Genomic DNA, 165,985 nt, shown 5'->3' on the forward strand with positions numbered 1-165,985 from the left:
GAGTCTTTAGTTGATAAGTATAAAAATAATGTGAGTACAGAAGAAATAAATAAATATTTTTCTAATTATTTTGATGATTACCTACTAAATAAAATACAAAATCATTGGAACAATTCGGTTTTTTTACATAAAAGAACTAATTTATTTGAACAAGTTATTAGTGGATATCAATATAATCTATACGGCTTAGTGGTAACAACAGTTACTACTCAAATAGAAGGAATTATATCAGATAAACTTGAATTAGATAAAATAGGTAAGTTCAGATTTAATGAAAAACATCTAAATCAAAACTTTAAATATGATACTTTAAAATTAAAAATTATAATTGAAGCAATGTTTTGTGTAATTGGATTTAGTGATAAAATCACTAGAAATTTTTACATCGATAGAGTGGTAAGTAACAAAATAACGAAAACAATCGCCATTCTATAGCACATGGTGCTATATTTGATCACTTAAGTAACATACACGCAATTAAAGCTATAGTTATATTTGATGCTATTTTGTCACGTTTAGAGGAGTTCAAAACAAAAGAGGAATTAGAAGACATGATTCACCGAGTTGCAAAAAATAAAGTAAATAATTAAGGATTAATTAAAATCAAAAAGCTCTTCTAAGATGCTATAGACGTAAGAAATAGTATATTTGAAATATCGTTAAGAAAAATTTTAAAAAGAAGTAGTAAGATATACTATTAATAATTAAAGAGAGTAAAATGAGCGGTAATGATAATATATTTTGTAAAGTTTGTATGACTACTCTTTCTAATTGGAGAACCAAAAATGAAAATTGTTCAATAAACATATAAATTTCTGACTGTCTTCAACTTGATTTGTATATTCTACAAAAGGTAACCATTCTGCTAAATACGCTCGTGATTGATCTATAAGTTTAAAAAGTGCATCCGCTTCTCTTGTTTCTAATATTTTTAAAGTCACTTCATCGTTTACCTTAAATCCAAACATGCTTTACACCCCATTTACATTATTGTCACACAATTCTGTTAATTATCAACATTTTAACATATGCTGTGGATAACTCAAATCATATCTCAAAGCCTTGATATAACAGTATTCCAAAGAATGCCTATCAAAATCTATCCACAACCGTACCAATTATCCACGCCTATAAAAAATCTCCATAATCAATTCATTGTTTACATAAAAATGAATCAACTATGGAGATCGTTAACATTTAATTTGGAAAAGTACCTGGATTAAATCCACCTTCCCATTTACTAATAGGCCAATATCTAAACATCACTTTTCCTACGATTTGCTTTTTATCAATTAGCCCAACGTCATATCTACTATCTATACTGTTTTGTCTATTATCACCTAACACTAGATATTTACCTTTAGGAATCTTGGCATGACCTTGAGCACCTTTAAGCGTTTTAGAATTAAAATCTTCTGTTAAATACTTGCCTACTTTATTCTTTTTATTTTCTTTCAAATAAGGCTCTTTTATTTTTTATCATTTATATACAGTTGATCTTTTTTATATTTAACAGTATCTCCAGGTTTACCAATTAACCGTTTAATATAATCTTTTTTAGCAGTAGCGTGAAAAATAATAACATCCCCTGAATCAATATGATTCAATGTTTTCGAAATTTTACTCACTATGACTTTATCTCTATCTTCAAATGTAGGGTGCATTGATTCTCCCGATACCGTATATGAAGTACCGATAAATACAGTTAGAATGATAGCTATGATAATACCTGTCGCTAAGGCAATAATCCACTCAACTAATTCTTTTCCCATATAAGCTCTCCTCCCATTTATTAATCACTATTCTACAACACCATTTTTTATTTTAATGTGCTGTCCTTTTTGCACTTTATCGTACTGTTTTTTAGGTAAAACAACAATACGTTTACCTTGTTTAGTATCAACTGTGACGGTATATAATTTTTCTCCATCTTTCATTTGATGCTTCAACATGTTCATTTGATATTGAATATTATTTTTCTTTTCTTGGTTAGTATGAGATGCAGATGAAAAACAGTATAAAAATAGCCAGTTGTTATAATATGATGTCGACATAAACTGTGATTGATATGGTGCACTTGAACTATATGGCCGTCTTGGGCTTACCAATGATTTAGTACTTGAATTATTTTTATAATGTTTGCCTTGCATTGATTTAGAATGACTAGATTTAGTTGCTTGTTGTGATGCACGTTGACTTGATTGTTGTGCAGCTCGTGACGCATTAGAGGCACTAGACCTACTCATAGATGAGCTAGATGACGTAGATGAAGCTCCTCTTGAAGATGCTGATGATGAACTACTTGAAGACGAACTACTCGAGCTACTTGAACTCGAACCTCCAGATGATGTTGCTGCATCTAATTGGGTAGAAAATCCAAATACTATAGCAGTTACGAACGCAATTGTAGTTAAACTAAGTTTATAAATTAATCGCTTCATGATTTCACCCCTAATTATTTAGACACTTCATCTTTAGAAACTGCTTTACCTTCTGTTTCATCATCACCGTACATCATATATGGTGGACGATATACATGAATCTTCTTACCGTCTTTAACGATATATGGTTTCTTGTTACCATCACTTAATATATGTTCGTAGACATGGTCTAAGCTTGTCTTTTCTAAATGAGATTTCCCTTTTTTGTCTTTATATTTAATTTCAACATTTGGTGTATCTTCATCACCATCATTTAAAACTTCATAATATTCGTATTCATATTTATTAGATTTTTGACTTTCCTTAGAAGGTTCCTTTTGCTCTCCATTACCTCCACATGCTGCTAATGTTAGACTTAGCAATAACACACTTAATAATAATAAAATCTTTTTCATTTACAAATACTCCTTTTAAATTAAATTTTCACATGTAAAATCAATTAATTCTATCATTACATAACTTAATTATTTATTTCAATTATATTTACAAAAACTAAACTTTTATTTTTTATTATTAGTTAATCCTCTATAAAATTTCACTATCCCTCCCTCTTATATCTAACCTTTCAATGCTGTAAGTTTGGTAGCGTATTTTGTAAGTTTAGATAAAGGCTGGAATATCTTATTACTCCTAAAATTAAGATATAAGCAATAAGGAGTGATAACATGTCAATTTTACAAGTCGATCATTTATCAAAAATTTATGGTAAGAAAAAGCAATATCAAGCATTGAATGATATTAATTTTTCAGTTGAAAAGGGAGAATTTGTAGCAATAATGGGGCCTTCAGGGTCTGGTAAAACAACATTGCTCAATGTTCTAAGTTCGATTGATACAATTTCAAGCGGCTCAGTCATTGTTGACGGTCACAATATTAGTCAATTAAAGAATAAACAACTTGCACAATATCGTAAAAAGTCATTAGGATTTATTTTCCAAGATTACAGTGTATTACCAACTCTCACGGTTAAAGAAAACATTATGCTACCTTTATCAGTTCAGCATTACGACAAAAAAGAAATGGAACAATCTTATCAAGAAGTCACTGAAGCATTAGGTATTCATGACCTGGGAAATAAATACCCAAGTGAAATATCAGGAGGTCAACAACAACGAACAGCCGCTGCCAGAGCATTTGTGCATAAACCGAAGATTATTTTTGCCGACGAACCAACTGGTGCATTAGATTCGAAAAGTGCGAAAGATTTACTCAACCGTCTTGAAGAAATGAATCGTACATTCCAATCAACAATTATTATGGTCACACATGATCCAGTCGCAGCGAGCTTTGCCAAACGTGTCATTATGTTAAAAGACGGACATATTCATTCTGAAATAAACCAAGAAGAAGATTCTAAACAAGATTTTTATCAAAACATTATTCAACTGCAATCTTCTTTGGGTGGTGTAGCGAATGTCATTTAATCAAATTACACTCAAAAATTTAAAAATGAATATAAAACATTATGGTATGTATTTATTTTCATTGTTATTGAGTATCATATTATATTTTAGTTTTACGACATTACAGTTCACTGACAGTATTAATAACGATCAGTCTTTAGCTATTATTCGAAAAGGTGCATCAGTCGGCTCAATATTTTTATTTATTATGATTGTGATTTTCTTAATGTATGCCAACCACCTATTTATTAAAAGACGTACTCAAGAATTTGCCTTATTTCAGTTGATAGGTCTCACTAGAAATAATATTTTAAGAATGCTTTGTGTTGAACAAATCGCTATTTTTGTAATAACTGGATTATTGGGCATCGTTTTAGGTATATTTGGTTCTCAATTTTTACTATATGTTGCATCTAAGTTAATGCATTTAACAGTAAAGCTATCTATTAATTTTGAACCTATGGCTTTAGCATTAACATTATTTTTATTAATCACTGCTTTTATACTTATTTTATTTCAAAGTTATTTATTTTTGAAAAAACGCAGTATATTGGCATTGATGAAAGACCGCCGTCAGACTGAAACTACAAAAGTTAAAATTACATTTTTAGAAGTATTAAGCGGTATATTAGGCATTGTCATGATAGCGTTCGGTTACTATATAGCGACTGAAATGTTTGGTACATTTAAAAAATTAACATTTACTATGACTTCACCGTTTATCATTTTATTTTTAACAGTCGTTGGCGCCTATTTATTTTTCAGAAGTTCTGTATCACTCATTTTTAAATCATTGAAGCATTTCAAAAATGGTCATGTATCTATTACGGATGTCGTGTTCACAGCTTCAATCATGCATAGAATGAAGAAAAATGCGATGTCGCTTACTGTTATTGCATTGATTTCAGCGATCACGGTAACTGTCCTTTGCTTTGCGACAATAACTCAGGAAAATAGTAATAATACTTTCCAAACAATGTCACCACAAGATTTTGATTTTTCATCCAAAAAACAAGCACAACAATTCAAACAGCAATTAGATAAAAATCATATCGGATATAGCACTAAAACGTATGAGTCTATTTCAGCCGAAACAATAGAAGATAAGGTGATGACGTTAAAAGATGATAGTAAAAGTATGTCTGCCAAAAACGTTTTAGTACCTAATGATCAACTTAAAGGCACCAATGCAATTATTACAAATACTAAAAATACACCAGGTATGATGCAAATTAATATAAATAAGACAGTCACCGTTAAAGGTAAACAGCAACAAACTTTTAAAGTAACTAAAGAGGATAAAGAAACAATGCTTCCCCTTGATTTGACGACTAATATGCCGGTCATTGAAATTAGCAGGGCCGAATTTAATAAATTGAAGACAAACGACATCATGCAAAATATGTATGGCATCAATATCAAAGATCATACTGATATGAAGAAAGCAGCAACTATTGCTAAACAGATCAATCCTGAAATTCAACCACGCGATGAAGTTAAAAAACTCTTAGATTCAACCAATGGCATATTAATCTTTGTCACATCATTCCTAGGTTTATCATTCCTTATCGCTGCCGGTTGTATCATTTATATTAAACAAATGGACGAAACCGAAGATGAGATTGATAACTTCCGTATTTTAAAACGAATTGGTTTCACTCAAATGGATATGTTGAAAGGACTCGGATTGAAAATTATCTTTAATTTCGGTTTACCACTTATCATTGCTTTATTACACGCACTTTTTGCAGCAATTGCATTTATGAAATTGATGGGTAACGTCTCTTACACACCTATTATTGTCGTAATGGTCGTATACTCACTCGTCTATTTCGCATTTGCACTCATTGCTTTCATACATTCAAATCGCATTATTAAAAAAACGATATAAATTAAAGGAGAGATTTATAATGAAATTCAAAGACTTAATCAAACAATCATATGAGGATTTAAAAAATTTAAAAGTGAACTTATTTAATGTGGTGATGCTCACACTTATAATCATAGTATTAAGTAGTGCTATCACGCCGATTGCAGGTATTCCAGTCGGATTATTAGGTGGCGCTTACTTCTTAAAACGCAGAGATGAAAAAAAGGATTTATAATATAAAAAAAAGTGTGTGCTCATTATTCATTGAGCGCACATGTTTTTTGATTTGATCATATTTTATAGCTTGGAATATTTAAATATATAAACATTAGCTACCACTTTACATGTTTGTTATATTGGGATTATTAATACATATTAAGGAGTTTCCTTATGAATCAATATCAAGAGTTTTTAAATCATCCTGATAGTTTTATCTTTATATTGTTTATATTTTATCTTATCGCAAGTTTATTTTTCTTTACTTTAACAGTTTTCATAGGTTTAAAACCTGTATCTTTTAAAGAAAAAATCATAACAATACTTGTTTTAACAATTATTCTGACACTTACGTTAACAGGTTTGTCCTACGTCATCATTCATTAGTTGTCATATATTTATGCTACTTGCTATTTAATAAGCGAGTAGCTTTTTTTTGAATCAATTTAGCTGTGATTGTATTTATAACTTCTATATATAATAAAAAAAGCCTATGTCCGCTGAACGGGCGTACATAGACTTAAAAAAAACAAGATTTTTTACCTAACAAACTACTTGTAGTATAACACCATTTTTATAAAATGTATATAACAACTTAATTTAAGCGTAAAAACAATTTGTTCTTACTTTTGATAATTAAACAAATTAAGTTTTTTACAGATGCAAATTATTAAAATATTAATAATTCATATTATATACCCACTTATCTCAAGTCTAATCATTATTTTCACATTTTTTTGAGTTAGAAGTCATATCAAATGGATTTTATGGAGATTAGAATTATATTATGTTTTCTAGAAAAATCTAAAACTTAAAAAATATATGAATATTAAATTTAAAATTTTTACCGTATTTTGTAAAGTAGTTATAAATAAAATGTTAAAATTTAATTTTATTTTATGAAAATACTAGATTTTTATATTTCATTTATGTTACATTTTTATTACAGAACGAAATAATAAACATTGAGGAGATGGATTATCATGAAACGTAAGGTATTCACAAGCTTATCAATCTTAGCATTAACAGGATCGGTTGTAACTTTTGCACCTGCACATGCAGCAACAACGCAATCTCAAGATAAAGCACCAACAACTCAAAAAGCACAACAAAATGACAAAAAACAGTTAATTAAAGATGCTTATAATATGGCTGCTAAAAAATTTAATTTCGATACTAATCGCTTAAAAACAACTGGTGACATTAAAGATAAAGGGTATTATTACGAAATTCCTTATTTCAATACAGATGGTGTTGGTGGATTACATATCATTGGTGTTAATAAAGCCAGTGGCAAAGTTACAATGTATGAAAATAGTACACCTATGGACCAAGAATATGTTGGAGAAATAGATCTAAGTAAATATAATTTAAAAGACCTTTCAAAATAAACTGTATTCCTAAAAAGCGTGAACCATTTTAATGTTGGTTCAGGCTTTTATACTTTATAGATAATCTGCAAATTTTTCTCTATATTTCATATGTAAATAAGACCCTATTATAAAAATAATAAGTAATACTATTAAATTATAAACAGCAAGTTTCCAATGAGACATTAGAAACCAATCGTGATAGAGAATGGAAGATCGATATCCTTCGGCAATAAAGTAGATTGGATTTAATTTTATAACACCTAATACAACCTTATTTGTCGGCAAATATAGAATTGAAGATATAAAAAAGACAATTCTCATTAATGCTTGAATCATCATTTGAGTATCTCTAATTATGATTCCTAAAGTAGATGTCAATAATGCCACTCCCATAGTAAAAATTAACGTATAAGGAATGAACAATAATAATTGCAACGTATATATAGTAGGATGATATCCACCTACAAAACAAATAAGCATGACTATAATCAATAGTAGTAAATGTGAATAAAACCTACTCACAACTAAATAACTAGGTACAATAGATAATGGAAAGTTCATCTTAGCTACTTGGTTATACTTTCCTGTGATGGCTTTTGTTCCTTCTAATATGCCTTGGTTGATAAAAAACCACATACTAATTCCAACTATAAGCCAAAATATAAATGGTATGCCTTCTACTAAACGATTACTTCTAAAACCTAAACCAAAAACAAACCAATATACCATTATTTGAATAGTAGGATTAAGCACTTCCCAAAGTGTACCTAAATAGTTATTTTTATTCGAAACCTTAATCTGAAACTCAGCCAATCTCTTTATTAGATATATATTACTGATATGCTCTTTAATAATATATAATGGTGCAATCATTTTATAAAATGCCTTTCTTTAAAATATATATTAATCTTTCATAAAAACAACTTGAGATATTAACAAAATATCCCAAGTTTTATTTAATAACTTATATATTATTTATTTTTCACAAAGATTTTAACATATCCTCAATTTTAATGGAAAATAATTTATAACTACTTAGTATTTAAAATTTCATAGCCAATTACATTTCTATTAATAAGTTCTATATGTTTGACCTGTTTGAGCACCTTCAACACTTTTAATAAAAGCATTAGCCACTTTTTCTACAGGAACAGCTGTAAATCCTTTGAAAAATTCTCCATATTTATCTAGAGCTTCTTCCACTACATTAGGGCTTACATTATTAATTCTTAGTCCACGTTTCAATTCAACTGCTGCAGAGGTAACAAAGCCTGCGACACCGCCATTAGCCATCGCTGCAGAAGAACCTAAACGTATAGGATCATCCATCATAATACCAGATGTTAAAGTGAAACTGCCATTTTCATTTAAATAATGTTGTCCAATTAATACAAGATTAATTTGACCTAATAATTTGCTTTGAATTGCTACATTATTATCTTCTAAAGTCATATCAGAAAGCGCTTTGAAAGTTGCGCCACCTGTCGCACTAACAACTGCATCTACATTATCAATATCTTTATACATTTTTTCAATTTCTTCTGGAGAAGTAATATCTAATTGATAATCACCAGACTGACTTCCTACTTCAATGACTTCATGATGATTATCTTTAAGTTTCTTTGATACACTTTTACCTATTGTCCCTGTAGCTCCAACAACAATAATTTTCATTATAATCCTCCTAATTTTTATGAATTAAGTCTAGAATTCTTTAAATGATATATATTTTTAACATAACAAATTATTATATACATAAAAACAGATATTGAACTTTTTAGTCCAATATCTGTCTTATTTATTTAAGAAACTATATCATTTAATGAATTGATTTATTTAAGATTCACCATTATGAATACCTACTTTAGTGATATAACCATTGTTCTCTAAGAATTTAACACTCTTTCCACCAATATTATAATTGTATTCATTTCCTTGAGCAGAGCTAGCAGGTTTTGTATCAGGATTACCATATACTTTAAGCAATTTTGATTTAGATACAACGCCATCTTTTAGATCAAACCATACTCCATCTGCTTTATGTTTACTAGCTAAATAAAATTGTTGATCATATTTTTTAATTGTTTTGTCACTATTTTTACTATTTTCGGTGATTTTATAACCATTGATTGTTAAATTGTCATTTTTAAGTGCATTAATAAAGTTCTTGTCTAAAATAAAATTACTTTGTGAGGATGTGTACCCTTGATAATTATAATAAGGTTGTGTTGCTGCATGTGCTTCGTTACTTTGTGGTGTTTCTACTGAGGCGCCGATTCCGAATACTGTTCCTACTGCTAACATTGATCCAACAACTGCTTTTGTAGTCTTTTTCATATTCAATCTCTCCTCTTTGTTTTTTGAAATGCAATACAAATGCAAGCGATTACATTTCGATTACATTATTACACAAAAGTTACAACGTTTCAAATTACACATTCCTTGGTTCTGTATTCTAGATACATCACTCTCAAAAATAATATAAATATTTACATATATAGGAATGGATTATATAATAAGGGTGTAAATTGTTTCTCTATTTAATAGAGAGCAACAAATAAAAAGCACAAGTGCTACCAACACTTGCGCCTATGTAAGCCCGTTAAAAAGACGGTAGCTTTTGAAATTGTCTATTTAGACCATCTAATTGCTAAAGTTGAGATGGTCTATTAATTTTGCTTACTACTAATTAATATTAAGCCAATAATCGTTAAAACGACCATCAGCATTTCATAATCAGTCATGCTACTCCTCTCTAGGAGTAAAAACCAAAATCATAGGCATCACCCCATTTTTTTGAGATTAGCCGCCACCATTCAACTTGCTTACTTTAAATATTATACAATAATAGATAAAATAAATCTTATAATTTTATTCTATATTTTACGCTCTTAATAACGGTACTTATAACTCTTCATTTCTATTTTTTAAATACTTTAAATGGTCTCAATCGAATCAAAATTTTCCCGTTATGATTACGCTTATCCATTATTACATTAACAATTGATTGTGCACCTTCATTTACTGTACGCATTAAAAAGCCTTTTTGGTTATTATTTAAATCTGTTGTAATACCACCAGGCATGACTCCAAATATTTCAACAGAAATCTTATGTTTCTTAAAATACTTCGCAAATAATTTAATCATTGAATTGAGTGCCGTTTTCGTTGTCATATAACTAAATGGATGGAAAAAATTACTTGGTTTAGTAGGAATGGTTAAATTGAGTATTCTCCCTTTATTGCGTGCTAGGATTGGCGTGAACGATTTAACCATTTCAAAGTTTCCATAAACATTGACCTCTGTCACTGTTTTTAATTCTTCAATATCAACATCTAATGGAGATGCTTCCATATTTCCTGAAATGCCTGCATTATTAATGAGTACATTTAAATCAGCATGGTTATTTTCAACATATTTTGCCGCTTCGTGAATGGTTGTTAAATCATTGAAATCAATTTTGATCCATTCCGCATTAATACCTTTTTGTTGTAACGTCTTTACCGCTTCAGTACCTCTTATTTCATCTCTAGCACCTAATAAAATAGTCCAACCTTTGTTTCCTAATTGTCTCCCCGTTTCAAATCCTAATCCTTTATTCGCACCTGTAATTAATACTTTTTGTGTCATATTAAGTCTCCTTTTTCATGACTTATCTCTTTAAATTTACATTACTACAATATTGCTTTATTAACTAGACACACCTCTTAATATAATAGCTGACAATGATACTTTCATTGTTAAAGAAAAAATTCCCTCAATACAATCATTAATGAGGTTTTTTTGTTACAATTTCATATTTTATTTCTAATTCTCAATATTTTCAGTTAAAGATGTCGCTAGTGTCTTCCCTTGTTCATATCCAGCATCACCAATTTCTTTAATATTTTTTGATGAATAAATATTTTGACCTATACTACCTTTACTGTTTTCGTCAGGTACAATTAAGGTAACGTTACTTTGTTCTTTTAATTTCTCCGCTTCTTCATACACTGAAGGCACTTGACCTAGTTTTTGACTAAGAGGAGCCAGAATAATAATATCTTGATAGTCTGACACTAACATCGCATTTGTTGATGAAACCATACCACCATCAATCCAAGATTCTCCCAATAAATTAATGTGTGGCCAAAGACCTGGCACAGCACCGCTAGCAGTCACTGCTTCTTTTAAGCTCACGCCGCTATTCTCATTAAAAGTCGACAACTTGCCTGTCCTTGCATTTATCGCAGTAATTTCAAGTTGATCCGTCCATTTAGCATTACCTAATCTTTGTTGTATTGAATCACTTCGAGTCTCTGGTGAAACATTTGATGGGTGACTATTAATAATATCTCCTAGATACTGACCGATTAATTGTTCATTATCCCTACCTTTAATAAATGCTTTAGTCCACAAGCCATATATCGCTGGATCAAGTTGAGCATTATCGGATTCACTATGATGTGTTGCTAAATCTTGATAATATGCTTGCATGTTTTGATTATTTGCTAAAATCGCTCCAACAAATGAACCTGCAGAACTACCTAATATCTTATCTACTTGATTCATTTTTATACCTGAATCTATTAACCCTGCTAGTACGCCAGCTTCCCAAGCAATTCCTGTAATACCACCGCCGCCTAATACAAGTGCTTTATCCTTACTCATTTTAGTCTACCCCCTCGTTATTCCGTCTAAATTACATGTTGTTACTATAATTATATACAATATATTATTTCCCATTATATAAACAGTTAAAAGCATTGTACTTATAGCAGGTGAAATTTTAAACAATAAAGATTCACACAACAAAAATCATCATAATTTTTAGTAAGTATTACACTTTATTTATAATAAGTTTTATAATTATTTCATATAAAGGGATGTCAGATTTTTAAGGAGGAATAACAATATGCAAAAGCTAAATAATAAGGTAATGATTATTACTGGTGGCGCTCAAGGTATGGGAGAAATGCACGCTAAAAAAGCTATAGAACATGGTGCTAAAGTCGTTATCACTGATATCAATGAGGAAAAAGGAAATGAATTAGCCAAAACTTTAGGCTCTAATGCTCTTTTTATCAAGCATGACGTAACTAGTGAGGATGATTGGCAAAATGTAATTGAAACTGTTTTAGCAAAGTGGAAGAAAATTGATGTTCTAGTTAATAATGCAGGTATGACTTATAACAAGCCTTTAGAGTCTTTAACACTAGACGATTATATGAAGATTGTTAATATTAACCAAGTCTCTGTCTTTTTAGGTATCAAATCAGTAGCTAAGGTAATGAAAGAACAACAAAGTGGTGCCATTATCAATATCTCTTCTATTGATGGATTAGTTGGAGGTGCCATTGGTTATACTGATACAAAATTTGCAGTAAGAGGTATGACTAAAGCTGCAGCACATGAATTGTCGCCGTATAATATTCGCGTAAATTCTGTTCACCCAGGTGTTATTAATACACCTATGATTCAACAAAAAGATGTTAAAGAAGCCGTCGATGAATTTGCTAAACAAATACCAATGCGACGTATAGCTGAAGTTGAAGAAGTGTCAAACATGGTTTGCTTTTTAGCATCCGATGAAGCTTCTTACTCTACAGGTTCTGAATTTGTTATAGATGGTGGCATTACAGCGATTTAGTTAATATAGATAAAATGTTGATTTAATATAATACATCACATACCAACTTGCTAATTTTTAGTTATAAAAATAAATACTGTATCTCAGAAAATATTATTTATATTGTAATAATTGGAGTAGAAAAAGTTCGCCACAAATAATAATTGTGACGAACTTTTCATATATATTTAGTTAATATTGAAATATTATTATTTAATAATATCTATTAATTCTTTTTTAGAGGCTGCGCGGGCTGGTATCCAACCGAAGACAACACCAATAAGCGTTGATACGCCTACAGCCAAGATGACTGAACTTATACTAACTGAACTTTTAACCATATCTGGTGTTGCTATATCGACCACTGTGGCAATGATAATACCTAGAATTAAGCCGATAATACCACCGAGTAGACAAAGTACAACACTTTCAACTAAGAATTGTATTTCAATGTCTCGACCTTTAGCACCAAAGGCACGACGTATCGCAATTTCTTCGGTACGTTCCGTAACAGAAATATACATCACATTCATGACACCAATACCTGCAATAAATAGTGAAATACCTGCGACTGCTGCCACAAAGTATGTGATGGTATCTAAGACTTTACCAATGCTTTTCATCATTTCTTCGTTATCATTAAAACTATACTGGCCATTTGAAACGCCAGTTCCTTTTTTATTCAGTTCTTTTTCAACTTTTTTACCAATTTCTTTTTTATCTTCACCATCATTAACCTTCACTTGTATTTGTGGCGTTCCTTGAGATAGGTTACTCATGTAATGGTCAGCCGTCTTTGTTGGCATTTGAACAACTGTCTCGAGAGGCATGCCACTTGCATCTTGACCGCTTGCATCACCAACACCAACTACTTTAAAGCCTTCCCCATTAATATAAATTGATTTTCCTACCGCACTATCTGCATTATGAAAGACCTTTTTAGCGACTTTATTATCTATAACAACAACCTTTTCTTGTGTGTCATTATCATCTTTAGTAAAACCATGCCCATGATCGATATCTGATACATGGCTCGCCTTTTTCAAATCAACATCGCCGCTTCCATGAGTATTTGTAATTTTAGCGGCATAAGTACTATCTTTACTTTCCTTTACTTTCGCGCTTTTAACACCTTTAACTTGTTCTACAACACTGAGATCTTCTTGTTTAAACGGGTTGTCTTTAGGTGCACTCATATCTTCTGTCATATAAGTAATCATGGCTTGGTTTTTACCTGCACCTGCATCATCAAATTGTTCATTGGTTGTCTTTTTAAAACCATTACCTAGTGCCATGATCGTAATAACAGCAGCAATCCCGATAATAATCCCTATCATTGTGAAGATATTACGGCGCTTATTTTTTAAAATAGAGCGAAAGGCGACAGACAAAATATTAGAAAAGTTACTCATGCGCCAACACCTCTTCCTCTTTCACACGACCATCCAAAATGTGAATGATACGATCCGCTTTGTTAGCGACCTCACGATCATGGGTTACCATAATCATGGTTGTACCTTTTTCTTTATTTAACGTTACGAATAAATCCATGATATCTTTTGATGTTTTTGAATCAAGAGCTCCTGTAGGTTCATCAGCAATGACAAACTTAGGTTCATTAATAATCGCTCTTGCGATAGCTACACGTTGTTGTTGACCACCAGACAATTTATTGGGAAGTAAGTCTTCCTTGTTGTGAAGGCCAACATCTTCTAATCCCTTCAATACTTTGTCTTTACGTTCTTTACTACCCATACCGTTGTATATGAGTGGGATGCTGACATTTTCAAGAATTGTATTATTTTGAATAAGCTTAAAGTTTTGGAAGACAAATCCTACTGTGTGATTACGAATGGTTGCGAGTTTATTATCTGAACTTTTTTTATAATTTTCACCATTAAAAAGATATTCACCTTCATAACCACGATCAATAAATCCAAGGATATTGATGAGGGTACTCTTACCTGAACCGGATGGTCCCATAATAGCAATAAATTCGCCTTCATCAATATGGATATCAATATCTTTTAAGATATGATTCGTTTCGTCACCATTTTTGAAGTGTCGATTGATTTTTTTCAATTCAATCATGATGACACCTCAACTTTTTCTCCATCATTTAGATTACCTTTAGGATTTTTGATGACTTTGTCACCTGCTTTAAGTCCTTTTTTCACAATAATTTGGCCATTACTACGATCAATTTTAATATCACGTTTATGAACTTTATTATGTTTATCTACTACAAACACATCATTATCTTTTGTTAACACATTATTAGGTAATTTCTTAGTTTTTAAAGGAATTTTAGCATCTATAGAGAATCCAGCACGTACAGGGATGTCTAAATCACCAATAATAACATTATATTTAGACGTGTCTCCTTCTTTACCGCCCGAAGGATTGTTAACTGTTGGATTAGAAGCTTGGGCTGCACTTGCGCCTTCTTCACTATCTTCGCCTTGACCTCCAGCACTTGCCTGAGCTCCACTTGATTCACCACTCGCGCTATCATCATAGCTAGTTGGTAGTTCATCTACTTTAAGGATTTTACCTTTGCCTTTTTTACCGTTACTATTCACGGTTACGTCAACCTCGTCACCCTCTTTGATTTTATCGACATCAAATTCAGTAACCGTTGATTTAATTTGTGGATTGTCTGAAATCAATTGTAGAACGGGTTGACCATCACCAGCATCTTCACCATTTTTAATATTTACCTTACCGTCAAATGATGCATAAATACTGTCATTCATTTGTTTATCATGTTGTGATAATTGTTGTTGTGCTTCATTGAGTGAACTTTGATCTTGCGTCAATTTAGACTGTAGTTGATTATTGTTTGGACTTTGATTGACCTTTTGATAATCATCGTTCACTTGTTGTTGTGCTTGATCAACTTTATTTGCGAGTTGTTGGCGTTTACTATTATTCGTGTCGTAGCTTAAGAGACGGTCGCCTTGTTTAACCTTTTGACCATCGTCTACGGCAGGACTTTGGAATGTGCCTATTTGGCTATTGTTGTTATATGTTTTGACTGATTTGGGAGATGCTTTACCTTCCAAACTAATCGGTGTTTCTTTTTTAACTGTATATGTATCGTATCCCTTACTATCTTTATCGTCAGAGCTTGTTGATTGCTTTGCGATAAATGCGGCAATGATAAGAAGTAAGATAATTGCCACGCCAATAATACTCCATAATAGTTTCTTATTCATATCCTATGCTCCTTAAAATGTATTATATTTTGCATGATAACACACTTTAATTATTATATATATTGAATTTAAGGATATTTAAGTTATTTTTAAGTTTGAGATTAATGAAATGTTTTTAATATTATTTTTACTTAGTCTATTTATTATACTTATTCAAAATAAAAATTGATATTTTAAATATTAGTTAACAATGTTATTCTGTTAATAAATATTAAAAAAGGAGAGATACATAAATGGAACAATCTAATGCAGCACAGACTGAAGAAGCGACAAGTTCTAACTTACCTTTTGTTGATCACTTTAGAAAAATCCGTCAAAATCCTAAATGGATAGTGAAATTAATTGTACTTATTGTGTTATCTATTATTTTAGGACTTTTAACTGCACATATAACTGACAACACCAAAATGCTCAAAGATATGGGAATGAGCCAATCTGAAATTGATAAACAAAACCAATTCAATTTAGCAGTTACTATTGGACAATCAATTGGTGGTCTTATCCTAGGATTATTAATCACATTTGTTATTTTCTTAGTTATCTCTAAAATTATGAAATCTGATGCACAAGCAATACATATTATTTCTGCATCTATCTCTTACTTAATCATTACAACTTCATTTTCAATTATTGTTTATGCGATACAAGCATTATTTGGTCTTACAATTCCAGAAACTCAATTAGATAGCCTGAATATATTCGACAAGGGTAATAATTATTTAGCCGCCTTTAGTTTATCGAATTTATTAGCTGCCTATATTATTTTTACAGTTTATTACGGTACAAGTAAACTTTCTAAAAAAGCATCTATTATTTGGGCAGTCATTGCCTTAATCGTGATGGTTGGCTTTACGCTAGGAGGAGCTGCGTTTACAGAATCTATGAAAGGCTTAGCTAACATGCAATAAAATTAATTATCCTGGGACATAGGAAAGTGTCTCAGGATATATTTATGTATGAGTATAGTTAATCGAATTGCGATAATCTATCTCTTTAAAATAGCTTTCATAAGACTTCCTTTAGACTATCCCCTTATTCTAGACAAATTAAAAACGCCCTCTATCAAGGACGTCGTAAAATTATATATCATAAGCTTTTAAAGCAATGTTCAACATATTTTCTATATACTCTTTAGTTAATGATTGCGGTTTAATTAAAATATTAAAATAAATAGGTGAAAAAATAATATCTATAAATAAATCTTGGTCCGCTTCATCAATATCCTTACTAATAATTGACTTTAAAATACTTCTATTACGTTCAAAGTATTCTTTCATAAACTTATCTTTTGCTTCAGTTTGCTGATTACTAATTAGAATTTCTATCACTGCACTACCTAAAGGTGTCTTATAGATGTTCATTATTTTTATTAAAAAGTCATATAAATTATCAAATACAGTATCGAATTCTGGCTCAATAATACGTGATTGGTCGACAAACATATCAACAATCATTGATTCTTTGTCTCTCCATCGACGATAAATTGTTGCCTTTGATACACTTGTATTTTCAGCAATCTGATCAATGGTCATATCTTTAAAATGTGTTGTTTCTAATAAACGATTAATTTCTTGATAAATTTTTTTATTTACTGTTGGGTCTTTCGGTCTTCCAGCCATATTTTTCCCTTCTTTTTCGTGCAATGACTTCCACGATTTCAAATATTATAAATGCACTAACAAACCATACTATAAATCCAACAATAATGCTAAGCAACCAAATATTTGTTACCTTTAGCATGCCCCATGTAGCTAATATACTGAATAAAACACCAGTCATTCCGAAGATCGCACCTCTACTGACATGCATAGCTACTTTATTTCCATATTGCATACCAGATATAAACATAGACACTAAAAAGACTGCAGGAAACGTAGCAAAAATACCTCCAAATTCTTTCCAAGGAAGTACTACTGATACGATGTAGCTGACTAATACTGCTAAGCCTCCAACTAAAAACTTAATTATTGTTAATTTCATCAAAAATGTACCTCCCTTTTTATAAATGTCTGACTACAAAAATAGCTACAGAAATAATAAACCAACATAATACGGCAAATACTGTACCACTCTTATAGTTTTTCTTTTTTATAAAAATTGAGGTGAAAAATACAGTTAAAATGCAAGAGATAATACCGACAATTGCACCTGTGCTTAAATGCATAGACATTTTAACGAGCGAATCTCCACGATGATCTATAGCTAATGCTATTACTGCTGCTAAGTAGACTGCAGGCATTGTTGCTATTATACCTCCTAATTTACCACCAACTTTGTCAGCAATAATAGAAGCTAATGCTACTGCAAACCCACCAATGACAAAATGAAGTATCGCACTTGAAATAGATATTCCGAACACAATAATCCTTCTTTGCTAATTATTAAACGAAACGTTTCGTTTACTTTTAGTTTAAAACTGTCCTACTATCTTGTAAAGATTAAAATAAATATACCTAATTTTCTAATTATTAACGTTTGATACAGCCGTCCATTAGGTCTTTTCTAATTAGTATCAACATAAAAAACTCCTTCCGTCAGTTACAGACAAAAGGAGTTATCGCTATTTCTTATATATTCTTATTTTAATTTCATAATAATCATCATGATCTCTATCTTTTTGTTCAACATATAAACCTGATTGTTGTATAGCTTCGATACTTTTACCTACTTCATCTCGCGCTTGTGTCACATCTTGTGAAAATTGGAATGATTGTGCTTTAACCTTTTCAGGACCAGTTTTTTGGCGAACTTTATCTTCTGTTTGTTTCACATTTAATTTCTGTGCTATGACTTGTTCAATCAATTCTTCTTGATCTTCATGTGATAGTACAAGGACAGCTCGAGCATGGCGTTCTGTTATTTTACCTTCTCTTAATCGTGTAATAACATTAGGTGCTAATTTAAGTAAACGTAACTTATTGGCAATAAAACTTTGACTCTTACCTAGACTTTTAGCCAATTCACTTTGTGTCACATCACCAAGTTCAAGTAGTTTTTTATAGGCTTCCGCTTCTTCAACGACGGATAAATTTTCGCGTTGAATATTTTCAATAAGTGCAACAACTGCAGTTTCCTCATCATCCATATCGCGAATAATCACATCTGCTTGAGACATATTTAACGACTGCATTGCTCTAAATCTACGTTCACCAGCAATGATTTCAAACATATCTTCTTCGATTGGTCTTACTACAATTGGCTGTAATAATCCATGTTCTTTAATAGATTCAGCAAGTTCATTGATTTTACTTGGTTCAAATACTTGTCGTGGTTGATAACGATTAGGTACGATACGTTCAATATGAATGGACTCAACATTATTATTTCGGTCTTCTTCAATAGAACCCATGATGTCATCTTTGTTTTTTAAACCAAATAATTTTGAAAAAGGTTTCTTCATAATCCATTCGCTCCCTCTCATTTATTTCTATATCATCACATCTTACTTTTCAAGTAAAGGGGATTTATTGGGTGTACCGGGTTTTCTCGGGTATTTCTTAGATGTTTGTCGTCGTTTATCAATGACAATCATTTGTCTTTCTCCTGCATCTTCTGGTAATTCAAAGTTAAACGTCTCTTTCACGTTACCACCTAACACATTAATCGCAAACTTGGCTTCATCTAACTCTTCTTCGCCTTTAGATGATTTTAAAGCTATAAATTGTCCGCCTTTTTTAACTAATGGTAAGCATAATTCACTTAGTACTGTTAAACGGGCTACAGCACGAGCAGTAACGATATCGTAAGACTCCCTGTAGTCTCCTTTACCAAATGTTTCTGCGCGATCGTGAACAAAACTTACATCCTGTAGTCCTAAAGCATCTGCTAAGTGGTTTAAAAATTGAATACGTTTATTTAATGAATCAACAATAGTAACTTTTAATTCAGGAAAAATAATTTTCAATGGAATACTAGGGAAACCTGCACCTGCACCCACATCACATAAAGTTAATGGTCCATTAAAGTCGTAATAAAAACTAGGTGTAATGGAATCATAAAAATGTTTTAAATAAACACCATGTTCATCGGTAATACTTGTTAAATTCATTTTTTCGTTCCATTCAACAAGTAACTGATAATATGTCTGAAATTGTTCTTTTTGAGTGTTAGATAATTCGATGTCGTGTTCTTTTAATTTCTCAGATAGCCATTCTATACTCATTATTGATTCACCCTTTGAAGTTTACCTTGTTCTAAATACACAAGTAAAATTGAAATATCTGCTGGATTTACACCTGAAATTCTTGATGCTTGTGCAATGTTTAATGGTTTAACTTCAGCTAATTTTTCTCTTGCTTCAGAAGCTAAGCTATCCACTTTACTATAATCTAAGTCTTCAGGTATTTTCTTTTTCTCCATGCGTTTTACTTTTTCAACTTGTTGTAATGATTTATTGATGTAACCTTCATATTTAGTTTGAATTTCAACTTGTTCTTCAACATCTGAAGGTAATTGATGGTCTTCTTCTAAAATTTCTAGAATAGTATTGTAAGTCATTTCTGGTCTGCGTAATAAATCAATTGCTAAAATACCATCTTTAAGTTTAGAACCATTATTTGCTTCAATTATAGATTGAGTATGTTCATTTGGTTTAATACGAATTTCAGTTAATCTTTGAATTTCATCTTTAATTTGTTGACGTTTATGGTTGAATTTTTCATAACGTTCGTCAGAAATCATACCTAATTCATAACCTAAATCAGTTAAGCGTAAATCAGCATTATCATGACGTAGCAATAAACGATATTCTGCACGTGATGTTAATAAACGATATGGTTCGTTAGTTCCTTTAGTTACTAAGTCATCAATTAAAACGCCGATATAAGCGTCAGAACGACTTAAGATAACTTCCTCTTTACCTAATACTTTCGCAGCAGCATTAATTCCTGCCATAATACCTTGTCCAGCCGCTTCTTCATAACCAGAAGTACCGTTGATTTGACCTGCAGTATAAAGGTTTTTAATTTTTTTAGTTTCAAGTGTTGGCCATAATTGAGTTGGAACAATTGCATCATACTCAATAGCATAACCTGCACGCATCATGTCTGCTTTTTCTAGGCCTGGGATTGTTTCTAACATTTGTCTTTGAACATGTTCAGGTAGACTTGTTGAAAGTCCTTGTACATAAACTTCATTAGTATTACGTCCTTCTGGCTCTAAGAATAGTTGATGACGTGGTTTGTCATTGAAACGCACAAATTTATCTTCAATTGAAGGACAATATCTTGGTCCAGTCCCTTTAATCATACCTGAGTACATTGCTGATAAATGTAAGTTATCATCAATAACTTGATGCGTTTTATCATTTGTATAAGTTAACCAACATGGTAATTGATCTAAAATGTATTCAGTTGTTTCATAACTGAATGCACGTCCAACTTCATCACCTGGTTGAATTTCAGTTTTTGAATAATCAATTGTTTTAGAATTTACACGTGGTGGTGTACCTGTTTTAAATCGTACAACTTCGAAACCTAATCCTCTTAGGTTATCTGCTAATGTCACAGATGGTAATTGGTGATTAGGACCACTTGAATATTTCATATTACCAAGAATGATTTCACCGCGTAAGAATGTACCTGTTGTTACAACAACAGCTTTAGAACGGTATTCAGTACCAATATTTGTACGTACACCCTTAACTTCTTCATCTTCAATAATTAATTCATCTACCATACCTTGCATGATATCTAAATTTTCTTCGTCTTCAAGGACATTTTTCATTTCTTGTTGGTATAGTACTTTATCTGCTTGGGCACGTAATGCTCTTACAGCAGGTCCTTTACCAGTATTCAGCATACGCATTTGGATATGCGTTTTATCTATTGCTTTTGCCATTTGTCCACCTAATGCATCTATTTCACGTACAACTATTCCTTTAGCTGGGCCGCCAACAGATGGGTTACATGGCATAAAAGCGATATTATCTAAATTGATTGTTAACATTAATGTTTTAGCGCCACGTCTTGCTGATGCTAAACCTGCTTCAATACCTGCATGGCCTGCACCAATTACAATTACATCATATTCTTGAACCAATTGTTTAACCTCCTTATTGATCGTAAATCTATATACATCTCACATTTTGATTTTATTTTTGACTACCTTTAGTCCTGTGAATCTTTATTTTCCTAAGCAAAATTGACTAAATAATTGATCGATAAGTTCGTCACTTGCTGACTCACCAATGATTTCACCTAGTATTTCCCAAGTGCGGGTTAAATCGATTTGTACCATATCCATTGGAATACCAGATTCTGCCGCATCAATCGCATCTTGAATAGACTGTCTTGCTTGTTTAAGTAATGAAATATGTCGTGAATTTGATACGTACGTCATATCTTGGTTTTGAACATCTCCACCAAAGAATAGATCTCTGATTTGTATCTCTAATTCGTCAATACCTTCTTGTTTTAACATAGACGTTTGAATTAATGGTGTGTCACCAATCATTTCTTTTACTTCATTTATATCTAAATTCGTTTCTAAATCTGTTTTATTGATAATAACAATGACGTCTTCATTTTTAACAACATCATATAATGTTTGGTCATCTTCTGTTAATGCTTCATTATTATTTAATACAAATAAGATTAAATCTGCCTGACTAAGTGCTTTACGGGATCGTTCAACACCTATTTTTTCAACGATATCTTCAGTATCTCGAATACCTGCTGTATCTACTAATCTTAATGGTACTCCTCTGACGTTAACATATTCTTCAAGTACGTCACGTGTGGTACCAGCTACTTCAGTCACAATCGCTTTATTGTCTTGAATAAGGTTATTTAACATGGAAGACTTACCTACGTTTGGTCGACCTACAATAACAGTTGAGAGTCCTTCTCTCATAATTTTACCTTGAGCGCCTGTTTCTAGTAATTGATTAATTTCTTGTTTTATACGTTTAGATTGTTGTAATAAAAACTCTGTGGTTGCATCTTCTACATCGTCATACTCAGGATAATCAATATTCACTTCTACTTGGGCGAGTATCTCTAATATTGATTGACGTTGACGTTTAATTAAATCACTTAAACGACCTTCAATTTGATTCATCGCCACTTTAGAAGCACGATCTGTTTTAGAACGAATAAAATCCATTACTGCTTCTGCTTGAGATAAGTCAATTCTTCCATTTAAGAAAGCTCGTTTTGTATATTCACCTGGTTCAGCAATACGTGCACCATGTGTCATTGTTAATTCTAAAATACGATTAATTGTTAATATACCGCCATGACAATTGATTTCGATGATATCTTCTCTAGTAAAAGTTTTAGGTGCCCTTAAAACTGAAATCATAACTTCTTCAACTGTTTCATTAGTATCCGGATCAATAATATGACCGTAATTAATTGTATGTGAATCTACTTCTGCTAATTTTTTCTTACCTTTATATAACTTATCGCCAATTTCAATTGCTTGTGGACCTGAGAGTCTCACAATACCAATTGCACCTTCACCCATTGGCGTTGAAATACTAGTTATTGTATCAAAATCCATTGTTAGGCTGGCCTCCTTATTCAAGTAAATTTTCAATATTATATTGTAAATTGTTTCTTTTTAAAAAGCTATTATCTTGTTTTTAAATAGACAGGTTAGACTTAGGGTTGTCTGAGGTTAGACTGATGTACGTCTAAAAGTCCGTCCCTTTTTTCTTTCCCCTACCCTACTTAATCTTCTTATTAAATACTTTAGCTATTTTGAGAACATGTTCTAAGCTTCCTTGTATTTCTAATGTCGACATATTTTTTGCAGGATGTCTTGCAATAACTATAATATCTTTCGAGATCATATCTTGTTTATGAACTTTAAAATTTTCTCTTATCGCTCTCTTAATTCTATTTCTTGTGACAGCATTTCCTACCTTTTTTGAAACACTAATGCCTAAGCGAAAATGTTCTTGTTCACTATTGTCATAGGTATATACAACAAATTGTCTATTTGCAACAGACTTTCCTTTTTTATATATCTTTTGAAAATCTGAGTTCTTTTTTATACGGTACGCTTTTTCCACCAAACATCACTCGCTTATTAAATTCTCTTACTGCATTATTATAACTCATTTCATTTTTTAACTAAAAATAAACCAGCATTTATCGGGAAAACGCTGATTTCAATTGAAGTCTAGTTGTATCATTTGTCTAAAGTTAGTTAGCTTTTCTTATTCTAAACGAAAAAAAAGACCACTGATGAGTCAGTGATCTTATGCAGATAATACTTTACGGCCTTTACGACGACGACGCGCTAAGACTTTACGGCCATTTTTAGTGCTCATGCGTTTTCTGAAACCATGAACTTTACTATGTTTACGTTTATTTGGTTGATAAGTACGTTTTACCATGCAAAACACCTCCATCTTTATTAAGTTATCTAACATCTCCAGGATTAAACTTCCTGATAAATTTCATAGATAGATAAATTGTTAAAGTGTGTAACTATTAATGTAATAGCAACAAAACTTATATATAAGAGATACCTCTTATTGACTGACTGCTATAAGAAATTCTTGGTTTAATATACTTATTATCTAGTCATATTTCAAGCAACTACTACAATATAACAAATTACTACTTATAAAGCAAGCTCATTTTAATACGCTATTACGATTTAATCTTAACCGTAATTAGTGATTTTTTATTTCCTTAAAAACATAGCCTCTTATTCATATTCATTTTTCATACAGCTTTATAAATTATTTCCCAAACTGTTATAGTCCCTTATTTTCATTAATAATGAGTATGACATTGAGTTATCCACTTATCAACAGTGGTTCGTGTTTTCTGTGTGGATAATTACCATACTATGCACAAGTTTACACATCTTTTACGAACATATTCACAGTCATTTGACATCTATCTTACTGAAAAAGTATAATTGTGTGGATAAGTCGTTTAATCATTGATTTTATAAGGATTTATTTATTAGATTTATATACAAAAAGTCTGTGAACAAATCATAGTATGAATTAAGTTATCCACTATCTGTGATTAACTTGTGGATAATTATTAACATGCTGTGATTATTTTTATCCACGGGTGTTATTTTTGTGTATAACTAAAAATTTTTGAGAAAGATGGAGTTATTTATGTCTGAAAAAGAAATTTGGGAAAAAATATTAGATCTTGCCAAAGAACGAATTTCAAAAATAAGCTTTGATACCTTCGTAAAAGATACGCAACTCTATTCACTCCAAAATGACGAAGCCATCGTATTAGTAAGTGAATCATTTAATGCGAGTTGGCTAAATCAAAAATATAGTGAGATTATGCAAAGCATCATATATGACGTCATTGGTTATGAGGTTAAACCACATTTTATAACTGAAGAAGAATTGTCTAAATATATGAACCCAGATCAAAAACAACCTGAACCAACTTCTACTAAAGAACAAACAACTTCACATAATGTTGAAAACCCAGGTGGTATCGAACAATTTAATACACATAATACGTTTGATACATTTGTTATTGGTCCAGGCAACCGCTTCCCACACGCAGCAAGTTTAGCCGTAGCTGAAGCACCAGCAGAAGCATATAATCCTTTATTTATTTATGGTGGAGTTGGATTAGGAAAGACCCATCTTATGCATGCGATTGGGCATCATGTTTTAAGTAATAATCCTAATGCTAATGTGATTTATACATCTAGTGAGAAATTTACGAATGAATTTATTAAATCTATTCGTGATAATCAAGGTGATGCATTTAGAGAGAAATACCGTAATATCGACGTTTTATTAATCGACGATATTCAGTTCATCCAAAATAAGGAACAAACCCAAGAGGAATTTTTCCATACATTTAATGAGCTACATAATAATAGTAAACAAATAGTTATTTCAAGCGATCGTCCACCTAAAGAAATCTCTAAACTATCAGATAGACTTCGTTCACGTTTCGAGTGGGGTTTAATTGTGGATATCACACCACCAGACTACGAAACACGAATGGCTATTTTACAGAAAAAGATAGAAGAAGAAAATTTAGATATACCAATGGAATCTCTAAATTATATTGCTAATCAAATTCAATCCAATATTCGTGAACTCGAGGGTGCGCTAACACGTTTGTTGGCTTATTCACAACTTCAAGGTAAACCAATAACAACTGAATTAGCTGCTGAAGCTTTAAAAGATATTATTCAAGCACCTAAATCTAAAAAGATTACAATTCAAGATATTCAGAAAGTGGTAGGTCAATACTACAATGTACGTATTGAAGACTTTAGTGCTAAAAAACGTACTAAATCCATTGCCTATCCAAGACAAATCGCGATGTATCTTTCAAGAGAACTAACAGATTTCTCACTACCTAAGATTGGGGAAGAGTTTGGCGGTCGTGATCATACTACTGTGATTCACGCTCACGAAAAAATTGTAAATGATATTAAAGCAGATCCAACATTCAAACAAGAAGTAGAGAATTTAGAGAAAGAAATTAGAAATCAATAGTTGGGAAATAATTTTAAATATTAAACTGTTATAATACAGCTATAATTTAAGATTGAATTTAACTCTAAAAGGGAATAATTACATCGGATATTTTATTTCGCTTACTTTTTCTTTTATAAAGCTAATAGAGATAATCAACTTGTGGATTGTGGACAATGTTGAAAAGGTGTACACAGTATACACACTTTATCCACATGTGTATAACTTTGGCACGTCAGACTTAATGTCACTTATCCACTAATTCACAAGCCCTACTACTATTACTATGAATTTAAAACCTATATAATTATATATAAACGACTGGAAGGAGTTTAAATTTTAATGATGGAATTCACTATTAAAAGAGATTATTTTATTAATCAATTAAACGATACACTAAAAGCTATTTCACCAAGAACTACATTACCTATACTTACAGGTATTAAAATCGATGCTAAAGATAATGAAGTCATCTTAACTGGTTCAGATTCTGAAATCTCAATTGAAATCTCAATCCCTAAACAAGTAGATGGTGAAGATATTGTAGATATATCAGAAACTGGTTCAGTCGTACTTCCTGGTCGTTTCTTCGTTGATATTATCAAAAAGTTACCAGGAAAAGACGTTAAATTATCTACTAATGAACAATTCCAAACGCTAATTACATCAGGTCATTCTGAATTTAACTTAAGTGGTTTAGATCCAGATCAATATCCATTATTACCTGAAGTATCTAGAGACGATGCAATTCAATTATCTGTAAAAGTATTAAAAAATATCATTGCACAAACGAATTTTGCAGTGTCCACCTCAGAAACACGCCCAGTATTAACTGGTGTAAACTGGCTTATACAAGATAATGAATTAATATGCACAGCAACTGACTCACACCGCTTGGCAGTAAGAAAGTTAAAATTAGAAGATACATCTGAAAACAAAAATGTCATCATTCCAGGTAAAGCATTATCTGAATTAAATAAAATTATGAGTGACACTGACGAAGATATTGATATTTTCTTTGCGTCTAACCAAGTGTTATTCAGAGTAGGACATGTCAATTTTATTTCTCGTTTACTTGAAGGTCATTATCCTGATACAACTCGTTTGTTCCCTGAAAACTATGAAATTAAGTTAGGTATTAACAACGGTGAGTTCTATCACGCAATTGATCGTGCCTCATTATTAGCCAGAGAAGGCGGCAATAATGTTATCAAGTTAAGTACTGGAAACGAATTAGTTGAATTGTCTTCAACATCTCCAGAAATCGGTACTGTTAAAGAAGAAGTGACAGCAACTGATGTTGAAGGTGGAAATCTTAAAATTTCTTTCAACTCAAAATATATGATGGATGCCTTAAAAGCCATTGATAATGACGAAGTTGAAGTTGAATTCTTCGGTACGATGAAACCATTTATCTTAAAACCGAAAGATGACGATTCAGTAACACAACTTATATTACCGATTCGTACTTACTAAAATATGTTATAGATCAAAAGTAAAAAAGCTGAGACACAAATATTTGTCTCAGCTTTTTTATTTTATTTGAGTTTTAAAGTGTGTGAGCCTCTGTATAAGCTTAAGAAAAAATTTTTAGGAGGAATTTATCGTTTCAGAAAAAACGAAGCAAATATTGCCTTTAAAATTAAAAAAAGATAATGTAACTCTCGAAAATCGTATTAAAATGTGCTTTAAAAATAAAAATAGAAAATTATCACATTAAGTAAACGTTTACTTTCTTTGTTTTACATGAAATTTAAGCGCAAAACAGGTATAATATATTAATGACATAAAAAGAAATGGAGTGATGAATTTGATTCAAGAAGTTGTTGTAGAAGGTGACATTACTTTAGGTCAATTTCTGAAAACAGAAGGTATTATTGAATCAGGTGGACAAGCGAAATGGTTCTTACAAGATTTCGAAGTTTTAATCAATGGGCAACGTGAAGTAAGACGTGGCAAAAAATTAGAACATCATGACCGTATCGATATACTTGAATTACCTGAAGATACAGGTGCCTTTTTAATCATTCACCAAGGTGAACAATGAAACTAAATACACTCCAATTGGAAAACTATCGTAACTATGAAGAAGTTACAATCGATTGTCATCCTGAAGTGAATATTCTCATTGGCGAGAATGCACAAGGAAAGACGAATCTCCTTGAATCAATTTACACTTTAGCTTTGGCAAAAAGCCATAGAACTTCAAATGATAAGGAACTCATACGTTTTGATTCTGAGTATGCTAAAATAGAAGGTGAGCTAAATTATAGACATGGCACAATGCCACTAACGATGTTTATTACTAAAAGAGGTAAGCAAGTTAAAGTTAACCACTTAGAGCAAAGCCGACTAACACAATATATCGGACATCTAAATGTGGTGCTTTTTGCGCCAGAAGATTTAAACATCGTTAAAGGAGCACCTCTAGTACGTCGTCGTTTTATAGACATGGAGTTGGGACAAATTTCAGCTGTCTATCTAAACGATCTTTCTCAATATCAACGTATTTTAAAACAAAAGAATAATTACCTTAAACAATTACAAATTGGAAATAAGACTGACACAACTATGCTAGAAGTCTTAAATGAGCAATTTGCAGAGTATGCGTTGAAGGTAACATTACGTCGAGAACATTTTATTAAAGAATTAGAACAATTAGCTCAACCCATACATGCAGGTATTACAAACGAGCGTGAGCAATTAGCGCTCAAATATTTACCAAGTTTGAAAATAAGCAACCACGACCGATCGGAATCAGAAATGCTTGAAGAAGTGTTGGCATTACTTAATGACAATCTTCAAAGAGAAAAAGACCGCGGTGTAAGTCTGTTTGGACCTCATCGTGATGACTTAGGTTTTAATGTTAATGGCATGGATGCACAAACATATGGGTCACAAGGACAGCAGAGAACAACTGCATTGTCTATTAAGCTAGCAGAAATTGAATTAATGAATATAGAAGTTGGAGAATATCCAATTTTATTATTAGATGATGTGTTAAGTGAGCTAGATGATTCTCGACAAACACATTTATTAAGCACAATTCAACATAAAGTACAGACATTTGTAACTACGACATCCGTAGACGGTATTGATCATGAAATCATGAATAACGCTAAGTTATACCGTATTAATCAAGGTGAAATTATAAAGTAACAGAAAGTGATGGTGAATACATTGTCAGATGTAAACAACAATGATAATTATGGTGCTGGCCAGATCCAAGTACTAGAAGGACTGGAAGCGGTTCGTAAACGACCTGGTATGTATATCGGTTCAACTTCAGAAAGAGGATTGCACCACTTAGTATGGGAAATTGTTGATAATAGTATTGACGAAGCATTAGCAGGTTATGCTGATGAAATTAACGTAACAATTGAAAAAGATAATTGGATTAAAGTTACTGACAATGGACGTGGGATTCCAGTTGATATTCAAGAGAAAATGGGACGCCCAGCAGTTGAAGTTATCTTAACTGTACTTCACGCCGGAGGTAAATTCGGTGGCGGTGGATATAAAGTCTCAGGTGGTTTACATGGTGTTGGGTCATCTGTAGTAAACGCCTTATCAGAAGACTTAGAAGTATATGTACATCGTAACGAAACAGTTTACCACCAAGCTTATAAAAAAGGTGTACCACAATTTGATTTAAAAGAAGTTGGTAGCACTGATAAGACAGGTACAGTCATTCGCTTTAAAGCAGATAGTAGTATCTTTACTGAGACAACTGTTTACAACTATGAAACATTACAACAACGTATTCGTGAATTAGCTTTCTTAAACAAAGGAATTCAAATCACTTTAACTGACGAACGTGATGAAGATGAAATAAGACAAGACTCATATCACTATGAAGGTGGTATTAAGTCTTACGTAGAAATGTTAAATGAAAATAAAGAACCGATTCACGGCGAGCCAATTTATATTCATCAATCTAAAGACGATATCGAAGTAGAAATTGCGATGCAATATAATAAAGGCTACGCAACTAACCTATTAACATATGCTAATAACATTCATACGTATGAAGGTGGTACACATGAAGATGGTTTCAAACGAGCATTAACACGTGTACTAAACAGTTATGGTATGAGTAGTAAAATTATCAAAGAAGATAAAGATAGACTTTCAGGTGAGGATACACGTGAAGGTTTAACAGCTATTGTTTCTATCAAACATGGTGATCCTCAATTCGAAGGTCAAACTAAAACGAAATTAGGTAACTCAGAAGTACGTCAAGTAGTAGATAAATTATTTGCTGAATACTTTGAACGTTTCTTATATGAAAATCCTAATGTGGCTAGAATTATAGTTGAAAAAGGTATTATGGCATCTCGTGCACGTGTAGCAGCTAAAAAAGCACGTGAAGTCACACGTCGTAAATCAGCTTTAGAAATTTCAAGTTTACCTGGTAAACTTGCTGATTGTTCAAGTAAAAACCCAGAAGAAAGTGAAATATTTATTGTCGAAGGTGACTCTGCCGGTGGGTCTACAAAATCAGGACGTGACTCAAGTACACAAGCAATCTTGCCATTAAGAGGTAAAATTCTTAACGTTGAAAAAGCACGTTTAGATCGTATTTTAAATAACAATGAAATCCGTTCTATGATTACTGCATTTGGTACAGGTATTGGCGGAGAATTTGATATTTCAAAAGCACGTTATCATAAAATCATTATTATGACAGATGCCGATGTAGACGGTGCGCATATTAGAACATTATTATTAACATTCTTCTATCGTTTTATGAGACCACTTATAGAAGCGGGCTATGTATACATTGCACAACCGCCATTGTTTAAATTAACACAAGGTAAACAAAAATATTACGTCTTTAACGAGAGAGAATTAGATAAATTAAAAGAAGAATTGAATCCAACACCTAAATGGTCAATTGCACGTTACAAAGGTCTTGGTGAAATGAACGCTGATCAATTATGGGAAACAACAATGAATCCAGAACATCGAGCAATGCTTCAAGTATCTTTAGAAGATGCGATTGATGCCGACCAAACATTTGAAATGTTAATGGGAGATGTTGTTGAAAATCGTAGACAATTTATCGAAGATAACGCAGTCTATGCCAACCTAGATTTCTAAGTAGAAATGAACTGAACTTTTGAAGGAGGATCTCTTGATGGCTGAATTACCTCAATCAAGAATTAATGAACGAAATATAACCAATGAAATGCGCGAATCATTTTTAGACTATGCAATGAGTGTTATCGTTTCTCGTGCATTGCCAGACGTCAGAGACGGATTGAAACCAGTTCATCGTCGTATTTTATACGGATTAAATGAACAAGGTATGACACCAGACAAATCTTATAAAAAATCAGCACGTATTGTTGGGGACGTAATGGGTAAATATCACCCCCATGGTGACTCATCAATTTATGAAGCAATGGTAAGAATGGCACAAGAATTCAGTTATCGTTATCCATTAGTTGATGGACAAGGTAACTTTGGTTCTATGGATGGTGATGGAGCTGCTGCCATGCGTTATACCGAAGCACGTATGACTAAAATCACTTTAGAACTTTTACGTGACATCAATAAAGATACAATTGATTTTATTGATAACTATGATGGTAATGAAAGAGAGCCGTCAGTCTTACCTGCTCGTTTCCCTAACTTATTAGTAAACGGTGCTGCAGGTATCGCGGTTGGTATGGCAACAAATATACCACCACATAATTTAACTGAAGTCATTGATGGTGTCTTAAGTTTAAGTAAGAATCCAGACATCTCTATTAGCGAATTAATGGAAGATATCCAAGGTCCTGATTTTCCTACTGCAGGTCTTATCTTAGGTAAAAGTGGTATTAGACGTGCTTATGAAACAGGTAGAGGTTCTATACAAATGCGTTCACGTGCTGAAATCGAAGAACGCGGTGGCGGTCGTCAACGTATCGTAGTTACAGAAATACCTTTCCAAGTAAACAAGGCACGTATGATAGAGAAAATTGCTGAACTTGTTCGTGATAAGAAAATCGATGGTATTACTGATTTACGTGATGAAACAAGTTTACGTACAGGTGTAAGAGTTGTTATTGATATTCGTAAGGATGCAAATGCTAGCGTTATATTAAATAACTTATATAAACAAACACCATTACAAACATCATTTGGTGTGAATATGATTGCCCTAGTTAATGGCAGACCTAAACTAATCAATCTTAAAGAAGCATTAGTACACTACTTAGAACATCAAAAAACAGTCGTACGTAGACGTACTGAATATAACTTAAGAAAAGCAAAAGATCGTGCGCATATTTTAGAAGGTTTACGTATAGCGCTAGATCATATCGATGAAATTATTACGACAATTCGTGAGTCTGAAACAGATAAAGTCGCAATGGAAAGCTTGCAAGAACGATTTAAATTGTCTGAGCGACAAGCACAAGCCATTTTAGACATGCGTTTAAGACGTCTGACTGGTTTAGAAAGAGACAAAATTGAATCAGAATATAACGATTTATTAGCATACATCGATGAATTAGAAGCTATTCTAGCGGACGAAGAAGTGTTATTACAATTAGTTCGTGACGAACTAACAGAGGTTAAAGAACGTTACGGTGACGAACGTCGTACAGAAATTCAACTTGGTGGCTTAGATGACATTGAAGATGAAGACTTAATCCCAGAAGAACAAATTGTTATTACTCTAAGTCATAATAACTATATTAAACGTCTCCCTGTATCTACATATCGTGCACAAAACCGTGGCGGTCGTGGTGTACAAGGTATGAATACTTTAGAAGAAGACTTCGTGAGTCAATTGGTTACGTTAAGTACACACGATAACGTCTTATTCTTTACAAATAAAGGACGCGTATACAAACTTAAAGGCTATGAAGTACCAGAACTTTCTCGTCAATCTAAAGGTATTCCAATTGTGAATGCCATTGAACTTGAAAATGATGAAAGTATTAGTACAATGATAGCTGTTAAAGACTTAGAAAGAGAAGATAACTACTTAGTGTTTGCTACACGTAAAGGTATCGTTAAACGTTCATCATTAAGTAATTTCTCTCGTATTAACAAAAACGGTAAAATCGCGATTAACTTTAAAGAAGATGATGAGTTAATAGCGGTTAGACTGACAGATGGTGAAGAAGATATCCTTATCGGTACAGCACATGCATCATTAATTCGCTTCTCTGAAAAAGCGTTACGTCCACTTGGTCGTACAGCAGCAGGTGTGAAAGGTATTACCTTACGTGAAGGTGATGAAGTTGTTGGCTTAGACGTTGCTCATGCTAATAGCGAAGACGAAGTGTTAGTTGTTACTGAAAATGGTTACGGTAAACGTACACCAGTTAGTGAATACCGATTATCTAATCGTGGTGGTAAAGGTATTAAAACTGCAACGATTACAGAACGTAATGGTAATATCGTATGTATTACTACAGTAACAGGTGAAGAAGACTTAATGGTTGTAACAAACGCAGGTGTGATCATTCGTCTTGATGTACATGATATTTCTCAAAATGGACGTTCTGCACAGGGTGTTAGACTTATGCGTTTAGGTAACGAACAATTCGTTTCTACAGTTGCTAAAGTAAAACAAGAAGACGAAGCAGATGTAGAAGATGAGAACGAAGAAAGTACTCAAAATGATCAAACTGGACCTAGCAATGAAGAAGTCATTGAAGGTGGCGCACCTGGTCAAGCTATTCAAACAGAAGTTACTGACGAAGAACAAGATAATTCAGATAACGATGAACGTATCGATGTAAGACAAGACTTTATGGATCGTGTCAATGAAGACATTGAAAATGATTCAGACGAAGATAATGAAGAAGAATAAAATTAAAATATAGACTAAAAATAAGACTTCCCTATAATAAGGGAAGTCTTATTTTGTGTTATATATGATTGAAATAGGACTTTAAGAAATATCTTATATCCTATTCTTCTAATTGCTTCATAGCAAATGGGATTTCATTAATTAAACGAGATGGTGGTACCACATACATCTTTTCTGATAACTTTTCGCCAATATAACTATGTGTATATGTGGCACTCATTACCGCTTCTTTAATACTATCAAATTGTCCTACAAAACTAGTAATCATACCAGCTAGTGTATCACCCATACCACCAGTAGCCATTGCTGGACTACCGATAGCTAATTTATAATCTTCATTTCTAAAGAATATCTCAGTACCATGTTTTTTAAGTACCACTGTAGCTCCTAATTGATTTACCGCTTCACGGTTACGTTCATATGTTTGTTCATCAATTGGAATACCACTTAATCGTTCCCATTCCTTTTGATGAGGCGTGAAGATAACACGACATGATGGTAATTGAGGTTTAAGTTTACTAAAGATAGTAATTGCATCACCATCGACGATTAAATTCTGATGAGGTTGAATATTTTGTAGTAGGAAAGTAATCGCATTATTCCCTTTAAAGTCTACGCCAAGTCCTGGACCAATTAAGATACTATCAGTCATTTCTATCATTTTAGTAAGCATCTTAGTGTCATTAATATCAATTACCATGGCTTCTGGACATCTAGAATGTAATGCTGCATGGTTTGTTGGATGCGTCGCAACAGTGATTAATCCACTACCACTAAATACACATGCACGTGCCGCTAACATAATTGCACCGCCTAAATTGGCAGAGCCACCAATTAATAGAATTTTACCGTAATCGCCTTTATGAGTATCTTCTTTTCTTTTGGGGATATTAACCGTATCTAAAGTTTCCATCTACCTAAACCTCCTTTTACCGGTATTATCTATTTGATTTAACAGTACTTACCGGGTTCAAATTTTTAATTAATATATAGTTGTAGCCTAATACATTTACTTATGAAAAAGGCTTACTCATTTCAAATACAATAGAAAATACTATACCTGTAATAGACTTTCGTCAATAGGTATTTAAGAAATATAACAGTCTACTTCATACATCAAAATTAAAATATTTTAGCGTATTAAATAATTAAATTGGTAATGTAATACAAAAATTATAAAAGGTATTGTTTATGTAAAAATGAAAACGTATACTTTTTACTAATAGAAGTTTTAATTCTACAAAAAGGGAGCTGTTTCTATGACTTTATTTTTAAATGGAGATGCTTTAACGATTGAAGATATCAAACAATTATTACACCAAGATTTAAAAATTGAAATTACAGAAGAAGCATTAGAAAGAGTTAAAAAAAGTAGAAGTGTAGTAGAAGGAATTATTAATAATAATGAAACGATTTATGGTATTACAACTGGTTTCGGTCTATTTAGTGATGTGCGTATTGATTCTACGCAATATAATGATTTACAAGTCAATTTAATACGTTCACATGCATGTGGTATGGGTGAACCCTTCTCTGAAGAAGTATCGCTCGTTATGATGATTTTACGTTTAAATACATTATTAAAAGGACATTCCGGTGTAACATTAGAATTAGTTGATCAATTACAATATTTTATCAATGAACGTATTATACCTGTGATTCCACAACAAGGTTCATTAGGTGCTTCTGGTGACTTAGCGCCTTTATCCCATTTAGCATTAGCGCTTATCGGTGAAGGTCTTGTATATTATAAAAATGAAGAAGTAGACAGTCGATATGTCTTAAATGAATTAGGAAGAACACCATTACATTTACAAGCAAAAGAAGGATTAGCCTTAATCAATGGTACACAAGCTATGACAGCTCAAGGCGTTATCAACTATATAGAAGCGGAAGATTTAGGATACCAAGCAGAATGGGTTGCTTCATTAACTCACCAAGCATTAAACGGTATCATTGATGCATATGACCATAGAGTGCATACCGTTAGAAATAGTCAAGAACAGGTTGATGTAGCTGCACGTATGCGTGACTGGTTATCAGATTCTCAATTAACTACAAGACAAGCTGAAATTCGCGTTCAAGATGCATACTCTTTACGTTGCATTCCACAAATTCATGGCGCTAGCTATCAAGTGTTTAATTATGTAAAAGAAAAGTTAGAGTTTGAAATGAATGCCGCTAATGATAATCCTCTTATATTTGAAGAAGATGGTGAAACTACAGTTATTTCTGGAGGTAATTTCCATGGCCAACCGATTGCATTTGCTTTAGATCATTTAAAACTAGGTGTGAGCGAACTAGCAAACGTTTCTGAGCGACGTGTTGAACGTTTAGTTAATCCACAACTTAATGGAGATTTACCAGCATTTTTAAGTCCAGAGCCTGGATTACAAAGTGGTGCGATGATTATGCAATATGCAGCAGCAAGTTTAGTTTCTGAAAATAAAACATTAGCTCATCCAGCGAGTGTAGATTCTATCCCTTCTTCAGCTAACCAAGAAGACCATGTTTCAATGGGAACTATCGCCTCAAGACACGGTTATCAAATGATTGAAAATGCGAGAAGAGTTATTGCAATTGAATGTATTATTGCCTTACAAGCTGTCGAACTTAAAGGTATAGAAGGATTATCACCAAAAACACGTGCTAAATATGACGAATTTAGAAATATTGTGCCATCTATTAAACAAGACAGACAATTCCATAAAGATATAGAAGCTGTATCCCAGTATCTAAAAGATAGTGCATATCATTAAGATCAGTTAAATAAAATTATTGAATTTTAAAATAACTTGAAAATTACAAAAAACTTTGCTATATTGTGAGTAAGTTAATAAAATATTGTTCGTAGGCCAAGTAGTATTAATGATGGATTTCAGAGAGCTTGTGGTTAGTGAGAACAAGTAATCCACTTTAATGTGAATCTACCTACATATAGTGAACAACCGGTGAATAACCGTTATTTTAGTTAAGTGCAGATAAAGTAATATCTTTGTTAGATATTTTCTTTGTTTGTTAAATAGGGTGGCAACGCGTAGACCACGTCCCTTGTTGGGGCGTGGTCTTTTTGTATGCTTTTATACATTGTTGTCACGCTAAATATAAATTATAGGAAATGGGAAAGGATGAAGGTTTCATGTTAGATATTAAACTTTTTAGAACTGAGCCAGATAGAGTTAAGAGCAAAATTGAATTAAGAGGAGACGACCCTAAAGTAGTCGATGAAGTATTAGAATTAGACGAAAAACGTCGTACTTTAATTAGCAAGACAGAAGAAATGAAAGCACAACGTAATAAAGTAAGTGAAGAAATTGCTCAGAAGAAACGTAATAAAGAAAACGCTGATGACGTTATTGCTGAAATGCGTCAATTAGGTGATGATATTAAAGAATATGATACACAATTAAATGAAATTGATAATAAAATGACTGACATTCTTGTCCGTATTCCTAACCTTATCAATGATGATGTACCTCAAGGTGATTCAGATGAAGAAAATATTGAAGTTAAAAAATGGGGTACACCACGTGAATTTGATTTTGAAGCTAAAGCTCACTGGGATATCGTAGAAGATCTTAAAATGGCTGATTTTGATCGTGCTGCTAAAATCTCTGGTGCACGTTTCGTATACTTAACAAGAGATGGCGCACAATTAGAACGTGCTTTAATGAACTATATGATTACTAAACATACAACTCAACATGGTTACACTGAAATGATGGTTCCTCAATTAGTTAACTCTGATACTATGTTTGGTACAGGACAATTACCTAAATTCGAAGAAGACTTATTTAAAGTAGAAAAAGAAGGATTATACACAATCCCAACTGCTGAAGTACCTTTAACTAACTTCTACCGTGATGAAATTATTCAACCAGGTGTATTACCTGAAAAATTCACTGGACAATCTGCATGTTTCCGTAGTGAAGCGGGTTCAGCTGGTAGAGATACAAGAGGTTTAATTCGTTTACACCAATTCGATAAAGTTGAAATGGTACGTTTCGAAAAACCTGAAGATTCTTGGGATGCTTTAGAAGAAATGACATCAAACGCTGAAGCTATCTTAGAAGAATTAGGTTTACCATACCGTCGTGTGATTCTTTGTACTGGAGATATCGGATTCAGTGCTAGTAAAACATATGACTTAGAAGTATGGTTACCAAGCTACAATGATTACAAAGAAATTAGTTCTTGCTCAAACTGTACTGATTTCCAAGCACGTCGTGCAAATATCCGTTTCAAACGTGATAATGCAGCTAAACCTGAATTAGCGCATACGTTAAATGGTAGTGGTTTAGCTGTAGGTCGTACATTCGCAGCAATCGTTGAGAACTACCAAAATGAAGATGGTACTGTAACAATCCCTGAAGCCTTAGTACCATTCATGGGTGGTAAAACTCACATTCAAAAGCCAACTAAATAATAAGATTGTTTGCGAATAAATAGTAAACATGCGTGGTAATGAAGAGCCATCATTGCCACGTATTTTTTTATGCCATTTTATATATGAAGCAGGGTAGGGGAGCATTAAATTTAAAAAAATATCTGTAATTATATGCGGGTAAGTCTAAATATTTATTGAAAATTCTGTCATATATTAAACGTTGTAATGACAACGGTTTTAAACGGAAGTTTGTCTAACGTCACACATACAGTAGTCTAAAAATATTGCCGTTTTGTGAATTGTATATTAGACTTGAATTTATTATTTACGATCTTATAAATAGAATGAAAAAGGGGGCGACACATACATATATGACACATCTCACATTTAGACAAGGCGTGAAAGAATGTATTCCAACTTTATTTGGATATGCAGGCGTAGGTATTTCGTTTGGAATTGTTGCCGCATCTCAAAAGTTTAGTTTGTTAGAAATTATTTTACTTTGTTTAATTATTTATGCAGGTGCTGCTCAATTTATTATTTGTGCTTTAGTAATTGCAGGTACACCTATAACTGCGATAGTATTAACAACATTTATTGTGAATTCACGCATGTTTCTATTGAGTATGACTTTAGCGCCCAATTATAAATCTTATAGTTTATGGAATAGAGTTGGTTTAGGGTCACTCGTAACCGATGAAACATTTGGTGTTGCCATCACGCCGTATTTAAAGGGAGAATCAATTAATGATCGATGGTTACATGGATTAAATATTACTGCATATTTATTTTGGACATTTTCATGTGTGGTTGGGGCGCTCTTTGGAAAATATATTTCAAACCCAGAAATGTTAGGATTAGACTTTGCTATTACTGCTATGTTCGTCTTCTTAGGTATCGCTCAATTTGAATCGGTTAAGAAATCTAAAATTAATATTTATCTTGTTTTAATTTTATTCGTTATTGTGATGATGCTAGCGTTAAGCTTTGTTATGCCATCATATGTAGCGATTATTATTTCAGCAGTGGTCGCTTCTGCACTTGGGGTGGTGATGGATAGATGATGACAGATACGCATATGTTAGTTGTAATCATATTATGTGGTGTAGTTACACTATTGGTTAGAATTATTCCATTTATGATGATTTCACGAGTTAGTTTGCCAGATGTTGTGATACGATGGCTTTCATTTATTCCTATTACACTTTTTACAGCACTCGTTTTAGACGGCATCATTCAACAACATGAGGGTAGTGTAGGATACACTTTAAATATTCCATTCATTATTGCTCTTATACCTACAGTACTTTTAGCAATTTTAACGAGAAGTCTAACTTGGACTATTTTAGGTGGTATTGTCTTTATAGCGATTTTAAGATATTTTATTTAACATTTTCTTCGTATCATATTGAATTTCAAATTCGAGTTAGTTAAACTTTAAGTAATTAGAATATTTTGATAATTATCGTTTTTCTTAAAAACTTAATCATAAAACCTTATTCAGAGAAGTTGAGGGACTTGGCCCGTAGACGCTTCAGCAACCGGCTACAAATATTAAGAGTACGGTGCTAAAACCAACGATTACTCGAATGATAAGTACTGAACCGCTTCTTACTTTTCAAAGAGTAAGAAGCTTTTTTATTTAAAGGAGGATGGATTGATATATGTCGAATTATATTGTTGATACATTACATTTAGGCGAATTCACGACTGAGTCAGGAGAAACAATACAAGATTTGAAACTAAGATATGAACATGTAGGTTATCCTGGACAACCATTAGCACTAATCTGTCATGCGCTAACTGGTAATCATTTAACATATGGTACTAATGACAATCCAGGTTGGTGGCGTGAAATTATTGATGGTGGATATATGCCAATTAATGATTATCAATTTTTAACATTTAACGTCATTGGCAGTCCGTTTGGTTCAAGTTCAAAATTTAACGATAAGCACTTTCCTAATCATTTAACATTAAGAGATATAGTTCGTGCCCTTGAAAAAGGGATAGCAGCATTAGGATTTAATAAAATTGATATATTGATTGGTGGAAGCTTAGGTGGTATGCAAGCGTTAGAATTTCTTTATAATCAACGTTTTCCTGTGAATAAAGCGGTCATACTAGCCGCTACTGAAAAAACGTCATCATATAGTCGAGCATTTAATGAAATTGCAAGACAAGCCATTCATATCGGAGGCAAGGAAGGTTTAAGTATTGCTCGTCAATTAGGATTCTTAACTTATCGTTCTTCGAAAAGTTATGATCAGCGATTCACTCCAGAAGAAGTTGTCAATTACCAACAACATCAAGGAGATAAATTCAAAGAATCATTTGATTTATCATGCTATTTAACACTGCTAGATGTCTTAGATAGTCATAATATTGATAGAGGTAGAGATGATGTTGATGAAGTGTTCAAATCACTAGATACTAAAGTCTTAACAATGGGATTTATTGATGATTTATTATACCCTGACGATCAAGTGTTAGCTGCGGGGCAACGATTTAAATATCATCGTCACATTTTCGTACCAGATAATGTTGGACATGATGGCTTTTTACTAAACTTTGAAACTTGGGCACCTAATCTATATTACTTTTTAAATTTAAAACAAATAAGACGTTAGTTAACTAACTTGAAGTAGTAATTAGAATAAATATTTTTAATAGGAAGCATGCGAGAAATCACCCTTCATAAATGACTATAGTACTTTATTGTTTATTTTTTTCAAAGAGGTTAAAATAGTAGTTATAGTCAAAAAAAGTATGGGAGTGGCGTGTGTGTTTTCAAAAATACAACCTAAAGCAACTATTATAGGGACTTTAGTATTAGCGATAGTAGCTTTAGTAACACATGTATTACCTATTCTCGGCTTAATTTTATGTTTATTTGCAACAATCCCAGGTGTCGTGTTATGGAATAAATCTATTCAATCATTTGGAATTAGTGCTTTAGTAACAGTTATAATTACAACCTTATTAGGTAATACATTCGTCTTAAGTATCATGGTTCTAGTGATTTTAACAAGTTTAATCATTGGACAATTACTTAAGGAAAGAGCAACAAAAGAAAGAATTTTATATGTAACAACGGTATCTCTAAGCTTAATGACATTGATAGGATTCATGTTATTACAAGTATTTGAAAAAATACCAAGAGCAACCGCATTAGTTAACCCTGTTAAAGAAACCGTACATAACGTTTTATTAACAAGTGGAGCAAATGCTGATTATAGACAGATGCTTGAAGAAAGCATCCGCAAAATGACGGTCCAACTCCCAAGTTATCTCATTATTATCGTTTTCCTTATCGTTTTAATTAATCTGATTATAACATTTCCAATCCTACGTAAATTCAAAGTAGCGACGCCTATATTCAAGCCATTGTTTGCTTGGCAAATGAATCGTACGCTATTAACAATCTATATTATTGATTTAATTTGCGTGATGTTTGCGACTCAACCAAATACTTTCCAGAGTATCGTTTTGAACTTTGAAGTTGTGTTATCATTAGTGATGTACATTCAAGGGATGAGCGTCATTCATTTCTTCGGGAAAGCGAAACGATTACCGAATGTAGTAACAGTTATATTAATGATTTTAGGAACATTATTAACACCTATGACACACATTGTAGGATTAATTGGTGTCATTGATTTATGTATTAATTTAAAACAACTAATGAATAACAATAATAATAAAAAGTGATGAGAGGTGGAAAAATGAACCGTCAATCCACTAAAAAAGCTTTGCTCATACCTTTTATTGTAATGGCATTAACAGCCATTGCTTTAGTCGTCGTTTGGTTTATATTTAACCAAATTATCGCAGGTATAGCAGCAGGAGTACTACTAGTGATGTTGATTGCTAGTGGATTCTTGTTGAGACAAGCTTTTATGAAAATGGACAATTACGTGGATGATTTAAGTGGCCATATTACAACGAGTAGTAATAAGGCAATTAAACACTTGCCAATCGGGATGATTGTATTAGATGAAAATGACCATATTGAATGGGTTAACCAATTTATGTCTGAACATCTAACAACAAACGTGATTTCAGAATCGGTTAATGAAGTATTTCCCAATATTTTAAAGCAATTAGAGAAAGTTCAAGAAATTGAAATTGAACACGAAAATTATCATTTCAGAGTACGTTATTCTGATAATGAACATTGTTTATACTTCTTTAATATTACAGAAGAGGTACAAACTAATCAGTTATATGAAGATTCTAAACCAATTATCATGACATTATTCTTAGATAACTACGATGAAATCACACAAAATATGAACGATACACAACGTTCTGAAATTAACTCTATGGTTACACGAGTAATCAGCAGATGGACTTCAGAATATGGTATCTTCTTTAAACGTTATAATTCAGATCAATTCGTAGCATATTTAAACCAAAAGATTTTAGCGGAAATTGAAAACTCAAATTTCAATATTCTAAGTCAATTACGTGAAAAAAGTGTCGGCTACCGCGCGCAACTTACATTAAGTATAGGTGTTGGTGAAGGTACTGAAAATCTTATTGACCTTGGTGAATTATCACAATCAGGCTTAGACTTAGCATTAGGCCGTGGTGGTGACCAAGTTGCTATTAAAAATATGAATGGTAACGTGCGTTTCTATGGTGGTAAGACTGACCCAATGGAAAAACGTACACGTGTAAGAGCACGAGTTACTTCACATGCATTAAAAGATATCTTAACTGAAGGCGATAAAGTTATCGTTATGGGACATAAACGACCAGACTTAGACGCTATAGGCGCAGCAATCGGTGTATCTAGATTTGCATTAATGAATAATTTAGAAGCTTATGTTGTGTTAAATGAATCAGATATCGACCCAACATTGCGTCGTGTTATGGATGAAATTGATAAGAAACCAGAACTTAAAGAACGTTTCATTACGTCAGATGATGCATGGGACATGATGACTTCGAAAACAACAGTCGTTGTCGTTGATACACATAAACCTGAAATGGTCTTAGATGAAAATGTATTAAACAAAGCTAACCGTAAAGTAGTCATTGATCACCATAGACGAGGCGAAAGCTTTATTTCTAATCCTTTATTGGTATATATGGAACCTTACGCAAGTTCAACAGCAGAACTTGTAACAGAGTTATTAGAATATCAACCAACAGAACAACGCTTAACAAGACTTGAATCAACAGTAATGTATGCTGGTATTATTGTAGATACACGTAACTTTACATTACGTACAGGTTCAAGAACGTTTGATGCGGCAAGCTATTTACGTGCTCATGGTGCAGATACAATCTTAACGCAACACTTCTTAAAAGATGATGTTGATACGTACATTAATCGTTCTGAATTAATTAGAACAGTAGAAGTACAAGATAATGGCGTTGCAATTGCCCATGGATCTGACGATAAGATTTATCATCCTGTTACAGTTGCACAAGCAGCCGATGAGTTGTTAAGTTTAGAAGGTATAGAAGCTTCTTATGTAGTCGCGAAACGTGAAGATAATTTAGTTGGTATATCATCTGCCCGTTCATTAGGTGCTGTTAACGTTCAGTTAACTATGGAAGCCTTAGGTGGCGGTGGACACTTAACTAACGCAGCGACTCAATTAAAAGGTGTCTCAGTTGAAGAGGCTATCGCACAATTACAACAAGCTATAACAGAACAAATGAGTAGGAGTGAAAACGCATGAAAGTAATTTTTACACAAGATGTTAAAGGTAAAGGTAAAAAAGGCGAAGTTAAAGATGTACCAGTAGGTTATGCAAATAATTTCTTATTAAAAAATAATTACGCTGTAGAAGCGACTCCTGGTAACTTAAAACAATTAGAACAACAAAATAAACGTGCTGAAGCAGATAGACAACAAGAGATTGAAGATGCTAAAGCATTAAAAGAAAAATTAGCAAATATCGAAGTTGAAGTATCTGCTAAAACTGGTGAAGGCGGCAAATTATTTGGTTCAGTAAGTACGAAACAAATTGCGCAAGCACTTAAAGATCAACATGATATTAAACTTGATAAACGTAAAATGGATTTACCACAAGGTATCCACACATTAGGTTATACAAATGTACCTGTTAAATTAGATAAAGAAGTTGAAGGTACAATTCGTGTGCATACAGTAGAACAATAAGATGGATTGAAATAGAGGTGTGATCAATAATGGATAATATGTACGAGCAAAATCAAATGCCACATAGCAACGAAGCCGAACAATCTGTCTTAGGTGCCATTATTATTGATCCAGAATTGATTAATACAACTCAGGAAGTGTTACTTCCTGAGTCATTTTATAGAGGCGCCCATCAACACATTTTCCGTGCGATGATGCACTTAAATGAAGATAACAAAGAAATTGATGTTGTGACGTTGATGGATCAACTTACAACTGAAGGAAGTTTAAGTGAAGCGGGTGGTCCGCAATATCTTGCAGAATTATCTACAAACGTACCTACTACAAGAAACGTTCAGTATTATACGGATATCGTATTCAAACACGCGCTTAAACGTAAGTTAATTCAAACTGCAGATAGTATTGCTAATGATGGATATAATGATGAATTAGAATTAGATACTATTTTAAGTGATGCGGAACGACGTATTTTAGAATTGTCATCCACACGTGAGAGTGATGGCTTTCAAGATATTAGAGACGTATTAGGTAAAGTGTATGAAACTGCGGAAGAACTCGATCAAAATAGTGGTCAAACACCAGGTATACCAACAGGATACCGTGATTTAGACCAAATGACAGCAGGATTTAACCGAAATGATTTGATTATATTAGCGGCACGTCCATCTGTAGGTAAGACTGCCTTTGCGCTTAATATTGCACAAAAGGTAGCGACACATGAAGATTTATATACTGTTGGAATCTTCTCACTAGAGATGGGTGCAGACCAATTAGCTACACGTATGATTTGTAGTTCAGGTAATGTCGACTCTAACCGTTTGAGAACTGGTACTATGACGGAAGAAGACTGGAACAGATTTACTATTGCAGTCGGTAAGTTATCCCGTACTAAAATATTTATCGATGACACGCCAGGTATTCGAATCAATGATATACGTTCTAAATGCCGTCGACTTAAACAAGAACACGGTTTAGATATGATTGTGATTGACTATCTTCAATTAATACAAGGTAGTGGTTCAAGATTCTCAGACAATCGTCAACAAGAAGTATCTGAAATCTCACGTACGCTTAAAGCTATTGCCCGTGAATTAGAATGTCCAGTTATCGCATTGAGTCAGTTATCACGTGGTGTGGAACAACGACAAGATAAACGACCAATGATGAGTGATATTCGTGAATCAGGTTCTATCGAGCAAGATGCTGATATCGTCGCTTTCTTATACCGTGATGATTATTATAATCGTGGTGAAGATGAGGATGATGACGATGATTCAAGCTTTGAACCACAAACTAATGATGATAATGGTGAAATTGAAATCATCATCGCTAAACAACGTAACGGCCCAACCGGTACCGTTAAACTACACTTCATGAAACAATATAATAAATTTACTGATATTGATTATGCTCATGCAGAAATGGGGTAAAAAATATTACAAATAAATTTCCGTACGATAAAATTAATTTTAGTTTTATTGTACGGTTTTTATTTTGTCTTTTAGCTTGATATTATGAATAAGTTTGTATATTGATTTTTAGTTAATTAGGCTAAAATACTTTATTTAAAGGGTTTATCAGACTTTTGAAGATTATATATTTTCTTAAAAGGTAAATCATATTGCCCAAAATTAATGTTCGATTTTTATTTGCAATATGGTATTTATATTGGTAAAATACTTCATGGTTAAATGAGAAAAATTTGGAGGTGCTCATATGTCATCAATCGTAGTAGTTGGGACACAATGGGGAGACGAAGGTAAAGGTAAAATTACTGATTTCTTAGCAGAGCAAGCAGATGTTATTGCACGTTTTTCAGGTGGTAATAACGCAGGACATACCATTCAATTTGGTGGAGAAACATATAAATTACATTTAGTACCATCAGGTATCTTTTATAAAGATAAATTAGCAGTAATCGGTAATGGTGTGGTTGTAGATCCAGTTGCATTACTTAAAGAATTAGATGGTTTAAATGAACGTGGTATCTCAACAGATAACTTACGTATTTCAAACCGCGCGCAAGTGATTTTACCTTATCATATCGCACAAGACGAATTTGAAGAGCGTCTTCGTGGTGATAATAAAATCGGTACAACGAAAAAAGGTATCGGCCCAGCATACGTAGATAAAGCACAACGAATTGGTATCCGTATGGGAGACCTAATGGAAAAAGAAACTTTCGAAAGACGTCTAAAAGAAAATATTGCATATAAATCAGCATATTTCAAAGGTATGTTTAACGAAACATGCCCTAGCTTTGAAGATATGTTTGAAGAATATTATGCTGCAGGTCAACGTTTAAAAGAATTCGTTACAGATACACCTAAAATATTAGATGATGCATTTGTTGCGGATGAGAAAGTATTATTCGAAGGTGCACAAGGTGTTATGTTAGATATCGACCATGGTACATACCCATTCGTAACTTCAAGTAACCCAGTAGCAGGTAACGTAACTGTAGGTACAGGTGTAGGCCCAACTTACGTGTCTAAAGTAATTGGTGTTTGTAAAGCATATACATCACGTGTTGGTGATGGCCCATTCCCTACTGAATTATTTGATGAAGATGGACATCATATTAGAGAAGTTGGTCGTGAATATGGTACAACAACAGGACGTCCTCGTCGTGTAGGTTGGTTCGACTCAGTAGTATTACGTCATTCACGTCGTGTGAGTGGTATCACAGACTTATCTATTAACTCAATTGATGTTTTAACAGGTTTAGATACAGTTAAAATTTGTACTGCTTATGAATTAGACGGTGAAAAAATTACTGAATATCCTGCAAACCTAGATCAATTACAACGTTGTAAACCAATCTTCGAAGAGTTACCAGGTTGGACAGAAGATATTACGGGTTGTCGCAGTTTAGAAGAATTACCTGAAAATGCACGTAAATATTTAGAACGTATTTCTGAATTATGTGGCGTGCACATTTCAATCTTCTCAGTTGGTCCAGACCGTGAACAAACAAACCTATTAGAAAAATTATGGTAAAAGTTAGACAACAATAAATTTTATACTCTAATATTTTGAAAAAAACCGATTCGTCCATAAAAGCGAATCGGTTTTTTCCTGTTTAAATAAACAATTAAAATTTGTGGTAATGAGGGAGCATGATTAAATCATTTCAATTCAATGCCATTGTATATACACATATTCAATTCAAGTAAGTCATTTTCAAATAATCATAAGTCTATCGTCACTTTTATAGCAATATTTCTCCTTTATTAACATTTCAAAAATAATGTTATATTTATGTAAAAAAATAGCTTGTCATGTAAATAACGGCTATGCTATAATCTATCTTGTGCTTAAGAACGGCTCCTTGGTCAAGCGGTTAAGACACCGCCCTTTCACGGCGGTAACACGGGTTCGAGTCCCGTAGGAGTCACCATTTTTTAGGTCTCGTAGTGTAGCGGTTAACACGCCTGCCTGTCACGCAGGAGATCGCGGGTTCGATTCCCGTCGAGACCGTATTGCCTACCCAAGAGGGTAGGCATTTTTTTATGTTTATTTTTACTGATTAGCAAAGTCGTTCATCAACTTATTCGTCGCTCTACTCTATAACACCGCACATCATTCTTCATTATAGATAAATGAATCAATCTCCCACCACATCATGCTACAATCCACTCATTTTACAACTCTATGACAATAGGCAATCGAAACTTAACATTTATCCTTTCACTGCAACTAAAGAAATGTAAAACATTGAATTAATCACTTTTATACTTAATTTTTATATTACAAAATAATGAAATAGATATCATTTAGTTTTTAAAGGTTACTGAAAGTGTTCAACTTATTTTGTGATATACAATTTTGGTGGTAAAATTATATATAATATTATTCTATAATTTTTTATACAAAAATAGAATTAACCGTTCATAAATGGTAAATTATATAGTAGTTACTGTGCTATCAATGCACAATAGTTTGAGTCGTGAGAAAGGTCTCAAACGTTACGAATGAAGCTAAGTTGAACGGTAGAATTATACTTTGAGAAATGAGGTTTATATATATGGCTAGAAAAGTTGTGGTAGTCGACGATGAAAAACCAATTGCTGATATTTTAGAATTTAATCTTAAAAAAGAAGGATACGATGTATTTTGCGCGTACGATGGTAACGACGCAGTAGATTTAATTTATGATGAAGAACCAGACATCGTTCTATTAGACATCATGTTACCTGGTAGAGATGGCATGGAAGTTTGTCGTGAAGTACGTAAGAAATACGAAATGCCAATCATTATGTTAACTGCAAAAGATTCTGAAATTGATAAAGTTTTAGGATTAGAATTAGGTGCGGATGACTATGTGACGAAACCATTTAGTACACGTGAATTAATCGCTCGTGTAAAAGCAAACTTACGTCGTCATTATTCTCAACCAGCACAAGAAGTGAATGATACAACAAACGAAATTTCAATTAAAGATATCGTCATTTATCCTGATGCATATTCTATTAAAAAACGTGGTGATGACATCGAGTTAACACACCGTGAATTTGAGTTGTTCCATTACCTTTCTAAACATATGGGTCAAGTAATGACACGTGAACATTTATTACAAACTGTGTGGGGCTATGATTATTTTGGAGATGTACGTACAGTGGACGTAACGATTCGTCGTTTACGTGAAAAAATTGAAGATGATCCATCACACCCTGAATATATTGTGACACGTAGAGGCGTTGGATACTTCCTCCAACAACATGATTAGAGGTTCAGTCGAATGAAGTGGCTTAAACAACTCCAATCCCTTCACACGAAACTAGTCATTGTATATGTCTTACTGATTATTATTGGTATGCAAATTATTGGTTTGTATTTTACTAATAGTTTGGAAAAGGAATTATTAGATAACTTTAAAAAGAATATTACGCAATATGCGAAACAATTAGATGTAAGCATTGAGAAAGTTTATAACGAAAAAGGTTCGGTTAACGCTCAGAAAGATATTCAAAATCTTTTGAGCGAGTATGCCAACCGTCAAGAAATTGGTGAAATTCGTTTTATAGATAAAGATCAAATTATTATGGCGACAACGAAGCAGTCTAACCGCGATCTTATCAATCAAAAGGCAAACGATAGCTCTGTTCAAAAAGCATTATCACTAGGTCAAAGTAATAACCATATGGTATTGAAAGACTATGGTAATGGTAAAGAAAGGGTTTGGGTATATAACATACCTGTTAAAGCTGATAAACAAACGATAGGCAATATTTACATAGAATCGAAAATTAATGACGTATACAATCAACTGAATAATATTAATCAAATCTTTATTGTAGGTACCGCTATTTCGTTATTTATTACCGTCATACTCGGTTTCTTTATTGCGCGAACGATAACCAAACCGATTACCGATATGCGTAACCAGACAGTTGAGATGTCTAAAGGTAACTATACCCAACGTGTTAAAATTTATGGTAATGACGAAATCGGTGAACTTGCGCTCGCATTCAATAATTTATCCAAACGAGTTCAAGAAGCACAAGCGAATACGGAAAGTGAGAAACGCCGTCTAGACTCTGTTATCACACATATGAGTGACGGTATCTTAGCAACAGATAGACGTGGTCGTGTACGTATCGCCAATGATATGGCACTTAAAATGCTAGGTATGGCTAAAGAAGACCTTATCGGCTACTATATGTTAAGTGTTTTAAACTTAGAAGAAGAATTCTCACTAGAAGAAATTAATGAAAATAACGACAGCTTCTTATTAGACATTAATGAAGAAGAAGGCATCATTGCACGTGTTAACTTCAGTACAATTGTGCAAGAAACAGGCTTTGTAACAGGTTATATTGCTGTACTTCATGATGTAACAGAACAACAACAAGTAGAACGTGAACGTCGTGAGTTCGTTGCTAACGTGTCACACGAACTACGTACACCATTAACATCTATGAATAGTTATATCGAAGCACTAGAAGAAGGTGCTTGGAAAGACGATGATTTAGCACCACAATTCTTATCCGTTACACGTGAAGAAACTGAACGTATGATTCGACTCGTTAATGACTTACTTCAATTATCTAAAATGGATAATGAATCCGATCAAATTACGAAAGAAATTGTCGACTTTAACATGTTTATTAATAAGATTATTAATCGACATGAAATGTCTGCTAAAGATACAACATTCGTACGCGAAATTCCACAGCAAACTATTTTTGCTGAAATAGATCCAGATAAGATGACACAAGTATTTGATAACGTTATTACGAATGCAATGAAATATTCTCGTGGTGATAAACGCGTTGAGTTCCACGTGAAACAAAATGCACTTTACAATAGAATGACGATTCGTATCAAAGATAATGGTATCGGTATTCCTATTAATAAAGTAGATAAAATCTTTGATAGATTCTACCGTGTCGACAAAGCACGTACACGTAAAATGGGTGGTACAGGTCTTGGTTTAGCAATTTCTAAAGAGATTGTTGAGGCACACAATGGCCGTATTTGGGCAAATAGTGTCGAAGGACAAGGTACATCTATCTTCATTACCCTACCATGTGAAATTATTGAAGATGGTGATTGGGATGAATAGTAAAGAATACATCAAAACGATTATCCTGATACTACTTGTATTAATGAGTATCGTTTTAACTTATATGGTATGGAACTTCTCACCTGATCTATCAAATGCAGATAGTACGTCATCAGATAATAAGAAAGATAATTCTAAACCTATTGGAAAACCAATGAGTGCGAAAATGGATAAAACCATCACACCATTTCAAATCGTTCAATCTAATGGCGATAAAACAAAAGGTATGCCAGCAACAGGTCATGCAGTATCTCAAATCTTAAGCCCATTAAAAGATAAAAATGTTGATTCAGTACAGCATTTAAAACGAAATCATAACTTAATTATTCCTGAATTAAGCGATAACTTTATCGTTCTTGATTTCACATATGATTTACCGTTATCAACTTATTTAAGCCAAGTATTAAACATAGATGCTAAGACACCAAATCATTTTAACTTTAATCGACTACTTATTGACCAAGATCAAGAAGGTCATGTGATATTATATGCGATTAGTAAAGATAGACATCAAGTTGTGAAGATGAAAACATCTGTTAAAGGTAAAGATGTGAATCAATCATTAAAAAATCTTAGCTCAGAAATGCAAAAGTATATAGAAATCATCACCAATAAAGACACAATTGATAAAGCAACACATATTTTTGCACCAGATAAACCTAAAGACCTCAAATGTTATCGTATGGTATTTAATACGATTAATGTAGAAAAAATGAATTCTGTATTATTTAACGATTCAACTATCGTCCGTAGTTCTCAAAGTGGCTTGACGACGTACAATAATAATACAGGTGTTGCTAACTATAACGATAAGAGTGAGAAATACCATTATAGAAACTTGTCCGAAGATGAGAAAAGCTCTACCAATATGGAAGAAACAATTGGTGGTACATTCGAATTTATCAATGGACACGGTGGTTTCTTAGACGAAGATTATAGATTGTTTAGCACTGATAATATGAGTGGTGAATTAACTTATCAACGATTCTTAAATGGTTACCCTACGTTCAACACTCAAAAATTAAATGAAATTCAAGTGACATGGGGCGATAAAGGCGTATTTGATTACAAACGCTCATTATTACGAACTGATGTCATATTGAATAGTGGCGATAAAAAGTCATTACAAAGTGCAGAATCAGTACGCTCAGCACTTGCTAACAATAATAGTATTGATTTTGAACGCGTATCCAATATAGCGGTTGGTTACAATATGGATGACCGACCTAAAAATGATGATATTGAAGTACAACGTAATAGCGAATTTACGCCTCAATGGTATGTCGAATATGACGGCAAATGGTATGCATTTAAAGATGGGGGGCTAGAATAAATGAACTGGAAACTGACAAAGACACTATTCATTTTCGTATTTATTCTTGTCAACATCTTCTTAGTTGCTATATATATAGATAAAGTTAATAAATCACAGATTAATGAAGCGGTAAGTGATAATCGTGTTAACTTCCAACAAGAAGAGATTAAAGTCCCCACTGACGTCTTAAATAAAGATGTTAAAAATACTGAAATGCAACAAATTACTGCTCAGTCTAAAAACTTTTCAAGTTATGCTAAAAAACATTCAAGCTTGAGTACATCCGATTCAGGTAAGGTGCTTAATGGCGAGATAAATAGTACAGTCAATGTAAGTGATAGTAATTTAAAAGAGATTAAGAATTATATGAAAGACAATATATTTGGTGGTAAAAATTATCAGTTGAGTAAGATGAATTCTGATTCAATGACTTTTGAACAAATTTACAATGGCTACCCTATAATGAACAATAGTAAAGCACTATTGAAGTTCAATATTAATGATCATAAAGCATCTAGTTATAAACAAACAATGATGAATGATATTCAAGCAGCTAAAGGTTCAAATAGTAGTAAAAGCCAAGTAATAGGCCCGAGAAAAGCAATAGAAGCCCTATACTTCAATCGCTATCTTAAACGCCATGATGAAGTAGTTGACGCACGATTAGGCTACTATTCAGTTGTTAAAGAAAATAACGTTCAGTTATTACAACCTAACTGGGAAATCAAAGTTAAACATAACGGCAAAGACAAAACTAAGACATACTACGTCGAAGCCACAAGTACCAACCCTAAAGTTATAGATAAGTAGTAAAAGGTCTGTAGAAAAGCGCTTAGAGTTTGAGCAGAATCGAAACGGAGAGCAAAATTGTTTCTCAAATTTTGTCGAGCCGTGAGAACTTCTGCCGAGAACTCTGCTTTTCGAAAGCCGTCAATCACAGATTTGCTATTGTTAGTCTTGCCCCGGCAAGGATGACTAGATTAGTAACTAGTCAAAGACGAAGTTAATGATCAGTCAGCTACTGCCAGGTCTGTAGAAAAGCGTTTAGAGCTTTAGCTCAGGCGAACCTTTAAAAGTAATACTTCGTATTGTAGGGGCTCCCTTTCCCAGGGTACAGTTTCAGCCAGAAATACTGCACAGATAAATCTGTGAGTATTTCTAAGGTCTTCAACTAGTACTGTTCCCTCGGGAGTTTCGCCATAAATACTTCGTATTAATATATAAGTTTAACTGTCTACAAAGGTTTGTACTTTGTAGGCAGTTTTTATGTTCTCATTTGTATGTTGAACAATTATCTCGTTAATTAAATGATTCAAGGGAAAAACTTAATTTATCAATATACCGGTAGTTTAATAAACGGAGTATTGGCAGATTAATGTCATAATTGGTATAGTATAATATAAGCTATTTTAAGAACGGGTGGTTTCAGTACATAACTGAAATCAAAAAGTTAATCAATTAATAAAGAAAAATACAAAAATGATACGGAAGGCACTCTTACGTCACTAAGAGGGATGAGTGCTATATTAGAAAGGATGAGCCGCTTGATACGCATGAGTGTATTAGCAAGTGGTAGTACGGGCAATGCCACATATGTAGAAAATGAAAAAGGAAGTATTCTTGTTGATGTTGGTCTAACAGGTAAGAAGATGGAAGAACTTTTTGGCCAAATCGACCGCAACATCAAAGATTTAAATGGTATTTTAGTTACACATGAACACATTGACCATATTAAAGGTCTAGGCGTGTTAGCACGTAAATATAACTTACCTATTTATGCGAATGAAAATACATGGAAAGCAATAGAAAAGAAAGATAGTCGCATTCCAATGGATCAAAAGTTCATATTCAACCCTTATGAAACACAATCAATTGCAGGATTTGATATAGAGTCATTTAACGTGTCACACGATGCGATTGATCCTCAATTTTACATTTTCCATAATGATCATAAGAAGTTTACGATTTTAACAGATACAGGTTATGTTTCAGACAGAATGAAAGGCATGATTCAAGGTAGTGATGCCTTCATCTTTGAAAGTAACCATGATGTGGATATGTTACGCATGTGTCGTTATCCATGGAAGACAAAACAACGTATTTTAGGAGATATGGGACACGTATCTAATGAAGATGCTGGTTTAGCGATGACAGATGTGATTACAGGTAATACGAAACGTATTTACCTATCTCATTTATCTCAAGATAATAATATGAAGGACTTAGCACGTATGAGTGTTGGACAAGTGTTAAATCAACATGATATTGATACTGAAAAAGAAGTCTTATTGTGTGATACAGATAAAGCACAAGCGACACCAATATATACATTATAGTTATTTTAGACAGAGCGAGACGGGAATGTCTTGCTCTTTTTTTATGTCTTTTTCTGTGGAAAAGTCATTGAAGAAGGTCTTAAAAGCGATGTTTATAAGGGATAAGTGGATAAAATAGATTAAGACTATCGTGAAGTTATCCACTGAATTGTTCATAGTTATCCAGAGTTGTGTACAATACACACAGAAATACCCACATTGTACACATACTTATCCACAAAATAACAAGTTATTCCACAGAAATTGTGAGTAAATACTAATATTTTATAAAAATTGGGGATATAAACTGGTACAATAAGAGGGAATACTGTGAACAAGTTGATAACTTGTGGATAACTCTAATAAGTATAAGTGGAGGATAATATGAAAATCACAATTCTTTCAGTTGGAAAACTAAAAGAGAAATACTGGAAACAAGCAATTGCAGAATATGAAAAACGATTAGGTGCATACACTAAAATTGAAATAATAGAAGTGCCAGATGAAAAAGCACCTGAAAATATGAGTGACAAAGAAATTGAACAAGTAAAAGAAAAAGAAGGACAACGTTTATTAGCTAAGATCAAACCACAAGCAACGGTTATTACATTAGAAATTGAAGGTAAGATGTTGTCATCAGAAGGTCTAGCTAAAGAACTTAATCAACGCATGACACAGGGCCAAAGCGACTTTGTCTTTGTGATAGGTGGATCAAACGGACTACATCAGGACGTATTACAACGCAGTAACTATGCACTCTCATTCAGCAAAATGACCTTCCCACACCAAATGATGCGCGTTGTGTTGATTGAACAGGTGTATAGAGCATTTAAAATTATGCGTGGCGAAGCATATCATAAATGATGGTTTTTTAGTATTTTGTAATAAAAATTATAAGGTTCTATCTTACATTAAACAAGTTAATGTAAGATAGAACCTTATATAATATAGATTTAGTTATTAATTAAGCTATTAGATATTAGGTGTGAGTTTATTTCAACAATATCTATGAATTAAATAAACAAAGGTCTAGCGACGCCCTTACTCTAGGGATTACTTTAATTAAAAAACGTAAATTAAATTCAATATATAGTATGCATATGTTCTATATGAAACAACTTGCTTGTAAATATGTTACTTAATTGATGTTTGTTTAATAGCTGTGTGCAATGCATCAACAAATTGATACATCTTTGGTGACCAATTATTTTTATTTTTACGTGAAGTTGTACTCATATTTTGATTTTTAAATAAAGCTTTTCTCAGTGCAGTAGTTAATTCCAATTGAACACCTGTACTATTTTGATTTTTATTAATAAAATTTTGATTATTTAAACCACCTAGATATTCTGGAGGCACTTTAACGGTAAAACCTCTACTTCTCAATTGTGATTGAATAGCATCTCTTAGTTTAGATTTAACTCCTCCTAAGAATACAATTTGGTCGTCGCCTTTTGCGCCATGGATAGAAATGTTTGCTGTTCGTCCTTTGACCATTTGATGCAACGTTGGATCATCATAATGTGTAGACGTTACATGTAATTGCGTATTATTTGAGTTTCTTATTCCTTCAAACGAGAAATAATCATATCCACCTTGTTGTGCTAATAACTTTGTTAACTCCGAAGTACCTTGTTCTATGTTTCCACCATGCGGGGCTACAATAAGTACTTTACTACCTTTATTAGATGTCTCTTTCTTCCATTCAACACCTTCTTTAGTCGATTTTTCTAACTGGGTCATAGATTTATAGTAATCTTTATGATTGCTTTTAGTTGATTTGATTATATTTACTTTAGGTATTGTTGCTATAGCTGTTGCTTTTTTCTTAGTTGTTGTTTTTGCTATTTTTTTAATTGGTGTTTTGGTTTTTATCGATGATACACGGGGTTTCGATACTGCTTTTTTAGCTTGATTTATTTGTATTTTTGACGTATTCGATGTTTTATTTGGTACTTCTACTTTAGAAATAGCTTGTTGGTCGCGTTTAGTTCCTATTGTGCTATTTTTGATATTAGTAGATGAATTTATAGGTGCTTTAGTAGACATCGGCTTTTGAGTTTGACTTGTAGATGTTTGAATAGCTTTTGGTTTCAAAGAAGTCGGTGCTTTAACCTTTTCTGGTTTCACTGTCGTTGAAGACTGTTTTACATTTGCAATTTTAGCTGTTGTTTTTACTGTTGTAGGTGACTTTACTGTTGTCGTCACATGTTTAATCGGTGTTGTGATATTAGAATCACTTGTTCTAGAGTTTTTAATAATTTTTGGATTTGATATTTTTGAATTTGTATTACTCTCATCTTGTACTGTGGATGCATGGGCAGTTGTTTGCTGAGTTATGATGTTTATTGATCCTAAACTTAGTGATGCTGTTATAACTCCTAATGTTATTTTCACAATTGGTTTTGTTCGCTTACTTCTATTTTTATTCATTTGTAGCCCCTTAAATAGTTTGCCATTAACTCATATTAACCTATTCTTTCAAAATAGCAATAACTTTATTTAATTTATTACATATTTAACAATAATTTTTTTTGCCTATACACAATATTAAAACAAATTATTAAGCTGTACTTAATTAGGATGCGAGAAAGAAATAAAGCAAAAATTGTTTATGCCAAACTCATAATCACTTCATAAAAGCTTAAAAAGTTTTAAGAAGGGTACAACGTTAAGTAAGAGACATGAAGTTCTTGTCCATTATGATAATAAGCAAGTGAGCTTGTTAATCTAAAGATGAGCTGAGGTAATGTTTGCCTGCTCATCTTTTTCTATTTGGAGGCTAAATATATGAAAAAAATTCTATTAACGGGCGCTTCGGGATATATCGGTAGTCATTTAATGAATAAATTAAAAGAAAACTATGAAATTATAGCTATTTCTAGAAATATAGAGAATAAATCGGATGAACGTAATGTTACATGGAAGGCAGCTGATTTATTCGATTTAAATGAAATAACTGAGGTAATGAAAGACATTGATATCGCTATCTATCTTGTTCATTCTATGATGCCTTCAGCCAAATTGACACAGGCAAGCTTTGAAGACATGGATGCATTGTTAGCTGATAATTTCGCTAAAGCTGCAAGTTATAACAAAGTTCAACATATTGTATTTATGAGCGGTTTGATACCAGATACAAATGAATTATCCCCACATTTGAGAAGTCGTTTAGAATGTGAACAAATTTTAGGATCATATGGTGTACCAGTAAGTACGTTAAGAGCTGGATTAATTATAGGTTCTAAAGGAAGTTCTTATCCTATTTTAAAAAAATTAGTAGAAAGATTACCGGGTTTGTTGTTGCCAAAGTGGGCTTACAATACAACATTGCCAGTTGCAATAGATGATGTCATTGATGGCTTATATAAAATTGTAGAGCGTACGCCAAATGAGAATGAATCAATAGATATTGGTGGTCCTAGTCACATGACTTATAAAGATCTTTTCAACCAAACAGCAGAGGTACTAGATAAACGTTTACCTACTATGGATTTACCTATTATTCCTATTTGGTTAAGTAAGTATTGGGTTAAACTTATTTCTGGCGTACCAAAAGAGATGGTCTATCCGTTAATGGATAGCTTAATTCATGATATGGTTCGAGAAAATGACCATATTGTGGAAGGAATTTCTATAGGTAAGACGGACTATAAAGAAAGTGTGCGTATTACTTTAGAAGAAGAAACGCATACACCAAAGAAATCGAAGTCATCACGTAAGACTGATATTAAAGACGTTAGAGCAATATCGAGGGTAGACTTACCTCAAGATATGAATATGATTCAATTAGCAGAAGTGTACGCTAATTTCTTAAATAAAATTACATTAAATGTCGTTAATAGTGATTTTGACGAAGATAACTTTACGATTACTGTCCCATGCTTAAATAAGAAATTATTATTATTAAGAAAAGACTTTAAAGCTTCTGATAATGAGAGAATTTTATATCGAATTGTTGGTGGGGATTTTGCTTTAGATGTAGATGGTGGTAATGCGAGATTAGAGTTTAGAAGGTTGCCTAATAGTGATGAATGTATTATTGCCTTACAAGAATATAGACCAACATTACCTTGGTGGGTCTACAAGTATACCCAAGCGAAAGTGCATAAAAGTGTAATGAACATTTTTAAATTGAAGTTAGAAACTGAGAAAAACAAGAAAAATGGAGCTGTGAATATGAAAAAAGTTATTTTACCTGTTGTTATCGTTGGTGCTGTTGCCTTAAATTTATATGGAGTGAAGAAGTATCTAGCTAGAAAAAACAACATATCTAATGCTGAATTGTAGTGGCTAAAGAAGTGGAAATAGACTATAAAACTAAATGAAATAATTAAATCAAACAAAAAATTATAATAATAAGCACCCCAAAAGTCGGACAAAAATCTAACTTTTGGGGTGCATTATATTATAGCCAAATCTAAATTACTTTTATTTATAAAGTAGGTTTTAAATACGTCTGTACCGCTTGTAGTACATTATGTTTTAAGTTGTCTTGTAATTCATCTCTATAGTTATGATAATGAACATTGAGATTTAGTGAGCGTATTTGAATAGTATCTATGACACCTGTAACTATCCCTTTTTTAGTTTTGACTTCAATGTCAGTTGGGAATCTTACTTCTCGATTTGTAATTGGTAATACCCAAACGAAATCAGTACCTTCAATGCTCATTTGATTGTTTATGACTAGGCATGTGTGTATCTAAAGAGTATTGGATATCGTTCAACAGAAACTCAATAAAAAATTACCTCCACCGTATCGCTAAGAGAGACACAGAGGCGTATCATAAGTGAAGCTAAAAGTTACTAATCTTATAAGAAAACATTAGACTTATTACAAATATTGAGTATCGATAAGTTAAAAGAGACTATGGTATAATATTACCATCAGGAGGCGATAATATGATTACAATTGATTCAAAAGTTAACAAACAAATCGCTAAAAATCTTTCACTTGAAGGCATGGATGTAACTAAGGAACAACAAAAACAAATTCTTGATTTTATTAATAATAAAAAGGAAATTACGAATGAAGTGATTCGTAAAATCGCTTTTAAATAAATGAAATATAAAGCAACTTTTCAGGACGAATATCTTATAAATTCGAACTTGCTAGGTGCCCAAACAATAGATGAATTAGAGCAACTTGAGAAAGTTGCTTTTTATATTGTTGAAGGTTTAATGCAAGAAGAGGGATACGACTTTTTGTTTCCATTATCTGTAAGTTCAATCAAGTTATTACATAAAAAACTATTCGAAAGAATATACAGTTTTGCTGGTGAGATTAGAGATGTAAGCCTTATGAAAGAAAATACGCGGTTTTGTGAACCACAGTATATTAATACAAATTTAAATAAACTCATCGAAGAATTTAAATTAGAAGATGAGTGGTCCGATATAAAGGTTGCAGCAGAGAAACTTGCTTATTATAAAATAGAGTTGAATATGATACATCCTTTTCGTGAAGGTAACGGAAGAACAATAAGGTTAATAGTTAGAGAAATAGCTAAGCTAAAAGGATATGAATGGCGTACTGATTTATTAGATCGAGAAAATTATATAGATGCAATGAAAAAATCAATTTGGAATGAAAAAGCTTTAATTAAAATATTTGAAAACACACTGTTTACATTAAAATAATCTTTATAGATATATAGATAGGCATGTAATAGTTTCGTTTCAAATAATACATATGTTTCAAGTTAGTAGTCACATTGTTAGTCACAAATTAAAGCATCCATCACAGCAAAATGACAGATGATCTATTTTATCCACAATTCTTAATGTTACTTTTTTAGCAAAGTGAACACAAATCAGTTACTTATACTTATAGTGATTTTTCAATTCAGCCTTTAGTTTAGAAATTATATCATTTATAAAACTGAACCTAGTATATTATTTTTAATAAAAAAAAAGAGGGATAGCCATGTTTAAACTAGTAGTTACAGATATGGATGGGACGTTTTTGAATTCGGAAGGTAGTTTCAATCGTAAAAAGTTTCAAAACTTATCACTTCAACTGAAAGATAAAGGGATTCGTTTCGCTTTTTGTACCGGCAAACAAAATGAGCGTGTGGATGCGATAGTTGGAGACTTAACTAAGGATTTATTTATTATCGGGGATAGTGCTTCTCGAATTAAAATCAATGACATGAATATATATGCTCAGACCTTTAGTAATCAACTTGGCCTAGAGTTAATTAAAACGATTAAACATATTGATGATCAACTAGTTATTATTGTTTGTACAGAAGGTATGGCTTATGTAGAAGAAAGCATTTCTCAGAAAGAACGAGAAGCGGTTTTAGGTTCATATGAGAAAGTAACATTTTTAAAGGATTTAAATACAATTGATAAAGATATTTTGAAAATTACTATTTTCGATACTCAAGGACAGTGTTTTGAACATGTTAAAGGTTTAGAAAAATATCAAGATGATTTATATATAGTTGCTTCAGAAAAGCATTGGATAGACATCACACATCAAGATGTTGATAAAGGGAAAACCATTCGCTTTTTACAACATCTATTAAATATTAGCAGTGATGAAACAATTGTATTTGGGGATGGTCTAAACGATATTCCTTTATTTGAAAATGCACGATACAAAGTCGCAATGGATAATGCCTACCCAGAACTAAAAGATAAGGCTAATTTAATTTCTATTAATAACGATAGAGACGGCGTCATAGAAACATTAAATACATTGCTTGAGAATTATGAAGATTAAATTCTGTTATACAAATCAAGTTAAGGTATATTAGTGTAGATGTATCTTAGCTTGATTTTTTCATCTTATAAATAAAACCTTCAATGTTACTCTCTGAATATTTAATCATATTCTAAGGCTCATTATTCACGCCTTTCCACCAACTAAAAAAGCTTAATTTTTTGTTCTTAACAAAAATATGTAAAGTGATGAAACAACAAAAAATAAATATAAAAAATATTGTGAAAACTTATTGTAATATTTGTAATAATTTCGTAATATAAAAGAGCAATAACTAATTTCAATAGGGATGTGGAAAAATTATGAATAAAATGGGTAAATTGATTCTTTCAGCAGGTATTGTTTTAACAGGTGCAACGGTTAGTGTTGCTGGTGTAGCAACTCCAGTAACACATGCAGCAACTACACCTCATTACACTTACAATGGGAATGCAGGTTACAACGCAAAATTTGTGACTGAAAAGACGTTTATTAATGCATTGAAACATAATAATGTAACAATGAACAATATTAAAGTAGACGCAAAAGCACAAACATTTAAAAGTGGTAGTTCACTAACATATAAAAAGAAATATGATCAACAGTTCGAATACATTAATAAAAAACCAGTTTCTGCTTCATTCTCCGTTACTAATAAATCATTAAAAGTATCTGATGTTAAAAAAGCATATGCTGGATATAAATTAAAAGAAGATAAAACACACAACGGTCTTATCTATAATGTGAATGGACAACAAATTAGCTTTAATTATAATGGCAAATATATCGAAAAAGTCATGATTGGAAAATATAACGCATAATTTAAAAAATAAAAGTAGGTACTATGTGTTTTGCGCACAGTATCTACTTTTTTTGTGAACTAAAATTTAATAAACTTCGAGGTGAAACAAAACGATAACCAATGCCTCAAAATAAAAAGATTAATCAACACTTAGTTGTTTAATCTATTTTTTTACGCAAATTCTAAAACTTCATGCTTACAATAATTATATTAGTGATCCTCACAATCTTTTAATATTGATTAAAATTAAATAAATATTAAAGTTTCTATATTTTTGTGTTTATAATATTATTTAAATAGACGTATAATTTAAGTGATTATTTTTAAAGTCAAAATTTAAGGAGCATAGTATGAACGGATCATCATTAATTGGATTAATCATTGTTTTAGGTTTAGTTTTTTTAATTATTAATTTAATTAGAAAGAAATCTCAAAAGACTTATAGCGAAGATAAATTGAAAACGATTGATCATAGTGGATATGGTGACGGAAAATATTTTTATCAATCACCAGGTATGATTTTAGATAATCAATATATCCCTATTTATGGTAAAAAGAATTTATGTCATATTCCATATTACAAAGATAATAGTCAAAAGATGAGAAGTATGTTTGGTATAAAACCATTGCATGGGACACAAGTCAGATCTGATGATCATTCAGTGATTATTGAACGTATTGAGGGGATAACTAATTATGCTTTGTATAGAGTACTGTTAGATGGTAATGAAATAGGCACATTTAAAAAAGATAAAATGTTTAAAGAAGGCGGCTTCAAACGTCTATTTCCGTATAGTTTTGTCAATAAAGACAAGGAAAGATATCATTTTGAAAATCCTGATCGATTCCATTCTACTGTCATTAAAGATGAACATAACAATGTTATTTTATCCGCTGAACGAACAGGGCTAGATTATAAAAAGAGTAAAAAGACGAAAAAGCGTGGGGAACAAAACCAAATTAATGTGAATAACAATGATGGTAAATACCCTGATGAATTATGGTTAGCTTTATATATACAAGCTTGCATTACATATACCACTTTAGATAAGCGCAATACTGTTAAACAAGGATCTTAAAATATAGTTAGTCACAGTAAGACTGATGTTGGCTAAAAAATAAGGTGGGTGTCTTCGTTATCTTCTTTATATTATTTTTCTTAATAATAGGTTTGTTTTGTTTAATTGTTTTTGGCACAAGTCACTTAATTTTAAAAAAGTCAAAGCAATTAGATAGATACTATAAAATGGATAATAAGTTAAATGGTAAGCTACAAAAAGTATTAGTGTTTGTATTTGTGGTACTTATAACCATTGGAGTATCACAAATAGCAATATATTATTTATTTTCTGGTCCATTTTTTTGGTATATATTATTGTCATTTGGCTTAGTTTTTATACTACTTTTACTTCCTTATGCTTTGGTATTTTTACCTTTTTACAAGAGAAAGAAAACTATTGATGAGCCAGTGTTTGTCCTTCAAATCGTCATGTAGTGCATAGTGACGTCCATAACGTTTATGTATGGATTACTACTTGTCATTGATCGTAGTACCAAGATATTCATGGATGAAGGCGGCGTGAATTATGTAAATGGAAGCAGACTATTAAAAGATTTAGGGGGAATATCTTATATACTATTAGCAATGACAGCTACGGTAATACTAATAGTAAAAGTGGTTACGCTAAGACATAAAGAAGAAGGGACTTAGTCAAGTAAATAAAGCGATTTGAGATTGTGTAATGATAAATAAGATCCTCTAGTTAGCGATATGATTTACTGTATCCCCAAAGTTGTACTTAATAATTTAATATTCGATTTCAAAGGTTTATTTCCTGTAATTTTAAGGATATAAGCCTTTTAATTTTGCTTTACATCTTATGTTATTATCAAAATTTATATATTTATGAATAGATTGTTCAAATTGTTGAAGAGATGTATTTAATTAACCAAAGCTATCATTTTTTTCTAAATAAATATAGAAATAGCTGAATATAAAAGTAATAAAGACATAACAATATTAAAGGCAGTTTGATGTTGATTTAGCCATTCATTAAGCATACTACCCGCAAATGCCCAAACTAAAAGACAAGCCCAACCAATCAAGACGCTAATAATCAAATAAATTAGAATCCACATTGAACCAGTAACTGAAGGGATAATAAATGCGCCCATTAAAGTGATAAAAAATAATAGTGATTTCATATTAAGGACTTGAAGTACAAAACCGCTTTTAAAGCTTTGATAGGCTTTAGAAGGTGCTTTACTTTTAGTTGAAGTTAATATTTTAAAGGATAGATAAATCAAGTAAGCAAATCCTAAATATTTAAGAGGTGTTTCAATATAAACAATCCATTTACTAAATAAAAGGATGACAATATAAGAAGCTAACCCTAAAAAGGCAAATCCTGTAAGAATACCTGTTATGAAAGACTTACCACCACGTAAACCATATATTCTTGTAGCATTCATCATAAATAAATTACTTGGACCTGGTGTAATAGAAGTAACAAAGACATAGATTAAAAACGATAACACGCTGTTCGCCTACCTTTCTATGTTATTATAGTAAGGATATTAATATAAGTGAAATTAATGATAATAATATTGAAATTAATTCTACTAATATATAAGGGTGAATTGACGATGGAATTGCGACAAGTAAAAATAATTAAAACATTAATCGAAACAGGTAGTTATACCAAGACTGCCCGCAGGCTTAATTACACACAATCAAATGTGACTCAGCAAGTACAACTTCTAGAGAAAACCTTGAATCAAAAGCTATTTGATTATCGGCATAAACAACTACGTCCTACACCGTTTCTTAAAGAAATCTTACCGATGATTAATCAAATTTATGATGCAGAACAACAAATCAAACAAATATCATCACATAATAACACCGTTCGAAAAGTCAGAATAGCTGCACCAGAATCATTAATGATTACAGGATTGAGTGAAGTCATTAAAAACATGATTCACGATTATCCCAATATAGATATTAATCTTCAAAATAATAGTTGCAGTATGAATCAAGAGAAGTTACTTGAGGACGAAGTAGATATTGCCTTTGTATTGAATGATGGTGTAAATCATCATAAATTGAATTCTACTTTAATTTGTGAGGAAGACATTGTTGTCGTGGCACATCAAGAAGCACCAGATCACTTTGATGAATTGTTACAGCACCGACAATACAATCATTTTGTAATTAATGAAAAAGGGTCTGTATATCGAAATATGTTTGAACAAATCATACAAAGTCAGCAACTAGATATTATAAAAATAACTGAATTATGGAGTATAGGTGTTATCAAATCGTTGTTATTAGATAATATAGGTTTTTCATTTTTACCTTATCGTACTGTAAAAAAAGAGATTGAATCGGGACTACTTAAAGTAATTGAGACACCATTTTCTGTAGAAAAGTTAGGTTCATATATACTCACTAAATCATATCCATGGAACAAAGATATTAATCACCTGATAATTGACGAGGTAACAAATTTTTTCAGCAGTAAATAAAAAAATTCCATTTTCAAAGCAAACAAAATTCTCCATAAAAAGTTACATTCATCATCCCCCAATCAAGCACTAAAGTAAAATAAAAATCCCTTTTGAAAGTAGTCTCATAAAATTATGGACGACCAATCAAAAGGGATTTTCTTTATCATTTTATTGATTAAAAATTGACGCTTATAGTTACGATTAAATCTTCAAGCAATGCCTTAAGAATGATTATCTATTTGATAAAATTCAATGGCATTACCTCTTAAAATACCATCAATAGTATCAGGGTCGATATCACTATTTTTAATATAGTCTACGCCGCGAGTATATTTCTCATCTTGGAAGTAAGGGAAGTCTGACCCCATCATAAATTTATCTTTACCAAATGTTTCAATAGAGCTAATCAATGAAGGTTCATGGAAGTTAGCTGTATCGTACCAAAATTGACGATTTAACACTTCATAAGGATCAATATTAAAGGCATTCCAGTCTTCATAATTATCTTTAATACGAGTCATGAAGAATGGTAATGCGCCACCTAAATGTGAAATATGGAATTTAATATTTGGATATTTCTGTGGAATTTCATTTTTAATCAATTGTAAGGTAATGAATGTAGACTCTAATGGTGCGCCAATAACCCATTCTAATTGATAGTCATTGACTAACGGACTTTGAGCACCGCAACCTGTTGGATGAATATAAATCGTAGCATTTAACTCATTCATTGCTGCAAAGAAAGGTTCAAATTGTTTGTCAGCTACAGAAACCTTATCTTTCACGATAGTTGGAATAGCAATGCCCACAAATTCGTCCTTTTTAAGTAGTGCTTGTGCCTCTTCAATAGCTTGATCGACATAAGGAAGAGAGACGGCACCATATGCTAAGAAACGATCTGGATATTGTTGAACTAACCCTTCATATAAGTCGTTGATTTCTTGAGCACTTTGATGAGCTTCTTCTTTAGTACCCCATTGTGGAGATTGTGGCGTTGCAGAAATAATTTGTAAGTCTACGCCTGCATCGTCCATCATTTTGAAACGTTTGTCTAAATCTTCTTTAGAGGCAGATTGATTAATACCTTTAGCAACCTCAGTACCTTGACTGCCTAATTTACCAAGTTTGTCTAAATAATCTTCATTCCATAAATGTGCGTGTGTATCAATCGCTTTTGTTTCAGTCATACTTTCCCCTCCATTAAAAATTGTTGTTCATAATCCAATTTTTGCCAATAACTTATTTATTACGAGTTAAGCTTAACACTTCTAGTAAACTTAATACATTTAAGAAGAAAAACTTAGAAGCAGCTTGAGCGCCTTTATGACCATGACCAGCTTTGTAGTGGTTATAAATTGCTGTACCCATAACAATGTTAATCATAATCGTACCAACAGCTACTAATTTCTTACCTAATTTACCGAAAATAGAAGTAAATAAAAGAAGTGATCCAATCATTTCGAAAGCGCCAGCTAATCTCATTGATCTACGTGATAGACCAAATCCTTGTTCGAATTGTTGAGCCATTTCATCACTGTTTTTTACTTTTGGTAGACTGCTTTTAAAAATTTCACTACCTACATATGCGTTAATAACATGTCTTAATAACATTTAAAAATCCCCCAATATAATATTAATTTCCTTGTTTTTTAACAAAAAATGCAATGATAGTACCTATTAAGGCAATCAATGCGACTACATAGAATGTAATATCTAGACCATGAATAAGGCCTTGAATACCAATCAATGATGATGTTTTACCTAGTCCAGTCATCAATGTGACTAAAATGCCAGTACCTATTGCAGATGAAACTTGTCTAATCGTATTATTCATTGCAGTACCATGAGCAATATATTGACGTGGTAAAGCATTCAAAGCTTGAGTTGTCATAGGCGTCATAATCATAGCATTACCTAACATGACAATTGAAAATGAAATAATCACATATAATGGTGTTGTATTTTCACTAAATTGAGCCATGAATAATGCGCCAATCATAATGGTTAACATCCCAATGATACTCAATATACGGCCGCCAATTTTATCATATAAATTACCAGTTACAGGTGATAACAATCCCATAATCAACCCGCCAGGCAATAAAATAAGTCCTGATTCTAATGGTGACCATTTCATCATCGTTTGCATATAAATCGGTAAAATGGTTAGATTCCCTATAAATAACATGAACATGAGTACAATTAAGACCATCGCGATTGAAAAGTCATTATATTTAAACACTCTAAACTCTAATAATGGTGATTCTAGTTTTAATTGTCGGAAAATAAATGCGGTTAGTACTATTATCGCAACAATAATAGTGATATAAACCATAGGATGTGACCAACCTAAGTTTCCGGCTGTACTAAAGCCATATAATAAGCCACCAAAGCCGATCGTCGACATAATAACTGATAGTTTATCTAAAGTTGGCTTACTTAGTTCTGTTATATTCTCTAATGATAGATATCCGAATATAAAATCAACAATACCTATCAACAAGACAACTAGGAACAGGTAACGCCAATCGAATATATTGACGAACCAACCAGCTGCAGTAGGCCCAATTGCGGGTGCAAAACCTATCACAAGACCAAACATTCCCATGGCCATTCCACGTTTTTCAGGTGGGAACATGATGAAAAGTAATGTCTGTGTAAGTGGCATCAGCATACCAGCACCTAAAGCTTGGATACTACGTCCTACTAATAACATTGGAAAATTAATTCCCAACATACATATAAATGAACCAATAATTAAAAAACACGTTGCACTAAAAAATAAAGAACGTAATGTAAAACGTTCAATTAAAAAAGCTGTGATAGGAATCATAATCCCATTGACAAGCATAAAAATTGTTGTGAGCCATTGTGCTGTACTACTTGATATCGCAAAATCTTTCATTATTTCTGGAAGTATTGTCGTCATCAACGTTTGATTTAGCACACCAACAAAAGCACCTATCATTACGACAGCTATCACACGGTTCCGTTGCTTCAAATCTATATTAAAACCATATTCATTTCCCAAATTTTGACACCCCGCTTTTAAGTGGAACCTACTATCACTTATTTTGTACGGAATGCGTTCCGTTTGTCAATTTAATGATTCGAGGGTATGATATTATGTATCTAATAAAATGAACATATAGAAATGAAAGAGGTAATTTAAATGAATTTTGAAGGTTTAGAACAATATTTAAATATTGATAATACAAAATATAATACGCCTAGTTTAGATGCACTCAATTATTATTTAAAACAATATATGTTAACTGTTCCGTTTGAAAATATAGACGTTCAAAATGGAGTAAAGATTTCTGTAGAAGTAGAAGATATTTATAACAAAGTAGTTAATCATCAACGTGGTGGCTTTTGTTATGAGATGAATAATTTCTTTAAAGCGTATTTAGAACATAAAGGATTTACTGTAAATATGGTTTCTGCAACGATTCATACCCCTGGTGGTGGCAGAAGTTTAAAAGGTTCTCATATGTCTTTAATAGTACCTATTGATGGCGTTGATTATGTTTCAGATGTGGGATTTGGTGATTTGCCATTAAGTGTAATGCCAATTACTCAAGAAGAAAATAGTACAATTATTCATGATATTAACGGAGATTTTCGTGCGATTTACGTCAACGATAACTTATTTTATATACAAAAATGGAAAGATGATGACTGGGATACACAATATGAAGCGGAATTAACACCTCGCCATATTCATGACTTTGATTACAATATTGAATATAACCAAACGAATCCTAATTCTACCTTTGTGAAACGTTTATTAGTCACAATGCCTAAGTCATACGGACGTGCTACAATGTCACAAGATAATTTAACTTTAACTAAACAACAAAAGAAAGAAAAATATGACGTAACATCTGAGAATTATAGACAATTTTTAAAAGAAGAATTTAATTTGGATGTTAAAATTGATAGATTAGAAAGTTAAAAATAACTTTAAAAGAAGGGTTATTATGGAAAGAAATCAGCGAAAAAAACGAAGCGATGCCGAATATAACCAACAGATGATCCTAACAACAATGGAAGACTTACTTGAACAGGGAGAAGATATAAGCACTAAAAAAATGTCAGATCTCGCTAAACTATCAGGTGTTGGCGTTGGTACATTATATCGTCATTTTGAAAGTAAATCATTGTTATGTCAGGCCATTATGGATAAAAAGGTCGATCAAATGTTTATAGAAATTGAAGACATTTTATCGAAAAATGAACATTGGTCCGTGCGAGATAAAATCTATACAATCTTATCAAAGTATTTAGATTTAAAAGAAGCTAACTTCACAACATTAAATTTCATAGAAAAATCCAGCGAGCACTTTAATTCGATTATTAATATTCCATTTTTTGAGCGACTTAAAAATTTATTAAGTGAACAATTCGAAGAAGACATGTACACAGACGACTTAGATTTCAGACTTAATTTAATGCTTAATTCATTTTCATCAGACTTCTATTACTTTGTAAAACATAATCAACAACTAACCAAAGATCAATTCTTAACGAAACTATTAGACTTGTTTCAGATATAAATAGGTATATTGAAAATAAATGATATAAAAACAAGCCTCGTACTCACTGAATGAAAGTGGTGCGGGGCTTATTTTTGTATGATATCCAAGAGGATTCAATAGGTTAATTTACTATCAGGATTATCTCACATTAATTAAGGGTTATCTTCAGAAACAGTAGCACCTGGTTCTGGAATCTCTCCTCTAGCTGCTTTTTCATACATTATTTTTTGCTTTGCATATTCAGCATCGTTATCAAAAGTATCTTGAGAAGACTGCGATGATGTTTTAGGAGATGTTGATTTATTTGTAGAAGGAAATGTTTCTTTTGTTACTGGTTGTTGACTTGTATTTTGAACAGTTTCAGTATTTTGATTATTAGTTTCAGAATTACTGCTATTTTGTTGTTTTGATTCTTGGTTATTTTGCGAATTGATAGTATTATTGTTGCTATCTTTGTTATCATTGTTTTTACTATCTTGTGTTTGTTTATTCTCACTTGAAGCTAACACGCTGTTCTTAAGTTGACTGTAACCAAACAATATTCCTGAACCTAATGCGACTAATACAAACAATATTGATAAAGCAATAATTACATTTTTCATTCTTTATATTCTCCGTTTTAATTAATTTTCACTGTCATCTTCATCTTCAGTATTTTCACTATCAACATTTGCGTTTTTAGCTGACATATTCACTTCATTACCAGCATCTCCAGCAGGTCTACCATTAATCGTTTTAGGATTAGAGCTGTTTGAATTATCTTCATTATTTTTATCTTTAGTCCATTCTTGGGCCATTCTATCGGAAACAGGCTGGAATTTCCCTTCCTCTGCTAATTTACGAGCTTCAGGTGTTAATTCACTTTCTTCGATGAGTCCGTCCCCATCTTTATCAAATCGAAGAAGATTATTAGGATCTTCTTCATTTGTCTTCTGTGCTTGTTCGGTTGAATTATTTTGTGAGCTATTTTGTGTATTACTTTGATTCGTATTGTTGGAATAATTTTGTTGGCTATTATTATCTGTATTAGTACCATTTGATTTTGAATCTTTATCTTCACTCTCTTTTTTAGCTGTTTCTGTAGCTTTTTGATTGTTGCTTGCAGTTAAATTTTTAACGCTACTATAGCCGAATATTGCTGCTATTCCTATCATCAAAATGAGTGCAATAATCGTTAATATTTGAATGATTTTTTTCATATTTAATTTTCCTCTTTTTCTTATTTGAAAATACCTGTGTATTGTTTCAATTATATAAATTGGCATATTAATATTTAAAACAGTGGTTAGTGAACTTAAGATTACCAAACTTTAATAATTATATCTACTATATTATTGAATTAATTTATGCTTTTTATTATTTGTATAATTTATATTAAGTAGCAACGCTATGTTTTTGTTTTTGAAAAAGGTAGTGGTTTAAAATGTTTTAGTTATTTAAAGTGAAAGTTAAATCAAACTGCAACTTATGAAATTCAGTACATAAGAGACTAATCTTTAAACAAAGGTATCAATTTAGTATAGAATGGGAAAAAAGAAATGAAGTTCTTCCAACAAAAATAAAGGAGGAGAAAGCACATGAAAGCAGTTGTCATATATAATCCTGGTGATTCAGAACAATTAAAATATCAAGATGTTGAAACACCTGTCGTCAAAGAAGGCTGGTCTCTAGTGAAAATAAAGGGATTTGGTATTAATCGTTCAGAAATTTTCACGAGACAAGGCTTTTCACCTTCTGTACAATTCCCGAGAATATTAGGAATTGAATGTGTAGGGGTGATTGAAGAATCAACAGATCCTAAGAGACTACCTAAAAATCAAACAGTCGTTTCTATAATGGGGGAAATGGGACGTGACTTTGATGGTAGTTATGCGCAATATGCACTATTACCTAATGAACAAATTTATCCTATAGATACTAATTTATCGTGGGAGAAGCTAGCTACTATTCCTGAAACATACTATACGGCATTCGGTTCAATGAAAAATTTAAAAATTGAACATAATGATAAAGTGCTAGTAAGAGGTGCAACTAGTGGTGTAGGCGTAGCTTTTCTTAATCTAATTAAAGCTAAATATAAAGATGTTACAGTAAGTGGTAGCACACGGGATATGAGTAAGAAGTCATTGCTTATAGAAGTAGGATTTGATGAAGTAATCGAAGATAAAGAAAATGAACTAGATACAAGTTCTGAATATGATAAAGTGTTAGAATTGGTTGGTACAGTTACCATTAAAGATAGTTTTAAACATCTTAAAGAGGGCGGAATCCTTTGTGATACAGGAATACTTGGAGGTAAGTGGTACTTAGAAGAATTTGATCCTATCTTTGATATTAAGAAAAATAGTTACCTAACAAGCTTTGTTTCAGAAAATGTTGATGAAGTAAAGATAAAAGAACTCTTTGATTATATAGAAACCAATAATATTATTGTTAAACCAGAAAAAATATTCAAACTCGATGAAGTCAATAAAGCACACGACTATTTAGAAAGCACAAATAGCTTCGGCAAAGTTATTGTGTTAAACGAATCTGAGTAAGAATGAGCTAAAAAAAGAATAGTAATAACAAAGCAGGTGGCTAATGATATAAGTCACCTGCTTTTTGTGGTTAAATGGATGAATTTTTGGGAGGAAAATAATGGAGTTTGAAATAAGGTCAAAGTTTAGTAAATAATAGTTTAAAACATTAAAGGTAATAAATATCAAAAAACTATATAAAAGTATCACAAAATTGATAAAATAGAGATTAATAGATGATAATTCAATAGGTGATATGATGGGAAACTTGTTAAAAATAGAAAATATTAAATATTCATTGGAGAATTTGGATAGTTCAGTACAAAAATGGAATTCTTCAGCAGATGGAAGATATTTATTAAGGTATCCAACTGTATACATAATTAATGATAAAAAGCGTGAAAACAATTTTGAAGTCTATGTGGGAGAAACGGCAGATATTAGAAATAGAACCAGACAACATCTTAATGCTGATACAAAGGTAAAAACTTTTTGGGAAGAATTTTCTGAATCAAATCAATCATCAATGTATGTGATTGGTCATGAGTTATTTAATAAATCGTTAACACTCGATATTGAAAATAGATTAATGCAGTATTTATTAAGCGTTGATAATATTACTAGGGTTCATAATAGTAGAACAAATCAACAGAATGAGTATTATACGTCTGACATGCTAGACGAAATTTTCTCCGAGATTTGGAAATCTTTAAATAAAGAAAATAAATCTCTATTTCCTATCGAAAGTATTATTAAGGATTCAGCTATATTCAAAGCGTCTCCTTTCCATAAATTAACTCAAGAACAAATTAATGCGAAAGAAGAAATCTTAACTAAAATTAAAGAATCAATACTTTTAGACGAAGATGGACAATTGATCATTGTTGAAGGTGAAGCGGGATCTGGAAAAACTGTTTTAATGAGTACACTACTATATGAATTAGGAAAATATCATTTGGATTTAGATAAAAATCTAGATATCCATCTTCTAGTAAATCAAAATGAGCATGTTTCAATATATAAGCAAATAGCATCTAAATTAGGTATATCTAACAAAAACAATAAAATAGTTGGTAAGCCAACGAGTTTTATTAATACGCATTCACCAGATGAAAAGGTAGATGTTGTTATTGTAGACGAGGCACATTTACTTTTAACTCAAGGTAAACAAAGTTATCAAGGTAAAAATCATCTAGATGATTTATTAGCAAGAGCTAAAGTTGTAGTAATCGTTTTTGACTTGAAACAAGTATTAACGACTGAACAAATTTGGGAAGCAGACAAACTAAACGAATATTTTGATGTTACAAAAAGTAAAAATAATCTTGTAACTTTAAAAAATCAAATGCGTATTAATAGTGATGATTCCACAGTTAAATGGATTAGAAATTTAGTAGATAATCAAACAATTAACACTATACCTAAAGATAAAAAAGGGTATGAAATTAAAATTTTTGATACGCCAGTTGATTTGGAAAATGCTATTAGAAATAAAGCACAACACACAAATAGTGGTATTTCAAGAATGCTTGCTACATTCGACTGGAAGTATAAGGACAAGCCTCCTGAAGATGAGGATTTTTGGCGCGTTAAAATTGGAAACTGGTCTATGCCATGGAATTATCAATTAAAAACTAAAAGAAACCAATCTAAATTACCATGGGTTGAACGAGAACAAACAATTGATGAAATAGGATCTACATATACTATTCAAGGATTAGATTTAAACTATGCCGGGGTTGTGATAGGACCTTCTGTTAAATATCGAGATGGTAAAATCATCTTTGATGAAAGCAGTAGTGCTAATAAAAAGGCAACTCGAAGAAGAACTTTAGAAGATGGGTCAAAACAGTACTTCTCAGATATGCTTTTAAAAAATGAATTAAATGTCTTATTAACTCGTGGTGTTAATGGATTATATATTTATGCAGTAGATGATCAATTAAGGGAAGCACTTAAAAAAGCCGCAAAGGGTGAAAATAATGGATGAAACTAAAGAAATATTAAAAGAAATCAACCAATTTAGAGATGCTCGTAATTGGAGACAATTCCATAATGAAAAAGATTTATCATTATCTATTAGCTTAGAGGCTGCTGAATTACTCGAATTATTCCAGTGGAAGTCATCTGAAGAAGTAGTAGAAAATAAGCTAGAAAGATTAGCAGAAGAACTAGCTGATGTTTTAATTTATAGTTATATGTTAGCGGATAACTTAGATTTTGATATTAATGATATTATTCGCAAGAAACTAGTGAAAAATGCTGAAAAGTACCCATTAGAAAAAAGTAAAGATAATAATTCTAAATATAATGAATTGTAGAATTGGAAATACTCTCTTTGTAATATATTGGTCTTGAACTTTTATATACAAAGAGATTTTTTTAAATTAAAACGATTATAAATGTGAATTTTTGAGTTGGTTATACATTTTTAGAGTAGAACACACAACTATTTTTTGAAAAAACATTAATATATTTTATTTATTTGTTAAAATAATGCTAAGTATATAATGATTATTTAAGGTGGGATATGATGGGACAATTAGTTAATGATACATTATCTGCATGGCTATTAATCGAATCTTTAAGTCCTGGAGAGGTAGATTATAAGACAGAAGATACATTATCTGAAGAACATTTTAAAAATTGAAATAAACAAACTCAATTACAAGCTTTTAATGAGTACTTTGATATTTGGAATGAAGAGCGTTTTGTAATATCAGATGAAAAGAGAAAAGAAGGGAATCGAATCTTTAAGTTCTATAGAAATTGTTTTCGTTATAACGAAATTAATTTAAAGATTCAAGATATTTTTAATAGTCATTCTGAAATTTTTAATCCTAACTCAACACATTGTTATGGCTATACATTTAATACTGATGAGAAAGGCTATGTTATGTTGGATAGTATACATATTCCAATGATTATGAGCGCTTTAAAGGAAATTGAAAAAGATAAAAATGCTGATATTGAAGAAAAATTTGAGGATTCAGCAGAAAAATTTAAACAGAAGTTAAATGAAATTTTAGCCGATGAACCTATTAATGAACAAAAACTTAATCAAATAGATAAGGTATACGATAAGTATTTTTCAGTTTTACCTAGTGATAGCAAAGGTTTATTTCCTCATTATGTAGCAATTGAATTTGTAGGAAAGAATGAATTACCTAAGCCAGAATTTAACAGTTTCTTTATTACAGACATAGAAATGGCTAGAAAGTCCCCTAATCAAACATTAACTAAATATATAGAAGGCATAGATAATCAACAAAGGATAGAAATTGATGAAAATAAAGAAGAAATTGAGAAATTACTACATCCATCAAATCTACCTGATGGACGTTGGCCTTCTCAAACTGAACATAGGCTTTCACTCATGCAACAAGTTGCAGTTAATCAAATAACAAGTTGCAATGAACAAATTAATTCAGTTAATGGTCCGCCTGGAACTGGAAAGACAACATTACTAAAAGATATTTTTGCGCATTTTGTGGTTGAACGTGGTAAAGAATTAGCTCAATTAAGCCACCCTAAACAAGCATTTAAACCAACTAAAATACATGAAACCGATGAGAAACCATTATATTTACTTAAAGATTCGATTGCTCGATTTAAAATGGTTGTTGCTTCAAGTAATAACGGAGCTGTTGAAAATATTTCTAAAGACTTACCTAAAATTGATGAAATAATTAGAAACCCAAATGAATGTGCATTTCCGGAGTATGAAACAGATTATGCAAAATTAACAGAAGAACTACGTGATTTTGCTAGTATAGCTCATGATTTGATTAGTGAAAGTGCGTGGGGATTATTTTCAGGTGTATTTGGAAAAAGTAAAAACATCAATGAAGTATTGAACCACTTGTTAAAAAATGATCAAGATAATGTAGGACTAGCTAAATTACTTCAAAATGAAAATAAAAAATTGAGTAATGAAGATATCAAGAATGAATGGAAAGCTCAAAAGAAAGCATTTTTAGATGAATTAGAGAATGTTCAAAATTTAAAAGAGAGATCTATTGAAGCATATGAGGTATACAAGAAATATGAAAAATCTTTAGCTAATGAAAAACATTTAAAAGAGGAAAAACAAAGATTAAGTGATAAATTAGATGAGATAGAAACAAAATTAGATAAGTATAAAGATGATATTAATCAGTTAAATAAACAAATAAATGATAAAAATAAACAGAAAGATATTATTGATGAATATTTGAAAGTAACTAGACAAAATGGTTTCATGAGTAAATTAAAATCAATATTTAGTTCTGAAACGGATGAACAATCTCAAAAATATATTGAAGAAAAGAAAGAAATTTTAGATCAAAAATATAAATTAGAAAAAGATAAAAAAACCAAAGAAAATGATGTTGTTAACAAGTCTAAAGAAAAAGAATTATTAAATAATCAATTATTAAAAGTTTATAAACAACAAAAAGATTATAATGAATCAGTTCAAAGATATAATGAGTTCTGCTCCCAGAATAGTATTACGATGCCATCAAGAGATTTTTGGAATGATGGAGAAGAAAATTATGCTAAACGACAGATGTCTAACTTATGGACTAGTGATGAATTACAGTATAGACGCGCTATGCTTTTCCTTAGAGCAATGATACTACATAAATTATTGTTAATTGCTAATTCTAAAACTATATTTGCATCTTTAAACAACTTTAAAAATCGACGTAAATTAATAGATGCAAAGCCTGAAGTAGTATATAACGCTTGGAATGTAATGCATTTAATATTTCCAATTGTTAGCACAACATTCGCAAGTTTTAAGTCTATGTATCAAGGAATTCCAAAAGATTTCATTGATTATTTGTTCATAGATGAGGCAGGTCAAGCGGTTCCGCAATCAGCTGTAGGGGCATTATATCGTTCTAAAAATGTTGTTGCTGTTGGAGACCCCATCCAAATAGAACCAGTTGTAACATTAGAAAGCCACCTGATTGATAACATTAGAAAAAGTTATAACATTCCAGAACGTTTATTATCTAAAGAAGCTTCAGTTCAGTCCGTAGCTGATTATGCTAATCAATATGGATTTTGGAAAGATGATCCTTCTGAAGAGCAACAAAAAACGTGGATTGGTATTCCGCTATGGGTACATAGACGTTGTTTAAATCCAATGTTCACAATTGCAAACCAGATTGCCTATAATAACAAAATGGTACTACCTGAATATATGAAAAAGCCAGGTAAAGCAGGATGGCATCATGTTACTGGGAAATCTATTAATAAACAATATGTAAAAGAGCATGGTAATAAGGTTGTTGAATTACTAGTTAATGACTGGAAAGAGGCGCAAAGCAACAATAAGAATGAACCAAGTTCATTTGTGATATCACCATTTTCAGCTGTTCAACAACGAGTAAAAGCGTTAGCTAAAAAAGAACTACCTAAAAATTTAAATATAGAAAAAAGTAAAATTAATGATTGGGTAGATAAATCAATAGGAACTGTTCATACATTCCAAGGTAAAGAAGCACAGAAAGTGTATTTTATTGTCGGTACAGACAATACTCAAGATGGAGCTGTTAATTGGTCATGTGAAAAACCTAATTTACTTAATGTGGCTGTCACAAGAGCTAAAAAAGAGTTTTATGTTATAGGAGACTTAAATAGAATCCACCTCAAACCATTTTATGAAATTATATATAAAGAATTGAATGTTAAAAATGGATAAAAAATACCTAATTCAATAAAAAGTTCTATTCAATTCATAAGAAACAGACTTACTACAATTAAGTTTTATAATATATAATTAATGCATGTAAAATATATATTGAACAAAATGATTATATATAGGGGTGTGTCTTGTGACGTATGAAAATAAAATAGACGAAAATAATGAGGCATCTGTTCAATCTATTGATAAAACGTGGATTGACTTTTATAAAGAACTTGCTAACAAGTTATTAAGTTATCGTAATAATAGAGAGCAATTAATACAAAATGTTAAAGATGTTTATGAATTAGCTAATATTAAATTACCTACATTAGAAAAAGATAATCAGTTAATAGACATTGATCCATTTACTGTCCTTGCATTATTAAATAAAAGCTCTTTAAAGACTTCTAATAAAATAAAAATTGCTAAGGGACTTGCAGAGGTTGTAGGGAATTAAAGCTGAGATACCTTTTGAATTTGAGAGTGTGCCAACTGTTAATAATATGAATGCAACTTTTTATGATTTTATAGGTATACGTAATGATAAAGATATAGATGAATTATGGGATTTATTCGAAGCTGCATTAGCGTATTCAAATGAGAAAAGTGAATATAATAAAAATCAATTTATTCATTACTTCGACCTTATCATTATTAAAAGAGGAATTGGAAATAGTAAGTTAACAAGTGCATTATTTTGGATTTCTCCAGAAAATTATTTGAACCTTGATAAACGAACTGTTTGGTATATTTTTAAGTCGGGGAAAATGCCCGAAGAACTAATCAATGAGTTGCCAAACGTATCTCATTATCTAACCGGTAATGATTATTTAAAATTCGTTGATACTATAAAACAATATTTATCTAGTCCTAAAACAGAGTTAAATCAAATAGTTGATTTAAGTTTTGAAGTTTGGAGATATTCAGAAGAAATAAACGAATTAAAGAGAAGAACTAGTAGTGGAGTGGTAGAAACATCTGATGCGGATAAAGATGTTGTATCAACTAGTTACTGGATGTTATCTATAGATTCAAAACAAATGGATTGGCAATCGTTTTATGACAATGGTTATGTATCAATAGGATTTGATGAATTGGAAGATTTAAGTAAGTATCCGAGTAGAGAAGATATAAATAAAAAACTTCAAAATATTTATGGCGATGATAGGAATTATACCAATGCTATAAATACAATTTATCAATTCAGTAATGAAATGAAAGAAAATGATATTATATATGTTAAAAACGAACAGAATATAATACTTGGACGAGGAACTGTCAAGTCGGATGTTAAATATTCAACCAAAGCACAATTTTTAAATATACGTTATATTGATTGGCAAACTAAAGGTGAGTGGAAGGTCGATATTGAAACAACTAATAAAATATTAGAAAATATCACATCCTATAACGACTTGATAAAAAAATTAAATATGTTAGTTAAACAAGATATCATCGATGAAATTGAACCAATGAAAGAAAGTTATCCCATTTATGAAGCTACTGATTTCTTGAGTGAAGTTTATATGGATAAAGAAGAGTATTATAAATTAGTTCAATTAATGGAAATGAAGAAAAACGTTATACTTCAAGGACCTCCAGGTGTGGGTAAAACATTTGCAGCTAAACGTTTAGCATACTCTATGATGGGAGTAAAAGATAAAAATAGAGTTAAAATGATACAATTCCATCAAAGTTATTCATATGAAGATTTTATTATGGGATTCAGACCGACTGAAAATGGATTTGAATTGCGTAATGGAACATTCTACAATTTTTGTAAACAAGCTGAGGAAGATAGTGAGAATGACTATTTCTTCATTATTGATGAAATTAATAGAGGCAATTTAAGTAAAATATTCGGCGAATTATTTATGCTAATTGAAAATGATAAACGAGGTTCTGAGCTAGAATTATTATATGCAGACGAGAATTTTTCAGTTCCACCGAATCTTTATATTATTGGAATGATGAATACTGCGGATCGAAGTTTAGCTATACTTGATTATGCACTACGCAGACGTTTTGCATTCTTTGATATGACTGAAGCATTTGATAACGCAGGATTTAAATTATATCAAGATAGTCTATCCAGTGACCAATTTGATTCTTTAATACAATGTGTTCAAAATCTAAATATTGATATTGTGAACGATGATTCTCTTGGTGCAGGATTTATTATTGGCCATAGTTACTTTAGTAATTTAAGTTATGTCACTGAACTTATATTATCGAATATTGTAGAATTTGAAATCATACCACTAATTAATGAATATTGGTTTGATGAACCATCTAAAGTAGATTTATGGTCAGAAAAATTAAGGGATTCAATAAAATGATAGAAATTAGAAATATTTATTATATGCTATCTTATGCTTTTACTGTTTTAAATGAAAATGGCTATAGAAAAGTTATGTTGGAGGATTTTGATAACGCTACCGAATTATATACAGCTATTTTAATTAAGGGTGTATCGGACCGAATTAAACGTGGTTTACATTATGAATACGTTGATAAACAAGTATCATTAACAATGGTTAAAGGGAAAATTGATATTTCAAAATCTATTAGAAATCTTGATGTCATGAATAAAAAACTCAGTTGTTCTTACGATGAATATTCAATAAATAATTATTTAAATCAAATAATTAAATCAACTATGTTACTTTTACTAAAAGAAGATATATCTAAAGACAGAAAAAAGAAATTAAAAGATTTATTAGTACATTTTGATGATGTCGATCGATTAGAATTGGGTAGTATAAATTGGAATATGCGTTTTACACGTAATAATAAGACATATAAAATGTTAATTTCTATATGTAGCTTGATTGTTGATGGATATTTACAATCGAATAATGATGGAAACAAACAGATGATGGACTTTATAGATGAACAGCGCATGTCACGTCTATATGAGAAATTTTTATTCGAATATTTTAAAAAGAGCTTCCCTCAATTAACTATAACTGCTGCACATATTCCGTGGAATTTGGATGACAATAAAACAGCAATGTTACCTACAATGAAAAGTGACATTATGATATCTGATCATAAAAATTGCTTAATCATTGATGCTAAGTATTATACTAAATCATTACAAAATTATTATGATACCTATAAAATCCATTCAGCAAATCTTTATCAGATATTCACTTATGTAAAAAACCAGGATATTAATTTACAAGAGAAGAAAGTAAGCGTAAATGTGTCAGGCATGCTTCTGTATGCTAAAACTGATGAGAAAAAATCACCTAGTAATGAATTTCAAATGAGTGGAAATCAAATTAGCGTTAAATCGTTAGACCTAAATTGTGAGTTCTCTAAGATTAAACAGCAATTAAATCAAATTATAGAAGATCATTTCGATTGTTAAAAACAATGAATATTGTATATAATGAATTATAAAATTTGTATTTATTTATAAACAGAATTAACAACATTAAGGAGAACAGATGAAAAAATTCACACCAGATAAGATAAGTGAGCGATTTTCAAATTTATTGTTATTAGCAGTTAATATTTGTATCGCTATCATAGCTATAACTTTAGTTATATTTTTATTTACCGAATGTTTTGGTTTCTTTAACAATCTATTTTTACAAGATAAAGATTTGAAATATAGTCAAGTTATCGAAGATTTATTAGTGTCATTTATGTATATTGAGTTTATCTTATTGATTATTCAATATTTCAAACATAATTATCATTTTTCATTACAATACTTTATTTATATTGGTATCACTGCAATTGTGAGAATCATTATTGTAGAACATAGTGATGCTACTGAGACTATTTTATTAGTCGCAAGTATATTTATTTTGACCATTTCATTGTATTGTTTAAGAAAATTTACCATCGATTAGATTAAAATACAGAGTTTACTTTAGAGGGAAGTTTGTGTGAAAGCACAGCTCCCTCTTTTTTATTTAGAAATTATAAGATACTGAAATTTGATGAACCCCTAGATTTCAATGATTATTATTATCTTTTTTGTCACTAGGTACTAAGCAATAAAGCGTAAGTAATATTGTAAATAATATGCCGAAATATTTTTCAATACTGTAAGGCATATCAGTTAAAGCACTAACAATAAGAACAGTTATTAAATCTACAAACATAAGTGTGAGATAAATATGTTTTCTCTTCTTTCTTTTCAAAAATGATGGAAAATACAATAAACTCAAACAAAATGGTTGGTTTTGCGACTCTGCATAGCCAACCATTTTTAATATCTAATTAAGATTTTCTAAACTCCTCAACCACGATTTTTGAACTCACCCAATCTAATCAACCACTATTTTTTATATTTATATACCAATGATTTTGGTAGGTGACAGTAGTCGTCTGGGTAGCGTTCTAGTCTGTTTTGATGCATATCAGCACTTTTAACGTAATTCGTTAGCGGTAAGACTTCGGTCGCTATAAGATGATGGTCTTCAATGGCATCAATAAACGCTTGTGCTTCTTTTAAATGTTTTGGATCTTCGCTATATAAGCCTGTTCTATATTTCAAACCAATGTCTTGGCCTTGTTGATGAAGACTATATGGATCAATAATTTCAAAAAGATATCCCATTAAGTCAGTTACAGATACTTGTTTAGGATCGAATTCTGTCTTAACAGCTTCAACATAACCATCATACTCGCCGTCTAAAGTATCGGTAATTCCATTCGCTCTACCACTTGTTGTATCGATAACACCAGGAAGTGTTCTAATATAAGCTTCCACACCATATAAACAACCGCCAGCTAAATAAACTGTTTCCATCATATCCACTCCTTTTAATTGAAAATAATTCTCAATTAAACTGTAACGAATAATTGTCAATAATTCAAATAAACAATAAAACATATTGACTACTTGTTTAAAAAGTTTTACTCTATATGTGAAATCGATTTCATATTAGGAGCTTTGTATGACCAATATTAAAGAAGTTGCCAAGAAGGCCAATGTTTCAGTTACAACAGTATCTAGGTATTTAAATGATCATCCTTATATTTCGGCAGATAAAAAAGAGAAAATTCAACAAGCTATGCGAGAGTTAGACTATATTCCTAATTCGGCTGCTACACAATTAAGATCGAATAAATCATTTACTATTGGTGTAATTGTTTCGCGCATTACTAATCCTTATTTTGCGTATTTAATTGAAGCAATAGAGAAACAACTGCGTGATACGTCATATCATACATTAATCTTACAATCGCATGACGATAAGGAAGAAGAATTACGATTAATGAATATGTTGAAACAAAAGCAAATTGATGGCGTTATCATGTGTTCTATCGAAAACGATATTAAAACGATTGAAACGTATACTGATTATGGTCCCATCGTGTTAGTAGGCGATGAGTCATTGAATTCTTCAAAAATAGGTATGATTCGTATTAAACATCAACAAGCTACATACGACGCTATTGAATTTTTAATTAATAAAGGATACAAAGAGATTGCTTACTGCACAGGTGGCAAATTCACAAAATCTCGACATGGTTCAGCTCGTAATAAAGGCTTCAAAGCAGCGATGGAAACTTATCAACTGCCTATTCAAGAACGCTATGTTTTTGAAAATATTCATACTATACAAGATGGTATAAATATTGCAGAAGAGTTATTGAATCAAAAACAGCTACCTCAGGCTATATTTACAGGTAGTGATGAAGTTGCAGCTGGATTAATTCAATATTTTACGGCACATAATGTTAATGTTCCAAAGAATATTGCAATTATAGGTTACGATAACCAACCTTTTTCAAATATGCTGAAAGTAGCATTAACAACTGTTAATCAACCAATCGATATCATAGGTGAACGGTTGGTAAGGAATTTAATTTCTATGTTAGAAGATAAAACTAGTATTCAGGAAAATGACAGTATTCAACTTAGTATTGTTGAACGTGAAAGTACATAAAAAGAGCTTTAATCAATAAGCTCTTTTAATTATCAAAAATATGGTATCGATACCATATAATAAATTGGAGGCTAATTATGGAACAACAATGGTGGAAGAAAGAAGTTATTTATCAGATATATCCTAGAAGTTTTAAAGATACAAATGACGATGGAATTGGGGACATACAAGGGATTATTAGTAAACTACCTTATTTAGCTGATTTAGGTATCACAATGATTTGGATTTGTCCTATCTATAAATCACCAATGATAGATAATGGATATGATATTTCAGACTACTTAGATATCAACTCTGAATTTGGAGATATGGCAGATTTAGATCAACTTTTCTTAGAAGCAAATCAATATAATATCAAAATCATGCTAGATCTTGTCATTAATCACACTTCAGATGAACATCCATGGTTTCAAGAAGCATACAAAAATCCTGAAAGTAAATATAGAGATTATTATATTTTCAAAGAAGGCGTAAATGGACAACCTCCTAATAATTGGCGTTCTATTTTTGGTGGAAGTGTTTGGGAAAAAGTACCTAATGAAGATCAATACTATATGCATATATTTGATAAGAAGCAACCAGATTTAAACTTTGAAAATCCAGAATTACGAAATGAAATTTATCAAATGATTAATACTTGGCTCGAAAAAGGTTTAGCAGGATTTAGAATTGATTCAATTACTTTCTTGAAAAAAGATCAAGATTTTGCAAGTTTACCTTCAGATGGTCAGGACGGTTTAGTGACATGTAAGTATAAAACACGCAATCGTCCAGGTATTGAAATATTTTTAAGAGAACTGAGAGAAAAGACATTTGATAAATATCAATGTGTGACTGTAGGTGAAGCACCTGGAGTTAAATATGATGAATTAGATGACTTTATTGGAGAAGAAGGATATTTTTCCATGATATTTGACTTTAAATATGCGGATATTGATGTTGAATCTGGTAGTGATTGGTTCAAACGAACTAATTGGAAAGTCTCTGAGTTTAAAGAATTATTATTTGAAAGCCAAGAAGCTATTCAAAAGGTAGGCTGGGGAGCTAATTTTATAGAAAATCATGATCAACCTAGAGCCATATCTAAATTAATTAAAAATAAATCATACCAAAACTATATTGGTGGAAGTGCTTTGGCGCTAATGTATTTCTTCTTAAGAGGGACACCTTTTATTTATCAAGGACAAGAAATAGGTATGACAAACTTTAATAGAACATCTATTGATCAATTTAATGATATCTCAAGTATCGATAATTATCATCGGGCAATTCAAGAAGGATTTTCAGCAGATCAAGCGCTTGAATTTGTCAATTTGCGTAGTAGAGATAATACTAGAACGCCAATGCATTGGAGTTCAGAGAGTAATGCTGGCTTTTCAGATGTGTCACCTTGGATTGAACTTAATGAAAATCACCAAGAGATTAATGTTGAAAAACAAAAGGATAAAAATGATTCACTATTTAACTTTTATCAACAAATGATTCAATTACGTAATCATTCTGAGTACTCTGAAACACTGATTTATGGAGATATTAAACCGCTTTGGAATACAAATGAAAACGTCATTAGTTATTTGAGACGTGACAATAACAATACATTCCAAATTATAGTGAATCTTTCTGATGAGTTGATAACCCAGGAAATAGATAATGAAGTACAAGACGTGACGCTAAACAATTATGAAAATCCACAGATTAATCAAGATTCAGTGAATTTAAGACCTTACGAATGTTTATTAATCAAAGTTAAATAAGGGGTGTTAGTTATGGCTAAAAATGATTACCAAAAAGTTGCAAAAGAGATTGTTCAAATTGTTGGGGAAGACAATATAGAAAGCATGACACACTGTGTAACTAGATTGCGTTTATCAGTTAGTGATCGAACTGCTATAGATGATGATAAAATTGAAGCAATTGATTTAGTTAAAGGGGTATTTTATACAGGTGGACAATATCAAATTATTTTAGGTACTGGTATTGTTAATAATGTTTTTGAAGCTATCGAAGAGCAGTATGATTTTAAAGAAGAATCCAAAAAAGAGATGGAAAAGAAAAAGCAAGGGGTTATTCAAAAGGCAATTCGTTTAATAGCTGATGTCTTTATACCTATTATTCCAATATTAGGAGCGACAGGTTTATTCCTTGGATTAAAAGGTGTTCTGTTTAATGAAAGTGTGTTGGGATTATTTGGATTGAAACCAGATATGATTCCAGAGTATATTCAAACACTCATATCTGTGTTGACTGACACAGCATTCGGATTCTTACCAGCATTTATTGCGTGGAGTGCGTTTAGAACATTTGGTGGAACACCGATTATTGGTTTTCTAATTGGATTAATGTTAGTATCTCCAGCTTTACCGAATGCTTATGAAGTTGCGGGTGGCGATGCTAAACCCATTATGGTAGCAGGTATTATACCGATTATTGGTTATCAAGGTAGTATTTTAACAGCATTATTTGCTGGTATTGTTGGGGCAAAATTAGAAAAAAGATTACGAAAGGTTATGCCTAATGCATTAGACCTTATATTTACACCTTTCTTTGTCATATTAATAGTAATGATATTCTCATTCTTTATTATGGGACCAATTGTACATGGTTTCGAAAGCTTTGGTATCACAGTAGTAAAATCATTTATAGGATTACCGTTTGGTATTGGAGGATTTTTAATTGGATTTATCTATCCGCTAGCTGTTATGACTGGTTTACATCATATGTTTATCATTGTAGAAACGTCATTATTGGCTTCAACAGGCTACAATCCTCTTATTACATTAGCTGCAATGTATGGTTTCTCCAATGCAGGGGTAACGTTAGCTTTAGCATTGAGCAGTAAAAAACCAGCATTTAAAACTGCAGGTGTAAGTGCGACTATAACTCAATTACTAGGTGTTAGTGAACCGGCATTATTTGGTGTTGTTTTACGTTCAGGAATTAAAGCTTTAGGTATTATGCTTATTTGTTCTTCACTCGGTGGTGGCATTTTAGCACTACTTCATATTAAAGCTAATTCTTATGGTTTAGCAGTTATTTTATCACCATTAATGTATATTTATGATTTTAGTCAGTTATTAACTTATGTCATTGTTGGTATATTAATCTTTATTTTAGGATTTGTTTTGACTAAAATGTTTGGAATTCCAAAAGGTGAAGATGTAGCAACAGCAAATGTTAGTACTGAATCTGTTAAAGAAGAAGCAACTATGGAAAATAATGTTGCTGGTAAACAACAATTTTTAGGTCAAGCTGCTAAAGGTGAAATCGTACCACTCAGAGATGTAGATGATCCAGTATTTTCACAAAAACTAATGGGTGAAGGATATACTATTGAACCACAAAATGGAGAAATTTATAGTCCATTAGATGGTAAAGTTGTCTTTATTTCTGATTCTAAACATGCCATTGGAATTGAAGATAAAAATGGTGTAGAAGTATTAATACACATGGGAATTGATACAGTAGAAATTAAAGAACCTGTGTTTGATATTAAAGTGAAAGAGAATGACCAAGTAAAAGCAGGTAATATGCTTGCTAATATGGATATTGAAAAAATTAAAGAACTTGGCAAAGCAACTACCGTTATGATTGTGATTACTAATTCACAAGAAAAAATCACAAACTTTGAACTGCAAAATAATAATAATAATGGAAAAGATGAGCGCGAAATTGCGTCATACTTATTACGATAATTATATTGAAAGTTATTTTTAAATATAGAAATAGCATTATCAGAATCGTTGGCATTTTAACATGTCAGCGATTTTATTTATGTTAAAGTGGGGTTGTATTAATTAAGATTATTAATTTAGGAGCAAATACATGAAACTAACATTAAACTTGCTGAATATCATTAACTATTTAGTTCTAGTTATATTGATTGTTATTAATTTTAATCGATTAAGTCAATTTGGTTTAGATATTTGTTTATATTTTCTAATTGCGAGTAACGTATTGCTTACTATTTCAATCTTGGTTTATTTTATATACAAATTGGAATCTTTTTTAATCAGTGTTTTTATTAATCTCGTTAATATAGTGATTATATTTCCAATTTTACTCTTAGTATTGTTTTAGTCACTAACATGGTAGCAAGTGCTCTCGTATTCCAGTACGAGAGCTATTTTTTGTCTTTATTATTATAGAGACATAGAACGTACCTATCATGTTCGCTATAATTGAAACCGCTATCACAAAACTGCTTAAAAACTTATAAAATAACTATGCTATTATGGAAAATAATGGTATCATAATCATAACTTGAAAACACTTTCGTATAAGAGGCTGAGACATAAAGTATTTATGCTCTGGGAAACGAATTAACGATATCCTAAGCGCTTTTGTCCGGTTCTCTCCTCGAGAGTGTTTTTTTAAAGAATATTATTTAGAATATTTTAAATTTAAGAAAAATTATGAAAGTTACATGAGGTATTTGAAATATGGGCGAGAAACAGATAATTACACCCAAAACATTTTTATTTAATGTATTAAATGGATTAGCGATAGCAATTATAGTAGGAATGATTCCCAATGCAATTTTAGGAGAATTATGTAAATATTTAAGTCAGTATAATGAAATTTTCGCTAAGATAGCTATTGTGGTTCAAGGTATTCAATATACGACTCCAATACTTACAGGCGTCATTATTGCGATACAATTTGGATTAGGACAATTACAAACCGCTGTAGTGGGTGCAGCAGCCTTTGTGGGTTCAGGAGCAACTACGATTACAGATAATAAATGGGTTATTACTGGTATAGGTGATTTAATCAACACAATGATTACAGCTGCTATTGCAGTAGGTATTATATTATTGATTAAAGATCGAGTAGAAAATTTTAATATGATTGTGTTACCTATTGTTGGGGCAGGTGTCGCTGGTTTAATTGGTTTGTTACTGTTACCTTATACTAAACTAATTACGGTTGGCATAGGTAATTTTGTTAATAGTTTAACGAATACACAACCTATTATTATGACGATATTGATTGCAATGATCTTTTCAATTCTTATAGTATCACCAATATCGTCCATAGGAATAGGTGTCGCAATTGGTATATCAGGATTAGCTGCTGGCTCTGCTGCAATTGGCGCTGGTACTTGTGCGATTGTGTTAGCTGTTGGAGCATGGCGTGTAAACAAAGTAGGTGTTCCTATTACAGTACTTCTTGGTGCAGTTAAATTAATGATGCCTAATACAATACGACATCCGATTATATTCTTACCAATTGTGTGTTCAGCCGCAGTATCAGGACTTATAGGCGGTTTGTTTAATATTAAAGGTGCACCAAATTCTGCAGGTTTTGGTTTAATTGGTTTAGTAGGACCTATTAAATCATTAGGATTATTAGACGGAGGTATGGCTAGTGGACTGGTAATAGTTGCTATTACATATATTATTGTCCCATTGGTAGCTGCGATATTCTTCAACTATTTATTTACAAAAGTCTTGAAATTATACGATTCAGAAGTGTTTGTTTTCAGATCAAAATAATAAGACAATAATAATGATATTAATATTCAATCAACGCTCTCGTATAGATCATACGGGAGCTTTTTTTATTCCTAAAATATCATATTAAAATTTGAGTGAGTCACATGCTTTAGGTATACTCATATTAAGAATAATAAAAATGCAAATGGGTTTATCTTCATATCTGTTTAAAGTAAAGACTCACCATATTAATGACAAACATTAGGGGAGATATAATATGGAAATTAATATAGATCATCCAGTTTATACGGTTCATGGTTTAATGAAAAATATTCAACCTCAAGGTATCCCAGGAACACTTTGTTTATTAGAAGATGCCATTTACTTTGAAGCGGATGGGTTTTTAAAAGGTTCTGAAATTAAAAATGTCTTTCATTTTGATGAGATTAAAAGTGTGAAATTTGGTTTATCTTTGAATCCATTTAGAATTGTTATTACTGAAAAAGAAGGCGAAAATTGGATCTTTGATTACGTGTCACGTGCAGATGGGAAGAAATTTGTAGAATTATATAATGACATCAAAGAAAGTAATTGAAACGTGCTATAGATATTAGCTACATTAAGATATATTAATTTTAAAAATATTGTCTATAATCCTATAATATAGTATTATAAAAGTATAAAAAAACACCTAGTCACTGATGGCGAATCAACAACTAGGTGTAAAACTTAGTAAACATATTCGTTGAGCTGGATAACTCGGTATATGTTATTTACTTACAGCCTATGTAATAGGTGCTCCCGTACTTCCAATACGGGGGCTATTTTTTTGTCTTTATTACTATAATGACATAGAACGTTCCTATTATGCTTACAATGATTGAAAAATCAATTTGAAGGAATATTGTCATACTTATCACCCCACTTTACTTACAAATATTCATAGGTGTATGTGATAACATATGACAAATAAGCTCACTAAGTTTTATGATTATATTATACTAAGTTAATAGATTGTTTTAAATATAATTTAACATTTGTATAGTTTCGTTTTTAATGATAGTCTAAATTTATAGATAGAACATAAATAATAAACATTAATAAAGGTTGTGTTTAGTGATGGATAGAGATTATTTATCAACAATGATACAAGCACTATATAATGATATTTTGATTGATTTGAATATTGATAAGATAAATACTTATTTTTCACCTTTGTATGTTCAAACTACTGACCACGTAACTTCTGATATTAATGAGTTTACTGAACATCTTAGGAAACTAAAAGAAGTAGTTTCAAAGCTAACAATTAAACAATTTGAAACAATGTTAATTGACGAAAATCAGAATACTGTATTCTTACGTTATAATGTTTACGTTACAAAAAAGAATGGGAATCGTGGGAAAATAGAAGTGTATGCAGAATTTAAATTTAATGAAGATGGAAAAGTAATAAGTTGTAATGAATTAACAATGCCTTATTCTGAAGAATTAAAAGGTATAGGTAGTATTAAATAAAATTATGAACATGATATTGAAGTAATCTACTAAACTTGTAAACGTTAAAGAAACAGGTCTTCCTAAAAAGAAAATTGGAAGACCTGTTTACATATCCTACTTATCTGTAACTTTCTCGCTTTTGACGGTATCCGCTAAAATGTTATCCCAAAATCCTTGAAGTTCTTCTACTGAGATATCTTTTTCATTTTTTTGTGTACCGACAAAGTCACCGTGATCCCAATTATGTTTAACAGGTGTCACTTGCCATACGCCTTTTTGAGGTTGATCTGAAGCATCCACATATTTTTGGTTGAATGGATGTTTGGCAGAAATTGTTGATACCAGTCCATCATTCTCTCGCCAAGCTTTATCATCTAGTTTACCAATAACATTTGCTGTTGTTAGATACTTAATGTTCATATGACGATCGCGTTTATAAATACCATTTTTATCTGGTTCGGTAGATTCACCTGAATATGTTTTGTATACAATATTAGGGTTTAAAGATGTCTTATTATTAAGTTCTTGTGCACCTTGAGTGGTTAAATCATATAAGCCATTGTCTTGAGTTGTCCAAAGTTTGCTGTTTTTAACGCGTTTCACGTATTCAGTATAAGATTCGTTAGGCTGTTGTTTTAATCCCCATTGTCTTAAACCAAGGTCAGAGCGGGAATGTTTACCACCTTGAGTTTTGGCATAGTCATATAGTACCTGTCTAATGATGGCTTCGTTGCCTAATTTATCTGAAGCATGTGTCCCGTTATGAGGTGTTGCAAGCGTTGTAATTGAAGAAATCATATTATCTTGTCCACCTTTATATAACGGTGAAATATCGCCACCATGTTGCTTCTGGTATTCAACCTCCTCAGGATCTCCATTACGAAGCATATCTTCTAATAGTCTAACGGTTTGTCCGCCCATACTATGACCAACTAAGTGAATTTTCTGTCCAGGTTTCCAATCTTTATAAGCACCTGCATAAGTTTTACCATAACGTTCGTGACCGTATTTTGCAGCATGTGCAGCGCCGTAATCTACAGTGCCACCTTTAATGTAATAGTATAGTTCAACAGCTCTATCATAATTGCTGCCTAATGCACTGACACTAGCTTCACTGACGTTATAACCTTTAGCACGCGCTTCTTGAGTGATTTTAAGACGATCGCCACCCCAATAATTGCTGTTATCAAGGCCGGGACCATTATCGGCAGTGTAACCATTAAAGCCATGTACAAGAATAATAGGGTCATGATTTTTATATTGAATTTGAGGCGCAACTTTATTGGTTTGGTCTTTAGCTGGTTGTACAGCTTTATCCTTAGATTTATTGTTATGTATTGCTACGGCGTTTTTTGTAAGTGTATTAATACCGTCTTTTGATTCATCATCTTTATCATTTGTTGGGCTGCTGTGCGTTTGATTACTATTATCTAACTGACTCAATTTAATATCATTTTGAGATTGAGTGTTTTTAGTTTGTGACTGATTATTCACTTCATTAGTTTTTTCTTCTGCTGCAGAAGCATCTTTAGCTGTAATATGTTGTTTTGATGATTGTTGTGACTGAGCCTCTGACGACACATCTTTATCAGAGTCTTCTTGCAGGGATGTCTTAGGGACCTCTTGTTTATCTTTGCTGTCATTAGTTTGAGTTGCTGATAGTTGATGCTCGTTAGAAGTTTGGTCTTTTTCTAATGATGGTGTTTGATCCGATTTCTCCACTTTAGTGTTAGATTGTTGGTCTGTTCTAGATTGCTCATGAGGTTGTTGTTTTTCTGAGTTTGGTTTGTCAGATTGTTTATTATCTACATATGAATCATTAGTTTGTTGGTTGTCTTTAGGTTGAAGGGAGTCTTCTTGAGTAGTCGATTCTTGATTTTGTTTTGTTGATTTTTGCTGCTGATCATCTGATTCTTTTGCAGTCTTTTCTTCATTATTATTAGGTGTTTTAGTATTTGTATTTTCACGTGAAACATCACTATTATTATTTTCTTGTTGTGAATTTAAATGTTCTTCTTTAGTTTCAGTTGTTTGCGCATTTTCATTCGCTATAGATGAAGCTTTGCTATTTTGATTATTTGAGTTCTCATTTTGTGTTTGTTCAGTTTGAGCTGAATGCTGATCTGATTGAGTTGTAGCAGTCGTTTGTGCGTTATTATTTTCGTTTTTAGTTTCATCTGCATGTGCAACACTACCGCCACCTATTAAGAGCATCGTTGCGACCATAATTGAAGATGCACCAATACTTAGTTTGCGAATACTATAAGCATGCGTTCTATTTGTCATGATTTTAGCACCTCTATTAACTAAATTTTTAAACTGTAACGTGATCAAATTTAAAGTTAATCAAATTCAATCACGAGATGTCTTCATCATAAATAAGAATTATGAAGCTAATATAAATTTCTATTTACAATTTCTTAAAGTCATTGAACACATCAATTCCAAGCCAACTATAAACTAACTAAAAAAACCATTTGTAATCTGTAAGTTGTTTACAGACCACAAATGGCAATAAATTCGTATAAAGTTTTAGTCTTTTAAATTCACATTCAGTTTATATGGTTGTTTACCAATTACGAAACGACATAGAGCAAACTCTCGGAGAATAATACCGACACCCACACACATACCTAAAGTACACACTAATGATATTACTATAAAGATAATACTTGTATTGATGAAAATAGACGTATATTCATATAGATATTCTAAAATGATCGGGTGTAATAGATATATGAAAAATGAAAATGAATTAACTAAATTCGTGACGCCATACATAAGCGTATTGAAATGAATAAATATACTAAGTAATAGTAAAAACATAAATGTATGATATAGCATTAATGTTTCAGTATAACTTGTTACATTCCAATAATCATGTTTACCAAATGCAAACACAAAAATTAAATAAGACACTACAGATAAAGTTAGTATAATAAACGGAAATTCATAAACAAACTTCATAATTCTATTGTAGTTATAGCCGATATAACCACCTAGGAAGAAGAAAAAGATCCATCCTAAAATAAATGTATTATCACTTAATGGATATATGTGATGTAATTGTGTTTCGAATGCATGATTTGTATGTAGTAAACGCAAAAATACAAATTGAACAATGAATGATCCTATTAATAGAATTTTACTATTGAATATTTTAGGTGATATTTTATAGATGATATAGCTTAATATGAAGTACTGAACTATAACGATAATAAAATAACCATACCAATATCCTAATACGACATTTTGGTAGAATTGATGCCAGAAAGGATCTCCTAATTTTCTGGATTCACTATAACAATAGAAACAACCTACTAATAAATAGGGCATAATGATGTATTTAAAACGTGATGTTAAATAATTCAATTTTAATGAAGAATAATTTAACGTTGTCAGTAATTGAGACAACACGATGAAACACGGTGTGCCAAAGATAAATATATTTTGAGCATAATAAATGACTTTAAGTTGCGCTGTATCATCACCATCTATACCGCGCATATATTGCGTTAATATATGTGTGACGATAATAATAACGCAGAGAAATGCTCTAAGGTAGATGAGTTCTTTTTTCTTTTTATTTTGACTTGCCATCTTTAAAACCATCCCATTTTTTAATTAATTTATTAAAGGAATCCTCGTTTACTAAAACACGTGGAATAGCATAATTATCATCATCTGGATAGACTGAGCGGTCTGCTAATGTATAAGCATATTTAATATTTTCAGATTTCAATATTTTTATATTTTTCTTACTTGGTTCTCCATATGGAAAGGCTAAAGAATTATTAGTCTTATCAAAGTTTTTGTTAATATAATGGTTACTTTTACTTATATCATTTTTAATTTGTTTTCCACTTTTTTTTGTAATAATTGACTTGTTGTCTTTGGTTAATGAGTGAAGGTTATGTGTATGAGAACTGAATGTCCAAATCTTTGATTTCTGCATTTCTTTTAATTTACTTAGGTTAATGAGGTTAAGATTGTGGAAATCATCTTCTCCGACATGGCCGGTAATCACAAATCCTGTTGCTGGTACATTATATTTCTTTAATATCGGATAAGCACTGTCATAAACGGACATGTCGATATCATCGAAGTTGATCCATACACTACGCGCAGGGAACTTACCTTTACTCTTATAATGTTGAAATTCCTTTTCTGTTAAAAAGTGTGCATCATGATCTTTCAACCACTTAATTTGTTTATTAAATTCTTTTTTAGTCACACTATAATCATTAATTTCTTTACTACTTGAAATGGTGAATAATGTATCTTCAAACCAATTACCATCACGGACACGATGGTAATTTAATGCTAAAGCGCTGTTTTCATGATGTTTACTATTTAACGGGTTTTTCTTTTCTTTAGCGAATGAAGTATTGTCATAAAAAATCATCAAGAAAAATAATGACGTGAATAATAGGGTGGCAATAAGTTTAGAACACTTTCCCATGATTAATACCTTCTTTTTTATATATTCTTTTTCTAATTAATAAGAATAATGAGAATACAATAGCATCAAAAATGATGAATTTTAATAATAAATCGAAAGTTTCGAACATAGTGTCTTGTTCAATGTTCAGTAACGTTCTTATAATTAAAACTAATTCATGACTTAAATTGAAAAGTGAGCCAATAATTAGAATGCAGGCTATAGCGAAATAGACCCAAAATATAATACTTAATGCAAAAGTAATGACTTCTCTTATACAATGTAAACAAAAATATGTACTTAGCTTTTTCCTCTGTCTGGGCTTGTCCATGTGGCAAACTCTCCTTTCTTTCTAGTAAGTGCTTTTGGAAAGGCAATAATAGCGACGGAAGCGTTAAGCAACCAATATATAGCTGAATACCAGCTTAAATAGAAAATAGTGAAAATATTAATTTTTTCGTATTTACTATCTGCAATAAGTGAAACTGTGAATTGAACTGTATTGATAAATGTTAGTAATAAGGCCGATAAAATGATGAGTGAAAATTTATAATTTAAGAAGTAGTAGTCTAAGAAGTTAGCATTTATAATTTGAATGATTAAAATAGAGACAACGCAGTAAACCCATATAAGCGAAAAGATTTGTTCGAATACGAGTAAATAAATGGCTGGATTCATTGATTTTAACCCGGCTTTAAAGTCACGAATTAAAACTTCTTGTCCGCCTTGTGCCCATCTTAATCGTTGTTTCCATAGGCCTCCCACAGTTTCGGGTACAAGCATTCTACAAAGTGCTCTAGGTTCATATTTAATTTGAAATCCTGCTAGATGGAATTTCCATGAGATGGCAATATCTTCAGTAATCATATCGATATCCCATTTTCCAACCTGTATAACTGCAGATTTTCTAAATAGTGTAAATACACCAGAGATTGTATTAATTTTTCCTGTTAAAGATTGTGCACGTTTGATACTTCCTACCATACTTGCATATTCAATAGTTTGGATTTTACCAAGTATAGATTTTTTATTTCTTATTCTTGGATTACCAGTAACTGCTGCTAATTTAGGATTGTCTTGGAAGTGTTGAATCATAAAGTAAGGTGCGCAATTATCGATAAGCGTGTCTGCGTCTATGCCCATAACGTAATCATACTCGGCATAATCAACACCTTTGTTTAGAGCATTGGCTTTCCCTTGATTGACTTTAAGATCGACAAATGTGAAATCCATTGTTTCTTGAAGCTTATAAATAATCTGTGCAGAATTATCTGAACTTCCATCATTGATGACAATGATTTGTTTGTTTGGAAATTCTAATGACAATAGATTTTCAATTGTATCTTTAATTGTTTCTTCTTCGTTAAAGCAAGGAACTAAAAATGATATACCTTCTTCTCCTATGGCTTTAGTCGGTTTTTGAGTAAGCCATAGCTCAGAAAAGAACATATAAATAATCGTTCCTACTATCCAAAATACAGACATAAATAACGGATAAAGTATTAAGAAATTTAATAAGTTCATGTTTCTCCCCCTAGGAATTTTTAACATGAACTGATGATAATGCAGTTTTCTAGGAGTTGCAACACTTTTTTAATATATAAAAAAGTTATAATTGGTATAATTATTATTAAACAAAAATAACTCTATTATTAATAATAGAGTTAAAAATTTTATGCTTAAGAAGTTTTAGTTGGTAAAAAGAGTTTATGGGTGAAAAAACGCTTTAGACAGTTTTAGTTTACTGTCAAAAAGGAAAAACTTAGCAATAAATCAATGGACAAAAAATGTTGTGTTAACAATAGCTTAATATTAGAAAAATATTTTAATGTATTTAATGATGTACTTGATGAGATCATTTTGACTTAGAGAAGAAGCAAACTCTCCCCAAAAACTCATCGTCACACCGTTTAGGTTTGTATCGTAATAGTTCTTTTGATGATTATGGTACGTATTAAATGACGTTATTTTTGTGTCAGATATTAAATCAATATTTTTAGATGTTGAAGTTGATTTTTCATCTCTAGGAAATAGATATAAGGACTGACTATTAAAGTTTTCAACTTGATGGTTGTAATCGAAAAAGTCTTTTGGTGTTAAGCTATTTTGATTTTTCTGTTGCCAATACATAATGATAATGGCTTGATCTAACTGTTTCAGACCTTCTTTAGTTATGGAATCGTTCCATATTTTAGTTTCATAGTTATTGGAATTCGCATAATTGGAAATTTGATTGATGTATTTTACGAATTGTTGTTGGTTCGCACCACTACCGGGCACTTCATCGCCACCAATGACCATTTTCTGTTCATCTTTATACTTCGGCTGTTTAAATAAACCGCTAATTTCTGAAATTAAATCTTTAGAGAATTTCAATGAATCTTTATTATCTATAAAATCAATCGTACTTGAATCATCTTGCGATACGACTTTTTGATATGTATCAGGATGATGTTTTCTTAATAAAGTAAGAATGGATTTTGAGTGAGAAGGTAAATCTATTTCTGGAATAATTTGAACGTTTCTTTGGTTCGCATATTTAATAATAGATTTGAGTTCTTTTTTAGTTAAAAAGTATGAATTCGTTTTGTTGGATGTCTGCTTTAACATTTTTGAATAGATACTGTAGTTTTCATTATCAGAAAAATGTAACTGTAAGTATGTACCATGATGTTTACTAAGATGTTTGATAATTTGCTTAATACTATGTTCTGTATAGTGTTTACGTGCAATATCTAACGTAATGCCTTTTTCTATTTCTGATTTATCTAGTTTCTTTTGGAAAAATATAGTGAATATCGCTAAAAAGATTACGAGACATAAAATAAATTTCTTTAACATGATTAATCCCTTTTAATTAGAAAGTTTTTTATTGTACAAGATACTATTTAAAATGAAATAGCGTAGTTAAGTTAAAAATAATAATATATTTAAATACCCATATATTCCTCGATTAATCATTTATGTTAAAATATTTGTAATAAAAAATTTTCGGAAAATTTTTTCTACTTAAATATTTAGGGGTTTTAAAATTTAATAATTTCAAAGGGGATGTTAGTCATGCAAGGGGATCATATGTGGTTAACGATAATGGGATTACTCATTATTATTTCGATTGTTGGTTTATTAATTGCCAAGAAGATTAGTCCATTCGTGGGGATGACGTTAATTCCGTGTCTTGGAGCACTTATACTAGGCTATAACGTTCATGATTTAGTGACGTTCTTTGACAAAGGTTTGTCACAAGTCATGAATGTCGTCATTATGTTTATTTTTGCGATTATTTTCTTTGGCATTATGACAGATAGTGGTTTATTTAAGCCCGTTGTTAAAAGATTATTATTAATGACACGAGGTAATGTGATTATTGTATGTATTATGACAGCATTGCTTGGTACAATTGCGCAATTAGATGGCGCAGGAGCGGTTACATTTTTACTATGTATTCCAGCGTTATTACCACTTTATAAGGCATTGAACATGAGTCGTTACTTACTCATCTTATTATTAGCACTTAGTGCAGCAGTGATGAATATGGTGCCGTGGGGCGGACCAATGGCTCGTGTAGCAACAGTGTTAAAGGCTAAAAGTGTTAATGAATTATGGTACGGTTTGATACCTATACAAATTATTGGGTTTGTATTAGTCATGATACTAGCTGTTTATTTAGGATTTAGAGAGAAACGACGTATTCAAAAAGGTATCGCTAATGGAGAGCTTGAACAAACACAAGATATAGATATACATAAATTGGTGAGACATTATGAACATGATCAAGAGATAAAATTCCCAGTTAGAGGTCGCGCAAAAGAGCATGGGTCTATCATTTGGATTAATACACTGTTAACGATTTTAGTTATGGTCATTATGCTTTCAAATATAGCACCACCAGAATTTGCATTTATGATAGGTGTCGCATTAGCTTTAATTATTAACTATAAGAGTGTCGATGAACAAATGGACCGCGTCAAAGCACATGCACCTAACGCATTAATGATGGCAGTAGTTATCGTCGGTGCCGGTATGTTTTTAGGTGTGTTAGACCATACAGGAATGTTGAAATCAATCGCAACAGATTTAATTAAGATCATTCCACAACCTGTAGGCCCTTATATCCACATTATTGTAGGATTATTAGGTGTGCCACTTGATTTATTAACAAGTACAGACGCTTATTACTTTGCGTTATTACCAATTGTGAAACAAACTGCAGCAGAATTTGGCGTATCTCAAGTATCTACTGCATACTCAATGGTCATCGGTAATATTATTGGTACATTTGTGAGCCCATTTGCACCAGCATTATGGCTTGCACTTGGATTAGCTGAAGCTAATATGGGAACATATATCAAATATGCGTTCTTCTGGGTATGGGGCTTCGCAATCGTATTATTATTAATTGCAATGTTGGTAGGTACAGTGGCATTTTAATGTTTGGGCAGTCTTGAGGTAGTCTAAATATCATTATTTAATATAAAGACAAAATAAATACCCGTAACAGAGCGATTAAATCGTTCTATTACGGGTTTCTTTATTTGATATTATCCTTTTGTATAAAACGCATCGAATACTTGGTCTAAGTCTTCTTTAGCGCCTTTTATAATTTCATCTTCTGGTAGCACTGATGTACCTTCCGCACGAGCTACGTAAAATTCGTCAAAGCCCATAATTTCTTTGAACATTTCTCTTAAATAATGGTATGAGAATTCAAGAGGTGTGTAACGGTCATCATTCGTATAAACGCCACCACTCGCTTGTAGTAATAATGCTTTGTAGTCATCTGTCATCAGCCCAACAGAACCATCTTCAGTATATTTAAATGTTTCTCTTGCCACCATAATATTGTCGATATAATCTTTTAATCTAGACGTGATATTGAAGTTGTGTAAAGGTGTCAAAATAACAATACGATGATGTTCTTTAAATTGGTTTAGTAAAAATGAAGACATCTCAGCGATTTGGCTTTCTTCAGCTGATAATTCTTCTCCTGAACCTAATTTAGACCACACATGTAATAATTGATCACTCTCTAAACGAGGTAGTGCAATATCATATAAATTTAATTCTTCAATTTCACCTTCTGGAAATGCAGTATTAAACTTTTCTAAAAATAAATTTTTCAATTTAGCAGTATAAGTCGCATCATTATTAAAATACGGATGCGCATTAATAAGTAATGTCTTCATTAATTTTATTTGCTCCTTTAAATGTAATATTCATAGTATATACATATAAATTTGAAAATACTATTATATAGTTTTAAATTAACAAATATTAAAGTAGGGACACGCAACTCTTAAAACGCTTCGCTCATGAGTTGCATGTCCCTTTAATTACAGGAATATATTCATATATTTACTTTAATCTGCTGAGTTTAACGCATTGAGCATATCAATTCTACTTATTTTTCTAGCCATAATCAGCATTACAATAAATGCAAATACTAACGTTAATAGCGTAGAGAATGTAAAGTTTGTCCAATATAACGTTAAGTCAGCCATAGCATTGTTAGGTGGCAATGTATCCATAATAAAGTGATGTAAATAAGTGCCACCGATAAATCCAGTTAAAATACCGATGATAGTGAGAAGTATTGTTTCTCGGTAAATATACATCACTGTTTCTTTTTTATAAAAGCCTAATACTCGAAGTGTGGCGAGTTCTCGTGTACGTTCAGATACATTAATATTCGTTAATGTGAAGAGTACAACGAATGACAACGCAGATGATGCAACGACAATGATTAAGACGATATTATCAAGACCGTCTAAAATTGTATTGATGGCTGTTTTAGCTTGGTTGGATTGCACGGCTGTTTGGCTCGCATCTTGTTCATTTAATTCACTTGAAACTTTATTAATATTTGAAGCGGATCTATCTTTTAAATTTAAAATTTTAGCATTATAATCGATATCTTTATCAAATGCTTTTTCGTAATATTGTTTGTTCATCACCATGTAATGTCCAGCATACATTTGAGCGATACCATCAATTTTGACTTTATGTTTAGCATTAGTATCATCTTTAATTGTTAGAGTATCACCTTTTTTGTAGTGGCCAAGTTTAGCTAATTTTTCAGAAATAACAACACCATTATTGCTTAATTTTATTTTCTTATCTGAATCGGCGTCACGTAAGGTCATATAATCCTTAAAGGTATCAGAGTTTTTAGGAACAATCATAGAAATTTGTTGATTATCTATAACGTTTTTAGGTTTAGTAGTAACCGATTGATAGTAGACATCATCTTTTTGTTTAACTGAGTCTAAATCATTAATTTTGTCATTATATTTATCTTTGTCTTGTTGTGACGCATGCGTATTATAAACACTAATAATATCGTAGTGAATAATATTTTGATATTGGTTATGGATAATACCATTTAATGAATCTCGCATACCGAAACCAGTAATTAACAGTGATGTACAGCCAAACACGCCGAGTATTGTCATAAACATACGACCTTTGTATCTGAAAAGGTTACGAGCAGTCACTTTATGATTGAATGACAATTTATTCCAAATAAATGGTAGACGTTCTAATAATATTTTTGAACCGGCTTTTGGTGGTTTTGGTAATAATAAATATTTAGGTTGTTCTTTTAAAGCTTTCCAAGCAATATATACTGAAGGTACAACTGTACAAAGTAATGCGACTAATAGACTAATACCAATCCACAACCAGTGAGTAGGTGTTTGGATTTCAGGCACAATCAAGTTAGCAGCATAGGCTTGATAAATTTTTTCAGGTAAATACCATGTACCGAAGAAACTACCAAGTGCAGTACCTATAACTGCAGCACTTGTGCCATAAATTAAGAACAGTTTCATAGCGTCAAATTTTGTATAGCCAAGAGCACGCATTACACCCATATTCATTCTTTTTTCTTCAGCCATTCTAGACATTGTTATAAATGTAACTAAAATTGCTACTGCAAAGAAAATGATAGGGAATGTGTTAGATAAAATATCAATACGTTTAGCTGATTCACCAAACTGACTATAGCCTTGATTGTAATCACTACGTGGTTGAATTTCGTAGTTAATATCATCTAATTTTTTAATGTCGTTCTCTTTGTTTTTGAGTTGTGTTTCAGATTTAGCTATATCTTGTTGAGCGTCTTTTAGTTTGCCAGTTTGTTGTAGCATAGTTTTATTTTCATTAACTGAATCTTTTTGTTTATCTAACGCTTTTTTCGCTTTATTAAGTTCTGCTTGTTTATCATCTTTCATATCTGAACATTGTTTGTCAGACCATTTTTCTAAATCATCAGCATTATTTGAAGCATTACTATTAATTTGTTTTTCAAATCGGTCTGAGTAGCTGTTACCGTGGACGTTATTATAAGTTAGTTTAGCAACATTTGGTTTGGAATTGTTGAATCCAGATTTTGCTAGTACGCCGAATGTATCGATTTGTCCTTTACCAACATTGGTTACGCCCAAATTTTGCTTTTGCATGTAATCACTTGAGGTTACGAAACCAACAACTTTGTATTGATGATGTTTAAGTCCAGAAATATCTTTTTTACCTTTATTATTTGTAAAATCAATTGTTTGTCCAATTTTATATTTTGAAGTATCTTGCGCATTTAAAGCAATTTCATTAGAAGATTTTGGCAAACGACCTTTTTTAACTTTATAGGTAGACAATTTTGATGTGTTTTCGTTTAATCGAATAGCTTTATTTGAATTTGCAATACGAGCATCTTTCGAAATGCTATATTCTGTCTTAGCCACATGATCCATATTATTAATATGTTGTTTATCATCTTTTGAAAAGCCAATAGGACTTGTTACTTGTGCGTGAGCCATATGATGATCTTTAAAATATTGATCTCCAGTTAGTCGCATATCATCGCCCGTTACTTTTAAGCCGATTAATATGAAAGCACCTAAAGCTAACAAAATAGTAATTGAAATGAAGCGAGGAAATGATGACTTAAATTCACGTAATATCGTTTTATTTAATTTATTCATGTATATCCTCCTTAATATTCAATTTCTGATATTGGTTTAGGATGATCATTGATGTAGTCTTCTTTAATTTTTCCGTCGAATATTTCAATTACATGGTCTGCCATATCTTTTAATGCTGCGTTATGCGTCACGATAATGACCGTTTTATTATTTTCATGGCTTAAATCTTGCAGAACTTGTAAAATCTTTTTACCAGTTTTGTAATCTAATGCGCCTGTTGGTTCGTCACATAATAGTAAGTCTGGATTTTTTGCAACGGCACGGGCAATAGAAGCACGTTGTTGCTCACCACCAGATAGTTGGGAAGGGAAGTTACCCATTCTTTTTTCTAAACCAACTTTTTTTAGCGTTTCTTTAGGATCTAATGCTTCTGATGATAGTTCAGATGCAAGTTCTAAATTTTCTAAAGTCGTAAGGTTAGGAATAAGATTATAGAATTGGAAGACAAATCCAACTGATTTCCGTCGATAAGTAGTTAATTCTTTTTCGGAAAATTGAGCAATATCCGTACCATTAATGATGACTTTTCCTTCTGTAGCTGAATCCATACCACCTAATGTATTTAATAATGTTGATTTACCTGCACCAGATGAACCTACAATGACCATAAGTTGACCTTGTTCTAATTCAAATGAAATATCGTTATTTGCATAGACCTTTTGATCTCCAGTTCCAAATATTTTTGAATAATTTTCTAACTTTATATACGCCATATGATCCCTACTTTCCATATAGTTGAATATTAATAATAATGATTTCTTTTATAATAGACAGTGTGTCTATTAGTTAAAATAGCACATTTTGATTAGAAAATCTTGGTTTCATTTTGTAAAAATCCGACTTAATAGACAGTATGTATATTATCGTCTATCAATATTAAAATAATAGATAAATATGTGTTGATTTAAAACTAAGCTAACTAAAAAGCACTCTAAAAATTAGACAAATAACTAATCTTTAGAGTGCGAATTTGAATATGATATAGGTTGATGTTAGGTTATTGATTTTCAAATTCAGATTCAATACCTAATAGTGATATGGGAGAATGGCTAGAAACATCGAAAAGTACCTCCGCAATATAATGAGAGCTATAATAATTCTCGCTGTTAAACCAACTTTCAATAACTCCTAAATCACCATATATTGTATGATTCAATATAATATCTTTTTGGAAGTTCATTTCAACGTTGTTTTTTTCCAATAATGGATAATAAATATTTTCACGAACCTTTTCTACTAGTAATGCGCGAAAATAGGTTGTATTCATATTTGTAATGAGTACTTTTACAAACTCAAAATTAAGTTCAATATATTCTAATAACCGTGTGAAAGACACTTTAAATTCAGTATTAAATATAGAATCATCATTGACTGAAGATTGTTTTACATAATCGGTAAGCTCATCAATCGTTTCCTCAATTACAGAGTTTAAGAAATCGTCCTTGCTCTTATAATGTAAATAAAAAGTACTGCGATTGATATTAGCAGCGTCAGCTAATTGTTTAATCGTGATATTAGAATAACTTACTTGATTTAATAATTGAGTAAGTCCCTTTTTTAAATATTGGTTAGTACGAATTTGTCTTTTGTCCATTTCTGCTTCATCCTTTATTGCATAAATACTCTATTATGTTAAAGATAATCAACATATATCATTGATATGTACATTAAACCTATAATTCGAGAAGTTTCTGCGAGTATTCATTATGGAAATTTGTTAAGTTATTTAATAGACGTATTGTCTATTAAAATATAAGATAACTTAAATAATATTGCAATTGATTTCAATAGTAGAAAGTGAGTGTTTGATTATGAAAGAGAATTTACAAATAATAGATATTCACCATCACATTATTCCTAAAGTATATAAAGACGCATTACGTAAGATAGGTGTAACAACTGCTGGTGGCTATCCTATCAAGGATTGGAAGCCTGAGGACAGTCTTAATATGATGAATGAATTAAACATAAATATAGGTGTAACTTCTATTTCAGAGCCGGCAACATTACCGTTTAATAAGAAGCAAGCTTCTAAAGTAGCTAGAGAAGTAAATGAGTATCAAGCACAATTAAAGAAAGACTACCCAGAACGTTTTAAAAGCTTTGCTTTACTACCGATGCCGCATGTTAAACAGTCAATCAATGAAGTAGCTTATGCTCTAGATGAATTGAAATTAGACGGTATTGGATTGTTATCTAATTATGGAGATCAATATTTAGGCGACGATATATTTGAGCCAGTGATGAAAGCAATTAATGATCGTCATGGCGTGGTGTTTGTGCACCCTAGTTCGTCTTCAGATAAAGTGAAAAAACCTCAATATGTTGTAGCGGATTTTATAGAAGAATTTACCTTTAATACTTCGCGAGCAGCGACTAATTTAATATTGAGTGGTACGTTAGATCGTTATCCAAATATTACATTTATTTTGGCGCATGCTGGAGGTACGTTGCCGTATTTAGAATGGCGAATTAACCAAACACTTGAAACATTAAGTTATATAATGGTGAATCCGAAAGAACGTCTGAAGCCATATTTAACGGGAAGTAAGACAAGGATGATTGGAGAAGTTGCTAAACACCCTATTCGCTATGGAAAAATGTTCAAAACATATCTACATAGTTTGAAGCGAATGTCACAATTACAATATTCTGCTGACGATTATATTCGTCGATTTTATTATGATACAGCACTTTCAACAGGTGACTCTACATTTGCGAGTTTGAAAGAAATTACTGATACATCTCATATCGTTTTTGGCTCAGATGCACATTATGCACCTAACGATTGGATTGCTAAAATGGAACAAGATATTGGTGCGTCTAATTATTTTGATGAAAATGAGCAGCATCAGATTTTTAATGACAATAGTAATGTATTGTTAAAATAGTAACAACTATCAATTGAAAGATTTTAAAGGGCAATAGCTATATTTCAATATGAATTGTTTGATTGACTACACTTTGATAGATACCATGAATCTGTTGCCAAAGATTAAATTTTTGCAGGTTAGGATATGGGTAATATTATTAAATGATCCTAATGGAACAACAGTATTAAAGGAGTATTTAACATGAGTGTATTTTCAAAAGATGAGCAATTACAAATATTAAAAGATTTGATAGAGATTAAAACCGTAAATGATAATGAAATTGAAGTAGCAAAATATTTACAATCATTACTACAAAAGCACGGTATCAAAGCAGAAATTGATGAAATTAAAGGACGTCATCAGCGTGCTAATCTAATTGCCTCAATAGGCGACGGTCATCCCGTTGTAGGCATTTCTGGTCACATGGACGTAGTATCGGAAGGTGATTATGGCGATTGGACATATCCACCATTTGAATTAACTGAACAAGACGGCTTGTTATATGGTCGTGGGACATCGGATATGAAAGCAGGACTAGCTGCATTAGTCATTGCAATGATAGACATTCATGAACGTGGTTTATTGGAAAAAGGTACAATTAAGTTAATGGCGACAGCTGGAGAAGAAATGCAACAGCTTGGTTCCGAACAATTATACAAAGCAGGCTATACGGACGATGTAGATGCACTTATCATTGCTGAACCATCTGAGTCAGGTATTGTCTATGCACATAAAGGTTCAATGGATTATCAAATTGTGTCTAGAGGACAAGCAGCACATAGTTCTGTGCCAATTGTAGGTAAAAATGCGATTAAACCTTTATTAGATTTTGTGCGTAATATAGATGATGAATATGAACAACTTCAACAAGAATTAAATTATCAACAGTTAGACTTTTCACATTTTATAGAAGGCGTTAAGGAAAGAATAAACGGCCCTATAGATGAACAACAATTAGCACAAGTGGTCAAAGGTTTAGTTATTAATCACACAATGATTCATGGTGGTAATCAAGTGAATTCAATACCAGATAAGGCCACAACGGATTTTAATATACGTACTGTCCCAGAATTTGATAATGATAAAGTGAAAGCACTATTCGACAAACATATCAATCAAATTAATGGAGAAGGTGGACAACTTGAAGAGGATATATATTTAGATTTAGATCCAGTGCTTACAACAGGAGAGAATCGCTTAATAGCATTAGGTCAACAAGTTGCAAAGACTATCTTTAATCGTGAGGTCGTTGCGACTCCAACTGTAGGCGTGACTGATGCCTCTAATTTACTTCGAGATAAAGATGAACACTTTCCATTCTTAATGTTTGGACCTGGAACTGTACCACATCAAATCAATGAGCACGTCAATAAAGAAACATATCATCAATTTGTTGAGTACTATATTGAATTATTAACGACTTATTTAAATGAGGATTAGTTTCTTATGTATTTGGAGTTAGCCTATGGAAACATAATATATGTCTTCGTAGGCTAACTCCATTTTAATTTAAACTAATAGTAATGGCGCAGAATATATAAGAAGTAAGACTGCGTTCAGTATTATTAATATGATAAGAGCAAAGCGATGCCCATATTTAAAAAGAGAAATTAAATTGATGATTAAAGTTATGATAATAAGAGTGGCACCTGGCCAATACCATAGTGAGAACGTGGTACCATTAAATAAGTTAGTAAAAAATGTTGTATAAACAACGCATAAATTAACTATACTTAAAATGATTGATAATAAATATAAGATGCGAGTTGATTTCATGATGTCTGTCCTTTCTAATCATGTATTTATATTAAGATAATATTATATAATTTTGTTTTTCAGTTTGTAAATAGATTTAATGCGTCATTTATATTTTTATGTAAAGTGAGCTTCAGTAAGATATATAAACAAAAATGTTTGATGAAGGAGAAAAATAGATGGATGAGAGAAATGAAGTTATTAACAAGTTACTAGAGCGTGCAGATATTCATGAAGGTATGCGTGTACTAGATATTGGATGTGCTACTGGTGAAGTAACACAATTAATCGCCGAACGCGTAGGTGCACAAGGAGAAGTTATTGGTATCGATATGAATGAAGACTTATTGGCTAAAGCAATTGAAGGAAATGCATATCAAAATGTCAGTTATCAGTTACATGATATTTATCAATTACCCGAGACGTTAGGTCAATTTGATGCAATTGTTGGTCGACGCGTATTAATGTACTTGCCTGATGTGAAACAAGCTTTATCTGTATTAAAAGGATTTTTAAAACCTGGCGGGCAATTTTGTTTTCAAGAGAGTGATGCGATTAATGGAGGAACGGGTGCAGATCAATTACCAAACCATCAAACAGCAATACAGTGTATTTGGGACACTGTTGAAAAAGAAGGTGGAGATATTCATATTGGACAAAAACTATATCAATTATTTAACGAAATAGATATGCGTGATATAGATTACTTCGCTGAAGCGGTGATTCATACTTCTGAAAATAATGATTTAGAATGGCTAGTGGGAATGATGTTACCTAGAATGAAAGCACACCAAGTAGTGGAAGAGGATTTTTCAATCGATACATTTAAAGACAAATTAAATCAAGAAGCGAATCAAAATCCAGCTGCTTTTATACGAGATATGGCCTTTGCCATAACAGGAAAAATCAAAGGTTAATAAACAAGATAGAGGCTAGAACCCGCAAAATGGGTTCTAGCCTCGTTTATATATTAAAAGTTATGTTTAAGATACATTCGCGTATGTGACATATCCATTTTGTACAACAAACACAATATGCCCTTTACCTACTTGATAGCTATATAAGCCATCGCCTTTCTTCTTAGTAGGGCCATTTAATGGATTTTGGAAATCGTAGTGATTACCATATTTTTGTTTCACTTGTTTTAAAGTAATTGTATTTGGTTTGATTTTAAATTCTACATTATTTGCTTTGTGGTTTTTATATTGTTGGAAATTTTGATCATAAATATCTTTAGAATTATTAGGTGCCTGATACTTACTGTTTACTTTCACACCATTGAATTCTACGTTACCTGCTTTTAGTCCATTGTAAAAAGATGAACTTAATACAAAATTGCCACCAGAAGCGGTATAACCATTATATTTATACCAATATTGAGATGAAGCAGCATGGGCTTCGTGAGATGATACATTGTCTGCAGAAACACTTACTCCTAATGCAGTGCCGAGAATAATACTACTAGCAACAAAAGTTTTTGTTAATTTCTTCATAAAGCATCACTCCTATATGATTTTGGTAGCGAAAACGCTACCACTTTTAATTTACAATATTATTATAAGATATTCAAACTTAAAGTATAAATTTATTTTCATTTATTTTATTTAATGATGTATAGTACATCAATCATTTATATCTATATTGTGAAATATTTTGTTTCACGTCTATATTTATATAAAAATATAGTATAGTCTGTATGTATAAAGTATTTTTGCAATAAATGTAAATTTATGTATATTTAAATTAAATCATTAACTAAACAAAGGGGACTTATTAGTGAAGAAATTGTTATTTTTAAGTGGGACAGCACTTTTATTATTAGCAGCTTGTAATAATGATGACTCATCAAGTGAAAACAAAGGTGCATCAAATGTAGAAGATAGTCAAAAGAGTGAAAATAGCAGTAAAGGTGATAATTCTAAATCATCTTCTAGTAAAGACAGCTCAAATAAAGAAAGTAATTCAGATAGTTCGAAAAGTTCATCTAGTAATGACATAGCTAACTTATCTGAGAAAGAGAAAGTAGCTTTAGTATTTTTAGCGAATGAATCAGGTAAATATACTTTAACGAAAAATGATATTTTGACTGGTAGATATACAGCTCAGATGTCAGATGGTAAAGAGACTAAAACTTTGAAAAATTTTGCTGTAAGTAGAGAAATTCAAGATATTCCAAATTCACCTGAAGGGATGAAATTTTATGGTGTATCTCCTTCTGTAGGAATGTTTGGTTCTATCATAGGTGTCAGTGACGATAAAATTTATTTAGGTGGTACTCAAAGCGAAATTCCTTCATATAAAGATGCTTTAAAGTACGGTGAAGAACACGACACTAAAGAAGTCTACGAAAAATATAAAGATTCTAGTGAATTTGAATCAGTAGCTAACAAGGTTAATATTTATGATAAAATGCCAACATTCTCAGATGATGACGATGAAGAAAGTGACGACGATTCAAGTTCAGATGATAATAGTTCATCAGATAGTAGTTCTGATTCTGAAGAAGTTACACGTGATAACGTCATTGATAAAGTAGAATCCTACGAAGGAGAAAATTTAGATACAGACGAATATACATTTAAAGAACCTGAAAAAACAAGTGATGGTAAATGGGGATTCTCATATGATGATAAAGATGGCAATTTAGCAGGATCATATACTGTAGATGTTGATGATGGCTATGTGACGAAATATGATGAAAATGGTGACAAAGTAGGTTCAGGATATTAAGTTTTAATGCAACTCATAATAATGTATAAGAAGTATATACCTTATAATCAACGACTTCTATAAGAAAGGATTAAATGAAATATGTTTGAAGCGCCTGTTATGGAATGGTTTATAACATCCCTCATTGTATTTGTAATTATTTTATTAGCTGTAGAATTAATCAATTCTATAAGTAAAAATAAGAAAAGAATAATGGACATAGCAATAGAGTTAGACAGTTGGGTAAAATATTGTTTGAGTTTGGCTTATGTTGTCCTTATTTCAATAGGTATCTACGAATTCACGTTTTATTTTATGTTAGAAGCAGCAACACTTTGGGCGATTGTATTTCCAGTTACAATCATTGTCATATTTACACCATACTTACTTTTATTTTTACCATTATTTAAATATACAAGTACTTGGGGAATATTTCCCATTATATTGTGGAGTATGGTCAGCGCATTACCTTTAACTTATGGTATAAATCTATTAATAACTTCAAAAATGAGAACTACTGAATCTGATGTAGTCGCTTATACTAACGGTGAGGAAGTCTTTAAGTATGTCGGTGGCGCTTCGTTGGTTATAGTAGCAGTAACAGCCATAGTATTGATTATTATTAAATCAGTAACAAAAAAATATACAAAAGAATTAATTAGTGAAGAATAATAAAAAACCATCTCCCAATTGCGAGTTTAGCCGCATTTTTGGGAGATGGTTTTATTCTATGAATGTTTCGCTTTTTTGTTACCAGGCATTGGGATGTGTAAGTGCATTAAATCAAATTTTTTAATTAATGTGCCAATAATGTAAGCGAGTATTAAGCTAGTAATTGCTACGGCAATAATTGTTATAGCGGATGATACTGGATTATTAAAGCCAAATAGTACAATGGCACCTGCAATAGGCGTTGCCATACCAGTTACGCCTATTTTTAGACCGCTAAATGTGATAATGCAAGCATTGACCATACCTATAATAGCGTTGGTTCCGTATAATACGGACGCATATTTTACAATTAAATCAATTTGTGTCAATGGTTCTATAAAGACGGCGAAACGATTTGGTTTTTCGCCAATTTTTAAAATATTGAATAGCGTAAAGTTTACAAATGATGCGCCGGTACAAGTAATCGCACCGATAGCCATTGGTAGACCAGTTAGACCTAAAATACTTGCAAGTACCATTGAGCTTAATGGTGTCATACTTGTTACTGGAATAATCAGACCTAAAATAATTGCGAGTGCGTATGGACTGCTATCGCCAACTGAGTTAACAGCGCCGGCAATTTGGTTTAATACGGCTGTTACGCCTGGGTTGATTAGAGAAGCGAGTCCATAAACTAATGCTGGTGCTATGAGTATAACTACGATTAAATCTAAACCTTCTGGTACTTTCTTTTGAATAAATTTAATAATGAATGCAACTATATATGCAGCGATAAACGCTGGTAATAAACTGAAATCTTTTAATACTAAACCTACGATAATAGCGAATACTGGTGATACGCCTAAATTGATACATGTGAGTATACCCACTGCGATACCACCTAGACTACCTGCAAGATCCCCGATGTCTTGTAAGAATTTAATATGTAAGATACCACCTATGGCATAGCTTAAGAATGCTTGGGGAAGGAATGTCGCACAAGCTGCACCTGATAATGCTTGTAAGCCTTCCTTACCGTATGGTGCAAATTTTAAAATAAAGTCATTATAATTAACACGGCGACAAGTGTTCCAACGCCTAAAATAATATTCATGTATATTAACCCCTTTAGTACAATTTAAATACCATCTCTATAAAAAATCATTTCACAATTGTAACATAATGTTCAAAAAATTAAATCGCCCACAAATAATTATTATTAAATATTTAATCTTTTTGAAAATTCAAATTCAGAATTCGAGTTGTAAATCTATATAGAAGTTAAAAAAGTATACAATTCGTTTGGAAATCATTTGTTTATTTTTACAAAATAAATGTTTTAACAATATAGACATAAAATATAACAATTTACATGTATAAATTTATGTTTTGGGGTATATAATATACACAACAGAGGGGGAGATTCTTATGAAATTTTTCAAATTAGATTATCAACACAATAAAGATATTGTCGACGATAATGTTCTAACTATGTTTGTTATTGCTAAAAATAAAGATGAAGTAGAAGAATTTGCTAAAAAATTAGGCTACGCAGTGGAAAACATTAAAAAATTAAGTCAAAAAGAATTTGACCACGAAAAAGAAGTCACTGAACATTATAGATTAGAACATGCAGATCAATATTTATAATGTTTAAGTGTAACAAGTAAAGTAATAAAAGGGGTAAGCTGTAGATTGCTAAATATTGGCAGACTACAGCTTTTTGAATATCACTAAAAAACTCATAATTACAGAGTTATTGATTGATATATTAAGTTAAATTCACATTGAATAATATAGAAACGAGAGGGTCGGATTACTATGAGAGAAATTGAAAAACTTGATAAAGGTATGCCATATCATTTTGATGATAAAGAAGTAGCAGATCGTAAAGCAAGAGCCGCGCAATTATGCCAAGAATTTAATGCCATTCCTGCTACAGATCCAGAACAACAGGAAAAGAAAATTCGTGAAATATTAGGTTCAGCTGGAGATAACATTTCTTTCCAAGCTACATTCAATTGCGATAATGGAAGCAATATACATGTAGGGCATGATGTATTAACTAATTATAATCTTACTATTTTGGATATTGCACCAGTAACAATAGGAAATCATGTCATGATAGGTCCAAACGTCGATATTTATACTGTTAATCATCCTTTGAGTGCAAAAGGCAGACGAGAATATTTAGCACAAGCAAGCCCAGTTAATATAGGAAATGATGTTTGGATAGGAGGCAAGGTAACTATTACAACGGGTGTTACGATAGGTGATAATGTAGTTATCGCATCAGGTGCAGTAGTAACAAAAGACATACCTGATAACTCACTTGCAGCAGGTGTACCAGCTAAAGTCATTAAACAATTAGAAGAATAGAGGCATAAACAGTTTTAATGAATCGCTAATTTCTGCAGTGAAGAATAAATCGGCTAATAATAAAGTTTTGAAAAGCTATACGAAAAAGGTCTGTTTAAATATGTAAAATCAATTATTAAGTGCATTAAAATGTAATTTTATACATTTATGTGTAATGATGAACCATTATTGTCTAATTTTTAAAAATTTTCTTGTTATTTACATTTTTCCTTTACAAAATATAATGTATAATGAACAAAAAATAACTAGGAGAATAAACAGACATGATGAAAAACAAATTGACATTAAAAGAGAATATTTTTATCGGATCAATGCTATTTGGTTTATTCTTTGGTGCAGGGAATATTATATTTCCAATTCATCTAGGACAAACAGCAGGATCAAACGTATTTATAGCCAATTTAGGATTTTTAATTACAGCCATTGGGTTACCATTTTTAGGTATCATAGCAATCGGTATGTCTAAAACAAATCGCATTTTTGAAATTACTTCAAGGGTAAGTAAAACGTACGCATACATATTTACAATAGGTCTATATTTAGTAATCGGACCATTCTTTGCTTTACCTAGGTTAGCAACGACATCATTTGAAATTGCATTTTCACCATTTATCTCATCAGGTGCTGCGAAGATTTATTTACCAGTTTTTAGTATTATTTTCTTCTTATTAGCATGGTTCTTTGCGAGAAAACCATCTAAAATTTTAGATTACATAGGGAAATTTTTAAATCCTGTATTTTTAATCTTATTAGGTATAGTTGTTGTCTTAGCCTTTATCCATCCATTAGGTGGATTAACTAATGCGCCAGTAAGTGCGGATTATAGTAAGAGCCCATTGCTCAAAGGATTTATTGATGGTTATAATACTTTAGATGCATTAGCGTCACTAGCATTTGGTATTATCATCGTAACAACGATTAAAAAGTTAGGTATTACAAATCCTAATAGTATTGCTAAAGAAACAATTAAGTCAGGAACAATCAGTATTGTATTAATGGGTATCATATATAGCTTACTTGCGTTTATGGGTACAATGAGTATCGGTAAGTTCAAAGTAAGTGAAAATGGGGGTATCGCATTAGCACAAATCGCAAGACATTATCTTGGAGATTACGGCATCATTATCCTATCATTGATTGTTATTGTGGCATGTTTAAAAACAGCTATTGGATTAATCACAGCCTTTTCTGAAACATTTACTGAGTTGTTCCCGAAACGTAGCTACTTAATGTTTGCGACAGTAGTCAGTATTTTAGCATGTGTATTCGCTAACGTTGGTTTAACGAAAATCATTATGTATTCAACACCTGTATTGATGTTCATTTATCCATTAGCAATCACAATTATTTTATTAACATTAATTAGTCCATTATTTAACCACTCAACTATTGTTTATAGATTCACGATTTTCTTCACTATGATTGCTTCATTCATTGACGGAGTTAAAGCAAGTCCAGAACCATTTTTAAAAACATCATTTGCTAAATTCATTATTTCATTAGGTGAAAAATACCTACCATTCTTCGATATTGGAATGGGATGGATTTTACCAGCATTGATTGGCTTTATTATTGGCTTCATTGTTTACAAAGTTCGTTCAAATAAATCTTCAACAAATGAATAGAGTTATAAGCGTGTATTGCGTCTATCCTTAATAAGATAGGCGCGATTTTTTATATCAATTAAACAAATATTCATTAATATTATATGCGAAATAAAGAAGGCTTAAATGAATATTTATTTTTACTTAATAATGAATTAATAATCATTAATTAAGCTTAATCTAACGAAAATCTAAAGGATGGTTAATATGGAAATGGTAAAGTCTAAGCAAGATTTATACAGAATTATTGATGATTCTGATAAGCAACAGACTTCTAAAATGTTACTTTTAATGGTATTGGGAACGATATTTTTAGATGCATATGATATTACCATTTTAGGAACAATGACTGATCAAATTACAAAAGAGTTTCATTTATCTCCCACAATGTTATCCATTGTGATGACATCTTTACCTGTAGGTGCATTGATAGGTGCGATTTTTGGAGGGAGTTTAGCACACCGTTTTGGGAGAAAAAGAATCCTTTCTATTTCTCTTTTAATTCTTATCGTTACATCATTATGTGCAGCCATATCACCTAATTTATTTATATTGTTAATTAGCCGATTTTTAATGGGAATCGCTATTGGTATGGATAGTCCAGTTGCCTTTACATTTATTGCAGAAATTAGTAATAAAGTACAAAGAGGTCGTAATGTTAACTACTGGCAAGTTGTATGGTACATCGCTGTTGTAATATCTTCATTAGTGGTCATTATGTTTTTCTTATTAGGTGTAGGAGAACTCTTATGGAGAATGGCAGTTGCATTTGGAGGAGGTATTGCCCTCATATTATATATTATGAGATTGAAGTATCTGAAAGAAAGTCCGACATGGATTGTTAATCATTTATCTCTTAAAGAAGCATCTCTATATATTCAAAAGCATTATGACGTTCAAATTCAATTAGTAGAAAATGAAACAGATGTTAAAGAAATAGACACAGCTAAACCTGAATATAAAAGACTTTTAAAGCCGCCATACTTAAAAAGAATTACACTAGCAACAGCAATTTCTACCTTACAAGGAATGCAGTATTATGCGGTTGGTTTATATATCCCTATAATTGCAAAATATATGATAAGTGAAGATAAACTAGGTGTGCTACTTGGGACTGGAATTGTTAATATTGCTGGTATTATTGGTGCTTATTTAGGAGCACAATATACCTATCGGATAGGTACACGTAAACTCACAATGATAGGCTTTGCTATTGTACTCTTTGTCATGATTATGACGGGATTATTATATAGTGTTATGCCTATGATAATTAATTCATGTTTAATCGCACTATTCTTATTTGGACATGCAGGGGGACCAGGTACACAAGGTAAAACGATAGGAGCAATGTCATTTCCAACGCAATTACGTTCACAAGCGACAGGAATTGTAGAATCAGTAAGTAGAACAGGTAGTATTATAGGTACGTTCATATTCCCAATTATTTTAGCAACTGTAGGTTTAAATCAAACCATGTTAATTATTGGTCTTGTACCTTTAATAGGTTTAACAATTACGTTCGTACTGAAATGGGAGCCAGTTGGAAAGAATGTTGAGAATGAACTGTCTAATTAATGCAGACAAAGGGGCTAATTGGGGGAGATGCTTGTATATAACTGTCAGAAAGGGATTAATCGACTAGGGGGTAAGTGTTCGGTTTGTCTGAAGTTAGTGTGCCGGAAGTCTAAAAATCTACTTTTCTTCAGTGTGATCTTCCCCTCCCCTATCTAGATTGATATGGCAGATCATTAATAATAAAGAAGACCTTCTCATTGCACATAAAATGCAATAAGAAGGTCTTTAGTTATAATTCAGATATTAGATTATATATCGCTCATTTCAAATATGAGAGCAAAATCTTTATTATTTAGTTAAAAATTCTGAAGTTGTTGTTACTGAAGCGAAGTTTGATAATGCTGAAATATATGCAGTTTGAACATTTTTAGCATCGACTGTTTCGCCATTATACTCTAAATCACAAGTAGCAGTTGTATCTTCAACTAGAATAGGTTGATAGCCAAGTTCAGCCGCAGCTCTTGTTGTAGAATCAATGCACATATGTGTCATCATACCTGTAATCACAAGTTGTTCAACACCTTGTTCTTTTAAAGTGTCTTGTAAAGTTGTACCTAAAAAGCTATTAGGATATTGCTTTTCAATGATAATATCATCAGATTGTACGTTGAATTTTTCATGAATTTCAATACCATTAGTACCTACTTCAAATAAAGGTGCACTTTCAGTATGATCGATATGTTGAATATAAATAACAGGTAACTGTTGTTCTTTAAATGCATCTTTCAATTGAACTGCTTTGTCTGTAGCAGCTTCAGGATTAACAAGTGGGTTTTTACCACCTTCAAAGTAATCATTTTGTATATCTATAATAATGAGTGCTTGTTTTTTCGCCATTTTATCTCTCCTCAACGTTTTGTTAATTCTAACGTATTTAACTTTAAATAATAAATAAAAGCAATTGTGTCTAAATTGTGAGCAAACCTCTTGAAAATTTTGTCAAAAGTATTACAATGGTATCTGTAACGTAATTGAAAACGCTTCTTAATTAGAAGAAGGTGAGTCAAATAGATAAAAGAAAAAAAGAGCAAGCCTTTGCTAATCTTGTACGCGCCTATCGCAAAGAACATGTGGGTAAAGGCCCTGAAAAAATCAATGTTGATTTTAAAGACAATTGGGCAATAGCTTTTATGCAAGGCGCATTAAGTAAAGTTGAAAACTTTTACTTGCGTGATGAACGTAATGAAGAAATGTTACGTCATGCACGAACACAAGAAGTAAAGCGTCTATATGATGAGGTCAATCCTGATGAGATGGAAGAACTTGTCGGTGCTAAATTTGTAAAACTATTTACAGATGTTGATTTAGCTGCTGATGAAGTAGTATCAATATTTGTTTTCGATAAATCAATAGAATAAGCGTGCTGGTGTAAGGTACCTGGTGCTGTTTGCTAACTACGCTTGAATAAAATTAATTATTCAAGGGGGTGATATGTGCAAATAGTAGCAGGTATTTTTGTGTATTAAGAAGTAATTTAAATTTTAAATAAAAAATTTTATAGGAGTGTATTATTTTATGAAAATAGTAGCATTATTTCCAGAATATGTAGAGGGCGAAGAAAATCAAATTTTAAATACTAAAAAAGCAATTGGTTTAAAACCATTTTTAGAAGATAAAGGACATGAATTAGTTATCTTAACAGATGGTGAAGCTGACTTAGATAAACACTTAGCAGATATGGATATTGTTATTAGTGCACCATTCTATCCAGCTTATATGACTAAAGAACGTCTTGAAAAAGCACCAAACTTAAAATTAGCTATTACTGCAGGTGTCGGTTCTGACCACGTTGACTTAAAAGCAGCTAGTGAAAACAATGTGGGTGTTGTAGAAGTAACAGGTAGTAATACAGTAAGTGTTGCAGAACACGCTGTTATGGACTTATTAATCTTACTACGTAATTATGAAGAAGGTCATAGACAATCAGTTGAAGGTGAATGGAACCTTTCTAAAGTTGGTAATGACGCACATGAATTACAAAATAAAACAATCGGTATCTTTGGTTTTGGTAGAATTGGTCAATTAGTAGCTGAACGTTTAGCACCATTTAACGTAACAATTCAACATTATGACCCAATCAACCAAAAAGATAATGAACATTCAAAATTTGTAGATTTTGAAACATTAGTATCAACAAGTGATGCAATTACTATTCATGCACCACTTACACCAGATACAGATACACTATTTAATAACGATGTGTTAAGTAAAATGAAAGAAGGTAGTTATTTAGTTAACACAGCTAGAGGTAAAATTGTAGATACAGAAGCATTAGTAAAACAATTAGAATCTAAACACATTCAAGGCTATGCTGGCGACGTATGGTATCCACAACCTGCTCCTGCAGATCATCCTTGGAGAAATATGCCTAGAAATGCAATGACTGTACACTATTCAGGTATGACATTAGAAGCACAACAACGTATTGAAGAAGGTACAAAAGATATCTTAAATCGTTTCTTTAACAATGAACCATTCCAAGACAAAGATGTGATAGTTGACGGAGGTCAAATCACAAGCGCAAGCTATAACGCAAAATAATTCACACAACACCCTAGCCATGGATATTACCCTTTCCCATCTCCCTTAAAAAATATAAATATATAATAGAGAAACATTGTTTACCCCTGGACAGTGTTTCTCTATTTTTTATTATTTAGCATCAATTACAAATTGGTTGTAATTTAGGTTTATCTTTTTCATAATAAACGGATAGATGTCCACATATTAATTGGAATGAGCAAAACTAGACTTTAGTTATAAATTAAAGGAGATAGATTATGTTATTCGAAAGAAATAAACCATTTACGAATGAAACGTTACTTGATAAAGAAAATATATTAGAGTTGATTCAATTTGAAAGATTTTGTCGTGATAACAGTCTTTGGGATAGTATGTATCAATGTTTTTCAGAAGATTCAACGGTAAATATTTCGTGGTTTAAAGGGTCAGGCGCTGAATTTGTAGAATCATCAAAAGAAATGAATCGTTATGCACCGCATCAAATTTATAATTCACAGATTTGGATTAATCAACATAGAGCAGTTGCAATTATGCAGGCAACAATCCAAGCACGATTACCTATTGAGGATGTTCAAATGCAACTCAATTCAGATGCGAAAATTGTGTATGGATTAGTTAAAGAAGGAGACACTTGGTATATCCAAAATATGGAATGTGTCTATGAAAAAGATAGTCTTACACCTGTCGTACCTTCAACGATTACTATTCCAGACGAACAGTTACAAGCATATCGTTCAAGTTATGCATGCTTAAGTTATTGCCTAAATTACATTGGTTATAGTGTAAATCATGAATTACAAGGTATTGATCGACCAGAGCAATTGAACGATTATTATCAACGTTTAGATCAATGGTTAACTTATCAAAACGACACGATATAAATAAAGGAGTATTAAAGATGAAAAAAATAGACTTACATTCACATTATATTTCACCAGGATTTGTGAAATTTTTAGATGATTATTTTGATGGTAAAGGTTACGGTGTACCTACGCCTTCATTTTCAATAGATAGTTATTTAAAGTTAATGGAAGATGAAGAGATAGATTATAGTGTATTATCTATTTCAAGCCCACATTTAAGTGCTGCACCAGATAAAGAAATGCTTGAGTTAACTGAAGAAGTGAATACCTATGCTGCTGAGATGGTAACAGCGCATCAAGATAAATTAGACTACTTCGCATCATTACCATTACCTTTAGTAGACGAGAGTATTCAAATGATCGACCATGCCTTAGATGACCAACATGCATTAGGGTTTACATTACCAACCAATGCACGAGGTATTTATTTAGGTGATGATCGTTTAGATAAAATACTTGCTAAACTAGATGAACGTCACGCATTAGTAGCAATTCATCCCAATGAACCTAAACCAGTTAATGATTCAATTAAAGAAAAAATACTATCACCATTGATGGAATTTTTCTTTGATACGACACGCGCGATTATTTTCATGAGTCAAAATAATGTGTTTAGTAAATATCCTAATATTAAATGGATTGTGCCACATAGCGGTGCATTGTTACAAGTGATTGCACAACGTGTGAGCATAGGTAATAAAATGTTTAATGTTGAAAATGGACCGGATGATATCGAACAAGTTATGAAAAACTTATACTTTGATTTAGCTGGTATGGTATTACCTTATCAATTACCAACATTATTAGAAATGGTGGATGAAGATAAAATTGTGTATGGTGCAGATGCGCCTTATACAACTGATGAAGTAATTAAATTATTAGCGAATCAGCTTGAATCTACAGATCAATTATCTAATGAACAAAAAGAAAAATTCTTATATAACAATGCAAGTAAATTGTTAGGATTTTCAAATAAATAATAGTATTTAAAAAAGGAGCGTTCCGATTGGAATGCTCCTTTTATATTTTGAATAAGTTATGACAATAAATCAGAATAAATCTTTTGTCCTCTTAATATTTCATCAATTATACATGATAGTGCTATACTTGAGTAAAGCGTTTTCCTAAAAATTTGGTCATTATAAAAAATATAGATAGAGGTGTTTAATAATGAATTTAGTCGCAATACTTATTGGTTTAGGACCACTAATAGGTTGGGGTCTATTTCCAACTATCGCTTCAAAATTTGGTGGTAAACCAGTAAACCAAATTATAGGTGCTACTGTCGGAACATTAATTTTTGCCATTGTGTTCTTTGCATCGACAAGTCATAGTTTCCCAACAGGTATGGATTTATTCTTTGCACTGTTATCAGGCGCAGGGTGGAGTTTTGGTCAAATCATGACATTCAAAGCATTTGAATATGTAGGATCATCACGTGCAATGCCAGTAACAACAGCATTTCAATTGTTAGGTGCTTCTTTATGGGGCGTCTTTGCACTTGGTAACTGGCCTGGTGTTACAAATAAAATTATCGGATTTATCGCATTAATTGTTATTTTAATTGGTGCGCGTATGACAGTTTGGGATGAGCATCCAGAAGCAACAAATAGCAAATTATTAAGAAAAGCAGTTGTGATTTTATTAATTGGTGAAATTGGTTATTGGTTATATTCAGCAGCACCACAAGCGACAGATATCGGTGGTAAAGCAGCATTCTTACCACAAGCAATCGGTATGGTGATTGTAGCTGTTATTTATGGATTGATGAACATGAAAGAAAGTAATCCATTTACTATGAAAGTAACATGGTTGCAAATTATCTCAGGTTTCTTCTTTGCATTTGCAGCGTTGACATATCTTATCTCTGCACAACCAAATATGAATGGTTTAGCAACAGGTTTCGTACTATCTCAAACTTCTGTTGTGCTTGCAACTTTAACTGGCATTTACTTCTTAAACCAACGTAAAACATCTAAAGAAATGTTAGTCACTGTCATTGGATTAGTACTTATTTTAGTAGCAGCGACTGTAACAGTATTTATCAAATAATAAAGAGGAGAGATTTTGATGAAGAAAACAGCATTACTCAATAGTCATGTATCAAAAGCTATCGCAACGATTGGTCATTATGATTTACTGACAGTTAACGACGCGGGAATGCCTATCCCAAATGATGATAGAAGAATTGATTTAGCAGTAACAAAGGAATTACCTAAATTTATTGATGTACTAGAAACAGTATTATCAGAAATGAAAATTCAAAAAATTTATTTAGCTGAAGAAATCAAAACAAATAATGCGACACAGTTAAAACAAATTAAAAATTTAATTGATGATGATGTGGAAATTGAATTTATTCCACATTCAGAAATGAAAGCATATTTAAGTCATCCATTAAATAAAGGAAATATACGTACTGGTGAAACTACACCATTCTCTAATATCATCCTTGAATCAAACGTAACATTTTAATTAATTGAAACGGAGAGGTTGTTATGACTAATAAAGTCGTTATTTTGGGATCTACAAATGTAGACCAATTTTTAACAGTTGAACGATATGCCAAACCAGGGGAAACATTACATGTGGAAAAAGCACAACAATCCTATGGTGGCGGTAAAGGTGCCAACCAAGCTATTGCAACAGCACGTATGAAAGCTAATACGACATTTATTTCTAAAGTAGGTAAAGATGGATTAGCGCAATTTATGTTTGACGATTTTAAAGATGCAGGTATGAATATAGATTATATTTTAGAATCTGAAACTGAATCAACTGGCCAAGCATTTATCACTGTTGACGCGCAAGGTCAAAATACGATTTACGTCTATGGCGGTGCAAATATGGCCATTACACCAGAAGATGTTGTTAGTGCTAAAGAGGCAATTACACAAGCAGATTTCATTGTTGCACAGTTAGAAGTACCGGTACCAGCAATCATTGAAGCTTTCAAAGTAGCAAGAGCAGCAGGTGTAACGACAGTCTTAAATCCAGCACCAGCCAAGGAATTACCACAAGAATTATTGGAATTAATTGATGTGATTGTGCCTAATGAATTTGAAGCAGAAATATTATCAGGCACTCCTGTCACAGATGAAGCGTCTATGGCACAAAATGCGAATTATTTCTTAGGATTAGGTGCAAAAGTGGTCATCATTACTTTAGGAGAACAAGGTACATATTATGCCGTTGAAAATAATTCTGGATTAGTACCAGCTCAAAAAGTAAAAGCCATTGATACAACAGCAGCAGGAGATACTTTTATCGGCGCTTTCGTCAGTCGATTTAATATGGAAGAACGTAATCTTGTTGAAGCCATTGATTTTGCTAACAGGGCAGCTTCACTTACAGTACAAAAATCAGGCGCACAAGCCTCTATTCCTTTAGCAGAAGAAGTAGAATAATTATATAAACCTCTGATAGTCTTCTTTTTGAACGGCTAATCAGAGGTTTTTAATTTCTAAAAAGTTTTAATCAAATCAATCATTTGAATTATAAAGAAAGGTATCTTATATTTAATAGTACACTGGGTGTACTATTAAATAATTACTTTTGAAATAGGGGCAATAAAATGAATATTAATCAACTAGAACAATCTATTAACCAATTTCATGTTGTTATGATGCACATTAATAAAGAAATCGATGACATGGTTAAAGAAACAGGACTTGGTGATGTATTATCAAGAGAACAAATTGAAGCACTTAGAATGATACAAGCTAATGGTTCAATGACTGTTGGAGAATTAGCTACACAGCAAAATATATTTAAGACGGCAGCCTCAAAGAGAATAAATAAACTTCAAGACAAAGGCTATGTAGCGCAAGCACCTTCTGATAATAAGCGAATTAAATTAATCACATTAACTGATGACGGTGAGAAATTGATTAGTGAAGTAACTTCAAAAATTGCTAATGCTTTGAAATCAAGATTAAATAATGAATTTAGTGAGCAAGAACTTATCGACTTCGTGAATCAACTCGATAAACTAGAACAAGTATTAAGCAGACATCATTAAACATTCATTTAAAGGAGAGATAAAGATGAAAACAGATATGAGGGCAATGGTTATCTATCAATATGGAAATAACCCTGTAACTGAAACACGTATGCCGATACCAAGTATGAATCCAAATGAAGTAAGAGTAAAAATTATAGCAGCAAGTATAAATCCTATAGATTCTAAAATTAGAGATGGTGAGTTACGTATATTATTGAAATATCAATTCCCGCTCATACTAGGAAATGATTTTTCTGGTGTCATTACAGAAGTTGGTAGTAACGTAAAACAATTTAAAATTGGAGACGAGGTATATGGTCGCCCACGTAAAAAGAAAATAGGCACATTTGCAGAGTATATTTCAATTGATGAACATGATATTGCTTTAAAACCAAATAATTTAACTTTTGAAGAAGCAGCGAGTGTACCTCTTGTTGGTCTAACATCATATCAAGCGCTTAATGATATGATGAAACTTAAAAAAGGTGATAAAGTATTAATTCAAGCTGGATCAGGTGGTGTAGGTACATTTGCTATTCAATTGGCTAAAGCAATGGGATTATTTGTAGCGACAACAGCAAGTCCTAAAGGATACGACCTTGTATCACAATTAGGTGCTGATAAAATAATTAATTATAGAGAACAAAACTTTTGGGAAGAAATATCAAACTATGATGGTGTATTTGATACATTGGGTGGATATAATTTGAATCATTCATTTGAGGTACTCAAGACTGACGGTACAGTGGCATCAGTTTCAGGTATTCCAACAACTAAACTAGGACGACGTTTGAAACTTGGATTTGCTAAAACTACCCTATTAGGCTTGGCATCCTTAAAATTATTACTTAAAGCGAAGAAACATCATGTCAATTATGAATTTTTATTTATGGAACCTAGCGGCGAACAGCTTGAAATCATTCGCAACTTAATTGAAAAAGGTCAAATTAAACCAGTTATAGATAGAGTATATGATTTTAAAGATACTCAACAAGCTATTGAATATTCAAATAGCGGTAGAGCTAAAGGGAAAATTATTATTAAGATGGAAGATAAATAGAGAATAGGGAGCCGATACAATGAAAAAAATAATGATAGTAAATACAAGTACTGATGTCTTTGAAGGTACTGAAATACCAACTGGTTTATGGTTAAGTGAACTCGTACATTTTTATAATCAATTTAGAAGTGATGACTACCAAGTCGATTTATTCAACATTACAGGTGGCAACACACCTATCGATCCAGTAAGTCTTGGACGTCTAACATTAGATAAAACGACTAAATCATATTTATATGATGAGAACTTTATGAATTTATTGAAGTATGCGCAACCTATTGCTGAAGCGGACCCTAAACAATATGACGCCATTTATTTTACAGGTGGTCATGGTGTGATGTTTGATTTTCCTGATAATAAAGATGCACAAAATGCAATTAATGAAATTTATAATCATGGTGGTATTGTTTCAGCTGTATGTCATGGCATCGCAGGGTTATTAAATGCTAAAAATAGTAAAGGCCGTTTCATTATTGATCAACATCAATTGACTGGATTTTCAAATGTAGAAGAAGTGCTTGCCAATCGTAAAAATGTTGTTCCATTTAAACTTGAAGATGAAATTAAACGTCGTGGCGCACATTATAGTAAAGCTAAATTGCCATTTCGTCCATATGTTGTTGTTGATGGACAAATCGTTACTGGTCAAAATCCACAATCACCAGCACTTGTTGGTCGTGAAGTACAAGCATTGTTAAATAAATAGTTAGAATAAAAATCATATCGATATGTAATTTTTTAATTATGTTACACATACCTATAATAATAAAATAAATTATTAAATACGCGCATAAGATCACCTTACTAAGACACATAGTAAGGTGATTTTTTGTATATAGAATAGACATTTTTGATGGGTTTAATATATCAGTATCTATCCCATATTTAAAGGCACAAATTTAATAAATATATGGAATTTTAATGAAAATTATTATCAATTATATTGACAATAATATCTTAGTCGTATATTATCTTCTTTAAATCGTAATAATTACGATTTATTTCGTGCAACTATTTTGCATTTTTGGATATATAGGTCAGAACTGGCTTATATCAATAAATGTAAAAAGAATTTACAACATAAAGGAGTATTATATGCAACGACAAGTTGTTGAATTTTCTAAGTATAATCCGTCTGGAAATATGACTATTCTTGTACATTCACAACATTGTTCAAGTGACTATGCAAGGATTGCCAATCAACTAATGGCATATACACATGTATGTTGTGAACAAGTAGGTTTTATAGAATCTATGAAGCAAGATAGCGGTGAGACATTTCGTTTAGTAATGAGTGGAAATGAATTTTGTGGCAATGCAACAATGTCTTACATTCAATATTTAAAGGAACACAAACTACTGACATCAAAACAATGTTATGTCGATGTATCTGGATGTGAAGAGTTAGTACCTTGCACGATACATGGTTATCAATTATATGAAGTTGGCATGCCCCAAGCACAGCAAGTATCACAGGAATATTTACATATTGGGCAACAGGTATGGCAAGCGATAAAGGTGACATATGACTCATATGTACATTATGTCATTCCTATAGAAGATATTTCGCCGTTCATTAAGCATCAAATAGAGCAATATGTTAAAAATCAGCAGTGGGATAATCAATATAAAACCATTGGCATCATGTTATTTCATGTGCAAAAACAATTTCTCCACCCTTTAATTTATATACCAGAAGTGGAAAGTTTAATTTGGGAGAATAGCTGTGGTTCTGGGGCGGCTACTATAGGTGTATTTAATAATTATCAAAGTCAAAATCCGTGTGCTGATTACATTGTATATCAACCAGGTGGCAGTATTTCAGTAACATCTAAGCACTGCCCGACTCATGGATATCGTACTTCAATTAAAGGTAGCGTATCTACTGTTGCATCAGGAAAAGCTTATATAGAACAGGAGACGATGGTAAATTGATGAATTCAAAGATAGAGATAGATCATCTTTTACAACAATATTTAAATCAATTTGAAAAGGTGTATCAAGATGTGATTCAGAATCCAAATGACATTAATAAGTTAGAAACATTGGTTGATAGCTATAGTCAATTCATATTGGATTCAACACAGCAAGAACAATTTGTAGCTTGGCAAGATGAAGAGAGAAAACATCAACTCACGCAACAACTACAAGACATTACAGCACAGTGTGTAAAACAAGTTGAAATGATAAGAGCAAGACGATTGTTAGACGGTAAGACGTCTACCTCAGGATACTTTGACAATATTGAACATTGCATTGATGAAGAATTTGGACAATGGCGTATAGGTAAGGATGATAAATTGTTACTTGTTGGATCAGGTGCGTATCCAATGACATTAATACAAGTTGCTAAAGAAACTGGTGCTTCTGTTATTGGTATCGATGTTGATAGTGAAGCTGTGGACTTAGGTCAACGTGTCGTTAATGTATTAGCACCTAACGAAAATATTGAAATATCAAACAAAACTGTAGATCAAATACCAGATATCAATGAAGTGACACATATTATTTTTAGTTCAACCATACCTGTTAAATATGACATCTTAGACCAACTATTTGAATTAACGAACGATAACGTGGTTGTAGCTATGCGTTATGGCGATGATCTGAAATCGATATTTAATTATCCCTCACAACCAACATTAACGCATCATTGGCAATGTGTTTATCGATTAGTACAAGAGAATCAAATTTTTGATATCGCATTATATCAAAAGCCTTTGTTAAAAGAGGATAAAACGTATGTCTAATGTACTAATTATTGGTAGTGGTCCTGTTGGCGTACAACTAGCACAAATTTGTCATCAATTATCAATTAAAGATATAGATATGGTTGGTCGTGCTACTACATCCGAGAAATCGTTAGCAGTCTATAACGGTTATCAACACGACGGTATGTTCAAAGTTACAACGCAAAATGAAGCTCATAGTCAATTTGCAGGGGAATTCCGAATTCGTCGTTTTTATAAAGACATTCAACATGTGAATCAACTATACGACACAATCATTTTGGCATGTACTGCCGATGCGTATTGTTCTATGCTGCGTCAATTAGATTCCAATACATTGCAAAAGATCAAACATATTATATTAGTGTCGCCGACGTTTGGTTCGCATATGATGATAGAACAATTAATGAAAGACAAGAATGAGGATGTTGAGATCATTTCATTTTCAACATACCTAGGAGATACAAGAGTCATTGACTCGGCTCAACCTCATTGTGTACTTACAACAGGAGTGAAATCGAAGTTATTTGTAGGTTCGAATCAACAATCATCAAATTTAATGAATCAATTACAGTTATTATTTAAGAGATTAAATATAAAGCTTTCAGTGATGAATACACCATTACATGCGGAAATACGTAATAGTTCACTATATGTACACCCGCCATTGTTTATGAATGATTTTTCATTAAAAGCTATTTTCGAAGGTACAGACGTACCTGTTTATGTATATAAATTATTTTCAGAAGGACCAATTACAATGACGCTAATTAGTGAAATGCGTCAGATGTGGCAAGAGATGATGGCAATATTACAGAAATTAAGTGTGCCCTCAGTCAATCTTTTGAAATTTATGGTTAAAGAAAATTATCCAGTGAGACCAGAAACGTTAAAAGAGGTGGATATCAGTCAATTTAAATCTTTACCTAGCGTAAAACAAGAATATCTACTCTATGTGAGATATTCAGCTATATTAATTGATCCATTTTCACAACCAGATCAAGAGGGTCGCTATTTCGACTTTTCAGCGGTTCCGTTCAAACAGTTATATCAAAACGAAGAGGGTGTCGTACATATACCAAGAATGCCTAGTGAAGATTATTATCGTACAACGGTTATTCAGTCTATTGGTAAAGCTTTAGAAGTGCCTACACCTATGATAGATGAATTGTTAGAGAGATATAAAACATATTGTCGACATTACCAAAGTCAACATCCGCATCAATCACTATCTTCTCAATTTGAGCTTAATCATTTCCAACAGGATATATCACTCATTAAGACTTATTTAGCAATGCAATAGGGATTTTTTAAAGATTTGAGGTTTTAAGAAGAGACAACACACTTTTCAATATAGAAAGAGGAAAAATTAATGAAAACAAAAACTAAAATAAGCGCAATTTTATTAGCATCAGGAATTGTATTAGCGGGATGCGGTGGCGATAAGGCATTACAAGATAAAAAGGATCAAAAGACATTATCCTATACAACTGTAAAAGATATTGGTGATATGAACCCTCATGTTTATGGTGGATCAATGTCAGCGGAAAGTATGATATATGAACCATTAGTACGTAACACTAAAGATGGTATCAAACCATTATTAGCTAAGAAATGGGACATCTCTAAAGACGGCAAGACGTATACGTTTCATTTAAGAAAGGACGTCAAATTCCATGATGGTTCAAAGTTTAATGCAGACGCTGTGAAGAAAAATATTGATGCCATACAACAAAACAAAAAGTTACATTCATGGTTAAAGATTTCGACATTAATTGATGATGTCAAAGTGAAAGATACATACACGGTACAAATTCATTTGAAAGAAGCATATCAACCTGCATTAGCAGAATTAGCAATGCCTCGTCCATATGTGTTTGTATCACCTAAAGACTTTAAACATGGAACGACTAAAGATGGTGTGAAATCGTTTGATGGTACAGGTCCGTTCAAAATGGGCGAACATAAGAAAGATGAATCTGCTACCTTTAATAAAAACCAACACTATTGGGGAGAATCTTCTAAATTAAATAAGGTAGAAGCAAAGGTTAAACCAGCAGGAGAAACAGCATTCTTATCTATGAAAAAAGGTGAGACTAACTTTGCATTTACTGATGATCGAGGTACAGATAGTTTAGATAATGATAGTTTAAAACAACTCAAAGAAACTGGAAATTACCAAGTCAAACGTAGCCAACCGATGAATACCAAAATGATTGTTGCTAACGCTGGTAAGAAAGATAGTGCGGTAAGTAACAAATCGGTTAGACAAGCCATTGGACACATGGTTGACCGCGATAAAATCGCAAAAGATATTCTTGATGGAGAAGAAAAACCAGCTACACAACTTTTTGCAAAGAACGTGACAGATATTAATTTTAATATGCCTACGCGTCAATTTGATAAGAAAAAGGCTGAAGCATTATTAGATAAAGCAGGCTGGAAGTTAAATAAAGATAAACACGTACGTCAAAAAGACGGTAAAGACTTAGCTATGTCAATGTACTATGACAAAGACTCAACAAGTCAGAAAGAACAGGCAGAATTTTTAGAAGCAGAATTTAAAAAGTTAGGCGTCAAATTAAATATAAATGGTGAAACATCAGATAAAATTGCTGAACGTCGTACATCTGGTGACTATGATTTAATGTTCAATCAGACATGGGGATTACTTTATGATCCACAAAGTACTATTGCTGCATTCAAATCAAAAACAGGTTATGAAACTGCTACATCAGGTATTAAAGACAAACAACAGTTATATAACAATATCGACAATGCATTCAAAATTAAAAATGCGAAAGAACGTTCAAAAGCTTATCAACACATTTTAAAACAAGTCGATGATGAGGGTGTCTTTATTCCAATTTCTCATGGCAGTATGACCGTAGTAGCACCTAAAGACTTAAAAAATGTATCCTTCACGCAATCACAATATGAATTACCATTTAATGAAATGCAATATAAATAAAGGAGCATCTAAATGTTCAAATTAATAATAAAACGTATTGCACTCATGTTTCCGTTATTGATTGTAGTGAGTTTTATGACATTTATGATGACGTACCTATCCAATGAAGATCCTGCTGTAACGATTCTACATGCACAAGGAACACCGAATGTTACAGAGCAATTAATTACTGAGACGAAAAAGAAGTATGGTCTTGATGCACCTATTCTTATTCAATATAAAGAATGGTTACAACAAGCAATACAATTTAAATTTGGGACAAGCTATATTACAGGAGACCCGGTTTCAGAACGTATAGGTCCTGCATTTATGAATACATTAAAATTAACATTAATTTCTAGTCTATCAGTTATGGTGACATCTATCTTTTTAGGTGTGGTGAGTGCACTAACTAGAGGTCGTAGTACAGATCGAGTAATACGATTGATAGCATTCTTTTTAACAGCTTTACCATCATATTGGGTAGCATCAATGCTCATTATTTTTGTATCAGTTAAGTTAAATTTATTACCAACATCAGGATTAACTGGACCAGAAAGTTATATTTTACCCGTTGTAGTTATTACAATGACGTATGCTGGTATTTACTTTAGAAATGTACGACGAGCGATGATTGAACAACTTAATGAGGAGTATGTGATGTATTTAAAAGCGAGTGGTGTACATACTATAACCTTATTAAAACACGTATTACGCAATGCATTACAAGTCGCTGTATCTATTTTCTGTATGTCGATACCTATGATTATGGGTGGTTTAGTCGTTGTTGAAAATGTCTTTGCTTGGCCAGGATTAGGACAATTGAGTATTAAAGCAATTGTCGAACATGATTTTCCAGTTATACAAGCTTATGTGTTAATTGTTGCAGTATTATTCATTGTCTTTAACACACTGGCAGATATTATTAATGCCTTGTTGAATCCTAGGTTGAGGGAGGCGACAAGATGATGATTATAAAACGATTATTACAAGATAAAGGTGCAGTGATTGCATTAATTGTTATAGCGACTTATATCATACTCGGGTTAACAGCACCGCTCATTACAGTCCATGAACCCAATCATATCGATACAGCGAATAAATTTGCTGGTATTAGCACATCACATTGGTTAGGCACAGACCATTTAGGAAGAGATATATTGACTAGGATTATTTATGCTATTCGACCAAGCTTATTATATGTATTGATTGCATTATTTGTATCGGTCGCAATTGGAGCCATACTCGGATTTATATCTGGATATTTCCGGGGTTATATTGATGCATTGATTATGCGATGTTGTGATGTCATGTTGGCATTCCCAAGTTACGTTGTCACTTTAGCGTTAATTACATTATTCGGAATGGGTGTGGAAAATATTATTCTGGCATTTATACTTACACGTTGGGCATGGTTCTGCCGTGTAATACGTACTAGTGTCATGCAATATACCGCAGCCGATCATGTAAAATTTGCTAAAACGATTGGTATGAGTCATTTATTGATTATTCGTAAACATATTCTTCCATTAACATTAGGCGATATTGCCGTTATTTCTAGTAGTGCCATGTGTTCTATGATATTACAAATGTCAGGATTTTCATTTTTAGGTTTAGGAGTAAAAGCACCAACAGCGGAGTGGGGCATGATGTTAAATGAAGCACGTAAAGTGATGTTTACTCATCCTGAATTAATGGTGACTACTGGTATTGTTATTGTCATTATTGTTATGGCATTCAATTTTCTATCAGATGCGTTGCAAGTGGCAATAGATCCACGCATTTCTTCAAAAGAAAAATTACGTGCAGTTAAGAAAGGTGTGATGCATGAATGACGTTGTTAAAAGTAAATAATTTAACAATTATAGATTCTTGGACAGGTAATGTACTTGTTGATGATATTAACTTTCAAGTTGAACATGGTGAAACACTAGGTTTAATAGGTGAAAGTGGTAGTGGTAAATCCATTACTTGTAAATCATTAATTGGACTTAATCCTAATCGTCTTAAAGTTACTGGAGACATTTGTTTTGAAGGTCAACAACTATTGAATTTGTCAGAGCAACAATTACGACAATATAGAGGTAAAGATATTGCGATGGTCATGCAGCAAGGTGCAAGAGCTTTTGATCCGTCATCAAGAGTCGGCAAACAAATGATGGAAACAATGCAAGCTCATACATCATTATCAACACAAGAAATTGAAGAAACGCTTATTAAATATATGACGTATATGAATTTAAAAGATCCTAAAACCATTTTGGCATCTTATCCATATATGTTGTCAGGTGGCATGCTGCAACGGTTAATGATTGCTTTAGCATTAGCATTAAAACCAAAACTCATTATTGCAGACGAACCAACAACTGCATTGGATACGATTAATCAATTTGACGTGTTGGAAGCATTTGAAGATATTAAACAACATTTTGATTGTGCCATGATATTTATTTCGCATGATTTAACAGTTATTCATAAAGTTGCAGATAATGTACTCGTTATGAAAGAGGGACAATTGGTTGAAGAAGGAACTAAAGAAGCGGTCTTGCATGATCCTCAACATGAGTACACGAAATATTTATTATCCACAAAGCAAAAGGTGAATGATTATTTTCAACGTGTAATGAGAGGAGATTGTCATGCTTAAAATATCAAATGTTGAAAAGCATTATGACAAACGAACGCGATTTAGCTCTAAAACAGAACCTATCGTTAAAGATGTAAGCTTCGATTGTCCTGTAGGTCAATCTATCGCTATTATCGGTGAGAGTGGCAGTGGTAAGTCTACACTAAGTCGTATGATATTAGGCATTGAAAGACCAGACAAAGGTAACGTGACATTAAATGAGCAACCGATGTATATAAAAAAGGTAAGACGTCATCAAATTAGTGCAGTATTTCAAGACTATACATCGTCATTACATCCTTTTCAAACTGTAAGAGATATTTTATTCGAAGTCATGTGCCAGTGCGATAAACAAAGCTTGAAAGAAATGGAAACAACGGCAACTCAATTATTAGATGAGGTAGGATTATCCAGTAATTTTCTAGAAAAATATCCCAATATGCTATCGGGCGGAGAGGCACAACGTGTTGCTATTGCAAGAGCAATATGTATTAACCCAACATATATTTTATTTGATGAAGCCATAAGCGCGCTAGACATGTCGATACAAACTCAAATTCTAGATTTATTGAAACGGTTAAAAGAAGAACGGAACTTAAGCTATATATTTATTACGCATGATATTCAAGCGGCAACGTATTTATGTGATCAATTAGTTATTTTTAAAAATGGTCAAATTGTGGAAAGCCTTCCCACATGCCATTTAAATACAACACGTAATGCTTATACAAGAGCGTTAATAGAGAAACAACTATCATTCTAAGGAGTGAGTTAATGAAAGGTGCAATGGCTTGGCCATTTCTAAGATTATATATACTAACTCTCATGTTCTTTAGTGCGAATGCCATTTTGAATGTGTTCATTCCATTACGAGGTCATGATTTAGGTGCAACCAATACAATGATAGGTATCGTTATGGGTGCCTACATGTTGACTGCAATGGTCTTTCGTCCATGGGCAGGACAAATTATTGCACGTGTTGGTCCAATTAAAGTACTACATATTATTTTGATTATTAATGCTTGTGCACTGATATTATATGGATTTACTGGATTAGAGGGATATTTTTTAGCAAGAGTGATGCAGGGTGTATGTACGGCATTCTTTTCGATGTCGCTACAACTAGGTATTATAGATGCTTTACCTGAAGAACATCGCTCAGAAGGTGTCTCTTTATACTCTCTATTTTCAACGATACCTAATTTAGTAGGACCACTCATTGCTATAGGTATTTGGCATCTGGATCGAATGTCAGTATTTGCCGTAGTCATGATTGCTATAGCGTTAACGACAACATTCTTTGGTTATCGTGTCTCATTTGCAGGTAAGGAACCTGATACTAGTCACAAAGTTGAACCCTTACCCTTTAATGGTGTGACTGTGTTTGCCCAATTCTTTAAAAATAAGGAACTCTTAACGAGTGGGTTGATTATGATTATCGTGTCGATAGTCTTTGGCGCAGTGAGTACATTTGTTCCATTATATACTGTGAAATTCGGATTTGCAGACGCCGGTATATTCTTAACGATTCAAGCGATAGCGGTGGTATTAGCTAGAATTTATTTACGTAAATACATTCCATCTGATGGGTTATGGCACCCGTTGTATATGGTGAGTGTGCTGATGTTGCTTGCCGTTGCAGCGATGTTAGTTGCTATTGGACCTAACATACACGCACTCATATTTTATAGTAGTGCCATATTGATTGGTACGACACAAGCACTTGTTTATCCAACGCTAACATCATATCTAAGTTTTGTGTTACCGAAAGCTGGTCGTAATATGCTATTGGGTTTATTTATTGCATGTGCAGATTTAGGTGTGTCATTAGGTGGAAGTCTGATGGGCCCCTTGTCAGATTTAGTAGGATTTAGCTGGATGTACACCATTTGCGGATTGCTCGTTGTGTGTATGATTGTGATGAGTATGTTTAAAGGAGCGCGATATGTTAAATAGAAAGATGTTATTAGTCATAGTCATTTAGTTGAAAATATTAAGCGGTTGTCTTTGTAAACTAATTGCTTGTCTACTTTTTGATGTGAAAATGTGTTCTGAAGTAGTACTTATATGGTATCTCTTTCCTAATATTTGTAACTTTATATTATGTATAAAGATTAACAAGCCCTTATGAGTGGAATAGATGTAATATCACAATGAGAAGGGTCGTATAACCATGATTAGAGATATTAATGAAGTCACTGTTCCAGATAGTAAGATTGTTCAAGATGCACAAGGTATTGTTCACGAACATGGTAATGAATTAATTTGGAATCATTCAAATAGAGTATATTTATTTGGAGAAGTTAAAGGTATTCAAGATAAACTCAAATACGATAAAGAGTTACTATATATTACTGCTTTATTCCATGATTTAGGTCTAACTAATCAATATAGTAGCGATGATTTGCGTTTTGAAGTAGACGGCGCTAATGCGGTGAGACAATTTTTAGAAACGTATAACTATGATGAAAGAGATTTACAATTAGCATGGGATTCTATTGCATTGCATACGACACTTGGAGTAGCAGAGCATAAAGAGAATAACGTAGCACTGTTATACCATGGTGTTGGTATGGATGTGATGGGAGATAATTGGAATCAATATTCTGATGAAATTCGAAAAGCAGTCGTAGATAAATTTCCACGTGGTAATTTTAAACACGATGTTATTAGAGCATTCTACGATGGTTTCAAACATAAACCAGAAACAACATTTGGTAATATCAAATCTGATGTTATTAAATATTTTGAACCAGAATATCCTCAAAATAACTTCTGTTCATGCATTTTACGTTCAAATTGGGATCATTAGATTTGGAACTTAAGTTCGACGGAATATGAAAATTAAATAGGAATTTAAATTAAGGAGTTCTCGTACTAACGTGCGGGAGCTTTTTATTTTGTTTTGAAAAATCATTCTAATCAATTTTTAATGTTAATTATAAAAATAAAGAATACTAATAAACTATTTTTTATTTTGGAGTAATGTTATATTAATTATATAATTAATTAGTTTTAAATATTAAGATATATAAGGTGGTTTTGATATGGAAGAAAATAGATTTGATAACGATAATGTAGATGTAAATAGAAATCAATTTAATCAAGAACAAAGTAATGATATCAAACCTAAAGGAAATCTTGCGCTAAATATTTTAATATTTATAGGTTGGATGATATTAGCACAATTACCAGTTATTGCAATAATAACTCTTGTAAGTCTTTCTGTTAAAGCTGAGGTTTTAAGTATAACAATAGGTACTATTATATATCTTTTTGTTATTGCTATAGTGATTTGGTTAATAAGACGATACTACTTAAATCATACATATGAAAAAACAAAAGGTTTTAGTCTTAAAGACTTAGGTATAGCCATAGGTTGGGCAATTATATTAAGACTAGTTGTATATGGATTCACATACTTACTAAAATTAACCACTGGTTCAATGCAAACAGATAATGATAAATTGCTTTTTGGTGACGTCAATGCTCAAGCACAAGACGCTAGTCAACTTGGACAAGTATTTCCCGTAATTATATTTGTGATTACACTTACTTTTTTAGTTCCATATCTAGAGGAATTGATTTATAGAGGCATTTTTAAAGAAACACTATTTAGAAAATCAGTATTCTGGCTGCCTTTCATACTTTCATCGATTGTCTTCGCCTCACAACATGGCATTAATAATATTATTGCATTTTTAATGTATATGATAATGGGTATGATTTTTTATCTTGCTTACTCAAGAAGAGGTAACATTAAAGACAGTATGACAGTACATATGATTCATAATGGCCTTATTGGTGTTATGATACTCATCAATTATTTTTATATATTGTTTAAATAATAAAGTGATAGTTGAGATAAATGGAGGTTACAGTAGATAACATATTCCTTTCGAAAAAGCAGTCGACGAGAAAAAATATTATAAGAAAATATTAATGTTTCGCTAAAACAGGTCTAGTACTTACATGAAAAGATTTTATTAAAAATTGAAAATGTAAATCACAAAGAACAAGGTGGATTGACTCATTAAAATACAGAAAGAAGTGACTTATAGTTGATTTCTAAAAAATTGTTGAGTGTTATATTACTACCAATCATTGCAGTAATCATCATTATAAGTGGTTATTATGGATTTAAAATTACTAAAGAAAACGCAATTAAAGGTAGTCTTTCACATATATTTAAGCCACTTCCTATGAAAAATCTTGATGTTTTATTTGATAAACAAGGGATAAGAGCTGAAGAAAAAGGTGGCAGGGGATTAGAAGCCGACGACAAAGGTGTATGGGAACTCAAATCCTTTACAACGAAACGTAAAGGTGAAGAAGGGGACACTGTAACTGAAGGTGTTGAGATGAAATTTAATAGACAGACTCATGATGCTAGTGGTTATTACTTTATAGATAAAGATAATTATAACAGTGAGACTTATGAACATGATAAAGAGGAAAAACATTATCCCGTTGAATATAAAAACAAAAAGCTTAAATTAACTAAAGAAGCAAAAGAAAAGGGGATTAGTAAATCATTAGAACAGAAGATAAATAATTTTAAATTTTTAGTAGAATTTGCTGATTATAGTGATATTAAAGATTATAAAAATGGAACCATAACTTATAGTTATGGTGATAGACCGTCTTATACCGCAGAATATCAACTTGATAATAAAGATAAAAATGTAAAAGAGATTAAAAACCGTTTTGATATTAATACGAATAAAGCGCCAAAAGTTTTATTTGATGAATCAGGAAACATAGGTGCTCGTAAAATAGGTGACCAACATATAGAATATAATTTTGTAGATAATGACAAAGAAACCATAACTTATACAGATATCATCGAATTTACACCATCAGAAGACGAAGAGGATAATGAAGTGAGTATTGAATAAAATAATATGGTGAAATTAATAAAAGTAACTATTTTTTATAGTATGTCGAGGTATAAAGTAATTGAATATGTAGACAAAAGAAATATTTATTAGATGTAGAACAAAATATGTTTGCTTATGATGTTTATGGTTATGATGGAAACACAAATATCTCATAATCAATATAAGGCTATAGTTATTACATAATATCTCAAAATGATATATAAATAAAAAAACAAAAATCAAGCTGAGCGGCCCAATTCGGTTGCTCAGCTTGTTTGTTATCTTGTGATACTGTCTCTATCGTATCGATAGTATTTGGCTTGTGTTTCGGTAATGCGTTGTTGTGTATCTTTATAAATAGAAATACCATTTTCAGTTTTATGAAATAGATAATTTAATTGATGAGCAAGTTGTTCAATATTGATAAAACGACTATCCTGACCTTGTTTTTCAATTAAATACTCGACTTCATAGTCTTTTTCATTAATATCAAACAGCAATTCGACAACATCATTTCTTAACCAAAAATCACCATGTTCCTTAATAATCTGGTTCTTAAATAAAGGTAGTCTCACGTGATTGTATTCAATATGATACTGCGTAAAATCATCGATATTTAAATCATTCTCTTTCTCTCTGACATCATAGATAGGGCCACCTGCAACTGTTCCTTCTCTCGTATTATCAGCGCCGCCGATAACACCATTTTCCAAAAATTGTAAACCATGTACATCACCAATATAAGGGTCTGGTCGATGCTCAAAAGCGTGTCCCTTGGCAATAAGTTTCAAAATAAGTGTTTGATCAAATTGTGGTTCCCATTCTATACGAGAAGGGTTACTTGTGTATATTCTTGGCTCATCAATTGCTTCCTGGATAGACATCCCGAAGTCTAAAACGTTGATAATGGTTTGCACGACACTAGCGATGATACTAATTGCACCTGGTGCGCCAACTTCCATGATAGGATGGCCATTTTTAGTTATGATTGTTGGGGCCATATTGCTTAATGGACGTTTACGAGGTTCGACTTCATTAATACCACCTAAAACAACATCAAAGCCATCTATTGTGGTATTAAGTAAAACACCGTAACCTGGAACTGTAATACCAGAACCATAAATCATTCCTATAGATGTAGTGAAAGAAGCTACGTTACCAAATCGGTCTGTTACAGAAAAATGTGTCGTTTCGGTATGGTTTTCATCTATATGAGTATGACTTTCTACACGAGAACTATTACTTAACTCACCATGTTCAATATTAAAATTAGCAATATGTTGATCAATGATTTCGCTACGTTGTTTTAAATAATCCTCATCAATAAGCTCGCTAACTGGTACCTCGTAAAAGTCATCATCAGCAATATATTTAGCACGGTCACTATAGGCAATTTGCATTGCTTGAATCAGATGATGTAAATAATCGATGGAACGGGATCCCATACTTTTTAAATCAAAAAATTCAAGGATTTTTAAAATTTGTATCAATGTGATACCACCTGAACTTGAAGGACCCATAGAATGTATTTGATAGTCTCGATATTGGGCAGTTATAGGTTGTTTGATACGAATATTATAATGCTTTAAATCTTCTTCATTAATTGTCCCACCATATTTGTTTACAACATTTACCAATTGTTTCGCGATATTGCCAGTATAAAATGCGCCAAACCCTTTATCTCTTAGTAAGCGTAATGTACGAGCTATTTCTGGAGATTTAATCCAATCCCCGTCATGGATATAATTATCATCTTCTTTAGTAAATACACGACGTGTTTCATCGTACTTGTTAATTCTTTTAAGTTGTTGTTGTGAATATTTTTCAATCGCCCAATTAGCACGATGACCGTGTTCGGCTAATTCAATCGCCGGGTTGATCAAGTTAGCTAAATTCAATTTGCAATAATGTTTGTGTAAATATTCAAAGAGCTTTGCAATTCCTGGAACCCCCACGATAGAGCCATGTGTCGTTAATTCTAAAAAACTTTTATAGTGTCCTTTTTCATCTAAATAAAAGTGCTTGTCTACATTGCTAGGGGCAGTTTCACGTGCATCAAATGCAATGATATCGCCGACTGTATTGTCATAATATAATAAGTAACCACCGCCACCTAATCCAGAGGCAAAGGGTTCAACAACATTAAGGACTAGTTGAATAGCGATTACTGCATCTATGGCAGTTCCACCTTGATCAAGTATATCTTTTCCCACTTTAGCTGCTAGTGGATGTGACACTGAAACCAAGCCTTCTTGTGAAGTTAAATGATGTTTGAAATGCGTGTCCGACATAGGGATAGTGCCTTCTTTCTAAAATAGAAATCTTTGATACGAGTTATTTTCTTTGATTAATCTCAGATTCAACTTTATCTAAATCTTGTTTTTGTTCGTTGCCTGTATCAAGTAATGGCGTAACAGGTGAACTGATTTTGAATTTATCTCCACGGTAAAACTTAATGAATTGATCTTGGTCTATAGCGTTAACAACAGCTCGTCTTAAATGTGGATTGTCTTTAAATACACCGCTCTTACTATTTAAAATTAAGAATACTGACTTGCGACCATGTTTACTGATCATACTTAAGCCTTTATCAGATTGAATTAATTCAAAATGTTTTTGATCTATGTCAGCGAGTATATCGATTGCATGGTTTCTTAATTCGGACAGTGCACTTGCTGGGTCACTATTGAATTTTAAAATAATATTCTTAATTTTAGCTAGACCGTAACTATCTTTTTCATCGATATTAAAACCTGGATTACGTTGGAAAGTAGCTTGATAATTGTCTTTTTTAGTCATAATGTACGCACCACTTGTAACGAGTTCATTTTGACCGTCATCAGATTTAGGTACAGTATTAGGTGCTCCAAAATCTTTGCCTTCTTCTTTTAGCTTTTCAACATAATGTTTTGATAAAATACCTGCTGATGAGTGTGTTAAATAGTTAACTTCTTTAGGCATTGGTTGATCAGTTGTAATTTTAATAATTTGATATTTACCTTCAGCATTATTAACTTCACTATCTTGATTTGTTATATCTTTAACTTTATAACCTTTAGTTAATGTATCCCATACCGATTTGCCAGATGCTGTTTTAGTCTTCTTAAGTTCTTTCTTATCATCATTTGTTAACTCAGTAATATCTTTAATATGTTTATGCATATTATAAGTCACATGGTTAGGAACGGCATTTTTATCTCTAGCACGGTTGAGACTGAATAGGACATCGTCTGCTAATACTTTTTCATGTGTATTTTCTGCTTTGCCATTTTTTACTTTTGCAAAATAGTTATCGTCTCTTAATAAGAAATAAAATGCATTGTTATCTTTGTTAGATGTATAGCTACGACTAAGTGATCCATCAGTTGTGATTTTGTCATTATCATTAAGTGTTAATAAACGTGTATACATGTTCATATTGATATTGTAGACATTAGGCGCAATAGAACGAATAGGGTCTAGAGATTGGAATTCACCATCAGGTTGTGTCATCACTAAAGGTCGTGTATTACGTAATTTTTTATCATTATAATCAAATTGTTGCCAAATAAGTGCGCGAGAATTAGGTAAACCAACACTATTTTTATTTAAAATTTTATTGTCATAAACGAGATTTTTCTTCGAACCATATAAAGGTGCCATGAATCCTTCGTCGAATATCACTTTATCTTCTAACTTTTTATATGTATTTTTAGCTTCAGAAGTATTTTCTTTAGATGCTTTATTGATTAGTGCATCGATTTTAGGGTCTTTAATCAAGCTATTTGAGCCTGTAGAGCTAAATATTGCATTCATTGCATAGTTAGGATCACCAAATACTGTTGTCCAGTCATCGATTTGAATATCATAATTACCAGCTTGACGTTGTGTACGATAACTACCGTAATCAGGTTGAACATTCATCTTTACGTTAAAACCAGCTCGTTCTAATTGTTGTTTAACAATGTTCATATCATTTTGATAGCTCGCTTGACCTAAAAAGCGAATCGTCGGTTTAGTACCTTTAACGTTGACTTGTTTGTTTTTATCTTTTGTATCATCCTTGCCAGGTACACCACAACCACTTAGTATCAAAGTTAAACTTACTGTTAATGTTAATAAAATTCTTTTCATATAAAATCATCCTATCTTATTGAATCTTCGGATCTAGTGCATCACGGACAGCATCCCCGATAAAATTAAATGCGAGAACAAGTAACATGATGCATAACCCAGGAAATATGGCTAAATTGCTGTGCGTTTCTAAAAAGTTACTTCCAGTTCTGAGTATGTTTCCCCATTCGGGAACATTTGGTGCTACACCTAATCTCAAGAAACTCAAGCCACTTGTAGTTAGTACAACGACACCTATATTTAATGAAAATCTGACAATCATAGGTGCGAGAGTATTAGGTAAGATGTAACTCCATAAAATACGACGATGACTTTCTCCGGTAATTTGAGCTGCTTGTATATATTCCTGTCGTTTGATTTCGAGTACATTTGCTCTCATAGTTCGAGCAAAGGAAGGTATATTACCAATACTTAAAGCAATGATTAATGTTAATGTACTAGCGCCAAACGATGCGATAATCGCAACTGCTAATAATAATGTTGGTATCGCAAAAATAATATCAAGTATGCGCATCACCGTATTGTCCACTTTAGTAAAGTAGCCTGCAATCATACCAAAAAGGACACCGAACAGAACTGAAATTACTACTGATGTGATTGAAATAAAATAAGTTAATTTAGTACCCACCACGAGTCTAGTAAATAAATCACGACCAAAATCATCAGTTCCAAAAGGGTGAGCTAAGCTTGGACCTTTTAATAATTCATTGAATTGGTTTTGGGTTGCTAAAGAAGTATTAAATGTGTAAATACCAGTAATTGACAATGTTAGAAGATAAGTTAGTAAAGCAAAACTCACTAAAGCGACTTTATGTTGTTTAATCTTGCTTATAAACGCTTCCCAACTATTGTATATATTGTATTTTGATGTATGTTCGTAACGGAATAGACTCACGAACATTAACAATGTGAATAGATTACCGGTAATTGTCGTTAATATGAGAACGACATAGGTAAGCCAACGATATACTTTATGAGATTGTATTTTACTTTCTGAAAATCCAATAGTAGCCACTACGAGTGTCAAGATAATTAATATCAACTGTGCAATGTAAAACGTATTTGAAACATTACCTTTGAATAAATTGAGTAAAGTAGTGACAAAAGTTAATACAAATACAGATACTGCAGAAATGGTAAACAGTTGTAGTGAACTGAGTTTTGTTATTGAAATTTGTGGCATATAATTACACCCTTTCCTTAATTTCTTCACGAAGTTGAGGGTCAATCATGACATAGAAAATATCTATAACTAAGTTGATGAGTGAAATGACAATTGAAATGTAAATAACACCACCCATAACTGCTGGGATATCTGGCACAAATTGCTTTTGAACAATGTATCGACCTATTCCATTAATATTGAATACTTGTTCAGTTACTGCTGATCCGCCTAACAATTCTACAAATAATATTCCAATAAGTGTCACAATAGGGATGAGTGCATTTTTTAAAATATGCTTTATGACAACTTGAGATTTAGAAATACCTTTAGCATATGCAGTCATCACATAATCATTGCGCATCACTTCTAATACAGATGAACGTGTCATTCTCGTAATAGATGCAGCAATTGCAGTACCAATGACTAGTACAGGTAATATTAGCGATAAAGGATCATTGGGAACATACGATGGTGGTAAAATATCTAACCTAAGTGAAAAAGCTAAAATGAACAGTAATCCTTGCCAAAAGTTAGGAATAGATAATCCAATTAAAGCGATAATCATCAATGTAATATCAATCCAACTATTACGTTTAAATGCACTAATAATCCCAATAGGTATAGCAATGACTAGCGCTACAATTAATGCCAACACAGATATTGTTAATGTAATAGGTATTCTAGATCCTACAGCATCAGAAACAACTTCATTACCTTTAAAGGTAGTACCTAAATCAAATGTAAATACTCCTTGTATCGTTTCCCATAACTGAATAAGATATGGATCGTTTAAATGGTGTAGTTGATTAAATTTTGCAAATTGTTCTTTTGTCGCATTAGGTCCTAAAATACTATATGCCGCATCTAAAGGTGATAAATATAGTATTGTAAAAACAACAATGACTACACCAATAATGACAACTAGCGTCATAATTATGCGTTCGAAAATATAACGTACGATTGGATTGAGATAAAAAGACAACACAACAAACAATGGTAAAGCTAAAATTATTTTTATAATGGGAAATTTTCCGAATAAGATGTTTGTATATAAAGTGGGAAAATCAGTTGTAGTATATTGATTATCACGGCGATGATGACTGTGATAAATATTTCTAGCTTCTTTCTGGAGTTGCGATCGAGATTTACGCCGATTTAGAAATTGATATTTTTTCTTTAGTGCTTGTTCTAATTTATATTCGTCTTGGATTTGCACTAATGTTGTTTTTTGATGGTGTTTTAACAAATAAACTAAACTAGCATACAAAAATATCGGAAGACTAAGAATTGAAAAAATCATTTTATAAAGTCCTTTATTATAAAGAACTAAAAAGACTTTTCGATAATTTGACATGGGCATCACTCCTTGAAAAATAATCTTGATTAAATTACTATGATATATAATAAAAGTATTATAGAATAAAAATTGTAATTTGTGAATAGGGAGGAATGATTATGTCATCTTTTTTAGAAGTTAAACACCTTGGAGTATCATTCGAATATGAACAACATTCCGTTAAAGCAGTTCAAGACGTAAGTTTTAAATTAGATAAAAAGAAAGTGTTAGCTATTGTGGGTGAATCAGGCTCTGGAAAGAGTATTACAGCTAAATCGATTATGGGATTATTACCTGATTATCCTCAGCACACTTTAACTGGGGAAATTAAATTTAATGGGAAAAATTTATTAAATCTTTCTAATAAAGCATTTCAAGGTATACGAGGAAAAGATATTGCCATGATATTTCAAGATCCTTTATCGTCGCTCAATCCCAGAATGACAATAGGTAGTCAAATTATGGAAGTAATTTTAAAGCATCGTAATATTGATAGAAAACGCGCGAAAGCAATGACAATTGATATTTTAGAAAGTGTAGGCATTAGAAATGCTCAAGATAAATTACATGCTTATCCATATGAATTTTCTGGTGGGATGCGCCAACGTGTCATGATTGCAATGGCATTAGTATTAGAACCACAAATCTTAATTGCAGATGAACCAACAACAGCACTTGATGTTAGCACACAAAATCAACTTTTAGAATTAATGAAGCGATTATATAAACATATCGAAACGTCTATTTTATTTATTACGCATGATTTAGGTATTGTATATCAATTTTGCGATGAAATGATTGTTATGAAAGAAGGCAGAGTTGTTGAGAGTGGTGATGTCAAAACTATTTTCAAAAATCCAAAATCTGACTATACGCGACGTCTTATTAATGCCATTCCGGATTTGCACGCACCTAAACAACCTAGAACTATAAGTGATCAAACATTATTGAAAATCGAAAATGTAAGTATCGATTATACTAAGAGTAATGGCAATGAATTTAGAGCAGTAAAAAATATTAATCTTGAAATTAAAGAAGGGGAATCATTAGGAATTGTAGGTGAGTCTGGCTCAGGGAAGTCTAGTTTAGCTAAAGCATTAGTTGGTTTAAACAATGTTTCTGAAGGAATGATTTGGTATCAAGACTTGCCGTTAAATTTATTTTCTGCTAAAGAAATGAAGTCTTTGCGTAAGGATATACAAATGATTTTTCAAGATCCTTATTCCTCTATTAATCCTAAATTTAAAGTTATAGATATTATCGGTCGTCCTTTAAAATTATATCGATTTGTCACAACACATGAAGCATTAGTTAAAGAAGTGAAACGTTTATTAACACGTGTAGGGTTAGATGAAAGTTTCTTATATCGATATCCACATGAATTATCGGGTGGTCAACGTCAGCGTGTTAGTATTGCACGTGCCATTGCCATTAAACCTAAATTATTAATCTGCGATGAAGCGGTGTCTGCATTAGATGTTTCAATACAAAAGGATATCATTCAATTACTGAAACAACTTCAAGATGATTTAGGAATGACATATATATTTATTACACATGATATGGGTGTAATTAAAGACATGTGTGATCGTGTTGCAGTTATGCAATATGGAACAATTGTAGAAGTAAATGATGTTGAAAGTATTATTGAAAGACCACAAGAGACATATACTAGAAATTTAATATCACACGTTCCAGTGATACCTCATCGATAAGTTAACATAAAAATTAAAGGCACGACTCGGTTCAGCTAATTCTGACCGGGTCGTGCTTTACTTATAACAATCATTTAATTGAACAGGAGGTCATATTGAATCATTGTTACGTATAAATGGGATAAAGTATAAATTCATGGGAATAAAATTACAACTCTGAAATTTGTTTGCTTATAATCCAATTTTTATGATGCTTAAGTAAAATATTGTGTTCTTTTAATTCTTGAATAATATGTCCAGTTGTTTCACGTGAAATGCTAGCAAGATCACTAATCATTTGAATTGTTAAAAATGATTTGATTTCGTAAAATTCATCGTTATCATAACCAATCATGTGACATAAGTAGATTAATAGCTTAATCACGCGTGCTTTTGCACTTTTAGAACTTAAAGCCATATGATATTCAATTTGTTGTCTTTGGTTGTCACATAACAATTGATAGATTCTAATAAACACTTTATCGTTATTTCTACAAAGGTATTCGATTAATTCAATAGGAATGGCAATCATAATACAGTCTGTGATAGCAGTACACATTTCATTAGTTGTTTTGTCTTGAAATAAATTGTGCATGGGGAACAATTGATCATCTTTATTTAAGAGTCTGTATACATCACCATTCATATTAAAATGTTCTCTCAGTATATAACCGTCGATGAGATAATATACATGAGTTAATTCATCAGAAGAATAGTAAATAACTTGTCCTTTATTGTATTGCCTAACAATGCATTCATTTTTATACGGTTGTAGAGCTACGGCAGGGATGTTTATAAATGCGGCTAAACGCTCAAGACACTGCTCACTACGATTTGTGATTAATGAATTGTCGATTGTTGTGTTTCTAGATTGGTTGATTGTCATAAACGCACCACCTTAGTGATTAATGCTTGATTTGTGTGCCAACTTGTCCTTTGAAAGCGTCATAAGCATGTTCTAAATTAGTAATAATCGCACGTCGACCTTCACCGCTTTCAACAAAATCAATTGCTGCTTCAATTTTAGGGAGCATAGAGCCTTCAGCAAATTTACCTGCTTTAGCATAGTCTTTTAAAGTTTCTACATTAACTTGTGTTAATGCCTCTTGGTTAGGTTGATTATAGTTGATATAAACATTTTCTACGTTCGTTAATATCATTAGCGTATTAGCATCGATGAGTTGTGCTAAGCGTTCGCTGGCAAAATCTTTATCTATTACAGCTTCCACACCTTCATATGTGTCATTTCGCTTAATAACTGGAATGCCGCCGCCACCACATGCAATGATGATGTTTTGATTTTCTACTAATGTACTAATGAGTTGATGCTCTAAAATAGACACTGGCAAAGGTGAAGGTACCACTTTACGGTAGCCACGTCCAGCATCTTCTTTATATGTTGATTCTGGATTGTCTTTTTGTAGTTGGTCAGCTTCTTCTTTAGTGTAAAATGGTCCTATTGGTTTAGTAGGATTAGACATACGAGGATCATGTTCATCAATTTCTACACGCGTAATGACAGTACCTGCGCGTCTAGGACTATTAATCTCTGAAAGCACTCTGTTTACTTCAGTTTCTATCCAAAAACCAATCATACCTTGTGTCATAGATCCACAAACATCAAGTGGCATGGCAGGTGTTTGCGGACTATCAGCTTTAGCCTGTTGAATTAACATACTACCAATTTGTGGTCCATTACCATGTGATATAACAATATCAGCGTCTGTATTGAATAAAGGTTTGAGCGCTTGCATTGTTGAACGTATTGCTTTTCTTTGTGCGTCAGCGGAACCATCGTCAGTTTGAATGGCATTTCCGCCTAAAGCAATGACAATTTTGTTGTCCATAAAGTTTCACTCCTTACTTAGAATACATCTACGGCACCAGTTATTAATCTGATAATACCGATGATTGCTAGAATTGTGATTAATACAAAGAATATATAATCTAATTTTGTTAAAGGTTTTTTATTATTTTTTTGAACGGTTTGGTAAACGAACAGTCCTGGGATATAGAGCAACATGGTTAATAATAAGTAGTCTATTCCCGCAGCATAAATCAACCAAATCGCATAAATAGAAGATATAATACCGATTACCCATTGTTTTGTTGTAGCACGATCCTTAGTTAAGTATGTGTATTTAACTTGATAGAAAGCACTAAACATATATGGTATAAGAATGGCACTAGATGCCAATGAAAAGGCAAATTGATATGCACTTTCTGTAAACAACATACTGATTAAGAAAATTTGTACTAGTATATTTGTGATTAATAAAGAGTTAACAGGTGCTTTATTTTTGTTTTCCTTAGCAAACCATTTAGGAAATAGTCCATCTTTGGCAACTACAAATGGTAACTCTCCAGCTAATAATGTCCATCCTAGCCATGCACCTAGAACTGAAATAATTAATCCTATATTGACTAGCACAGATCCCCAATGTCCGACAATATGTTCTAATACTGCTGCCATTGATGGGTTAGATAACTCAGAAATGTGGTTTTGTTGTATAACACCTTGTGCTAGTACTGTCATTAAGAAATAGATGACTAATACTGAAATTAAGCCAATAACGGTAGCAGTACCAACGTCTTTTTTACTTTTAGCACGACTTGAAAAGACAACCGCACCTTCTATACCTGTGAAGACCCATACAGTTACAAGCATGGTACTTTTCACTTGGCCTAAAGTATCACCCCAACTGAACATACCAGTATCTCCAGATGTCATACCGAATAAACCTGCTTTAAATGTGTCAAAGTTGAAGACTGCTATCATACATACAATGACAAGTAAGATAGGGATTAATTTAGCTACAGTAACAATACTATTGATAAAGGCAGCTGTTTCTACTCCTTTTAAAATAAGGTAATGAACACCCCATAATAAGACAGAAGCTACGATAATACTTGGGAGTGTATTTCCGCCTTTGAAAATAGGGAAGAAGTTACCGACTGCTGACATTAATAATGTGGCATAAGCAACGTTACCTAGAAATGCTGCAAACCAATAGCCCCAAGCACTTGAAAATCCAATAAAATCACCGAACCCAGCTTGTGCATAACTATAAATACCACCATCTAAATCTTGTCTTTCATTTGTTAGATTTTGAAAGACAAAGGCTAGGGAAATCATACCAATTGCAGTAATGATCCAACCGATAGTAATAGCTAAACCACCTGCTTGGTTACCCATGTCAGAGATAATGTTAAATGCACCGTCACCAATCATTGAACCAATGACGAGGCCAATCAAGGAGGTTTTACTTAGTTTATTTGTATCTGATTCGCTCATGTGTCATTTCTCCTTTGAATAATTAAGCAGGTTCAGTTAGTGATACGTATTTGGATGTATAGTGATATGAGGATATCTTAACTAAACCTGCATGTACTTTTTTGCTAACTATCCAAGCGTAGCAGCCATTACAGCTTTAATGGTATGCATACGATTTTCAGCTTGATCAAATACTTTAGAATGTTTACTTCTAAAGATTTCATCAGTGACTTCCATTTCAGATAAACCATAGTCATCTTTAATTTGTTGACCGTAAGTTGTATTTGTATCATGGAAAGCTGGTAAACAATGTAAGAATATAGTACTGTCTTTACCAGTTTTATCGAACATTGCTTTATTGACTTGATAATCTTTTAATAAGTTAATACGTGATTCAAATTCACTTTCTTCACCCATAGATACCCATACATCTGTATAGATAACGTCTGCATCTTTAACGCCTTCATCAATATTATCTGTAATTGTTACAGAACCTCCGTCTTGTTTAGCACGTCTCTCAGCAATATCAACGTAGTCTTGAAAAGGGAAGAGTTCTTTTGGTGAGCAAATAGTTACATCTACACCTAGCATTGGACCTGCTACTAATAGTGAGTTTGCTACATTATTACGTCCGTCACCGACATATGTTAATTTAATTCCATCTAAATGACCGAAGTTTTCTTTAACTGTCATATAGTCTGCTAACATTTGAGTTGGATGCCATGCGTCAGTTAAACCATTCCAAACAGGGACGCCAGAATATTTTGCTAAATCTTCTACCATATCTTGTGAGAAACCACGGAATTCAATACCGTCGAACATTCTACCTAATACTTTGGCAGTATCTTCAACTGATTCTTTTTTACCTAATTGAATATCATTTTTTCCTAAAAATTCTGGATGTGCACCTAGGTCGATTGATGCTACAGTGAATGCTGCACGAGTACGTGTAGAATTTTTTTCAAATAGAAGTGCAATATTTTTGCCGTCTAAATATCGATGTTGAATACCTTGTTTCTTATAATCTTTTAAAGTAATTGCAAAGTCGATTAAATCGCTAAATTCTTTCTTAGTAAAATCGTCTTCTTTTAATAAATGTCTACCTTTTAAGTTAAGTGGTTGTTGAATTTCTGACATGATTCATTCCTCATTTCTTTAAAAGTTTAGTAAGTCGTTTATATTGGTTTGGTTAAATGTCTTCTCTATAAAGTGGTTGGCTCATACATCTTGGGCCTCCACGTCCTCGAACTAGTTCACTACCAGTAATTTCGATTACTTTAATACCTTTGTCTCGTAATAATTGATTAGATACATAGTTTCTGTCATATGTGACAACTACACCTGGGCGAATAGTTAACGTATTAGAACCATCGTTCCATTGCTCACGTGCGCCATCAATAACATCTCCATTACCAGTTGGAATAAATTCAATATTATCGATGTTTAATGCATTTTCTAATGTTTCTTTTAATTTGCTAGAATGTGAGATTTTAATATCTTTGCCTTGTTCATCTTTTTCAATTGTAAAGATGTTCATATTATCTTCTTCTTTGAAAATAGCGGCATGCATTGTAAATTTGTCATAATCAATCATTGTAAATACAGTGTCTAAGTGCATGAATGTACGACTATTTGGAATTTCGATAGCAAGTACTTTTGTAAATGTAGATTTGTCATCAAACAAAATTTGTCTAGATAATCGTTCAATAGCTTGTGCAGAAGTACGTTCTGAAATACCTATTGCAAGGACATCTTTAGACAAGATTAATTCATCGCCACCTTCAATGTTGAAAGGAGAGTTTCTATCTAACCAGACAGGTACATCATCGTTTTTGAATCGAGGATGATATTTCAAGATGTATGTCATAAAGATAGATTCACGACGACGTGCTCGCCAGTACATACGGTTAATTGTCATTCCTCTACCAACAGAAGCTTGAGGGTCTCTTGTGAAGTAAAGGTTTGGCATTGGATCTAGATAGAAAGGATAACGATCATCCATGTATTCTACTAGGTGGTTTGTTTCAAGTTGAATTTCTTCTTTACGTACACCAGCCATTACCTTTTCTACGAGTTCTTTATCATTCAAGCTAGCGAATAATTCTTTGATTTCATTCTCATGGCCAAGTACCGTCTTTTGAGATTCTTTTAAAATATCGTCAATGAATTGTTCACGTACAGATTTATCTGCGATTGCTTCAGCAGCTAAATCTTCTAAATAGACAACTTCAACACCTTCGTCTTTTAATACTTGTGCAAAACGGTCGTGTTCTTCTTGAGCAACTTTCAAATAAGGAATATCGTCAAATAACAATCCACTTAGATGATCAGGTACTAAATTCTCAAGTTCTTTACCTGGTCGTTTAAGTAATACCGTTTTTAATTTGCCGATTTCACTGTTTACGTGGATAGGTCCTGTTTCCATTGTTATTTCCTCCTTTGATTTAATACACCTAGAGTATAAAGCGCTTTCAAGTAATAGTTTGAGAAAAAATTCACAAATTTAATGTCTAAAACTTCATATAAAATATTTATTCAATGCAATATGATGATAAATTATGCATTATTTACGCATAAAACCTATATGTACATGTATATTCGATTAATATTATATAGAGTAATTAATATAATATTATTTTTTATTCGTTTGAATGTATTTATAGTCATGAGAGAGTAATTAATTATGCATTTTAATAAACATTTTCAATATTGTTATAAAAAAGTTTATAATAAATGTTAATTATGAGAAAAACTTCACATATCATTGAAGGGAAATTTGTTATGGTAATTGTGACGTATTTTGTCTGTATTTTATAAAATATGCAGATAAAGGAGTATAAAATATGAAAAAAAGTAAACGATTAGATTTAATATCAACAATCGTTAAAGACAATGACATTCATTCGAAAGCTGAAATTGTAGATTATATCGATAAACATTTTGGTATTAAATATAGTGTGGCAACGATTGGAAGAGATTTAAATGAGTTGAAAATCTATAAAATGCCTTCTGCCAATAATGAGCGTTATTATCGTAAATTTAATGATAATGCTCAAAATGAAGCAAAAACAAAACTTATTAACTTATATAAAGAAGAAATTGAGAAGGTAACGATTAAAGATAATTATCTTATCATTAAAACGTCTCCCGGATTTGCACAAAGTGTGAATTTTTATATTGATCAAATGAAATTAAATGAAGTGTTAGGAACAGTGGGAGGCAATGATACAATACTCATCTTAGTTGAATCAACAGAACTTGCAGCGTTTGTTCATTATCAATTATTTGGAGAGACGTATAATAATGATATTATTTAAAATGAATAAGTATACAAAAAGCCATTTCTATTTTTAATTCAAATAGAAGTGGCTTTTCGCATATTTATTAGAATTTATTCATGTAATGCAAGATGCATTGTGTTGGTAAAATCTTTTACTGTTGATTGGTTTGCATGTCTCGCTTGATATGCAAGATGCTGATCAAAGTGTTGTTTATTCGAAGTGATATCAGTTAATACATGGTTTAATGTTTCCACATCAGTCAAAGTGAATATATTTTCTGGTGCAATAAATGTATGTTGATGTATCACTTCGTCCCAAGCAAAGATGACATGTTGATGATGGAAAGCACGTGTAACAGCATTTTCAATTTCATTTCCTTGATTAATATCAAGATAAATATCACATCGTTGATATAGTGCTTCAAAAATATTTTTTGTAGCTGCCGGATATAGATGTACGTGATGATATTGGTCGAATGCCATTAATTTGGAAGACATCTCAGTCACAGCAGCAATGTGAAATTGTATATTTGGATGTGTAATAATTAAAGTCTCAAGTTGTGGAATATCATCAGAATTTGTCAGAATTAACGCATGATTTGAATATTGATTAGTTTTATTAAAATCATACAAATAACCAGATTGAAATACGCTTAAAGCTTGTTCTTGATTAAGTTGCGAAACGATAGTGTCATATTCTTTATAGTCAGGAATCATGACAGAGAATACACGTTGCAATGTATTATCAAGTAAGGACAACATATTTCCTGGGACATGGCCTTGACTATTTTCTTGCCAGAACAAGATACCTCTACCAGCTGTATTCATATGATGTAATACTAAGAAAGGTGTAGATAGTGAATTAATAATAATATCTGATAAATCGACTTGAATTTGTTGTAGATAGTATGTGATAAATTCGACTTTTGAAGCGAAGAAATGAGATTGACCTTGCCAATCTAAAACATAATCTCCAGTAACAAAGTTCTCATAAATCACTTCTTTACCTTCTCTTGTTAAATATTTCTTCAATATTGCTTTTTCTGCTAAATCATAAATCGTTTCCGCAAATTTAAAGCCATTCTTTGTATAATGATCTTCTGAACGTAGACGCCCTTTATCATCTAGCCATCTTACCCGACTAACAATCCTTGTCTTAAAGTGTGGACGATAAACGATTTCACCTCTAATATGACCCATATCTTTAATTTGAGCTGATTGACCATCACCGTTAATTTCCCAAAATGGGGGAACACTCACTTCGTTAAAGAATTTAGGACGATCATTATCATGAAGTTGATTAGCCGCAAAGAATTGATATGGGGATGTGACTTCATCAGGTAAGAATCCATCATCTTCGATACAAATAGTAAAATGTTGATTACCCGATAATTCTAATGTTTGGTGTAATAATTGTGTTGGTTGATTATAGTATTCAAATAAATTAATCATATAGCACCTCGTCGACTAAATGTTGCCATCTTTTAATCATTTCATTGGTCTCAAATGGCGTAGCAATATCATATGATTTCTGATGAGGGTCTTTGGGACCATTTTTAAAGTATTGAACTATTTTAGCAGCCATACGATCAGTAATCTCCTCAATGGACTCGTCTTTAGACGGTTTGTCTAGTAAGTAACCATTTTGACCATCTGCAATGAAAGTTGGATTTCCATAATTAACATTAAATCCAATCATACCTAATCCAGAACCAACAGCTTCCATAAGTGTTAATCCAAATCCTTCACTTTGTGAAGCAGATACAAATAATTCATATTGTGAATAAATGTCATCAAGATTAACGTGACCTCGTAAGTGAATAAAATCTTCAGCATGATAATCATGTATGATTTCTTGAATTTTATCACTTTCAGGACCATGACCATATATATCAAATTCCAATTGTGGAAAAGATTGTTTCGCTTTAATAACTGCGAGTGCAATCCAATCCACATGCTTTTCAGATGCTAATCGGGAAGCGGTTAGTATTGAGTATGGTTTACGATGTCCGTTCGGTAAACTTAATTGATTGAGACTTCCGACAGGTATTGTTCTGATACGAGGGCGGTCTGCAGTATAGTGACGAAACTGTTCAGACAATATTTGATTTTGTAGGTCTGTAGCAACGACATAGAAATCAATGTACTTTGCATTGGTAAATTGATATTCATAATAGTTATTCCATAATATATTAGTATCATCTGTGATATTATCACTGAAATGTTCAGCATGTATGACGACACCCACACGACTTTGACCTTTATTTTGTAGGACAGCTTGTCCAATATCAGTGGCTCGGTCTAATATTACTATATCTTGATTAGTTAAATTTAGTTGTTGAATAAAATAAGCAACAAAGGATTCTTTACTATAAAAACGTGCATCTTTAAATATATAAGAACGCGCATCGCCATCTATGATTTCTTGATAAGCAATAGTGCCATTTTCATTATAGAATTGTCGCATATATAGTTTCGCATAGTTGTCATAAGGTGCGTAGTATTCAGAAAAGACACGCACATAGCTATAGAAATCTTTGCGAATAAGCATACCATTAACTACAAATTCAGCACGATCAACATAAGGTTTATTTGCATTTTTCATATAACAAGTCACAAAAGTTTGTGATTGATGATCTAAATAAAGACGTTGGATTTTACCTTGAGCATCTACTTCAATTCGTGTAATGGTATTTCCAATATCATGTTTGAGCTGTTCTAAAGTATACGTCGTAGGGGCGATTGGAATATCTGTAAAATATTGATACATCCAAATAACTTCGCTATCTTTAAATCCTAAATTTTGTGTTAACGTTTGTATGTTTTCTGATGAAATAAAGTCTAAAAATATGAATTTTGCATCATCTTTTAAGTGGCGAAGCATTTTGGCACGATAACTTTGGGCATATTCAACACCACTACTCGCCCAACCTATACCAAAGTTGATATTATATATTGTCATCAATAGACCTCCTTTCTATGGGAAATGAATTGTTAAGTCATTATTTTTTTGTTGATCGATTATACTTAAACATAAGTTTCTAATAATTCTATGTTTAATGATATCTTCCATTTGTTTGAATGAATCTAAGGCTACTTTGTGATATTCAAAAATGGAATTTCGCTGACCTTTTTGACGTTGATTTACGTTTGATTTTAATTGTTGTAAGTAATCTACTTGCTCTATCCATGCAGAATCTATCGCTTTGAGTACTGATTTTCTAAGAAATTGTTGGAATAACTCCTCATCATTTATCTTATTTTTATTTAGTATTAGTTGGTGGTTAAATTGAGAAATTAATAAGTCGATAATGGCTTCATAATCATGGTTGTGAATTTCAAAATCATCTTTATTAAAGCTAAAACTTAAGTTTTTATAAATATATTTGGTGATGTCGTTTTCAGTTATATTTTTATAATTTTTAAAGTGATGATTGAATACGTCTCGTGCAATACTGTCATAGTCTAATGTATCTAAATGTTCACTTTCTAATATGCGATTACGTTCGCTATAAATTAACTGACGTTGTGTACTAATACTTTTCTCAAATTCATTTGCAGCTTCACGTGCTTTCATTCCTTCTTCTTCAGAAATGCGTTGAGCCTTTTTAACGATGCGCTTGATTTTGTTATTAAAAGTAGGGCTATCAGATAGATAGTCTGTATCTTGTTTCATTAATGTTGGATTGTCTTTTAATTTTGAATCACTCCAACGTTGTACTAGGTAATCATCTAAAGAGATAAAAATTTGTGATTGTCCTGGGTCACCTTGTCGTCCAGCACGTCCTCTTAATTGTCTATCTACACGACTATTTTCCATATGTTCATTAATTAATACGGTTAGACCACCAAGAGCATGTACGTCTTTTGAAAGTTTGATATCAGTACCTCTACCAGCCATACTTGTTGCAACGGTTACCGCACTTAATTGACCTGCTTCAGCAATCATTTGTGCTTCACGAGCAACGTTTTGTGCAATTAATAGGTTATTTGGAATATGACGACTAAATAATTCAGTTGAAAAGTATTCTGCTGCCTCTGCAGTTCGTGTAATCAGAAGGACAGGTCGTTGTTCTTTATGATAATTAATCACTTCTTCTAATATGGCATCATTTTTAATGTCTTCATTAACAAATACTCTATCAACCAAGTCTTCTCTTATAACTGGTCTGGAAGTTGGAATTTGGATAACAATTTTTGAATATAAATCGAAAAATTCTTTTTCAGCTAGTTTCCCAGTTGCTGTCATCCCTGAAAATCGTTGAAACTGCATAAACAGATTTTGGAAGGTGATAGTTGCCATGACACTCATATCATCTGAAATATCTAAGTTTTCTTTTGCTTCTAATGCTTGATTGAGTCCGACTTGCATTTTTGTACCTGGTAGCATACGACCTGTTATACGGTCGATCAGCATAATTTCGCCATCCATAACAATATAATCTAGATTAATATCAAACAGGTATTTAGCACGTAAGGAAAGGTTAATATTCCTTACTAAATCTAAATATGGACCTCCATATATATTTGGTACATTAAAGTAAGTATTTGCTTTTTCAATGCCTTCTTCAGTTAACCAAATTTCACGTTTGGTCTTTTTCATTTTAAAGTCTTTATCTTCTTCAAGTGTTGCGACGAATGCTTTAACTATTTCGAATAGGTTAGATTGAACTCTTGGTGCACCAGAGATGACTAGTGGTGTTTGAGCTGCATCTAATATGATTGAATCTATTTCATCAATGATGCCAAAGTATAATTCAGGTAAAAATTTACTTTCTTTAGTATCTGCTAAGTTATCGATTAAATAATCAAACCCTAAATTTCCGTTGGTAGTATAAATAATATCATGGTTATATAACGCTTGTTTCTCTTGGTTAGATATAGGACCTTGAGGATTCTCTATAAATCCCAATGATGCAGTGAGACCTAACCATTCATACAACGGTTTCATTTCTAAATAGTCACGTTTTGCTAAGTAATCATTAGTTGTAATAAGAAAAACAGAATTGCCTGATAAGGCGTTTAAGTATAAAGGCATGGTAGCCGTTAATGTTTTACCTTCACCAGTTTGCATTTCAGAAATATTGCCCTGGTGCATCACAATGGCACCTAATACTTGGACGTCTTTATGATACATACCTAATACACGTTGTGAAGCTTCACGTATAACGGCATAGGCTTCTGGTAATAAATCATCGAGTGTATTCTGTTTACTATTTAAACGCTGTTTAAAATCTAGTGTTTTTTGTTGTAATTGGCTGTCAGTGAGTTGCTTCATTTCTTCACTATAGTTATTGATTTGATTCAACAATTTGTATAGTTTTTTTAGTCTAATATGGTTAATGGCGGTATTTACATTGAGATTCATAGTTATCCTCCTTTCATTTAGTGATATTGCGAAGATTAATTATAATCACTATTCATACGAGTATGTCGCATAATTTGATTGACCAATGTCACGTTTTGATGTGATTGTGAAGTCTGATTGTCATTGTTATTATCATTAATATTTTCTTGAGGTTCCTTTGGAGAATCACTCATCTCGGTTGCATGGTCTAATTCGGTTAATATAATATTTTTAAATTTAAGATGATGACATGCTGCGTTCATAAGTCGAATGTCATAACTATATGCTTCATTAGGATATTTAAATTCACTTTCATCTTCTTTGATAATGACTTGTTCAAGTTGAGTGCCATTCTTTAAATAAAAAGTCACAATAACATACACACTATGCTCAGGAACTGCTGCGATATTTAACGAAATATGATAATGATAGCCCCTTTTTAACATGGGAAGTTTAGGCGGATGTCCATCTTTATCAAATAACGTTGAAGGTTCCCATAAATTGATTTGCAATCCTGAGGGCATCAATTGGTTCTCATAATATGTGTAATTATCATGGAATTGTATTATAGCGCCGTGTTGATAAGTATGACGTGTTACTTTTCGCCATCTTACTTCTAATCTTTGATTATTCTGCATGACTGTCTCTCCCAAAATGATCTTTAAGTAATATATGGTAAAAGTTCATAAACCAATTAACTACGGTAGGTGTGTCATCATTATGTCGTCCTGGCACAGCTTTATTCATTAAATGAACATTCTGTTGACTGAATATAGGTAACAAGTCTTCAAACGCAGATTGATCATAGTCATCGTTTTCCATATAGGTGATTGCAATAGTTGTATCACTAATATGACTATTGGAAAAAACGTTCCAAAATTTATTATCTAATTGTTTTATATGATTTATTTCATTTGAGTCAGACAATTGATAGTTAGATGATAGGGCGATATCTAAAGAAGTTTCGAAATCATTAGGTCGCAATAACTTCATATTTTCCGCAATTGTACCAACATTGACTAATGGTTTTCCGACATTAATACCTTTAGGATTTAACTGTGCACCATAATATAAAGCGCCAAAAGAACCCATGGATAATCCTGATAAGATTAAATCACTTTTATTGAAACCGAGTTGATTTAATGTATCGTTAATGACTTGTTTTATACCATTTTCATAAGTTTCAGATCCTAAATAGAATGCGCCACCTTGAATACGTGGATCACTGACTAATAAGAAGGGTGCACCTAGTTGTTGCATTAGGTAGAAAGCTTCAAACCCCTCTGCTTCACGATAACCACTAAAATAAACATTAAGCGGTGGCTTAAAATCACCAGGATTAAAGTAATAAAAGAATTCTTCTCGCTTTTCATCAACAAAACGTTCGCTACCTAGAAGGAGATGACCAAATTCAATATGTGACAGACGTTTATGAACTGCACCAATATGAATAGTGCCATTGCCTTTCGCTTTGACGGACGTTGAAATATATGCAGAGTACGGTCGACGTCTTAAATAAAGTGGTTCCTTAAGTTCCTCTTCACTCAGCACAAATGTTTCAAGTATACCTTCTTCTGGATTAAATGATACTAGTCTGAAAGTATACTCTAATGTTACGTCGCCTTCAGTATGAAATTCTGGCCATACTTCTATGACTTTATCTTTATCATAAATAAGATTTTGTTGCCAATTAAGAATAGGTATGAAATGGTCACCAAAATCACCTTGGAATTGTATTTCTTTATTTCCAAAGTAAGTCACATTTATATGTTTGGGCGAAAACACATGGGTAAGAGCAGGACTAACCTTATCCCCATATTGTCCAGGAAATGAAATCGACAATAGTTTATCGTGTAATTCATCAGTTGTATTGTAATGAATAGGGCGGATAAGATATTTTTGTACTAAATCTAATTCTTCATATCCACTTGGCCAATAAATTTCATCTACAAGCGTATTATAAGGACGACTAACAATGTTAATTAAGTTAGCTAAATGATCAGTTAAATTGGTTTGGATAAAGACTAGATCGAATTGTCCATTCTCTTCAACAATTTCCTCAATACTTTCAATATAGTTACTTTCAAATTCGAACAACTTCGGATCAAAGTAATCCCAAGATACTTCTGGACTATGGTTAAATAAATGTTCTAAATCAGAACCACCAATTTGTAATGCTTTAAATTTTCGTGGCATTATTTCTCACCTTCTAAAAATCGATCAAGTTGTTGGATAATATGACCAGATCCTAAGTCATTAATCATATTAGTGTTATAAGTGTAAGCGTGATTCCAATGCTTTAATGTACTTAAAAAGTAATCTAATGCAAATGGAACATCATCATATTGATGAATGATATAGCCATTTTCAAGATGTATGACATAACTACCTTGATGAATATTGATTTGAGGAATTCTAACACTGATACTTGAAATTTGTAAGTATAAATTAGGTTCATCACTTAAATCTATCACAATTCTTAGACGTGATAATAGTTTAATCAAATCCTCTTCAAATGGGACTGATTGAATTTGAATCAGTTCTTCAAATTCCTCAGGTTCTTTTGCTTGTACTAATTCTGATTTGGCAAGGTCATTGTTATCAGATTCATTATAGCTTTCGTTAACATCATTAATTAAATTCAATAACCATTGCTCAAGTTGCGTAGCATCCTTTTTAGTTAAAATGATTAATCTGTATGATGTATGGCGTTTAAGATACGTAATTATATGATGTAATACGTTTTGTAAATCATTATCATTCATGTCATCTATCCAAAGACCAATGTAAGTTTTATTTAGTTGACTACTAAGATTGGATAATGTTTGAGTATCGAAAGGGGTGAGTCTTAATATTTCAGGACTTAATGATTGATTCGTAATTAGATTTTTCAATGCTTTTTCATTTTCTTTAGTATCAACAATCCATTTATTACTGTGAGCCATAGTTTGAATAAAGGATTCATCAATTGTATGATTTCGTTTATTAAAAACGGAATAACATACACGAACGTCAGGTCTGATAGTGTTGAATATTTTATTATGCAAAGTATTTGATGCGACAATAAGTTGATCGTTCGAATTCATTTCATCATTACAGTATGCATTAAAACGTTCTTCGATTAACTCAACCATTGATGGATAGGAATTTGAATTGAACTTATATTGGTGGTTGGACATAACTTCAACATGGTTTGTTTCGAGATTCTCGCGTAGAATCACGTCACCAGAAGCGGTTAGATAATCTTGAAATGCCTCTTTACCTTCTGAGTAATAACGTATAGCACTTAAATAACCACGTTCATCGAATATATATCTGCGTACACGTATACTGTTTTCATAATCATCTACTACTATTAGATAGCCATCTTGATTGAAATAAATGCGAGATTCATAGTTATCTTTCATAGCTTGTATTAAATAAGGTGAATAAAAGAATTCTGTATTCTCAGGCCACTCTAAATCTTCAAATTGAAATGATCGAGATGGTAGTTGATCGAAATCTTGAATCTCATCAAATAGTGACCAAACATTCGCTTCATATAAATCATATTTATGCAAAAATAAACGCAAATTTGGGTTAAAACTTAAATGTAAAAGTTTGAAAGGTTCGTCGTTTTTTTCGTGCATAGACATTAAACTAATAGAATCATCAAATTCAATCATTGCACTTTTTAAGTAAAATGGCTGGTTAAGATTACGCCACCATTTATCTCCGTTGTACCAAGCTGGAACAAAATATTTCATACCTTACTCCTTACCAATATTTGTTTAAAAATGATTTGTATTTATCAAAATATAAATATGTTCGTATTGTTTCTACAATATTAATCGTAATGTAAATCAAAATAATAAATTGAGTGAATATCGAAATTTGTGCTGAAATACCAGATATAAAAATCGAACTAATTAAAGGTAAACTAATAATGAATCCAATGACAAATGCACCAATTGCACTAATTCGCTTAGCTCTATGATTTAAATAATGTTGGGTCATTTTACCAGGATAAATACCTTCAAAATAGTAACCACTTTTCTGGAAATCTTTAGCTATACGTTTCACATTTAACATCATTCTTGATAAACAATAATTTAAAACAATGAGCATCACAATGAAAATAATAACGCCTAATGGATTATCCAATTCCAAAAATGAAGGACGATATTTAGCATTACCCGTTATCCATCTACCAGCTAAATGGACTAATACGTCTACTAAGAAAAATAATGAAAAGTTAAACATGATTGAGATACTTCCAGCGGGATTTAACTTCCAAGAAACGTAAGTATCTTTTTGAGAAGTACTAATATTCATAATATCTTTATAAATCATGTGATATTCAATTAACTCTATAAATAATAAAAGTACAAGTACGACAAAAAGCATAATGCCACCTATGATTATAGTTATTCCATCAATATGCTCGAATTGTTTATTTTGAAAAATAGATTTAATAATACTTGCTAGTACAATAGGCGTCGGCCCAGCAATTCCATAAACTGTATTTTGATCAGCTAACCATACAAGTAACATTGTTCCTGTTAATAGGATAAGTAACAATAAAGCAAAGTTTGCATGATATATCATACCTTTATTAATATACTCGCTTAAAATGAAATAGCCTTGGATAATGGCTAATAAAATAGTGAAAAAGCGTTCTTTGTAACTACGTTCTAGTCGAGTTTGTTTTTGACCTTTTTCAATATCTCTATAAGAGAGTAAAGTCATGATAATCATTGTAGTTAACCATGGACTTAAACCTAATGAGAATAGATTTAGAGTTGTAATATCGCCACCAACATTTGAAATGGCTAGATTCAGAAAACCTTGTGAATGTGGTGATGATTTCATGTCAGCAATTTTAATATTACTGCCCAATATGTATATGAAAATAATCATTAGGGTGAAAAGAATCCGTTTATATAAAATTTTATATTCAATATTTTTAATGTTTTTGAAGTTCATCTTATTTCCCATAATAATCCTCTTCTTAAAATGATTATAAAGAGGCAAAAGCGCTCATTATTTAGTAGTCATTAAAGTACTTTGAAATAATAATGCTTTCGCCTCTATTTTATTTTACTTAGTTATTTTTATCTTCTTTACGATCTTTTTTATCTTTTCTAGATTTTCTAAATATAGCAAGACCAAAAATCAATGACAATAGTCCAGATAATAATCCTTTAGATTGGTTATCATTTTCACCAGTATCAGGTAATGCTTCTGAATCATCTTTAGTATTGTGATGTTGTGTTTCAGATGATTGGTGTGTTGGATCAATGATATTTGCCTCACTAGATGATGTACTCATGCTTGATGAGTTAGATTGAGATGTACTGTCTGATGTTGATGTACTCATACTTTGACTTTGAGATGTAGATGCACTTTCACTTGGTCTAATAGACGAAGATGTTGATGTGCTACTACTAGTTGAGTTACTACCACTCATTGAATGACTGAATGAGTCACTATGACTTGGTGTTTCAGACGTACTATGGCTATTGCTTGCTGATCTACTATCGCTAGTTGAATCACTATGACTTGTTGGTTCAGACGTAGACGTACTAGCACTTGTTGAATCACTGAATGAAGTACTATTTGTATGGCTTTGTGACTGACTTATAGATGTTGATGTTGAAGTACTATCAGACGTTGAAGTGCTTGTACTGTCGCTATTAGACGTACTTGTGCTGATAGATGAGCTTTCACTTATAGACATACTAGTTGAAGTACTAGAACTATCAGAAAGTGACGTACTTGTGCTAGTTGAGCCACTTAGAGAAGTGCTCGTGCTGCCAGAAAGCGATGTACTTGTGCTAGTAGAACCACTCAATGAAGTACTAGTGCTATCAGAAAGTGACGTACTTGTACTAGTAGAATCGCTCAATGACGTGCTTGTACTGTCAGAAAGTGACGTGCTCGTGCTAGTAGAACCGCTTAGAGAAGTGCTCGTGCTATCAGACGTTGAAGTACTTGCACTTGTAGAACCACTCAATGACGTGCTTGTACTGTCAGAAAGTGACGTACTCATACTAGTTGAGCCACTTAGAGAAGTGCTCGTGCTCTCTGATGTTGAAGTACTTGCACTTGTAGAACCGCTCAATGACGTGCTCGTACTGTCAGAAAGTGACGTACTCATGCTAGTAGAACCGCTTAATGACGTGCTTGTACTATCCGAAGTAGAAATACTTGTACTAGTCGAACCACTCAATGACGTGCTCGTACTGTCAGAAAGTGATGTGCTCGTACTAGTCGAACCGCTTAATGACGTGCTTGTACTATCCGAAGTAGAAGTACTTGTACTAGATGACTCACTTAACGAAGTGCTTGTACTATCAGAAAGTGACGTACTCGTGCTAGCTGAACCACTCAATGACGTACTAGAACTGTCAGAAAGTGACGTGCTCGTACTAGATGATTCACTTAACGAAGTGCTCGTACTATCAGAAAGTGACGTACTCGT

The 165,985-nt window shown here is 32.1% G+C and carries 145 protein-coding genes, 2 tRNA genes, 6 pseudogenes, 1 riboswitch and 1 other annotated feature (1 of these 155 only partly in view); of the genes and pseudogenes, 91 read left to right on the forward strand and 62 right to left on the reverse strand.

The window, feature by feature from the left end; genetic code table 11:
- Positions 1-435 carry the 3' portion of a hypothetical protein gene (locus N524_RS0111840; RefSeq protein ID WP_029056620.1) on the forward strand. It extends 273 nt beyond the left edge of the window, so only the last 435 of its 708 coding nucleotides appear in the window; its start codon lies beyond the left edge, outside the window; the stop codon is at positions 433-435.
- A gap of 371 nt (positions 436-806) precedes the next feature.
- Here the strand turns inward: N524_RS0111840 and N524_RS0111845 are convergent.
- From N524_RS0111845 to N524_RS0111860, 4 genes and pseudogenes are all read right to left on the reverse strand, one after another.
- Positions 807-968: pseudogene (locus N524_RS0111845) on the reverse strand (GNAT family N-acetyltransferase); the annotation flags it as partial.
- Positions 969-1,197: 229 nt separating this feature from the next.
- Positions 1,198-1,772, reverse strand: a pseudogene (lepB, locus tag N524_RS12960) (signal peptidase I).
- Positions 1,773-1,799: 27 nt separating this feature from the next.
- The gene (locus tag N524_RS0111855) at positions 1,800-2,441 is read right to left on the reverse strand and encodes a hypothetical protein (protein ID WP_029056622.1); all 642 of its coding nucleotides are present in this window, start codon (positions 2,439-2,441) and stop codon (positions 1,800-1,802) included.
- 14 nt (positions 2,442-2,455) lie between these two features.
- Positions 2,456-2,836: a hypothetical protein gene (locus N524_RS0111860; protein WP_029056623.1), complete on the reverse strand. Its 381-nt coding sequence runs from the start codon at positions 2,834-2,836 to the stop codon at positions 2,456-2,458.
- A 270-nt stretch (positions 2,837-3,106) separates the two neighbouring features.
- Here N524_RS0111860 and N524_RS0111865 point away from each other — a divergent pair, with 270 nt between their 5' ends.
- The 5 genes from N524_RS0111865 to N524_RS0111885 all read left to right on the forward strand — a co-directional run bounded on the left by N524_RS0111865 (position 3,107) and on the right by N524_RS0111885 (position 7,321).
- Positions 3,107-3,865, forward strand: a complete 759-nt coding sequence (locus N524_RS0111865) for an ABC transporter ATP-binding protein (RefSeq protein WP_029056624.1) — start codon at positions 3,107-3,109, stop codon at positions 3,863-3,865.
- Positions 3,855-5,735 carry an FtsX-like permease family protein gene (locus tag N524_RS0111870; RefSeq protein WP_029056625.1) on the forward strand — a complete coding sequence of 627 codons (1,881 nt, stop codon included), beginning with the start codon at positions 3,855-3,857 and terminating at the stop codon, positions 5,733-5,735. The genes N524_RS0111865 and N524_RS0111870 overlap by 11 nt, the downstream gene beginning before the upstream one ends.
- 19 nt (positions 5,736-5,754) lie before the next feature.
- On the forward strand, positions 5,755-5,949 hold the full coding sequence (locus N524_RS0111875) for a VraH family peptide resistance protein (protein WP_017636703.1): 195 nt from the start codon (positions 5,755-5,757) through the stop codon (positions 5,947-5,949).
- Between the two features lie 155 nt (positions 5,950-6,104).
- Positions 6,105-6,317, forward strand: coding sequence for a hypothetical protein (locus N524_RS0111880; RefSeq protein ID WP_017636704.1), 213 nt, complete (start codon positions 6,105-6,107; stop codon positions 6,315-6,317).
- 596 nt (positions 6,318-6,913) lie between these two features.
- Positions 6,914-7,321: a hypothetical protein gene (locus tag N524_RS0111885; RefSeq protein ID WP_029056626.1), complete on the forward strand. Its 408-nt coding sequence runs from the start codon at positions 6,914-6,916 to the stop codon at positions 7,319-7,321.
- A 54-nt stretch (positions 7,322-7,375) separates the two neighbouring features.
- Here the strand turns inward: N524_RS0111885 and N524_RS0111890 are convergent, their stop codons facing one another.
- The 5 genes from N524_RS0111890 to N524_RS0111910 form a co-directional block, all read right to left on the reverse strand.
- Positions 7,376-8,176, reverse strand: coding sequence for an ABC transporter permease (locus N524_RS0111890; protein ID WP_029056627.1), 801 nt, complete (start codon positions 8,174-8,176; stop codon positions 7,376-7,378).
- A 198-nt stretch (positions 8,177-8,374) separates the two neighbouring features.
- On the reverse strand, positions 8,375-8,977 hold the full coding sequence (locus tag N524_RS0111895) for a short chain dehydrogenase (protein WP_029056628.1): 603 nt from the start codon (positions 8,975-8,977) through the stop codon (positions 8,375-8,377).
- A 162-nt stretch (positions 8,978-9,139) separates the two neighbouring features.
- Complete coding sequence (gene isaB / locus N524_RS0111900) at positions 9,140-9,640, reverse strand: immunodominant staphylococcal antigen IsaB family protein (protein ID WP_029056629.1); 501 nt, start codon at positions 9,638-9,640, stop codon at positions 9,140-9,142.
- Between the two features lie 583 nt (positions 9,641-10,223).
- Positions 10,224-10,934 (reverse strand): SDR family NAD(P)-dependent oxidoreductase, encoded by a 711-nt coding sequence (locus tag N524_RS0111905; RefSeq protein ID WP_029056630.1) that lies wholly within the window; start codon positions 10,932-10,934, stop codon positions 10,224-10,226.
- Between the two features lie 177 nt (positions 10,935-11,111).
- Entirely contained in the window at positions 11,112-11,954 is an 843-nt protein-coding gene (locus N524_RS0111910) for a patatin-like phospholipase family protein (protein WP_029056631.1), read from the reverse strand.
- 244 nt (positions 11,955-12,198) lie between these two features.
- Here N524_RS0111910 and N524_RS0111915 point away from each other — a divergent pair, with 244 nt between their 5' ends.
- The gene (locus N524_RS0111915; RefSeq protein ID WP_029056632.1) at positions 12,199-12,933 is read left to right on the forward strand and encodes a glucose 1-dehydrogenase; all 735 of its coding nucleotides are present in this window, start codon (positions 12,199-12,201) and stop codon (positions 12,931-12,933) included.
- 188 nt (positions 12,934-13,121) lie between these two features.
- Here the strand turns inward: N524_RS0111915 and N524_RS0111920 are convergent, their stop codons facing one another.
- Genes N524_RS0111920 through N524_RS0111930 form a run of 3 tightly spaced genes read right to left on the reverse strand, consistent with a single transcriptional unit; the run spans position 13,122 to position 16,130 of the window.
- Positions 13,122-14,324 carry an ABC transporter permease gene (locus tag N524_RS0111920; protein WP_029056633.1) on the reverse strand — a complete coding sequence of 401 codons (1,203 nt, stop codon included), beginning with the start codon at positions 14,322-14,324 and terminating at the stop codon, positions 13,122-13,124.
- Positions 14,317-15,003 (reverse strand): ABC transporter ATP-binding protein, encoded by a 687-nt coding sequence (locus N524_RS0111925; RefSeq protein WP_017636712.1) that lies wholly within the window; start codon positions 15,001-15,003, stop codon positions 14,317-14,319. Before N524_RS0111925 ends, N524_RS0111920 begins: the two co-directional genes overlap by 8 nt.
- Positions 15,000-16,130 (reverse strand): efflux RND transporter periplasmic adaptor subunit, encoded by a 1,131-nt coding sequence (locus N524_RS0111930; protein ID WP_029056634.1) that lies wholly within the window; start codon positions 16,128-16,130, stop codon positions 15,000-15,002. The genes N524_RS0111925 and N524_RS0111930 overlap by 4 nt, the downstream gene beginning before the upstream one ends.
- 233 nt (positions 16,131-16,363) lie before the next feature.
- Between N524_RS0111930 and N524_RS0111935 the strand changes: the two genes are divergently transcribed.
- Positions 16,364-17,038, forward strand: a complete 675-nt coding sequence (locus tag N524_RS0111935) for a YIP1 family protein (RefSeq protein WP_029056635.1) — start codon at positions 16,364-16,366, stop codon at positions 17,036-17,038.
- Positions 17,039-17,209: 171 nt separating this feature from the next.
- Here N524_RS0111935 and N524_RS0111940 read toward each other — a convergent pair whose 3' ends face one another.
- From N524_RS0111940 to rpmH, 9 genes are all read right to left on the reverse strand, one after another.
- Positions 17,210-17,749 carry a TetR/AcrR family transcriptional regulator gene (locus N524_RS0111940; protein WP_029056636.1) on the reverse strand — a complete coding sequence of 180 codons (540 nt, stop codon included), beginning with the start codon at positions 17,747-17,749 and terminating at the stop codon, positions 17,210-17,212.
- A complete protein-coding gene (locus N524_RS0111945; protein WP_029056637.1) occupies positions 17,715-18,110 on the reverse strand; it encodes a DUF3147 family protein in 396 nt (131 codons plus the stop codon). Before N524_RS0111945 ends, N524_RS0111940 begins: the two co-directional genes overlap by 35 nt.
- Before the next feature lie 19 nt (positions 18,111-18,129).
- Entirely contained in the window at positions 18,130-18,489 is a 360-nt protein-coding gene (locus N524_RS0111950) for a DUF3147 family protein (protein ID WP_029056638.1), read from the reverse strand.
- A 201-nt stretch (positions 18,490-18,690) separates the two neighbouring features.
- Entirely contained in the window at positions 18,691-19,530 is an 840-nt protein-coding gene (gene noc / locus N524_RS0111955; RefSeq protein ID WP_017636718.1) for a nucleoid occlusion protein, read from the reverse strand.
- Positions 19,531-19,572: 42 nt separating this feature from the next.
- Complete coding sequence (gene rsmG, locus N524_RS0111960) at positions 19,573-20,292, reverse strand: 16S rRNA (guanine(527)-N(7))-methyltransferase RsmG (RefSeq protein WP_017636719.1); 720 nt, start codon at positions 20,290-20,292, stop codon at positions 19,573-19,575.
- A complete protein-coding gene (gene mnmG, locus N524_RS0111965; protein ID WP_029056639.1) occupies positions 20,292-22,169 on the reverse strand; it encodes a tRNA uridine-5-carboxymethylaminomethyl(34) synthesis enzyme MnmG in 1,878 nt (625 codons plus the stop codon). Before mnmG ends, rsmG begins: the two co-directional genes overlap by 1 nt.
- 84 nt (positions 22,170-22,253) lie before the next feature.
- On the reverse strand, positions 22,254-23,633 hold the full coding sequence (gene mnmE / locus N524_RS0111970) for a tRNA uridine-5-carboxymethylaminomethyl(34) synthesis GTPase MnmE (protein ID WP_029056640.1): 1,380 nt from the start codon (positions 23,631-23,633) through the stop codon (positions 22,254-22,256).
- A 166-nt stretch (positions 23,634-23,799) separates the two neighbouring features.
- Complete coding sequence (gene rnpA, locus N524_RS0111975) at positions 23,800-24,147, reverse strand: ribonuclease P protein component (RefSeq protein WP_029056641.1); 348 nt, start codon at positions 24,145-24,147, stop codon at positions 23,800-23,802.
- A gap of 189 nt (positions 24,148-24,336) precedes the next feature.
- Positions 24,337-24,474, reverse strand: a complete 138-nt coding sequence (gene rpmH / locus N524_RS0111980) for a 50S ribosomal protein L34 (RefSeq protein WP_000240855.1) — start codon at positions 24,472-24,474, stop codon at positions 24,337-24,339.
- Between the two features lie 744 nt (positions 24,475-25,218).
- Here rpmH and dnaA point away from each other — a divergent pair.
- The 6 genes from dnaA (at position 25,219) to gyrA (ending at position 34,378) form a co-directional block, all read left to right on the forward strand.
- Positions 25,219-26,583 carry a chromosomal replication initiator protein DnaA gene (gene dnaA, locus N524_RS0111985; RefSeq protein WP_029056642.1) on the forward strand — a complete coding sequence of 455 codons (1,365 nt, stop codon included), beginning with the start codon at positions 25,219-25,221 and terminating at the stop codon, positions 26,581-26,583.
- 321 nt (positions 26,584-26,904) lie between these two features.
- A complete protein-coding gene (dnaN, locus tag N524_RS0111990; protein WP_017636724.1) occupies positions 26,905-28,038 on the forward strand; it encodes a DNA polymerase III subunit beta in 1,134 nt (377 codons plus the stop codon).
- A 325-nt stretch (positions 28,039-28,363) separates the two neighbouring features.
- Positions 28,364-28,609: a S4 domain-containing protein YaaA gene (yaaA, locus tag N524_RS0111995; RefSeq protein ID WP_176745273.1), complete on the forward strand. Its 246-nt coding sequence runs from the start codon at positions 28,364-28,366 to the stop codon at positions 28,607-28,609.
- Complete coding sequence (recF, locus tag N524_RS0112000; protein WP_029056643.1) at positions 28,606-29,721, forward strand: DNA replication/repair protein RecF; 1,116 nt, start codon at positions 28,606-28,608, stop codon at positions 29,719-29,721. Before yaaA ends, recF begins: the two co-directional genes overlap by 4 nt.
- A 9-nt stretch (positions 29,722-29,730) precedes the next feature.
- Positions 29,731-31,665 carry a DNA topoisomerase (ATP-hydrolyzing) subunit B gene (gyrB, locus tag N524_RS0112005; RefSeq protein WP_026083451.1) on the forward strand — a complete coding sequence of 645 codons (1,935 nt, stop codon included), beginning with the start codon at positions 29,731-29,733 and terminating at the stop codon, positions 31,663-31,665.
- A 37-nt stretch (positions 31,666-31,702) separates the two neighbouring features.
- Entirely contained in the window at positions 31,703-34,378 is a 2,676-nt protein-coding gene (gene gyrA, locus N524_RS0112010; protein WP_029056644.1) for a DNA gyrase subunit A, read from the forward strand.
- Between the two features lie 100 nt (positions 34,379-34,478).
- Here gyrA and N524_RS0112015 read toward each other — a convergent pair whose 3' ends face one another.
- Positions 34,479-35,291 (reverse strand): NAD(P)H-hydrate dehydratase, encoded by an 813-nt coding sequence (locus tag N524_RS0112015; RefSeq protein WP_017636729.1) that lies wholly within the window; start codon positions 35,289-35,291, stop codon positions 34,479-34,481.
- 346 nt (positions 35,292-35,637) lie between these two features.
- Between N524_RS0112015 and hutH the strand changes: the two genes are divergently transcribed.
- From hutH to rlmH, 18 genes are all read left to right on the forward strand, one after another.
- Positions 35,638-37,137 (forward strand): histidine ammonia-lyase, encoded by a 1,500-nt coding sequence (gene hutH / locus N524_RS0112020; protein ID WP_029056645.1) that lies wholly within the window; start codon positions 35,638-35,640, stop codon positions 37,135-37,137.
- 78 nt (positions 37,138-37,215) lie between these two features.
- Positions 37,216-37,433, forward strand: a binding site (T-box leader).
- Positions 37,434-37,517: 84 nt separating this feature from the next.
- Complete coding sequence (gene serS, locus N524_RS0112025) at positions 37,518-38,804, forward strand: serine--tRNA ligase (protein ID WP_017636731.1); 1,287 nt, start codon at positions 37,518-37,520, stop codon at positions 38,802-38,804.
- Positions 38,805-39,136: 332 nt separating this feature from the next.
- The gene (locus tag N524_RS0112030; RefSeq protein ID WP_029056646.1) at positions 39,137-39,829 is read left to right on the forward strand and encodes an AzlC family ABC transporter permease; all 693 of its coding nucleotides are present in this window, start codon (positions 39,137-39,139) and stop codon (positions 39,827-39,829) included.
- A complete protein-coding gene (locus N524_RS0112035) occupies positions 39,826-40,155 on the forward strand; it encodes an AzlD domain-containing protein (protein WP_029056647.1) in 330 nt (109 codons plus the stop codon). The genes N524_RS0112030 and N524_RS0112035 overlap by 4 nt, the downstream gene beginning before the upstream one ends.
- A 103-nt stretch (positions 40,156-40,258) precedes the next feature.
- A riboswitch (SAM riboswitch) is annotated at positions 40,259-40,364 on the forward strand.
- 65 nt (positions 40,365-40,429) lie between these two features.
- Entirely contained in the window at positions 40,430-41,395 is a 966-nt protein-coding gene (metX, locus tag N524_RS0112040) for a homoserine O-acetyltransferase MetX (RefSeq protein ID WP_029056648.1), read from the forward strand.
- A 139-nt stretch (positions 41,396-41,534) separates the two neighbouring features.
- The gene (locus N524_RS0112045; protein ID WP_026083452.1) at positions 41,535-42,476 is read left to right on the forward strand and encodes a YybS family protein; all 942 of its coding nucleotides are present in this window, start codon (positions 41,535-41,537) and stop codon (positions 42,474-42,476) included.
- Between the two features lie 14 nt (positions 42,477-42,490).
- Complete coding sequence (locus N524_RS0112050) at positions 42,491-44,461, forward strand: DHH family phosphoesterase (RefSeq protein WP_029056649.1); 1,971 nt, start codon at positions 42,491-42,493, stop codon at positions 44,459-44,461.
- Positions 44,458-44,904 (forward strand): 50S ribosomal protein L9, encoded by a 447-nt coding sequence (rplI, locus tag N524_RS0112055; RefSeq protein ID WP_017636737.1) that lies wholly within the window; start codon positions 44,458-44,460, stop codon positions 44,902-44,904. The genes N524_RS0112050 and rplI overlap by 4 nt, the downstream gene beginning before the upstream one ends.
- Before the next feature lie 29 nt (positions 44,905-44,933).
- Positions 44,934-46,334 carry a replicative DNA helicase gene (dnaB, locus tag N524_RS0112060; RefSeq protein ID WP_017636738.1) on the forward strand — a complete coding sequence of 467 codons (1,401 nt, stop codon included), beginning with the start codon at positions 44,934-44,936 and terminating at the stop codon, positions 46,332-46,334.
- 286 nt (positions 46,335-46,620) lie between these two features.
- Positions 46,621-47,904, forward strand: a complete 1,284-nt coding sequence (locus N524_RS0112065; protein WP_017636739.1) for an adenylosuccinate synthase — start codon at positions 46,621-46,623, stop codon at positions 47,902-47,904.
- Between the two features lie 325 nt (positions 47,905-48,229).
- Positions 48,230-48,304: transfer RNA gene (locus tag N524_RS0112070), tRNA-Glu, on the forward strand.
- 7 nt (positions 48,305-48,311) lie between these two features.
- Positions 48,312-48,384: transfer RNA gene (locus N524_RS0112075), tRNA-Asp, on the forward strand.
- 547 nt (positions 48,385-48,931) lie between these two features.
- Complete coding sequence (gene yycF / locus N524_RS0112080; protein ID WP_029056650.1) at positions 48,932-49,633, forward strand: response regulator YycF; 702 nt, start codon at positions 48,932-48,934, stop codon at positions 49,631-49,633.
- A gap of 12 nt (positions 49,634-49,645) precedes the next feature.
- Entirely contained in the window at positions 49,646-51,472 is a 1,827-nt protein-coding gene (walK, locus tag N524_RS0112085) for a cell wall metabolism sensor histidine kinase WalK (protein ID WP_017636741.1), read from the forward strand.
- Complete coding sequence (gene yycH / locus N524_RS0112090) at positions 51,465-52,805, forward strand: two-component system activity regulator YycH (protein WP_029056651.1); 1,341 nt, start codon at positions 51,465-51,467, stop codon at positions 52,803-52,805. The genes walK and yycH overlap by 8 nt, the downstream gene beginning before the upstream one ends.
- Complete coding sequence (locus N524_RS0112095; RefSeq protein ID WP_029056652.1) at positions 52,806-53,597, forward strand: two-component system regulatory protein YycI; 792 nt, start codon at positions 52,806-52,808, stop codon at positions 53,595-53,597.
- A gap of 725 nt (positions 53,598-54,322) precedes the next feature.
- Positions 54,323-55,123: an MBL fold metallo-hydrolase gene (locus N524_RS0112100; RefSeq protein ID WP_026083453.1), complete on the forward strand. Its 801-nt coding sequence runs from the start codon at positions 54,323-54,325 to the stop codon at positions 55,121-55,123.
- A gap of 363 nt (positions 55,124-55,486) precedes the next feature.
- On the forward strand, positions 55,487-55,966 hold the full coding sequence (gene rlmH / locus N524_RS0112105) for a 23S rRNA (pseudouridine(1915)-N(3))-methyltransferase RlmH (RefSeq protein WP_002466394.1): 480 nt from the start codon (positions 55,487-55,489) through the stop codon (positions 55,964-55,966).
- A 270-nt stretch (positions 55,967-56,236) separates the two neighbouring features.
- Here the strand turns inward: rlmH and N524_RS0112110 are convergent, their stop codons facing one another.
- Positions 56,237-57,535 (reverse strand): poly-gamma-glutamate hydrolase family protein, encoded by a 1,299-nt coding sequence (locus N524_RS0112110; protein ID WP_029056653.1) that lies wholly within the window; start codon positions 57,533-57,535, stop codon positions 56,237-56,239.
- Positions 57,536-57,892: 357 nt separating this feature from the next.
- Here N524_RS0112110 and N524_RS0112115 point away from each other — a divergent pair, with 357 nt between their 5' ends.
- Positions 57,893-59,392, forward strand: a complete 1,500-nt coding sequence (locus N524_RS0112115) for an NAD-dependent epimerase/dehydratase family protein (protein WP_029056654.1) — start codon at positions 57,893-57,895, stop codon at positions 59,390-59,392.
- Between the two features lie 145 nt (positions 59,393-59,537).
- Here the strand turns inward: N524_RS0112115 and N524_RS12965 are convergent.
- Positions 59,538-59,807 (reverse strand): annotated as a pseudogene (locus tag N524_RS12965) (type II toxin-antitoxin system PemK/MazF family toxin); the annotation flags it as partial.
- A gap of 200 nt (positions 59,808-60,007) precedes the next feature.
- Between N524_RS12965 and N524_RS13620 the strand changes: the two are divergent.
- From N524_RS13620 to N524_RS0112155, 6 genes are all read left to right on the forward strand, one after another.
- A complete protein-coding gene (locus N524_RS13620) occupies positions 60,008-60,166 on the forward strand; it encodes a hypothetical protein (RefSeq protein WP_183998725.1) in 159 nt (52 codons plus the stop codon).
- Entirely contained in the window at positions 60,167-60,745 is a 579-nt protein-coding gene (locus tag N524_RS13060; protein ID WP_051522845.1) for a Fic/DOC family protein, read from the forward strand.
- A 286-nt stretch (positions 60,746-61,031) separates the two neighbouring features.
- Positions 61,032-61,835 (forward strand): Cof-type HAD-IIB family hydrolase, encoded by an 804-nt coding sequence (locus N524_RS0112135; protein WP_029056655.1) that lies wholly within the window; start codon positions 61,032-61,034, stop codon positions 61,833-61,835.
- 302 nt (positions 61,836-62,137) lie between these two features.
- Positions 62,138-62,635, forward strand: coding sequence for an immunodominant staphylococcal antigen IsaB family protein (gene isaB / locus N524_RS12975; protein WP_051522846.1), 498 nt, complete (start codon positions 62,138-62,140; stop codon positions 62,633-62,635).
- A gap of 331 nt (positions 62,636-62,966) precedes the next feature.
- Entirely contained in the window at positions 62,967-63,695 is a 729-nt protein-coding gene (locus N524_RS0112145) for a hypothetical protein (protein ID WP_029056656.1), read from the forward strand.
- 422 nt (positions 63,696-64,117) lie between these two features.
- Positions 64,118-64,327 (forward strand): hypothetical protein, encoded by a 210-nt coding sequence (locus tag N524_RS0112155; RefSeq protein WP_141768797.1) that lies wholly within the window; start codon positions 64,118-64,120, stop codon positions 64,325-64,327.
- 132 nt (positions 64,328-64,459) lie between these two features.
- On the opposite strand, the pseudogene N524_RS13920 reads toward N524_RS0112155, so the two are convergent.
- Positions 64,460-64,540 (reverse strand): annotated as a pseudogene (locus tag N524_RS13920) (hypothetical protein); the annotation flags it as partial.
- Between the two features lie 44 nt (positions 64,541-64,584).
- Positions 64,585-65,154, reverse strand: a complete 570-nt coding sequence (locus tag N524_RS0112160; protein ID WP_029056659.1) for a LysE family translocator — start codon at positions 65,152-65,154, stop codon at positions 64,585-64,587.
- Positions 65,155-65,262: 108 nt separating this feature from the next.
- Here N524_RS0112160 and N524_RS0112165 point away from each other — a divergent pair, with 108 nt between their 5' ends.
- Positions 65,263-66,144 (forward strand): LysR family transcriptional regulator, encoded by an 882-nt coding sequence (locus N524_RS0112165; RefSeq protein ID WP_029056660.1) that lies wholly within the window; start codon positions 65,263-65,265, stop codon positions 66,142-66,144.
- A gap of 203 nt (positions 66,145-66,347) precedes the next feature.
- Here N524_RS0112165 and N524_RS0112170 read toward each other — a convergent pair whose 3' ends face one another.
- Genes N524_RS0112170 through N524_RS0112180 form a run of 3 tightly spaced genes read right to left on the reverse strand, consistent with a single transcriptional unit; the run spans position 66,348 to position 69,157 of the window.
- On the reverse strand, positions 66,348-67,313 hold the full coding sequence (locus N524_RS0112170) for an amidohydrolase family protein (RefSeq protein WP_029056661.1): 966 nt from the start codon (positions 67,311-67,313) through the stop codon (positions 66,348-66,350).
- 52 nt (positions 67,314-67,365) lie between these two features.
- The gene (locus tag N524_RS0112175) at positions 67,366-67,737 is read right to left on the reverse strand and encodes a DoxX family protein (protein ID WP_029056662.1); all 372 of its coding nucleotides are present in this window, start codon (positions 67,735-67,737) and stop codon (positions 67,366-67,368) included.
- Positions 67,738-67,759: 22 nt separating this feature from the next.
- Positions 67,760-69,157 carry an MDR family MFS transporter gene (locus N524_RS0112180; protein ID WP_029056663.1) on the reverse strand — a complete coding sequence of 466 codons (1,398 nt, stop codon included), beginning with the start codon at positions 69,155-69,157 and terminating at the stop codon, positions 67,760-67,762.
- A 141-nt stretch (positions 69,158-69,298) separates the two neighbouring features.
- Here N524_RS0112180 and N524_RS0112185 point away from each other — a divergent pair, with 141 nt between their 5' ends.
- Both N524_RS0112185 and N524_RS0112190 read left to right on the forward strand, forming a co-directional pair.
- Positions 69,299-70,084: an arylamine N-acetyltransferase gene (locus N524_RS0112185; RefSeq protein ID WP_029056664.1), complete on the forward strand. Its 786-nt coding sequence runs from the start codon at positions 69,299-69,301 to the stop codon at positions 70,082-70,084.
- Between the two features lie 25 nt (positions 70,085-70,109).
- The gene (locus N524_RS0112190) at positions 70,110-70,685 is read left to right on the forward strand and encodes a TetR/AcrR family transcriptional regulator (protein ID WP_029056665.1); all 576 of its coding nucleotides are present in this window, start codon (positions 70,110-70,112) and stop codon (positions 70,683-70,685) included.
- Positions 70,686-70,819: 134 nt separating this feature from the next.
- Here the strand turns inward: N524_RS0112190 and N524_RS13065 are convergent, their stop codons facing one another.
- Positions 70,820-71,269, reverse strand: coding sequence for a hypothetical protein (locus N524_RS13065; RefSeq protein ID WP_029056666.1), 450 nt, complete (start codon positions 71,267-71,269; stop codon positions 70,820-70,822).
- A 21-nt stretch (positions 71,270-71,290) separates the two neighbouring features.
- The gene (locus N524_RS12985) at positions 71,291-71,866 is read right to left on the reverse strand and encodes a hypothetical protein (RefSeq protein WP_051522847.1); all 576 of its coding nucleotides are present in this window, start codon (positions 71,864-71,866) and stop codon (positions 71,291-71,293) included.
- A 378-nt stretch (positions 71,867-72,244) separates the two neighbouring features.
- On the opposite strand from N524_RS12985, the gene N524_RS0112205 reads away from it, so the two are divergent.
- From N524_RS0112205 to N524_RS0112240, 8 genes and pseudogenes are all read left to right on the forward strand, one after another.
- Positions 72,245-73,207, forward strand: coding sequence for a zinc-binding dehydrogenase (locus N524_RS0112205; protein WP_029056667.1), 963 nt, complete (start codon positions 72,245-72,247; stop codon positions 73,205-73,207).
- 238 nt (positions 73,208-73,445) lie between these two features.
- On the forward strand, positions 73,446-75,176 hold the full coding sequence (locus tag N524_RS0112210) for a DUF2075 domain-containing protein (protein ID WP_029056668.1): 1,731 nt from the start codon (positions 73,446-73,448) through the stop codon (positions 75,174-75,176).
- Complete coding sequence (locus N524_RS0112215) at positions 75,169-75,507, forward strand: nucleotide pyrophosphohydrolase (protein ID WP_029056669.1); 339 nt, start codon at positions 75,169-75,171, stop codon at positions 75,505-75,507. Before N524_RS0112210 ends, N524_RS0112215 begins: the two co-directional genes overlap by 8 nt.
- 212 nt (positions 75,508-75,719) lie before the next feature.
- Positions 75,720-78,878: pseudogene (locus tag N524_RS12990) on the forward strand (DEAD/DEAH box helicase).
- 133 nt (positions 78,879-79,011) lie between these two features.
- Entirely contained in the window at positions 79,012-79,320 is a 309-nt protein-coding gene (locus N524_RS13320) for a hypothetical protein (protein WP_029056670.1), read from the forward strand.
- A gap of 28 nt (positions 79,321-79,348) precedes the next feature.
- Positions 79,349-81,202, forward strand: coding sequence for an AAA family ATPase (locus N524_RS12995; RefSeq protein WP_225880634.1), 1,854 nt, complete (start codon positions 79,349-79,351; stop codon positions 81,200-81,202).
- Positions 81,199-82,239, forward strand: coding sequence for a 5-methylcytosine-specific restriction endonuclease system specificity protein McrC (gene mcrC, locus N524_RS0112235; protein WP_029056671.1), 1,041 nt, complete (start codon positions 81,199-81,201; stop codon positions 82,237-82,239). The genes N524_RS12995 and mcrC overlap by 4 nt, the downstream gene beginning before the upstream one ends.
- A 79-nt stretch (positions 82,240-82,318) precedes the next feature.
- Complete coding sequence (locus tag N524_RS0112240) at positions 82,319-82,729, forward strand: phosphate-starvation-inducible protein PsiE (RefSeq protein ID WP_029056672.1); 411 nt, start codon at positions 82,319-82,321, stop codon at positions 82,727-82,729.
- A 431-nt stretch (positions 82,730-83,160) separates the two neighbouring features.
- On the opposite strand, the gene N524_RS0112250 is transcribed toward N524_RS0112240, so the two are convergent.
- A complete protein-coding gene (locus N524_RS0112250; RefSeq protein ID WP_029056674.1) occupies positions 83,161-83,634 on the reverse strand; it encodes a peptide-methionine (S)-S-oxide reductase in 474 nt (157 codons plus the stop codon).
- A gap of 148 nt (positions 83,635-83,782) precedes the next feature.
- Between N524_RS0112250 and N524_RS0112255 the strand changes: the two genes are divergently transcribed.
- The 6 genes from N524_RS0112255 (at position 83,783) to N524_RS0112280 (ending at position 91,731) form a co-directional block, all read left to right on the forward strand.
- Positions 83,783-84,778 carry a LacI family DNA-binding transcriptional regulator gene (locus N524_RS0112255; RefSeq protein WP_029056675.1) on the forward strand — a complete coding sequence of 332 codons (996 nt, stop codon included), beginning with the start codon at positions 83,783-83,785 and terminating at the stop codon, positions 84,776-84,778.
- A 77-nt stretch (positions 84,779-84,855) separates the two neighbouring features.
- The gene (locus N524_RS0112260) at positions 84,856-86,532 is read left to right on the forward strand and encodes a glycoside hydrolase family 13 protein (protein WP_037555828.1); all 1,677 of its coding nucleotides are present in this window, start codon (positions 84,856-84,858) and stop codon (positions 86,530-86,532) included.
- Positions 86,533-86,544: 12 nt separating this feature from the next.
- Entirely contained in the window at positions 86,545-88,470 is a 1,926-nt protein-coding gene (locus tag N524_RS13000) for a PTS beta-glucoside transporter subunit IIBCA (RefSeq protein WP_051522848.1), read from the forward strand.
- A 747-nt stretch (positions 88,471-89,217) separates the two neighbouring features.
- Complete coding sequence (locus N524_RS0112270) at positions 89,218-90,273, forward strand: PTS transporter subunit IIC (protein WP_029056677.1); 1,056 nt, start codon at positions 89,218-89,220, stop codon at positions 90,271-90,273.
- A gap of 217 nt (positions 90,274-90,490) precedes the next feature.
- Positions 90,491-90,808: a hypothetical protein gene (locus tag N524_RS0112275; protein ID WP_029056678.1), complete on the forward strand. Its 318-nt coding sequence runs from the start codon at positions 90,491-90,493 to the stop codon at positions 90,806-90,808.
- A gap of 524 nt (positions 90,809-91,332) precedes the next feature.
- Complete coding sequence (locus N524_RS0112280) at positions 91,333-91,731, forward strand: hypothetical protein (protein WP_029056679.1); 399 nt, start codon at positions 91,333-91,335, stop codon at positions 91,729-91,731.
- A 96-nt stretch (positions 91,732-91,827) separates the two neighbouring features.
- Here the strand turns inward: N524_RS0112280 and lip are convergent, their stop codons facing one another.
- From lip to N524_RS0112310, 6 genes are all read right to left on the reverse strand, one after another.
- Positions 91,828-93,999, reverse strand: a complete 2,172-nt coding sequence (gene lip / locus N524_RS0112285; RefSeq protein ID WP_029056680.1) for a YSIRK-targeted triacylglycerol lipase — start codon at positions 93,997-93,999, stop codon at positions 91,828-91,830.
- Between the two features lie 246 nt (positions 94,000-94,245).
- The gene (gene icaC / locus N524_RS0112290) at positions 94,246-95,313 is read right to left on the reverse strand and encodes a polysaccharide intercellular adhesin biosynthesis/export protein IcaC (RefSeq protein ID WP_029056681.1); all 1,068 of its coding nucleotides are present in this window, start codon (positions 95,311-95,313) and stop codon (positions 94,246-94,248) included.
- Positions 95,297-96,175 carry an intercellular adhesin biosynthesis polysaccharide N-deacetylase gene (gene icaB / locus N524_RS0112295; protein WP_029056682.1) on the reverse strand — a complete coding sequence of 293 codons (879 nt, stop codon included), beginning with the start codon at positions 96,173-96,175 and terminating at the stop codon, positions 95,297-95,299. Before icaB ends, icaC begins: the two co-directional genes overlap by 17 nt.
- On the reverse strand, positions 96,159-96,485 hold the full coding sequence (gene icaD / locus N524_RS0112300; RefSeq protein ID WP_029056683.1) for an intracellular adhesion protein IcaD: 327 nt from the start codon (positions 96,483-96,485) through the stop codon (positions 96,159-96,161). Before icaD ends, icaB begins: the two co-directional genes overlap by 17 nt.
- On the reverse strand, positions 96,455-97,678 hold the full coding sequence (gene icaA / locus N524_RS0112305) for a poly-beta-1,6 N-acetyl-D-glucosamine synthase IcaA (protein WP_017637812.1): 1,224 nt from the start codon (positions 97,676-97,678) through the stop codon (positions 96,455-96,457). Before icaA ends, icaD begins: the two co-directional genes overlap by 31 nt.
- Positions 97,679-97,966: 288 nt before the next feature.
- Entirely contained in the window at positions 97,967-98,995 is a 1,029-nt protein-coding gene (locus tag N524_RS0112310; RefSeq protein ID WP_029056684.1) for a family 20 glycosylhydrolase, read from the reverse strand.
- A gap of 219 nt (positions 98,996-99,214) precedes the next feature.
- On the opposite strand from N524_RS0112310, the gene N524_RS0112315 reads away from it, so the two are divergent.
- Entirely contained in the window at positions 99,215-100,585 is a 1,371-nt protein-coding gene (locus N524_RS0112315; protein ID WP_029056685.1) for a CitMHS family transporter, read from the forward strand.
- A 110-nt stretch (positions 100,586-100,695) separates the two neighbouring features.
- Here N524_RS0112315 and N524_RS0112320 read toward each other — a convergent pair whose 3' ends face one another.
- The 4 genes from N524_RS0112320 to N524_RS0112335 all read right to left on the reverse strand — a co-directional run bounded on the left by N524_RS0112320 (position 100,696) and on the right by N524_RS0112335 (position 105,727).
- On the reverse strand, positions 100,696-101,340 hold the full coding sequence (locus tag N524_RS0112320) for an FMN-dependent NADH-azoreductase (protein WP_029056686.1): 645 nt from the start codon (positions 101,338-101,340) through the stop codon (positions 100,696-100,698).
- Positions 101,341-101,514: 174 nt separating this feature from the next.
- A complete protein-coding gene (locus N524_RS0112325) occupies positions 101,515-104,133 on the reverse strand; it encodes an ABC transporter permease (RefSeq protein ID WP_029056687.1) in 2,619 nt (872 codons plus the stop codon).
- An 11-nt stretch (positions 104,134-104,144) separates the two neighbouring features.
- Positions 104,145-104,846, reverse strand: a complete 702-nt coding sequence (locus tag N524_RS0112330; protein ID WP_029056688.1) for an ABC transporter ATP-binding protein — start codon at positions 104,844-104,846, stop codon at positions 104,145-104,147.
- 284 nt (positions 104,847-105,130) lie between these two features.
- On the reverse strand, positions 105,131-105,727 hold the full coding sequence (locus tag N524_RS0112335; protein ID WP_029056689.1) for a TetR/AcrR family transcriptional regulator: 597 nt from the start codon (positions 105,725-105,727) through the stop codon (positions 105,131-105,133).
- 217 nt (positions 105,728-105,944) lie between these two features.
- Between N524_RS0112335 and N524_RS0112340 the strand changes: the two genes are divergently transcribed.
- From N524_RS0112340 to N524_RS0112350, 3 genes are all read left to right on the forward strand, one after another.
- A complete protein-coding gene (locus N524_RS0112340; RefSeq protein WP_029056690.1) occupies positions 105,945-107,024 on the forward strand; it encodes an amidohydrolase family protein in 1,080 nt (359 codons plus the stop codon).
- Positions 107,025-107,207: 183 nt separating this feature from the next.
- Complete coding sequence (locus N524_RS0112345) at positions 107,208-108,446, forward strand: ArgE/DapE family deacylase (protein WP_029056691.1); 1,239 nt, start codon at positions 107,208-107,210, stop codon at positions 108,444-108,446.
- A gap of 494 nt (positions 108,447-108,940) precedes the next feature.
- Complete coding sequence (locus N524_RS0112350; protein ID WP_029056692.1) at positions 108,941-109,678, forward strand: class I SAM-dependent methyltransferase; 738 nt, start codon at positions 108,941-108,943, stop codon at positions 109,676-109,678.
- 66 nt (positions 109,679-109,744) lie between these two features.
- Here N524_RS0112350 and isaB (N524_RS0112355) read toward each other — a convergent pair whose 3' ends face one another.
- Positions 109,745-110,254: an immunodominant staphylococcal antigen IsaB family protein gene (gene isaB / locus N524_RS0112355; protein ID WP_017637802.1), complete on the reverse strand. Its 510-nt coding sequence runs from the start codon at positions 110,252-110,254 to the stop codon at positions 109,745-109,747.
- A 283-nt stretch (positions 110,255-110,537) separates the two neighbouring features.
- Here isaB (N524_RS0112355) and N524_RS0112360 point away from each other — a divergent pair, with 283 nt between their 5' ends.
- Both N524_RS0112360 and N524_RS0112365 read left to right on the forward strand, forming a co-directional pair.
- Complete coding sequence (locus tag N524_RS0112360) at positions 110,538-111,491, forward strand: hypothetical protein (protein ID WP_029056693.1); 954 nt, start codon at positions 110,538-110,540, stop codon at positions 111,489-111,491.
- Between the two features lie 99 nt (positions 111,492-111,590).
- Complete coding sequence (locus tag N524_RS0112365) at positions 111,591-112,142, forward strand: hypothetical protein (protein WP_142403649.1); 552 nt, start codon at positions 111,591-111,593, stop codon at positions 112,140-112,142.
- 56 nt (positions 112,143-112,198) lie between these two features.
- On the opposite strand, the pseudogene N524_RS13005 reads toward N524_RS0112365, so the two are convergent.
- Positions 112,199-113,235, reverse strand: a pseudogene (locus tag N524_RS13005) (PTS sugar transporter subunit IIC).
- Between the two features lie 314 nt (positions 113,236-113,549).
- On the opposite strand from N524_RS13005, the gene N524_RS0112375 reads away from it, so the two are divergent.
- The 4 genes from N524_RS0112375 to N524_RS0112390 all read left to right on the forward strand — a co-directional run bounded on the left by N524_RS0112375 (position 113,550) and on the right by N524_RS0112390 (position 117,679).
- Complete coding sequence (locus N524_RS0112375; RefSeq protein WP_017637798.1) at positions 113,550-113,771, forward strand: hypothetical protein; 222 nt, start codon at positions 113,550-113,552, stop codon at positions 113,769-113,771.
- A gap of 171 nt (positions 113,772-113,942) precedes the next feature.
- On the forward strand, positions 113,943-114,500 hold the full coding sequence (locus N524_RS0112380) for a sugar O-acetyltransferase (RefSeq protein ID WP_029056695.1): 558 nt from the start codon (positions 113,943-113,945) through the stop codon (positions 114,498-114,500).
- Between the two features lie 263 nt (positions 114,501-114,763).
- Positions 114,764-116,125: a branched-chain amino acid transport system II carrier protein gene (brnQ, locus tag N524_RS0112385; protein WP_029056696.1), complete on the forward strand. Its 1,362-nt coding sequence runs from the start codon at positions 114,764-114,766 to the stop codon at positions 116,123-116,125.
- Between the two features lie 186 nt (positions 116,126-116,311).
- Positions 116,312-117,679 (forward strand): MFS transporter, encoded by a 1,368-nt coding sequence (locus N524_RS0112390; RefSeq protein WP_029056697.1) that lies wholly within the window; start codon positions 116,312-116,314, stop codon positions 117,677-117,679.
- Positions 117,680-117,967: 288 nt separating this feature from the next.
- Here the strand turns inward: N524_RS0112390 and N524_RS0112395 are convergent, their stop codons facing one another.
- Positions 117,968-118,516: a cysteine hydrolase family protein gene (locus tag N524_RS0112395; protein WP_029056698.1), complete on the reverse strand. Its 549-nt coding sequence runs from the start codon at positions 118,514-118,516 to the stop codon at positions 117,968-117,970.
- 161 nt (positions 118,517-118,677) lie between these two features.
- Here N524_RS0112395 and N524_RS0112400 point away from each other — a divergent pair, with 161 nt between their 5' ends.
- From N524_RS0112400 to N524_RS13010, 22 genes are all read left to right on the forward strand, one after another.
- On the forward strand, positions 118,678-119,037 hold the full coding sequence (locus N524_RS0112400) for a DUF2294 domain-containing protein (protein WP_017637794.1): 360 nt from the start codon (positions 118,678-118,680) through the stop codon (positions 119,035-119,037).
- Positions 119,038-119,194: 157 nt separating this feature from the next.
- Entirely contained in the window at positions 119,195-120,220 is a 1,026-nt protein-coding gene (locus N524_RS0112405) for an NAD-dependent formate dehydrogenase (protein ID WP_029056699.1), read from the forward strand.
- Between the two features lie 239 nt (positions 120,221-120,459).
- Complete coding sequence (locus tag N524_RS0112410; protein ID WP_029056700.1) at positions 120,460-121,083, forward strand: nuclear transport factor 2 family protein; 624 nt, start codon at positions 120,460-120,462, stop codon at positions 121,081-121,083.
- 17 nt (positions 121,084-121,100) lie between these two features.
- On the forward strand, positions 121,101-122,045 hold the full coding sequence (locus N524_RS0112415; RefSeq protein WP_029056701.1) for an amidohydrolase family protein: 945 nt from the start codon (positions 121,101-121,103) through the stop codon (positions 122,043-122,045).
- Between the two features lie 190 nt (positions 122,046-122,235).
- A complete protein-coding gene (rbsU, locus tag N524_RS0112420; protein ID WP_017637789.1) occupies positions 122,236-123,117 on the forward strand; it encodes a ribose/proton symporter RbsU in 882 nt (293 codons plus the stop codon).
- Positions 123,118-123,135: 18 nt separating this feature from the next.
- Complete coding sequence (gene rbsD, locus N524_RS0112425) at positions 123,136-123,540, forward strand: D-ribose pyranase (RefSeq protein ID WP_029056702.1); 405 nt, start codon at positions 123,136-123,138, stop codon at positions 123,538-123,540.
- Between the two features lie 23 nt (positions 123,541-123,563).
- Positions 123,564-124,472: a ribokinase gene (rbsK, locus tag N524_RS0112430; RefSeq protein WP_029056703.1), complete on the forward strand. Its 909-nt coding sequence runs from the start codon at positions 123,564-123,566 to the stop codon at positions 124,470-124,472.
- A gap of 167 nt (positions 124,473-124,639) precedes the next feature.
- Positions 124,640-125,086 (forward strand): MarR family winged helix-turn-helix transcriptional regulator, encoded by a 447-nt coding sequence (locus N524_RS0112435; RefSeq protein ID WP_029056704.1) that lies wholly within the window; start codon positions 124,640-124,642, stop codon positions 125,084-125,086.
- Positions 125,087-125,123: 37 nt separating this feature from the next.
- The gene (locus N524_RS0112440; protein ID WP_029056705.1) at positions 125,124-126,128 is read left to right on the forward strand and encodes an NADP-dependent oxidoreductase; all 1,005 of its coding nucleotides are present in this window, start codon (positions 125,124-125,126) and stop codon (positions 126,126-126,128) included.
- Between the two features lie 19 nt (positions 126,129-126,147).
- Positions 126,148-126,834: a type 1 glutamine amidotransferase domain-containing protein gene (locus tag N524_RS0112445; RefSeq protein ID WP_029056706.1), complete on the forward strand. Its 687-nt coding sequence runs from the start codon at positions 126,148-126,150 to the stop codon at positions 126,832-126,834.
- Positions 126,835-127,223: 389 nt separating this feature from the next.
- Positions 127,224-128,063, forward strand: a complete 840-nt coding sequence (gene cntK / locus N524_RS0112450; protein ID WP_029056707.1) for a histidine racemase CntK — start codon at positions 127,224-127,226, stop codon at positions 128,061-128,063.
- Positions 128,063-128,878, forward strand: a complete 816-nt coding sequence (gene cntL, locus N524_RS0112455) for a staphylopine biosynthesis enzyme CntL (RefSeq protein ID WP_029056708.1) — start codon at positions 128,063-128,065, stop codon at positions 128,876-128,878. Before cntK ends, cntL begins: the two co-directional genes overlap by 1 nt.
- Positions 128,871-130,160: a staphylopine biosynthesis dehydrogenase gene (cntM, locus tag N524_RS0112460; RefSeq protein ID WP_029056709.1), complete on the forward strand. Its 1,290-nt coding sequence runs from the start codon at positions 128,871-128,873 to the stop codon at positions 130,158-130,160. The genes cntL and cntM overlap by 8 nt, the downstream gene beginning before the upstream one ends.
- A 69-nt stretch (positions 130,161-130,229) precedes the next feature.
- Entirely contained in the window at positions 130,230-131,828 is a 1,599-nt protein-coding gene (gene cntA / locus N524_RS0112465) for a staphylopine-dependent metal ABC transporter substrate-binding lipoprotein (RefSeq protein ID WP_017637777.1), read from the forward strand.
- 12 nt (positions 131,829-131,840) lie between these two features.
- Positions 131,841-132,776 (forward strand): nickel/cobalt ABC transporter permease, encoded by a 936-nt coding sequence (gene opp1B, locus N524_RS0112470; protein ID WP_017637776.1) that lies wholly within the window; start codon positions 131,841-131,843, stop codon positions 132,774-132,776.
- The gene (cntC, locus tag N524_RS0112475) at positions 132,773-133,642 is read left to right on the forward strand and encodes a staphylopine uptake ABC transporter permease subunit CntC (protein ID WP_017637775.1); all 870 of its coding nucleotides are present in this window, start codon (positions 132,773-132,775) and stop codon (positions 133,640-133,642) included. Before opp1B ends, cntC begins: the two co-directional genes overlap by 4 nt.
- Entirely contained in the window at positions 133,639-134,454 is an 816-nt protein-coding gene (cntD, locus tag N524_RS0112480) for a staphylopine uptake ABC transporter ATP-binding protein CntD (RefSeq protein WP_017637774.1), read from the forward strand. Before cntC ends, cntD begins: the two co-directional genes overlap by 4 nt.
- Positions 134,447-135,196, forward strand: a complete 750-nt coding sequence (locus tag N524_RS0112485) for an ABC transporter ATP-binding protein (RefSeq protein WP_029056710.1) — start codon at positions 134,447-134,449, stop codon at positions 135,194-135,196. The genes cntD and N524_RS0112485 overlap by 8 nt, the downstream gene beginning before the upstream one ends.
- An 11-nt stretch (positions 135,197-135,207) precedes the next feature.
- The gene (cntE, locus tag N524_RS0112490) at positions 135,208-136,389 is read left to right on the forward strand and encodes a staphylopine family metallophore export MFS transporter CntE (RefSeq protein WP_029056711.1); all 1,182 of its coding nucleotides are present in this window, start codon (positions 135,208-135,210) and stop codon (positions 136,387-136,389) included.
- Between the two features lie 217 nt (positions 136,390-136,606).
- A complete protein-coding gene (locus N524_RS0112495; protein WP_029056712.1) occupies positions 136,607-137,245 on the forward strand; it encodes an HD domain-containing protein in 639 nt (212 codons plus the stop codon).
- Positions 137,246-137,480: 235 nt separating this feature from the next.
- A complete protein-coding gene (locus tag N524_RS0112500; RefSeq protein ID WP_017637770.1) occupies positions 137,481-138,281 on the forward strand; it encodes a CPBP family intramembrane glutamic endopeptidase in 801 nt (266 codons plus the stop codon).
- 213 nt (positions 138,282-138,494) lie between these two features.
- Complete coding sequence (locus tag N524_RS13010; protein WP_051522849.1) at positions 138,495-139,331, forward strand: Csa1 family protein; 837 nt, start codon at positions 138,495-138,497, stop codon at positions 139,329-139,331.
- 260 nt (positions 139,332-139,591) lie between these two features.
- On the opposite strand, the gene ggt is transcribed toward N524_RS13010, so the two are convergent.
- The 4 genes from ggt to N524_RS0112525 are packed head-to-tail and all read right to left on the reverse strand — an operon-like array spanning position 139,592 to position 145,945.
- Positions 139,592-141,604 carry a gamma-glutamyltransferase gene (gene ggt / locus N524_RS0112510; RefSeq protein ID WP_029056713.1) on the reverse strand — a complete coding sequence of 671 codons (2,013 nt, stop codon included), beginning with the start codon at positions 141,602-141,604 and terminating at the stop codon, positions 139,592-139,594.
- 43 nt (positions 141,605-141,647) lie between these two features.
- The gene (locus N524_RS0112515; protein ID WP_029056714.1) at positions 141,648-143,426 is read right to left on the reverse strand and encodes an ABC transporter substrate-binding protein; all 1,779 of its coding nucleotides are present in this window, start codon (positions 143,424-143,426) and stop codon (positions 141,648-141,650) included.
- A 16-nt stretch (positions 143,427-143,442) separates the two neighbouring features.
- A complete protein-coding gene (locus N524_RS0112520) occupies positions 143,443-144,609 on the reverse strand; it encodes an ABC transporter permease (protein WP_029056715.1) in 1,167 nt (388 codons plus the stop codon).
- A 4-nt stretch (positions 144,610-144,613) separates the two neighbouring features.
- On the reverse strand, positions 144,614-145,945 hold the full coding sequence (locus N524_RS0112525) for an ABC transporter permease (protein WP_123186386.1): 1,332 nt from the start codon (positions 145,943-145,945) through the stop codon (positions 144,614-144,616).
- A gap of 101 nt (positions 145,946-146,046) precedes the next feature.
- On the opposite strand from N524_RS0112525, the gene N524_RS0112530 reads away from it, so the two are divergent.
- Positions 146,047-147,642, forward strand: coding sequence for an ABC transporter ATP-binding protein (locus tag N524_RS0112530; RefSeq protein WP_029056717.1), 1,596 nt, complete (start codon positions 146,047-146,049; stop codon positions 147,640-147,642).
- A 148-nt stretch (positions 147,643-147,790) separates the two neighbouring features.
- On the opposite strand, the gene N524_RS0112535 is transcribed toward N524_RS0112530, so the two are convergent.
- The 5 genes from N524_RS0112535 to arcA all read right to left on the reverse strand — a co-directional run bounded on the left by N524_RS0112535 (position 147,791) and on the right by arcA (position 153,320).
- A complete protein-coding gene (locus N524_RS0112535) occupies positions 147,791-148,507 on the reverse strand; it encodes a Crp/Fnr family transcriptional regulator (RefSeq protein WP_037555835.1) in 717 nt (238 codons plus the stop codon).
- A gap of 19 nt (positions 148,508-148,526) precedes the next feature.
- Positions 148,527-149,468: a carbamate kinase gene (gene arcC, locus N524_RS0112540; RefSeq protein WP_017637762.1), complete on the reverse strand. Its 942-nt coding sequence runs from the start codon at positions 149,466-149,468 to the stop codon at positions 148,527-148,529.
- Between the two features lie 17 nt (positions 149,469-149,485).
- On the reverse strand, positions 149,486-150,916 hold the full coding sequence (gene arcD, locus N524_RS0112545; RefSeq protein WP_029056719.1) for an arginine-ornithine antiporter: 1,431 nt from the start codon (positions 150,914-150,916) through the stop codon (positions 149,486-149,488).
- A 108-nt stretch (positions 150,917-151,024) separates the two neighbouring features.
- Complete coding sequence (gene argF, locus N524_RS0112550) at positions 151,025-152,032, reverse strand: ornithine carbamoyltransferase (protein ID WP_029056720.1); 1,008 nt, start codon at positions 152,030-152,032, stop codon at positions 151,025-151,027.
- A 52-nt stretch (positions 152,033-152,084) separates the two neighbouring features.
- Positions 152,085-153,320 carry an arginine deiminase gene (gene arcA, locus N524_RS0112555; RefSeq protein ID WP_029056721.1) on the reverse strand — a complete coding sequence of 412 codons (1,236 nt, stop codon included), beginning with the start codon at positions 153,318-153,320 and terminating at the stop codon, positions 152,085-152,087.
- Between the two features lie 418 nt (positions 153,321-153,738).
- Between arcA and N524_RS0112560 the strand changes: the two genes are divergently transcribed.
- Positions 153,739-154,212: an arginine repressor gene (locus N524_RS0112560; protein ID WP_029056722.1), complete on the forward strand. Its 474-nt coding sequence runs from the start codon at positions 153,739-153,741 to the stop codon at positions 154,210-154,212.
- A gap of 74 nt (positions 154,213-154,286) precedes the next feature.
- Here the strand turns inward: N524_RS0112560 and gtfB are convergent, their stop codons facing one another.
- The 8 genes from gtfB to N524_RS13835 form a co-directional block, all read right to left on the reverse strand.
- Positions 154,287-155,627 carry an accessory Sec system glycosylation chaperone GtfB gene (gene gtfB, locus N524_RS0112565; RefSeq protein ID WP_029056723.1) on the reverse strand — a complete coding sequence of 447 codons (1,341 nt, stop codon included), beginning with the start codon at positions 155,625-155,627 and terminating at the stop codon, positions 154,287-154,289.
- A complete protein-coding gene (gene gtfA / locus N524_RS0112570) occupies positions 155,620-157,137 on the reverse strand; it encodes an accessory Sec system glycosyltransferase GtfA (protein ID WP_029056724.1) in 1,518 nt (505 codons plus the stop codon). The genes gtfB and gtfA overlap by 8 nt, the downstream gene beginning before the upstream one ends.
- A gap of 15 nt (positions 157,138-157,152) precedes the next feature.
- Positions 157,153-159,543, reverse strand: a complete 2,391-nt coding sequence (gene secA2 / locus N524_RS0112575; protein WP_029056725.1) for an accessory Sec system translocase SecA2 — start codon at positions 159,541-159,543, stop codon at positions 157,153-157,155.
- Between the two features lie 35 nt (positions 159,544-159,578).
- Positions 159,579-160,160 (reverse strand): accessory Sec system protein Asp3, encoded by a 582-nt coding sequence (gene asp3 / locus N524_RS0112580; RefSeq protein WP_017637754.1) that lies wholly within the window; start codon positions 160,158-160,160, stop codon positions 159,579-159,581.
- Positions 160,150-161,718, reverse strand: a complete 1,569-nt coding sequence (asp2, locus tag N524_RS0112585; protein WP_037555839.1) for an accessory Sec system protein Asp2 — start codon at positions 161,716-161,718, stop codon at positions 160,150-160,152. The genes asp3 and asp2 overlap by 11 nt, the downstream gene beginning before the upstream one ends.
- Positions 161,718-163,268, reverse strand: a complete 1,551-nt coding sequence (gene asp1, locus N524_RS0112590; RefSeq protein ID WP_029056727.1) for an accessory Sec system protein Asp1 — start codon at positions 163,266-163,268, stop codon at positions 161,718-161,720. The genes asp2 and asp1 overlap by 1 nt, the downstream gene beginning before the upstream one ends.
- A 10-nt stretch (positions 163,269-163,278) precedes the next feature.
- Positions 163,279-164,487 carry an accessory Sec system protein translocase subunit SecY2 gene (secY2, locus tag N524_RS0112595; protein ID WP_029056728.1) on the reverse strand — a complete coding sequence of 403 codons (1,209 nt, stop codon included), beginning with the start codon at positions 164,485-164,487 and terminating at the stop codon, positions 163,279-163,281.
- 118 nt (positions 164,488-164,605) lie between these two features.
- Positions 164,606-165,409 (reverse strand): LPXTG cell wall anchor domain-containing protein, encoded by an 804-nt coding sequence (locus N524_RS13835; protein ID WP_331280295.1) that lies wholly within the window; start codon positions 165,407-165,409, stop codon positions 164,606-164,608.
- A 64-nt stretch (positions 165,410-165,473) separates the two neighbouring features.
- On the opposite strand from N524_RS13835, the gene N524_RS13840 reads away from it, so the two are divergent.
- The coding region (locus N524_RS13840) for a hypothetical protein (protein ID WP_331280296.1) at positions 165,474-165,985 on the forward strand (512 nt) is incomplete at its 3' end.

This window comes from Staphylococcus sp. URHA0057, assembly GCF_000620265.1.
Lineage (GTDB): Bacteria > Bacillota > Bacilli > Staphylococcales > Staphylococcaceae > Staphylococcus > Staphylococcus pasteuri.

Excerpts from the sequence above, each read along its gene's own strand:
- cntL (WP_029056708.1), top strand. The coding sequence starts at position 128,063 with ATGAATTCAAAGATAGAGATAGATCATCTTTTACAACAATATTTAAAT.
- N524_RS0112260 (WP_037555828.1), top strand. The coding sequence starts at position 84,856 with ATGGAACAACAATGGTGGAAGAAAGAAGTTATTTATCAGATATATCCT.
- cntM (WP_029056709.1), top strand. The coding sequence starts at position 128,871 with ATGTCTAATGTACTAATTATTGGTAGTGGTCCTGTTGGCGTACAACTA.
- secY2 (WP_029056728.1), bottom strand. The coding sequence starts at position 164,487 with ATGAACTTCAAAAACATTAAAAATATTGAATATAAAATTTTATATAAA.
- isaB (WP_029056629.1), bottom strand. The coding sequence starts at position 9,640 with ATGAAAAAGACTACAAAAGCAGTTGTTGGATCAATGTTAGCAGTAGGA.
- N524_RS13060 (WP_051522845.1), top strand. The coding sequence starts at position 60,167 with ATGAAATATAAAGCAACTTTTCAGGACGAATATCTTATAAATTCGAAC.
- dnaB (WP_017636738.1), top strand. The coding sequence starts at position 44,934 with ATGGATAATATGTACGAGCAAAATCAAATGCCACATAGCAACGAAGCC.
- asp2 (WP_037555839.1), bottom strand. The coding sequence starts at position 161,718 with ATGCCACGAAAATTTAAAGCATTACAAATTGGTGGTTCTGATTTAGAA.
- N524_RS0112190 (WP_029056665.1), top strand. The coding sequence starts at position 70,110 with ATGGAAAGAAATCAGCGAAAAAAACGAAGCGATGCCGAATATAACCAA.
- N524_RS0112560 (WP_029056722.1), top strand. The coding sequence starts at position 153,739 with ATGAAAAAAAGTAAACGATTAGATTTAATATCAACAATCGTTAAAGAC.
- ggt (WP_029056713.1), bottom strand. The coding sequence starts at position 141,604 with ATGTCGGACACGCATTTCAAACATCATTTAACTTCACAAGAAGGCTTG.
- N524_RS0112115 (WP_029056654.1), top strand. The coding sequence starts at position 57,893 with ATGAAAAAAATTCTATTAACGGGCGCTTCGGGATATATCGGTAGTCAT.
- cntK (WP_029056707.1), top strand. The coding sequence starts at position 127,224 with ATGCAACGACAAGTTGTTGAATTTTCTAAGTATAATCCGTCTGGAAAT.
- N524_RS0112395 (WP_029056698.1), bottom strand. The coding sequence starts at position 118,516 with ATGGCGAAAAAACAAGCACTCATTATTATAGATATACAAAATGATTAC.
- N524_RS0111890 (WP_029056627.1), bottom strand. The coding sequence starts at position 8,176 with ATGATTGCACCATTATATATTATTAAAGAGCATATCAGTAATATATAT.
- arcC (WP_017637762.1), bottom strand. The coding sequence starts at position 149,468 with ATGGACAACAAAATTGTCATTGCTTTAGGCGGAAATGCCATTCAAACT.
- secA2 (WP_029056725.1), bottom strand. The coding sequence starts at position 159,543 with ATGAATCTCAATGTAAATACCGCCATTAACCATATTAGACTAAAAAAA.
- cntD (WP_017637774.1), top strand. The coding sequence starts at position 133,639 with ATGACGTTGTTAAAAGTAAATAATTTAACAATTATAGATTCTTGGACA.
- gyrB (WP_026083451.1), top strand. The coding sequence starts at position 29,731 with ATGGTGAATACATTGTCAGATGTAAACAACAATGATAATTATGGTGCT.
- N524_RS0112310 (WP_029056684.1), bottom strand. The coding sequence starts at position 98,995 with ATGTTAAAGAAATTTATTTTATGTCTCGTAATCTTTTTAGCGATATTC.
- N524_RS0112375 (WP_017637798.1), top strand. The coding sequence starts at position 113,550 with ATGAAATTTTTCAAATTAGATTATCAACACAATAAAGATATTGTCGAC.
- N524_RS0112205 (WP_029056667.1), top strand. The coding sequence starts at position 72,245 with ATGAAAGCAGTTGTCATATATAATCCTGGTGATTCAGAACAATTAAAA.
- N524_RS0112100 (WP_026083453.1), top strand. The coding sequence starts at position 54,323 with ATGAGCCGCTTGATACGCATGAGTGTATTAGCAAGTGGTAGTACGGGC.
- N524_RS0112250 (WP_029056674.1), bottom strand. The coding sequence starts at position 83,634 with ATGGAAACAGTTTATTTAGCTGGCGGTTGTTTATATGGTGTGGAAGCT.
- N524_RS0112525 (WP_123186386.1), bottom strand. The coding sequence starts at position 145,945 with ATGTCAAATTATCGAAAAGTCTTTTTAGTTCTTTATAATAAAGGACTT.
- N524_RS0111940 (WP_029056636.1), bottom strand. The coding sequence starts at position 17,749 with ATGGCTGGAAGACCGAAAGACCCAACAGTAAATAAAAAAATTTATCAA.
- N524_RS0112320 (WP_029056686.1), bottom strand. The coding sequence starts at position 101,340 with ATGAAGACATTACTTATTAATGCGCATCCGTATTTTAATAATGATGCG.
- N524_RS0112240 (WP_029056672.1), top strand. The coding sequence starts at position 82,319 with ATGAAAAAATTCACACCAGATAAGATAAGTGAGCGATTTTCAAATTTA.
- isaB (WP_017637802.1), bottom strand. The coding sequence starts at position 110,254 with ATGAAGAAATTAACAAAAACTTTTGTTGCTAGTAGTATTATTCTCGGC.
- N524_RS0112215 (WP_029056669.1), top strand. The coding sequence starts at position 75,169 with ATGGATGAAACTAAAGAAATATTAAAAGAAATCAACCAATTTAGAGAT.
- N524_RS0112340 (WP_029056690.1), top strand. The coding sequence starts at position 105,945 with ATGAAAGAGAATTTACAAATAATAGATATTCACCATCACATTATTCCT.
- N524_RS0111895 (WP_029056628.1), bottom strand. The coding sequence starts at position 8,977 with ATGAAAATTATTGTTGTTGGAGCTACAGGGACAATAGGTAAAAGTGTA.
- N524_RS0112210 (WP_029056668.1), top strand. The coding sequence starts at position 73,446 with ATGGGAAACTTGTTAAAAATAGAAAATATTAAATATTCATTGGAGAAT.
- N524_RS0111885 (WP_029056626.1), top strand. The coding sequence starts at position 6,914 with ATGAAACGTAAGGTATTCACAAGCTTATCAATCTTAGCATTAACAGGA.
- isaB (WP_051522846.1), top strand. The coding sequence starts at position 62,138 with ATGAATAAAATGGGTAAATTGATTCTTTCAGCAGGTATTGTTTTAACA.
- N524_RS0112095 (WP_029056652.1), top strand. The coding sequence starts at position 52,806 with ATGAACTGGAAACTGACAAAGACACTATTCATTTTCGTATTTATTCTT.
- cntA (WP_017637777.1), top strand. The coding sequence starts at position 130,230 with ATGAAAACAAAAACTAAAATAAGCGCAATTTTATTAGCATCAGGAATT.
- icaD (WP_029056683.1), bottom strand. The coding sequence starts at position 96,485 with ATGGACAAGCCCAGACAGAGGAAAAAGCTAAGTACATATTTTTGTTTA.
- brnQ (WP_029056696.1), top strand. The coding sequence starts at position 114,764 with ATGATGAAAAACAAATTGACATTAAAAGAGAATATTTTTATCGGATCA.
- icaB (WP_029056682.1), bottom strand. The coding sequence starts at position 96,175 with ATGGGAAAGTGTTCTAAACTTATTGCCACCCTATTATTCACGTCATTA.
- N524_RS0111860 (WP_029056623.1), bottom strand. The coding sequence starts at position 2,836 with ATGAAAAAGATTTTATTATTATTAAGTGTGTTATTGCTAAGTCTAACA.
- N524_RS0112415 (WP_029056701.1), top strand. The coding sequence starts at position 121,101 with ATGAAAAAAATAGACTTACATTCACATTATATTTCACCAGGATTTGTG.
- N524_RS0112255 (WP_029056675.1), top strand. The coding sequence starts at position 83,783 with ATGACCAATATTAAAGAAGTTGCCAAGAAGGCCAATGTTTCAGTTACA.
- N524_RS0112330 (WP_029056688.1), bottom strand. The coding sequence starts at position 104,846 with ATGGCGTATATAAAGTTAGAAAATTATTCAAAAATATTTGGAACTGGA.
- N524_RS0112165 (WP_029056660.1), top strand. The coding sequence starts at position 65,263 with ATGGAATTGCGACAAGTAAAAATAATTAAAACATTAATCGAAACAGGT.
- N524_RS0112315 (WP_029056685.1), top strand. The coding sequence starts at position 99,215 with ATGCAAGGGGATCATATGTGGTTAACGATAATGGGATTACTCATTATT.
- N524_RS0112410 (WP_029056700.1), top strand. The coding sequence starts at position 120,460 with ATGTTATTCGAAAGAAATAAACCATTTACGAATGAAACGTTACTTGAT.
- gtfB (WP_029056723.1), bottom strand. The coding sequence starts at position 155,627 with ATGATTAATTTATTTGAATACTATAATCAACCAACACAATTATTACAC.
- recF (WP_029056643.1), top strand. The coding sequence starts at position 28,606 with ATGAAACTAAATACACTCCAATTGGAAAACTATCGTAACTATGAAGAA.
- rbsD (WP_029056702.1), top strand. The coding sequence starts at position 123,136 with ATGAAGAAAACAGCATTACTCAATAGTCATGTATCAAAAGCTATCGCA.
- rsmG (WP_017636719.1), bottom strand. The coding sequence starts at position 20,292 with ATGAGTATAGAATGGCTATCTGAGAAATTAAAAGAACACGACATCGAA.
- gtfA (WP_029056724.1), bottom strand. The coding sequence starts at position 157,137 with ATGACAATATATAATATCAACTTTGGTATAGGTTGGGCGAGTAGTGGT.
- N524_RS0112170 (WP_029056661.1), bottom strand. The coding sequence starts at position 67,313 with ATGACTGAAACAAAAGCGATTGATACACACGCACATTTATGGAATGAA.
- dnaN (WP_017636724.1), top strand. The coding sequence starts at position 26,905 with ATGATGGAATTCACTATTAAAAGAGATTATTTTATTAATCAATTAAAC.
- mcrC (WP_029056671.1), top strand. The coding sequence starts at position 81,199 with ATGATAGAAATTAGAAATATTTATTATATGCTATCTTATGCTTTTACT.
- N524_RS0111875 (WP_017636703.1), top strand. The coding sequence starts at position 5,755 with ATGAAATTCAAAGACTTAATCAAACAATCATATGAGGATTTAAAAAAT.
- N524_RS0112045 (WP_026083452.1), top strand. The coding sequence starts at position 41,535 with ATGGGAGTGGCGTGTGTGTTTTCAAAAATACAACCTAAAGCAACTATT.
- N524_RS0112175 (WP_029056662.1), bottom strand. The coding sequence starts at position 67,737 with ATGTTATTAAGACATGTTATTAACGCATATGTAGGTAGTGAAATTTTT.
- N524_RS0111910 (WP_029056631.1), bottom strand. The coding sequence starts at position 11,954 with ATGAGTAAGGATAAAGCACTTGTATTAGGCGGCGGTGGTATTACAGGA.
- mnmE (WP_029056640.1), bottom strand. The coding sequence starts at position 23,633 with ATGGATTTTGATACAATAACTAGTATTTCAACGCCAATGGGTGAAGGT.
- N524_RS0112485 (WP_029056710.1), top strand. The coding sequence starts at position 134,447 with ATGCTTAAAATATCAAATGTTGAAAAGCATTATGACAAACGAACGCGA.
- N524_RS13000 (WP_051522848.1), top strand. The coding sequence starts at position 86,545 with ATGGCTAAAAATGATTACCAAAAAGTTGCAAAAGAGATTGTTCAAATT.
- N524_RS0112365 (WP_142403649.1), top strand. The coding sequence starts at position 111,591 with ATGGAATGGTTTATAACATCCCTCATTGTATTTGTAATTATTTTATTA.
- metX (WP_029056648.1), top strand. The coding sequence starts at position 40,430 with ATGTCGAATTATATTGTTGATACATTACATTTAGGCGAATTCACGACT.
- N524_RS0112015 (WP_017636729.1), bottom strand. The coding sequence starts at position 35,291 with ATGGAAACTTTAGATACGGTTAATATCCCCAAAAGAAAAGAAGATACT.
- N524_RS0112145 (WP_029056656.1), top strand. The coding sequence starts at position 62,967 with ATGAACGGATCATCATTAATTGGATTAATCATTGTTTTAGGTTTAGTT.
- N524_RS0112520 (WP_029056715.1), bottom strand. The coding sequence starts at position 144,609 with ATGCCACAAATTTCAATAACAAAACTCAGTTCACTACAACTGTTTACC.
- N524_RS0112500 (WP_017637770.1), top strand. The coding sequence starts at position 137,481 with ATGGAAGAAAATAGATTTGATAACGATAATGTAGATGTAAATAGAAAT.
- N524_RS0111925 (WP_017636712.1), bottom strand. The coding sequence starts at position 15,003 with ATGATTGAATTGAAAAAAATCAATCGACACTTCAAAAATGGTGACGAA.
- asp1 (WP_029056727.1), bottom strand. The coding sequence starts at position 163,268 with ATGAAATATTTTGTTCCAGCTTGGTACAACGGAGATAAATGGTGGCGT.
- N524_RS0112495 (WP_029056712.1), top strand. The coding sequence starts at position 136,607 with ATGATTAGAGATATTAATGAAGTCACTGTTCCAGATAGTAAGATTGTT.
- N524_RS0112185 (WP_029056664.1), top strand. The coding sequence starts at position 69,299 with ATGAATTTTGAAGGTTTAGAACAATATTTAAATATTGATAATACAAAA.
- rlmH (WP_002466394.1), top strand. The coding sequence starts at position 55,487 with ATGAAAATCACAATTCTTTCAGTTGGAAAACTAAAAGAGAAATACTGG.
- N524_RS0112445 (WP_029056706.1), top strand. The coding sequence starts at position 126,148 with ATGAAAAAAATAATGATAGTAAATACAAGTACTGATGTCTTTGAAGGT.
- hutH (WP_029056645.1), top strand. The coding sequence starts at position 35,638 with ATGACTTTATTTTTAAATGGAGATGCTTTAACGATTGAAGATATCAAA.
- rpmH (WP_000240855.1), bottom strand. The coding sequence starts at position 24,474 with ATGGTAAAACGTACTTATCAACCAAATAAACGTAAACATAGTAAAGTT.
- asp3 (WP_017637754.1), bottom strand. The coding sequence starts at position 160,160 with ATGCAGAATAATCAAAGATTAGAAGTAAGATGGCGAAAAGTAACACGT.
- N524_RS0111865 (WP_029056624.1), top strand. The coding sequence starts at position 3,107 with ATGTCAATTTTACAAGTCGATCATTTATCAAAAATTTATGGTAAGAAA.
- N524_RS13065 (WP_029056666.1), bottom strand. The coding sequence starts at position 71,269 with ATGAAAAATGTAATTATTGCTTTATCAATATTGTTTGTATTAGTCGCA.
- arcD (WP_029056719.1), bottom strand. The coding sequence starts at position 150,916 with ATGAGCGAATCAGATACAAATAAACTAAGTAAAACCTCCTTGATTGGC.
- walK (WP_017636741.1), top strand. The coding sequence starts at position 49,646 with ATGAAGTGGCTTAAACAACTCCAATCCCTTCACACGAAACTAGTCATT.
- N524_RS0112270 (WP_029056677.1), top strand. The coding sequence starts at position 89,218 with ATGGGCGAGAAACAGATAATTACACCCAAAACATTTTTATTTAATGTA.
- N524_RS0112065 (WP_017636739.1), top strand. The coding sequence starts at position 46,621 with ATGTCATCAATCGTAGTAGTTGGGACACAATGGGGAGACGAAGGTAAA.
- yycH (WP_029056651.1), top strand. The coding sequence starts at position 51,465 with ATGAATAGTAAAGAATACATCAAAACGATTATCCTGATACTACTTGTA.
- N524_RS0112530 (WP_029056717.1), top strand. The coding sequence starts at position 146,047 with ATGTCATCTTTTTTAGAAGTTAAACACCTTGGAGTATCATTCGAATAT.
- N524_RS0112275 (WP_029056678.1), top strand. The coding sequence starts at position 90,491 with ATGGAAATTAATATAGATCATCCAGTTTATACGGTTCATGGTTTAATG.
- N524_RS0112335 (WP_029056689.1), bottom strand. The coding sequence starts at position 105,727 with ATGGACAAAAGACAAATTCGTACTAACCAATATTTAAAAAAGGGACTT.
- N524_RS12985 (WP_051522847.1), bottom strand. The coding sequence starts at position 71,866 with ATGAAAAAAATCATTCAAATATTAACGATTATTGCACTCATTTTGATG.
- N524_RS0111915 (WP_029056632.1), top strand. The coding sequence starts at position 12,199 with ATGCAAAAGCTAAATAATAAGGTAATGATTATTACTGGTGGCGCTCAA.
- N524_RS0112435 (WP_029056704.1), top strand. The coding sequence starts at position 124,640 with ATGAATATTAATCAACTAGAACAATCTATTAACCAATTTCATGTTGTT.
- N524_RS0111880 (WP_017636704.1), top strand. The coding sequence starts at position 6,105 with ATGAATCAATATCAAGAGTTTTTAAATCATCCTGATAGTTTTATCTTT.
- N524_RS0111905 (WP_029056630.1), bottom strand. The coding sequence starts at position 10,934 with ATGACACAAAAAGTATTAATTACAGGTGCGAATAAAGGATTAGGATTT.
- N524_RS0112035 (WP_029056647.1), top strand. The coding sequence starts at position 39,826 with ATGATGACAGATACGCATATGTTAGTTGTAATCATATTATGTGGTGTA.
- N524_RS0112405 (WP_029056699.1), top strand. The coding sequence starts at position 119,195 with ATGAAAATAGTAGCATTATTTCCAGAATATGTAGAGGGCGAAGAAAAT.
- noc (WP_017636718.1), bottom strand. The coding sequence starts at position 19,530 with ATGAAGAAACCTTTTTCAAAATTATTTGGTTTAAAAAACAAAGATGAC.
- argF (WP_029056720.1), bottom strand. The coding sequence starts at position 152,032 with ATGTCAGAAATTCAACAACCACTTAACTTAAAAGGTAGACATTTATTA.
- N524_RS13620 (WP_183998725.1), top strand. The coding sequence starts at position 60,008 with ATGATTACAATTGATTCAAAAGTTAACAAACAAATCGCTAAAAATCTT.
- N524_RS0111920 (WP_029056633.1), bottom strand. The coding sequence starts at position 14,324 with ATGAGTAACTTTTCTAATATTTTGTCTGTCGCCTTTCGCTCTATTTTA.
- gyrA (WP_029056644.1), top strand. The coding sequence starts at position 31,703 with ATGGCTGAATTACCTCAATCAAGAATTAATGAACGAAATATAACCAAT.
- N524_RS0112110 (WP_029056653.1), bottom strand. The coding sequence starts at position 57,535 with ATGAATAAAAATAGAAGTAAGCGAACAAAACCAATTGTGAAAATAACA.
- icaC (WP_029056681.1), bottom strand. The coding sequence starts at position 95,313 with ATGGCAAGTCAAAATAAAAAGAAAAAAGAACTCATCTACCTTAGAGCA.
- N524_RS0112280 (WP_029056679.1), top strand. The coding sequence starts at position 91,333 with ATGGATAGAGATTATTTATCAACAATGATACAAGCACTATATAATGAT.
- opp1B (WP_017637776.1), top strand. The coding sequence starts at position 131,841 with ATGTTCAAATTAATAATAAAACGTATTGCACTCATGTTTCCGTTATTG.
- N524_RS0112515 (WP_029056714.1), bottom strand. The coding sequence starts at position 143,426 with ATGAAAAGAATTTTATTAACATTAACAGTAAGTTTAACTTTGATACTA.
- N524_RS0112390 (WP_029056697.1), top strand. The coding sequence starts at position 116,312 with ATGGAAATGGTAAAGTCTAAGCAAGATTTATACAGAATTATTGATGAT.
- N524_RS0112380 (WP_029056695.1), top strand. The coding sequence starts at position 113,943 with ATGAGAGAAATTGAAAAACTTGATAAAGGTATGCCATATCATTTTGAT.
- N524_RS0112030 (WP_029056646.1), top strand. The coding sequence starts at position 39,137 with ATGACACATCTCACATTTAGACAAGGCGTGAAAGAATGTATTCCAACT.
- yycF (WP_029056650.1), top strand. The coding sequence starts at position 48,932 with ATGGCTAGAAAAGTTGTGGTAGTCGACGATGAAAAACCAATTGCTGAT.
- arcA (WP_029056721.1), bottom strand. The coding sequence starts at position 153,320 with ATGGAAACAGGACCTATCCACGTAAACAGTGAAATCGGCAAATTAAAA.
- N524_RS0112135 (WP_029056655.1), top strand. The coding sequence starts at position 61,032 with ATGTTTAAACTAGTAGTTACAGATATGGATGGGACGTTTTTGAATTCG.
- rbsU (WP_017637789.1), top strand. The coding sequence starts at position 122,236 with ATGAATTTAGTCGCAATACTTATTGGTTTAGGACCACTAATAGGTTGG.
- N524_RS0112535 (WP_037555835.1), bottom strand. The coding sequence starts at position 148,507 with ATGACAATCAACCAATCTAGAAACACAACAATCGACAATTCATTAATC.
- lip (WP_029056680.1), bottom strand. The coding sequence starts at position 93,999 with ATGACAAATAGAACGCATGCTTATAGTATTCGCAAACTAAGTATTGGT.
- N524_RS0111945 (WP_029056637.1), bottom strand. The coding sequence starts at position 18,110 with ATGAAATTAACAATAATTAAGTTTTTAGTTGGAGGCTTAGCAGTATTA.
- N524_RS0111855 (WP_029056622.1), bottom strand. The coding sequence starts at position 2,441 with ATGAAGCGATTAATTTATAAACTTAGTTTAACTACAATTGCGTTCGTA.
- N524_RS0112345 (WP_029056691.1), top strand. The coding sequence starts at position 107,208 with ATGAGTGTATTTTCAAAAGATGAGCAATTACAAATATTAAAAGATTTG.
- rbsK (WP_029056703.1), top strand. The coding sequence starts at position 123,564 with ATGACTAATAAAGTCGTTATTTTGGGATCTACAAATGTAGACCAATTT.
- cntC (WP_017637775.1), top strand. The coding sequence starts at position 132,773 with ATGATGATTATAAAACGATTATTACAAGATAAAGGTGCAGTGATTGCA.
- N524_RS0111930 (WP_029056634.1), bottom strand. The coding sequence starts at position 16,130 with ATGAATAAGAAACTATTATGGAGTATTATTGGCGTGGCAATTATCTTA.
- N524_RS0112050 (WP_029056649.1), top strand. The coding sequence starts at position 42,491 with ATGAACCGTCAATCCACTAAAAAAGCTTTGCTCATACCTTTTATTGTA.
- N524_RS0112325 (WP_029056687.1), bottom strand. The coding sequence starts at position 104,133 with ATGAATAAATTAAATAAAACGATATTACGTGAATTTAAGTCATCATTT.
- dnaA (WP_029056642.1), top strand. The coding sequence starts at position 25,219 with ATGTCTGAAAAAGAAATTTGGGAAAAAATATTAGATCTTGCCAAAGAA.
- serS (WP_017636731.1), top strand. The coding sequence starts at position 37,518 with ATGTTAGATATTAAACTTTTTAGAACTGAGCCAGATAGAGTTAAGAGC.
- rplI (WP_017636737.1), top strand. The coding sequence starts at position 44,458 with ATGAAAGTAATTTTTACACAAGATGTTAAAGGTAAAGGTAAAAAAGGC.
- icaA (WP_017637812.1), bottom strand. The coding sequence starts at position 97,678 with ATGAACTTATTAAATTTCTTAATACTTTATCCGTTATTTATGTCTGTA.
- N524_RS0112350 (WP_029056692.1), top strand. The coding sequence starts at position 108,941 with ATGGATGAGAGAAATGAAGTTATTAACAAGTTACTAGAGCGTGCAGAT.
- cntE (WP_029056711.1), top strand. The coding sequence starts at position 135,208 with ATGAAAGGTGCAATGGCTTGGCCATTTCTAAGATTATATATACTAACT.
- N524_RS0112440 (WP_029056705.1), top strand. The coding sequence starts at position 125,124 with ATGAGGGCAATGGTTATCTATCAATATGGAAATAACCCTGTAACTGAA.
- N524_RS0111935 (WP_029056635.1), top strand. The coding sequence starts at position 16,364 with ATGGAACAATCTAATGCAGCACAGACTGAAGAAGCGACAAGTTCTAAC.
- N524_RS0111870 (WP_029056625.1), top strand. The coding sequence starts at position 3,855 with ATGTCATTTAATCAAATTACACTCAAAAATTTAAAAATGAATATAAAA.